Origin of the sequence: Rhodoblastus acidophilus (assembly GCF_900187365.1) — a bacterium.
Taxonomy (GTDB): domain Bacteria; phylum Pseudomonadota; class Alphaproteobacteria; order Rhizobiales; family Beijerinckiaceae; genus Rhodoblastus; species Rhodoblastus acidophilus.
The window spans coordinates 688,241-914,151 of sequence record NZ_FYDG01000001.1 but is presented as its reverse complement, the minus strand read 5'-3'; the positions used below and the strand labels follow the sequence as shown (position 1 = coordinate 914,151).

Sequence of the window (225,911 nt, the reverse complement as noted above, 5' to 3'; positions counted from 1 at the left end):
ATCATTTCCCACCCGGACGCCGGCAAAACCACGCTGACGGAAAAGCTGCTGCTGTTCGGCGGAGCGATCCAGCTCGCCGGCGAGGTGCGCGCCAAGGCCAACCGCCGCCAGACCCGCTCCGACTGGATGGGCATCGAGCGCGAGCGCGGCATTTCCGTCGTCACCTCGGTGATGACGTTCGAATATGGCGATTGCGTCTATAACCTGCTCGACACGCCCGGCCACGAAGACTTCTCGGAAGACACGTATCGCACCCTCACCGCCGTCGACTCCGCCATCATGGTCATCGACGCCGCCAAAGGTATTGAAGCGCGCACGCGAAAACTGTTTGAAGTCTGCCGCCTGCGCGACATTCCGATTCTTACCTTCATCAACAAGATGGACCGCGAGAGCCGCGACCCGTTCGATCTGCTCGACGAGATCGAAAAGACGCTCGCCCTCGACACGGTGGCGCTGACCTGGCCGATCGGCCGGGGCAGGGGATTCGCCGGCACCTACGATCTGCGCGCCAATCTGGTGCGCCTGCTGGAAGAGGATTCCGAGCCGATCAAAGTCGCTGGCCCCGAAGATCCCAAAATCGCGGAGATTTCGTCCGACGCCGACGCCCTGCTGGCGATGGAGGAGATCGAACTGGCGCGCGAGGCGCAAAAGCCTTTCGACGTCCAGGCTTTTCTTGAGGGGCATCTCACGCCCGTCTTCTTCGGCTCGGCGCTTAAGAAATTTGGCGTGCAGGACCTGATCGACGCTCTGGCCGAATTCGCGCCGGAGCCGCAGCCCGTCGCCGCCGCCACCCGCCAGGTCGATCCGCGCGAAGCCAAGATGAGCGGCTTCGTGTTCAAGATTCAGGCGAACATGGATCCTCACCACCGCGACCGCATCGCTTTTATGCGCGTCTCCTCCGGCAAGCTGACGCGCGGGATGAAGGCGCGGCTGGCGCGCACGGGGAAAAACATCGCGCTCAACGCGCCGCAGTTCTTCTTCGCCCAGGACCGCCAGCTGGCGGAGGAAGCCTATGCCGGCGACGTCGTCGGCATTCCCAACCACGGCGCGCTGCGCATCGGCGACACGCTGACCGAGGGCGAAAATCTGGTTTTTCGCGGCGTGCCGAGCTTCGCGCCGGAAATCCTGCGCCGCGTCAAACTCGGCGACGCCATGAAGGCGAAAAAGCTGCGCGAAGCCCTGCAGCAAATGGCGGAAGAAGGCGTGGTGCAGCTGTTCATCCCGCATGACGGCTCGCCCGCCATGGTCGGCGTGGTCGGCGCGCTGCAGCTCGACGTGCTGGCCGAACGCCTGCAGGCCGAATATGGCCTGCCCGTCAGTTTCGAAACCAGCCGTTTCGAAATCTGCCGCTGGATCAGTTCGGACCAGCCGGCGGAGCTGGAAAAATTCATTCGCGCCTATCCAACCGCGATGGCGAACGATCTCGATGGCGCGCCGGTGTTTTTGGCGCAATCGGCCTTCAACCTGCGTTACGATCAGGAGCGCTGGCCGGCGATCGAGTTCACCGACATCAAGGACTATCAGGTCGGCCAAGGCTGACGCCAGCGGCGATGGACGCGTTGCGCGTCCTCGCCTAGATTGACCCCATGACTGCGCCCCTCGATCGCCTCGTTCTCGCCCTCGCCCAAGTCAATTCCACCGTCGGCGCGGTGGAGGATAATTTGTCTCGCGCCAGAACAGCGCGAAAGCGGGCGGCGGAGCTGGGCGCCGATCTCGTGATGTTCTCCGAGCTGTTTCTCGCCGGCTATCCTCCGGAGGATCTGGTGTTGAAGCCGGCCTTCCAGGACGCTTGCGGCGGCGCGCTCGAGGATCTCGCGCGCGACACCGCCGACGGCGGCCCGGCCGTGCTGATCGGCCTGCCCTGGATGCAGGACGGCTTCTGCCACAACGCCTACGCCCTGCTTGAGGGCGGGCGCATCGCGGCGGTCCGGCGCAAGGTCGATCTGCCCAATTACGGCGTGTTCGATGAAAAGCGCGTGTTCCATCCCGGCCCGATGCCGGGGCCGGTGGATTTTCGCGGCGTGCGGCTGGGACTGCCGATCTGCGAGGATATCTGGCAGGCCGACGTGGTCGAAACCCTCGCCGAGACTGGCGCGGACATCCTGCTGTCGCCCAATGGCTCGCCCTATTGGCGGGGCAAGGACGACGAGCGGCTGGCGGTCGCCACCGCGCGGGTGGTCGAGAGCGGACTGCCGCTGGTCTATCTCAACCAGATCGGCGGCCAGGACGAGCTGGCGTTTGATGGCGCGAGTTTCATCGTCAATCCCGATTGCGCCGTCGCGGGGCGTCTGCCGGCGTTCGAAGAATGTGTCGCGCGCGCCGTGTTCGAACGCGGCGATTCCGGCTGGCGCTGCGTGGAGGCGCCGGACGCCGCGCAACTGGGCGATGACGAGGCCGATTACGCCGCCTGCGTGCTGGGCCTGCGCGATTACGTGCGTAAAAACGGCTTTCCCGGCGTGGCGCTGGGCATGTCGGGCGGCGTCGATTCCGCGCTGTGCGCCGCCCTCGCCGTCGACGCGCTGGGGGCGGACAAAGTTCACGCCATCATGCTGCCCTATCGCTTCACGTCCGGCGAATCGCTCAGGGACGCCGAGGATTGCGCCCGCGCGCTCGGCCTGCGTTACGACGTCACGCCGATCGCCGCCGCCGTCGAGGGCGTCGAGCAGGCCTTGTCGGGACTTTTCGCGGGCACCCAGCGCGGCGTCACCGAGGAGAACATTCAGGCGCGCGCGCGCGGCCTGATCCTGATGTCGGTGTCGAACAAGTTCGGCCCGATGCTGGTGACCACCGGCAACAAGTCGGAAATGTCGGTCGGCTACGCCACGCTCTATGGCGACATGAACGGCGGCTTCAATCCGATCAAGGATCTCTACAAGACCGAGGTGTTCCGGCTGTGCCGGCTGCGCAACCGCTGGAAGCCTTTTGGCGCGCGCGGGCCGGATGGCGTGGTGATCCCCGAGAACATCATTACAAAACCGCCGACGGCGGAACTGCGCGAGAACCAGAAGGATCAGGATTCGCTGCCGCCCTATGACGCGCTCGACGACATGCTGGAATGTCTGGTGGAGAAGGACATGCGCGTCGCCGAAATCGTTGCGCGCGGCCACGATGTAGAGACCGTGAAGAAGATCGAGCGCCTGCTTTATCTGGCCGAATACAAGCGGCGCCAGTCGGCGCCGGGCGTGAAGGTGACGAAGAAGAATTTCGGCCGCGACCGCCGCTATCCCATTGTCAACCGGTTCCGCGATCCCGGCCTGTCCGCGCGCCAGCCGGACTTTGCGGTGGCGGCGGAAAGCCCGGCCGGGAGCGCGCGGTTCGAGGAATGACTTACGCGGCGCGGTCGGCGGGTTCGTCCGAGGCTTCGCGCACCGTCATCGAATTGCCGAGCCAGACGAAATCGTCGCCGAGCCAGCCGTCGATCCAGATCACCGCGAACACCCAGTCGCGGGCGATGATGGCTAGCGGCGACACCCAATGGGTCGGCCAGCGCAAAGCCAGATTGGCCAGGGTTTCCGGCACGGCGAAGGCCAGCGCGACCAGGGCGGCGGCGGTCCAGGGCTCGAAGCCGAAGTCGCGCGCGGCATAGGCACCGGCGAGCATGGGAATCACGCAGCCGACCAGGATTTCGGGCGCGTAGAGCTGCGGGAACGAGGCGCGGCGCAGGCGGGCCCAGCGGGTCTGACGCTGGTAAACGGCGCGCAGCGTGCGGGCGCCGAGGGGCTGCCCGAACGGACGGTCGACCAGCGCCACCTTCATGCCGGCGTTGCGCACCAGCTTGGTGGCGGCGGCGTCCTCGGCGATTTCCGAGGCCAGCGCCGCGACGCCGCCGGCCTGTTCGACGATGTCGCGCCGCCACATCATGCTCTTGCCCTGCGCGAAGCCCTGGCCGAAGGCGTCGGCGCAGAACTGCCAGCGCGCCTGGAACGAATTGAGGAAGGCGCATTCCAGTTCGGCAGTCGGGCCCTTGGGCATGACGCCAAGCGGCGGCGAGCAGACCAGGCCGACCTCCGGCGTGAAGCGCACCAGCATTTGCTGCAGATAGTCCTTCGGCGCCAGCACATTGGAATCGGCGAGAACGATGAACGCGTGTTTCGCCGCCTGCCAGCCCTTGAAGCAATTGTTGAGCTTTGGATTAGGGCTGATCGGATCCTCGCCGATCAGCAGCCGCCCGCGTCCCTCGGGCTGTTCGGCGATCAGCTTCTGCACCAGCGGGATGATCGGGTCGTTCTTCTTCTGCACGCAGAACAGAACTTCGTAATCGGGATAATCCAGTTCGAAGGTCGAACGCAGCGTCAGCTCGGAATGGGCTTCCAGGCCGCAGACGGGCCGCACGATCGAGACCGGCGGCGTCGGATCGGGCAGGCCGGTCCGGGCGAGGCGCGCGGCGAGGCTTTCCCCGCGCCGACGGCAGCGCCACAATACGACGCCCAGCGAAAAGAGATTGAAAGCGATAAGGGCTACGCACACGCCCGCAGCGATCATACCGGTCATCCGCGCCGATCTTTCTGTCAGAATATCTTCGGAAGGCGCTCGACGCGCCCATGGCGCTTATGCGGATTTTTTTTCACGTTTATATGACAGGCCGTCGGGCAACGTGACGCAGGCGGGGAAACGCGCTAAATACGCGGAATGACCGATCCCGTGAAATCGGGCGATTTCATCGCCCCCGTGGTGCGTTTCGCGCCCTCGCCGACTGGCCGCATCCATATCGGCAACGCCCGCACCGCGCTTTTGAACTATTTCTTCGCCCGCAAACGCGGCGGAACCTTCATTCTGCGCTTCGACGACACCGATTTCGAGCGATCGACGGAAGAATTCGCGCTGGGCATCGAAGTCGATCTGGCCTGGCTCGGCGTCACGGCGGACCGCAAGTTCCGCCAGTCCGAGCGATTCGCGCTGTATGACGCTGCGACGGAAAAGCTGAAACAGGCCGGGCGGCTCTATCCCTGCTACGAGACGAGCGAGGAACTGGAGCGGCGGCGGCGGCTGCAGATCGCTCGGGGCGCCCCGCCGATCTACGACCGCGCCGCGCTGAATCTCTCGGCGGAGGAGCGGGCGAATCTCGAGGCGCAGGGGCGGCGGCCGCACTGGCGCTTCAAGCTGGCGCCCGACACGGTGCGCTGGCGCGATCTGGTGCGCGGCGACAGCCATATCGACTGCGCCTCGCTGTCCGATCCGGTGCTGATCCGTGAGGACGGCTCCTATCTCTACACGCTGCCGTCGGTGGTGGACGATCTCGAATCAGGCGTCACCCACATCATTCGCGGCGAGGACCATGTCACCAATACGGCGGTGCAAATCCAGCTGTTCGAGACGCTGGGCGGCCGCGTCCCGCAGTTCGGCCACCACAACCTGCTGATCGGCGCGGACGGGCAGGGGCTATCCAAGCGCACCGGCGCGCTGTCCATTTCAGGCCTGCGTGAAGCCGGGGTGGAGACCCTGGCCGTGGCGGCGATGGCGGCGCTGACCGGCAGCGCGATTCCGGTGCAGCCGGTGCGCAGCCTGCCGGAACTGGCGGGCCTGTTCGATCTCTCGGCGATTTCGCATTCCAGCGCGCGGTTCGACGACGAGGAATTGAAGTCCCTGTCGCAGCGCGTGCTGCACGGCCTGAGCTATGATTCGGTGCGTGAGCGGCTGGAGGCTTTGGACATCGTCGGCCACAAGGCCGAGCCGTTCTGGCTGGCCGCGCGAGGAAACCTCGCCGTTTTCGCAGACATTGCGGATTGGTGGACGGTGGTCGCCGGCGAGATTCCGACGCAGCCGCTCGACGCCGATTTCCGCGACGCCGCGCTCGCCGCGCTGCCGGCGGAACCGTGGGACGAGACGACCTGGAGCGCCTGGACCGGCGCGCTGAAACAGGCGACGGGGCGGAAAGGCCGCGATCTGTTCCATCCGCTGCGGCTGGCGCTCACCGGCCGCGAAGCCGGACCGGAACTGGCGAAATTATTGCCGCTGATCGGGCGGCTGAAGGTTCTGGAGCGGCTGCGCGCCTGAGTTCCTCAGGCGCGTCGCTAAAAATCGCGGTCCGGGAACGGGCTGTCGAGCGGCGAGATCGCCGGCGGCGCCGGCTTGGCCTTCTTTTTCGGCTTGGGCGGCGCCTTTTCCACCAGTTTCGAATCGGGCTGGGCGCGCGAGCGGTCGTCGGCCTGTTTCACGGTTAGCGGACCTTCGCCCGGTCGCTCGCCGTCGATATCTGTGAGGATCTGATCGGCGCGGCCCAGAAGTTCGGCCCAGCCTTGCTGCGGTTTCTTGCAGGTGCAGGACGCGTCGAACTTTTTGGTGTATTTCAGCGCATTGGGCAGGTCGGCGTAGCGATCGCCCGACTCCGCCGACACAGCCGTGGAAATGTCGGCCCTCGGCGCGCGCGAATAGAGGCCGACCTCGGCGTTGGGGCAGGAGGCCTGGCAGAGGTCGCGCAGTTGCTCGGCGCGCCCGCCGCTCATGCTCGGCGTCAGCGGGAAGTAATAGCCGTCGCATTTGCGCACGCAGACCGCTTCGCTGCCGCCGCGCGCAAGACCGCCGCCGGTTTCGCGCGCCGGTTCGTCCCCGGCGGGCGCGTCGCCGCCGCAGAATTCGGCATATTGCCCGATCATCGCCTGCCGCCGGCCGCTGTCGGCGCTGCGCATGCGCAGCGCGTCATAGCGCGCCCGCATGCCGGCCAGCCTTTGCTTGATCCCGCCGCATTCGGGCGGTGGCGGCGAGCCGAAGAACAGGAATTGCTGGTTTTCGCAGCCGATGGCGTCGGCGCGGGCGGCGAGGCGCTCGATGTCCGCGCGCAATTGCGCCGCCGCCTGCGCCTCTCCCGAGTCGCGCGGCGCGGAATCGATGGCGGCGCGCAGGCGCTCGCAGTCGAGCGTCTGCGCGGAAGCCCCGGCCAAAGGCGCGGCGCACAGCGCGAGAGCGAGCCCGAGCCGGCTCAAGCGTCGCGCGACCTTTCCCGAGAGCGCCATGGTCATTCGGCGCGATTATTCCGCCGCATTGGCCGAAGACGAGGCCAGCCGGTCCCGCTTCAGCTTTTCCGCCACCAGGAAGGCGACCTCGATGGCCTGTTCGGCGTTGAGGCGCGGATCGCAATAGGTCATGTAGCGCGAGCGCAAGTCCGCTTCCGACAGGGCGCGGGCGCCGCCGGTGCATTCGGTGACGTTATTGCCGGTCATCTCCAGATGGATGCCGCCCGCATAGGACCCTTCGGCGCGATGCACGTCGAAGAAGCTGCGGATTTCCTGCACCACCTTGTCGAACGGCCGGGTCTTGTAGCCGCTGGCGGTGATGGTGTTGCCGTGCATCGGGTCGCAGGACCAGACCACCTTGCGCCCCTCGCGCTGCACGGCGCGGATCAGCGCCGGCAGATGGTCGCCGACCTTGTCGGCGCCGAAGCGCGAGATCAGGGTCAGGCGGCCCGGCTCATTGGCGGGGTTGAGCATGTCGATCAGCCGCAGCAGCCCGTCCGGCGTGGTGGAGGGGCCGCATTTCAGGCCGATCGGATTCTTGATGCCGCGCATATATTCGACATGGGCGTGGTCGGGCTGGCGGGTGCGGTCGCCGATCCACAGGAAATGGCCGGAGGTCGCGTAATATTCGCCGCTGGTGGAATCCACGCGCGTCAGCGCCTGCTCATAGCCGAGCAGCAGCGCCTCATGCGACGTATAGATGTCGGTCTGGCGCAATTCCGGGTGATGCTCGGGGTCGAGCCCGATGGCGCGCATGAAGCCGAGCGTTTCGGTGATATGGTCGGCCAGCTTGGCGTAACGGTCCGATTGCGGGCTGTCCTGCACGAAGCCGAGCATCCACCGATGCGCGTTCTCCAGATTGGCGTATCCGCCCGTTGCAAATGCGCGCAAAAGGTTCAGCGTCGCCGCCGACTGGCGATAGGACATCAGCTGCCGCCGCGGATCGGGCTCGCGCGCCTGGGCGTTGAATTCGATGTCGTTGACGATGTCGCCGCGATAGGACGGCAGCGCCACGCCATCAATGGTCTCGCTCGGGGCCGAGCGCGGCTTGGCGAACTGCCCGGCGATGCGGCCGAGCTTGACCACGGGCATTGAGGCCCCAAAGGTCATCACCACCGCCATCTGCAGGAAGACGCGGAAGAAATCGCGGATATTGTCGGCGGAATGTTCGGCGAAGCTCTCGGCGCAATCGCCCCCCTGCAACAGGAAAGCCTCGCCCTCGCAGACCTTGGCGAGTTCGTTCTTGAGCTTGCGCGCCTCGCCGGCGAAGACCAGCGGCGGGAAGCCGGAAATCTGCCTCTCGACTTCGGCGAGGGCCGCCTCGTCCTTATAGGTCGGGACCTGGACGATCGGCTTGGACCTCCAGCTCTCGGGCGACCAGCGTTCCATCTTCTCTCTCCGCGCGACGTCTCGCGTTCAAACCGTGGGAAATGGCCCTATACACCACAGACGGCGCGAGGCCAATGTGTCGGCTTTGCAAGACGGAAAGTGTTTTCCGAAAAGATCGTGGTTAAACCAAGACGTGCGGGCGCAAGACATTCAGGCCCCGGCGCCCCGGAGGTGAGGCATGGAGACATATGCGCAGCCGTCGGCGTGGAAGCCCGCGCCGCGCAAGCGCGTCGCGCTGGTCTGGCGCGTTCTGCTCGGCCTGGCCCTGTTCGCGCTGACGCTGCTGTCGGCCACGCTGGCGATCAAGGCGGGGCGCCTGTGGGTCGATCAGGTCAAGACATTGAAATTCTGCGTCGCGCGCGGCGGGGCGGACGAACGCTTCGCCGAGCGGCTGCAGCCGGTCCTGGCCGCCCACACCCAACGCGTCCGCGTCGTCGTCACGCCGGCGCCGGACGCCCCGGCCGCCTTCGAGCGCCACGAATGCGATCTCCTCGCCGCCCGCAGCGATGCGAAATTGCCGGCCTCCGCCCGCGCCCTCGCCATTCTCGAAAAAGACATCGTCATCCTGATCGCCCATCGCGGCAAGGCGCCGGAGACGGGCGCCGCGCTGCGCAACCGCAAGCTGATCCTGGCCCGGCCCAAGGCGGCCGACGAAGCCTTGCTGCGCGCCATTCTCGCCGCCTATGGCCTGCCGCAGGCCGACCGCCGCGTGATTGTTCCGCCGGACGGGGAGGGGGTGGAGAAGGCGTTCCGCGCCGGCGCCGCCAATGTCATATTCGCCGTCGTGCCGCAGTCGAAATTGCTGCAGGGCGACCTGCTGCGCGGTGTGACGCGCGAGAACAACGTTATTTTCGCCGATGCGCCGGAAGCGCCGGTGCTCGTCCGGAAAATCCGGGGATTGGCCGAGGAGACGGTGGAGAAGGGGCTGTTTTCGGGCGCCCCGCTGTTGCCGGGCGCGGATCTGTCCACACTCTCGCTGGAGACGCGTCTGGTGACGCGCGGAAGTCTGCGCGACGCCATCGCCGCCGAACTGACCCGGCTCATCCTGGAAAACAAGGGCGATCTGGCTCTGCCCGGCGAATTCGCCGACGCCATCTCCCCGCCCGACACCGACAAGAACGCGCCGCTGCTCGCCCATCCCGGCGCGGCGCAATATGTCGACGACGAGGAAAAGAGCTTCATCGATCTCTATGGCGATTATTTCTATCTCGGCGCGCCGGTGGCGGGCATGGTCGGCTCGTTCATGGTCTGGCTGTTCGGCCGCTGGACGCGGGTGTCGTCGCGCTCGGCCGGCGACCTGACGCAGCATGTGCTGGAGATCGCCGCGCAAGGCCGCAATGCCGAAACCCTCGCGGATCTCGAGGCCGCCGACGCCAGCCTCGACCAGATCCTGCACGAGGTGCTGATGGCGCTGCGCAACAAGACGCTCAGTCCCGAGGGGCTCGACGTGTTCCGGCTCGCCTATGAGCAGACCCGCGACTGGATTCGCGCCCGCCGCCACACGCTGACGCGGCTGGCCGAAACGCCGCAGGAGCCGGGCTAGACTCCATTTCCTGTGCATGGTTGCGCGAATGGCCTTGGACGGGCGCGGAAAAATGCTATCAACGCCGTCTCACGCGCAGCTTTTACGGGATACGGATGGGGCGTTCCATCGACATCGGCGCCGCCCAATTGGGCGCGCCGGCGCAGATCGATCTTGAGGAATTGCTCGCCACGCGCCTGCTGGTGCAGGGCAATTCCGGCTCGGGCAAGTCGCACCTTCTCCGCCGCCTGCTGGAGCAGAGCGCCGGGCTGGTGCAGCAGATCGTCATCGATCCCGAGGGCGATTTCGTGTCGCTGGCGGCGCGCTACGGCCATCTCGCGCTCGACGCCGCCGAATGCGAGCGCGATCTCGCCGTCATCGGCGCGCGGGTGCGCGCCCATCGCGTCTCCGTGGTGCTCAATCTGGAAGAGTTGGAGGTGGACGCGCAGCTCCGCGCCGCCGCGACCTTCCTCAACGCCCTGTTCGACGCCGACCGCGCGCTGTGGTACCCGGCCCTGGTCGTCGTGGACGAGGCGCAATTGTTCGCGCCCGGCGTGGCGTCGGACGGGTCGGACGAAGCGCGCCGGATGAGCCTCGGCGCCATGACCAATCTGATGTGCCGCGGCCGCAAGCGCGGCCTGGCGGGGGTGATCGCCACCCAGCGCCTCGCCAAGCTGGCCAAGAACGTGGCGGCGGAAGCCTCCAACTTCCTGATGGGCCGCACCTTTCTGGATATCGACATGGCCCGCGCCGCCGATCTGCTCGGCATGGAGCGGCGGCAGGCCGAGAGTTTCAGGGATCTGGAGCGCGGCTCCTTCATCGGACTGGGGCCGGCGATTTCACGGCGTCCGCTGCGGGTGAAGGTCGGCGCGGTCGAGACGGCGGATCGCGGCGCCGCGCCGAAACTGCTGCCGTTGCCGGAGGCGCACGAGGCCGAAGCCTTGCAGAACCTGATCCTCGCGCCCGGCGAGCCGCCGCCGCCGCGCGTGAGAAACGCGCCGAAGCCCGAGCGTTTGCAGGAGATTTTCACGCAGATCGAGGCGCCGCCGCCCGATATTGTCGCGGCCCCGCCGCCGGAATTGACCGCCCAGGAGCGCGAGGCGGCGATTGAAGAGATTATTGGCCAGATCGTCGGCGAGGCGAAAGCCGCGCAACAGGCGGCGGAGACGCTGCACCGCGATTTCCAGCTGCGCTGCCGCATCCGGCGCCTTGGTCCGGGCGCCCCCGATCTCGCGGACTTCCGCCGCCGCCTGACGATTTTTCGCGCCAAGCAGGCTTTTCCGGAGGCCGTGGATGAGGAAGGCTGGGACCGGGCGATCGAGCTGGCGTCGCGGCTGCCGGGCGACCTGCAGAGCGTGTTTCTTTATCTCAGCCGCGCGGCGGCCGCAGGGCAGCCCTGCCCGGAAGACGCCGAAATCGCCGGCTTTTTCGGCAGCGCCTCGCCCAGTCGGGCGCGGCGCATGTTGGGCCAGCTGGAGCAGAGCGAGTTGATCGTGGCGCGCACCGATTTCGAGCAACGCCGCATCATCGCCTTTCCGGAACTGGGGCTGGAAACGGCGGCGTGATCCGCCGCCGCGTTCCTCAGGCCGCGTTCTGCTGGAACAGCTTCAGCACATTGGCGCTGGAGCGGTTGGCGATGCCCTGCGCCATAACAGCCAGTTGCTGCTGCACGTTCTGGGCGCTCATCTGGGTCGATTCCTCCGCCATATCGGCATTGTCGACGCCGGCGGTGGCGTTGGCGAGGTCAATCTGGCTCGTGGCGTTGGTGTTGTAGGCCTGGCCGACCAGATTATTGAACGCGCCGACATTGCCGGCCACGCTTTGCAGTTGATCCTGCGCCGCGTTCAGATTGGCCAGGGTCTGCGCGATATTGCCGGGGCTGAGGTCGTTGGCGGTGAGGGCGGTCAGATCGGTGGCCGCGCCCGAACCGGAGGCCTTGGCGGCTTGGAACGTTCCGGTTCCCGCGCTATTGACCAGATTGCCGGCGGCGACGTTGACGCTGGCGGTTTGCCCGCCCTGGTCATATTCGCCGTAGCTGACGAGGAAGTTGTCGCCCTGGGCGCCGGTCGAACCGTCGAGCAAATTGACGCCGTTGAGGCCAGCCTGCGACACCGAGGAACTGAGCGCCTTGCCCTGCGCCTGCAACGATTGCAGGATGGCGTTCTGATCGCCGCCGCCTTGCAGCGCGATCAGATTGTTGCGCATGGCGTTCAAGGTGTTGGCGATGCCGCCGACAGCCGATTGGCTGGTCGCGGCCAGCGGCAGGGTCATGCCCTGCTGGCTGGTCATCACCGCCGACACGGCGCCGGATTGGGAATAGTTGGACGTCGCCATGTCCCAGAGCGCCGCATTGTCGCTGGCGTCGTTGATCGACTTGCCGGTCGAAATCTGCTGCTGCGTCTTCTGCAACGACGTTTGCGCGCTCGACGCATTGCTCGTGGCTTGAGCCGATGAGGGGCTCCAGGAAACATACATATTGGGCTCCACGGTCTGAATAGACGGCCGCCGGCCGCCGGAAACATCGCGCCAACCCCACAAGACGAGCCGGTGCGCGGTTGCCGAGCGCTATTCATGCGCGCAATCGTCGATTATTTCTACTTGAGGTGGAGGCGTTGTTGACGGCGTTGTAAATGCGTAAACTGGAAACACGTTAGAAATTTAGAAGAATTGGCACAAAAGGCCGCGCGAATGCTTGAGCGGCGCGCCGCCGTCGCGGGCGCGCGCGGAGGGAAATGACCGAGCGGAACGGCGACGTGAAGCGGGGGGCTTCAAATTGCGACGATTGCGCCTCATATAAGCGGTGCTTTTGGGAGCGCCTGAAATGAAACCTGTTCTTGCAAAATTGCTGATCTGCGCCGTGGCCCTGACTGGGCTTTCCGCCGCCGCGCGCGCCGCCGATGGCGGCCCTGACCTGATCTTTCGTAAGTCGACCGTGTTCAAGCTGTTGACGCCGAATGACAAGCTTGCGACCTACGCCATCGACGATCCCATCGTCAGCGGGGTCGCCTGCTATTACACCGTGCCGGAAAAGGGTGGCGTCGCCGGCATGTTCGGGGTGGCGGAGGAGCGGTCCGAAGTGTCGCTCGCCTGCCGCCAATATGGCCCGATCGCCTTCAAGGAAAAGACCAAGCAGGGCGATGTGGTGTTCCGGGAGGGCCGCTCGCTGCTGTTCAAGCGCATGCAGATCGTGCGCGGCTGCGATCCCAAGCGCAACACGCTGGTTTACATGGCCTATTCCGACAAGCTGATCGAGGGGTCGCCGCAGAACTCGACCTCGACCGTGCCGATCCAGCCCTGGGGCGGCGATGTTGCGCCGAAATGCGGCGAGTCGATCTCGGACTGACGCCGAACTCCCGCATAATCTGCTGATGCGAGCGCGCGAGCTTCCACTCGCGCGTTTTTTTTTGATTCGCGTTCGGATCTAAAAAGGTTGACGATCTGTTAACTTTTTAGTTTCATCACAAAAACTTCAGCAAAATCAGGGAGTAAGCATGCCCATACGTCAAGGCGGGCCAAGACGCGCGCGTGCGCGCGCGCCAAAATTCCTGTGTGCGATCGCCGGGTTCGTCGCGGCCTTGGCGATCCCGGCCGTCGAGGCGAGGGCGCAGAGCGCGTTCGTTATTCCCGGGGCGGCGCCGCTGTCCCCCGCCAGGCCCTTGCCGGGTCGGCCCGCGCCCGCCGCCTCCGATCCTTGCGCGGATCAGCCCGAGGCCTGCCGGGCCGCGCTGCGAAAACTCTCGGAGGGCTTGAGAGCGGCCGGCGACGTCCAGGCGCAGGCTGGCGGCGCCCAGGCGCCGGCTGGCCCGCCCCGCGCGGACACGGCGCCCGCTTATGGCGGCCTGCGCGAAGCGGCGGGCGCGGCGGATCTGCGTTTCGGCATGATCGTACCCCTCAGCGGGGCCAACAAGGAGTTCGGCTCCGAACTGAAGCTCGGCGCCGAAACCGCCTTCGATGTCGCCAATGAAGCCGGCGGCGTCAACGGCCGTCCGCTGCGCATCGTCGCCGCCGACGACGGTTACGATCCGCGCCGCACGCCCGACATCGCCAAGGCGCTGGTCGATAAGGACAAAGTCTTCGGCTTCCTGTGCAATTTCGGCTCCGCGACTTCGGAATCGATCCTGCCCTACGTGCTCGAACGCAAGCTGATCTTCTTCGGCGCCTTTTCCGGCGCGGGCCTGTTGCGGCAGCAGCCGCCGGATCGCTATGTCTTCAATTTCCGCGCCAGCTATGCGGAGGAGACCGAGGCCGCCGCGCGCTATCTGGTCAAGGTTCGGCGGATCGACCCGTCGGACATCGCCGTTTTCGCCCAGGACGACGCTTTTGGCGAAGCGGGCTTCGCCGGCGCGGAAAAGGCGATGCGTGCGATGGGCTCGCCCGAGCCGCTGCTGCATCTGCGCTACGAGCGCAACACCATCGACGTCGGCGCGGCGATTGACGAAATTCGCAAGCGCCAGAAAGCCAAGGGAAAGGGAAACGCGGGGCATATCAGGGCGGTGATCATGGTCGCCACCTATCGCGCCGCCGCCAAATTCGTGGAAAAGGCGCGGGAGGCCTTCCCGGACGTGATCCTGACCAATGTGTCGGCCGTGGGCAGCAACACATTCGCGGACGAACTCAAACTGCTCGGGGCGCGCTACATCAAGGGCGTGGTCGTCACCCAGGTCGTGCCCGACCCCGACGGTCATTCGTCCATCGCGCTGGAGTACAAGGCGGCGCTGGCCAGGTATTTCCCGCTGGAACACGCGGATTACGTGTCGTTCGAGGCGTATATCAGCGCCAAAGTGCTGATCGACGGCTTGAAGAAGGCGGGAGCGGCGCCGGATTCCGACAAGGTTGTCGCCGGCCTCGAATCCATTCGCGGCCTCGATCTCGGCCTGGGGCCGACGGTCAATTACAGCGCCAGCGAGCACCAGGCCGTTCACAAGGTCTGGGGCACGCAACTCGACGATTCCGGGCGTTTCCGCCCGATCGACCTCGAATAGGCGCGTCTGCGCAGGCTTAGTCGCCGCAGCTGATGAAGACGTCGTCCTCGCTGATCACCTGCGCCGGCGTCTCGCGGACGGCGGTGTTGCGGATCGCGCCGGTGATGTCCTCCGCCCGGCCGAACGTTTTGGCGACGCCGCTCCCATGCGCCTCGCACCACGCGTCGGCGACGATCTTGGCGCATTCCGCGCCGTTTTTGATGCAGTCGTTGACGCCGTAGCCGTCGGCGGCGCTGACGATGAAGCTGTTGGCGCCTTTGCCGGTCGGGGCGGCGCGCGCGCCGTGGTGCAGCGCGGTCAAAACAAACAGCCCGCCCAGCAGCGGGATCAGGATGCGCGGGAGAACATCATGTTCGAATTCGCGAAATTTCATCGCCTCGGCTCACAGGCTGACGGCGGCGCACGCCGTTAGATTAGCCTGAAGTTTTGCGCGCGATAGATGAAAAAAAGGTTAATTTTCTACTCCATTGCCCGGAGCGGCTCAGACTAAGCTGTTGATTTTCGTCCGCTAACCTTCATGTGCCACAGAAAGTCTCGTGGACGACTTGCTCGGGCCGGGGCGGCGTCTGCAGGTCCGCGTGCTCGGGCGCGAGGTCGAACGGGTGTTTCAGCGCCGCGCAGAGCCGTTCGAACGGGGCCATTTCGTCTTCATTCGCCGCGGCCAGCGCCTCCTCGACCCGATGGTTGCGGGCGATGATCTTTGGATTGGCGGCGCGCATCGCCGCCAACGCGGCGTCACGGTCGTTTTTGTCCAGCGCGGCGCGCCACGCGGCCAAAAATGCTTTGGTTTCCTCGTCGGGCGCTAGGCCGTCGGCTTCGGCTTTTCCCTCCGCGATACCGGTCAGGTGAAGGAAGAAATTGGTGAAATCGGCCTTGCTCGCGCCCAGCGCTTTCCACAACAGGGCGAAAATGTCCTCATTGTCGGGGGCGCCGGCGCGCAGGCCGAGCTTGCGCTCCAGCCCCATGCCCAGCGCCTCCGCATAGAGCGGCTGGAAGGTTTCGAGCGCTTCCTGAGCGAGGCGCAGCGCCCGCGCCGCGTCGGCGTCGAACAGCGGCAGAAGGGTTTCGGCGAGACGCGCGAGATTCCATTGCGCGATGGAGGGCTGGCGGTTGTAGGCGTAGCGGCCGGCGGCGTCGATCGAGGAATAGACCTGCCGCATGTTGAAGGAATCCATGAAGGCGCAGGGGCCGAAATCAATCGTCTCGCCCGACACCGCCATATTGTCGCTGTTCATCACCCCATGGATGAAGCCGACCAGCATCCATTGCGCGATCAGCCGCGCCTGCCGCGCGACCACGGCGCGGTAAAAGGCGAGATAGGGGTTTTCCGCCTGCGCCAGTTCGGGGTCGTGGCGCCTGATGGCAGCGTCGGCGAGGGCGCGGACGCGGATCGGCCCCTGGTCCTCCGCGCCATCGCGGCCGGCGGCGTATTGGAACGTGCCGACGCGAATGTGGCTGCGCGCCACGCGGGTCAGAACCGCGCCGGGGCGCGCGCCGTCGCGGAACACCGGCGCGCCGGTCGCCACCACCGCCAGAGACCGGGTGGTGGGGATGCCGAGGCCGGCCATCGCTTCCGACACGATATATTCGCGCAGCATGGCCGAGAGCGTGGCGCGCCCGTCGCCGCGCCGCGCGAAGGGCGTCGGTCCCGACCCCTTGAGATGAATGTCGTAAACGCGACCGTCGGGCGCGGCGATTTCGCCGACGATCGCGGCGCGGCCGTCGCCCATCAGCGGGTTCCACACGCCGAACTGATGGCCGGAATAGGCCAGCGCGATATTGCCGCGGCCGTTGGCGGGCGCGCCGCCCGAGAGCAGGTTCAGCAGGTCCGGGGCAACGGCGTCCTCCGCCATGCCCAGCTCCCGCGCCAGGGCGGCGTTGAAGGCGACCCAGCGCGGGCTGGGCGCGGGCGAGGGGGCGGCGGGTTTGTAGAAATCTCCGGGAAGCTCGAGGTAAAAGCTTTCACGAAACGGAATTTCCGCGCCCATTTGTCTGCCTCCGCCACGCCCGGGACATGGGGTGCGCGGCGCGGCGTTGCAAGCGCCGGGCCAGGGTTAACGGAACATGACCGGGGCCGATGCGGCGAGGGCGCCATTCCGGGAGCGCGGGATCAGGACGGGAACAAAACGCGCGCGAATCGGCGCTCCCGCTTAAGCCCATGACAAAGATGAACAAATCCTCTCGCGCATCACGGCGCGTCCGGCCCGAAACGGGATTTTGCGACCAGACCGGGACCGGAACCGGCACGAATCAGTTTTAGCGCCGACGCTCAAGCGGCGGCGGCCGTTGCCGCCGCGCCGCCAATGCGCCAAACTCAAGCTTGATTTCAACGGCTTTGCGGGAGGGCGCATGACGTCTCAAATCCTGGCGATGGTTTTTGTTCAATTGGTGGCGGCGGGTCTGGGCGGCTACGCCCTGACGCTGTGGTTCCTGAAGGCGCGCAACCTGACGGTGATCGGATTCCATGCGGTGGCCGGCCTCGCCGGGATCGAGACGCTCGGCGCCAATATAAGGCTTTCCGACCTGCCGGCGGACGCGCCGGCGCGCGGGATCGCGCTTCTGTCGCTGGAATTGTTCGGCGCGGCGGTGGTGGCCGGCCTTGTCAGCGCGCTGATCGGCAAGCGCCGCCCGCAGCTCGCCAATCTGCTGCTGGCGGTCCATGTCGTCGGCGCGCTGGCGGCCTTGTTCGCCGCCCTGTCGTTCGCCCGCGACGTCAGCGGCGCCTGACGTCACGCTGCGTCGTATTTGGGCCCGCCGCGCAGCACGACATAGATGGCCGGAATCACAAGCACGGTCAGCGCGGTGGAGGAGGCGAGGCCGAAAAGCAGCGACAGCGCCAGCCCCTGGAAGATCGGGTCGCTCAGAATCGTGACCGCCCCGATCATCGCCGCCAGCGCCGTCAAAAGGATTGGCTTGAAGCGGATCGCCCCGGCCTCCAGCAACAGCGCCTTCAGCCCCTGCGAGGCGTCGCCGTGGCGCACGAAATCCACCAGCAGGATGGAATTGCGCACGATGATCCCGGCGAGCGCGATGAAACCAATCATCGACGTCGCCGTAAAAGCGGCGTGGAACAGCCAGTGCCCGAATAGGATGCCGATAAAGGTGAGCGGCACCGGCGTCAGGATCACCAGCGGCAGCTTGAAGCTTCTGAACTGCGCCACCACCAGAATGTAGATGCCGACCAGCGCCGCCAGGAAAGCCGCGCCCATGTCGCGGAACGTCACCCAGGTCACCTCCCATTCGCCGTCCCACAGCAGGCTCGGCTTGCTCTCGTCGAGCGGCTGGCCGTGCAGGATGATCTCCGGCTTGGGCGTTCCCTCCGGCCAGTCCATTTTGTCCAGCGTGGCGTCCACGGCGAGCTGGCCGTAGAGCGGCGCCTCATAGGCGCCGGCCAGCTCCGCCTGCACCATTTCCGTCGCGCGGCCGTTGTGGCGGAAGATCGGGAAGGAGGACAGCTCCGTCGTCACGCGGGTGACGTCGCCGAGTTCGACGATGGAGCGGCTGCCGGGCAGGGTGTTGGCCGGAACCGGCGTGGTCAGCGCCAGCTCGTTCAGCTCGCGCTGGTTTTTTGCGAGCGCCAGCCGGATCGGCAGCGGCTGCCGGCCGCCGCGATGCGAATAGCCGACGACATCGCCGCCATAGAGTCGGCGCAAGGTGTCGAACACGTCGCTCTGCTGCACGCCGAAAAACTCCAGCGAGTCCTGGTCGATTTCGATGCGTTTGCGCGGCGCCTGCACCCCGAAGGAATCATCGACGTCGACGATGAAATCCGAGGCTTCGAACGCTTGCCGCACTTTGGACGCGACGGCGCGGCGGGTGGCGGCGTCCGGGCCATAGACCTCCGCCAGCAGCGTGGACAGAACCGGCGGACCCGGCGGCGGCTCGACCACCTTGAGCGAGCCATGCGCGGGCATGGCCAGGCCCTTGAGCCGCGTGCGGACGTCCAGCGCGATCTCGTGGCTGGCGCGCTTGCGCTTGTCCTTGGGCGACAGGTTGATCTGCGCGTCGCCGGTTTCCGGCGTTGCGCGCAGATAGTAATGCCGCACCAGACCGTTGAAGTTGAACGGCGCCGCCGTTCCGGCATAGGTCTCAAACGATTGGATTTCCGGCACGAACTTCAGGCGCTGCACGGCGTCGGCCAGCACGCGGTTGGTTTCCTCGACCGACGTCCCCACCGGCAGGTCGACGACCAAAGCCAGCTCCGGCTTGTTGTCGAACGGCAGCAGTTTGACCGTCACCAGCTTGAAATAGAACAGGCTGAGCGAGGCGAGGGTGGCGAGCCCGACCAGCGTCAGGAATTTCTTCGCCGACTTGCGGCTGCGCAGCACGGGTTCGGCGACGCGCCGATAAAACGCGCCCATCCGGCCGCCGCCGGCCGCCTCGCCGGCGTGCAGCGGCGCCCGCCCGGCGATCTTCAGCATCAGCCAGGGCGTGATGATCACGGCGGCGAAGAAGGAGAAGATCATCGCGGCGGAAGCGTTGGTCGGGATCGGCGCCATATACGGCCCCATCAGCCCGGAGACGAACAGCATGGGCAGCAGCGCCGCGACCACAGTGAGCGTGGCCACGATAGTCGGATTGCCGACCTCGCGCACGCCGTCGATGGCGGCTTGCACGCGCGAGCGTCCGTCGCGCATCGCCCAATGCCGCGAAATATTCTCGATGACGACAATGGCGTCGTCCACCAGGATGCCGATGGAAAAGATCAGCGCGAACAGGCTGACGCGGTTGAGCGTGTAGCCCATGATCCGCGCCGCGAACAAGGTGAGAAGGATGGTGGTGGGAATCACCACGGCCACCACCAAAGCCTCGCGCCATCCAATCGCAAAAGCCACCAGCAGCACGATGGAGACGGTGGCGAGGCCGAGGTGGAACAGCAGCTCGTTGGCCTTTTCGCTGGCCGTCTCGCCGTAATTGCGGGTGACCTTGACCTCGATGTCGCCGGGAACGGCGGCGCCCTTCAAATGTTCGAGCTGTTCGACGATGCGTTCGGAAATCACCACGGCGTTGGCGCCGGCGCGCTTGGCCAGCGCGATGGTCACGGCGGGCGCGGCTTGCAGCGATCCGTCGGCTTCGCGTGAAAAATGCGCGACGCGCGTTTCGTTGGGCTGGTCGACGAACACCACCTTGGCGACATCGCGCAGATAGACCGGGCGGCCGTCGCGGGTGGTGATCAGCAGATTGCCGATCTCCGGCAAGGTCTGCAACGTACGTCCCGCCAGCGTCTCCACCTGCAGGCCGGCGTCGCGCACCCGGCCGATCTGCAAGGCGCTGTTGGCGCCTTGCGCCTTGGCGGCAAGTTGCTGCAGCGTCACGCCATAGCGCGCGAGTCCGGCGGGGTCGGGCTCGATGCGGAATTCCTGCGCCTGATCTCCGACGAGATAGGTGAGCCCGACATCCTCCAGCTTGGCCAGCTCGGTGCGCAATTCGCGCGCGACATCGGTCAGCGCCCCGGCGGTCCAGCGGCTCGCGGCCTCCGGCTTCGGCGTCAGCGTCAGCGTGACGATGGCGACATCGTCAATGCCGCGCCCGACGATCAGCGGCTCCGGCACGCCGGCCGGGATGCGGTCCATATTGGCGCGGATTTTTTCATGCACGCGCAAAATGGCGGCGTCGGTGGAGGTGCCGACCACGAAGCGCGCGGTGATCACGGCGCGGTCGTCATAGGTCTTGGAATAGACGTGCTCGACCGCGTTGATGCCCTTGACGATGGTTTCGAGCGGCTCCGTCACCAGCTTGACCGCGTCTTCCGCGCGCAGGCCATTGGCCTGCACCATAATGTCCACCATCGGCACGGAAATCTGCGGCTCCTCCTCGCGCGGCAGGGTGAACAGCGCGAGCAGGCCGAGCGCCAGCGCGGCGATCAGCAGCAGCGGCGTCAGCGGCGAGGCGATGAAAGTTTGGGTGAGGGCGCCGGCGAGGCCGAGTTTCTTGTCGGTCATGGTGTCACGATCCGGTCTCCAGCCTTCAGGCCGGAAAGGATTTCGATTTTTCCGGGATCGGCGGTGTCCGTGAACACCACGGCGACGTCGAGCGGCCCCTCGGCGCGGGCGAGCTTCACATAATCGACGCCGGAGCGCGTGGTCACGGCGTCGCGCGGCGCGATCATCGCCTTGCGCTCGCCGACCGGGGCATAGATGCGCACGCGCTCGCCCACGAAATAATTGTCGATGTTCTCGACTTCCGCGTCGGCGATGACGCGGCCATTGTCGAGTTCGGGATAGATGCGCACGATCTTGCCCTCGCGCGACGGCCCGCCGGCGACGCGCGGCGCCACCGTCACCGGCGCGCCCAGTTGCAGCAGCGGCGCGTGACGCTCGGGCAGGGATAGCCGCAGATAAAGCGCGCCCGAAGCGACGCGCGCGATCGGCTCGCCGGGCTGGACCACGGCGCCGGGCACGACGCCGATGGTCAGCAGCCGCCCGTCCTTGGGCGCCAAAACCTCGCCCTCGCGGGTCTGCTGCGCGATCACGGCGCGCTGCGCCTTCATGGACTCGAGTTGGTGCGCCAGCACGTCGGCGTTGGTCTTGGCCTGATCATAGGCCGCCTTGGTGGCGAAACCCTTTTTCATCAGATCCTCGGCGCGTTGCAGCGCGACATTGGCGTTGTCCACCTGCGAGATCAGCGCGCTGATTTGCCCGTCGAGCGATTGAGCCTGCAGCGCCAGCTTCTGGTCGGCCACCACGGCGATGACGTCGCCCGCCTTGACCTGCGCGCCCTCGTCCACGAAGCGCTTGACGATGGTTCCGCCGATGCGCGTGCGCGCGGGCGCGATCTCGCGGCTCTCAGCCTGGCCGAAGATCGCTTTCATATTCGCGACCTGTTGCTCCGCCACCGTGAACTCCCCGGCGCCGGCGGGCAGGGCGGAGATCAGCAGCAGGGGCAGCCAGCAGATTTTGGGCGAGCCGAGTTGGGTCATGGCGGGTCCCTTTGGGGTCCAGGCTTTACAAATATTCGTATATATGAAATTAATAGCTAATGGCTGTCAAGCGCAACACATTCCCGGTCGAGGCGGCGAGCGAATTTGTGAAAAGCTTCGCCAATCCGACCCGGTTGCGCCTGCTGTGCGCCCTGAAGCACGCCGAACGCTCGGTCGGCGAACTGGCCGAAGCGGCAGGCGTTCCTGTCGTGTCGGCGTCGCAGCAGCTCGCCAACCTGCGGCGTGACCATCTGGTGGTGGCGCGCCGGCGCCATCAGGCGGTGATCTACCGCCTCGCCGACGACACGGTCAGCCGGTTCATCGAGGCGCTGGCCGATTGCTTCTGTCCCTCGCAACCCAACCATGGAGGCATGTGTGACCCTGACCCCCCCGCTCAAGAAAGGTTTTAAGCAGATGGTGGCGGAAGCCAACGCCGAGGTCGCGACGATCTCCGCGGCTGACGCCCTGCCGCTGGTGGGCGATCCCGCCGTTCTGTTCGTCGATGTACGCGAGGGCGGCGAAGTCGCCACGGGCGCGATCCCCGGCGCCTTTCCCGCCCCGCGCGGCTTTCTCGAATTTTTCGCCGATCCGGAAAGCCCGATGCATAAGCCCGAACTGGCCAAGGCCGCGCGCGTGGTGGTCTATTGCGCCAGCGGCGGCCGGTCGGCGCTGGCGGCGAAAACCCTCGCCGACATGGGCTATGCCGACGTGCTCAACCTCACGGGCGGCATTACGGCCTGGAAAGCGGCCGGCGGCCCGCTGACCGCTTGACCTGAAGGAGAAGGACCGATGTTCGGATGGCTGTTCGGCGGCGGGGGCGACGTCAAGACGTTCAACCCCGGCGAATTGCGCGACCTGTTGCGCGAGAAGGATTCGGCCTGTCTGCTGGTCGATGTCCGCGAGGACAGGGAATGGGCTGGCGGGCGCATTCCCGGCGCCGTCCATGCGCCGCTGTCGCGCTTCGAGCAGGCGGCGGCGGGCCTGCCGAAGGACAAGCCGCTGGTGTTTTATTGCGCCTCCGGCATGCGCTCCAAAACCGCTCTGCGCCGCGCCCGCGACATGGGCTTGATCGTCGAGGGCCATCTCGGCGGCGGCCTGATGAACTGGGCGCGCTACGACTATCCGGTCGTCCGCTGACATGACCGGCAAGGACGAGCTGAAGGCGCAGTTCCGCGCCATGGCGCGCGGCGCGCAAACGCTGGGCCTCGGCTATATCGGCGTGGTCAACGGCCTGTTCGCCGCGCTGCGCCGGCTCGACGCCGCCTCGGCCGACGATCTGGCGCAGACGGCGGGCATGGACGCCGGCTATGTCCGGCGCTGGTGCGACGGCGCCTACGCCTTCGGCCTGCTGGAGGCCGAAGGCGATCTGTTCGGCCTGTCCGAAATGGGCGCCGCGCTCGACCCCGAAATCGAGGGCACGCTGATGCCGGTGGCGGGGCAGGCGATGATGTCAATGCACATGGCCGAGCGCGCGGCGGATTTCATGCGCACCGGCGCGCGGCCCGGCGAACAGGTGATGTTCGAGCGTCCGACGCTGGGGCCGCTGTTCGGCGCCATGCTGGAGGCGTCGTTCACCCGCCTGTTCAGCCAGACCATCGCGCCCAGCCTGCCGGTCGTCGCCGAAATCGCGGCGCGCGGCGGTCTTGTGGTCGATCTCGGCTGCGGCAACGGCTGGTGTCTTCGCGCGCTGCTGCGGGACCGGCCTTTGCTGCGCGGCCTCGGCTTCGACGGGTTCGACGGCAATATCGCGCAGGCCCGCGCGCTGGCGGAAAAAGCCGGAATGAGCGACCGTCTTCGCTTCGCCCATGGCGACCTGCATGACGCGAAGCTGGAGGAAAAGGCCGATCTCATCGTCATGAACCGCGCGCTGCATCATGTCTGGGAGGCCGGTCCCCAAGAGTTTATGGCCAAATTGCGCGACGCCCTCAAACCCGGCGGCGCCGTCGCGATCTGGGAGCCGGACTGGCCCGAGGATCGCGCCCTGTTGCGCACGCCGGCGCGGCAAGGCTTCGCCTTCCAGAACCTGTCCGAGCATGTGCAGGGCAATCACCTTTTGCAGGCGACGGAGATTGCGGCGGCGTTCAAGGCCGCCGGCATGACGACGGAGATTTTCCGCTTCGCCGAGGGGCAGGAGGCGGTGATCGTGGCGCGCTCCGGCTGTTAGCGCGCCGGTCCGTCCTCGACCGTGAACACCACGGGCACCGCACCGGCGTTTTCGAACTCCAGTTCGCCGGAGATCCTGTCGCCGGCGACGAGCGGCTTTTTCAGATTGCGCAGCAGAATGTGATAGCCGCCCGGCGAAAAGGTGAAACTGCGGCCGGCGGGAATGTCGATGTTGTAGAGCCGCCGCAGATTGGGCACGTCCTGCAGGATGCGGATGCCCGCGATCTCCGTGGACAGCGCCGCATCGGTCTTCACGCCGACCAGATGGTCCACGGCGTTGGATTTGTTGGTGATCACGACATAGGCGCGACCGACCACAGCCTTGGGCGGCGTCGCCTGCGCCCAGGGATGATCCAGCAGGATTTCCCCTTGCGCGGCGCCCGGCGCCAGCAGCAGCGCCAGACAGGCCGCGGTGAACAGCCGGGCGCTCATGGCAGCGGCTTCGTCAAAGTGAAGACGCCGCGCATGTCGCCTTCCTTGAACCCGGTGGCCTGGTCTTCGGGATAGAGCGCGACGATCTTCCGCTTGAGTTCGGGCGCGACATTTTCGCCGTGGCAGGTCAGGCAGAGCTGGGCGGTGGGGATGGCCTTGATGAAGCGGAACGCCTTCTTGCCGTTCTGCTCGACCACTTCGGCGCTGACGAGATCGGCGGCCTTCTCGCCCTTGGCGATGCGCACGTTGAACGCCTCCATCGCCTTGCGTTCGTAATCGTCGGGCGCCGAAGCGGCGTTGCGCGGCTTGAGGCTGGTGCGCGCCACCGTCCAGCCGCTCGATTGCGAGAGTTCGGCGGCGATGACCGGCGCCTGTTTGGCGCAGACCTCCAGCGCGCCCTCGGCGCCGCCGGTTTCCAGCGCGGAGCCGAGCGCCGCCTTGAGTTTGCCCGCGTAAGCCTGAACGAGTTCGGCCGCCTTGGCCTTGTCGGGCGTCGGCGCCGTTTCGGCGCAGGCGGGAAGAGCCAGAGCCAGAATGGCGGCGGAGGTGAACGCAAAACGCGACATGGGCGTCTCCAATAGGGCGGGGTCGAGCGAAATCAGCGGGCGTCTCGAAAGCCGGGAGCAATTCCAGCGTGATAGCGTGGCCCTGGCCTGAAAGCAATATTATCTATATAAGTTTGAATGTGCGAATATGCCGCAGGCGCGCGGAAGCCGCTGCTGTGCGCCGGTTTGCGCCGGCGCGGCGGCTATGCGATGACGGATGACCACATGGGAGGACCGCCCTTGATCGCGCGTGAGACTGGCGCGCAGCCGCCGCGCCTGTTTCGACTGGGTCCCCAGGACGCCGACCGCTACGCCGATCATCTGCTGCGGCTGGACGACGAGGATCGCCGCTTTCGCTTTTTCGACGACGCGCCCGAATTCATGATCATGCTGCACGCCGGGGCCGCCGCCAGCGACGGCCGCATCGCGCTCGGCTTTGAAGAGGGCGGCGAAATCCGCGCTGTGGGCGAGTTGCTCGCTGATCCCGCGCGGCCCGAGGTCGGCGAACTCGCCTTCAGCGTCGAGAAGGGCTGGCGCCGCCATGGCCTCGGCGCCGCGCTGATGGGCGGTTTGATCGAAGCGGGCGCGCGCGCCGGCTTTTCCACGCTGGAGCTGGAATTTTTGGCGAACAACGCCGCCATGCAGGCGTTGGCGCGGCGGTTCACGCCCTCCATCGTCCGACGCGACGGCCGCGTTGTCGCGACCATCGCGTCCGCCGGTTAACGCGCGCGGCTCACCAGTCGAGCTTCACGCCGCCATAGACGGAGCGCCCGAGCCCGCCGTAATTGGCGATCTCCTGATAACGCGCGTCGGTCAGGTTCTCGATCCGGCCGAACACCGAAAGGCCATGATCGAGCTTGTAATTGGCGTAAACGTCGATCCGGGCGTAGGCCGGCAGCACGACCGGGGTCGTGACATAAGTGGCGTTGTTGAAGTTGGTGTCGGGATTGGCGCCGACAACGGTCACGCGCCCCTCCAGTTCGAGGCGGGGAACGCCGGTATAGATCAGCGCGGCCGAGCCCTTGTTGTGCGGGCGGCGGGCAATGACGTCGCCGGTGGCGAGATTGCGCGCGTCCATGTTGGTGTAGGACAGGCGCGCCCGCAACTCCTCTGGAAACACCACGGCTTCGGCCGAGAGTTCGAGACCCTGGATGCGGGAACGCCCGACATTGTAGTAGCAGCCGTAAATCTGCGAGGCCGTGCAGGTCGCGGCGTAGCCGTAATTGATCAGGTTGTTGTAGTCGCTGTTGAAATAAGTCGCCGACAGCGTCAGCCGGTCGTCGAACAGTTTTTGATCGACGCCGAAATCGTAGCCGATGCTGTCCTCGGGCCGCAGGTCGGGATCGCCATAGAGGCTGAAGCGCTGGTACAGCGACGGCGCCTTGGCGCCCGTGCCGACGGTTCCGCGCAGTTTGGTGCCGGTCTCCTCCAGTCGATAGGCCGCCGTCGTGCGCCAGGTGTTAAAGATCTTCACGCCGCCGGTGGCGTCCATGCGGCCGCCAAAGCTGATGTCGAGCCGGTCGAGCACGGTGAACTGGTGCTGGGCGAACAGCGAATTGGTGGTCTGCCGCGCCGAGAGCGTGACCTGATCGGCGGCGCCGGGCTGATCCTGGGCGGTCGTGCGCAGCGTTTCCGTCTCGGTCTTGCCTCCGAACGTCAGCAGGCCATAGGCGCCGAGCTTCACATCGCCCTGATATTCGGCCCCGTAGCGTCCGCCCTCATAGCCGATCTTGCAATCGCCGGGATAAGCGATTGTGCAGAAAACCTCGGTCTCCCAGACGTCGCGATGAGTGTTGTTGCCGAAAACGGTCAGGCGGCTGTGCAGATTTTTGTCGAACGCGTCGTCGTCGATGCGCAGATAGCCCTGAACGAGCGTGCTGAGCAGGCGGTTGAAGCCGCCATAGACGTCGCTGGGCGCGAAGGCGCCGGGATTGTCGAACCGCGCCCCGGTGTCATAGCCGTTGAACCCGCCGGTGATGACCAGATCGTCATTGACGCGATAGCGCAATTGCGCGGAGCCGCCGAGCTTGTTGGTCGGCTCCGAAACATCCGGCGCGGGGCCGGCCACGACGCCATAGCCATAGCTGAGCGGCCCCTTGACGCGATAGCCATAGCGCGCCGGCGCGTCGGCGTGCAGCGCGTCCACCGCGAAGGACCAGGACCAGTCTCCCACCGATCCCGATTCCTGCACGCGGCTGTGCACCGTGCCGTAACTGCCGCCCTCGACCGAGGCGGAGCCGTGCGGCGCGCCGTCGCCCTGTTTGGTGATGATGTTGATGACGCCGCCCATGGCGTCCGAGCCGTAAAGCGCCGATTGCGGCCCGCGCAGCACTTCCACGCGCTCGACATTGGCGGCGTTGAGCATGCCGAGATCGGCGAAGCCGTCGGTGCCGCTGGGATCGTTGATGCGGACCCCGTCGAGCATCACCAGCGTCTGGCCGGCGGTGGCGCCGCGCAGATAGACCGGCGTCACCGTGCCGACGCCGCCCGAGCTGTAGATGTCGAGGCCCGGCGTTCCCCGCAGCGCGTCGGCGAGGCCGGTCGCGCCGCGCCGCTCGACCTCGGCGGCGGGGATGACGCTGATGGCGCTGGCCGATAGCGCCAAAGGCTGCTCCGTTCGCGTGGCGGTGACGTCGATGTCGCCCAGCGCCACGAACTGGCTGTCGAGCGGCGCCTGTTGCGCGCGCGCGGCGAGCGTGGAAACAATGAAAAGCAGCGAGCCGCCAGCCAAAAGGGCCGCGCGACGCTTCGAGAGCGTAACCATGATGCCTCCTGCCGTCCCACCGACGGCTGCGGGGTTGTCGGACGCATCGGCCGGTCTCCTGGCTCACGACCCGTCTTCCGCCGCCTTCCCGGACCAGAGGTCCAGTGGCTGAAGGGCGGAAGGAAAGTCGCCTACAGTTGCGGGGGCAGCTGCGGTTTTGGACTTTTCTCCTGTTCAGAGATTTGTCCTGACCGCATTCCCGTTTCACCCCGGCCTGACCCGGGGCACCGATAACGTAAGCTTGTCGTAAAACGCGCACGTCCAGCGCGCAAGCGACGAGACGTCACACCATAGGCTTAGTTCGACTCGGTTCTCTCGCGGATTTCGCTGAAGCGCCAGCGCCGCAGCAATTGCCCGTCGCGCCAGACGGGGACCAGCAGGTTTGCCTCCGCCGGGCAGTTTTCCGCGCGAACGGTCTCAAATCCTTGCGCGCCGCGCCGCAGCGCCAGACGGCCGCGCTTCGACGCCTTGGCCGGATCGGTGCTCGGCGCCTTGTAGATGTCGCGCCATTGCCCGTCGATGCGGATCGCCGAGGCCTTCATGGCGAAGCGCAGGGTGTCGCGGTCGAGCCGTTGCAGCAGCGCCCCGCCCATGCCGAAAGCGACATTGTCGGCGGAAAAGCCCGCGCCTTTCAGCTCGTCCAAGATTTCGCCGATGCTGGCGACGTCGATCCCGTCGCCCTGGATCACGCGCACGGCGGGGTTGAGCACGAAAAACCCCTTGGCGTTGCGCCGCGCCCCGAATTTGTCGGCCAGCAGCGCCACGGTCTGGCGCACGATGGTGGGGGGATGACCGGAATCCGGCCTTACGACAAGCGTGCCTCCCATTTGCAGGACCTGATCGCGTAAAACGCCGCCCCAGATGTGCTCGACGGCGTTGAACAGGTCGTAGGAATCCGACACCACCGCGACGAGGCCGCCGCGCCTGCCGAACTTTTGCAGCATGTTGGCGTAGGCGTCCGCCTCGCCGTCGCGGCCCCAGGCGGTGATGGTCGAATGTTCCGCCGCCGGAATCGAAAATCCGGCCATCGGCTCGTCGTAATAACGCTTTGCGGCGGGCAGGGCGGCGAGCGTGTCCGTGCCGCGAAAATTCACCAGATGCGCCATGCCGCCGAGCGCGGCGCTCTCCAGGCTCGACACGCCGCGCGCGCCAAAATCGTGCAGCTTGAACGGCAGTTGCCCCTTCGGATCGTCCGATGTTTCTTCCAGCGCGCGGCGGATCACCTGCTTGCAGGCGTAGGAAATGGTCGCCACCGTGGTCGGATACCAGATCGCGCGCAGCAGGGCGGTTTCGAGATAGGAGGACAGCCAGTAAAACGCCGGATCGGTGTTGCGGATCTGCGCCAGCACGTTTTGCGGCGGCAGCACGGTTCCCTCGGGGATCGCGCTGATCTCGACCGGCAGCGCGCCGCCATGGCGCGCGACCAGATCGAACCATCCGTCGCGATGGAACGGCAGGCCGTGGGCGCTGGCGACCTCCTGCGCCGCCTCGACGTCGCCGCGCGTGACCGGCCTTGCGAGATGCTCCATCAGAAACGGCTGCAGGCCGAAAAACAGGATGGAGTCGAACGCGCCGCCTCGGCTTTCGACATAGGACGAAACTTCCTGCGCACCCGGCGGATATTGCAGCCAATGGCTCAGCTTATAGCTGTCCGTGTTGAGGATCGGGTTGAGATCGAACATGAGCCGCCGCGCTCCGTGCTGGCGAAAACCGTGGCGAACGCGTCGCGCCCGTAGGCTCAATCTTGCGCGAAACGCCGCAAAGCGAAAGAGACCGCGCCGCCCAAGTTTAAGGCGCATGACAAAAGTTTATATGTAAACGATATTGACCTTGGCGCGTGCGTCCACTAACTTTCGACTCAACAAACAACGACAATGACCCGCCGAAAAGCGCGGGACAGGGAGCTGCGAGGATGAACCTTCGCGACATCGGGCGCTTCAGGCGTCAGGCATTCTTGCGTCCGCGCGCGGCGCAAACGGTCCACTTTGGTTTGGGAGAACCTCAATGACTCGCACGGTTATCGCGGGCTACGTCCGCTCGCCCTTCACTTTGGCGAAAAAGGGCGACCTCGTTTCGGTGCGGCCGGACGATCTCGCCGCGCAAGTCATCGCAGGCCTGATCGCCCGGACCGGCGTCAATATCGCCGAGATCGAGGATGTGATCATGGGCTGCGCCTTCCCCGAGGGCGAGCAGGGTTTTAACGTCGCCCGCCTCATCAGCCTGCTGGCCGGCCTGCCAAAATCGGCGGGCGGCGCCACCGTCAACCGCTTCTGCGGCTCATCGATGTCGTCGATTCACATCGCGGCCGGCTCCATCGCGCTCGGCGCCGGCGACGTCTTCGTGTGCGGCGGCGTCGAGAGCATGACGCGGGTGCCGATGATGGGCTTCAACCCGCTGCCGAGTCCCGACCTCTACGCCAAAATGCCCGGCGCCTATATGGGCATGGGCGAGACGGCGGAAAATGTCGCCAACAAATGGCAGATCACCCGCGAGGATCAGGAGGAATTCGCCGCACGCTCGCAAAAGCGTGCCGCCGAAGCCCAGGCCTCCGGCAAGTTCAAGGACGAGATCGTCCCGATCAAGACCAAAAAGGGCGAGGTGAGCGTGGATGGCTGTCCGCGTCCGGAAACCACCGCCGCCACTCTGGCCGAGCTGAAGCCGGCGTTTGACGCGCAGGGCACGGTGACGGCGGGCACGTCTTCGCCGCTCACCGACGGCGCCTCCGCCTGCCTCGTCTGCTCCGAGGATTACGCCAAGTCCAAGGGGCTGGAGATTCTCGCCGTGGTCAAGAGCGTGGCCGTCTGCGGCTGCGACCCCGAGATCATGGGCATCGGCCCGGTCGGCGCCACCAAGAAGGCGCTGGCCCGCGCCGGTCTCGAAGCGAAGCAGCTCGATGTGGTCGAGCTCAACGAGGCCTTCGCCTCGCAAAGCCTCGCCTGCATGAGGGAGCTGGGCCTGTCGCCGGATCAGGTCAACATCGACGGCGGCGCCATCGCGCTGGGCCATCCGCTCGGCGCCACCGGCGCGCGCATCACCGGCAAGGCCGCCAGCCTGCTCAAGCGCGAAAAGGGCAAATACGCGCTGGCGACGCAATGCATCGGCGGCGGGCAAGGCATCGCCACCATTCTGGAGGCCGTGTGATGCAGATCAACAAAGTCGCCGTCATCGGCGCCGGCGTGATGGGCGCCGGGATCGCCGCGCAGGTCGCCAACGCCGGCGTGCCCGTGGTGCTGCTCGACATCGTTCCGGCGGGCGCGGACAACCGCAACGCCGTGGCCGAAGGCGCCGTCGCCAAAATGCTGAAGACGGAGCCGGCCCCCTTCATGAGCAAGGCCGCCGCCAAGCTGGTGACCACCGGCAATATCGAGGACCATCTCGACCTCTTGCGCGACTGCGACTGGATCGTCGAAGTCGTGGTCGAAAAGCTCGACGTGAAGCAGGCGCTCTATAAAAAGATCGACGCGCACCGGAAGCCCGAAGCCATCGTCTCATCCAACACCTCGACCATTCCGTTGGCGAATTTGGTCGAAGGCATGCCGCAAAGCTTTGCGGAAAAATTCATCATCACCCATTTCTTCAACCCGCCGCGCTACATGCGTCTGCTGGAGTTGGTGACGAGCCCGCTCAACAGCGCCGACACGATCAAGACCGTCACGGATTTCTGCGACTACAAGCTCGGCAAGGGCGTGGTGGTCTGCAAGGACCGGCCCGGCTTCATCGCCAACCGTCTCGGCGTGTACTGGCTGCAGTCGGCGGTGGTTCTGGCCTTCGAGCACAAGCTGCAGATCGAGGAGGCCGACGCGATCATCGGCAAGCCGCTGGGGATTCCCAAGACCGGCGTGTTCGGCCTGCTCGACCTGATCGGCCTCGACCTGATGCCGCACATCAACGCCAGCATGGCCTCGGCGCTGCCGCGCGAAGACGCGTTCCACGGCATGAACCAGCCGCTGCCGCTGGTCGAGCGCATGATCAAGGAGGGCTACACCGGCCGCAAGGGCAAGGGCGGCTTCTATCGTCTCAACCGCGAAAAGGGCAAGCTGAAGGAGGCCATCGACCTCGCCACCGGCGACTATCGCGCCCAGGCCCGGGCGCGGGTCGAGGCGGTGGACGAAGCCGGCAAGGATCTGAAAAAGCTGCTGACCCACGACAGCGCGCCGGGCCGCTACGCTTGGGACGTCGTGCGCAAGACGCTGTGCTATGCGGCGGCGCTGGTGGGCGATGCGGCCGACGACATCGTCTCGATCGACGAAGCGATGCGCCTCGGCTACGCCTGGAAATGGGGCCCGTTCGAACTGCTCGACAAGATCGGCGTCGACTGGTTCGTCGAAAAGCTGCACGCGGAGGGTGGCCTGGTTCCGCCGATCCTGCAGGCGGCGGCCGGCAAGACGTTTTATCGCGTCGAGAACGGCAAGCGTCAGGCGCTGACGCTCAACGGCGATTATGTCACGCTGGAGCGCCCGGAAGGCGTGCTGCTGCTCGCCGACATCAAGCTCACGCAAAAGCCGGTGCTGAAAAACGCGTCCGCCAGCGTGTGGGACATTGGCGACGGCGTGTTGTGTTTTGAATTCACCAGCATGATGAATTCGCTCGACGCCGATATCGTCATGCTGCTCAACCAGACCATCCAGCTCGTGCAGAAGAACCACAAGGCGCTGGTGATCTACAATGAGGGGAGCAATTTCACCGTCGGCGCCAATCTCGGCCTTGCGTTGTTCGCGGCCAATGTCGCGGCCTGGAGCGAAATCGAGCAATTGGTCGGCTTGGGACAGTTCGCCTACAAGGCGCTGAAATATGCGCCCTTTCCTGTTGTCTCGGCGCCCTCCGGCATGGCGCTCGGCGGCGGCTGCGAAATCCTGCTGCATTCCGACGCCATCCAGGCCCATGCCGAAAGCTATATCGGTCTGGTCGAGGTCGGCGTCGGCCTGATCCCCGGCTGGGGCGGCTGCAAGGAAATGCTGGCGCGCTGGCAGGCCCACAAGAAAACGCCGAAAGGCCCGATGCCCGCGGTGGCGCAGGTGTTCGAATATATCAGCACCGCGCGCGTGGCCAAATCCGCCGCCGAAGCCCGGGACATGCTGATCCTGCGCGACGGCGACGGCGTCACCATGAACCGCAACCGCCTGCTGTTCGACGCCAAGGCCAAGGCGCTCAAACTCGTCGAAAACTACCAGCCGCCGGAAAAGCCGGTCTATCGCCTGCCGGGTCCGTCCGGAAAACTGGCGCTGAAAATGGCGGTGGATGGTTTCGCCAAGCTCGGCAAGGCGACCAAGCACGACATCGTCGTGTCCGAGGCGCTGGCCAACATCCTCACCGGCGGCGAGACGGAATATTTCGACGAGCTGAACGAGGATAAAATCCTCGAACTGGAGCGCCAGAATTTTATGAAGCTGGTGCGCAACCCCGACAGCCTCGCCCGCATCGAGCACATGCTCGAAACCGGCAAGCCGCTCCGCAACTGACCCCGCAGGGAGACGAACATGCCGACCTACAAGGCTCCGCTGCGCGACATGCGCTATGTGCTCTATGACGTGATGGGCGGCGACGATCTGACGTCGCTGCCCGGCTACGAGGATTTCTCGCGCGACACGCTCGACGCCGTGCTCGAAGAGGCGGCGAAGATCTGCGAGGAAGTGCTGCAGCCGCTCAACCGCTCCGGCGACGAGGAGGGCTGCGCTTACGAGAACGGCGTGGTGCGCACGCCCAAAGGTTTCAAGCAGGCCTATGACACGTTCCGCGATGGCGGCTGGACCTCGATCGCCTGCGATCCCGACTATGGCGGCCAGGGCCTGCCGGCGGCGGTGAACACGCTGGTCGAGGAAATGATCTGCTCGGCCAATCTGTCGTTCGGCATGTATCCGGGCCTGTCGCACGGCGCTTATGTCGCGCTGCACGGCTACGGCTCCGACGCGCTGAAAAAAGCCTATCTGCCCAAGCTGGTGGACGGCACATGGTCGGGCACGATGTGCCTCACCGAGCCGCATTGCGGCACCGACCTCGGACAGATGCGCACCAAGGCGGTTCCGCAGGAGGACGGCTCCTACCGCCTCTCCGGCACGAAGATTTTCATCTCGGCCGGCGAGCACGACCTCACCGAAAACATCGTGCATCTGGTGCTGGCGAAAATCCCCGGCGGCCCCAAGGGCATCAAGGGCGTCAGCCTGTTCCTCGCGCCCAAATTCCTGCCCGACGCCGACGGCAAGCCCGGCGAGCGCAATGGCGTGCGTTGCGGCTCCATCGAGCACAAGATGGGCATCAAGGCTTCGTCGACCTGCGTGATGAATTTCGACGACGCCAAGGGCTGGCTGATCGGCGCGCCGCACAAGGGCATGCAGGCCATGTTCGCCATGATGAACACGGAGCGCCTCGCCGTCGGCGTGCAGGGCCTCGGCCTCGCGGAAGCCTCGTACCAAGGCGCGGCGGCCTATGCGAAAGAGCGTCTGCAGGGCCGCGCCCTCAGCGGCGCCAAACAGCCCGACAAGGCCGCCGATCCGCTGATCGTCCATCCCGATATCCGCCGCATGCTGCTGACGCAGCGCGCCTATGTCGAGGGCTGCCGCGCGCTGGCGATCTGGGCGGCGAAAATGCTCGATGTCGCCAAGAAACACCCTGACGAAGCCGAGCGCGTAAAAGCCGAGGATTTCATCGCGATCACCACGCCGGTGATCAAGGCGTTCCTCACCGATGTCGGCTTCGAGGCGACCAATCTCGGCGTCCAGATTTTCGGCGGCCACGGCTATATTCGCGAGCATGGCATGGAGCAGTTCGTCCGCGACGGCCGCATCGCCCAGATCTACGAGGGCGCCAACGGCATCCAGGCGCTCGACCTCGTCGGCCGCAAGATGCCTGCCCATGCGGGACGTTACCTGCGCGCCCTGTTCCATCCCGTCGCCGACTATATCGAAGCCAACAAGAGCAATGCGGCGCTGGCCGATTTGATCGGGCCGCTGGGCAAGGCGTTCGGGCGCCTGCAGCAGGCGACGCTGCATGTGGCGCGCGTCGGCATGGCGCGCCCGGACGAGGCCGGCGCCGCGGCGTCGGATTACCTGCGGCTGTTCGGCCTCACCACGCTCGCCTATTTGTGGGCGCGCATGGCCGAGGTGAGCCTGCCGCATGCCGACAGCGACCCGTTCCACAAGGCGAAAGTTTTGACCGCGCGCTTCTACATGGAGCGCCTGCTGCCGCAAACCGGCGCGCTGCTCTCGGCGATCCTCGCCGGCGGCAAGACCATGATGGCGTTCGAGGAAGCGGCGTTCTAAGCGCCTCGCCTGTTCCTCTCCCCTCAGCGGGGGAGAGGAAGCCGCCCTTCGCACCATTGGAGAGAATGAATTGCCGCCCTGGCTGCGATTGCTCAAAATGGCGTTCCACGCGCCATTCCGTGAAAAGCTGGGCTGGCGCGACGAGTCCCGTCTGACCTTCCGCGTCTGGCCCAACGACCTCGACGTCAACCTGCACATGAACAACGCCCGCTATCTCGCAATGATGGACATCGGGCGGTTCGACCTCGCGATCCGTTGCGGCTTCGCCGGGCTGGTATGGCGCGAAAAACTCAAACCCGTGGTGGCCAGCGCGCTGGTGCGCTTCCGCCGCTCGCTGGCGCCGTTCCAGACATTCACGCTGCGCAGCCGGGTGATCGGCTGGGACGAAAAATGGCTGTTCATCGAACACCGCATCGAAAGCCGCGGCGATCTTTATTGTCACGCGGTGGTCAAGGCGCTGCTGCTCGGCCGCGCCGGAGGATGGCCCACGGCGGAACTGTTGCGCAGTCTCGCCGTACAGGCGCCGGCGACCGAGATCCCGGACTGGCTCGCCCATTGGCAGGCGGCGGAAGGCGGATTGCGCGGTTGATTTTTAAAAAAGGGAGGAAAAATGAAACGTATTGCCTTGACGCTCGCCGCCATCACGCTGGCGATCCCCGCCTTCGCCGCCGACATCACCGGCGAATGGAAACGCACCGACGGCAAGTCGCGCATCCGCATGGCGCCGTGCGGCGGCGCGATCTGCGGCACGATCAGCTGGCTGCGCGATTCCAACTCGCCGGCCGCCCATGTGGGACAGCGGGTGTTCTTCGATCTGAAACCGTCCGAAGGCGGCTGGGCCGGCTCCGCCTTCAATCCCGAGGACGGCAAGACCTATGACGGCAAGGTCACGCTGTCAGGCGCCGCCATGACGACCTCCGGCTGCGTGCTCGGCGGCCTGATCTGCAAGTCGGTGAACTGGACGCGGGCCAACTAGGGGATTTCGACCACGATCCGTCCGCGCACCTTGCCCTTGAGAATCTTTCCCGCCGTCTCGATCACCTGATCGTAGCCGATCGTCGTGCTCAAGGCGGCGAGTTTCTCGACATCTAGGTCGCGCGCCAGCCGGTTCCAGGCGATCAGCCGCTTGTCCCTGGGCTGCATCACCGAGTCGATCCCGAGCAGCGCCACGCCGCGCAAGATGAACGGCGCGACGGTCGTCGGCAAATCCATGCCCTGCGCCAGCCCGCAGGCGGCCACCGCGCCCTCGTATTTGGTCTGCGCCAGCACATTGGCCAGGGTGTGCGACCCCACGCTGTCCACCGCCGCCGCCCAGCGCTCCTTGCCCAGCGGACGACCCGGCCCGGACAATTCGGCGCGGTAGATCACCTCGGCCGCGCCGAGATTTTTCAGGAAATCCGCCTCCTCGGGCCGTCCGGTCGAGGCGATCACATGCCAGCCCAGCTTGGCCAGCAGCGTCACCGCGACCGAGCCGACGCCGCCCGCCGCCCCGGTCACCAGAACCGGCCCGCGTTCGGGGGTGAGGCCATGCCGTTCCAACGCCAGAACGGCGAGCTGCGCGGTATAGCCGGCCGTGCCGATGGCCATGGCCTGCGCGGCGGTGAATTTTTCGGGCAGCGGCACGAGCCACGCGCCCTTCACCCGCGCTTTCTGCGCATAGGCGCCCAGATGCGTCTCGCCGAGGCCCCATCCATTGAGCACCACGGCGTCGCCGGGCTTGAAGTCCGGATTTGACGAACTTTCCACCACCCCGGCGAAATCGACGCCGGGAATCATCGGGAAGCGCCGGACCACCGGGCTTTTGCCGGTGATTGCGAGGCCGTCCTTGTAATTGACGGTGGAATGGCTGACCCGGACGGTGACGTCGCCGTCCATCAATTCGGTTTCGTCGAATTCCGAATAAGAGGCGGCGTAAGCCGGCTCCTTGACGATGCGAACGCCTTTGAATTTTGTCATGTCGCCCTCCCGTTTTGGAGATCAGAGCTTGCAGCGGACGCGGCGTCAAGCTGTTTGAGGCGCCCGTTTCCTGCGCCGCTAAATCGAGGAATCCCCGGATCTGCGACAAAACCGTCGCATCAAAGCCTTGATTTCAAACGAGTTAGCCGCCGCCGGGCTTATCGGGCCTCGCGCCGAGCCGCTCTGGCCTCATGCGTGACCGCCCAACAGGCGCGCGCCAACAATAAACGGCGCACAGGAGGAGAAATTTGAGAGTTTTTGACCATGCTCGGCCCGCAGGGCGCGACGCCGACCGCCACGAGCGCCCGAGGCGCCCGCGCGCCTGCCGCGCGGCAGCGCCTGTCGCCAATTCTCTAGTTCTAACAATCAAGTGCGCGTGATGGCCCGACCTGCTATGATCAAGCTTGTTCGCCCTCGCGGCATCTCTGGACCTGCTGGACCGATCACATGACGCTACAAGAAATGCTCGCGGCTGACACGATCAGCGAATTGCATGATGACATCATCGACGCCGTCCGCAGCGCCCACAGGCGTCATGGCGACGATCCCGCGTTCAGCCTGATCGCCGCATCGGCCTTCACGTTGGCGATGAAGGAAATAACGGCGACCTGCGGTCCCAAGTTCGAGTCCACGGTGATCAAAGGCCTTCAGTCGCTGTGATCCGCTCCTGAGGCTTCCGGGCGAGCGCTTAAAGCACCTTGCCCGGATTCAGCGTGCCCTTGGGGTCCAGCGCCGTTTTCATCCGGCGCATCACCTCCAGCGCCACAGGGTCCTTCACGCCCGGCAGCAGGTCGCGCTTCAGCACGCCCACGCCGTGCTCGGCGGAGATCGAGCCGTTCATGCGCGTCACCACCGCATGGACCGCCGCGTTCAACTCCTCCCAGCGCGCCAGATATTCGGCCTTGTCGGCGCCGACGGGCTGGCTGACGTTATAATGCACGTTGCCGTCGCCCATGTGGCCGAACGGAACGGGCCGCGCGCCTGGAATGGTCTTCTCGACGATCGGGCCGGCCTCGGCGAGAAAGGCGGGGACCATCGCCACCGGCAGGCAGACGTCGTGCTTGATCGATCCGCCCTCATGCTTCTGTTTTTCCGACAGATTTTCACGCAGAGTCCAGAACGCCTTGCGCTGGTCGAGCGAGGCGGCGACCACGGCGTCCTCGATCACTTCCTTCTCGAACGCGGCTTCGAGCAGAGCCATCATCTTATCGCCCAAGCCCGCATCCGATTGCGAGGCCAGCTCCAGCAGCACATACCAATTGTGCGGCGCCTCCAGCGGCTCACGCGCGCCGTCGGTATGCTTGACCACGATCTCGATGCCGAACCGCGACATGAATTCGAACGTCTTCAAATCCGGCCCGCCCATGGCCTGGGCCAGCATCAGCAGCTCCAGACATTTCTCCGGGCTTTCCAGCCCGATCAGCGCCGTCTCCACCGCGCGCGGGCGCGGATAGAGTTTGACCACCGCCGCGGTGATGACGCCGAGCGTGCCTTCCGACCCCATGAAAATGTGCTTCAGGTCGTAGCCGGTGTTGTCCTTGCGCAGTTTCGACAGATTGTTCAGCAGCTTGCCGTCGGCCAGCGCCACTTCCAGTCCGGTGACGAGATCGCGCGCATTGCCGTACGCCAGCACGGCGGTGCCGCCGGCGTTGGAGGCGAGGTTGCCGCCGATGGTGCAGGAGCCCTCGGCCGCCAGCGACAGCGGAAACAGCCGGTCCGCGCTCTCGGCGGCCTCCTGCACCTTCTGCAGGGTGACGCCGGCTTCGACGATCATGGTGTTGGACGCCGGGTCGATCTCGCGGATTTTGTCGAGCCGGTTCAGCGACAGCAGGATTTGCGAGCCGGACCCGTCCGTGATCTGCCCGCCGACAAGTCCGGTATTGCCGCCCTGCGGCACGACCTTCAAGCCGTGAGAATCGGCATAGCCCAGCACCGCCGCCACTTCCTGCGCCGAGCCCGGACGCACCACGCAGGCGGCCTTGCCGTGCCAGAGATCGCGCGGCTCGTTCATGTAGGCGGCCATGTCGGCGCCGGTCAGAACATATTTGTCGCCGACGATAGCGGCCAGCGCCTGCGCGATTTCCTGAGCCATCTCAACCTCAAAAGTCAGCCAAGCAACCGGCGCTTCTTCTTTGCGCTAGCGGCGGCCTTGGCGAAAATTCCGATCAGCTCCACATGCGGCGAATAGAGGAATTGGTCAACAGGAATGACGTTTTCCAGCGTAAAACCGCCGCCGATCAGGATTTTGGCGTCGCGTGCGAATGTCTGGGGATTGCAGGAGACGGCGGCGACTTTCGCCACCGCGCTGCGCGCCAGTTCGCGCGCCTGGGCTTCGGCGCCGGCGCGCGGCGGGTCGAACACGACAGCGTCGAATTTCTCCAGCTCGCCCGGCAACAGGGGTCGCGTGAACAGGTCGCGCATCTCGCCCTTGACGCTCCTCAGCCCGGGCGTGCTGCGCGCCGCGCGCAAGGCCGCGGCGAGCGCCGCCGCGTCGCTTTCGACGCAGAAGACTTCGGCCTGTTCGGCCAGACGCAGAGCGAAGGCCCCCGAACCGGAAAACAGATCGGCGCATTTTTTCGCGCCCGCAAGCGCCGCGACGACAACCGAGGTCAACGCCTCCTCGCCCGCCGCCGTCGCCTGCAGAAAATTCCCCGGTGGCGGCGTGACCGCCACGCGTCCCGACAGGACTTCCGGCGCACGGCGCTCGATCAGCACGATCCCGTGGTTGGAAATGCGGGCGAGATCAAGCGTTTGCGCGCTCGCGATCAGCGCCTGTTCCGTCTCGAAATCGAGCTTGCCGCAGCCGCGCACATCGACGTCGAGTCCGGTGCGCGTTCCCGTCACCACCAGATCGAGCGGCTTTTCCGTTCCAGCCAGCTTTTCGGCGATCTCGCGGGCGGCCGCCATGGCGCCGGCCATCTCCGGGGCGAGAATGGGACAGGCGTCCAGCTCGAAAATCTTGTGGCTGCGCGCCTCCATGAACCCGACGCGCGCGCGGCCGCGAAAATCGAACCGGGCGTGAAAGGTGGCGCGCCGCCGCCCGCCGCCCCAGGCCCGCTGCAAAGGCGCCACTTCGGCGGAAACCCCGGCGTGGCGCAGGGCGTCCGCCACCAGGCCGCGCTTCCACTGCGCATAGGCGTCGGGCGAAAGGGTCTGCACGGCGCAGCCGCCGCAGGCCGAAAAATGCGGGCAGGGGGCGTCCACGCGATCCGGCGAGGGTTTCAACACCTCGACCAACCGGCCGCGCTCGCCGTCCACCTCGGCCAGAACCTCCTCGCCGGGCAGGGCGAACGGGACGAAAACAGGCCCTTTGGCCATGCCCTCGCCGCGTGAGGTCAGTTTATCAATGGTCAGTCGAGCGTTGAGGTCGATCACGCGCGGCGCGCTCCCAATAGAAATTCAATGTTGCCGTCGCCGCCCGAAATCGGCGAGGGGATGACGCCCAGCACTGTCCAGCCCAGACGGGCGACCAGCGCGCTGATCTTGTCGCACACTTTTTCGCGCACGCAGGCGTCGCGCACGAAACCTTTTTTGACCTGCTCCGGCCCCGCCTCGAATTGCGGCTTGATCAGCAGCGCGGCCCAGGCGCCCGGCGCCGCCAGCGCCAGAACAGGCGGCAGGATCAGGGTGAGCGAAATAAAGCTGACGTCGCAGACGATCGCCTGCGGCGCCTCCGGCATATCAGCCAAGGTGAGTTTGCGCGCGTCAAACTTTTCCAGCGCTTTTACGCGCGCGTCGCGGGCGATTTTCTCGTGCAACTGGCCCGTGCCGACATCGACGCAGGTCACATGCGCGGCGCCGCGCGTCAGCAGCACATCGGCGAACCCGCCGGTGGAGGCGCCGACGTCGAGCGCGTGCAGCCCGGCGGGATCGAGGCCGAAACCGTCCAAAGCCGCCGCCAGCTTGACCCCGCCGCGCGACACCCAGGGGTAGGGCGCCTCGGCGCGCAACAGCGCATCCTCGCCAACCATTTCGGACGGCTTGCGCAGCACGGCGCCGTCCAGCACGACCAGCCCGGCGTCGATGGCCTCGCGCGCCTTGGCGCGGCTCGCAAAAAGGCCGCGGGCGACCAGAGCCAGATCGGCGCGCTGGGGCATCAACTTTTTCCCTGGGGATCATCGGGAGGGCTTGTCCGCTCCCTGGCGCCCCGCCTATCACATCGCAACACGCGAGAGAAGCGGCGAGGGACGCATGGACGGGACGTCGGACAAAATTATGGTGCGGCGCTTTCGCCAAATCCTGTTCTGGCCGTTGCAGTTGATGCCGCTGGCTGAGCCGCGCGCGCAGCATTGGCGCGCCCTGGAGGATCATCCCGACTGGACCCGGCTGGAGGACGATTTCCCCAACGAGGTCGAGCGCTACCGCGAGCGTCATTACCGGGAGTTCGTCGCCTTCCTGCCGCATGTGCAGCGGTTCCTTTACGGCGAGCGCGGCGGCGCCGCCAGCTATGGCGAATCGCCGCTGCGGATTTATCGGCGCAAGAACATCGCCGCCGTGCGCGTGCGCGCCCCGGGCGAGGCGGAAAGCCGCACGTTCCGGGTCAAGCACGCCGACGTCTATTTTTTCTTCGACGCCGACGTGATGATCCCCGTCGTCGAGATCTGGGCCGACGACATCGACCTTGACGTGGCGCTCGACGTGATGAACCGCTTCGGCCGCGCTTATCCGTCGGGCTGGGACGAGCGCGGCGATCCGGCGAACTGCTTCGACAGCGTCGAATGGCTCGACGCCGCCGGCAAGCCGCTGGCGCAGTCCGACCTCGGCGACATCGGCCGGTTCTATTCGGCGGTGATCCGCGAGCAGGTGGTGGAGATCGGCGCCCATTGGGATTTCCTGCTGCGCCCGATGCGGCTCAAGCGCGCCGGGGTCAAGGAGGCCGTGCTCTACCGCCCGCTGGAATTCCATCGCATGCCGCTGATGGCCTTCGTCGCTGTGGACGATCCCCGCAGGCTCACCCGCGCCGAATTCGTGCGCCTCGCCTTTTCCGCAGCGCCGGGTCCGCGCAACGTCTTGCCGCTTTCGGCGCCCTTTCTCGAGACGTTCGAGAAGGCCCATTGCTATGACCGCTATTACGATCCCGAGCATAGCGATCCCGACTGGCCCAACATGCGGATGATGTGCACGCCGCAGGCTTTCGTCATGGTCGGGCCGGCCGACGATTCCGCTTTCGTCGACGCCGAGCGCGGTTACCTCGGCCAGTTCCGCCACCAGTTCTTCATGCTTGGCCTGATCGCGCATTTCCACCGCGCGGCGGTGCTGATGATGTCGAACCGCCTCGTCGAGGTGATCCGCAAACTCGATCCCGGCGACGCCCGCACGGTCGGGCGCTTCCGGCGCGACATCCGCCGCCTCTCGGCCGGCTTTCTGCGGTTCAATCACCGCTACTACTTCACCGAAGTGTCCGATCAGGCGGTGCTGCGCGACATTTTCCGGCTGTGGTCGGCGCAACTGGGCACGGCGGCGCTGTTCGCGGAGTTGCGCGCGGAGGTCAACGACGGCGAAAGTTTTATGGAGGCCGATCTGTTGCGCCGGCAGGCCGTGACCATCCTGCAATTGACGGTCGTCACCATGCTCAGCCTGATCGGAACTGTCACCACCGGCTTTCTTGGCATGAATATTTTCGCCTATGCCGATATGGGCGCCTGGGACCGTTTCCTGATCTTCCTGGCGGTGTTCGTCCCAACGACGCTGCTCACCATGTACACGGTGATGAAATCGCGCCGGCTCGCCAATTTTCTCGACAAGCTCGGCAGTGAACGCTCAAATTGGAAAGGCCGGCTCAAGGCTTTGGCCGGCGTCTGGAGCGGTCGCTCCGAAGATTTTGAATAATCAAACGGTTCGATTGATCGCCGAGCGGCCCCCTTCTCTCGCTGCGCGGAGAAGGGCGCCGCGTCGGATCACGCGGTCTTGGCCGTCGCGGTCTTGCCGAGCAGGCCGAGAACCTTGGCGACAATGCCGTCGGCGTCGAGGCCCGCCTTGGCGTAGAGCTTGGCCGGGCTGTCCTGGTCGAGATAGACGTCGGGCAGCACCATCGCCCGCGCCTTCAGCCCGTTGTCGAGGAAGCCGTCCTCGGCGAGTTGCTGCATGACAAACGAGCCGAAGCCGCCGATCGAGCCTTCCTCGACGGTGATGAGAATGGAGTTCGTGCTGGCGAGCTGGCGCAGCAACTCCACATCGAGCGGCTTGGCGAAGCGCGCGTCGGCCACGGTCACCGAAGCGCCCTGGGCCTCCAGTTGGTCGGCGGCGCTCAGCGCCTCGTGCAGACGGGCACCCAGCGAAAGGATCGCGACCTTCTCGCCCGAACCCTTGCCCTCGCGCATTATGCGGCCCTTGCCGATCTCCAGCGGAACGCCTTCCTGCGGCATTTCCACGCCGAAGCCGTCGCCGCGCGGATAGCGCAGCGCGATCGGGCCGGCGTCATAGGCGACGCAGGTCGCCACCATGTGGACCAGGTCCGCCTCGTCGGCGGCGGCCATGATCACCATGTTGGGCAGGCAGCCGAGATAGGCGACGTCGAACGAGCCGGCGTGGGTCGGGCCGTCGGCGCCGACCAGGCCGGCGCGGTCGATGGCGAAGCGCACCGGCAGGCTCTGCAGCGACACGTCGTGCATCACTTGATCGTAGGCGCGCTGCAGGAAGCTCGAATAAATGGCGCAGAACGGCTTGAGCCCCTCGGTCGCCAAGCCCGCCGCAAAGGTCACGGCGTGCTGCTCGGCGATGCCCACATCGAAGGTGCGGTCCGGGAACACATGCTCGAAAATATCGACGCCGGTGCCGCTTGGCATGGCGGCGGTGATCGCCACGATCCGGTCGTCCTTGGCGCCTTCCTTGGCCAGCGCTTGCCCGAACACCTTGGTGAAGGACGGGGCGTTGGCCTTGGGCTTGATCTGCGCGCCGGTCACCACGTCGAACTTGTTGACGCCGTGGTATTTGTCGGCGGCGGCTTCCGCCGGCCCATAACCCTTGCCCTTCTGCGTCACAACATGCAGCAGCACGGGGCCGCCGGGATCGGCGTCGCGCACGTTTTTCAGGATCGGCAGCAGATGGTCGAGATTGTGGCCGTCGACCGGGCCGACATAGTAGAAGCCCAATTCCTCAAACAGCGTGCCGCCGGTCACATAGGTGCGGGCGTGCTCGACGGCGCGGGTCAGGGCGCGGTCGACGCTGCGCGGCAGATGGGCGGCCAGCGCCTTGCCGACGTCGCGCAGTTTCAAAAAGGCCTGGCCCGAGGACAGGCGGGCGAGATAGGCCGACATGGCGCCGGTCGGCGGCGCGATCGACATGTCGTTGTCGTTGAGGATCACGATCAGCCGCGACTGCAGGGCGCCGGCGTTGTTCATCGCCTCATAGGCCATGCCGGCCGACAGCGAGCCGTCGCCGATCACGGCGATCACGGCGTTGTTGTCGCCCTTGAGGTCGCGCCCCACGGCCATGCCGAGGCCGGCGGAAATGGAAGTGGAGGAATGCGCGGCTCCGAACGGGTCGTATTCGCTTTCGGCGCGCTTGGTGAAGCCGGAGAGGCCGCCGCCCTGGCGCAAGGTCTTCATGCGGTCGCGTCGGCCGGTGAGGATCTTGTGGGGGTAGGCCTGGTGTCCCACGTCCCAGATGATGCGGTCGCGCGGCGTGTCAAACACGTAGTGCAGCGCAACCGTCAGCTCGACGACGCCGAGGCTGGAGCCGAGATGGCCGCCAGTCAACGCGACCGTGTCGATGGTCGCGCGGCGCACTTCTTCGGCGACGGTTTTGAGATCGCTCTCCGGCAGGCGGCGCAGATCGGCGGGAAATTTCACCTTGTCGAGCAGGGAAGTGGACGTCAAGTCAGTCACAGCGCACTCAATATCTCGGACCCCCGGCTGGCGGGACGAAAGGCTGCTTTACACGCAACCGGCCGCTGGGGCAATTAATCCGGCGCAAGTTTATCGTCAAACAGGCTCCGGATCGCGCAAACTACGCGCTTGTGTTAGCCTTTCGTTTAGGAAATCCTTGACGCGTCGGCGGTGGGCGCTATTCATCTCCGTGGATCAGAGAGCGCCCCGGAAGCAACTGTGCGGCGTCCATCCAACTTTTGTCGTATCCAAGGAAAAAACAATGGCGAAATGGGTTTACTCTTTCGGCGACGGCAAGGCCGAAGGCGCCAGCGCGATGAAGAATCTGCTGGGCGGCAAGGGCGCCAATCTGGCCGAAATGGCCAATCTCGGCCTGCCCGTTCCCCCCGGCTTCACCATTTCGACCGAAGTTTGCACCTTTTACTACGCCAGCAACCACACCTATCCGGCCGATCTCAAGGCCCAGGTCGAAGCGGCGCTGGCCCAGGTCGGCGTGCTGACCGGCCGCGCCTTCGCCGATCCGGCCAATCCGCTGCTGGTGTCGGTGCGCTCGGGCGCCCGCGCCTCCATGCCGGGCATGATGGACACCGTGCTCAACCTCGGCCTCAACGACGTCGCGGTCGAGGCGATCGCGACGTCCTCCGGCGACCCGCGCTTCGCCTGGGACAGCTATCGCCGCTTCATCCAGATGTATTCCAATGTGGTGCTCGACATCGACCATCACAATTTCGAGGAAATCCTTGAACTCTACAAGGATCGCAAGGGCTATTCCCAGGACACCGACCTCAACGCCAACGACTGGACCCAGGTCGTCGACGGCTACAAGGATGTGGTGAAGCGCCAGACCGGCAAGGATTTTCCGCAGGACGCCCGCGAACAGCTCTGGGGCGCCATTGGCGCGGTGTTCTCGTCCTGGATGAACCAGCGCGCCATCACCTATCGCAAGCTGCATGACATCCCGGAAAGCTGGGGCACTGCGGTCAACGTGCAGGCCATGGTGTTCGGCAACATGGGCGAGACGTCGGCCACCGGCGTGGCCTTCACCCGCAACCCCTCGACCGGCGAGAACGCGCTCTACGGCGAATTCCTGATCAACGCCCAGGGCGAGGACGTGGTGGCGGGCATCCGCACGCCGCAGAACATCACGGAAGCCGCCCGCATCGGCGCCAAATCCGACAAGCCGTCGCTGGAAACCGCGCTTCCCGAGGTGTTCGCCGAATTCGTCCGCGCCACGCAATTGCTGGAAAAGCATTACCGCGACATGCAGGACATGGAATTCACCGTCGAGCGCGGCAAGTTCTGGATGCTGCAAACCCGCAACGGCAAGCGCACCGCCCGCGCCGCGCTGCGCGTCGCCGTCGAAATGGCCAATGAGGGCCTGATCACCCGCGAGGAGGCCATCCAGCGCATCGAGCCGGCCTCGCTCGATCAATTGCTGCACCCGACGCTCGATCCGAAGGCGCCGCGTAAAATCGTCGCAACCGGCCTGCCGGCCTCGCCCGGCGCCGCCGTCGGTGAAATCGTGTTCACGTCCGATGAGGCGGAGGCGCTCAAGGCGGGCGGCCGCAGCGTCATTCTGGTGCGCGTCGAAACCTCGCCGGAAGACATTCACGGCATGCACGCCGCCGAGGGCATCCTCACCACGCGCGGCGGCATGACCTCCCACGCCGCCGTGGTGGCGCGCGGCATGGGCAAACCCTGCGTCTCCGGCGCCGGAACGATCCGCGTCGATTACGCGGCCGGAACCTTCACCGCCTCCGGCCACACCTTCAAGAAGGGCGAAATCATCACCATCGACGGCGCCACCGGCCAGGTGATGGCCGGCGAAGTGCCGATGCTGCAGCCCGAATTGTCCGGCGAATTCGCCGTGCTGATGGGCTGGGCCGACGAGGTGCGCCGCCTGAAGGTCCGCACCAACGCCGACACGCCCGTCGACGCCCGCATCGCCCGCCAGTTCGGCGCCGAGGGCATCGGCCTGTGCCGCACCGAGCACATGTTCTTCGACGAATCCCGCATCGTCGCGGTGCGCGAAATGATCCTGTCGGAAGACGAAGCCGGCCGCCGCGCCGCCCTCGCCAAGCTGGAGCCGATGCAGCGCAGCGATTTCGCCGCCCTGTTCGAGATCATGCAGGGCCTGCCGGTCACCATCCGCCTGCTCGACCCGCCGCTGCACGAATTCCTGCCGCACAAGCCGGAGGAAGTCGCGCAGGTCGCCGCCGCCACCGGCGCCAGCAAGGAAAAGCTCAAGGCGCGCTCCGACGAGTTGCACGAGTTCAACCCGATGCTCGGCTTCCGTGGCGTCCGCCTCGCCGTGGCCTATCCGGAAATCGCCGAAATGCAGGCCAAGGCCATTTTCGAGGGCGCCATCGAGGCGCAGCAGAAGACCGGCGTGCCGGTCAAGCCCGAGATCATGGTGCCGCTGGTGCTGTCCAAGCGCGAACTCGATCTGGTCAAGGCGCGCATCGACGCGGTGGCCGAAACCGTGTTCAAGGCCAAGGGCGTCACTCTGCCCTATATGGTCGGCACGATGATCGAACTGCCGCGCGCCGCGCTGCGCGCCGGGGAAATCGCTGAAACGGCGGAGTTCTTCTCCTTCGGCACCAACGACCTGACCCAGACCACGCTCGGCATTTCGCGCGACGACGCCGGCTCGTTCCTCGGCTCCTACGTCCAGAAGGGCATTCTGGCGCATGACCCCTTCGTCACGATCGACCAGGAGGGCGTGGGCGAACTGGTGGCGCTGGCGGCCGAGCGCGGCAAGAAGACCCGCGAGAACATCAAGCTCGGCATTTGCGGCGAGCACGGCGGCGACCCCGCCTCGATCGGCTTCTGCGAACGCGTCGGCCTCGATTACGTCTCGTGCTCGCCGTTCCGCGTGCCGATCGCCCGCCTCGCCGCCGCGCAGGCCGCGCTGGGCAAGGGCGGCTCGACCACGGCCTGACGCGTCCCGCGACGCGCTCTCCCTGTCCCGGCGCAAATCGGGCGTTCCGATTTGCGCCGCTCCACTTGACGAAGCCGGCGACAGCCGGCTTCGTTGCGACCGGAGGGCGGGGACCCTCGATTGTGACGTCAGCATGAGCCGGACATGCGCCAAGCCCAGCACTCCCTGACCATCAAGACCAAGGGCCAGGGCCTCTACGAGTTCACTCCCGACGCCCGCGCTTTTTTGCGCGCGACGAACATGCGCATGGGGCAACTTACGATTTTCTGCCGCCACACCTCGGCCTCGCTGCTGATTCAGGAAAACGCCGATCCCGCGGTGGTGGACGATCTGAAAACCTTCTTCAGCCGCATCGCGCCGGAGGGCAGGGGGCTTTATGTCCACGACGCCGAAGGTCCGGACGACATGCCCGCCCATATCCGCGCGGCGCTGACCCAGACCAGCCTGACCCTCCCCTTCGCCGACGGCGACCTCAGCCTGGGGACCTGGCAGGGCGTCTATCTGTTCGAGCACCGCCGCGCCGCCCATCGCCGCGAGATCGTGCTGCACGCCCTCGGCGAATAGGGCGCTTTTCAACACGCGCTTTTCCCATTACCGAGAGGGAGCCCGAGTCCTTCAAAGGTCCTGCCGTGCCGCCCTTTCCCGATCTGAAAACCATCGCCGAAGGCGGCAAGCGCGGCCTGTCCCGCGCCCTCGCCCTGATCGAGACTCATGAAGGCGCGACCGAACTCGCCACCCTGCTCGACGCCGCGCTGGCGCAAACCCGCGCCCATGCCGCCGGTCTGACCGGCCCGCCCGGCGTCGGCAAATCGACTCTGACCAACGCCCTGCTGCGCGACTGGCGCAACGCCAAGGAAACCGTGGGCGTGATCGCGGTCGATCCTTCCTCCCGCCGCACCGGCGGCGCGTTGCTCGGCGACCGCGCCCGCATGGCCACCGACCCCGAAGACCAGGGCGTGTTCGTCCGCTCCATGGCGGCGCGCGACCGACTCGGCGGCCTGTCCGACCAGACCATCGCCGCGTCGGTCCTGATGCGCGCCCTGTTCGACCGCGTGCTGATCGAAAGCGTCGGCATCGGCCAGTCGGAGGCGGACATTTCCTTCGCCGTGGACACGGTCATCCTCTGCGTCCAGCCCGGCTCCGGCGACAGCCTGCAATTCATGAAGGCCGGCGTGATGGAATTGCCCGATATTGTGGTGGTCACCAAGGCCGACATGGGCGACGCCGCGCGCCGCGCGCAAAGCGAGGTCGAAGGCGCGCTCACCCTTTTTTCGCGCGAGGACGATTGGCGGGTTCCGGTGATTCTCGCTTCGGCCACGCAAGGGGTCGGCTTGGCGGATTTGCGTCAGGCGCTGGCCGATCATCGCGCCTGGGCGGCGCGCACGGGCGCGCTCGAAAGCCGGCGCAAAACCCAGCAGCGGGCCTGGGTGGACGAGGCGATCCGCACCCGCTTCGGAACGGAAGGCCTCGCCCGGGCCAGAACCATCGCGGCGACCGGCGTCGGCCCGTTCCATCGCGAGCTGAAAATCGCGCAGGAATTGAGCCGGCGACTCGGTTGAAGGTCGCGCCGCCGGGTTGCCCGCCGGCGCGATCTGAATTTACGCGGCGTCGGCGGCGGAAATCATCCGGTAATGTCGGGCCAGCGCCGCCAGCCCGCGCCGCAGGATGAACAGGGCCACGGCCCCCGCCATTTTGGCGTCGCGATAGGCGCCGGTCTCGCGTCCGACATCGACGATTTCGCGGTCCTCCAGCACGATAGCTGAGACGGCGCTGCGAAAATCCTCGGGGATGGCGTCGCGGGCGGCGCGAAACCGCTGCAGCGCCTCGACCTGCGACTCGCTGCGCCACATCGCCCCCGGCGCATAGGCCGTGGCGACCTCCCGCGTCGGGTCCAGCGAGTGCAGCGGATCGAGTCCCGAGCGGAAATACGCCTGGCGGAATTTCTCGCCGGCCATGGCGAGCGCCAGATTGCGCGCCTTGTCGTCGCGGTCGAGTTGGCCCCGGTCGCGCAGCCGCGCCAGCGGCCCGTCATCGAGGCGCATGCGGGTGAAATTCACCTCGACCTGTTCAAATGCGTCGCCGCGCGACACCTCCACCACTTCGGAAAAGGTCTCGACCCGCGCGGATTCGCCGGCGCGCATCAACCGCTCGACGGTCGGGCCGTCCGGATCGCGATAACCGGAGCGTTTGAAATCCCTCAACACCTTGCGCGCCTTTCCTTCGGGGCCCGTCTCGGTGAGACAGGCCAGTTTCGGTAGAGAAATCTTGGTCTTGCGTGGTCTGGCCATGGACGTGTCCCAATCAGGGCGCGACGAATTCGGTGACGGTCAGGGTCAGCTCGCGGCCAAGCCCGCCATAGGAAACCGAAAACCGATCCGGCGACTGGCCGTAGGTGATGACCCGGCAGCGCGACAGCAGTTCGATCAGCGGCCGCTCCATCACGCCGAAATGGCGGGTGCGCGCGGTGCGCGGGGCGACGATCTCCATCGCGTAGCCGCCGGACATCCGCCCCGGCTTTTGCGCGATCACCCGCCGCGCCGCCTCGTCGAGCCATTGCTCGAACACGTCGGACCGCACGTAGTTCTGGCCGTTATGGACATAGAGCTGGGCGGCGGGCGGCGGCGGCGGCGCCTTGACCTCGATTTTCCGCGCGATCGGCCTCGGCTCGGCGGCGAGACCGAAGCGCCCGGTCTTGGGCGCGGCGGCGCGCGGCCTGGCCTTTTCGACCGTGAGGGGACGGGCGCCGGCGCGCGGGACGACAATGGTTGTGGTGGAAAAGGGCGTAAAGGAGCTGAATGGCACGATATTCGTCATAGGGAAGCTCTGGTTGGGGGGAAATCGCCTTGCAACGGCGGGTAGAACATAATAAGAACGAAGTTGCGTCGTCAATGGGAAATTGCCCACTCGACGCCTTAACGTAAATATGGGAATATTCCCATCATGGACGACCAGTGGAAAAGCCGCCTCGAAGCCGAGATGGCGCGGCAGGGCCTCGACATGAAGGCCCTGTCCGTGCGCGCCGGCCTCGGCGAAACCTATGTGCGCGACGCGCTCAAGCGTGGGCGCGGCGGTTCGCTGCCGGCCCTCAACAAACTGGCTCTCGCCCTGGGACGCTCGCTGGACTGGCTGATAGCCGGCCGGGAGAACGCGCCCTCCGAACCGCCGACCACCCGCCGCTTCGACACCAATGTCGACCGCCGCATCGTCGACAACAAGGAGGCGGGCGTCTCGACCATTTTCGAAGTCGATGTCCGCGCCGGCGCGGGCGGGGGCGGCGTGCCGGTGGAGGCGTTCGTCCATGACGAATTCGGCAATTCCTACGCGGCCCACGCCATCGCCGCCGAATGGACCCTGCCGGACGCGATCATGCAGGGCGTTCTGCACGCCAACCCGCGCCATATCCGGGTGTTCGAGGTGATCGGCGATTCCATGGAGCCGCGCCTTTCCGAGGGCGACCGCGTCTTCATAGACCTGCGCTACACCATCCCGAGTCCGGAAGGCATTTTCGCGCTCTGGGACGGCTATGGCCTGGTGATCAAGCGCCTGCAGATCGTCATGGGCTCCGATCCGATGCGCGTGCGCATCATCTCGGTCAATTCCTCCTATGCGCCCTATGAGGCCGGAGCCGACGAAATCCAGATCGTCGGCCGCTTCGCCGGCCGCTTCACCGTCAACTGAGAGACTTGCGCCACTCGCTTTCGCTCTCCTAGCGGAAGACGCCCGTGGCGCGACGGGCTATGCGGGCGAGGGCGGGGTGAGGGTCAATCGCCTGCGTCCCAACGAAAATGGGCAATATCCCAAAAAAACGCAAAAATCCCATTTTGCCCATTGACCGGTCGACCGACTTCCGATACAAATATCCACGTTGAAGATTTGCGCCCGGCGGCGCTTCGGCCCCAAGCCGAAGCCCCCGGGTTTTTCGTTGCCCAGGCCACCCGGCCGGGCGGCCAAAGGATGACAAATGGCGTCGGCTCCGCGCAAACCCCTCAAGAAAACGATCGCAGCCCGCTCCAACGCCAAACAAGCGGCGTCGGCCGAGCAAAAGCCCATCGATCGCGTCAACCGCGACCTCGCCATTCTCAACATGCGGCTCCACGGCCTGACCTTTCCGGAAATCGCGCGCAAGCTCCCCGAAGCGGGTTTCAAGCGCGTCTCCGTCAGCCGCATTTACGCGATTGTCGGCAAGGCGCTGCGCTCGGCGCCCAATCAGCCGGCCCGCGACCTGCGCCAGCTCGAACTGATGCGCCTGGATCAGTTGCAGGCGGCCCATTACAAGAATGCGATGAACGGCGACGCGGCGGCGGCCCAGCGCGTGCTGGCGATCATGGATCGCCGCGCCAAGCTGCTTGGCCTCGACGCCGCCGCGGAAACCGGCGCCTCGCTCGACGAGGCCCGCGACTCGCTCATCAAGAAGCTGGAGCAGCTCGCGCGCGGCCAGCAGCCGAAGTCCGATGCGAATTCATAAGTCGCCGCCATGCGTCTCCTCTCAACGCATGCGCGCGAGCTGGCGCGCTTGTCTCCCCGCGAGCGCGCCAGCTTTTTCTCCCGTCTCGATGCGGATGAGCTGGAATCGCTGAAGACGCTGTGGCCCTTCTGGGCGCGTCCCGACCAGCTCATCCCGCCGGGGGATTGGGTTTATTGGCTTCCTCTCGCCGGTCGCGGCTGGGGCAAGACGAGGACCGGAGCGGAAACCGTGCGCCAATGGGCGCGCGAGTTTGCTCTGGTCAACTTGATCGGCGCGACCGCCGATGATGTGCGCGACGTAATGGTAGAAGGCGAATCCGGCGTGTTGGCGGCCTGCCCACGTGACGAACGCCCTCGCTACGTCGCGCACAGGCGGAGGCTGGAATGGCCCAACGGCGCCAAAAGTCTTCTGTTCTCGGCGGAAGAACCCGAGCGCCTGCGCGGCAAGCAACACGAAAAACTCTGGTGCGACGAAATCGCCGCCTGGCGCTATCCCGAAACCTGGGATCAGGCGGTGTTCGGTCTGCGTCTCGGCAAGCAGCCGCAGGCGATCATCACGACGACGCCGCGCCCGACCAAACTGATGCGCGATCTGCTCGCCGATCCGCTCACGCACTCGACTCGCCATTCCACTTTCGAAAACATCGGCAATCTCGCCGAAAATTTCCTCAATCGCGTGGTGCGCAAATATGAGGGCACGCGCCTTGGCCGCCAGGAACTCCATGCCGAAATGCTCATGGACGTCCCCGGCGCGCTCTGGACCCGCGCCCAGCTCGAACAGGCGCAAACCGGCGCCGCGCATCCCAAGCTCGCCCGCATCGTCATCGCGCTCGATCCGCCCGCCACCTCCGGGGAGAACGCCGACGAATGCGGGATGATCGCAGCGGGTCTCGACGAGGCCCGCTGCGCGCACATTCTCGCCGATCTTTCCCGTCAGGGCGAAACCCCGCTGGCCTGGGCGCAACGCGCCGTCGAGGCCTACAAGCAGTTCGAAGCCGATTGCATCGTCGCCGAGGTCAACAATGGCGGCGACATGATCGAAACGCTGCTGCGCCAGATCGACGCCAACATTCCGTTTCGCGGCGTGCGCGCCTCACGCGGAAAATTCGCCCGCGCCGAACCTGTCGCCGCGCTCTACGAACAGGGGCGCGTCAAACATTGCGGCGTCTTCGCCAAGCTCGAAGACCAGATGTGCGCCATGACCCCCGACTTTGATCGCGCCCGCAACGGCTATTCCCCCGACCGCGTCGACGCGCTGGTGTGGGCGGTGACGGCTCTGGCGCTGAGCCAGGACAGCGGCGGCGGCGTGTTCGAATTTTATCGCACGATGGCGAAGGCGGATCGCCGCCAGGAATGAATTGCGTTCGTCACGAAATTTGCCGCCGGATCCTTCTCCCCTTGCGGGAGAAGGTGGCTCGCGCCGACAGGCGCGAGACGGATGAGGGGGGCGGCGCCGCCATCCGTCTGGCCCAACTCGGCCTGCCGCCCTTGCGCGGCCCGCGCGACGCCGAAATGCTGAAAATCGGCGCGACCTTTCTCGCAAAGGGCGTTTCGCTTTGGCTTATCCTGCAAGAGGCGGGGATCGAAGGCGCCAACGTCCCGCTATTCAAAGCCGACTGGGATGAAAGCTTGCATCCGCGCGATCCGAAGGGCCGATTCGCCACGACGGGCGCAAGCGCCGACCAAAACGGAAGCGAGAACGCGAATAAACCGGATCATCGTGGTCCGTGGTCGGCGGCGGTCGATGCGGCTAGTGAGTGGCTGCAAGCGCCAGTGCCTGAATACGATCAGGACACGGGGGAACAAGTTGGAACGCGCCCGCGCTGGCGCGCCATCGTGACCAGCCCGATTGTCGTTGGGGCGGCTGGCGCGGCGGCTTTGCTTGGAGGCGAGGCGTTACTGGCGCCTGCGGCGGCAGAGGCCGCCGTTCCATACGGATTTGCAAATGCGCGGGAGTTCTCTCAGTTCGGCTCCGCGCTTCACGATGCGTTGACTGAAGCTGGATATGCTGATGCTCAAGGCATTATGCAGGGCAGCGCCGTCACAGGAATGAGTTACCGTGCTGGCGCGGCATTCGATGCGGGGCGGCTCAGCGATTTTGACATTGCCCTGGCAGGCGACAAGTTGTTTCAGGTGGCCCAAGACGCCGGAATCGCCTTGCGTTCCGCAGGCACTCGCACGGGACCTTTGGACGAGGCTGCGCTTGAAAAACTTGGGTTATCGAACGTATCGATGCAATTGAGCCAGCAGGCGGGCAGACCTGTAAACTTTATGATATATAATTCAACATCTACGGCCATATCTCGCGCGCCGAGTATCGTCGTACCGCGATGAGGTGTCGGACAGTGTCGACGGTTGAACTCTACGGAGTGGAAACTCATTCCATTCTTGAAGCAAAAAAATTGATTGAAAGCTTGCTTTCAGTCGTATTAGAGGAGAGGTTTAGTAGTTTTTACCGTGGTGGAACGTATTTATATTATGAAGGAATGCGCGAGGAGAGTTTAAAAATTGTTATCAATCTTGATCCATATGACGATGAGCCTCTCGAAGAGGCATATCCATATGTAAATATAATAATGTATGTTAAAAGCAGTAATAGGTTTTCTGATCTTCCAAGAATTTTGACGAATGCCCCCTCCGGCGTCATTAAGTTGCTGAGACGCGAGACCTCGTGCGAATGAATGTCGGAGTCCGACCAAAATCTGCATCCGCGTGACTTCGCCACAGGGTGTTTCATCACAATCGGCGCGGTGGCCTTCCCGAATCGCCGAGGGCACATTTACCAATTGGTGGGGATTGAGCCCATGAGTGTTATAATTTCGCTACACGATGCGACTTTGAATAAAATAGAATTGGAGTGGAATATAGGTCAGCTAACAGCAAATTTAACAGTCAGCGAAGATAGTCGTAAAGTTCTCATCGTTGGGTGCGGTATTTCTTCGTTGTATTGTAGTCGTTGTTTTCCTTGGGGTCGAAGTGTATCGGTTAATAAATGTGCAGTCGAGCCGCAGGATGGATTCGAGTTGTTAAAAATAGAAATGCAAAGCGGCGATAATATTTTTGCGCAAGGGAAAAAATTTATAATTGAAGGTCGCGCCGGTTAAAATATCTCTCTTAATTTATTTAAAATTATACGGCAATATTAAATTTATAAATGGGTATAATTCATTTATGTCGCCATGAGGCTACAATCGTGTTTGGTTTCGTAGGAATGGCGGAACGATTTTTGGTATTCGGACGAGCAAAAGGCATCGACCAACAATCGACGTTATTCAGAGCGACAATTTAAAATCCGGATCCAAGGTGCATCAACGATGAGTTTGAACTTGCAGGAGAGGGATCGTAAATATGGAGGAACAGTCATGGAATACATCCAGGCTGTTCCCTGCGAACTGCCCATCGACGCGGTTGGCTTGTGGCAAATTGCCCCTGCGGGTCGACGTCGGTTTGAATTGGCCGGTGACGATCTCACCGAATTCGTCAGCCGATGTGTTGCCGAGTTGTTGGCGCATGGCGCCAAACCCGTCGTCGGCGGCGGCGGTACGCAATACGACTGGCTCTATCAACCGCAATACGGCGAGAGCAACGAAGAAACCCGCGACGCCGTCATGAAGGAATGGCTCGCGGCGGGATCGCCGGATTGCGATCCGGGCGGTCTCTGGTTCGCCTTGCCCTCGCCCTATGTCGGAAACCGCGAATAACCAATCTTCCCATGTCTTCACGTCGGACCTGACACTCCCCGCCCAGGCCAAATTTTCCGCAAGCGCACATCCCCGCGCTCGCAATGACTTGCGACTCTGATCGCCTCGCGCCGAACGCGCCCGCCAAACCAAACCACCTGGAGACTGACATGACTGAACGCGGCGCGGGCTTGCCACGCTGGTCCCTTTCGCCTGCGGAATTTTCCGCCCGCTCCAGCGCGAGCGCGCAAGCGCCCGACGACTGGTTCGGCCCCTCCGCCCCCATCGCCCCCGGCGCCCCCGAGGACGTCGCGGGCCGCCAATGGGATTTCCCGGCCGGCTACAATCTCGTCACCCGCGCCCGCGGCTACGAATCCATTTCCTTCGCCGACCTCCGCGCACTCGCCGACGCCTACGACCTGCTGCGCCTTGTCATCGAGACGCGCAAGGATCAGGTCGAGCGCATGACCTGGACGTTGCGCGCCAAACCCGGCCGCGACGCCGACGCGGAAAACATCGCCCGCGCGGAAACTTTTTTCGAAAGCCCGGATGGCGTCCACGACTGGAGCGCCTGGCTGCGCATGATCCTAGAAGACCTGTTCGTCATCGACGCGCCGGCCCTCTGGTGCGAGCGCGACCGCGCCGGCAATCTCCTCGCCCTGCATCCGCTCGACGGCGCCACGATCAAACCGGTGCTGGATTTCTGGGGCCGCACCCCGCGCCCGTTCATGCAGGACGGCCAAAAAGTCTATCCCGTCGCCTACCAGCAAATTTTGAAAGGCCTGCCGGCGGTCGACTACACCACGCGCGACATCATCTATCGCCCGCGCAACCTGCGCAGTCATCGCGCCTACGGCTTTTCCCCGGTCGAGCAGATCGTCGCCACGGTCAACATCGGCCTGAAGCGCCAGTTGCACCAGCTCAACTACTACACCGAGGGCAACATTCCAGAGAGCTTGATCGGTGTGCCCGACAGTTGGACCCCCGACCAGATCAAGAACTTTCAGGACTATTGGGACCTCTATTTCGACGGCGATCTCGCGAGGCGCCGCCGCGCCAAATTCGTCCCTGGCGGCGTCGCGAAAACCTTCATCCAGACCAAAGAGCCGGAGCTGAAAAGCGCGTTTGACGAATGGATCGCCCGCGTCGTCTGCTTCGCCTTCTCGGTGTCGCCGCAGCCGTTCATCAACCAGATGAACCGCTCGACCAGCGAGACGCAAAGCCAGATGTCCAATGAGGAGGGCCTGCAACCCATCCTCGCCTGGATCAAGCGCCTCTGCGACGCCATCCTCATCCAGCTTGGCGCGCCAAACCTTGAATTCGCCTGGCGCAACGAAACCGTGGTCGATCCCACAGTCCAACGCGAAAACCTGGTGGCTCTGGTCAACGCCGGCATGATGACCCGTCGCCGCGCCGCTCAGATCATGGGCGAAATTTTGCCGGACGATCCCATGGCCGACGTGCTGGCGATCACGACGGGGCAGGGAGTCGCCAAATTGCAGCAGAATCGGTCTGCGAACGACGAAAAAAAAGTTTTCACGCAAGAGGTTTTCGCCGGCGCGCTCGACAAATATAGCGACGATCAACCTCGGGATGATCGCGGCAGATGGTCGAATGGTGGAAACTTCGGAGAAACGCCCAATGCGAAGCCAGGAAAGGGCAAGAGCGCACCAAATCGCTCTCCACAATCGGATAATTCGACAAATAGACCCGGAGCACATCTGGAAAACGCGGCAACCCATGTGAACCCCAAAAACGATCAGCAAAATTGCGGGTTCGTAATTGATGCAGTGGCCGCGCGGCTAAGAGGGACAGATCGCAGCGCGGTCGCCCAGTCAGGACGAGAGGGCGCTTGGGACGAAATTGAAAGTCGGTTCAACATGAAGATAACATGGGGCCAAAAGATCGATGATGCATACAGTCAGGTTAAGCAGGCTGGTGACGGTGCGCTGGCTATCGTAGGCATCCGATACCCCGATGGCGCCGGCGCCCACGTCGTCGTCATCGGCAATGACCGTGGCAAAGTCGGTATTGTTGAAGCTCAAGATTGGGGAAACGGATAGAAGGCTGGCGTCATTTATAGTGCCAAAGCAGCCAATGCTCGATACAATTCCGATGGTAAGAGCGTAATTGGCATTGGCTTGCTTCCCAAAAGTGACCGGAAATGATGCGCAAAAAGCACGCATTTGTATCCATCGCATGCCTTTTTTTTCTCGCATGCCACAGTCGGAGTTTCGCGATGGAAAAAATCACGATAAATCAGGCGCGTCTGCTGGCGCTGGAATATCTTACGAGAGCGGGTGAGAACGCAGATATTCTCTTGATTCCGGGAAAAGAGCGCGAATATCCATTCGGGTGGATTTTCTTCGGCGCCTCTCGGAAATACGTTGAGACAGGAGATTTTCGTTACCAGATTCCAGGATTGGGCCCGCTAGCCGTTGAATTTGACGGTAGCGTTCATTCCCTATCGACTTCAGGATCGCCGGATGCGGTGATTGAAGCGTATTCTCAAAGGTGGCGCGAACGTCACGAAAAATCGCGATGATTTTCAGAGGATGAAGCGCGAGAGCTTTATCCGAGAATGGATCCCAATAACGCTGCGAAAGCGAGCAGCTCATTTCCCGAAGCCGTCGCCAAATTGAAAACGCTTATAACGGCGACACTTCAGCATCTGTGAATCGAAGCTGTCCTGTGGATCGCCATCATCGGCGACAATGAAATCGCTACGCCGGAACTTCCAAGTGACCTCACCGCGAGGGCCAGCAAAGCCGGCGTGCAAATCCTGTTGGAAAACTACACGACCCGCGATCCCGAAGACGGAAATTCGGCCAAGACGTTTCTAGGCGCGCGAAGAAAGCGCTGATCGGATCAGCCTAAAATCTCGCCCAGCGCCCCGATCAACCGATCCGTCTGCTCCGCCGTCCCGACGGTGATGCGCAGATAATCTGCGATGCGCGGCGCATTGAAATGCCGCACCAGCACCGCCCGCTCGCGCAAAGCCTGCGCCAGCGCCGCGCCGCCAACAGACCCATGCCGCGCGAACACGAAATTGGCGCTCGACGGCAACACCTCGAACCCCAAGCCCTCAAGCGCCGAAGTCATCCGCCCGCGCTCCGCGACAATCGTCGCCAAGCCGGCCTGAAAATAGTCTTCGTCCTCGACCGATGCGATGGCTCCGGCCTGGGCGATGCGCCCGACCGGATAGGAATTGAAGCAATTCTTCACCCGCGACAGCGCCTCGATCAGCCCGGCGTCGCCGACCGCATAGCCGACCCGCAACCCGGCCAAGGCCCGCGATTTTGAAAACGTCCTGACCACCAGCAGATTGGGAAATTTTTCGATCAGCGGAATCGCCGTCTCGCCGCCGAAATCGACATAAGCCTCGTCCACCACCACGGGGATCGACGGATTGGCTGAAACCATCCGCGCCACCTCGTCACGCGGCAGAGCGACGCCGGTCGGCGCATTGGGATTGGCGAACACGATGGCGCCGGCGGAATTGCGGCAGAAATCCTCGACGCGAATCCGCATGCCCTCGTCGAGCGCCGCCGTCTCATAGGCGATGTCATAAAGCTTCGCCCACACCGGATAGAACGAGTACGTCACGTCGGGCGCGAGCAGGGGCCGGTCCTGCTTCAGCAGCGCCACGAACACATGCGCCAGAACCTCGTCGGAACTGTTGCCGACGAAAATATTCGACGGCGCCACGCCGTGATAGCGCGCGAGCACAGTCCGCAGCGCCAGCGACTCGGGATCGGGATAAAGCCGCAGCGACTCGGCCGCCGCCTCGCGCATGGCCTCAATCGCGCGTGGCGAGGGCGCCAGCGGCGATTCATTGGTGTTGAGCTTCACCAGCCCCTCGATGCGCGGCTGTTCGCCGGGGGTGTACGGGCTCAACCCCTGAGCCTTCTCGCTCCAGAACTGCATCTTCGTCTTCCCAAAGCCGCCTGAAACACGGCGACACCACCCAATAGGAAAATTGGCCGCCCCCGTCAAAGGGCGGCGAAGCAAAGGAGCGCGTTCGCGTGACGGATCGATTGCAAATGTTCATCCCCTTGCGCAAGGCCGACGCCGCCCAGCGCCTGGTCTACGGCTATGCGACGGCGGAAGCGCCCGACCGGGCCGGCGAAATCTGCGATTACGCCAGCACCAAGCCGCAATATCAGGCTTGGTCGAAAAATTTCGCCAAGGCGACCGGCGGCAAGAGCCTCGGCAATGTCAGGGCCATGCACGGCGCGGTGGCCGCCGGCAAGATCGCCTCGATACGCTTCAACGACGCCGAAAAGCGCATCGAGATCGCCGCGAAGATCATCGACGACGACGAATGGCGCAAGGTGGAGGAGGGGGTCTACACTGGCTTCTCCCAGGGCGGCGCCTATCTGAAACGCTGGCCCGACCCCGAAAACCCCGATCTCGTCCGCTACACGGCGAGACCCAGCGAAATCTCGCTGGTCGATCTGCCCTGCTTGCCCGAAGCCAGTTTCGAGCTGGTCAAGGCCGACGGGATCACGGAAACCCGCGCCTTCGCGCACAAACCCCCGTCGGCCGTGCGCGACTGGCTGCAGGGCAATATCGCCAACGGCGCGCCCGCCGCCGACCTGATCGGCGATTTCTTCGACGCGCTCGAACACGATCTCAACGCCGATCCGATCCACGAGGCGGGGCTCTCAAGCCTGCTGTCGCGCCTGAAGACCGAAGTCCTCGCCGTCCTCCAGCCCCGCGCGCAAAAATTCGCCGCCGATCCCCGTGTCGAGAAGCTCGCCACGGAAACCGACGCGCTGCGCAAGCTGACGGCGGAATTGCGGCCCCAGTTGGCGCGGATGACCGAGCGCATCGAGGCGCTGGAGCGCACCCCCGTCCCGCCGCCCATGCCGCCGGGCGCCGCCGCCGTGTCCAAATCGGCGGAAAGCGGCGTCGACGCCCTCGCCGCCGAGCTGGCGCGGCTGTCGCCGGAAAAGGCCTCGCTCGTGCTCATCAAGGCCGCCCAGTCCCAGCCGAAGCGCTTCGGCTGATCGTCAAACCCTTTGCAACAGAGAAAGCAAGCCATGACTGCAATTCAGAACGCGCTGGAACTGAAGGACGCCATCCGCAAGTCGCAGATGACCCCGCTGACCGACCCGCGCTTCGCCAGCCTGGAGAAATCCACCTTCGCGGAAGGCGCTTCGGCCACCTCCGGCCTCACCTATTACGATCTGGAAGCCGGCGCCAAGCTGCTGTTCCCGGTGCTGACGCCGCTGCGCAATTCGATCCCGCGCGTCTCCGGCAAGGGCGGCGTCCAGGCCGCCTGGCGCGCCATCACGGCCATCAATTCGGCCGGCTTGCGCATCGGCGTCTCCGGCGGCAACCGCGGCGGCGTCGCGGCCATGACCACCAAGGATTATGTCGCCAACTACAAGGGTCTGGGCATCGAAACCAGCGTGGATTTCGAGGCGCAATATTCCGGCCAGGGCTTTGACGATCTGCGCGCCCTCGCGGCCCAGACCGGTCTCGAAGCGTTGATGATCGGCGAAGAGGCGATGATCCTCGGCGGCAACGGCTCGCTCGCCCTGGGAACCACGGGCGCGCCCACCTTGGCCGCCTCGACCAGCGGCGGCTCCCTCGCCTCGGGAACCCTGTCGGTGATCTGCGTCGCGCTGACTCACGAAGGCCTGATCAACGCCTCGGTGAGCGCCGGCATCCAGGCCGCAATCACCCGCACCAACGCCGACGGCACCTCCGACACGTTCGGCGGCGGCGCGGCGCAGAAATCCGCCAACGCCACCGTCAGCGTCTCCGGCTCCACCGGTTCGGTCAGCGCCTCCGTCGCCGTCAAGCCCGGCGCCGCCGGCTACGCCTGGTTCTGGGGCGTGGTGGGCTCCGAGGTGCTGGGCGCCGTCACCACCATCAATTCGGTGGTCATCACGGCCGCCGCGACGGGAATACAGACGGCGTCCTCGCTGCCCTTAGCCGACTGGTCGGTCAATGCGCTGGCCTTCGACGGCCTGCTCACCCAGGCCTTCGCCCCCGGCTCCGGCTCGCTGGTCGTCACCATGCCCAACGGAACCGCCGGAACCGGGGCGCCGCTGACCGCCGACGGCGCCGGCGGCATTGTCGAAATCGAGAATGTGCTCAAGACCAACTGGGACAATTATCGTCTGTCGCCGGATGAGGTTTGGGTCTCCTCGCAGGAGGCGATGAACATCTCGAAGAAGGTGTTGTCGGCCGGCTCCAATGCGGCGCAGCGCTTCCTGTTCGACGCGCGCAACGACGCCTTCGCCGGCGGCGTGATGGCCACCACCTACAAGAACAAATATTCGATGGCCGGCGCCAAGTCGCTGGACATCAAAATCCACCCCAACATGCCCGCGGGCACCATGCTGTTCCTCACGCGACAGCTGCCCTATCCGCTGGCCAATGTCGGCAACGTGATCCAGATGCGCACCCGCCAGGACTATTACCAGATCGAATGGCCGCTGCGCTCGCGCCGTTACGAATACGGCGTCTATGCCGACGAGGTGCTGCAGCACTATTTCCCGCCGTCCATGTCGGTGATCACCAATATCGGCAACGGCTGATCGTCCGCGCCGCCGCCGTCCCGGTTCGCCGGGGCGGCGCCCTTCGCCCCCGCCGCCATTCATAGGATCTCCCCCAATGAAATTTCAGGCTCCTCCCGGGGTCGCCGCGCTCTCCTGCGCGGGCGAGAACATCGTTCCCGACGCCCAGGGCTTTTTTGAAGCGGATGAAGTTTTCGCCAGCGACCTCCTCGCCCACGGTTGCGTTCCCGCGCCGCGGCGCGCGGACCCGCCTGCGTCGCCCGCCAAACCCAAGAACAAACGGAAAGCGGATTGACCATGGCGCGAGGCGATCTCGTCACACTGGGCGCGCTCAAGGCCCACCTCGGCGTGCAGTCCAGCGCCGACGACATCCTGTTGTCCAGCATGATCAGTCAGATCAGCCGGGCGATTTGCACCTGGCTCAATCGCGCCTTCATCTTGCCGCGCGACGTCGCCGACATGTTCGATGGCAACGGCCGCAATCGCATTCAGTTGCGCAACTGGCCCGTGATTGCGGTGTCCTCTGTGACCATCGACGGCCAGGCGATCCCGCCTTCGACCGACGGTCGCGGTTTCGGCTGGCTGCTGGAGCCCGGCGACGACGAGCCGCCCGGCGCCATGCAGATGCTCATGCTGCGCAACGGCGTGTTTCCGCGCGGCTGGCAGAATGTCGTCGTCGCCTATCGCGCGGGATACCAGATCAGCAACGAGGCGCGCGCCGTTCCCGGCGCCACGCCCCGGATCGTCGCCGCGCAGCCCTACGGTCCCTTTGCGGAGGATTGCGGCGTCGCCTACGCCAATGGCGTCGCGCTGACGCAAGTCGCCGCCAATCCGGCCGCGGGGCAATATGCCGTGAATGGGTTCGGAGATTACCTTTTCTCCGCCGACGATTCCGGCGCGCAGGTGGTGCTGACCTACGGCTATGTCCCGCACGACCTCGCCTCCTGCGCGCTGGAATGGGCCGCCGACCGCTATCGCTACCGCGATCGCATCGGCATGGCCTCGAAGAGCCTGGGCGGCCAGGAAACCGCCGCCTTCCGCATCACCGCCATGCCGGATTACGTGCAGCAGAGCCTGCGCAGCTTCGGCCGCATCATCTGCAACTGACATGCTGCAATTCAGCCCTGAAGGCGTCGCCGATCTCGCCGCGAAACTCGCAGCGCTGCCCGACGGCCTGCGCGCCGCCCTCGCGGAAAAGATCGACGCGCTGGCGCAGGACCTCCTCGCGCAGGTCGTCGACGTCAATCTGAGCGGCGCCGTGCTCAACGCGCGCAGCGGCGCCTTGCGCAATTCGATCCAGCTCCGCAACCAAGACCAGGGCGCGTCGCTCGGCGTCGCCGTCGTGGCCGACGGCGGCGCGCCCTATGCCGCCATCCAGGAATATGGCGGCAAGACCGCCGCGCACGAAATCGTCCCGGACAAGGCGACGGTGTTGGCCTTCATCGCCGGCGGCAAGCAAGCCTTCGCCCGCCGCGTCCATCATCCCGGCTCGGAAATCCCCGAACGCTCCTATCTGCGCTCCGCGCTCGCGGAGAAAAGCGCCGAGATCAAGCAGGCCCTCCGCCAAACTCTGGCCGAGGCCGCGCAACGCGCAAAGGACAATCCATGAACGCCCGAGAAGCCATCATGGAGGCGCTCTGCGCCCAACTGGCGCAGGCCCAGTTCGCCGCGCCGATCAACGATTGCGACACATGGGCGACGCTGTCGCGGCGCCTCAGATTGTGGAGCGACGTCGCGAGCGCGGACCAGCCCGCGCTGTTTGTCGCCGAACATGCGGAAAACGTCGCCTTCGCCTCGGAGAGCCTGCCCGGCAAGACCACGCTCAACGTCGATCTCTTCATCTACATTGCCGCTGGCCGCGACCCGGACGCGGTTCCCGCGCGCGATCTCAACATCGCGCTCGACGCGCTCAACGCCGCTCTGGCGCCGCCGGCCGGCGCCGACCGCCAGACCCTCGGCGGCCTCGTTTATCACTGCCGCATCGAGGGCCGCATCGTGAAGGACCCCGGCGATCTCGACGGCCAGGGCCTCGCGCTCGTGCCCGTGAAAATCCTCGCGCCCTGAGCGCATCCACCGCCTATTCACCAGGAGACATGATCCATGCCGAACACAACTTCCGTCGCTTTCGGTTCAGGGGTTCTCATCGCCACGCCGTCTGGCGCCAATGCGACGCCCGTTCAGTTCGGCGCGCTGCAGGACATCTCGCTCGACTTCAGCTTCTCGTCGAAACAGCTTTTCGGCCAGTACCAGTTTCCGATCGCGCTGGCGCGCGGCGAGGGCAAGATCACCGGCAAGGCCAAATTCGCCAATATCGACGGACCGCTCTACAACTCGTGTTTCTTCGGCCAGTCGCTGGCGAGCGGACAAAAGCTGTGGGCCTATAACGAAGCCGGCTCGGTGGCCGCCTCCTCGCCTTACGCCTACGCGGTCGTCAACGCCTCCGCGTTCGACGCCGATCTCGGCGTGGTCTACGCGGCGAGCGGCCTTGCGCTGACGCGTGTCGCTTCCGCGCCCTCCGTCGGCCAGTACACGCTGTCGGCCGGCGTCTACACCTTCAATTCCGGCGACGCCGGCAAGGCCATTCTCGTCTCCTATTGCTACACCCAGACCGCCGCGGGCGGCGGCTCCCGCGCCGTGCTGAGCAACAAGCTGATGGGCGTCGCGCCGACCTTCCAGATCGACTTCTACCAGACCAACCCCAATGCCGCCGGCGCGCAATGGTCGCTGCGCCTCTACAATTGCGTTTCGAACAAACTCACGGTGTCTTCGAAGATCCAGGATTTCAATATCCCCGAACTGGACTTCGAAGCCTTCGCCAATGCGGCGAACAATATTGGCGAAATCAACACGGCGATCTGACATGCGAATGGACCCGAAAGTGGATTGCGCCAAGGCGCCGGTGGCGGCGCTGGGCGGCCGCGAATTCTTCGTCCCCGCGCTGTCGCTGCGCCAGGCGCGGACCGTCGTCCCCGGCCTGCTCAAGCTGCTGCCGCGCCTCAACGCCATCCAGAGCCGCATCGGCGCCGGCGACCCGCTCGGCGCCGCCCTGCTCGAACCCGACGATCTCGACCTGATGATCGACGTGGTCCACGCCGGCCTCACCCGCGCCTATCCAGATTTCACGCGCGACGATCTCCTCGATCTCGAAGCGGGATTTTCCGATCTGGCGGGCGCCCTCGCGATCATAGCCGGGCAGACCGGCCTGTTCGCGCCGAGCGAGGCGGTTTCGCCGGGGGAGTAGGCGAGGGCGCGCCGGATTTCGACCGGATCGTCGCCCATTATTGCCAGATGTCCGGTGAAGCCTGGACGGATGCGCTGGAAAACGAATTGACGTTTCAGCGCATCCTCGCCCGCCACGCCTATTGGCGCGACAACCCGCCGCCGGCGGCGCTCCTGGCCGCCATGGCGGCGGGCCAGGGCGTGTGGCGCCCGCGGAAACAACAGGAGCCGGATTCGATGAGCGCCCTGCGCGCCCTGTTTCCCTCCGGACGTTTTTAAAAAGATGGAAACAGCATGGCGGACAACGTATCGATTTCCTTCGGCGCCGACACGACCGGCTTCCTCGACGGCGTCGCGCGCGTTTCGGCGGCGCTGTCGAAAATCGACGAGGCCGCGCGCGCCTGCGGCGCCTCCCAGCAGGATGTCGCGCGCACAAATCTCGTCGCGATCAACGGCGAGATCGCCGCCGAGCAAATGGCTTTCGCGCAAAAGCAATCGCTCTACGGCCAGTTGACCCGACTGAAACTCATGACGGGGGAGGAGCGCGTCGTCGCCGCCAAGGCGGCGCTCGACGCCGAATATGCGGCCGAATCCGCCCTGCTGCAGAAGGAGGCGCAGATCGAAGGCCTGCGTCCGTCCCAGCGCCAGGCGGTGCTGGGACGGATGACGCTGCTGGACCAGAAATACGCCGCGGACAGCCAGCGCCTCATGCTGCAGTCGGTCGAGCAAATGGTCGCGCCGATGAACCACATGGTCGACGCCATGTCCGCATCGTTCTCGTCGTCGCTCACCGGCATGATCATGGGCACGAAGAACCTCCAGCAGGCCATGCGTTCGCTGACGCAGGCGGTGGTCTCGCAATTCGTCCGGATGGGCGTGGAGGTCGTGGCCGACTGGGCCAAGAAACAGTTGGCGATGGCGGCGCTGTCGCTGGCCGGCGAAGGCCAGAAGACCGCCGCCGCCTCGGCCGGCGCCGCCGCCCGCACTGGCATTTCGGCTGGCGAAGCCGCCGCCGGCGAGGCGACCGTTTTCGCGTCCATCTTGCGCAACATCACGGCCTCGGCGTCGGAAACCTTCGCCGGCGTGTTCGGCTTCCTCGCGCCGGTCATGGGCCCCGCCGCCGCGGCGCCGGCGGCGGCCGCCCAGGGGGCGGTGCTGTCGGTCGCCGCCTTTGACATTGGCGCCTGGTCGATTCCGCAGGACCAACTCGCGATGGTGCATCAGAACGAACTGATCATGCCCGCCGCCGAAGCCGGGGCCTTCCGCTCCATGCTCAATTCACAGGCCAATGGCGGATCGCAAGCGCAGAGCGCGGGCGACACCCATGTCCATCTCAACGTCTCCGCCATGGACGCCGCCTCGGTGAAAAGCTGGCTCGGCGCCAATTCGCGGCAAATTATGAAGGCGATGAGCCAGGCGGTCAGCAATGGCGACCACCTCGGCCTGCGTCGCCTGGCGCGGTGAGACCATGGCCCAATTGTTCGGCGTTTGCCTGCTGCCTGCGACCGGCGAGTTCACTTACGATCCGCTGCCGGCCCAAGGCGGAAAGTCGACGGACTCAACCGTCGCGCCCATCAATGCTTATCTCGCGCCCGGCGGCGCGAAGGCCGACTATTCCTTTGCGCTCGACCAGCTTCAGGCTGCGCATCCGGAGTGCCGGACGGTCGCCCTGGTCTGCGCCTGGTTCGGCGATTCCACCGACGCCGCGGCGTGCAAAATCTATCCGGCCACCAATTTCATTGGCGGCGGCTTCAAAACTTACGCCGATGGCGCGTGGAGCGGCGCCGACTGGCAGGTCTCCGGGCTCACGCAAAAATCATCCGGCCTGATCCCGATCTCCACCAGCAACGGTTCGGCCGCCTATGGCGGCACGCCGTCCGACCAGAGCATTGTGCGCTGCATCCGCGACCTGCGCGCGAGAGGCCTGCGGGTGATCTTCTATCCGTTCATCCTGATGGACGCCCCCGGCAAGCCCTGGCGCGGCCGGATCGGTTTGAGCGCCGACCTCAGCGCCGCCACGACGCAGGCCGTCGCCACGTTCCTCGGCGCCGCGCGCCCGTCGCAGTTCACGCCGGACGCCGACAATCTCACCGTCGCCTATTCCGGCGCGCCCACCGACTTCACCTATCGTCGATTCATCCTGCACTACGCCAACCTTTGCGCGGTCGCCGGCGGCGTCGATCTCTTTCTGATCGGCTCGGAATTGCGCGGCCTCGAAATTCTGCGCGGACCGAACTGGACGCGCGCCGGAACGACCGACGCCAACGGATGCGCGCAATGGGACTATCCCTTCGTCGCCGGCCTCACGCAACTCGCGGCCGACGTGCGCGCCACTTTTGACACGGCGGGCTTCACGCGCGATCTGACCCGTTACAAAAACCTGATCGCCTATTCGCCGGACTGGTCGACCTGGAACGGCTGGCAGCACCCGGACGCTCAAGGGCAATGGCCGCATCTCGATCAACTGTTCGCCTCGCCGAATATCGACCTGGTCGCGTTCGACAATTACCTCCCATTGTCCGACTGGACGCTCGGAGACGGCGGTCTCGACTGCCATAATTGGAACGCGCCGCGCCCGCAAAGCTGGCCGCCCACGCCCGAAACGATGAATGGCCTCGGCCTTTCCGGCGAGCCCTCGCTGCACAATGCGGATTATCTCAAGGCCAATATCGAAGGCGGCGAGGGGTTCAACTGGTACTACGCCAACAGTTATAGTGGCGGCGTCGGCCTCGACCCGCTGGGAACCGACCAGCGCTGCACCTTGCCGCTCGGCGATCGCGCCACCCAGACGCGCCGCCCCTTCGCCGCCAACCAGAAATTGCTGATGCGCAAAGGCCTGCGCTGGTGGTGGAACAACGCCCATCGCGCGATCTACGACACGGGCGACGGCGCCGGCTGGATTCCCCGCGGCCCCGCCACCGCCTGGACGCCGCGCTCCAAGTCCATCGCCTTCGTCGAATATGGCTTCGCCACGGTCGACCGCTGCACCAACCAGCCCAACGTGTTCTACGATCCCAAATCCAGCGAGAGCGCCACGCCGTTCTGGTCGCTGTGGACAGGATCGCGCGGCGCGGGCTGGACGCCGCAGCGCGACGACACGCTGGCCGATCTCGCCCTGCAGGCGGTCCACGATTACTGGCTCGCCAACAATGAGACGTCGGCCTCGGGCGTTCCCATGATTTACACGCCGTTCTGCTGCGCCTGGAACTGGGACGCCCGCCCGTTTCCGGTGTTCCCGCTCGCCTCCGATGTCTGGGGCGACGGCGGCGCCTGGGCGAATGGAAACTGGATCGGCGGCAAGGGGCCCACGGTTGCGCCAGCCGCGCCGGATCCGCCGCCGGCTTCGGGCGATCTCGCCGCGTTTCCGACGCTGGCTGGTCAGGGCTGGAGCGTCAAGTATCAGCCGCGTTTCCTCACAAGCGTGCAGACGCGCGTGTCGGGACGCGAATTGCGCGCGGCTCGGCGCCTGAATCCTTCGCGCGATATCGAGATCAGTTTCGATGTCCTGCGCGGCGCCGCCGCCCTTGCCGAACTCCAGCAGGTCGTCGCCTTCATCTCCGCCCATGCCGGACAGGCGCAGCCGTTCCTGTTCGCGCCGCCCGACAATCTGGGCGACGTTCGGGGCGCGATCCTCGGCCAAGGCGACGGGACGACGCGACGCTTCCCTCTGACGCGGCGGATCGGCGGTTTCAGCGAAACCGCCCCGGCGTTTCTCGGCGTGCCGACCATCCGCTTCGACGGGGTGGCGGCGCCGGCGGGCTACGCTTTGTCGATCCTGCCGACGGCCGTGACTTTCACCACGGCGCCGGCGCCCGGCGTGATGGTGACGGCGGATTTCACTGCCGCCGATCTCGTTCGCTTCGCCGACGACAGCGTCGATCTCGAAGAGTTCATGACGGACTTTTGGACGCTCAGACGCGTCAGACTGGAAACGGTGCGCACGTGACACTTCCCATATTTCCGACGCTGCCCGGCCAGGGTTGGGGCGTCAAGAAAACGCCGACCTTCTCGACGCGGGTCTCCACCCACGTCTCGGGACGCGAAGTGCGCGTCCCGCTCTACGCCCACGCGCTCTACCAATTCGAACTCTCATTCGACGCGCTGGATTCCTCCGGCGCCAACGCGGCGCTCCAGTCCCAATCGTTGCAAACCCTGATGGGGTTCTGGATGTCGTGCGGCGGGCAGCTCAACACGTTTCTCTACGTCGATCCGACCGACAACGCCGTGACCGCGCAGACCATCGCGACCGGCGACGGCGCCACCACCACGTTCACGCTGGGCCGCGCCATCGGCGGCTATTACGAGCCTGTGAGTTACGTCACCGCCATATCCAACGTTTCCGTCAGCGGCGTTGCGACGACGGCCTACACGTTGACGGCGCCCAACACGATAACCTTCGCCATGGCGCCGCCCGGCGGCGCCGCGATCTCCGCCACCTTCACCTACGCTTACCAATGCCGCTTCCTCGACGATGTGGCCGAGTTCGAAAATTTCCTGTCCGGTCTCTGGAAAATCGGCGGGCTCAAATTCCGTCAGGTGCGCTGAATGAAATCCGCCTCCGCTGCACTCATCTCCACCCTGAACGCCCTTCGTCCGACTTCGGACGCGCCGCTGCTCACCGCCGAATGTTTCACGCTCTGGCTCGCGACCGGAACGATCCTCACCTACACCGATCTTGACGCGCCCGTCTCGCTCAACGGCTTCACCTATCTCGCCAATTCGGTGCTGATCTCCGGGCTGAAATACCGCGCGAGCTGCGGCGTCAATGTCGACAGCCAGCAGGTCACGCTGTTCGCGCGCGCCACCGATACAATTGGCGGCATTCCCTTCCTCCAGGCGATGCAGCAGGGCCTGCTCGACGGCGCCGAAATCCAGCGCGAAAAAGTCTTCTTCAGCGATTGGAACACGCCGATCGGTTCGGTGATCCTGTTCAAGGGACGCGTTGCGCAGATCGACTGGATTGGCCGTTCCAGCGCGCAGCTCACCGTCGCATCGGATCTGGTTCTGCTCGACGTCGACATGCCGCGCAACGTCTATCAAGCGGACTGTCAGCATGTGCTGTTTGACGCGCAATGCGGGCTGGCGTCAGGAACCTATTCGAGCGTCGGCGCCGTTGAGTCCGGCTCCACCGCGAACGCCATCGTCTGGAGCGCCGCGACGGCGGCGCATCAGCAGGGAACGATCGCTTTCACCTCCGGCGCCAACACCGGCGCGAACATGACGATCAAGACGGCGCGCGACGGACTGCTGGTCCTGTCCTATCCCTTGCCCTATCCGCCGGCGGCCGGCGACAGTTTCGTCGCCACCTTTGGCTGCGACCGCACCATGGCCACCTGCCAGGCGCGTTTCAATAATCTCAGCCGGTTTCGCGGTTTCCCCTTCGTCCCCCCGCCGCAAATCATGACCGGTCCGCTCTCGTCCGTCACCACCCGCGGCGGCAAGGGCGGCAAGTAGGAGCCAGCACATGACGGAAAGCGAGCAACGCCAGGCGGTCGTCGCCGAAGCGCGCAAATGGATGCTTACGCCCTATCGCCATGGCGCCGACCTGCGCGGCGTCGGCGTGGATTGCGGCATGTTGATCGTGCGCGTCTTCGTCGATCTCGGCCTCACGCCGCCGTTCGACCCGCGTCCCTATGATCCAGACTGGATGATTCATCGCGACGATGAAAAATATCTGAGTTTCTTCAGCGAGCGCTGCGCGCGGGTCCAACGTCCCGGTCCCGGCGACATCGCTCTTTTCCGCTATGGACGCAGCTACTCCCATGGAGGCGTCGTCACGCAAACCGATCCGATGGCGATCATTCACGCCTTTCATGACGCGGGATGCGTGATCGAGGAGCGATTGACGCAAAATCCTGCGCTCACCGACCCCAGGCGTAAGCTCGTCTATTTTTCGATCTGGCCCACAACGAACTGAGGGCGCGACATGGGTTTTCTCGGCGCTGGGAACGTCAACACCCAGATCACCAAATATTCCGGTCTGCAGGTTCAGACCACCTCAAGCTGCGTGCCGGTTCCGATCGTCTACGGCTGCAACGTGCTCGCGCCGAACTGCTTCTGGTACGAGAATTTCAAGGCCATTCAGCAACATGCTTCCGGCAAGGGCGGCAAGGGCGGCGGGGCGACCGGCTACAACTATTCGTGTGCCATCATGATGGGCGTTTGCGAGGGCCCGATCGCCGGCATTGGCAAGGTGTGGCAAACGTCGAACGCCACGACGACGCTTATCGACCTCGGACTCAGCCTGTTCTCCGGCGCCGTTTCGCAAGACGTCTGGTCCTATCTCGCATCGGCATTCCCCAGCCAGGCGCTGGCCTATCCGGGCGTCGCCTATGTCGCCAGCCCCAATTACAATCTCGGCTCCTCCGCCAGCGTGGGCGACAGCAATTTCGAGGTCCGGGGCGTTCTCTATGGCACCGGCGTCAACGGCGTCGACGCCGACCCTGCTCTGGTCATCTCCGATTTTCTGACCAACCCGCAATATGGCGTCGGCTTTCCCGCTGCTTCGATCGACGCGACCGCGCTCTACGCCAATTCCGGCGACAGTTCCTATCAAACTTATTGCTGGACCAACGGCCTCGCGATCAGTCCCGTGCTCAACATGCAGGAGAGCGCGTCATCCATCCTGACGCGCTGGCTGCAAATCACCAATTCCACGGCGGTCTGGTCTGGCGGTCTGCTGAAAATCATTCCCTATGGCGACGGCGTCGTCACCGGTGGTTCGGCGGATGCGCAGAAGACCTGGACGCCGAATCTCGTTCCCGTCTACGATTTGACGGACGAGGATTTCCTCGACACGCCGGGCGAGGATCCGATCAAGATCACGCGCTCCGATCCCTATGCGGCGTACAATCAGCAGGCGATCGAGATCCAGTCGCGGTCGGACTCGTACAACACCGGTCCCATCGTCGTCTTCGACCAGGGCGCCATCAATCGTTTCGGCCGTCGCACCGGCTCGACCATCGCGGCGCATGAAATCTGCGATCCGCTCGCGGCGCAAACCGCCGCGCAATTGATCCTGCAGCGCGGCCTCTACGTTCGCAACACATACAGCTTCAAGCTCTCCATGGAGTTTTGTCTGCTCGATCCGATGGATCTGGTGACGCTCACCGACCCCGCGCTCGGGCTCAACAAGACGGTGGTTCGCATCACCGACATTGAAGAAGATTCCGAGGGCGCCCTGACGATCACCGCGGAAGAATTTCCGCAGGGCGTCGCGACGGCGACGCAATATCCGACGCAGCCGAAAAGCAATGGCGCGCCGGACGCCAATGTCGCGGCGCAACCGGTCAACCCGCCCCTGATTATCGAACCGCCGCCCAGCATCACCGGCAATGTCGCGCAGATCTGGGTCGGCGCCAGCGGCCAGAACGGCGACCCGAACTGGGGCGGCTGCATTGTCTGGGCCTCGCTCGATGGCGCGTCCTATTCCCAGATCGCGCGTGTGTCGGCGCCCGCCAAACAGGGCGTGCTGCTGTCATCCTTGCCGGCCTATTCTGGAGGCAATCCGGACATGGTGAATCCTCTCGACGTGGACATGACGCAAAGCGGCGGCGCGCTCGCATCCGTGTCGGCGACGGCTGCGGCGGCGGGCGTCACCCTGTGCTACGTCGATGGCGAATATCTCGCCTACGCCAACGCGACCCTTTCCGCCGCTGATCACTACAGGCTGACGGGATTGCAGCGCGGCTTCGGCGGCTCTTCGTCGCCGCATGCGGCCGGGAGCGCCTTCTGCCAACTCGATTCCGCGATCCTTCAATACGACGTCTCTCCGTCCCAGATCGGCCGAACGCTGTATCTGAAGTTCCAAAGCTTCAATATCTTCGGCGGCGGTCTGCAGGACCTTTCGACGTGCGTCGCCTACAGTCATAAAATCCAAGGGCTTGGCGTTATCGGCCCGGTCACGGCGACGCTCTCTGTTGGCGTTCCCATGGATTTCGGCTTCGCCAGCCTGTTGGTCTCCGAGGCTGATGATTTCGGCGACGTCTCGGGTCCCGTCACAGCGGCCATCGATCTCGGCCTGCTTCCGGTTTGAAGGCCGGATTGTTCTCACCGCATTCAAGGATGACGCATGTCCGTTCAACTGAAACACCGCCGCGACACGGCGGCGAATGTCGCGAGCTTTACCGGCGCCCAAGGCGAATTGATCGTCGATCTCACGAACAATCGCGTCACCGTTCACGACGGGTTCACGCCCGGCGGCTGGGCGGCGGCGAAAATGTCCGAGGTCGCCACCATGACGCGTACGCCGGTGTCGGACGCGAATTACACGGCGCTTGCGACAGACCGAACCATCGCCTATACGGCGATCACCGCGGCGCGCACGGTGTCTCTCCCGGCGGTCTCCGCCTTTCCCACGGGCGCGTCGCTGTGCGTTCTGGATGAGAGCGGCGCAGCGACGGCGTCGAAAACGATTACGCTCAACGCCAACGGTTATGATCTGATCAACGGCGGCGGCGCCGCCGCCATTTCCTCCGCTTATGGCTATATCGTCCTGCAGGGCAATGGCGCCGCCAGCCCGAATGGACGATGGACCATCGTCGATCAGGCCGCGTCCAACCTGGCGAATGTCGGGGTTGGCGTGGCGGCCGATCCCAACAATGTTGTCTCCGCCTATGGGTCGTCGGCGCTGTTTAACGGCGCCAGCTTCAATGTCGTGGTCAATAAGTCCGCCGCCGCCAACACCGCGTCGTTTCTGTTCCAAAACGGGTTTTCGGGGCGCGCGCAAGTTGGCCTGGCAGGGGACGACAATCTTCATTTCAAGGTGTCCTCGAACGGATCGACCTGGACCGAAGCTTTGGTGATCAACGCGGCGTCGGGGCAGGCGAGCTTTCCTCAAGGCGTCGCGGCTGGCGACGCCGCCGCCTTTCGCAACCGACTCCGCAACGCCGCTTTCGCCATCAATCAGCGCAATGTGTCTGGAACCGTAACCCTGGCGGCGGGCGCCTATGGCCATGATGGCGTGCGCGCGGGCGCGTCGGGCGCGACCTATACTTTTGCGACCAGCGGGATCGAGGCGACGCTGACGGTCACCGCCGGTTCGGTGATCCTGCCGGTGGAAGGCGCGATGATCGAAGGCGGCGCCTATATGCTCTCGCAAGCGGGAACCGCCCCGGCGCGCGTCTGGCAAGGGAGCGGTTATTCGGGAACGGGCGGCTATGCGGCCGCGCCCTTAGCCGTCTCCGGACTGAGCGCGGCGACGCAGACCAATATCGAGTTTTCGACTGGAACGATCTTGCGACCCCAATTCGAACCGGGTTCGGTCGCCACGCGCTTCGAGCGCCGCCCTTACAGCGTCGAACTGGCCCTGTGCCAGCGCTACTACCAGATCCTGAAGGGCGAATTGTGGGGATATGGCTCCGCCGGATCGTCTCCGGCCGCTTATTTCAATTTCCCGGTCACGATGAGAGCGGCGCCAACGGCGACGATCGCGGGCTCCTCGGCCAGCAATATGACGGCCTATGCCGTCGATACTGTCTCACAGAGCGGCTACCGCGTTTCCGCCGCGATTTCCGTGACAGGAGCGGGATCCGTCACCGGCTCCAGCATCACGTTCAGCGCCGAGCTTTCATGACGCCCGGGGCGCGCCGACGTGCAAATTTCAAGGAAGGTCTTATGTTGAAACGCTTACTTTTCGGCGCGGCGATGATGATCGTTTGCGGAGCCGCCGGCGCGTCGCAATTTAGCGATCCCGACGGTTCCGTGGTGGAGGGACACGCCATCGAAGACGCCAGCGGCAATCGCATCACGCCGCTGCAAGCCGGCGGCTCCGTGAACGTGACGTCGCTGCCTTCGCTCTCATCAGGGGCCAACAATATCGGCGTCGTGACGCCGCTCGACGGCGCTACGGGAGCCGGGACCGCCTCTGCGGTGGGCCTGTTCTCCAACATGCCGGTCTCGACGGCCGGCTATAATTCACTCTATGTCCAGATCACAGGAGTCGGCGCCGGGACGGTCGCGTTCGAGCAGTCGATTGACGGCGTGACATGGTCCGCCGCCTGGGCGGTGCCGGTCTCCTCCATAACCGCGGCCCCGCTCTCATCGTCGTCGGCTCTCGCGGTCGGCGCCATATACTCCATCTCCGCGACGGGGCAATTCAGGATGCGGCTCTCGTCCTATACGTCGGGCGCGTTCTCGGTGGCCTGGGTTTTGAAAAACACGCCGCGCGATGGCGGTCTGGCCGTGCTGCTGCCAACCACCAGCAGCCAGTCGGTTGTCACGCGGCCAGGCACGTCGGGGGGCGCCACGCTGGCGCGCATTCAATCGACAGCTTCGACGAACGCGACCGCGATCAAGGCTTCGGCGGGCCAACTGTATCATTGTCCATTTTACAACAACGGAGCGGCCGCCGCCTACGTCAAATTCTACAACAAGGCGTCCGCACCCAATGTGGGAACGGATGTCCCCGTCGCGGTGATCGGCTTGCCGCCCTCTGGTGGCCGCGAAATCTCCTTTGCGGATATCGGAGCCGTTTTCAATACGGGAATCTCCTACGCCATCACTGGCGGTCCGGCGGATTCCGACGCGACGGCCGTCGCCGCCAATCAAGTGGTGGGCGCTTGCGCCTATAACTGATTTCGGGATGCGGCCATAGCGCCCGGCGTTTGCGCCGGACGTGATCCCGCTTTGAACATCCCGGCGCCGGCGTTGTCGCAAATGCGCGCCGGCTCGCTCCCCTGAACCGCGCGGTCGCAATGCTCGGCGGCGCTTTTTTTCAAGACATGCCGCGTCGCTCGCCGACGGCTCGGGCGCTTTCGCGCCAAACGCATTGCGGAGATTTTCATGGACTGGAAAAACCCCGATGGGTCTCTCACCCGGGGCGTCGTGATTGAAGACGGCGCGGGCAACAAGGTCGCCAGTTTCGGCGGAGGCGGCGGGGGCGGCGGATCGGTGTCGGTCTCGAATTTTCCGGCGACGCAAGCGGTCAGCTGGTCGGGACAGAGCGTGTCGCTCAGCGGAACCTTGCCTGCATTCGCGACGACTCCGGCCTTCACGTTGGGCGCCGCCCTCCCGGCGGGCGCCAACCTGATCGGGGCGGTCAATCTCGATATTGGCGGCGCGTCGGTTAGTCTGAACAATCCCGTTCCAACCACGGAAAGCTACGCCAGCATTGCGACGGGCCAGGTCAGCGTGACCGCCTCCGCCACGCAAGTGGTCGCGGCGCGGGCCGGACGCAAGGAGGTCACCATCGTCAACCACGCGACAACCTCCGTCTACATCGGCGGTTCCGGCGTCACGGCCGCGACAGGCCTTCTCCTGGCCGGCGTCCAGGGGCAGGGGATCACCGTCACTGGCGGCGCCGCCATTTACGCCATCGCGGCTTCAGGTTCGGAGACGGTCTCTTTCCTCGAGGTTTACTGATGCGTTTCATGCGATTGCATTTCGCGGCCTTGCTGTTGGCGTCGGCGCCGCTGGCCGAAGCAGGGCAATGGGGCGCATGGCCGCAGTTCGCCGCCCAGCGGCTTTACAACGCAAGCGGCGCCCCGATGCTTGGCGGCGGCGGGCATCTCATCGGCCCGGGAACGTCTTATTTCCAGCCCGCCTTGGTGAATAATTATGCGGTCGCCCTTGGCGACTCGCGCACCGCCAATTCAGCAGCGTTCCCTCCCTGGTCCGGCAGCACCTTCACGGTTTCCACGGACTTTTCCAACGGCTATGCCGGATGGCTTTTCCCTTTGTCAGGCAACAGGTTCCTGGCGCAAACTGGATGGAATTACGGCGTCGGCGCGCAAACCACCGCCGGCATAGCGGGCCGGCTTTTTTCGACGACGCAAAACTGCAACGACGCTTCGACCATCGGCTACGTTTGTTTCAACGGCGCCAGCGCCACGACCAGCGTGGCGGTCGCGCCCAATCCCGGATCTTCGCTGACAATCGCTCTGACAGGTCTGAGCGGGGTTCCCGCCGCCGGCGACTATATCTCCATTGCCAACACCACCAATTTCGGGTGTCAGATCGAGTCCTTCGACAGCGCCGCGCCGAGCGTCACCATCCCCGCCAATTGCATCATCGCGTCAGCGGCCTCGGGCGTCGTGGCAGCCTTCGCCCATCCCTCCACCGCTTCCGCCTTCGCGACTTACGCTCCATTCAACGCAACCAGCTCCGCCGGGGCCTCGATCACCGACCTCGACACGAACAAGGTCAATGGCGGCGCCTATTACGGCGGGGCCTATTCCATCGTCAACGATCCCGCGCAAGTGGTCTTCCTGCTCGCCGGCACGAACGACGGCAATCGCGGCGCGATCGCCGGCATCGCCGATTTTCAGGCCATCTTCAACGCCTTCGGTCCGACGGCGGCCAACAAGATCGTCGTGGTCGGAGACGAAGCCCCGCGCGGCCTGGCGGAGGGATATTCGCGCGCCAACGCCAATACACTCGGCGCGCCGGAAGTCTGGACCATTCCGAGCGTCGCGCCCTACGCAGTGACAGTCGTCAACGCCGCCGCCTACTGGGACACGCAGCAGGTGTTCTTCGCGCCATGCGGATCGACCACAATGGGCGCGCCGGCCAATTCCTATTCGTGCGGGACGACGGCGAGCGGCGTCACCTTCAGCGCCGGCGCGAACGACGGCGCCGCCCTGAGCGCGACGTCCTCCGCGCCCGCGCAGGGGCAATATGCGGTCAGCAACGGCGTCTATACGTTCAACAGCGCCGACGCCGGCAAGAAAGTCGCAATCTATTATCGCTGGAAGTCGAACAACAATCCCGCAGGCTCCACTTATCTCACGACCATCCACGACTGGTTGAATTCGACCTCTTGCGGGTCGTGGACCGATCCGATTTCGGGCGCGAATTATCCTGGCGTTTCCGGCGCGAAATGTCCGGGGCTCTACCCATGGGTTCACGTCGCCGCAAGCTGGGACGCCCAGCTTGACACGGCTGCGGCGTCCGGTGGCGGCAATTATTTCAACCTGCCTTATACGTCCGTGGACGGACTCCACCCTTCGCCTTACGGCGGCGCCCTTATCGCCAATGCGATGCTGCAAGCCGCGAGCCAGACTTCCGCTCTGCCGACGAGTACGCCTTTCACGCCGGCGACGGCGCAGAATTACTTCTTCTACGCGACCAGCACCACGTCGACGGCGGCGCAGACGTCGACATGCGGCGCGACGACCAAGAACTATTATCTGTCGTCCGTCTTTGTCGGCGGCGCGGCCCTGACATCGCTTCCGCTCGCGAAGGCGCAATCGATCTTCAAAACCGGCTCAAGGCTCTATTTCGCCAATTCCACGCAAGCTGCGTTGAATGGCGTGACAGTCGCCTGTGTCGATGTCGTCAACGGCCTGATCCAGTTGTCCTCTCCCTCGACCGTGATCATGACCGGCTCGACGTCCAACTGGGCCTTCGTTCAGAATGACAACGCCGCTCCAGCCTCTCTCCTCGGCGACAGCATCAAGGGCGGCGATATTTACGCGCTGCAGACCAATACGACGTCTTCGATCGCCAATACGGCCGCGCCCTCCGGTCCTGGCATTGGCGCGACGGTGATCAAGGGCGTTCCCTATGGCTGGTCTTTATCCGTCGATTCCGGGACGAGTTCGGCCTTGTCGCAGGGTGTCATGGGCTTGTCCTACGGGGTCGAACAGAACCCCTTCGGAGACGGCGACGACGACTTCGTTCTGCAATTGCAGGGCTATGCCGGAACGGGTTCGCAGGTCACGCTGTCGCAGTTCGTTCAGCCGCCGATCGCTTCGGCCTTTACGGCTGGTCAGTCCCATCGCGCGATTTGCCGTGTGAAGGTCTCGGCGGGACCGAACGGACATCTCTATGGCGTCGAAAGCGTCGCGATCAGATATTACGATCAAACGACCGGCGCGTTCTCGCCTCCCGGCCTGGCGTCCGGTTCGGCCACGCTTTGGGCCGCGCGAACCGGCGGCAGTTCGGTTGAATTCAGCGACGCCAGCATCGCCAGCGGCGCGCCCGGCGTGAGCGCCACCAGCCTCGGCAATGTCCTGATCCTCGATGAACTGACGCCGGCGGCCAGCGTCGAAGCCTCTGGGCCGTTCACATCACAGCTTGCTTTCTACGTCACCTATGCCGCGGGCGATCCGGTGTCCGCGACCATCCGTTTGCAATCGTGCCGGGCCATGCAGGTGTCACAATGACGATAGTCTATAATCTCCGCGCCTCGACCAATGTCTCGTTCCGATGGACTCGGGATCTTTCGAAATTCCAGAGCCTTTATAACATTTCCGCGTCGACCCTTCGCATGCAGGCGAGAGCGACCGCCGCCTCGGCGGATCCGCCGGTCTACGAGTGGTCTTCCAGCAACACCCGTGGCGGCCTGGTTTCCTTCGACGCTGCGACGGGTCTGTGCGTTTTCTCCGCGCCGGAAACGGACATGGCTCAGATGCCCGCGCATCTCGTCTACGATTGCAGAATGGAATTGCCCAACGGGGCGGTCGTTCCCTTGTTCGCCGGCCAGATCACGTTTTCGCAGAGCGTCACGCGAACCTCGTCGCTCTCGGGAGCCAGTGGAAATCTGGCCCTGTCGGACACTGTCGGCGTCGCGGGCGAGGGCGTCGGCGCGCTGACGCCCTTGCCATTATCGCTCTCCTCGGTCCTGGCGATCGCGCAGGGCGCGGCGTCGGCCGCGCAGACGGCCGCCGCCAAGGCGTCATCGGCGGCCGCAGGATCCAACGGTCTCATATCAGCTCTCATTTACGGTTGACCGCCATGAAGCAGGTTCTCATCCCCGCGGCCTTCAATCCCTCGGCGGGGACGGTCGATTTTTCGAACGTCCCTGGTTTTGTCCCGACGCGCTTGCTGGCCATCGTCAATTCTTCGGCCCGCGCCGTCCTTTATGATCCGACCTCCGCAGGCCTGGGCATCGCGTCCATCACAGGTTCGGCCATCAAACTTCAGGCGGATGTTTCCGCTCATGGCGCAAGCGATCGCGTCATCGCTTTCTACGATGACGGACAGACCATGGCGACCGCAGCGCGGCAGCCCGCGCTCCACGCCGATGGCGGCTCTCTCGCGCATGTCGCCAATTTTCCCTCGACCCAAACCGTATCGGGTTCGGTGACGGCGAATGACGGGGGCGCCCCGATCACGGGCGCGAGCCTGCCCACGGGCGGTTCGGGCGTGACCGGTTGGCTTTCGGCTATCTGGTCGAAGCTTTCGGGCACGCTGGCGGTGTCCTGGTCCGGGCAAAGCGTGGCGTCTACGCAATCCGGCGCGTGGTCGGTTGCGGTCAGCAATCTTCCGGCGACGCAGGCGATCAGCGCGACCTCCTTGCCGCTGCCGATTGGGGCGGCGACGGCGGCCAACCAGCCCGCGCTTCATGCCGATGGCGGCTCTCTCGCGCATGTCGCCAATTTTCCGGCCACCCAGGCGGTGTCCTGGTCGGGACAAACCGTGGGCGTGTCGAGCCTCCCGAGTCTGCCTGCGGGCTCCAACACGATCGGTTCGGTCAATGTCGCGAACTTTCCCGCCTTGCAGTCGGTGTCCGACGTTCAGAACGCTCCATTTTCCGGCGCTGTCGCAATGACGGTTGGAACGGTTTATGCGGCGCAGCGCTCGCTCGGCGTTCTCTGCGCCGCCTCTGGCAATGTGCAGATGCTCTTGTCCGATGGCTCTGGCCTCACCTTGCCCGTCACGCCGGGTTGGCAGACATTTCCCTTCGCGGTGATTCAGGTCGTCGCGGCGGGGACCACCGCCACGGCAAGCTACTTTAACTTGAAATGAGGGTCGTCATGCTGCGTTCCAGGCTCCGCTCCTCCATAGCTTCTGTCGCCTTGCTGGCGTCTTGTCCTGCGGCCTTCGCCGTTCCAACCGGTCAGTCCGCGCCGCTCAGCGACGGCTCCGCGTTGACGATCACCGGCTCCGGGTCGAACGTGCCACGCACGGCGGCCGCCCGCGCCGTCGACCAGATCAATGCGTTGGACTTCTCAACATTCCAGGCGGCCGTATCGCGGGCGATCGCTGTTGGAAAAACACTTCGCCTGCCCGCGGGCGCCTATTCCTATACGGGCGGTTCTCTGCAAATCACTGTTCCAGTCGTGTTCGAAGCCGGCGCGCTCTTGTCGTGCAACGGCGGCAACGTCAGTTTCACGAATACGGTCTCGGCCTCGCGCAATCAAATCTTTGCGTCCGGCTGCATGCCCGACTTTTCGAACGACAAAAAACAATCTTATGTGTTCCCGGAATGGTGGGGCGCAGTGGGCGATTCGGCTTGCACGGCCGGTTCCGGCGCGGACAGCACTGCGGGATTGGCCAATGCGATCGCTTCCGGCGCGGCGCAAATCTCCTTGGCCGGCAACGCGAATTATCGCTTCACCAGCCTCTCGACGACGCGTTCCCACCTCTCCCTGATCGGAGCGGATCGCGGTTCAACCTTGATGTGCCAGGACGATGCGACCGGGCTGCTCGACGGACTCGCGCTGACCGGCGCAGGGGGGCAGAACATCATCAAGGACATCAACTTCAGCCGTATCCAGAACGGCGTCGGCTCGGTCGCCGCGGCCTCCGTTGTTGCGGGCGGTTCCGGCTATGCGGTGGGCGACGCCATCACGCTGGCTGGCGGCGTCTCGACCACAGTGGCGGTTCTGACCGTGACGAGCGTTTCCAGTGGCGCGGTGACGGGGGTTTCCGTTCAGACGGCGGGCGCCTATACGCAGCCCGCGCTGCCGACGGCGACCATGACGATTACGCCCGCCGTCGCGCAGGCGTCGACGTCCGGCGGCGGAACGGGCGCGACCTTCAAATTGCGCTGGCAGGGTCCGGCCGATCTGCGCATTCAGGATGATTATTTCGTTACGGTCGAGCACAATACTTTCGCGGGTTCGGGCTCGTGGGATCATATCAGGATCGAGGGGAAAAACACGAATCCAAATCAGATTTACGTGGAGCGAAGCCAGATATTCGGAGCCAATCACGACAATGTATTGATTTATGGCCCATCCAGCAGCGCCACGCCCGGAGATATTTACATCGAGGATCATAATTACATTCGCGGCGCCGGCTTTGCCGGGGTTGAGGTTCTTGGCTATACGAATGGCATTTTCGAGACGGCGAACACGATCTACAACAACAAATACGGAAACTACTGGGATGCAGGTCCTGCTGGCTACATACAGTCCGCCAAGATAAGATCGAATGATATCGACACGAATGCGTCCGGCGACTATTATTTCGGTTTGTCCGACGTTCATTATCAACAGAACTGGCACTCGGACGTCGCGCCATTTGTCTGCACAAGTTGTGTGAACCTTCAGGCGGAGGGGAACGCCTTCACCATAGGCGGGGGAACGACGGCCGCCGTGTTCAATGGCGCCCTGTCCGTTCATTTCGATGGCAATAATTTTACAGGCGGCTCTACTCCCATCCAAGTCAACCCCTATAACGGCACGCAGTCAAGTCAGCTGACTTTTGCATCCTCGAACTGGTCTTACGGCGGCGGTTATTTTCTCACGACAACCGGAACGCCTTCGCAGATCACAGTGGGCGTCCAGTTGACCAGCACGTCGCAGGCCGTGATCGCGCCGACCTCGGCGATCAACAATCTCACGATCATTGGCCAGCAAAGCCCGGACAACAACTCGAACAATGCGTTTTCTTCTGTTCTTTGGGGCAAGGGCAACACCGTCGGAGCCGAAGAAAGCGCCGCGGGCGGTTACGCCAATCAGGTCTATGGCTATGGGGCGACGGCCTTCGGCGCCAACAACAAGGCCGTCGGCTCTTTTTCGACCGTTCGCGGCTATATGGCCAGTGATGACGGGCTCTATGGCGCACAGTGTTTCGCCAACGGCTCCACGACCGGCGCGATCGGCGGCCAGCAATTATGTCAGCATGTCCTGCGAGGGCGCTCCACCGGCACAAGCGCGTTGCGTCTCACGTCCGACGGGAATGCGGCGGGGTCGACGAATTGTCTGAACCTGGCGGACAGCTCTCACGCCCAGTTCATGATCATGGTGTCGGGCTTCAATCCAAGCGCCGCCACATCGGCCAATTGGCAATCAGCCGGTCCGAACATTCTGACGAGAGGCTCCGGCGTTGCGAGCACTTACTATAGCGGGTCGTTCTCCGCTTCGACCGCCCCGGCTGTTTCGACCGGCGCGGGTTCGTCGGCGCGATTGCAGCTCTCGGCTGACACGACGAACGGATGCCTGAACGTGACGATCACGCCGCCTGACGCCAATACCTGGGATTGGGAGGCGGCGGTCATTCGGCTGAAAATGCAATGACGAGCCTTCACTAATCTTGCGCATTGGAAAGCCGCTTCATTTCAAGCGGCGCGCGCCTTCCTGAAAGAAACGACATGACCTTTCTCACCGATCCGCGCGGGTTCGCCGCGGCGGAATTCGCGGCCTATTGCGCCGGGCTGGACTGGCGCGAGGGCTGGCGGCCTTCGTTCGTCACCCTGCACAACACCGCCGAGCCGAACCTCGCGCAATGGGCGCATTTCGGCGCCGGCTTGAAGAACGGCGCCCAGCGCGTTCGCAACCTCAACGCCTATTATCGCGGCAAGGGGTGGCATTCCGGGCCGCATCTGTTCGTCGCGCCGGATTTCATCTGGCTCGCCTGCGATCTGGAGCGCGATGGCGTTCACGCCTCCTGCTTCAACCGGACCTCGATCGGCGTCGAAATGGTCGGCGACTATGCGACCGAGGCCTTCGACAGCGGCGACGGCGCCAAGGTGCGCGACAACGCCGTGGCGGCCGTGGCGGCGATCTATCGCGCGCTTCGCATCGCCCCGACCACGCTGCGCTTCCACAAGGAATGTCTGCGGGATCGTCACGCCTGCCCTGGCGCGCATGTGGACAAGGCGGATTTCATCGCACGCGTCCAACAGGCGATGAGGTCATGACCATGGATCAGAAAACCTATGCCGCCAGCGCCGCCGTGATCCTCAAGTTCTGGCGCGGCGCCGGCCTCACCTTCGAACAGGCTTGCGGGATGCTCGCGCAAGCCGACGCGGAAAGCTCGCTCGATCCGAAGGCGGTCGGCGACCATGGCCAGGCGTTCGGTTTGCAGCAATGGCATGGCGACCGCGCCGACGCGATCAAGGCGGGCTGCGGCGTCGATCTCCGCGCCCTGCCGCCGCTGCAAGACCAGCTCAAGGCGGCGCTGTGGGAGCTGACGCATACCGAAAAGCGGGCGTGGATCGCGATCCAGAACGCCCGGACGGCTTACGACGCCGGCTATGCCGCCTGCCGATTCTGGGAGCGTCCCGGCTCGCCAATCCAATACGCCCGGCGCGGCCAGAAGGCCGAGGCCTGGGTCACCTATTTCCGGAAAAATCCGGTCACGTGATCCTCGCCATCCCGGCGCGGAAGATAGGGACCGCATGAACACGTCCCTGAGACTGAAAATCCTTGAACGAAAGGTAAGCACCATCATGAGCGCCATCGAAGACCTCAACGCCGCTGTCTCCAACATCGGCTCGGCCGTCACCGCCGCCGTGGCGGATATCCAGGAGCAGGCTGCGAAAATTGCCGCCGTCGCCGCGCAGCCGTCCGTCGTGCCGGAAGACACCGCCGCCATCGAGGACGCCGTCGCCAAGCTCAACGCCAGCGCCGCGGCGCTCACCGCCGCCGTGGCGCCCGTCGCGGTGCCGGCCGCCGAAGTTCCGGCCGCTTCCTAAACCTGGAACAACGCGCGGGAGGATCGCCCGGCCGACCCGCGCTCCTTTTTCTCTGTCGGGCCTAACCCCTGAAAGGCATGAAATGAAACACGTCCTTGAATTCAAGGCGGCGCTCGCGCTCGCCCTTTTCGCGGTGTTCGCCGTGATCGGTCTGGCGCCGGCCTATGCCGAGACGGCCTCGACCATCGTCATTCCCTGGGGCGACTGGCTGTCGTCGCTGCTCGCGTCGGTCGCCTCGCTCGCGATCGCGCTGCTGTCCTTCGTCGTCGCCAAATGGGCGCCGGCCTATGTCAAGGTGCTGCTGACCGACGACCTGATCAGCAAGGCGGTCAACTATGGCTTCGGCGCCGTCGAGGGTGCGGTCGCCGGCAAGACGCTGTCGCTCTCGACCACCAATCTGGTCCTGGCCGCCGCCGAACAATATGCCGTGTCTTCCGCGCCCGCGATCTCGAAGTGGCTCGGCGCCAACCTGCGCCCGCTGATCCTTGCCAAGCTCTCGGCCCTGGGCGTCGTCCCGGCTGACGCGACCGCCGAGGCCACCGGCGCGGCCGTCGCCGCGAAATGACCGCCGCCATCCTCGCGTGGATCGGCGGCGTCACCGCCGTCGTCATCCTCCTGCTCGTGGCGTTCATAGGCTGGGCCGGCCGCGAGCAGCGCAACGGTCGAAATCCGTTCCTGTGACTAATATCGCCGTGCGCCTCCAGGCCATCGATGCCCTGCTGCAGAAGGTCGAGGCGCTGCAGATCGAAAAACTGGTCGCGGACATAGGCGCCGCGATCAGGCGCCCGACCGTCTCTGGCGCGCTTGAGGCGCTGGAGGAGGGCGCAGCGGACGGCGCGGCGATTGCGGCGCTGATCCCTGGCGGCGCTGCGGTGGCCGCCGAACTCGGTCTCGCCGCGACTGTGCTGGGTCTGCTGGACGAAGCGGTCAAAGCCATCCCGCTCGCCCCGGATTTCGGCTTGCGGCTCGCGGCGCTCCATATCCATGCGCCCGCGCTGATCGCCGTTCATCACGGCCCCGTCGAGCCGATCTTCGGCGAGAATGACGGGCCGGAGCGCGTGTTCGGTTTCACACCTGACCCCTGAAATTCACAACATCAAGGATGCCTCATGGTCCGTTCTCTTCTTTCGGGCGCGTTGGTTTGCGCCCTGTTCGCCGCGACGGCTTCCGCCATGTCGTACAAACTCCCCTCGTCGGATCAGATCCAGCAGAACGCCAAGACCGCCGCCGCTGTCGCCCAGATTTTCGCCTGCGACATCAGCACCGTCGCAAATATCGCGCTGACGGCGGAACAAGCGGTCAATTCAGGGGGGCAGGTGGTCCGCACGGGAACCACGACCAAGATCGTCGGCGTCTCGACCGCGCTTTGCGGCGTGCTCGGCGGGGTCGTTTCAATCATCGTTCCGTCTGCCGCGCCGGCGTCGAAATAATCATGGCCGGGGTCGCGCGCCCAGCCTGATACCCAGCAGCAAAGTAGGACGAATGTGATGATTGGCGAGATTCCCAGTTGGCTGGTGACATTAGGCGCCAGCGCCCTTACAGCGGTTGGCGGGTTCATTCTTGCTCTGCTCAATCGCGGGCCGGCGATGCAGACCGCACTGGACGCCCGTCTGCAAACCTTGATCGATGGCTATGAGCGGCGGGTGGATGACCTGATGCTGGAAGTTCATGGCCTGCGCGAGGAAGTTGTCAATCTTCGCCGCGCCCTGGCTGAGGCGCATTACAAGAACGGTTTCGGCGCCTGATTTTCGCCCGCTGGATTTCAAAATTCCGCCCCGCCCGGCTTGCGCCGGGCGGGGCTTTTTTTGTGTTTTCAGCACCTCTTGACTCTCGCGACATTTGGGGTTTTTATCGGAACATAACAGGAACACTTTTGTGAAAGCGCCATGCATTTCGTGCAGAGAGGCGACGACTCGTCTCGTGTCAAAACCTTGGCCGACTTGCGTCTGGTTCTCGCGGGGATCGTGGCCCGGTCCGGCCATGGCGCGTCGGATCGGGAAGCAACTTTCGCTCTTGGCGCGCGCGAACTGGATCGCTGTCTTGGCGGCGGGTTGGGTCGCGCCGCCTTGCATGAAATTCACGCGTCTGGCGCCGATTGGCCAGCGGCGGCCGGCTTTGGCCTGGCCTTGACCCGGCGCGCCGCGCTGGACCGGCCTGCGCTTTGGGTGCGGTCGGATTTTCTCGACGCCGAGGCCGGGCGGCTCAATGGAATGGGGCTGGCGGAATTCGGCGTCGATCCCGCGGCGCTGTCGCTGGTGAGGGGGAAAGACGCGGAAGCCGTGCTGCGCGCCGGGGGCGAGGCGGCGCGTTGCGAAGGTCTTGGCGCGGTCGTGATCGAGATTTCCGGCGCGCCGCGCGCGCTCAATCTTTCCGCCACTTTGCGGTTGGCGCGGGCGGCGGAAAGATCCGGCGTCACCCTGTTCCTGTTGCGCATCGGTCTTGAAGAGGCGGAGACCGGGCCGCCGCCGAGCGCCGCCGCCTCGCGCTGGCTGGCGCGAAGCTGTCCGTCGCGCGCTTTGCCCGCCAATGCGCCGGGCGCGCCGGGTTTTCAAGTGACCTTGCTGCGCCATCGCGGGCTGGCGGCGGCGCGTTCGTGGCGTTTGGAGTGGTTGCGTGACCAAGGCTTGTTTCATCACTTCCCAGAGCCGGACAATGCGGCTGTATCTCGCGCTCTTCCTGCCCTTTCTGCCGACGGAGCGACTGCGCCTCAGCGGCGGCGCGCCGGATGACGGGACGCCTTTCGCCTTGGTGGAGAAACGCGCCAATTCGCAGAGGCTTGTCGCGCTTGATCCCGCCGCGCTGGACCAGGAATTGACGCCCGGCCTGTCGCTGTCGGATGCGCGCGCGCGCGTGCCGCGCCTCATCGTCGCGCCGGCCGATCTCGCGGCGGATCGCGCCTTGCTTTTGCGTCTGGCGGCGCGTTGCGAACGCTATACGCCATTGACGGCTCTTGATGAACCGCATGGCCTTGTGCTCGACATCGTCGGTTGCGCGCATCTGTTCGGCGGCGAAGAGGCGATGCGCCTCCGTTTGATCGCCGATTTCCGCGCCTGGGGTTTTACGGCCCAAGCGGCCGTTGCGCCGTCGCCCGATTGCGCGCGCGCCTTGGCGCGTTTTTCTGCCGGCGGCGTTTTCATGCCGGATCAAGCGGAAGGCGCCGTTGGCCGCTTGCCGCTCGCCGCATTGGAAGCGGATGAGGACGTGCGATTCGCGCTCAGCCGCGCCGGCTTCAAGACGCTCGGCGAGTTGGCGGCGCGGCCGAGGCGCGCTTTCGCCGCGCGCTTTGGAAATGAATTTTCGTATCGGCTGGACCGTGTGTTCGGTCGCGCCGATCGACGCATCACGCCGCTGCGTTCGCCGCCAGATCGCATGGTCGAACGGCATTTTCTCGAGCCTTTGGCGCAGCGGGAAGCTTTGGAGCCCGTCATTGGCGACTTGTTGAGCGAAGCCGCGTTTTTGCTGGAGCGGCGCGGCGAGGGCGGACGCGCGTTCGAACTGTTCTTGTTTCGCGCCGATGGCCATGTGCGCCGTCTGTGTGTGGAAACTCTGCGACCGACTCGCGATGAAAAATTTCTTGCGCGTCTGTTCCACGAAAAACTCGACTCGCTCACGGATCCGCTGGATCCGGGCTTTGGCTTCGACGCCTTGCGTCTCTGCATTCCCCGCGCGGAAACATGCGATGCGGCGCAGGCGTGTTTCGACGGAGCGGCGCAGAGCGATCATGAGCGTGAGTTGAGTGAATTGCTCGATCGCCTCACCACGCGCTTCGGTCGCGCGCGGGTGTTGCGATTCATGCGCGAAGACGCCTATGAACCGGAGCGTGAAAGCCGGCTTGTTCCCGCTTCCGCGCCGCCGTCCACATGGCCGGCGCCCGTTGTCGGAGAGCCGCCGGCGCGGCCGCTCACCTTGTTCGATCCGCCGCAACCGGTTGAGGTCGTGGCCTTGGCGCCGGATGGTCCGCCCGCGCGATTCCGCTGGCGCCGAAAAAACCATGATGTGTTGCGCGCCGAAGGACCCGAACGCCTTGCGCCGGACTGGCGGACGCAGGGACTGGAAGCGCCGGAACGGGATTATTACCGTGTTGAAGATGGGGAGGGCCGGCGGTTCTGGCTGTTCCGCCACGGACTCTACGAGCGCGGAGACGCGGCGCCGCGCTGGTTTCTGCATGGGTTGTTCGTGTGACCTATGCCGAACTGGTGTGCGCCTCGAACTATTCCTTTCTGCGAGGCGCCTCGCCGCCGGAGAGATTGATTCTCAGGGCGTTGGAGCTGGGTTATTCCGGCCTCGGCTTGTGCGACCGCAATTCCGTCGCCGGCGTCGTGCGCGCGCTCGGCGCGCTGGAGGACCTTCGTGATGACGCGGATCTTTCAGCGCGGGCGAAAAAATTCAAATTCGTGGTGGGCGCGCGTCTGGTCTTTTCCGACGGCGCGCCCGACGTCGTCGCCTATCCGCGGAATCGCGCGGGATGGGGGCAATTGTGCCGTCTGCTCACAACCGGAAAACGCCGGGCGAAAAAGGGCGAGTGCCTTCTGAATTTCGACGATTTGCTCGCGGACGCGCGCGACCTTCTGCTGATCCTTCCCCCGCAACGCCCACAGCCGGACCTTGAAACCTTTCTTGTGAAGGCGCGTGAAAAATGCGCGGGACTTTGGCTTGGCATCAACATGCCGCGCGGCGGCGCAGATCGGCGCAGATTGCATGTCCTGAGCGATCTGGCGCGACGGCTCAGCGTCAAGATTCTCGCGCATAACGACGTGCTCTATGCCGGTCCCGAAGACCGCCCTTTGCAGGATGTTCTGTCTTGTGTGCGCGAACGTGTCACGCTCGCGCAGGCGGGCCGACGCCTTGAGAGCAACGCCGAACGGCATTTGAAAGCGCCGGGCGAAATGGCTCGTCTGTTCGCGGACGCGCCTGAGGCGATTGGGGAAACCGAGCTTTTCTTGTCGCGCATAAAATTCCACTTGCGCGAACTCTCCTATGAATATCCCGACGAGCCGGTTCCGCAAAACTGGACGCCGCAGGCCTGGCTGGAAGAATTGGTGCGGCGCGGCTTGCCGCAGCGCTATCCGAATGGCGCGCCGCAGAAGGTGCGCGATCTCTTGGCGAATGAATTGGCTCTGATTGCGGAGCTGGATTACGCGCCTTATTTTCTCACCATACACGACATTGTCGCCTTCGCCCGGGAGCAGGGCATTCTGTGTCAGGGGCGCGGCTCGGCGGCCAACTCGGCGGTCTGTTATGTGTTAGGAATCACCGCCGTCGATCCGGCGGTGAACGATCTGCTGTTCGCGCGTTTCATCTCCTCGGAGCGACGCGAGCCGCCGGACATCGACGTCGATTTCGAGCATGAGCGACGCGAGGAGGTCATCCAGCATATTTACCGGAAATATGGCCGGGAGCGCGCGGGACTGGCGGCGGAGGTGATCTGCTATCGTCCGCGAAGCGCCTTGCGCGATGTGGCGAAAGTGTTTGGGTTGTCCGAGGATACGATCGGCGCGCTGTCGTCGCTGCAATGGGGCTCTCACGGATCGCCACGGCTTGGCGGCGCGGAGATCGCTCAAGCGGGGCTCGATCCCGACAATCCCGTCATCGCCCAGGTGCTTTGCTTCGCGCAAAAAATTCTCGGGTTTCCACGTCACCTGTCGCAGCATGTCGGCGGCTTCGTGCTGACGCGTGGGCGGCTCGACGAGATCTGTCCGATCGGCAACGCCGCCATGGCCGACCGCACCTTTCTTGAATGGGACAAGGAGGACATCGCCACGCTCGGCCTGATGAAGGTCGATGTGCTCGCTTTGGGCATGCTCACCTGCATCCGCAAGGCGTTCGATCTGCTCTACGCGCACAAGGGTTTGCGCATGGGGCTGGCCGATGTCCCGACCGAGGAGAAGGCTGTCTATGACATGCTGTGCGCCGGCGATTCCATCGGGGTGTTCCAGGTCGAGAGCCGCGCGCAGATGAACATGCTGCCGCATCTGCGTCCCCAGAAATTTTATGACCTTGTCATCGAGGTCGCCATCGTGCGGCCTGGTCCAATTCAGGGCGACATGGTGCATCCCTATCTGCGCCGACGCGCCGATCTTGAGCCTGTTGCGTTTCCCTCGCCTGCGCCGGGGCGCGGCGATCCCCACGAATTGCGCGGGGTGCTCGGCCGGACCCTTGGCGTGCCGCTGTTTCAGGAACAGGCGATGCGGCTCGCCATGGTGGCGGCGGAATTTTCCGAGGCGGAAGTCAATCGTCTGCGCCGCGCCATGGCGACGTTTCGCAATCTTGGAGAAATCGGTCAGTTCGAGAAGCTGTTGGTCGAACGCATGGTTGCGCGCGGTTATGAGCGGGATTTCGCGCAACGCTGCTTTGAGCAAATCAAGGGGTTTGGCGCTTATGGCTTTCCCGAAAGCCATGCGGCGTCCTTCGCCATTCTCGTTTATATTTCGGCCTGGCTGAAATGCCGGCATCCCCAGGTGTTCGCCTGCGCGCTGCTCAATTCGCAACCGATGGGGTTTTATGCGCCGGCGCAGATTGTTCGCGATGCGCGCGAACATGGCGTCGAGATTCGGCCGGTCGATGTCAACGCTTCTCTTTGGGACAATAGTCTGGAGCGCGGCGAGGACGGTCTCGCTTTGCGCATCGGTTTTCGTCAGGTCAGCGGTCTGCGCGAGGATGAAGGCGCCAAGCTTGTCGCAGCCAGAGGGCAGGGCGGTTTCGAGACTTTGGAAACCTGCGCGGCGCGGACCGGCCTCTCGTCGCGGACGCTCAAACTGCTGGCGGACGCCGACGCCTTTCGCTCCTGTCGCGCGCTGACGTCGGAGCCGCGCGAGCGGTTCGATCGCCGCGCCGCTTTATGGGCCGCGCGGCGTCTGCCGGGCGCAAAACCTTTGCCCCTGTTCGCTGCTGCGGGGATCGAGGAACTGACTGAGGAACCCGATCCTGTCTTACCGGCGCTCGGCATTGGCGAGCAGGTGGTCGCCGATTACCAGAGCCTGCGCCTCAGCCTCAACGCCCATCCCATGCAGTTGCTGCGGCCGCTATTTTCACGCGAGAAATTTTCCAGCGCCGGCGCTCTGGCGGGCTGTTCCGACGGCGTATGGCGCAAGGCGGCGGGGCTGGTGCTGGTGCGGCAGCGGCCCGGGACTGGAACGATGGTTTTCGTTACGCTGGAGGATGAGACCGGCGTGATCAATGTCGCGATTTACGCCAGTCTGTTCGAGCAATTTCGCAGGGAGACCATGGCGTCGCGGCTGATGGCGGTGGAGGGTAGGGTGCAAAGAAGTTGGGCCGGCGTCGTCCATCTTTTGGCGCGCCGGGTTTATGATCGTTCGGAGGAGTTGGCGCGTTTGGCGGAAGGGCTGCAAGGGCGCGCCGACCGTGCTCGCCACCCGCGCAATGTGCGGGTGATTCCGCGCTCGCGCGATTTTCATTAAAACGCTGCAGCGGCGTCAAGCGATCCGCTTTTTCATGTTTTTGGTGGAGCCAGACGGAATCGAACCGACGACCTCTTCAATGCCATTGAAGCGCTCTCCCAACTGAGCTATGGCCCCATCGCATTCCGGCCTTGGGAGGGCCGGCGCTTTTTGACGTCGAACGAAACGTTCACTGGCGCAAGCAGCTCGTTCGTCGTCAGAGGGGTGCTCTTTAGCCGCAGCTGGCTTCCGCTGCAATATGAATTTCGCTTTTGTCGCAAAATTCACTGGCGCGCGGCGTGATTGAAACCGGATTAGCCGCCGCGCGCGGGTTCGCCGCAGGCGGCGAGGGCTTGACATTCCGCGTCGGTGAAGACGCGCGAACGGGTGTGGAAGCTGATCCCTTCCGGCGCTTCCAGGGAGAAACCGTTGGAGCCGCCGGGGACCACGTCGATGATCAATTGCGTGTGGCGCCAGTATTCGAACTGGTCTTCGCGGATGTAGAAGGGGCAGCCGCCGATTTCGCCGATCAGCAGGTCGCGCGGGCCGATGTAATAGCCTTGCAGCGGATTGCACAACGGGGCGGAGCCTTCGCAGCAGCCGCCGGACTGGTAGAACAACAGGGCGCCATGCTTTTCGCGCAGGATCGCCATCCAGCGCAGGGTTTCTTCCGTCGCGACGACTCGTGCGGGCGCGGACATGATTGGCTCCATCACATGAAAAAGCGCGGGCCGGGTCCGGCGCCGCGCAATACCTTCCTTCGATGGCCGCCCCGGTTCGCCGGGGCGGCCATTTTGCGTTTTCGGCTCAGAAGAAGCCGAGCGCCTTCGGGCTGTAGCTGACCAGGATGTTCTTGGTCTGCTGGTAGTGATCGAGCATCATCTTGTGGGTTTCGCGGCCGATGCCGGATTCCTTGTAGCCGCCGAACGCCGCGTGAGCCGGATAAGCGTGGTAGCAGTTGGTCCACACGCGCCCCGCCTGGATGCCGCGGCCAAAACGGTAGGCGCGGCTGATGTCGCGGGTCCACACGCCGGCGCCGAGGCCGAAGATGGTGTCGTTGGCGATTTCCAGAGCTTCCGCTTCGTCCTTGAAGGTCGTCACCGACACGACCGGGCCAAAGATTTCTTCCTGGAAGATGCGCATCTTGTTGTGGCCGTGGAACACGGTCGGCTGGACGTAATAGCCGGCCGCGAGTTCGTCGGTCATGGTCGCGCGCGCGCCGCCGGTGAGGCACTGGGCGCCTTCCTGCTTGCCGATGTCGATGTAGGAGAGAATCTTCTCCATCTGCATCTGCGAGGCCTGCGCGCCGCACTGGGTGCTCATGTCGAGCGGGTTGCCCTGCTTGATCGCCTGCACGCGCTTGACGATGCGCTCCATGAAGCGGTCATAGACCGATTCCTGGATCAGGGCGCGGCTGGGGCAGGTGCAGACTTCGCCCTGGTTGAAGGCGAACAGCGTGAAACCTTCCAACGCCTTGTCGAAGAAGTCGTCGTCCTCGGCCAATACGTCGGCGAAGAAGATGTTGGGCGACTTGCCGCCGAGTTCGAGCGTCGCCGGGATCAGGTTGTCGGCGGCGGCGTGGGCGATGATGCGGCCGGTGGCGGTCGAACCGGTGAAGGCGATCTTGCGGATGCGGTTGCTGGAGGCCAGCGCGCGGCCGGCCTCGGCGCCGAAACCGTTGACGACGTTGAGCACGCCTTCCGGCAGCAGGTCGGCGATCAGCTCCATCAGGACGAGGATGCTGACGGGCGTTTGCTCGGCGGGCTTCATCACGATGCAATTGCCGGCGGCGAGCGCCGGGGCGAGCTTCCAGCCGGCCATCAGCAGCGGGAAGTTCCAGGGAATGATCTGCCCGACGACGCCGAGCGGTTCATGGAAGTGATAGGCGATGGTGTCGTGATCGACTTCCGAGATCGAGCCTTCCTGCGAGCGCAGCACGCCGGCGAAATAGCGGAAATGGTCGGCGAGCAGCGGCACGTCCGCATAGGTGGTTTCGCGGATCGGCTTGCCGTTGTCGAGCGTTTCGACCAGCGCGAGCGTCGCGAGATTGTCCTCGATCCGGTCGGCGATTTTCAGCAGGATGTGGGCGCGTTGCGCGGCGGGGGTGCGGCCCCAGGCGTCCTTGGCCTTGTGAGCGGCGTCGAGCGCGAGTTCGATGTCCTCGGCGGTCGAGCGCGGCACCTTGCACAGCACCTGGCCGCTGATCGGCGAGAGATTGTCGAAATACTGGCCCTTCACCGGCGCCAGCCATTGGCCGCCGATGAAATTGTCGAACTTGGACTTGATCAGGTTCTTGCCTGTCAGTTGCGCCACAGCTTCCTGGTACATTGCCTTCCTCCACATTTTTGCGCGCGTTTCGCGCTTATCGAGCCGGCCGCCGCTGGCGGCTGAACCGTCCGAAATTCCGGGGATCGGGACATGGGCCAAGGGAACCGGATGCGGCGCAGGAAAAGGCAGACGTTGACCCTCGGCGGCGATGCGGCGCCAAGGTCAAGGCTGGCTCTGACGCGTCAGCGCGTCGCCTGTTTCGCATGACCTCCCCAGGACATGTCATTCGATATTATGACTTCAACGTCTGGCATGGTAAACTCGGTTCCGCGCGCTGCGATAGTGCCCTTTAGTGGGATTGACCCAGCGCCATGCGCAGCCTGAAAAAGCGGGCGATTCATGACCTCGCGCCCGTCGCCGAAGCCATCGGGACCAGACGCGCAAACTTGGCGCGCAAGCTTGGCGTGCGCTTGCTACTTTGGCGCCGTAGACGTTCCCCCTCGCCGCACTATCTTCATCACGTGCTTCAAGCGCGATAACAAAGGCCGAAACGGCCGCCTGGAGGAAACACGATGAACGAGACGATCTGGACGACGCCGCAGGCCTGCGAAATCTGCGTGGGCATGGAAGTCACCGCCTATATGTCCGCGGAAATCTGAACGATCCTTTTTGAATTTCGCGCGCCTCGCAACTCCCCGCCTCGAGCGCGCGCCGTTGCGGCGCGGGCCGGCCTCGCCCGCGCCGCAACGTATCTTTTGGAAGTCAGGTCGTCATGCGCTTTCTCGTGCTTGGATCGGCGGCCGGCGGCGGTTTGCCGCAATGGAACTGCCTGTGCGAAAACTGCCGTCTCGCTTATGCGAACAGCCCGCGAATTCTCAGGCGTTCGCAAGCGAGCCTCGCTGTCAGCGCCGATGGCGAGCGCTGGATGATCTTGTCCGCGACGCCGGATTTGCGCCAGCAGATCATCGACAATCCCGCGCTGCATCCGCAAGCGTCGCCGCGACATTCGCCGGTCAAAGCGGTGTTCGCGCCCAACGGCGACATCGACAATATCGCCGGTCTGCTGGTGATGCGCGAGATGCAGCCGTTCACGTTTTTCGCCACCGAGGCGGTGATGGCGCATACGCGCTCCGGCGTGTTCGGCGTGCTCAACGCCGATCTCGTCGCGCGCCGGACGGCGAAGCTTGAGGAGCGCGTCGACAGCGGTCTCGGTTTTTCCATCACGCCTTTCGTGACGCCGGGAAAAACGCCCCTATATATGGAGGCGGCCGACGAGGCGGACATCGAACTTGGCGCCGAGGGCGAGAATACGGTCGGGCTCGAGATCGGGCGGGGCGGCCGGCGCTTCTACTACATGCCGTCCTGCGCCCGGATGACCGACGCGCTGCGCCAACGTCTCGATGGCGCGGACATCGTTTTTTTCGACGGCACCACGTTCGAAGACGACGAGATGATCCGGCTGGGGCTTTCGCAAAAGACGGCCTGGCGCATGGGGCATATGGCGATGAACGGCGACAGGGGATCGATCCGCGCCTTGAGCGATGTGGCGATCAAGCGGCGCGTGTTCATTCACATCAACAATTCCAATCCGGCCCTGCTGTGCGACTCGGCCGAACGAACGCAGGTCGAGGCGGCCGGCTGGGAAATTTCCTTCGACGGCATGGCGATCGACACGGCGGAGGCTTCATGAGCGACGACGATTTTACCGGCGAGTCCCGCCCCTATCTGCTGCGCGGCGTGCGGCTGAAACACGACACGGTGCGCAAGTGCTGGGTGCTGCTGGCGCCGGAGCGTTTTCTGCGTCTCAATGGGATCAGCGTGGACATTCTCCAGCGCTGCGACGGCTCCGTTTCGCTGGGGCGGATCGTCGAAGACCTCGCGGAAAAATACGTGGCCGACCGCGCCGTCGTGGAACGCGACGTGCGCGCGCTGCTCGCCGGATTGCTCGACAAACGGATGCTCGCCTATGAGTAACCCGCTCGCGCCGCCTTCGGGCATGTTGGCCGAACTGACCTACCGTTGCCCGCTGTCCTGCCCCTATTGCTCCAACCCGCTGGAAATGGCCGGGCGGCAGGCGGAGATGTCCACCGACGAGTGGAAGCGGATCTTTTCGCAGGCGGCGGAGATCGGCGTGCTGCACGCGCATCTGTCGGGCGGGGAGCCGGCGTCGCGCCGCGATCTGCTTGAGCTGGTCGCGCATTGCGCGCAGGTTGGGCTCTACACCAATCTCATCACCTCCGGCGTCGGCCTGACCAAACCTCTGTTCGAGGCGCTCGTCGCCGCCGGTCTCGACCATGTGCAATTGTCGATTCAGGATGCGGAAGCGGACAGCGCCGACTGGATCGGCGGCTATCAGGGCGGCTTCGCCAAAAAGATCGAGGTGGCGCGCTGGGTGGCGGACAGCGGCATGCCGCTCACCGTCAACGCCGTGATCCATCGCGCCAATATTTTACGCGCGGCGGAGATGGTGGATTTCGCCGTCAAACTCGGGGCGCGGCGCATCGAAATCGCCCATACCCAATATTACGGCTGGGCCTTGCTCAACCGCGCCCATCTGATGCCGACGCGCGAGCAGAGCGAGACGGCCTATGCGGCGGTCGAGGCGCGGCGCGCCGCTTACAAGGGACGCATCGTCGTCGACCATGTCGCGCCGGATTACCACGCCAAATATCCCAAGGCGTGCATGAGCGGCTGGGGGCGGCTGACGTTCAACGTCACGCCGACCGGCAAGGTTCTGCCGTGCCATGCGGCGGAGACGATCCCGGGGCTGGAGTTCTGGAACGCGCGCGAGAAATCGCTGGCCGAATGCTGGGCCGACTCGCCCGGTTTCAACGCCTATCGCGGCACGGACTGGATGAAGGAGCCATGCCGCTCCTGTGAGCGCAAGAACGAGGATTTCGGCGGCTGCCGCTGCCAGGCGCTGGCCCTGGCGGGCGACGCGTCGGCGACGGATCCGATCTGTTCGAAATCGCCGCTGCATCATCGCATTGGCGAAATCGCCGCGCGCGACTCAGCGGAAAAGGTCGAGGGCTTTACGCAACGGCGCCTGACGCGAGAGAAAGTCGCCGACAAGGTCTGATCCGGCGCGGCGACGCCGGTTCCGGGCAAGCCGGGCGGGGTAGAACCGCCCTGCGGCCCGGAGCAGCCATGACTATTAAAAATTTATGCGAATCAATCAAATAAACAAAAGGACCCGCGTGATCTGTCCAGGCGATGAGGGCCTTTCGTCGAGGGCGCCAAAGTACAATTCCCCTCAAGACGGCTCGCTCTAAGATCGAGCAAAATTCTGGAGGAAAACGTGTCGTCTTTTACCCGCAAACTGGGGATTTCCCTTTTTTTCTGCGCGTCCGTTCTGGGCGTGGGCCGCGTCCTCGCGCATGGCGACGTCGTTCCCCAGGCGATCGATACAACCGGGCTTCCCTCGCTTGGTTCCGATTGGCTGGAGAAGAACCCCTATCGCGGCACCAAGGATCAGGCTTTGGCGACCAAGATCGGCTCCTCCGGCTTCAACCAGAATTGCGCGCGCTGTCACGGTCTGGAGGCCGAGTCCGGCGGTCTCGCGCCTGACCTGCGTTACCTCGACAAGGCCGAGGATGGCGACGGCTGGTTCATCAATCGCGTCCGTCATGGCTATAACCAGAATGGCGTGCAGAAAATGCCGATCTGGGAAGGCATTCTGTCGCAGGAAGCCATGTGGGCGATCCGCACCTATCTCGATACTCGCTACGCGGGCGATTGAGCGCGATGCGCGCGTTTCGCGCCCTCCTGCTCATGATCGCGCTGGGCGGCGCGACGACGACGACCGCGGACGCGCGTCCGCTTGAAGCGGTCAAATCCGGCGGCGTGCTGCGTGTCACCGTTTATCGCGACTATCGTCCGTGGTCCTGGCAGGAGGGAAGCCGCCTGAAGGGCATCGACGTCGAGATCGGCGCCGCTCTGGCGAAATCCTTGGGCTGCAGGGCGGATTACCTGGTGCTGCGCCCCGACGACAATCTCAACGACGATCTCCGCAATGGCGTCTGGCGTGGCTCGATTCTTGGCGACGCGCCGGGCGACGTCATGCTGCATGTGCCTAATGACGCGCGCCTCGAAGACGACAACGACAAGATCAAGCTCACCGGCGCCTATCAGGTTGAGAGCTACGCCATGGCGGTCGATCCGGCCAAGGCGAGCCAGGCGGAGGATTTCTCGCTGTTCGAAAAGGAGAAGGTCGCCGTCGATCTCGGCACGCTCGCCGACATCATTCTTCTAACGGCGCGCGATCACAAGCTGATCGACCATGTCGTGCATGTGCGCGGCGAGGGCAAGGCGGCGCAGGCTTTCGAGAACGGAGAGGTCTCCGCATTTTATGGCGAGTCCGCGCTGGTGGAGCATCTTGTCCATACGTCAGCGCGTCCCGCCGCCATCGTTCATCCGGCGCACAGGCTGGTGAGGACCTTCGCGATTGGCGGCGCGGTGAAAGCGGATTCGGTCGACCTCGCCGACGAGATTGATCGTCAGATGACGGCGATGGCCGCATCGGGCGAATTGAAAAGGATTTTCGCGTCCTATGGCGTCGAATGGCGCCAGCCGGCGCAGGACAGGTAGGCCGCAAGGGTCAAGCTCTTGCAGCGCGTTCTTGGCGCGGCGTATCATCGGCGCGCCTTGCTGGAATGGGGATGCGGTTTTCGCCGCTTCTCGAAAAACGGCTCCGGACCCGCGGGGCGATTCTTGGGAGGAATGGGAATCATGAAACGCACAATTCTCGCCAGCGTCTCCATTTTGGGGATGGCTATGGGCGGCGCTTTCGCCGCCCCCGTCACCGACGCCGACATCCTCAATGACGGCAAGAATCCGAAGCAGATTCTGACCAACGGCATGGGCCTGCAGGGCCAGCGGTTCAGCGTGCTCGACAAGGTCAACACCAAGAACGTCCAGAACCTCGTTCCGGCCTGGTCCTTCTCTTTCGGCGGCGAGAAGCAGCGCGGCCAGGAAGCGCAGGCGCTGGTTCACGACGGCATGGTTTTCGTCACCGGCTCCTACAGCCGTCTCTACGCCATGGACGCCAAGACCGGCGAGAAGATCTGGGAATATAACGCGCGTCTGCCCGAGGGCATCATGCCCTGCTGCGACGTGATCAACCGCGGCGCGGCGATCTACGGCGACAAGATCTATTTCTCCACCCTCGACGCGCAGTTGCTCGCGCTCGACTACAAGACCGGCAAGAAGGTCTGGCAAAAGACCATTGACGACTTCAAGGCGGGCTATTCCAATTCGGCCGCCCCCCTGATCGTGCCGACCAAGGCCAATGGCGCGCTCATCGTCACCGGCGTGTCCGGCGGCGAATTCGGCGTGGTCGGCCGCGTCGAGGCGCGCGACGTCAACACCGGCGACCTCGTCTGGTCGCGTCCCGTGCTCGAAGGCCTGGTGGGCCAGTACAAGGGCCAGGACACCACCATGACCGGCAAGGCCAACGAGACCTGGGCCGGCGACATGTACAAGACCGGCGGCGGCGCCACCTGGCTCGGCGGCACCTACGATCCCGATACCCATCTGGTGTTCTTCGGCACCGGCAATCCGGCGCCCTGGAACTCGTGGCTGCGTCCGGGCGACAACAAATGGACCGCCTCGCGCATCGCCATCGATCCCGAGAACGGCGAACTCAAATGGGGTTTCCAGACCACCCCGCATGACGGCTGGGATTTCGACGGCGTGAACGAAGTCGTGTCGTTCGATCTGCAGAAGGACGGCAAGACCATCAAGGCCGTCGGCACCGCCGACCGCAACGGCTTCTTCTACGTGCTCGATCGCACCAACGGCAAGTTCATCGCCGCCAAGCCGTTCGTCGAGAAGATCACCTGGGCCAAGGAAATCGGCCCCGACGGCCGTCCCGTCTACAACGACGAAGGCCGTCCGGGCGATCCCACCAAGTCGGAAGACGGCAAGAAGGGCAAGGAGGTGTTCTCCGTTCCGTCCTTCCTCGGCGGCAAGAACCAGATGCCGATGGCCTATTCGCCGCAGACCAAGATGTTCTACGTCCCGGCGAACGAATGGGGCATGGACATTCACAACGAGCCGGTCGTTTACAAGAAGGGCGCGGCCTATCTCGGCGCTGGCTTCAACATCAAGCCGGTCTTCGACGATCACATCGGCGCGCTCAAGGCCTTCGATCCCGTCACCATGACGATCAAGTGGCAGGTCAACAACAAGGCCCCGTTGTGGGGCGGCGTGATGACCACCGCCGGCGGCCTGGTGTTCTACGGCACGCCTGAAGGCTACCTGAAGGCGCTCGACGCCAAGACCGGCAAGGAATTGTGGAAGTTCAACGTCGGCACCGGCATTGTCGCGCCGCCGATCGCTTGGGAGCAGGACGGCGAGGAATATATCGGCGTGGCCGCCGGCTGGGGCGGCGCGGTGCCGCTGTGGGGCGGCGAAGTCGCCAAGACCTTCAAGGGCATCAACCAGGGCGGCTCCTACTGGGTGTTCAAGCTGCCGCCCAAATCCGCCGCCAACTGAGGCGACCGAAACTGATCGTTGCGAAGGGCGGCCCGTCGGGTCGCCCTTCTTTCGTCGGGGCTTGCGCCCCGGCGCGGCGCAGCGCAAACTCAAAGTCAAGAAAACAAACGGCGCGAGACATCGACGCCGCGACAAAAAACTGGAAGCGCCCTGATGACCCGGATCCTGATTGTCGACGACCATCCCCTGTTTCGCGAGGCGTTGGAGAGCGCCGTGCGCATGGAGCGGCCGAGTTGTGAAATCTTCGAGGCGACCACGATCGACGAGGCTTTGGAACTGCTGAGCCGTGAGAAGAATATCGATCTCGGCCTGTTCGATCTGTTCCTTCCCGGCACCTCCGGCCTGTCGGGACTGGTGCGCGTGCGCGCGGCCTATCCGCATCTGCCGGTGATGGTGGTTTCGGGACACGAGGATCCGCGCGTGGTGCGCGACCTGCTGTCGATGGGCGTCGCCGGTTTCGTCTCCAAGGCGACGTCGAAAAGCGAACTCGCCCATTCGATCAGCGAGGTGCTGAACGGCTCGATCTATCTGCCCGAGCGGTTCCGCGACATCAACCAGCCGCAGCCCTCCGAGATCGAGCGGGGCGACATGCTGCGCCGGCTGCAGGATCTGACGCCGCAGCAATTGCGCGTGCTCGAAATGATTCGCGCCGGCTTGCAGAACAAGCAGATCGCCTACGAACTCGGCGTCGCCGAAACCACTGTGAAGGCGCATGTCTCTGAAATCCTGCGCAAGCTGAACGTCTACAGCCGCACCAAGGCGGCGATCGAAGTCGGCAAGATGGATTTCGCGCAATTGCCGCTCGACGCCATCAAGACCGCACATTGAGGGAGGGCGCCATGTTGCTATCGCGTTTGTGCGCCGCGGCTTTCGCGTGCCTTGTGTCGCTGGCGCCCGCCGTCGCCGCCGACAAGATTCGTCTGGCCATCCAAGCGACTGGCACGTTCGGTTGGGAATTGGCGGTGGCCCGCGCCTATGGGCTCGACAAGGCCGCCGATCTTGACCTTGAGGCCACCGAACTCGCCACCACCGAAGCCGGCAAGATCGCGCTGATTGGCGGCGGCGCCGACATGATCATTTCCGATTGGCTGTGGGTGGCGCGCGAGCGCAGCCTCGGCCAGCCCCTGCTGTTCGTTCCGCATTCGACCGCGCTCGGCGCGGTGATGGCGAAGGAGCCGGCGAAATTCGCCCGGCCCGCCGATCTCGTCGGCAAAAAACTTGGCGTCGCCGGCGGCCCGCTCGACAAGAGCTGGTTGCTGCTGCAGGCCTGGGCGCTCAAGCAGGGCGTCGATCTGAAGTCGCAGGCCAATATCGTTTATGGCGCGCCGGCGCTGCTGGCCGAGAAACTGACGCAGGGCGAGATCGACGCCGCGCTGGAGTTCTGGACGTTTTGCGCGCGGCTGGAGGCCAAGGGCTTTTCGCGCGCCATTGATTTGATCGCGGTCGAGAAGGATTTGGGCGCCACCAATCCGGTGATCGTCACCGGCTATGTGTTCACGCCGACTTTCGCGGCGCGGCAGGGGCCGGCGCTGGCGCGGTTTCTCACGATGATGAAACAGGCCAAAACGCTAATCGCCGAGGATGATTCCGCCTTCGCCAAAATCGCCGGCATGACCGGTCTGGCCGACGCCGCCGGGCAGGCGATCGTGCGGCGTTATTATCGCGCGGGGATTCCGACCGCGTCGCGCGACAGCGAAATCGCCGACGCGGCCGCCCTCTACAAGGTTCTGGCGAAAATCGGCGGGCCGCAACTGGTCGGCGGCGACGCCGAACTCGATCAGTCGCTGTTCTACCGGGCGCCATGATCCGGCTGGTTTCGCTCTGTTTGTTTGTGCTGGCGTGGCAATTGGGCGCGCTGGCGCTCGGGCCGCAGCATTTGCCCGCGCCGGACCAGGTGACGGCGACCTTCATCGCCGAATGGAGCAGCGGCGACATGCCGATGAATCTCGGCCTCACGCTGATGCGCGTGCTCGCCGGATTTTCGCTGGCGATGGCCGCCGGCTCGGCGCTCGGCCTCGCGCTCGGCCGCAACGCCGCGCTCGACCGGCTGGTCGATCCCTGGCTGGTGATCGCGTTGAACACGCCGGCGCTGGTCGTGATCATTCTCGCCTATGTCTGGGGCGGGCTGAACGAAACTTCTGCGCTGGTCGCCATCGCGCTGAACAAATTTCCCAATGCGGTGGTGACGCTGCGCGAGGGCGCGCGGGCGCTCGATCCCGCGCTCGATGAAATGGCGCAGGTCTTCGCCTTTTCGTCGTGGAAGCGCTGGCGCAATGTGTGGCTGCCGCAACTTGCGCCCTATTTCGCGGCGGCGGCGCGCGGCGGCCTCGCTCTGGTGTGGAAGATCGTGCTGGTGGTCGAACTGCTGGGGCGGCCCAATGGCGTCGGCTTCAAGATGGGCATGGCGTTTCAATTGTTCGACCTGCGGCTGCTGCTGGCCTATGCCTTGCCCTTCGTCGCCTTGATGGTTCTCGCCGAAACTTTCGTGCTGCGCCCGGCCGAGCGCGCGGCCAATGGGTGGCGCGGCCATGGCGCTTGAAATCCAGGCGCTCAGCAAGAGCTTCGCGCGTAAGAACGGCTCGGCGCGCGAGGTGTTCCGCGATTTTTCCCTGACCCTCGGCGAGGGCAAGGTCACCGCGCTGCTCGGGCCGTCAGGCGGCGGCAAGTCCACTCTGCTGCGGTTGATCGCGGGGCTTGAGCAGCCCACCGCGGGCGCGCTGTCCGCGCCGGCGCGGAGGATCGGCATGGCTTTTCAGGAGCCGCGCCTGTTGCCCTGGCGCAGCGTCGCCGACAATCTGCGGCTGGCGGCGCCGGGCCTGTCGGAGGCGGCCTTGCAGGCCGCGCTGGCGGCGTTCGAACTCGACGGGCGGGGGGCGGATTATCCCGGCCAATTGTCGCTGGGGCTGGCGCGCCGGGTCGCGCTGGCGCGGGCGTTCGCGGTGGAGCCGGATCTGCTGCTGCTCGACGAGCCGTTCGCCTCGCTCGATCTCGGCCTGCACCGGCGGTTGCGGGCGCTGTTGGCGCAGCGGATCGCCGCCCGCGCCATGACAGTCGTCATCGCCACCCACGATCTTGACGACGCCCTTTTGCTTGCGGACGAGGTGATCTTTCTCGGCGGCGTTCCCGCGCAAGTCGAACAGCGGCTTCAACTGGACATGCCCAGAGAAAATCGTGACGAAAATCTTACAAAGTTAAGAACGCTTGCGCCTTTTTACCCATCGTCGCCGTCAAAGGGCGATGCTAATTCTGGCGCTGCGTAAAAAAACAAGTGGGAGAAGGAAATGTCCGCCGATGCGCTGCTGACTCATGAGGCGTTCGAGGCCGCCATTCGCGCCGTGGGCGCGGAGCGCTACCACGACAAGCACGTGTTCCACCAGATGCTGCACGGCGGCAAGTTGAACAGGGGGCAGGTGCAGGCCTGGGCGCTCAACCGCTATTGCTATCAGGAGGCGGTGCCGCGCAAGGACGCCGCGCTGATGGCGCGCACCGACGATCGCGACCTGCGCCGGGAATGGATTCACCGCATCCACGATCACGATGGGTTAGGTGAGGAGTCGGGCGGCATCGAGCGCTGGCTGATCCTCACCGACGGCCTCGGCCTCGACCGCGCGCTGGTGATGTCGAAGAAGGCGGCGCTGCCGGCCACCCGCTTCGCGGTGGAGGCCTATGTGCGTTTCGTGGCGGAACAGCCGCTGGTGGTCGCGGTGGCGTCGTCGCTGACCGAATTGTTCGCGCCGAAAATCCACAAGGAACGGATCGCCGGCATGCTGGAGAACTACGATTTTATTGGCGAGGACGTGATGGCCTATTTCCGCCGCCGTCTGTCCCAGGCGCCGCGCGACGCGGATTTCGCGCTGGACTATATCAAGCGCCACGCCCACACCCGCGTGGAGCAGGAGGCCTGCGTCGACGCCGTGCGCTTCAAGTGCAACGTGCTCTGGGCGCAATTGGACGCGCTGTATATCGCCTATGTCCAGGGCATGGTCCCGCCCGGCGCCTTCGTTCCGGCCTAGGCGGGACGCCCGCCGAGGCCAAAAGGTAAATTTTCGAACGAAATCCATGCTTTGCGCGGCGTCGGATTGGCTCAATTCGGCGCCGCCTCTTTACGGCTCGCGCCCTTCTGGCGCCTAACTGTCTCTCCCTGACGCAAAATTCTCCGCTGGCGCCCCTTGCAGCAAGGGAGGCGCCCGGTCGCGAAGCTTTCGCTTGCGCGCCGACGTTTCAGCGGGGGAATTTGTTTGATGTGGACCGTCGCGGACGCGCTTTACGCCAATTTCGACAATGTGTCGGATCACGTCGAAGTCGATGGTCAGTTCATTAACGTGCTCAATCCCGACCAGGCTGTGGCGACGGTGCGGTCGCGGCTTTTGTCTGGCTTTGGCTTCACCTTCGCCACCCTGAACCTGGATCATCTCGTCAAGCGGCGCGCCGATCCGGCGTTTCGCGCGGCCTATGCGCGCGCCACCCTGGTCAGCGCCGACGGCGCGCCCATCGTCGCGCTCGGCCGCGCGCAGGCGCCGTCGCTGCGTCGCGTCACCGGCGCCGATCTGCTGCGGCCGCTCTGCGCCATGGCGGAGCGCGAGGGCCTGCCCGTGGCGTTTTTCGGATCGAGCCAGCCGGCGCTCGACGGTGCGGCTGCGCGGCTGCGCGCCGAATTCCCGGAATTGCGGATCGTTTTCGCGGAGAGCCCGGCCTTCGGTTTCGATCCGTTTTCCGATGCGGCGGCGGAGGCCGGCGCCCGCATCGTCGCCAGCGGCGCGAAACTGGTCTTCCTTTGCCTCGGCGCGCCCAAGCAGGAGTTATTCGCCGACCGTCTCGCCCAGATCTATGCGGGCGTCGGCTTCATCGGCGTCGGCGCGGCGGTGGACTTCATCGTCGGCGCGCAGAAGCGGGCGCCGCGGGCGATGCGGCGCCTCGGGCTGGAATGGCTGTGGCGCGCGGCCTCCAACCCGCGCCGGTTGGCGGGCCGCTACGCCAAATGCGCGCTGCTGCTGGCGCGGATCGTCATCGAGCAGCGGCTGCTCGCCGTGACGGCGCCGCGTGGCGTCGCCCGCGCCGGCGTTTCGCCCGCGCGTTAGCCGCCGAGAAAAGCCTTGACGCTGCGCGGCCGTTTCGCGCATCGTCAGCCGCGATTGGCAATCGGGGATTCCCATGCTTCTTTCGCGTTCCGCTCTTGCTGCGGCCACATTCGGTTTTCTCACTTTGGCCGGTTCGGGCGTCGTCCTGGCGGCCGGCGCTTCCGCGCCCCATACGTTTCCCGCCGAGGATCGTGCGATCCCGTATAGCGGCGATCTTCCGTCCTGCGACGATTTCGGCATTCTCGGCGCCATCAAGGACCAGTTCGACTCCAAGCAGTTCTGGTTCGGCGACAACGATCTTTCGATCGTCGCCTTCGAACAGGTCGGCGAACTGGGTTATCGCAAGCACGGCGAAGAGTTCATTCCGCGCCGCTATTGCGAGGTCAAGGCCCTGTTCAACGATGGGCGGCCCCGCGAGGTGAAGTACAACATCATCGAGCGCGGCGGCTTCGTCGGCTTCGGACCCGGAGTGGAATTCTGCGCCGTCGGCGAGGACAAGGCGCGCGCCTATCCGCCGCATTGCTCGGGCGCGGTGCGCTGACATGAAGCTTTGGGTCGCGGCGGCTTTGCTGGCCGCGACGCCGGCCTTCGCCAGCGACTGCATTCTCGACAATTGCGCCGACCAGCGCCCGGCCGCTTCTTCCCGCGCCAGCGCGCCGGACGACGCCGGCCGTTTTCGGCCGCGGGGAACCGCGCCGTCGGGCGATTTCGACTATTACCTTCTGGCGCTGTCGTGGTCGCCGTCGTTCTGCGCCAATGGCGGCGCGGAGCGGTCGCGGCGGCAATGTGCGCCGGGGGCCAATCCCGGCTTCGTCGTTCATGGCCTCTGGCAGCAATACGCCAGGGGCGCCGCGCCGCCCTGCGATGGCGGCGGCTTGCCCTCGGGCGTTCTGGCCGGCTTGGGCGATCTCTATCCCGACGAGGGGCTGGCGCGGCACGAATGGCGCGCCCATGGCGCCTGTTCCGGCAAAAGCCCGAGCGGCTATTTCGCCGATGTGCGCGCCGCCCGCGACGCCGTGACGATTCCGCCCGAGTTGAAGGACGTGCGCCAATCTCTCACGCTCGCGCCGCTCGACGTGCAGCGCGCCTTCGTCGCCGCCAACCCGCGCCTGCGGCCCGGCATGATGGCCGTCACCTGTCCGCGCGGCGCGTTGGCCGAAGTCCGTATCTGCCTGTCGAAGGACTTGCGCGATTTCGTCGCGTGTCCAGAAGTGGTTCGGCGCGGCTGCTTCAGCCAGAGCATGGTCGTTCCGGCGGGACGATGAATTATCGCCACGAATTCCACGCCGGCAATTTCGCCGATGTTTTGAAACACGCGCTGCTGGTGCGGACGCTGCTGTATTTGCGGCGCAAGGACAAGGCGTTCCGCTACATCGACACCCATTCCGGGGCGGGGCTTTACGATCTCTCGGGATCGGAGGCGCAACGCTCCGGCGAGGCGCGCGACGGCATCGACCGGCTGCGCGCCGCGAGCTTGTCCCCCGCCGCCGCGGAATTGCTGGCGCCTTATCTCGACAGCGTCGGCGCCGGGCCGCTCTATCCTGGCTCGCCGAAAATCGCCCAAAGCTTTTTGCGCCCCCAAGACAAAGCGCTGTGTTGCGAATTGCTGCCGCAGGCTGCGGCCGCCCTGCGCCGCGCGCTGGGACGGGACGCGCGGGTCAAGGTGATCGAGAGGGACGGCTACGAGGGCCTGAACGCCTTCGTTCCGCCGCCCGAGCGGCGTGGTCTCGTTTTGATCGATCCGCCGTTCGAGCGCCGCGACGATTATGAGCGCGCCTTCGATTCGGTCGCCGCCGCCCTGAAGAAATGGCCGGGCGGGACGTTCATGATCTGGCAGCCGGTGAAGGAGCCGGAGATCGCGGACGCGTTTTGCCGCGAGATCGGCGGCCTGGCGGAGGGATTGCGCATCGACCTGCAGGCGAGGGCGCCCGGCAAGGGGCTGGGCCGGACCGGGCTGGTCGTCGTCAATCCGCCTTATGTTCTTGAAGAAGAAGCCTCCGTCTTGCTTCCGGAGTTGACCCGTCTGCTTGCGCAGGATGGTACGGCCCGGTTTTGGCTCGAACCTTTCGGCAAAAAAACGGACGCCTCTAAAGTTCCTTCACAATAAAGATATAGGGGAGGCGCGCGCTCCCTCTTGCCATTTGCGTCAATATGCCGCAACTTGGCGGCGATTTGGGAGGGGCTTCGGCTGACGCCGAAGGCGCTGACGGAAACATCCGCGACGCGGTCTTGCACAAAAGAAGACTCTGACACGCAAGACAATCCGCCCAATCAGCCGAAACGGCTGGGGGGCTCAGGATTGCAGGAATGGCAATATCGGCCGCCCGCCGATCGGCTTATGACCGGAGGAAGGGCGTCATGACGCAACAGGGCGTGATCAAGTTTTTCAATGCGGAAAAAGGCTATGGCTTCATCAAGCCGACCGATGGCGGAAAGGATATTTTCGTCCATATCACGGCGGTGGAGCAGGCAGGCCTCGCTTCGCTGAACGAAGGCCAACGGCTGACCTTCGAGGTCGAGCCCGACAAGAAGGGCAAGGGACCCAAGGCGGTCAATCTCCATCTCGAATAATTCGACGCGCTCGAACGTCTCGGATGCGCCATCCGCACTTGCCCGCGCGCTGGAAATCGGCATGATTTCCTTTGGTCCGCGCGACATGCGCCGGGAGGTCGCCGATGAAGCTGTATTATTCTCCGCCTTCGCCGTTTTCGCGCAAGGTTCGCGTCGCCGCGGCCGTGCTTCGGCTCTCCGAGGACATGGCGCTGACGCCGGTGGATACGCTTGATCCGGCCGACCCGCTTCGCGACAAGAATCCGCTTGGGAAGATTCCCGTGCTGGAGACGAATGACGGCGAATGTATCTACGACAGCGCCGTGATCGCCGCCTGGCTCGATGAGCAGGCCGGCGGCGGCGGCGTCATCCCACGCGACCCGAAGGCGCGCACGCGCGCCCTCGTGCTTGAAGCTCTGGCGGACGGGCTCACCGACTCCGCCGTTCTCATCGTTTACGAATCGCGGTATCGCGAGCCGCAGGAGCGCAGCGCGAAATGGCTGGCGCACCAGGGAGGCAAGATCCAGCGCGCGCTGGCGCAGTTGGAACAGGTGCCCCCGGCGTTGGACGGAACGCCCGACATCGGGCAGATCGCCCTGGCGTGCGCGCTGGGCTATCTCGATCTGCGCTTTTCCGGCGAATGGCGCGCCGCTCATCCCCGCCTTGTCGCCTGGTTCGACGATTTCACACAGCGCGTTCCGGCCTTCGCCGCCACGGCGGGGGAACCCAAACTCAACGCTTGAACCCAGGGGGCGTCGTTCCCGGCGCGCGGCTTCGCGGCGTCGCAATCTGGTTCTTGCGGCCAGGATCGGTTTCGCCTTTCAGGATTTCCCCTTATCTTGAGGGCGAGGCGCCGCAGAGGAGGGCCATGCGCGGGTCCATGTCAGGAAATTGATCGAACTCGCCGTCGCGATCGGACTGATCGCGTTGAACGCCGTCTTCGCGCTGTCGGAACTGGCGGTTGTCTCATCCCGGAAATCCCGGCTCGCCGCGCTGGCGAACGGCGGGCGCGCCGGCGCCCGGTCGGCCTTGACGCTGGCGGAGGCGCCGGGACGGTTCCTGTCCACCGTCCAGATCGGCATCACCCTGATCGGCGTTCTCGCCGGCGCATTCTCCGGCGCCGCGCTGGGCGCGGCCTTGACGGATATCCTGCTGGAGCAGGGCGCCTCGCGCTGGGTCGCGGATACAGCTGGCTACGGCGTGGTGCTCGGCCTCATCGCCTATCTGTCGGTGGTGGTGGGCGAACTCGTGCCGAAACAGCTCGCGCTGCGCAATCCCGAAGCCATCGCCTGCGCCATGGCGCCGGCCATGGTGGCGCTGTCGCGCGCCGCCGCGCCGCTGATCTGGCTGCTGGACGCCTCAACCCGGCTGGTCATGAGACTGTTCGGGGCTTCGGACGCCGGCGAGCACGCCATCACCGAGGACGAGATCAAGACGCTGGTCGCGGAAGCGGCCGGCGCCGGCGTGATCGAGCGCGACGAGCATCGCATGATTTCGGGCGTGCTGCGCATGGGCGACCGCACCGCGCGCACGTTAATGACGCCGCGCACCGAGGTCCAATGGCTGGACCTGTCCCGGCCCGCGCCAGAGATTCGCGAAACCCTGCGCAAGGCGCGCCACTCGCGGCTTCCGGCTTTCGACGGCGGCGCAGACGAGATTCTCGGCGTTCTCTATGTCAAGGACGCGCTCGACGCGGTTTTGTCGGGCGCGGAGCTGGACGTTCGCGCCTTGCTCAAGACCGCGCCGGTCGTGCCCGACGGGCTGGATGCGCTCAACCTGCTCGCGACCCTTAAAGCCGCTGAGACGCCGATGGCGCTGGTGCATGACGAATATGGTCATTTCGAGGGGCTGGCGACGCCTGCGGATGTGCTGGACGCCATCGCCGGGGCGTTCCGCTCCGACGCGGCGGACGACGGGCCGGAAATGGTCCGGCGCCCAAATGGGTCCTGGCTGATCTCGGGCGCGACGCCCGCCGACGAAGTGGCGGATCAACTGGGGTTTCGCCTGCCCGACGGCGACTACGAGACCATGGCCGGGCTGGTGTTGCAGGCCATGCGCCGGCTGCCGGCGACCGGCGATTGCGTCGATGTCGCCGGCTGGCGCCTGGAAGTGGTCGATCTCGATGGTCGCCGGATCGACAAGGTGCTGGCGAGTCCGCTTTCGCCGCCAGCCCCGGAGGCGCTACCGTGAGCTTTGGCTTTCGCCGTTGTGCTCCAGATGTTCGGCGAGGTCCGCCGCCAGCCCGAAAAACTTGCGGCGCACGTCCGGCACAAAGGGATTCATGCGCTCGATGGCGTAAAAAACTTCCGGCGCGTCGTGACGCACCATGTCCACCGCGCGCATCAGCAGGTCGAAGCTGACGGTGGTCATCGAGCGGGGCAGGGGCTCCATCTCCACCAGCACCTTGGCGATCAGATGCGTCAGGCCCTGCACCATGGCGGCTTCGCGGTCGTGCTGCTCCGGCGTGGCGATGATGGCGTCGAGCTGGAAGGTCTGGCGCAGCCAGCCGGCCAGCGGCCGGGTCCAATGGCCCCGGATCGGGCACAGCACGATTTTCAGCCCCTTGACGCCGCCGCGCGCGCTCTGCGGTCCGAACATCGGATGCGTGCCGACAATGTCCACATGATCGGGCAGCTCCTCGCGCATGATCTGGGCCGGCAGCACCTTGACCGAGCCGACGTCGAGGACCAGCGCGCCCGCACGCAGGCAGGGGCGGATCTCGCGGCAGATTTCGCGCAGGGCCGGCACCGGCGCCGCGAGGATCACCACGTCGCACGCCGCCGCTTCGGCCAGGGTCGCCGCGATGACGCCCTTGATCGGCGCCTGGACCTGAGGGTCGTAGCCGAGCAGCGCGAAGCGGCCGCCGAGATGGGCGGCGATCAGCCGGCCAAACGCGCCGAGACCTATCAGGCCGATGCGCGGCGCGACTTTTCTTGTTTTTCTTGAACGTTGGCTCACGGCGACCTCCGGGAAGGCCCCCGGTCAAACCGCTCGGGCTGCGAAAGTCAAGCGCAAGTCTGGCGCCTTTGCGCGGCTTGGCCGCGCTATTTGGCCTCGCTCGAGTGGCAGGCGCCGGGAAAACTGTTGAACTTCGACCAGTCGCCGCAAGGCGTGCAGGCCGAGGCCGCAAGGCCGAGGGCGAAAACGGCGGCGATACGCAAGACTTTGGCCATACGCTTGATCCCGAAAGTTCCGGCGCGACCTTGGCGTGACCTTGCGAGAAGAGTCAAGCGGCCCCGGCAAGGGCTGGGTTTTCAAGCCTCTTTGGGGAAGTCGCAGGCCAGGGCGGTTTCGCGCCCGGCCTCCAATTCCTTGCGAAAAGCCTCGGCGCGCGCGCCGATGACATTTTGCGCCACCGAGCCCAGCACCAGCCGCAGCGGCGGGGCGTCGCTCTCGGCGGCGCGGATGATGGCGGCCGCGCCGCGCGCCGGGTCTCCCAATTGCGTCCCGCTATACGCCTGCGTGGCCTCGCGGCGGGCGATGGCGGTGTCCGCATAGGCGTCGATCGGCCGTTTCGGGGTTTTCAGCGAGCGCCCCGCCCAGTCGGTGCGGAACGGGCCGGGCTCGACGATCAGGACCTTGACGCCGAGCGGCGCCAGTTCCTGCGCCATGGCTTCGGACAGGCCCTCCACGGCGAATTTGGTGGCGTTGTAATAGCCGATGCCGGGGAAGCCGCACACGCCGCCCATGGAGGAGAGATTGACGATCACGCCGGAACGCTGCGCCCGCATGATCGGCAGAACGGCGCGGCACAGCGCGGCGAGGCCGAACACATTGGTCTCGAACAGCGCGCGGATCTCGTCGTCCTCGCCTTCCTCGACCGCCGCCAGATAGCCATAGCCGGCGTTGTTGACGAGGACGTCGATCCTCCCGAATTTTTGTTGGGCCGCCGCGACGGCCTCGGCGATCTGTTCGGGCTTGTCGACATTAAGGCCGAGGGCCAGCGCGTTGTCCGGCGCCAGGGCGGCGAGATCGGCGATTTTCGCCGCGTCGCGCGCGGTCACGATCACCTTTTTGCCCGCTTCGAGCAATTGCCGGGCGATCTCGCGGCCGAAGCCGGTCGAACATCCGGTGACGAACCAGACCGAACGATCCATTTGCGCCATGTTCCCGCCTCCTTTTCCCTATTCCTAGCATCGCAGTGATTTGCATGAAAGCTGAGCGGCCGAATCGACGATTGCGGGTAGGACGCGAGTGAAAACCATGGTAGACGAAGCCGCCCCGCGTCCCGCTGGCGCGTGACCCTTTGTCTTGAGCGCAGTTTCAGACAAGCCACGTAGTCGAGACACAACGCCAGGCGGATCGCGAAGTCGCCGCGATCAGCGCCCCGGGCTCCAGACGGATCAAGACAATGAGCGAATCAGACGCAGAAACGATAGTTGCTTCCGAAATTCGGGCCGGCGGCGCCGAATTCCGCACGCAGCTTTCGATGCTGCGCGGCCCGAAACGGCCCGAATTCCTGCGCGACGAACTTTTGTCCGAAATTTTCGCGGCCACGGTCGAGGCGGCGCCGCAAGCCATCGCCATGACCACGATGGAGCGCAAGCTGTCCTACGCGCGGGTCGATCACGAAGCGACGGCCCTGGCGCGCGGGCTGGCGCGGCGCGGCATCGGCCCCGGCGACGTGGTGGGCCTGTGGGGCGCGCGCGGCCCCGAACTGCTGATCAGCCAGATCGCCATCGCCAAGACCGGCGCGGCCTGGCTGCCGTTCGACGCCGACGCCCCGGTCGAACGCATCGAAACCTGCCTGCAGGACGCCCAGGCCAAGGCGCTGCTCACCTCCGAGACGTTCGCGGCCAAGGCGCGCGGCGGCATCAGCGCGGCGATCGTCACCGAAGCCGATCTGATCGACGCCAACGACCAGACGCCGGTGGACGCCCGCGCGCGCGGGACGACGCCCGATCATCCCGCCTATATGATCTATACGTCGGGATCGACGGGCGTGCCGAAAGGCATCGTCGTCACCAACCGCAACATCTGCCACTATCTGCGTTCGGCCAACGCCAATTATGGCGTAACCCGCGCCGATGTGGTGTTCCAGGGCGCCTCCATCGCCTTCGACCTGTCGATGGAGGAAATCTGGATTCCCTATCTAGTTGGGGCGGAACTGTTCGTGGCCACGCCCGAGGTCATGGGCGAGGCCGAGCGCCTGCCGGACCTGATGGACGAAATCGGCGTCAGCGTGCTCGACACCGTGCCGACGCTGCTGTCGCTGCTGCCGCGTGATGTGGCTTCTCTGCGCGTCATCATTCTCGGCGGCGAGGCCTGCCCGCCGTCGGTCGCGGTGCGCTGGTGCAAGCCGGGCCGCACCATTTTCAATTCCTACGGTCCGACCGAGGCGACCGTGGTCGCCACCATGGCCGAGGTTCGTCCGAACGAGGCCGTGACCATCGGCTGCCCCATCGCCAACTACACCTGCTATGTCGCCGACGAGGCCAACACTCTGCTGCCGCGCGGCGTGGAAGGCGAATTGCTGATCGGCGGCCCCGGCGTGGCGCGCGGCTATTTGAAGCGCGACGCTCTGACGGCGCAAAAGTTCATCGCCAATCCCTTCGACTCCGCCGGCGACGACCCGATCCTGTACCGCTCCGGCGACGCGGTGGTGATGGAGGCCGACGGCCGCCTCTCGTTCCATGGCCGCATCGACGATCAGGTGAAAATCCGCGGCTTCCGCGTCGAACTGGGCGAGATCGAGGCCAAGCTGTCGGAACAGCCGGGCGTCAAGCAGGCCGCCGTGGTGCTGCGCCAGGACGACGGGCTCGATCAACTGGTGGCCTTCCTCGTCCGCGAAAACGACGCGCCGCTCGACCCCAAGGCCCTTCGCGCCGGCTTGCGCGCGACGCTGCCGCCTTACATGACGCCGGCCCGATACGAGATTCGCGACATCTTGCCTCGCCTGTCGTCCGGCAAGGTGGACCGCAAGGCGCTGAAGAAGGAGCCGCTGACCGCGCCGGCCGCCGCGACCGAGGCGCAGGAGGATCCGCAGACCGAGACGGAGGCGATCCTGCTGGAGGCGGCGCTGAAAGTGCTGCCGCCGCAAACGGTGCCGTTCGACGCCGATTTCTTCACCGATCTGGGCGGACATTCGCTGCTGGCGGCGCGCTTTGTCTCCATTGTGCGCCAGACGCCGCGCCTCGCCGGCATTACGCTTCAGGATATGTACAGCGCCCGCACGTTGCGCGCCATCGCCGTCCTGCTCGACGAAAAGGTCGCCGTCGCCGGGACGCCCGCCGACCTGACCTTCACGCCGCCGCCGCTGTTGCGCCGCTTTCTGTGCGGCCTCGCCCAGGCCGTCTGCGTGCCGTTCCTGCTGGCGCTGGCCACGGCGCAATGGCTGGGCATTTTCGTGTCCTACATGCTGCTCACCGACACGGACGCCAGCTTCGGCCAGGAAGTGGCGTCGCTGCTCGGCGTCTATGTCGTGGTCAACATTCTCACGGTCTGCCTCGCCATCGCGACCAAATGGATCGTGATCGGCCGGTTCAAGCCGGGCCGCTATCCGTTGTGGGGGCTGTATTATTTCCGCTGGTGGCTGGTGCAGCGCATGCTCGGCCTCACCCATATCAAATGGTTCCAGTGCTCGCCGCTGATGCGGGTCTATTTGCAGGCGCTCGGCGTCAAGGTCGGGCAGGACGCCAATATTTCCGAACTGGAGATCGGCGCGCTCGATCTGGTGACGATCGGGGCGGGGGCCACAATCGGCGTGCGCGCCAAGCTCGCCAATGTGTCCTTCGTCGGCAATGAGATGATCGTCGGGACTATCGACATCGGCCCCGAATGTTACATCGGCTCCTCCTGCGCGATTTCGGAAAATTGCGTGCTGGAGGAGGGCGCGGAAATGCGCGACCTCAGCGCCATCTCGCCGCACACCCGGCTTGGCGCCTGGGAGATTTGGGACGGATCGCCGGCGCGCTGCATCGGTTCGGTCAACAAGGAGGCGCTGCCGCCCGCCGCCAAGGTTTCGTCCGGGCGCCGCAGCCTGCAGACCTTCCTCTACACCCTGCTGCTGCTGGCGATCCCGCCGGTCGGCCTGCTGCCGTTGTTCCCGGCCTTCTGGGTGTTCGACCGCATCGACGAGGCGCTCGGCCTCGCCGCGGTGAGCCGGCAGCTCTATATGGCGGCGATTCCCGTCATGGCCTGGCCCACCTCCTTCGTCATGGTGCTGGTGACCGTGGGCTTCATCGCCGCCGTGCGCTGGATCGTGCTGCCGCGCGTGCGCGAAGGCCGCTATTCGGTCTACTCGTGGTTCTACATGCGCAAATGGGCGGTGGCCCTGGCCATCGAGGTGACGCTGGAAACGCTGTCCTCGCTCTACGCCACCATCTACATGCGCTGGTGGTATCGACTGATGGGCGCGAAAATCGGCCAAGGCTCGGAAATCTCCACCAACCTGTCCGGCCGCTACGACCTGATCGAGATCGGCGACAAGTGTTTTATCGCCGACGAGGCGATCATCGGCGACGAGGACATCCGGCGCGGCTGGATGACGCTGGAGAAGCTGAAAACCGGCGCGCGCGTGTTCATCGGCAATGACGGCGTGCTGCCGCCCGGCGCCATCATCCCCGACGGCGCGCTGATCGGCATCAAGTCCAAGCCGCCGGCCAATGAATTGATGTCGCCCGGCGACACCTGGTTCGGCTCGCCGCCGATCAAGCTGCCGGTGCGCCAGAAGTTTGACAGCGCCGGCGCCAACTGGACCTATGAAGCGCCGAAATGGAAAGTTTTCGCGCGCGGCGTGTTCGAGGCGGTGCATATTTCGCTGCCGACCATGCTGTTCATCACCTTCGGCACCTGGGCCATCGAATGGTTCGGCCCCGCCATGCTCGAAGGACGCTATGGCGAGGTGTTCTGGAAGTTCGTCGCGGCTTCGACTTTGATCGCGGCGGCCATGACGCTGGTGGTCGTCGGCGTGAAATGGGCGACCATGGGGCGCTACGAGCCTGTGACCAAACCGATGTGGTCGTGGTGGGCGATGCGCACCGAGGCCGTCGCCGTGCTCTATTGGGGCCTCGCCGGCCGCGTCATGCTGGAGCATCTGCGCTGCACGCCGTTCCTGCCGTGGTTCATGCGGATGTTCGGCGCGAAGATCGGCAAGGGCTGCGTGTTCGACATGACCGACATCACCGAATTCGACTGCGTCGAGGTCGGCGACTTCTGCTCCCTGAACGTGCTCTGCGCGCTGCAGACCCATTTGTACGAGGATCGCGTGATGAAGGTGGGCCGCGTCCGCCTCGGCTCCGGCGTGACCGTCGGCGCGGGCTCCACCGTGCTCTACGATTCCCATGTCGGCGATTTCGCCCGGCTCGGGCCGCAGACCATTGTGATGAAGGGCGAATCCATTCCGGCCAACACCGAATGGGCGGGTTCGCCGGCCGCCCCGGCCCAACCCGGCAACGCCTGAGCTGCGCGTCTTGCGGCCTCGGAATTGTGCGGTTACGGTCGTTCCGGGGAGGCTTGCGCCTGTATGACACAAGACACTGACGCCTTGCGGGTCTGGTTTCGCCTGATCCGCCTGCATACGCGCAGCCGAATGGCCATCGCCAACCGGCTGCGCGCCTATGACCTGTCCGTTCCGCAATGCGACGTCCTCACCACCCTGACAGAGCGTGAGGGCATGTCGCAGCAGGAGTTGGCGGCGCGGCTTTACGTCACCAAGGGCAATATTTCCGGGCTGGTGGACCGTCTCGTCGCCAGCGGGCTGGTCGAGCGCCGCACCCTGCAGAGCGATCGCCGCTCCCACGCCATTCACCTGACCCCGGCGGGACGGGATCTCGCGCGAAAAGGCATCGAGGCGCAGCAGGCTTTCGTCGCGGAGACGTTCGGGCGAATCGAGCCGGAACGGCTGGCCCAGCTCGACGGCCTGCTGGTGGAATTGCGCGAACTCGTTCGGGCGACGGGCGAGCCGATCGAGCAGGAAGCCTGATTTGGCCGATTTGACCGGATTTGACGAAGCGTTCTTCACCGCGTCGGCCGAGGCCTGGCGCGACGCCTTGCGCAAACGCGACTTTTCCGCCCGCGAATTGTTCGAGGCGGTTTGGGCGCGGGTGATGGAGCGCAATCCGGCTGTCAACGCGCTGATCGCCTGGGACGAGGACGGCGCCCGCCGCGCCGCCGACGAATCCGACAAGCGGCTGGCGCGCCGCGAACGCCTGCCGCTCGACGGGCTGCCGCTGTCGATCAAGGACAGTTTCGCCACGGCGGGCCTGACCACGACCTGCGGCGCCGAGGAACTCGCGGATTACGTTCCCGAGGAGGATGCGCTGGCGGTGGCGCGGCTGCGCGCGGCCGGCGCCGTGATTTTCGCCAAGAGCAACGTGCCGCGCCTGACCGGCGATTTCCAGACGTATAACGCGCTGTTCGGCGCCACCTGCAATCCCTGGGACCTGTCGCGTTCGCCCGGCGGTTCGTCGGGCGGCGCGGCGGCCTCGGTCGTCGCCGGCCTGACCGCCTTCGAACTTGGCTCCGATCTCGGCGGCTCGATCCGCTGGCCGGCGCATGGCTGCGGCCTGTTCGGCCTCAAGACCAGCTGGAGCCAGGTTCCCATGCTGGGCCACATTCCGCCGCTGCCGTCGATCAAGCTCAAGAACCCGCCCGATCTCGGCGTCGCCGGGCCATTGGCGCGGTCGGCGGGCGATCTGGAGCTGGCGCTCTCGGTGATCGCCGGCCCGGTCAACGCCTCCGGCCCGGCCTTCCTGCCCAAGCCCCGGCGTCAATCGGCGAAGGACTGGCGCGTGGCGCTGTGGCTCGATCCGAATTTCGCGCCGGTCGATCCCGAAGTGGAGCAGGGGGTGCTGCTCGCCGCCGACCTGTTGCGGGAGACGGGCGCGCGGGTCGAGCCGGCCCGGCCGGATTTCGCGCTGGAGGAGGCGTTGGACATCTACGCCTTGCTCAATTTCGCCATCGGCTTCGCCGGCGCGCCGCCGGAGGTTCGCGCCCGCGCGGCGCAGGAGGGCGAGGGATTCTGGCCGGCGCTGCGGGCGCGGGCGGCGCGGATGGACGCGGCGGCTTACGCCGGTCTGATGACGCGGCGCGCCGTGATGAAGCGGGCTTTCGCCGAGTTTTTCGGGCGGTATGACGCGATCCTCTGCCCGCTGGCGCCCTGTCTGGCGATCGAACACGACCTTTCGCCCGACGCGTTCGCGCGGCGCCTGCCGCTGCGCGGCGGCGATCTGCCGTATCACGATCTGCTGAAATGGGCCTGCGTGGCGGCGCTGGCGCATCTGCCGGCGGCGGCGGTTCCGGTGACGCCCGGTCCGTCCGGCCTGCCGCGCGGCGTGCAACTCATCTGCGCCTATGACGAGGACCGTTCGGCCATCGCGCTGGCGCGGTTGCTGGAGGAGGCGGGCGGCGGTTTCAGGGCGCCGCCATTTCCTTTTGGCACAGGGGCGGCGGGGCCGGCTTAACGCCGGTTTTACGCTGATCGTTCAAATTGCGCTTACGGTCTTCGCATCTTGTGAACCCTGGTGGTCCGCGAGGAACGAGAGTCCGTGTGTCACGCGTAAGCCCCCGAGTCGTCCCATGAGCGAGTTGTTCACCAAAACCATCCCCGCCCAGCCGCCCAGGCAGGACGCGCGCGATCTGCAGTCGCGGCTTTATCGAGAGATCGGTCTGGCCGCCGTCGAAGCGGCCCTGTTTGCGCCGGATCTTCTGCTGGCGGAAATCGAGCAGCGCCAGACGGTTGGCGCCGCGTCGGCCGAGGTCGTGACCTTCCCCAGCAAAGCCGCCTGACGCGTCGTTTCGAACGACGTCGCCGGGTTCTTCCGGGATCTTGCAGAGATCTTGCGGCCCTCGCCCGAGACGGGGAGAGGGAATTCTTCGCTCCCGCCAAAGCAAAACGCCCCCGTTTCCGGGGGCGTTGGTTTATCGGAATGCGTCGCGCTCAGAGCACGACGACCTTGGTTCCGATCTTGACGCGGTTGTAAAGGTCGATCGCATCGACATTGCGCATGCGGATGCAGCCCGACGACACGTGCTGGCCGATCTTGTCCGGCTCGTTGGTGCCGTGGATGCGATACAGCGTGTCCTTGTTGCCCTGGAACAGATACATGGCGCGGGCGCCCAGCGGATTGTCCGGGCCGCCCGGCAGGCCGCCGGCTTCCGCCGTCGGGCGCAGGTGCGGCCAACGCTCCAGCATATCGGCCGGCGGCATCCAGCCGGGCCATTCCGCCAGCTTGCCGACGCGCGCCTCGCCCCGCCAGCCGGCCGCCTCGCTGCCGGTGGCGACGCCGTAGCGGATCGCCTTCTTGTTGGGCATGGAGAAATACAGGAAGTTCTTGCTGGAATCGATGGTGATCGTACCCGGCGCGGCGCCGGTGGGATCGTCCACGATGAAGCGTTCATATTCGCCGCCGACATTTGTATTGGGCGCCAGCGACAGGAATTCCTTATCACGGGAATTGAGGGTGGGGTCGGGCGTGCGGACGCCGCCCACGCCGTTGCAGCCGGCCAAAGCCGCCGCCATCAAACCGTAAACCGCCAATATTCGAAAATTCATCGCCCGCCCCGAATTGATCCGCCCGGTGTATTGATTGGATAATTAACATATCGAGCCGCCCCGTCACCCCGGTTGCACCCGCGAAGGCGTGCAATCGCCCGAAAAGCCGGGCGCTGTGACCGATGAGCCACACCGTTACTTAAAAATGACACAGCAAGGGCAAAACCATCGTCGCACGAGATTTGCGCGACAGCGTTAATTTGCGGCTCCGCTTACACGACTTTCGGCCAAGACGGCAAACAACGTTGGACAGGACCGGCAAATAGCGCGATGTTGATCCCGCAGCGGGAGGGGCGACTTTTCCCGCCAAGAAACGCGTGAGGCCAGCCTTATGGCGGAGCTTCACGTAAAAGCAGGTTTGGGGAAGGTAGACGCCGAGGTTTTTCCCGCGCGTGAAATGATTTGGCCGGAAACGCGGCGGATTTCGTTTTCCGCCGCCTCTTGGCTTGACATGTTCAGAAGCTGGAAATCCACGGGACTTCGCCGCCGGCTCGCAGGCGTGGCGCGCGGGCCCGTCGAGGACATGGGCGAGTAGAAAGTGAACACGCTTCTCATCACGCATCCCAGCGGGCTTGATCACGACAATGGGCCGGGGCATCCCGAACGTCCCGACCGCGTTCGGGTGGTGGAGCGCATCCTCGAACATGAGAAATTCATGACGCTGATCCGCGACCAGGCGGTCGAGGGGTCGCGCGAGCAGGTGCTGCGGGTCCATCCCGAATCCTATCTGTTGGCGCTGGAGCAGGCGTCGCCGCGCGACGGTTTCGCCAAGCTCGACAGCGACACCACCATGAGCCCGGGCACGCTGGCCGCCGCCTATCGCGCCATCGGCGGCTGCTGCCAGGCCGTCGATGAGGTGATGACGCGCAAGGTGGACAACGCCTTCGTCGCCATGCGGCCGCCGGGTCATCACGCCGAACGCGCGACGCCCATGGGCTTCTGCTTCTTCAACAACGCCGCCGTGGCCGCCCGTCACGCTCTCGCCATCCATGCCGCCGAACGCGTCGCCATCATGGATTTCGACGCCCATCACGGCAATGGCACCCAGGACATCTTCTGGTCGGACGCGCGGGTGATGTACGCCTCGACCCATGAAATGCCGCTGTATCCCGGCACCGGTTCCGCCGGCGAGCGCGGCGAATACAACAACATGGTCAATGCGCCGCTCGCCGCCGGGGACGGCGGCATGAACTTCCGCGAGGCGATGGAAGTCGCGATTCTGCCGCGGCTGGAGGATTTCAACCCGGACCTGCTGATCATTTCCGCCGGCTTCGATGGTCACCGGCGCGACCCGCTGGCCAATCTCAACCTGACCGAGGCGGATTTCGGCTGGGCCACCGCCAAGCTCATGGACGTCGCCGACCGCAAATGCGGCGGCCGCGTCGTGTCGCTGCTGGAAGGCGGCTACGATCTCGACGGGCTGGCGCGCTCCGCCGCCGCCCATGTGCTGACGCTCATGGGCGTCTAGCTCAAGCCAGGGAATAACGCGGCGGCCGTCAGACCGGCAGCCGGCCCAGTTTTTTCGTCAGCGACAGCAGCAGGCTCGACGCCAGCTTGCGCCAGCCCGGCAGATCGTTGCGCTTGATGCGCTGGCGCAGATCGCGCACGGTGGCGTCGCGCGCGACATGCACGACCTCCTCGATCACGATCCGCTCCGGCTCCTTCTTGAAGGCGTCGGGGTCCTGCAGCGCGGCGCGCGAGATCAGCCCGTGCCGGACCAGGACCGAGGCGTAGCCGGCGATCCCGGCGATCAGCAGATCCGAGAACGCGTCGCCGGTGATCTTGTCGCAGCGGGCGAGATGGGCGAGCAGGGTCTGCCGCGCGTCGAACAGCGCGCCGGCGTTGTCGGTCGAGCGCGAGGCCGGGCGCACCCGGTAGAGCTGCGTCGGCGCCATCACCGTTTCGCCGGTGAGGCCGGCCAGACAGAACCGGGCGTTGAACTCCCAGTCCTCGAACAGGGCGCGCATCTCCGGCGCATAGCCGCCAAGACGGTCGAAGGCGGATTTCCGCACGAGAATGGCGCTGTGGGCGCAATTTTCGTCGAGCACGGTCATGGGATTGGCGTCGGTGGGGAACCAGAAATGATTGCGCGCGCCGTGGGAGCGCTGCACGCCATAGACCATGTCGATGTCAGGGTTCAGGCGCAGGGCGCGGCGTGTCGCGCGGAAGCCGTCGGCGTCCAGCATGTCGTCGGCGTCGAGAAACTGCAGCGCCTGCGCCTGTTCGACCGCCGCCGCGCCGCAATTGCGCGCCGCCGAAGGGCCGCCGTTTTGCGCCATGACGATCAGGCGGACGTCCGGCGCTCCCGCGGCGTTGGCCTGCGCCACGATCGCCGCCACGCGCGCCGCCTCCTCGGCCGCCGAGGCGTCGTCCACCACGATGATCTCATCGCCCGGTTGGGCGCTGGCGCGGATCGACGCGAGGCAATCGGCGAGATCGTCGGCGCAGTGGTAATGCGGCACGATGAAGGCGACGCTGAAATCCGGGCCTTCCACCGCCGGTGGCGCGGCGGGCGCCTCGGCCAGGGCGAAATAGGCGGCGAGCATTTTGGCGTTGGACTCGCGCGCCACCTGGTTGAATTTTTGCCGCGCCTGAGGGTCGCCCGCGCCGGGCGTCAGCCCGGACAGAAAGGCGAGAATGGCCTCGGGCGCATCGGGCGCCAGCGGGTCGTAGCAGCGCACGGCGGGGAAGGGGGCGGCGATTTCCGGCATGCCGCCGCGCGAACTGACCAGCGTCGGCTTGCCGAACGGCAGCGTCTCCAGCAGCGCGTTGGGATAATTCTCGAAGATCGACGGGAACACGAAGGCGTCGGCCTGCGGCAGAAATTCCGAGGGCAGCCGTTGCTGATCGATGTAACCGAAAATTTCGACCTGGGCGGCGATGCCGGCCCGCTCGGCGGCGGCGCGGATCACATCGCTGTTGCTGCGCTTGTCGTCGTGCGGCAGATCGAGGCCCAGCAGCTGGAAGCGCAGCCCCCGCGCCTTGATCAGGGCGACAATGTCCGGCGAGTCGGCGACGGTCTCGAAGAAATGAGCGATTCCCTTGCGGTTCTCCAACCGGCCGACATAGCAGACGGTGAGCGGGCGGTCGTCTGGGCGGGTCGCCGCATCCTCCGGGGCCGCTTCGTGCTCGGTTTGCAGCCCGAACAGGCCGGGCTCGGGCTTGGGATGGGCAATGCGGACGACGCGCGCGGCGATGTCCACGCCATTGCGGCGGCAGATCGCCTCGATCCGCTCGCGCATCGCGGTCGCGCCATAGGTCAGCGCGTCGGCATGGCGACAGCAGAACAATTCATATCCCAGCGAGCGCCGCCGGATTACGTCGTCGGCGCAAAGCGGGTCGTTGTTATCCTCGAACAGCATGAGCAGCGGCGAATGCAGCCGCACGGTCATCTTTTCCGCGCGCAACTGCCCGTGGCGGCGCATTTTCAGGCTGAAATAGCCCTCCATGCCGTAATCGGGAAATTCGATCAAACCGAAGCTGTGGCCATGGTTTTGCAGCGCCAGCAGCGTCTCCGCCACCGCCAGCGAAAACCGCATGTGGTCGTTGCCGACATCCTCGATATGCAGGCCGGCGCGATGATGGATCGGCGGCGCCACGATCACCGAGATGTTCGGCAGCAAATCCCTCAGGCGTGGGTCGAGATCGGCGGCGCAGATCAGCAGGATGGCGCGGCCGTCGGCGTGTTGCGACAACAGGCGCAGCAACAGCCGCGAATACGTGCCGATGCCGCCTGTCACCAGGCTCAGGGGCTCGTAGCAGGTCAGGACGAAATCCCAGCGCCGCGGAGCGAGGTTGAAACTTTCGTGGCGATCTTCAAACAGGGGCGTCAACGGCTGTACGTTTCCTGAGTCGGAGGACTTGAAGGGGAGTCCATGAAATCGGCTTGCCGTCAAGTTTCCGCTTGGGAAGGCGGCCGCGTCAAGGCGCGGCGCGCCGGACTGTTTCAAGGCCTTGTCGTACAGTCTGTCTTTGGTTGGCTGAGGCGCGCATGTGACGATTTGATGGTAATCGCCAAGTTTATCCCGAAATTCGGGATGCTGTCATTTCTGCTTGACTTGCGGGAACCGCTGCGGTTAACGAGGTTGTATTCGTACGCTGGCCCCGCTTTCGGCGTCTTAACTTTTTGGTGACGAATGACTCAGGACTCTAACCGAAAATTTGCGTTTTTCGTTTGTCATCACAAGCCCGGCCCGCTGTTCCGCGACGAGATTTTCACGCCTATTCAGGTGGGCGCCGCCCTGGCCAAGGCGCCGCTGCCGCAATGCGTGCGTGACGACGAGGGTGAGAATATCTCGTCGAAAAATCCGAGCTATTGCGAGCTGACCGCGCTCTACTGGATGTGGAAGAACGTGGACGCCGAATATTATGGCTTGTTCCAGTATCGCCGCTTTTTGAATTTCAAGCGCATCGGCGCGCCCAGCAATACGTTCAACGATTTCAGCCGCGAAAAGGTCGAGCAACTCGGATGGACGCGGCCGAAGATCGAGGCTGTTTTCCAGCAATATGACATTGTCACCTCGCCGCGTTGGAATGTGCATCCGGTCGGATTGGGTCATCTGGTGATGAGCAATTACGACTTTTACGCCAAGGAGCACAATATTCGCGATCTCGATGCGGTGATCGAGGTCGTCAAGAATAAATATCCGGACATTTTCCCGTTCTTGCTGCGTTATCTCTATTCCGAGCGCTGCACCTTCGCGAACTTGATGGCGATGCGCTCGGATTACTTCAAGTCTTACGCCGAATGGCTGTTCGACGTCCTGTTCGAGGCGGAGAAGGCGATCGATATTTCCGGCTACGATTCCTATCAGAAGCGCGTGTTCGGCTTCCTGTCCGAGCGCCTGTGCGGCGCCTATATCGATTATCTCAAGGCGACGCGGGGCGCGCGCGTCGCCGAGGCCGGCGTCGTTTTCGGGGTGTTCGCCAAGCCTGTCACGGACGGCGCCCAGGCGCTGCGCAACATCGAAGCGCAAACGGCGCCGGCGCGCGATTATCTCGTCCCCGAGCGCGTCCATGTCACTTTCGCCATCGACGACACATACGCCCCGCATTGCGGCGCCGCCATCGCCTCCCTGCTCGGCAACATCCATGAGCGGCAGCAACTCACCATCCACATTCTGCACGACGAGACGCTGTCGCCGCGCAGCCGCGGCCTGTTGGCCTCGCTGCTGCGCCGCCCCGAAACCCAGATCGACTTCATCGAAATCCCGGCGAAGGATTTCGACTTCTTCCCCAACAACCGCGCCCATATTTCCCGCGCGACCTATTACCGGCTGGTGCTGCACAAGGTTTTGCCGGCGGAAGTGAAGAAGACCATCTATATCGACGCCGATGTGATTCTCGCCGACAACATCTGCCGGATTTGGGTCGATCTCGAAGATAATTTCGCCGCCGCCTGCGCCGACGAGGGCGGCGTTCTGCAAACACGACGGCTCGGCTTGCCGCTCAGCCACACCTATTTCAATGCGGGCGTGTGCGTGTTCAACCTGGAAAAGCTGCGCGGTTGCGACGCCGATCTGCTCTATCTCGAATCCTATGCGTATAACCGGAAACTGATCTCGCTTCAGGACCAGGATATTCTCAACATCGCCTTTTGTGACAAGACGAAGCTTCTGCCGTTGCGCTGGAACGCCAATGCGCGGCTCTACCGCTGGAACGATCTGGAATACAAATATTCCGAGACCGAAGCCCAGGACGCCGCGCTCCATCCGGGGCTGATTCATTACACAGATTCGTCAAAGCCCTGGAACCCGCGCTGCGAGCACCCGCTGGTCTCGCTCTATTGGCGCTGGCGCAACGAGACGCCCTGGCGGCGCGGCGCCTTGGCGAGGCTGGCGTTCAACCTGACCGCCTGGCGCTGGCGCAACCGCGATTTCGCGCGCCAGTTCGAGCGCCGCATGCGGCCGCGCGTCAAGGCGATCGGCCGCTTGTTCACGAGTCAGGCCTGACGCCAGAGCGTTTCAAGCGAAGCGGAAACCGCTTCGCCGAAGGGGCTTGAGCTTATTTGCGGCGCGCGCCGCCGATGCGGCGCGAGGCCGACAGCGCGAAGCGGGCCAGCTTGCGCCGCCAAAGCGGCAGGGGGAGCGCCTTGATCCGTTCCTCGAGATCGACGATCTCGACGATTTCCACGGTCCGGCGCTCCACGATGGGCTCCGGCTCCGGTTCCGGCGCGGGCGGATCCGGCGTGTCGCGGCGCTGCCCCGCGCCGGGCTGCAGCAGGCCAGCGCGTTCGAGCATGGACGCATAGTTGGCGAGAGTCGCGGCCAGACGGTCGCGGCGCGGGTCTCCCGACAGCGGCGCGCGCGCGATATGGGCGAACAGGTCCTGGCGGGATCGGTCGAGCCGGTCGAGATGGGCGAGCGTGCGGGAGGCATGGCCCATCCGATAGTGCTGGGTCTGCGCGATCACCAATTCGCCGGCGAGGCCGGACAGGCACAGGCGGACGTTGAACTCCCAGTCCTCATAATGATAGCGCATCCCCGGCGTCTGCCCGCCCAGCGCCTCGAAAGCCGCGCGGCGCACCAGCGGCGCACTGTGGCAATAGTTTTCCTCGAACGCGGTGAGCGGGTTGGCGTCCATCGTCACCCAATAGAACCGGTCCGCGCCGAAATTGCGCTGCAGGCCATAGACCATGGCGAGGTCGGGGTTGAGCCGCAGGGCGCGGCGCGTGGCGCGGAACCCGTCGGGATTGAGCGCGTCGTCGGCGTCGATGAACTGGAGGGCCTGGGCGCGCGTCAGCCGGGCGACGCCGGCGTTGCGGGCGGCGGCGGGGCCGCTGTTGTGCGGCAGTTCATGCAGGACGATCTGCACGCCGCCTTCGGCGTTCAGCCGCGCGATCATGGCGCGCAGCGCCGTCTTTTCGTCGGCCCGCGAGGCGTCGTCCACCACCAGGATTTCGTCGTCGTCTTCCGCGCAGGCGCGGGTCGAAATCAGGCAATCCTCGATATATTCGGTGGCGTTGAAGTGCGGGATGACGAAGCCGACCGGGAGGTCCGCCGGCTCGGCGCGCGCAGGCTGCGGCGGCGGGGTCAGGGCGCTCCACAGCGACGCGCCCTCGCGCCGGCCGCGCGGCGCGGGGTCGAAGCCGAACCGCTGGCACAGCTCGGCGACGCGCGCGAAAAGGGCGTCGTCGCGATGCGCGAGCAGGTCGGCGCGCTGGAGGCAGGCGATTTCCTCCACCAGCAGGTTGCGGGTCTGCGGCGACACGTCGCACAGCGGCCCCGCCATATCCAGCGCCGTCGGGCCATAAAGCCGCAGGGTGAGTCCGTCGATACGCAACTGGCCGTGGCGGCGCATCTTCTGCAGGTAGAACGCCTCGGCGCCGCGATCGGGGCAGCAGGCCAGGGCGAATTCATGGCCGCGCCGCTGCAGCTCCGCCAGCAGTTCGGCCGCGGCGTAGGCGAAACGCAGCTCGGCCGCTTCGAGGAAATGGACATAGCGGCCGAAGGCGTAGCGGCGCGGCGGGGCGACCAGGACGCAAACGCCCGCGAGCGCCGGCTTCGCCTGGGCATCGACGGGTTCGGCGCAAATCAGCAGAATGGCCCGCCCCGGAGCCTCCGCCTTCAGCGCGGCGACCAGTTGGAGAATGTCTTCGCCGACGCCGCCTGCGCCGGGCGCCAGCCGGTCGCCGCAGGTAAGGACCAAATCCCATCGCCGCGCGGCGGGCCAGACGTAGAACGGCGCATTGGCCTCATTGGCCCAATCCAGATCGTCGAAAAGCCCCTCGCGCGCCATGGCGTGTCCCGTAAAGCAAACCGATGGGATCTCTCATACGGCCTTTTCGCGCGAGAGGCGAGAAACCCGCAGCGCGCCCGCATTAACAAAAAAGCAAGCTTCCGCCGTCAACTTGCAACAACAACCAATGGTTGCAATAGCTTGGCCGTTCTTGGCCGACGGGAGGGCCGCATGGGACGTTTCGTTCATCGTTTCGAGGATCAGAGCCGGCTACTCGGCAAGCACGACGCCACCGGAGAAACCCGCGCCTTCCTCGGACGCTTGTTTTTGGGAACGCTGGCGGTGGCGTTCGTCAGCAGCGTCGCCTGGATGATGGCGACCGGCGATTCGCCCTTCTTCATGCGCGTCATGGGTCATTATTTCTGAACGGCTTTCGCCTGTTGGCGCGCCGCGTCGAAAAAGGCCCGCACGTCTTCACCGCCGGTGCGATGGTTGAACAGCGCGCAGCGGATCGCGGTGCGGCCCTCGAGCCGCGTCAGCGAGGGCGCCGCGAGGCCCGCGACCTGCAGGCGCTCGACCAGCGCGCGATTGGCGGCGTCGTCGCCATCCCGCAAGCGGAAGCACACAATATTGAGCGGAACCGGCGCCGCCCGCTCGAATTCCATGGATTCGTCGATCAGGGCCGCCAGCGCGCGGGCGTCGGCGCAATTGCGCGCCATGCAGGCGCCGATCCGGTCCACGCCATAGGCGCGCAGCGTCATCCACACTTTGAGCGCACGAAATCCGCGTGAAAGATCCGGGCCGAGGTCGCAGGGCCACGTCTCGCCCTTGGCGAGGCCGGTTTCGGTCCGCGACAGATAGGCCGCCGGGGCGGCGAAGGCCGCGCGTTGCGCCGCGCCGTCGCGCGCCAGGATGAAGCCGGCGTCATAGGGAACATGCGCCCATTTGTGAAAGTCGAAGGCGAGGGAATCAGCGCGTTCAATCCCCGCGATCAGCGGCCTGAGCTGTTCGGAAAAGACCGTCAGCGCGCCAAACGCGCCGTCCACATGCAGCCACAGCTTTTCCTGCGCCGCAATGTCGGCCAAATCCGGCAATGGGTCGAACGCCCCGAAATTCACTGTTCCCGCCGTGCCGACCAGCAGGAAGGGCCGCGCGCCGGCGTCGCGGTCGGCGGCGATGGCGTCGCGCAGCAGATCGAGCCGCATCCGCCCCTCCGCGTCGCAGGGGATCGGCCGCAGCGCCTGCGTACCCAGCCCCGCGAGATCCATCGCCTGTTCGACACAGGCATGGGCCTGAATCGAGGCATAGGCGCGCAACGGCGCGCCCGCGACGCCATTTACGCGGACCTCCGGGCCTAGAGCGGCGCGGCGGGCCAGCAGCACGCCATGGAAATTGGCTTGCGACGCGCCGGTGACGAACAGGCCGGACGCCGTGGCGGGAAAGCCGAATTTTCCCGCCATAGCGGCGGCGATCTTCCGTTCCAGCGCCACGCCAATATGATTGCGCCCGCCGCAGTTGAGGTTCAGCTCGCCGGCGAGCATTTCGGCGATCATGCCGACCGGCGTTCCCGCGCCATGCGCCCAGCCGAAAAAGGCGGGATGGCGGTTGCCGACGCCAAAAGGCTGGATGTCCCGCGCGAATTCGCCGAGAACCTGTTCGAGCCCGACGCCCGCTTCGGGCGCGGCGTCGTCGAGGCGCGCCAGAACCTCGGGCGGCGTTTCGCGCCAGACCGGGCCTTGCGGGACGCGCATGAGATCGTCGAGCGCGGCGTCGAGCGCCTGGTGGCTCAGGCGCCGGAATGCGTCCCAGTCTTCGGGATCGAGGGACGAGGTCTGGGACATGAGCAAATTCCGCTTGTGCGCGCCGGGCTTAAGTGACACTCCCGACTTGCCCGGAGCTTTTCAATGGCGCGCATCTATTTCGACCATAACGCGACCTCGACGCTGCGCCCAGCAGCGCGCGCGGCGATGATCGCGGCGCTCGACGCCGGCAACGCCTCGTCGGTGCACGCGGAAGGACGGGCGGCGCGGGCGCTGATCGAAACCGCCCGCGCGCATCTCGCCCGCGCTTTCGGCGTGAAGCCGGAACTGGTGGTCTTCACCTCCGGCGCGACCGAGTCGGCCAATATGGTTTTGCAGCCCGCGCTGGCGGGATACGCCTGCGAAACGCTGCTGATCGGCGGCGGCGAACACCCCTGCGTGGCCGCCGGCCATGGTTTTGGCGCGGCGTCCCCCGTCGCGCTGGACGCCGACGGGCGGCTTGACCTTAACGATTTGCGCGCGCGCCTCGTGGATGTGGTCACGCCGCTGCTGGCGCTGCAGGCGGCCAATAACGAAACCGGCGTCATTCAACCCGTCACCGAGGCCGCCGCGCTGGTTCATGACGCCGGCGGCGTTGTGGTGTGCGACGCGGTGCAGGCGCTGGGCCGGATCGACTGTTCGTTCGAGGCGACCGGCGCCGACGTCCTGTTCGTCTCCAGCCACAAGATCGGCGGCCCCAAGGGCGTCGGCGCGGCGATTTTTTCGCGCCGCGCCGTCATGCCGGCGCAAGCCTTGTTGCGCGGCGGCGGGCAGGAGCGCGGCAAACGCGGCGGCACCGAAAATGTCGCGGCCATCGCCGGTTTGGGCGCGGCGTTTCAGGAGGTTTGCGCGACCGGCGCGGACGAGATGGTCCGGCTCGGCGCGCTGCGCGACCGCATCGAGGCCGACGTTCGGGCGTTGGCCCCGGAAGCGGTGGCGTTCGGCGCCAATGCGCCGCGCCTGCCCAACACCTTGGCCTTCGCCTTGCCGGGCCTCCCCGCCGAAACCCTGGTCGCGGCGCTGGATGTGGAAGGGGTGGCGATTTCCTCAGGCTCGGCCTGTTCTTCGGGCAAGGTCGCGCCTTCCGCCGTGCTGGCGGCCATGGGGATCCCGCCCGAGATTTCCCGTTGCGCCTTGCGGATTTCGCTCGGGTGGCCAAATAATGAACCGGAGGGCGTGGCTTTTGCTACAATTTTGGCTAGAGTGCGACACAGGATGCAGCGGCGCTAGCTGAGGCAGCCAGCCCATACTCAACCAGCGGGCCTTGAACCCGCGTTAGGTGAGGAGAGATGAATGGCGGCGGTCCAACAGACAGTCGACACAGTGAAGACGCTTGACGTCGACGCCTATAAATACGGTTTCACCACCGAGATCGAATCCGACAAGGCCCCGAAGGGGCTGAACGAGGACACCGTTCGCTTCATTTCGGCCCGCAAGCGCGAGCCGGACTGGCTGACGCAATGGCGCCTCGACGCCTACAGGCGTTGGGAGACGATGGCGGAGCCGCGCTGGGCGCGGGTCGATTACCCGAAGATCAACTATCAGGATCTTTATTATTACTCCGCCCCGAAAGGGACGGCGGGGCCGAAGACGCTCGCCGAGGTCGATCCCGAACTGCTGCGCACCTATGAAAAACTCGGCATCCCCTTGAGCGAGCAGGAAATTCTGGCGGGCGTGCAGGAGCGCCGCGTCGCCGTGGACGCCGTGTTCGATTCCGTGTCGGTGGTCACCACCTTCAAGGAGGAGCTGGGGAAAGCTGGCGTGATCTTCTGCCCGATTTCCGAGGCGGTGCGGGCTTATCCCGAACTGGTGCGCAAATATCTGGGCTCGGTGGTTCCGGTCACCGACAATTACTTTGCGACCTTGAACTCGGCGGTGTTTTCCGACGGCTCCTTCGTCTACATTCCGCCGGGCGTGCGCTGCCCGATGGAACTGAGCACGTATTTCCGCATCAACGAGCAGAACACCGGCCAGTTCGAGCGCACGCTGATCATCGCGGACGCCGGCTCCTACGTGTCCTATCTGGAGGGCTGCACCGCGCCCAAGCGCGACGAGAACCAGCTGCACGCCGCCGTGGTCGAGCTGATCGCGCTCGAAGACGCCGAGATCAAATATTCCACCGTGCAGAACTGGTATCCCGGCGACAGCGAGGGACGCGGCGGCATCTACAATTTCGTCACCAAGCGCGGCGATTGCCGGGGCGCGCGCTCCAAGATTTCCTGGACGCAGGTGGAGACGGGATCGGCCATCACCTGGAAATATCCGTCCTGCATCCTGCGCGGGGATCATTCGCGCGGCGAGTTCTACTCGATCGCGATCTCGAACGGACATCAACAGGTCGATTCCGGCACGAAAATGCTGCATCTCGGCAAGAACACGTCGAGCCGGATCATCTCCAAGGGCATTTCGGCGGGACAGTCGCAGAACACGTATAGAGGCCAGGTGTTCGCGCATCGCAAGGCGCAGAACGCGCGCAATTTCACCAATTGCGACAGCTTGTTGATCGGCGACCAATGCGGCGCCCACACCGTGCCTTACATCGAGGCGAAGAATTCCACCGCGCAATTCGAGCATGAGGCGACCACGTCGAAAATCTCCGACGACCAGCTGTTCTACTGCATGCAGCGCGGGTTGGAGGCGGAGGAGGCGACCGCGCTGATCGTCAATGGTTTCGTGCGCGACGTGCTGCAGCAATTGCCGATGGAGTTCGCCGTGGAGGCGCAGAAACTCATCGCGATTTCGCTCGAAGGCAGCGTCGGCTGACAGGATTTTGCACCATGCTTGAGATCGAAAATCTTCACGTCAGGGTGGCGGGCAAGAAAATTCTCGACGGTTTGAATCTGACGGTCGAGGACGGACAAGTCGCAGCCATCATGGGGCCGAACGGCTCGGGAAAATCGACGCTCTCCTATGTCGTCGCCGGCCGCGCCGATTACGAGGTGGAGCAGGGGAGCATCAAGCTCGACGGCGCGGACATTCTGGAAATGTCGCCGGCCGAACGCGCGGCGCGCGGCCTTTTCCTGGTGTTCCAGTATCCGCTGGAAATCCCCGGCGTCGCCACCATGACCTTCCTCAAGGCCGCCCTCAACGCCCAACGCAAGGCGCGCGGCGAAGCGGAGCTGCCGACGCTCGAATTCATGAAGCAGGTGCGCGCTGCCGCCGCGAAATTGAACATTTCTCAGGACATGCTCAAGCGCCCGGTCAACGTCGGCTTTTCCGGCGGCGAGAAGAAGCGCATGGAAGTTCTGCAAATGGCCTTGCTGGAGCCGCGCTTCGCCATTCTCGACGAAATGGATTCCGGCCTCGACATCGACGCGCTGAAAACCTGCGCGGAAGGCGTCAACGCCCTGCGCGGCGAGGGGCGCAGCCTGCTGGTGATCACCCATTACCAGCGCCTGCTCAACTTCATCCCGCCCGACGTGGTCCATGTGATGTCGCGCGGCAAGATCGTCAGAAGCGGCGGCCCCGACCTGGCGCTGGCGCTGGAGGCCACCGGCTACGCCGATTACACGGAAGGAGCCGCCGCGTGACCGCGCTCGCGCCCAATCCCGCCGAGGAGGATTTGGCGACATTCCTGCCGGCGGACGCGTCGCCGTCGGCGCGCCTGTTCTTCGATCAGTTCCGCAAGGCGGGCCTGCCCAATCGCCGCGTCGAAAGCTGGCATTATTCGGACCTGCGCGCCCGGCTGCGCGCGGTTCCCCCGCTGGCGCGGGCGCCGGACGAGGCGGCGCGCGCCGTGGCGCGGCAAAAGCTCGCGGCCGGCGCGTTTTTGCGCGTCGTCACCGTGGACGGTTTTTATGCGCCGGAGCTTTCGGATGATTTTTCCGCCGTGGCCGGCGTCGAAATTATCCGCGCCGGCGAAGCGGATTTCGCGGGCGAGACCGCCGATGCGCTGCTGGATCTCAATGCGGCGCTCGCGCGCGGCGGCTTCGTGCTGGACATCGCCGCGGGCGCGCGCGTCGAAACGGTCATCGAGATCGTCGCGCTGGCGGGCGCCGAGACGGACCGCAGCCGCTTCGGCCGCAACCTCATCCGGCTCGGAGCGGGTGCGCACGCGAAAATTGTCGAGACGCGCGACGAGGGATTCGCCGGCTTCGGCGACAGCGCGCTGTTCATCGCCTTGGGCGAGGACGCGCAACTCGATTACGCCTGCCGCTGCCGCGAGACGGCCAGCGTCGAGGTGCAGTCGCTCAACGTGACGCTGGCGGCGCGGGCGAATCTGCGCTCCGTCGCGCTGCTGGCGCAGACGCCGTTTCTGCGGCGGCAATATTTCGTGTCGCTCGCGGGCGAGGGCGCCGAATTGCAACTCGCCGGCGCGGCCATTCTGGGCCGCACCGATCACGCCGACGTCACGCTGGCGGTGCGTCACGACGCGCCCGCCTGCACCAGCCGCGAGACGTTCAAATATGTGCTCGGCGATCACGCCAATGGCGTGTTCCAGGGCAAGATCGTCGTGCCGCCGCATGCGCAGAAAACCGACGGCAAGATGATGTGCCGGGGCCTGCTGCTGTCGGACGAAGCCGCGCTGTCGGCCAAGCCGGAGCTGGAGATTTTCGCCGACGACGTCGCCTGCGGCCATGGCGCGGCGGTGACCAAGCTCGACGCGCAACAGCTGTTCTATCTGGAGACGCGCGGCGTGCCTCATATCGAGGCGGAAAAAATCCTGATCGACGCCTTCGCCGCCGATGTTTTCGAAATGCTGGACAGCGAGGCTTTGCGCGATGTGCTGCGCGCCGATCTGTCCGAACTGCTGGGCGAGGAGAAGCCGGCATGAATCAGATGAAGCCGATTTACGACCTCGCGAAAATCCGCGCGGACTTTCCCATTCTTGCGGAACGGCCCTATGGCAAGCCGCTGGTTTACCTGGATAACGCCGCCAGCGCGCAAAAGCCGCGTCAGGTGATCTCGCGCGTGACTCATGCCTTCGAGCATGAATATTCCAATGTGCATCGCGGCCTGCATTACCTCGCCAACGTCGCGACCGACGCCTATGAAGCCGCGCGCGAAAAAGTGCGCGCCTTCCTCAACGCCGGCTCGACCGACGAAATCATTTTCACCCGCGGCGCCACCGAGGCTTTCAATCTCGTCGCCTCCTCGTTCGGCCAGGCGCATATCAATGCGGGCGATGAAATCGTGCTCTCGATCATGGAGCATCATTCCAATATCGTGCCCTGGCATTTCCTGCGCGAGCGCAAAGGCGCCGTGCTGAAATGGGTCGACGTCGAGGACGATGGAAGCTTCTCGCTGCAACGCTTCGAGGAAGCTCTTACGGATCGCACCAAGATCGTCGCGCTCACCCACATGTCCAATGTGCTGGGCACGGTGACGCCGGTGAAGGAGATCGTGCGGATCGCCCATGCGCGCGGCATCCCCGTGCTGATCGACGGCTCTCAGGGCGCGGTCCACGCGCATGTCGACGTGCGCGATCTCGACGTCGATTTCTACGTCGTCACCGGCCACAAGCTGTATGGTCCCACCGGAATCGGCGCGCTCTACGGCAAGCTGGACTGGCTGGCGAAACTGCCGCCCTTCGCCGGCGGCGGCGAGATGATCGAAACCGTGACCTGCGAAAACGTCACTTATGGCGCTCCGCCGCATCGGTTCGAGGCGGGCACGCCGCCGATCGTCGAGGCGATCGGCCTGGGCGCCGCGCTCGACTATATGGAGACGCTCGGCCGCGACGCCATCCGCGCCCATGAGGCCGATCTTGCGGCCTACGCCGGCGCGCGTCTGGCCGATCTGTCGTTCCTGCGGCTGATCGGAACGGCGCCGGGCAAGGGCGCGCTGTTCTCGTTCGAGATGAACGGCGCGCACGCCCATGACGTGGCGACGGTGATCGACCGCGCCGGCGTCGCGGTGCGCGCCGGCACGCATTGCGCCCAGCCCTTGCTGGCGCGCTATGGCGTGACATCGACGTGCCGGGCGTCCTTCGCCCTTTACAATACGCGCGAGGAAGTGGATGCGCTGGTCGTCGCCCTGACACACGCCGCCGATTTGTTCGCCTGAGGAATTTCGCCAGGATAGACCCGAAGATGACCGAGACCGACACCCAGCCCAATCATCCCGAGATCGCCGCCGAGGCTTTGCGCGCGCAGGATTGCGACCAACTCACCGAGGGCATCGTCGCCGCGCTGAAGACTGTTTACGACCCGGAGATTCCCGCCGATATCTACGAGCTCGGCCTGATCTATCGCGTCGAGATCGACGACAGCCATTTCGTCAAGATCGACATGACCTTGACCGCGCCGGGCTGTCCGGTGGCGGGCGAAATGCCGATCTGGGTGGAGAATGCGGTTTCCGCCGTTCCCGGCGTCGCCGGCGTCGAGGTGAAAATGGTGTTCGATCCGCCGTGGGACCAGAGCCGCATGTCGGACGAGGCGCGCGTCGCGCTCGACATGTGGTGAGCGGAGCCGCCGCTTGGCATCTCGCCGGCCTGAGGGCGAAAACTACGCGGAGACGATGGCGCGGCGAGATGACGACCGTTCAAGTCGCCGACGCCCAAAGCCTGCCTTTTGCGGAAGGCCGCTTTTGACGCCGTCGTCCGCCAGTAAGGATCGGGCGCATCGTGAGGCGCGCCGCGTCCTCAAGCCCGGCGGCGCCTATCATGTCTGCGTTTGGGATTCGACGGACGCCAATCCCTTTGAGCACATCGCCATGAACCGGCTGCGCCGCGCGGCGCCGGTTTTGGCGACGTGAGCGTCGACATCCTGCCGCGCATCGTGGGACTGGAAACCTTTCGCGCTTTCGCCGAGGGCGTGGCGCTCGGCTCGCCGCACGGCTTGACGAGATCGCCGCCGCTTTCGCGCAGGCGTTCGGCCCCGCGCGGGCCGCTCAGGGCGCGCCGATCACCTCGCGATCCGCCGGCCATTTCATGCGATAGGCGAGGCGCAGCTCCTTGCTCTCGTTCGGCGCCAGCGTCAGGCGCCATTCGAGCAGGCCGCGCTTGCCCTCGGGGTCCTTGTCGGCGCCTTGCGTGGTCTGCGGCAGAAGCTCGACCGTAATGGCGTTGGTCTCGGAATAGGGCGTCTGGTCCATCGCCAGCAGAGCGACGGGGAAGTCGTGCAGGTTGCGCAGCACGGTCTTGTAGTCGCGCGTTTCCGTCTTGGTCTGACCGTACCAGCTCGGCTCGTTTTCCTTGCGCTTAACCGGGCTGCGCGTGACCGTCACCCGTTCGTCCGGCCCGAAGCCGAGATCGGCGCCCTCCTGGCTGGCGATCAGCTTCAACGCGCCCTGGCCGATCATCGCGCCGTCGCGATAGAGCGTCACCGGGCCGGGCAGCAGCGGCGCCTCCTCGCCGTTGACGAAATGCGCCGAAAGAAACGCGCGAGGGTCGAGCGCCGGGGCGGTTTTCCAGCTCAACTCCGCGACGGGCGATTGCGTCGACAGCGCCACCAGTTTCGTTGTCCCGTCGGAGGCGAGGCTCACCTTGCCAGGGGCGCGGAACAACGCCTGCACGCCGTTGAAGTCGAGTTGCGCCATTTGCGGCTTCGCCGCCTCGCGGCGCTTGGGCGCGGCGTCGGCCATCTCCGGGGCGGGCGGCGCGGCGGCGGGCGCCGGGACGGCGCGCATCAGGCCTCCCATCGGCTGCGGCTCGAAAAACTCCAGCTTTTGCGGCTGCGGCTCGGGCGCGCTGGCGCCGGAGGCGGCCGGGAAGGCGGCGAGGCTCAGACTGACGTCGCTCCAATCCTCGCCGGTGCGCTGGCTGATCGCGGCCCGGCGCAGCACTTCCAGCTTCGCGCCCTTGCCCTTGTCGCCCATGGTCAGCCGCGCCTCATAGGCCGGCGTCCAGCGGGCCCCGCGCAGGCGATAGGTCAGGCTGAGGCTGTACTTGCCTGCTGACGGCGCCTCGACGTCCACAGCCACATCCTGCGCCGCGCCGCGCGGCCCGTGTGGCGGCCGGGCGGCTTCCTGGGCCTTGATCCTCGCCTCGATCTCCGCGACGGCGGCGCGGGCCAGCCGCAGCTCCTCGCCGGTCCTGGCCAGCGCGCTTCCCACCAGATCGAAGGCCGCGCTCCACTCCTGCGCCGACAGCGGCTTGTCGTCGATCCGGGCCGGGCCTTTCTGCCCATAGGCCTGGATCATCGCCGCCTTGGCGGCGAGCGCGTCGGCCTTGACCTGCGCGGCGTCGCGCTCGTCGCGCAAGCCTTTCAGCGAGGTCTCGAACTCGCCGTCCAATTTGGGCGCGGGCGCGCGGCGCACATCCACCGCGCCAAGCGTCAGAGCCGCTTCGCCCGCGCCGGCGATTTGCAGCGTGGCGGCGTCGAGCGTCGCCGGAAGGCCGCGCAGCAGCACCCGGCTGGCGCCGGCGGGCAGATCGACGTCGACCACGCGGGTGGCCTGGGCGGCGTCGGGATAGAGCGTGACGGCCTCCACCCGCGAGGCGGCTTCGATCTCCGCCGCGAGCGCGGGACAGGCGAGGCAAAGGGCGGCGAAAGAAATCAACAGGCGCATGAAAATCCTCTGGGTCGGAACCTTGGCCGCACACTAACCGCGCGATTGCGCGTTTTTTTCGGCGCAAGCGCCGCTTGCGCGGCCGGCGCTGGACATTCGCGCGCGCGCCGCCAAAGGTCTCGGCCAAGGAGAAACAGGTGACCGCATGGATTCGCGCCCACCGCGCCCTCAACGGCAGCGCGGTGACCTTGCTCGTTCTGACCGCCGCCATGTGGGGCGCGCATGGCGTGGTGAGCCGCGCCGCCGTCGGCGAGGTTCCGCCGCTCACGCTCGTCACCCTGCGCTGGCTGCTGGTGTGCGCCATGATCCTGCCGTTCCTGCGCGAGGACTTGCGCAAGGCCTGGCCTGTTCTTCGGACGCGCAAGCTGTATATGTGCCTGATGGCGCTGAGCGGCTATACCGGCTTCAACGTGCTGTTTTATCTTGCGGGATCGCGCACCAGCGCCGTCAACCTCGGCCTGCTGCAAGGCGCGATTCCCGCGAGCGTGCTGGCGCTCGGCGCCCTGTTCAAGGGCTTCCCGGCGCGTCCACTGCAGTTCGCCGGCATGGCCCTGTCGTTTTGCGGCGTCGGCCTGATCGCCGCGCAGGGCGATCCGTTGCGCCTGGGCGCGCTGTCGCTCAACAGCGGCGACGCGATGATGCTCGTCGCCTGCGTGCTCTACGCGCTCTACACCGTGTCGCTGCGCGACCGGCCGCCGCTGCCGCCGCTGGTGTTTTTCGCCGGCATGGCGGTGGCGGCTTTCGTCGAATCGCTGCCCCTGTTCGCTTGGGAGATCGCCTCCGGCGGCTTCTTCTGGCCCTCGCCCACGGGCTGGGCCTTCGTGTTGTTCGTCGCGCTGTTTCCGTCGCTGATGTCGCAGATTTTCTTCATGCGCGCGGTGCAGTTGATCGGGCCGGGGCGCGCCGGAATTTTCACCAATCTGACGCCTTTGTTCGGGGCCGTGTTTGCGATAAGCCTGCTCGGCGAGCCGTTTCACCCCTATCACGCCGCCGCCATGATTCTCGGTTTGTCTGGCATAGCTCTGGCTGAATGGGGCGGGCGCAGGTGAGGGAACCATGGATCGACGCGCATTCTTGAGCCTGGCGGCGGCGCTGGCCGCCAGCCCGGCCTGGGCGGAGGATTTCGCCGGCTTCGTCGAGGGGTTCCGCGGTACCGCCCGCGCCGCCGGCGTGTCCGACGAGATTTTCGAATCCGTGATCGGCGGCTTGAGCCAGGATCCGTCGCTGTCCGGCAAGCGCGCGGGGCAGGGCGAGTTCACCCGGCCGCTGAAAACCTATGTCGATGAGGCCGCTTCACCCGCCCGCGCCAAGGCGGGGCGAGACGCCGCGCAGAAAAACGCCACTGCCTTGAACGCGGCTTCCCGCGCCGCCGGGGTTCCCGGCGAGATGATCGTCGCGCTGTGGGGCATGGAAAGCGATTTCGGCCGCTCGCGCGGCGACCGCGACATTTTCCGCACCCTCGCGACGCTGGCGTTCCTGCATCCCGATAATCCCGTCTATGCGCAGGAATTCGTCGCCGGACTCGTCCTGCTGCAAAAGGGCCTGCCGCGCGAAAAGCTTCGGGGATCCTGGGCGGGGGCGATGGGCGATCCGCAATTCATGCCCTCCGCCTATCTCAAATACGCCAAAAGTGCGTCCGGCGGCGCGCCCGACATCTGGAACGCGCCGGATTCGTTGCTGTCGATCGGCAATTTCCTGCATGAAAGCAGCTGGGCGGCGGGCCTCGCTCCCCTGATCGAAACGCGCGCGCCGGAAGGTTTCGACTATGCCACGCTGAAGCAGGATTTTGCCGCCTGGCGCGCGGCGGGGTTCAAGCCGCTGGACGGCGGCGCGCAGGCCGATCTGCCGCGCGCCGGGGCGGCCATGCTGTTCTTCCCGGTCGGCGCCGAGGGGCCGGCCTTCCTGCTGTCCGAAAATTTCTTCGTGCTGAAGGCCTATAATTTTTCGGACTCCTACGCCTTCGCCGGTTCGGTGCTGGCTGAGCGCATCGCCGGCCGGCCCGCGCTGCGGCAGGCGTGGCCGGCCGAGGCGCAGCCGCTTTCGGCGGAGGAGCGCGCGGACATTCAGCGTGGCCTGATGCAAAAGGGGCTGTACGACGGCAAGATCGACGGACGATTCGGGCCGGTGACGCGGCTGGCCATTCACGCCCTGCAACGCGGCGCCGGGGTGGCCAGGGCCGATGGGTATCCCTCGCGCGCTGTCCTCGACCTTTTGCGCGCGAATTGATGGAGAATGAGCAATGAAGACAGGTTTTTTCGGGGTGACGACGTTGGCGACCTTGGCGCTGGCCGGCGCGCTGGCGGCGCCGGCGCTGGCGCAGGTCGCCTCCGGCGAGCCCTATATGGAAGCGCGCGCCGCCCTGATCGCCCAGGGCTGGAGGCCCGACGCCTCCTATGGCGCGCGCATGGCCAATGGCAAGCCGCTGTACCACTTCCCCGAAATCTGGTGCGGTCCGCAGATCTGCCGCGCCAAATGGCATGACGCGCAGGGCCACGCCCAGTCGATCATGCTCAATCGCGGCTTCAATCAGGACCACACCGTCGCCGGCATGGAGTGATCCGCCGGGAGCGCCGGGTTTACGGCGTCTCCGGCAGGTTCAGCGCCTTGCGCAATTCCGCGCGGGCCGCCGCCAGCTCCGTCTTGTAGCTCGGGTTCTGCGCCAGCGCGCCGTGAACCGCATAGGCCAGCGCCCGGGCTGCTTCGATATCGCTGGGGTAATGCACGCCGCAGATATTGCGGGCGAAGGCGAAGCCGGCGGCGCGGGCGAGAATGTCGTCGCGCCGCTCGGGAACCATTTCCACCAGGGTCAGGCCGAGCAGCCAGCCGACCATGCTGTGGCCGCTCGGATAAGAATCGTCCTTGGGCGTGGTGGGGCAGGCCGGATGCAGCGTCGGATCCGCCGCATAGGGCCGCTTGCGATTATACAAATGTTTGGCCGCGCCGACATTGACCTTGGCGTCTTCGAAAACGCGACGGGCCAGGGCGACCGTCAGCGGCAGGTTCGCTTCGGAAAAAACATCGCCGAACAGCGGCTTGAACATGAAAATCGTTTGGTTGCCGGCGTCGGCGCGCGCGGCCTCCTCCTGTTGCGGCGTGCGCGTGCGCTCGATCTCGTGCAGCCGCGCCAGATCGGCCTGATGCGCCTCGGACCCGTCCGCCGGCGGCGGCGGCACGATCAGGATAGCTTCGGATTGTTCGGGCGTGACGAACACCGCCTCCCGCGCCAGGGCGGAAACCGGCGTCAAAACCAGAGCGACGGAGACGAGAAGGGCGGATTTCTGCATTTTTCCTCCAGGCGGCCATGCTCGCGACACACGGCGGAGCGCCTGTATCGCCGCCCGCTGGCGACTTTGCAATGATGCGTCGCAGCAAAAGCATTGACATTTTGTGCGTCGCAACATAGATTAGACCTCGTAGCGCAGGCCTCGCCTGTGCTGCAGCCCTCCTTGGGCGTTTCCTCCCTAGACTTGGGCCGCTGTTCGCAGCGGCCTTTTTTTTATGCGCGGCCGCCCATGGGGAGGTTCTCTCCGCGCGAGCGTTGCAAGAAAGACTCACGCGGCGGACATTCGTCAGCGCAGTGGCGATATTGCGGCGGGGCGCCCGATGCGGGGCGGTGCGAAAAAACGCCCTGTTCGCCTGCAAAAGCAGCCGTTCGGGCGGCGAAAGCCAAGAGCTTGATCCTGCAAAAAAATCATTAGGCGACCATGAGCGCGGCGCTTGCTGGCTCCTGAAAATTCCATTAACTACAACCTGTAATTGAGACGCGCCGCAATAGAATCACAGATGTGACGGCCGCAGAGCGCGAACGAACGGGAATCCACCGAGAGAGAAACGTTGCCTGTAAAGCTGAGGCCAGCTTTTTGGGGGGGTGATGCTTGACATTGTTACAGTAATAGCCAATCCGCTGCTTTGGAAGAGCCGCGTCGCCACGGCGCGACGAGCGATCGGCTCCTGGCTGGAGGAGCCCGAGGTCCGGGTCACCTTGGTCGAATGCGCCTATGGCGACCGTCCCTACGAATTGGAGGACTTCGCCGGCTATCCCCGCATCACCTATGTGCCGGTGCGCGCCAAGACATTGGTCTGGAACAAGGAAAACCTGATGAATATCGGGTTTGCCCGTTCGCCGGAGGATGCCAGATATTTTGGCTCGTTCGACGCCGATATCGTGTTCCGCCGTCCCGGCTGGGCCAGGGAGGTGATCAATGCGCTGCACCTCTATCCGGTGATCCAGCCCTGGGAAATCTGCTACGACCTCGGGCCGAACGACGAATTGATCGGCGTCCACAAGAGCTTCGCCTCTCTGCTGCACGCGGGCCAGCCGGTCGCGCCCAATGGCCCGAAAATGTGGAAGTCGGACGGCGGCCCCTACGAATATCCCCACAGCGGCTACGCCTGGGCCTATACGCGCGAAGTTCTCGACAAGCTCGGCGGTCTGTTCGAGGTGGGCGGCATGGGGTCGGGCGACCACCATATGGCGCTGGCGCTGGCGGGGTTCGGCGACAAGTCGGTGCACGGCAAGGCCAATGGCAATTACCTCAATGCGGTGCAGCGCTGGGAGGCGCGGGCGCGCGAGCATGTCAAGGGCAAGGTGGGGGCGCTGCCGTTCGCCGTCGAGCACCTTTTCCACGGCTCCAAAGTCCGGCGCAATTATGTCGGGCGCTGGGATATGTTCGTGCAGCACCAGTTCGACCCGGTCAACGACCTGATCCGCAATTCCTGGGGCGTGCTGGAGTTTTCCGGCGACAAGCCGGAGCTGGAGCGAGCGTTCGACCGCTATCTGCGCTCCCGCAACGAGGACGCCAACTGCGTCTAGCGCAGATTCCCGAAAAGCGTGCCCGGTTTTCGGAAAAGACTATGCGTCAAAATAAAAAGCTGAAGTGTGTTCGGTGAACGGAGGTTCATCGAACGCACTCTCGGCGGGGCCGCCCGCGGCGTCGGCGTTATCGCAACAGCGTCGGCTTCACCCACCATTCCGGGTGCGCGGCCTTGATGGCCTTGGCCGCCGCCCCCGCCTGCCGGCAGCTGTCGAACAAGGCGAAGCAGGTGGCGCCGGAGCCCGACATGCGCGCGAGACGGCAGCCGCGCGCGCCGGCGAGCGTCGCCAGAACATGGCCGACGATCGGCGCGATTACGCAGGCGGCGTCCTCCATGTCGTTGCGGCCCTTTTTCAGGGCGCGAATCAGGGTTTCGAAATCCATGCCGTCGGCGATGGCGGGATGCGGGCCGTAGCCCAGGCTCTGGCCCGGTTTCAGTCCGAGTTTGTGGAAGACGGCCTTGGTTTCGACGGGCACGCGCGGATTGATCAGCACGGCGGGCAGCGGCGGCAGTTTCAGCGCCGGGCCGAGCCGTTCGCCGATTCCGCGCATGAATTTCGCGCGGGGATTGAGGCAGACCGGCACGTCGGCGCCGGTGCGCCGCGCCGCCTCGTAGAGCGCGGGATCGGAGAGGGAAAGGCCGTTGGCGGCCGCGAGCAGGCGCAGCGCGGCGGCGGCGTCCGACGACCCCCCGCCAATGCCCGCCGCCACCGGCAGGCGCTTGACCAGGTGGAAGGCGCCCGATTGCAGGCCGGGCTTTTCCGCGCGCAGCGCGCGCTCGACCCGCGCCACCAGATTGTCGCCGCCGTCGCCCGCCTCGATGGCGGTCGGCCCGGACACTTCGAGCGAAAACAGCTCGTCGGGCGCGAAGCTCAGGAGATCGCCCGCGCCGGCGAAGGCGACCAGACTCGTCAGTTCGTGGTAGCCGTCGATCCGGCGGCCTTCGATATGGAGCGTGAGATTGATCTTCGCGGGCGCTCGGGCGTGATGGTTCTGGGTCATAGCGCTTTCAGTTCGGGAGCGGGAATGAAATCCGCGTCTCCCTCAATGCCCGGAAATCGTCCGGCGATCCAGTCCTCGCGCGCCGCCACGATGCGTTCGCGGCTCGATGCGACAAAATTCCACCACAGGAATCGGGGGCCGTCGAGCGGATCGCCCGCGACCAGAGCGACGCGCGCGTCCGTCCGCGCGCGCAGCGCGACGTCGGCGCCGGGTTTGAGCACGATCAGGCTTTTGTCGGCGAAAACCTGGCCTTCGATTTCGATGACGCCGGAAATCAGATAGACCGCCCGTTCCTCGTATTGGCGGCGAATTTCGTAGGCGCCGCCCGCCTCCAGCGCGATTTCGGCGAGCGCGCAGGGGCCGAACGGATTGTCGACCGGCGCCGCCACATCGTCCAGCGCCCCGATCACCGCGCGCGCCCGAAAACCGTCGCCTGCGACCACCGGAATGCGCCCGGCGTCATAATGCGAAAAACTCGGCGCGATTTCCGCCTGGGCCTGCGGCAAGGCCAGCCAGAATTGCAACCCGGCCATGCGCCCGCCGCTCATGCGAAAATGGCGCGGCGCGCGCTCGGAATGGACGATGCCGCGCCCGGCCACCATCAGATTGACGGCGCCCGGCGCGATCTCCTGGTCGTTCCGCAGCGAATCGCGGTGAAACAGCGCGCCGTCGAGCAGATAGGTCAGCGTGGCCAGCCCGATATGCGGATGCGGCCGCACGTCCATTCCGGCGCCCGGCGCGAAATCCGCCGGGCCCATCTCGTCGAGGAAGACGAAGGGGCCGATCGAGCGGCGGCCCGGCGCGGGCAGGGCGCGGCGGACGCCGAACCCTCCAATGTCCCGCATGGGGGGAACGATCAGCATTTCCACCGCCGCGCCGGATGCGCTCATCAAGGCCTCCCTCGTTTCGACAGGTTTGCGCTCACTCCAATTCCAGCTTCTCGACGTCCTTGGCGGCGCCGTCGGCGCCCTGCACGATCTTCTCGATCCGGGCCTCGGCGTTCTTCAGCAGCGCGTCGCAATGCTTCTTCAATTGCTCGCCGCGTTCGTAGAGCGCGATGCTCTTGTCGAGATCGACATTGCCCTTTTCCAACGCGGTGACGATCTCTTCCAGCTCGCGCATGGCGGCCTCGAAAGTCGGTTGTGAATCGTTGGCTTGCATGCGCGCTCCATTTGTCTTTGTCGCCGTGGCGGAAACTTTACCACCTCTTGTGAAGCCGTCGACCTACACGAGCTTGTGATTCGAATCGAGGGAACGAAAGCGCTACCGTTCTGTTCACAGTCCGACACTGAATTTCGGGGGCGGTCATGAAGCAGTGGGCTCTGTTCGGACGTCTTTTTCTGGTCGCTGGCGTGTTGGGAGGGCTGGGCGCTCTCGCTCACCAGCCGGCTCAACCGGCGCGGCCCGCCGCGCCAAAACCGGCGGCGGCGCAGGTGGTTCCGGTCTTTCTGATCGACCGGACGCCGCATCCTGAAGCGGTGGCGCCGCGCAGCATTGTAGTGGACCGCGATCCGCCTGAAGATTGCTTCGCGCCGGTGACGCCGGCGACGGCGAAACAGCGTCTGGCGTGTGGTTGATCAGGGGGCTTCCATGAGCGTGCGGAATGGCTTTGGCAAAGCGTCCGACTGGTTTAGCCTGTCGAAAATCGCAAGTCCCGCCGGCTCGTTGCCATTGGGATGGACCAGGATGACGCCGCCGGGTTTGGGCCTCTCGCCGAGAGCGAGCCAGGAATCCGCGCCCAGCGGAATCAAATGGGCGGCGCGCAGCCGCGCGCCCCAGGCGGAATCCGAAATCAGTCCAGGATAGCGGAAGAACACGCTGGGCGTCTCGCCATTGGCGATCAGCAAGCGTTCGACATTGACGATTTCATCCTCGGGATCGAGACCCGGCGTGAGGATGAAGGTTTCGCCAGCGGGCAGGCTGGGGCGAAAAGGATGTGTGAACGAATGGTTCGTCCACACGATGTCCAATCGTCCCGCCGCCTTTTCTTGCCGCAGCCAGAGAAAATCGTCGCCGTGTCGCGCGACCCACGAACCGGTGAGTGAGAGCGCGATTTTTCCGTTCCGCGTTTCGAGGTTTTGTAGGAATTGTCGTTGCAGCGGCTTGTGCGAGGGGCAGAGATCGCCGGTGACGAACACGCCGCGATTGTCGCGCCCGTGGATCAGTCCGGCGTTCTCCAGCCAGGTCGCGCCGGGCCGCGTCTTTTGGCCGATGCTGGCGCCATAAGTTTCCACCGCGCGCAAATAACGGCTGTTCGCCGCGTCGGCGCTGGCCTCGCGGCAACTCCAGCAGGCGGCGCGCTCCAATTGGGTCTGCAATGTCTCGGGATCGACGGTGAGCAGCAGTTCCTCGCCCTCGACCTTCATGATGCGGATCGCCAGAACGGTCTTGTCGTCGCGGACGCAGCTTTCCAGAATCATCTGGTAATCGGCGACGCGCTCCAGCGGCTTGACCGGCCCTTCCAGCGGCGCTTCAATCGCGGGCGGCGCGCAATCGGCCCGCGCCGCGCCGACGCCAGCGAGGGCGGCGATCGCCATGGCCGTGACAAGGCGTTTCATCGTCAATCCATGAATGATCCCAAGCTGTTTTCTATAGACCTCGTCGCCCGCGAGTCCAGCGCAGCGTCGGAGACGGCGCGCGCGCTCGGAATCGAGGTCGCCGCGCAATTCGGCCCACGCGAGGAGCAGACTTTCGCCCTGATCGCGCGCGCCGCCGCCGGAGCGGTTGTCGGCGGCCTCAACGGCGTCATCCACTGGCGCTGGCTCTATGTCGCGCAATTCCGTGTCGCGCCCCCGGCGCGCGGGCGGGGCGTTGGCGGCGCGCTGCTGGACCGCGCCGAGCGCCTCGCGCGTGAAACAGATTGCGTGGGAATTTATCTCGACACGTTCAGCCCGGCTGCGCGCGCGTTTTATGAACGCCGGGGTTTCGCCAAGGCGGGCCAGATCGACAATTTTCCACCCGGCTCGGCGCGGGTGTTTCTGACGAAAAAGCTCTGATCGGCGCGCCTTCTATTCCGCTGCCAGGATCGGGGCCGCCGGCCGTAGCGCATCGGAAACGGCCGCGACGAGGCGCGGGGCGGGGACCGGTTTCTCCAGATAGCCGCGCGCGCCCAGCGCCAGGGCCGCCCGCCGGAACGAGCCTTCGCCCTTGCCGGTCATCACCACGATCGGGCAGGCCGGAGCGGCGCCGCCCATTTCGGCTAGCAGATCGAGCCCGGTCACGCCGCCGGGCATTTCAACATCGGTCAGGATGCAGTCGATGTCGGAGAAATCGCCGGTTTGCAGAAATTCCGCGGCGGAGGAAAACGTCCGGACCCGAAAGCCCGCGTCTTCCAGCACCATCTCGATGCCGAGGCGGATCAGGCAGTCATCATCAATGATGCAAATGGCGGACATGGCGACCCCCGGCGTCGTATCGCCCTCGCGGTTAAACACCGGGGCCAATTGACAAAATCATTGTTGCGCCTGAAGAAGTTAACGGTCCATTAACCTGCAGATTGCAGCCCGGCGCCCCCGTCGTTGCAGCACGCGCGGAGACGCCCGATCCTGCTTGGTTTCGGGCGGTTTGGCGGCAAATTCTGCCGAAGCGTCAGACCGGATTCACATTATCGTGAGGTCAGCATTTCGTCAGGCTTTCGCCTCGCTTACACCCGCATTGGCATCAGCACATAGAGCGCGCTGGCCCCGTCGCGGTCCATGATGATGGTGGGAGACCCCGAATCATTCATCTTGAACAGCGCCGTGTCGCTGTCGAGCTGTCCGGCGATGTCGAGCAGGTAGCGGGCGTTGAAGCCGATTTCGAGCGGCGCGCCGTCGTAATCGACTTCCAGCTCCTCCACGGCCGAGCCGGAATCCGGATTGGTCACCGACAGCACCAGCTTGCCCTCGGCCACGGCGAGCTTGACCGCCCGTCCGCGTTCCGAGGAAATGGTCGAGACGCGATCGACCGCTTCGGCGAAATCCCTGCGCTCCACGGTGAGGAACTTGTCGTTCTGCGTCGGGATCACCCGCGCGTAATCCGGGAAGGAGCCGTCGATCAGCTTGGTGGTCAGCATGACCGGGCCGATGCCGAAGCGGATTTTGGTCGACGACAGCTCGACGCCGATTTCCGCGTCCGGGTCCTCGATCAGCTTTTGCGCCTCGGCCACGGCCTTGCGCGGAACGATAATGCCGGGCATGCCCACAGCGCCCGCCGGGGCCGGCGTCTCCAGCCGCGCCAGCCGGTGTCCGTCCGTGGCGACGGCGCGCAGAAAAGCCTGGCCCTCGACCTCGGCGACATGCATGAACACGCCGTTGAGGTAATAGCGGGTTTCCTCGCTGGAGATGGCGAATTGCGTCTTGTCGATCAGGCGCTTCAGTTCGGAGGCGGTGATCTTGAAGGCATGGGTCAGTTCGCCGGCGGCGAGATCGGGGAAATCGCCTTCGGGCAGGCTCTGCAGGTTGAAGCGCGAGCGTCCCGAGCGCAATTGCAGCTGGCCGTTGTCGCCGGCCTCCAGCGACACCTGCGCGCCATCGGGCAATTTGCGCACAATTTCATAAAGCGTGTGCGCGGGCAGGGTGGTCGCGCCCTTCTGCCCGACGTCGGCGGGCGTCGTCTCCGTCACTTCAAGATCGAGGTCGGTGGCCTTGAGCTGCAAGCCGTCGCCGCTGGCGCTGAGCAGCACGTTGGACAGGATCGGAATGGTGTTGCGCCGCTCGACGACGCGATGCACGTGACCGAGCGATTTGAGCAGGGCCGATCTCTCAAGCGTGACTTTCATCTGGGCGGCGTTCCGAAACTTTTGAATTTTTTAGGGCGGCAAGACTGCCTCGCTGCGGCGCACAAGGCAAGTGCGTCGCGCCGTAAATCCACGGCATTTGCCGGATCGGGGGAAATCGCGCGGCTCCAGCGGATGTCGTTGCGGAAAATGATTCTGAAAATCGTTTCAAAACAATAGCAAAACCTTTTTCGCGGGGGATGCCGATCCTGGATAGCGGGCGTCTGCGACCAAAGTCTATTTTTTAACCGATTTATGTCGGCCGGCGCGGCCGGCGAAGGAGAAAGGAGCCGAACATGTCAGGATTCACGCCGGGTCACCACCACGGCAAGGTGACCCATCACGAGCTGAAGCAGAGCTTGTCCACCCTGCAATTGTGGGGCATCGCCGTCGGTCTGGTCATTTCCGGCGAATATTTCGGCTGGTCCTACGGATGGGCCTCCGCCGGCACGCTGGGCTTCCTGATCTCGACCGTGTTCATCGCGGTGATGTACACCACCTTCATCTTCTCCTTCACCGAACTGACCACCTCCATTCCGCACGCCGGCGGCCCGTTCGCCTATGCGCGCCACGCGTTTGGCGACACCGGCGGCTATATCGCCGGCATCGCCACGCTGATCGAATTCGTGTTCGCGCCGCCCGCCATCGCGCTGGCCATCGGCGCCTATCTCAACGTGCAGTTTCCCGCGCTCGATCCGAAAATCGCGGCGGCGGGCGCGTATTTCGTGTTCATGACGCTGAACATCGTCGGCGTGCAGGTGGCGGCGACGTTCGAATTGCTGGTCACGCTGCTCGCCATCGTCGAATTGCTGGTGTTCATGGGCGTGGTCTCGCCGGGCTTCTCCTTCGCCAATTTCGCCGCCAACGGCTGGGCGGGCGAAAGCCATTTCTCGCTTGGCGCGATTTCCGGCATGTTCGCCGCGATTCCCTTCGCAATCTGGTTCTTCCTGGCGATCGAAGGGGTGGCCATGGCCGCCGAAGAAGCGAAGAATCCGCGAAAGTCCATTCCCATCGCCTATATCGCCGGCATTCTGACGCTGGTGGTTCTGGCGCTCGGCGTGATGATCTTCGCGGGCGGCGCCGGCGACTGGAGCAAGCTGTCCAACATCAACGATCCCCTGCCCAAGGCGATGCAGTTCATCGTCGGCGAAAACTCCAACTGGCTGCACATGCTGGTGTGGATCGGGCTGTTCGGACTGATCGCCTCGTTCCACGGCATCATCATGGGCTATTCGCGGCAGATTTTCGCCCTGGCCCGCGCCGGCTACCTGCCTCGCGGCTTTTCGGCGGTGAGCCCGCGCTTCCAGACGCCCGTGCGCGCCATTCTGCTCGGCGGCGTGATCGGCCTCGGCGCGATCCTGAGCGACGATGTTCTCAGCTTCAACGGCCAGTCGCTCACCGCCAACATCGTCACGCTCTCCGCGATGGGCGCGGTGGTGATGTATATCGTCAGCATGGCCGCGCTGTTCAAGCTGCGCGCCAGCGAGCCTGCGATGGAGCGCCCTTATAAAACCCCGCTCTATCCAGTGTTTCCCGCCATTGCGCTGAGTTTCGCCGTGATTTCCCTGATCGCGCTGGTCTATTACAACCTGCTGCTGTCCGGCATTCTCGCGTCGATCATCGTGCTGGGTTATGTTTACTTCCTGCTCACCAAGAAGAGCCGCGAGGAGGCCCCGCTCGACACCATGATCGAGACGCCGACCGAACTGGCCATCGACCTGCAAGCCGGCGCCTGAGGAGAGAAAAGACCATGGCCTATGCGCACAGCGTGAGGGGACGGAGTTTTCGGTTCGACGATCTGAAAACCCTGCTCGCCAAGGCGACGCCGGCCCGATCCGGCGACGCGCTCGCCGGGATCGCGGCGGCGGACGACAGCGAGCGCGCCGCCGCGCAATGGGCCTTGGCCGATCTGCCGCTCAAGACGTTTTTGAACGAGCAGGTCATCCCCTACGAGCAGGACGAAGTCACGCGCCTGATCGTGGACAGTCATGATTCCGGGGCTTTCGCCCCGGTGTCGCACCTGACCGTTGGCGACTTCCGCAACTTCTTGTTGTCCGACGCCGCCGACGAGGCCGCGCTCGCCGCCTTGGCGCCCGGCCTCACCCCGGAAATGGTCGCGGCGACGTCAAAAATCATGCGGGCGCAGGATCTGGTGCTGGTCGCGCGCAAATGCCGCGTGGTCACCAAATTCCGCAACACCATTGGTTTGAAGGGACGACTTTCGACCCGATTGCAGCCCAACCATCCGACCGACGATCCCGCCGGCATCGCCGCTTCCGTGCTCGACGGCCTGATGTACGGCTCGGGCGATGCGGTGATCGGCATCAATCCGGCCTCGGATTCCATTCCGGCGGTGATGAAGCTGGTGGCCATGCTCGACGAGATCATCTCGCGGCAGAATATCCCGACGCAGTCGTGCGTGCTGACCCATGTCACCACCAGCATCGAGGCGATTTCCCGCGGCGCCCCCATCGACCTCGTCTTCCAGTCCATCGCCGGCACGGAGGCCGCCAACAAGAGTTTCGGCGTCGATCTCGCCGTGCTGAAGGAGGGCCGCGACGCCGCGCTGTCGCTGCAGCGTGGGACCGTCGGCGACAATGTCATGTATTTTGAAACCGGGCAGGGGTCGGCTCTGTCGGCGGAGGCGCATCACGGCGTCGATCAGCAGACGGTCGAGGCGCGCGCCTATGCCGTGGCCCGCGCCTTCAAGCCGCTGCTGGTCAATACGGTGGTCGGCTTCATCGGTCCCGAATATTTGTACAATGGCAAGCAGATCATCCGCGCCGGTCTGGAAGATCATTTCTGCGGCAAGCTGCTCGGCGTCCCCATGGGTTGCGATATTTGCTACACCAATCATGCCGAAGCCGATCAGGACGACATGGATGTGCTGCTCACTCTGCTTGGCGCCGCCGGCGTCAATTTCATCATGGGCATTCCCGGTTCCGACGACATCATGCTGAACTATCAGACGACCTCGTTCCACGATGCGCTCTACGCCCGCCGCGTGCTGAACCTCGCCCCGGCCCCGGAATTTGCCGCCTGGCTGGAGCGAGCGGGAATTTTCACCGACGCCTCGGCGGCGAAACTGGGCGAAAGCCTGCCGGCGCCGCTGCGCGCCCTGGCGTTTGGGTGAGGCGGTCATGAACGACGTGATCAAAAATCCCTGGGGCGAGCTGCGCCGCCTCACCGCCGCGCGGATCGCGCTGGGCCGCGTCGGAACCAGCCTGCCGACCGCCGCCCACCTCGATTTCCAATACGACCACGCCCGCGCGCGCGACGCCGTGCATCGGCCGCTCGACGCCGAGGCGGTGGCGGCGGGGCTGCGCGCGCAAAATCTTGACGTGCTGCGCGTTCACAGCGCGGCGCCGGATCGTGCGACCTATCTGCAACGCCCCGACCTCGGCCGCCGTCTCGACGACGCCTCCCGCGTCCTGTTGCATCCACAGCCATGCGATCTCGCCTTTGTGGTCGCCGACGGCCTGTCCTCCTTCGCCATCGAGAATCATGCGGCGCCGTTCCTCGCCACGCTGCTGCCGATGCTGAAGGGGTTTGCGCTCGGCCCGGTGGCGCTGGCCCTGCAAGGCCGGGTGGCGCTTGGCGACGAGATCGGCGCGCTGTTGCAGGCCAAGATCGTGGTCGTGCTGATCGGCGAACGCCCCGGCCTGTCGTCGCCGGATTCCATGGGGCTCTATCTGACCTGGGCGCCGGAAAAAGGCCGCACCGACGCCGACCGCAACTGCATCTCCAACATCCGGCCCGAGGGGCTGGCCTACGAGGCCGCCGCCCGCAAAACCCTTTATCTGCTTGGCGAAGCGCGGCGGCTTTCCTACAGCGGCGTGCGGCTCAAGGACGAGACCGACGCGAATGGCCTGACGCTTGCAAGGGAGAGCCGGCCGGAACTGTCGGGCGCCTGAGGCGGTTGTTGGGGTTTCGGCGGAATCCTTCCGGGACCTCACATGTTGCTCGCCCAAGCCGATCAGACCGCCGCGCTGTTTCGCGCCGACTCCGAGGACGTGGACCATCAAGCCGAACTGCTGCGGGGCTGGAATCAAAGCTATGCGCAGGTCTCCGCCGGCCGCTTTTTCGGTTCGGTGACGGAAGTCGCGCTGGGTCCGGCGCGCATTTTCTCCGAACATACCGGGCAGGCGCTGATGCAGTCGGGCCTGCTGCCCGATGATCTTCTCGCGCTGGGCCTGCCGCTGTCCCTGCCGGGGCCTGCCGTTTTTTGCGGCATGCAGGACGATTTCGATGCGCTGCATGTCTTTTCCGGCGGCAGCGGTTTCGAGTTTCTCTCGCCGGGGGCCATGACCATGGCGGGGCTGGTGGTGCCCCGCGCCGCGCTGATGGATTTGCTGAGCGAGTCCGAGCAGGCCGTGCTGCGCGAAAGATTTGGCTCCGCCCGCCTCGCCCGTGTTGAGGCCGACGCCGCCTCGGGCGCGCGCGATTTTGTGCGCGGGGTGCTCGACATTGCCGAGACCGCGCCGCAAGTGTTGGAAAACCGCCCGATCATGGACGCGCTCGCCAAGGGGCTGTTGTCGAATGTGGCCGCGCTGATTTCCGCCTATGCGGCAAACCCGCGCGAAACCACGCCGGCGCGGCGCTGGGCCATTGTCGCGCAGGCGCGCGATTTCGCCCTGAGCCGCCCGGACGAGCCGACCAGCATCGCCGAGCTTTGCCGGGAGACTGGGGTGAGCCGGCGCACGCTGCAAAATTGTTTTCAGGAGGTTCTGGGCATGAGCCCGGCCCATTTCCTGCGCGCCGTACGCATGAACGGCGTGCGCCGCATGTTGCGCGGCGCCGCCTCGGTGACCGAAGCGGCCGCGCATTGGGGCTTCTGGCATTTCGGCCATTTCGCCAGGGATTACGCCGCCCTGTTCGGCGAATTGCCGTCGCAGACCCATCGTCGCCTCAACCCGCGCCGGCCGCACTGAAGCGCAACGGATCGAGGCGACGGCGCCTCACGCCGCGGCGAGATCGTGCACAAAACTCTCGACGGTGCGTCTGAGATCGTCGGCCTGGTTCGACAATCCGCCCGACAGCGACATCAGCTGGCTGGAGGCCGATCCCGTCATATTGGCGGCCTGGCCCACCTCCGAGATGTTATGCGTCACCTCCTCGGCGCCCGTGGCCGCCCTCTGGCAATTGCTGGCGACTTCGACAATGGCGCCGCCTTGCTGCTCGACCGAGGTGGCGATGGCCACCGAGACGTCTTTGACGTCCGACAGGGTTTTGACGATCTCGTCGATGGACGCGACCGTCGAATTGGTCGCCTGCTGCATTTCCGCGACCTTGCTGGAAATGTCGTCGGTCGCCTTGGCGGTTTGCAGGGCGAGTTGCTTCACCTCCGACGCGACCACCGCGAAGCCGCGGCCCGCCTCGCCGGCCCGGGCGGATTCGATGGTGGCGTTGAGGGCGAGCAGGTTGGTTTGATTGGCGATGTTGCGGATCAGGTCGACGACTTCGCCGATGGCCGAGGCGTTGGCGGACAGCGCGTTGATCTGCGCATTGGTGGTTTCCGCCTCCTTGAAGGCGTCCTCGGCGATTTTCGCGGAATGATTGACCTGACTGGTGATTTCCCTCACCGAAACCGCCAGTTCTTCGGAGGCGGAGGCCACCGTCTGGACGCTGTGCGACGCCGAGGCGGCGGAGGTCGCGACGACGCTGGCCTGCCGCGACGTTTCTTCCGCGGTGGACGCCAGGGCGCGCGCGGCGGCGGCGACTTCGGACGACGACCGCCCGAAGCCATTGGCCAGATCCTGCATATGCGTCACGAATTTGCTGGCAAGCGTCTCGCGCCGCTGCAGCCGCTGGCGGCCCGCCTCTTCCCGCGCGGCTTCCTCCTTGCGCTGCGTTTCGGCGTTCCGCAGGCATTGGCGCATGCCCATCAGCTCCCGCGCCATCTCGCCGATTTCATCCTGACGTTCGCCGTCCGCCACCTCCGTCGCATAATCGCCGCGGCCGACCGCGCTCATGGCGGCTTTGAGCGCGCCCAGCGGATGCGTGACATAGCGGCTGACGACCAACAGCGCCGCGCCCACAGCCGCAAGGAATCCAGTCCCGACGCCGAGCGCGGTCCAGAGAATGGTGGAAAGGACGGAGGCTGTGAGATTGTCCGAAGCCTTGCCGATCGAAGCGACGACTTTTTCGGTGAGGTCGATCTGCGACGCCATAACCTGGACCAGAGCCGGCTCGCATTGGGATTTCATGTTCTCGGAGGCTTTGGCGTTGCCTTCCGGATCAGTCGAATTCGCCATGCTGATGGTCGTGGCGCATGTTCTGTCCAGGTGGTCATGAAAAGTTCGCCCGAGGGCGTCCAGCGCCGAGGCGAAATCCGGCAGGTTGCCGCGCGCTTTGGCGATGTAGGCGTCAAAGTTCTTGACCGAGTTCAGGCGGTTTTCGATGGCGGTTTGATTGCCTTCGTCGCTTGTGGAGGAGATGTTTTGATACAGAGCGGAGACGGCGGCCTGCGCATGACGATTAGCCCGCGCCAACTGGATCGTTCCGGTCGCCGGTCCGTCGATCAACTGGCTGTAGGCCGTATCGACGCCGCGCAACTGGTAAAGCGCGACGCCCAGCCCCAGCGCGGCGATGCCGCCGAGGACGATCATCTGGCTGGCGACCTTCCTGCCAATGCTCCAATCAACGTATCGCATCTGTGTGTCTCTGCTGCAAAAAGGCTCAAGCCCAAGCGGAGGATATTGTTGTGAAAAACATTAAACAAATCGTGTATAGATACAGATAAGCATTTGGTATTATGTTTTTTAATTACAGCTACGCAAATATAGCGCAGGGGAAATATTATTACGGTAAGGCATGGTATGCTGGAGATGCGAGCAAACGGGGGGCGTCGTTCATAGGCCCAGCCTGTCCGCGAACCCGTTCGCCCCCGCACGCAGGCGAGGGAGACACGCCTTTTGGGTCCATAAGCATCGAGAAAGCTTAATAAATTTGCTTTTTACAACCGGAAGACGAGAGATGGCGAGCGAGTTGTATTTAGGCAACAATGCGGCGGTTTGTTGTTGGCTGTGCGGTGAAAAACCGATGCGGCGATTGATAAAACGACTGAATCATGTTCGTCTATGAAGACACGGCGCGACGAGCGAGAATGATCGTCGAAGTAAAACTAAAGTTCAGTCCGCGTGAGAGCGATCCCGGCGTCGCCGACTTTCACGTCTCTTGAAATTCATAGGTGAATTTTGCGCAATCTTCTTCTCTCCTCCGTCGCTTTCACGGTTCTGGCCGGTTCGGCCGTGGCCGCCGATCTCCCGTCCACCAAGTCCGCTCCGGTCTTCACGCCGGCGCCCGCGTTCAGCTGGACCGGCGTCTATGTCGGCGTTTACGGCGGCGGCGCTTTCGGCGACGGCAAGAGCACGGCGGTGAACTTCGGCCTCAAGACCAGCGCCAGCCCGAATGGTGGAACGGCCGGCGGCCTGGTCGGCTACAACTATCAGTTCAGCCCCAATTTCGTGATCGGTCTCGAAGGCGAAGGCGGCTGGCAGGGTCTCGAAAGCTCCACCACCATCTTCGGCGTCACCACCAAGTCGAGCACCGATTATGCCGCCCGCATTCGCGGCCGCCTGGGCTACGCCCTGGGCAACGCCTTGATCTTCGTCGCGGGCGGCGCGTCCTTCTCCGACCTGAAATTGTCCGTGTCCTCGCCGGGCGCGAACTCCTACGCGATCACCAAGGACAGTGTGGGCTGGACCATCGGCGGCGGCGTCGATTACGCCTTCACGCCCAACTGGATCGCCCGCGTCGAATATCTCTACGACGAGGTCCCGTCGGCGACCTATGGGTTCCTCTCCGCTTCGGGGCTGACCTATGACGACGTGCGCGTGAAGTCGAGCGAAAGCACTGTTCGCGCGGCGATCATCTACAAGTTCGGCTTGCCCGAGGCGGCGCCGCTGGTCGCGAAATACTGAGCCGACTTTCCATCGCCCAGCATCAGCCCGGCTTTCGCGAGCCGGGCTTTTTCGTGGCCGCGGCCGCCCGCAGGGATGGGAGCTCATTCTTCACCGGCCCTTAATTTGCCTTACTTACGCTCGACAAGGCGCAGTTCAATGCAAATTCGGACCGGCACTCATGGCGCGAAAGAAATCGGGCGGCGAGCGGATCGAGCCGACTTTCGACGCCGCCGCGCCCAGGGTCGAACCTGAATCGCGCGCGCAGCCCGAAGCCGAGCCGAAGCCCCAAGCCAAAAAAGCGAAAGCCGCCGCCAAGCCCCGGCGGAAAAGCCGCTCGCTGATTGGCGGGCTGATCTATTGGACTTTCGTTCTGGGGGTCTGGGGAGTGATCGGCGTTGGCGGTCTGGCCGTCTATTACGGCTCGCAACTGCCGGCCATCGACCAGCTCGCCGTGCCCAAGCGCCCGCCCAACATCGCCATTCTCGGCGTGGACGGCAGCCTGCTCGCCAATCGTGGCGACACCGGCGGCGCGGCGGTGCGGCTGCAGGATCTGCCGCCCTATCTGCCCAAGGCGTTCGTCGCCATCGAGGATCGCCGTTTTTACAGCCATTACGGCGTCGATCCCATCGGCGTCGCGCGCGCGCTGGCGCGGAACGCCCTGGGGCGCGGCGGCATGCAGGGCGGCTCGACGCTCACCCAGCAGCTCGCGAAAAACCTGTTCCTGACGCAGGAGCGCACGGTGTCGCGCAAAATCCAGGAGGCGATCCTGGCGCTGTGGCTGGAGCGCAAATATTCCAAGGATCAGATTCTCGAACTCTATCTCAACCGCGTCTATTTCGGCAGCGGCGCTTACGGCGTGGACGCGGCGGCGCTGAAATATTTCGGCCATCCCGCGAAGGACGTCACGCTGGCTGAAGCGGCCATGCTGGCGGGCCTGATGAAATCGCCGTCGAAACTCGCGCCCAACCATTATGAGAAGGCGGCCATCGAGCGCGCCGACCAGGTGGTCGCCGCCATGGCGCAGGAGGGCCACATCACCGAGGCCATGGCGAAGCTGGCGCTGGCGAAACCCGCCCATGCCGTAAAGGGCAAGGATTCCAGCACGCTGAATTACGCCGCCGACTATGTGATGGATGTGCTCGACGACACCATCGGCGCCATTGACGAGGACATCGTCGTCACCTCGACGATCAATCCCGCCATGCAGACGGCGGGCGAAAAGGCGCTGAACACGGTGCTGGCGCAAAGCGGCGGCAAGTTCGGCGTAACCCAGGGCGCGCTGGTGTCGCTGGATTCGACCGGCGCCATCCGCGCGCTGATCGGCGGGCGCAATTATGAGGAAAGCCAGTTCAACCGCGCCGTGTCCGCGCGCCGCCAGCCCGGCTCCTCGTTCAAGCCTTTTGTGTATCTCACCGCGCTGGAAAAGGGGCTGACCCCCGATTCGACCCGCGAGGACGCGCCGATCGACGTGAAGGGTTGGCAGCCGGAAAACTCGACCCATAAATATATGGGCGAGGTCAATCTCACCACGGCGCTGGCCTTGTCGCTCAATACGGTGGCGGTGCGGCTCGGCCTCGAAGTCGGCCCGCGCGCGGTGATCGACACAGCGCATCGACTCGGCATCGGCTCCAAACTGGATCCGAACGCCTCCATCGCGCTGGGCACGTCGGTGGTGTCGCCGCTGGAGCTGGTCACGGCTTACGTGCCCTTCGCCAATGGCGGCATCGGCGTGCAGAGCCACATCATCACCAAGGTGCGGACGGCCGACGGCAAGCTGCTCTACGCGCGCAAAGGCTCCAGCAACGGCCGGGTGATCGACCCGACCTATGTGGCCATGATGAATTCCATGCTGGAGCAGACCCTGATCATCGGCACGGCGCGCAAGGCCGACCTGCCCGGCTGGGAGGCGGCGGGCAAGACCGGCACCAGCCAAGATTACCGCGACGCGTGGTTCGTCGGCTACACCAGCCAGCTCACCACCGGCGTCTGGCTCGGCAATGACGACAATTCGCCGACGAAAAAGGCCTCGGGCGCCAATCTGCCGGTGGACATCTGGAGCCGTTTCATGCGCGAAGCCTTGAAGGGTCAAGTGGTCGCGGGCCTGCCGAGCGGCGGCTGGCGCAGCGAAAGCCTGGGCGGGCTGGCCTCCTCGCTATGGCCGCAGCCGGAGACGCCGCAGCCCCCGCCGCCGGACCAGCCGGTTCAGCATCTCGACACCAGCAATCCCTCCGCCCCCGCCGTGTTCTCCGGCGCGGGACGCGGATCGCCGCTGCCGATGCCGCCGCAACAAGTGGAGCGGGTTCCCCAATACGACCGTCAGGCCCCGCAGTTCGATCGCGACGAGGACCCGATTCCGCCCGCCGATATTCCCGAGGGGCGGCGCCAGGCGCGCGACGACCGCAATTTCTTCGAAAAGCTGTTCGGCGACGAGTGAGCGCGGATTTAGCCGCGCGCGCGAAAGGCGACGGAACGATCTCCCGCCCGGCGCATTGAGCACCGGTTCGCGCCCGTCCGGCGCGGACGCGGAGAAAAATCATGAAGGGTTTCCGCGTCTTGTTTGGCGCTGTGCTGGGCGCGGCCGTCACAGCGGCTTCTGCCGCGCCGGCGCGTCCGGGCGACATCAGGGTGCTGCACGGCGTATCGTTCTATGAGGGCGATCCCGGACCGATCGGCGCGGGCAAGGCGCCGGGCGCGCGGGAGCCGGACATGCGTCTGGTGATCGGCCCTTCCGGCGCCGCGCTCTATTTCAACACGCTGTATGGCGAGCACGAGGGCGCCGCCAATTGCGTGGTGCGTCATCGCGTCGTTTTCGACGACTGGGATCGCGATCACCCCTATGTCCGGGTTTGCCGCAATCCGGGCTGAGGCGGGCTGCGACAATTTGGGGCGGTTGACAAGGAGCGGGGATATGGCGTTCATGTCGCCATGACGCACGCTCGAATCCCGTCTTTCGCAGGGTATTGGCGCTCCTTTTAGGGAGCGGCCATGCGTTCATCCATAACCATGGCCGCCGTATCGGCAGGCGTGTGGTTGAAACTCAATATCGCGTGACGGTGCGGCGGCCTTCAAGGAGGCAAGCCGTGATATTCTCGAACAAGGTGGAATGGCCCATCGAGCCGGAGCGCTGCGCGCTGCTCGTGCATGACATGCAGCCGCATTATCTCGACGCGCTCTCCGCCGACCGCCGCGACCAGATCGTCGCCACGGCGCGCGCGCTGTGCGAAATCAGTTCGCGGCAGGGCGTCCCAATCTTCGCATCGCATGTTCCGCGGGCGCGCCGCCTCGATGAACGCGGGCTGATGGCGGACATGTGGGGGCCCGGGCCTTCGCTGGCGAATTGCGATTTCGAGCCGGCCCTCGGCCTCGACGCCCATCATGTCCGGCCGCTCGTCAAACGCAGCTACAGCGCCTTTTTCGGCAGCGATTTCGAGCTTTTGCTGCGCCGTCTCGGGCGGGACTCCTTGCTGATCGTCGGCGTCCACACCTCGATCGGCTGCCTCTATTCGGCGGTGGACGCCTTCGCGCGCGACATCAGGGCGTTTGTCGTCGCCGACGGCGTGGCGGACATGGACGAGGCGGCCCATGCGGCGGGGCTGGCCGCCGCCGCCAAAACCTGCGCCCGCGTGGTCGAGAGCGCGGAGGCGGTCGCGGCCCTGTCGCCCAAACCGCGACGCCGAATTTCGGAAAGCCGCGCCTATGACGTCTGTTGAGGCGACGTCACAGCGCCTCCAAAAACCGCACCGCGCGCCCGGTGGAGGGCGTCAAAATCTCGCCCTCCCACATCACCTTGGCGCCGCGCACGAACGTCCCGACCGGCCAGCCCTTCACGGGCTTGCCGTCATAAGGCGTCCAGCCGCAGCGCGAGGCGATCCACTCGTTGCGGATGGTCTGCGCGCGATTGAGATCGACGATGGTGAAATCGGCGTCATATCCCCGGGCGATACGGCCCTTGCCGGCGATCTGGAACAGCCGCGCCGGCCCCGCGCTGGTGAGATCGACGAAACGCTGCAGGGTCAGCCGCCCGGCGTTGACGTGGTTGAGCAGGGTGGGGACCAGCGTCTGCACGCCGGTCATGCCCGAGGGGCTGTCCGGATAGGGCTTGGCCTTTTCCTCCAGCGTGTGCGGCGCGTGGTCGGAGCCGAGCACGTCCACCACGCCCTGCCGCAAGCCGTCCCACAGCGCATCGCGATGACGCGGGGCGCGCACCGGCGGATTCATCTGAATCAGCGTGCCAAGCCGCGCGTAATCGTCGGCGGTGAGCGTCAGGTGATGCGGCGTCACCTCGACGCTGGCGAGATGCTTGTAGGCCGCCAGAAACTCGATTTCCTCGGCGGTGGTCACATGCAGGACATGGACGCGCGCGCGATGCCGCTCCGCCAGCGCGATCAATCGCTTGGTGCTGGTGAGCGCCGTCAGTTCGTCGCGCCAGACCGGATGCGAGGCGGGATCGCCGGGGATGCGCTCGCCCTTGCGCGCGTTCAGCCGCGCCTCGTCCTCGCTGTGGAAGGCGGCGCGGCGGCGGATATGTTTCAATACTTCGCCCACGCCCTCGTCGTCGGCGATCAGCAGCGAACCGGTAGAGGAGCCCATGAACACCTTGATGCCCGCCGCGCCCGGCAGGCGCTCCAGTTCGGCGGCGTGTTTGGCGTTGTCCTGCGTGCCGCCGACCCAGAAGGCGAAATCGCAATGCATCCGCGCATTGGCGCGCGACACCTTGTCGGCCAAAGCCTCGGGCGTGGTGGTCAGCGGGTTGGTGTTGGGCATTTCAAACACGGCGGCGACGCCGCCGAGCACGGCCGCGCGCGAGCCGGTTTCGAGGTCTTCCTTGTGCGTCGGGCCGGGCTCGCGGAAATGCACCTGGCTGTCGATCACGCCAGGCAGGATGTGCAGACCTCGGCAATCGACGGTTTCGCCGGCGTCGGCCGTCGCGAGGTCGCCGATGCGGGCGATCTTGCCGTCGATCACGCCGACGTCCGCTGCGCCAACGCCATCCTGGTTGACCAATGTTCCGCCGCGCAGGATCACATCATAGCTCGTCACGGGCGCTCTCCGATTTATTTACCGGTTTGGGACCAAGTTTTGCATGGGGGCGTTACCTAGGCGGCTTAAGCGCGTCCGCCCGCGGGCGCAACAAAAAGGTGAGGCGAAGGCGACGACATGAAAGCAGCCAAACTCTCCGATCGCGGTCTGGTTCGCGTCAGCGGCCCGGACGCGCGCGGTTTCTTGCAGGGCCTCGTGACCGGCAATGTCCAGACGTTGGAGCCGGGCGAGGCGCGCTGGGCGGCGCTGCTGTCGCCGCAGGGCAAAATCCTGTTCGATTTCCTGATGAGCGCGGCCGACGACGCGGTTCTGCTCGATGTGAAGGCGGAGCAAGCCGCAGATTTGGTCAAGCGCCTGACCATGTACAAGCTGCGCGCCCAGGTCGAGGTGGCCAACGAGACGGAAAAATCCACCGTGATCGCCCTTTATGGCGGCCCGGTTGCGGAAGGGGCCAGGGATTCGCGTCACCCCGATATGGGCGCCCGCCTGATCGTGGCGGCGGCCAGCGCGGATGCGACGCTGCTGACCCTCGGCGGCGACGATGGCCTCGCCGATTACGCAGCGCATCGCATCGCCCTGGGCGTCCCTGAAGGCGGCGTCGATTTCGCCTATGGCGACGCCTTTCCCGCCGAAGCGGACATGGATCTGTTCAATGGCGTGGATTTCAAGAAGGGCTGTTTCGTCGGGCAGGAGGTGGTGGCGCGCATGCATTATCGCGCCACCGTTCGCACCCGCGTGACAAAAGTTCTGCTGGAAGGCGTCGCGCCGCCGCCGGGGGAGACGATCACGGCCGGCGACAAAGCGGCGGGAACCATGGGGTCGAGCGCGGGCGGGGTCGGACTCGCCCTGCTGCGGCTCGATCGCGTGGAGGAGGCGACGCAGGCCGGCCTGCCGCTGAAAAGCGGCGAGACCGTGCTGCGGCTGGCTTAATCCGCCTTGGGCGGCGAAAACTGGTTGAACGCCTGCAGCGCGTGGCTGGAATACATCACTGACGGCCCCGCGCCCATATAGATCGCCATGGCCAGCGTCTCCTCGACTTCCGCGCGGGTCGCGCCCAACTGCGCGGCCGCCTTGGCGTGAAAGGCGATGCAATCGTCGCAGCGCACCGCCACGCCAATGGCCAGGGCGATCAGCTCCTTGGTCTTGGCGTCGAGCGCCCCCGCCTTGGTCGCGCTTTGCGCCAGGGCGGAAAAATTCTTCATGGTTTCGTTGGAGCCGGCGCCGCCGCGCAGGTCGCGCAGCAGGGCGGACAGGGTTTGCGTCGCTTGCGGCCAATCGGAAATCATCGCCAACCTCGTCTGTCGCGTGTTGGCGAACAAATATTCGATTATTCGTAATTATGCAACTGCAATTCCAGCTCGTCGGGGGCGCTTCTGGACTCTTCAGGGCGGTGGGCCAGCGCCGCCATGCAGCCCATGGCGGCCAGCAGGCAGATCGTGGCGACGCCGAAGCCCAACAGATTCATCAGGCCCGACAGGGCGGCGACGGCGGCGACGGCCGCGGCCACGGCGTCGCCGAGGCCGGTGGCGAACAGGATGGCGCGCCGAGCCTCCTCGTCGAACCGGCGCGCGGCGAACAGGATCAAGCCCCAGGCCAGGGTCGCCGCCCCCATCAATTGCGCGGCGATCGCGCCGGCGCGCCCGAGATCGAGCCCGATCAGTTCGCCGAACTTGGTCGGCGCGATCACGAAGGCGAGGCCGAACGCCACCGCGAGCGCGGCGAGAAGGACGAGAGAGATTTTCCGGGACATGCCCACGGCTCCGAAACCCGGACGCGGAGCCTGCATGCCCGCGCCTGCATTCAACGAAACACGTGTCTTCCCCACTGGTTCCGGGGACGCGCCGAACGGTTTCCTCCTGGGACGACTTGTTCTAAGTCTGACCGCATGAACGAAGTTTTGAAACGCGCGATCTCGCATGAGGATGGCCTGCTGCGCTGTCCCTGGCCGGGCCATGATCCGGTCTATCTGGCCTATCACGATCAGGAATGGGGCGCGCCCGAGCGCGACTCGCGCGCGCTTTACGAAAAGCTGGTGCTCGATGGGTTTCAGGCGGGCCTGTCGTGGATCGCCATCCTGCGCAAGCGCGACAATTTCCGCGCCGCCTTCGATGGGTTCGACCCGCTGAAGATCGCCGCCTATGACGAAGACAAGATCGCGAGTCTGATGCAGGACGCGGGCATCGTGCGCAACCGCGCCAAGATCGCCGGCGCCGTCGCCTCCGCGCGGGCCTATCTCGAAATCGAGGCGGGGCAGGGGTTCGCCCACTACCTTTGGGATTTTGTCGACGGTCGCCCGATCGTCAACCATTTCGCCAGCCTGTCGGAGGTTCCTGCGGCGACGCCGCTGTCCGAGAAAATTTCGCGCGACCTCAAGCGGCGCGGCTTCAAATTCTGCGGCCCGACCATCATCTACGCCTTCATGCAAGCGGTGGGCATGGTCAACGATCATCTGGTGGACTGCTGGCGGCACGCGCAATGCGCGGGGGAGCCGCATCCGTGAACGGCGGGCCGTCGCGGGAAGCTCCGCCGCGCGCCTGGCAGCGCATGTTGTCGGGCCGCCGCCTCGACATTCTCAATCCCTCGCCGTTCGATGTGGAGATCGAGGACATCGCCCACGGTCTCGCCCGCGTCGCGCGCTGGAACGGCCAGACGCGCGGCGGCGAAATCTTTTCCGTCGCCCAGCATTCCGTGGCGGTGGCGGACATTGTGGCGCTGATCGAGCCGGCGGCGCCGGCGCGCTGGCTGTTGTTCGCCCTGCTGCACGACGCGCCGGAATATGTGATCGGCGACATGATCTCGCCGTTCAAGGCGGCGTTGGGCGGCGTCTATCATGAGGTGGAGTCGCGGCTGGCGCAGGCGATCCTGCAGCGGTTCGCGCTCAAGCCCGAACCGCCCGCCGCCTTGGCCCGGCTCACCAAGCGCGCCGATCGGATTTCCGCTTATTTCGAAGCCACGCTTTACGCCGGTTTCGACGTGGGCGAGGCGAAAACGTTGTTTGGCGCGCCGAACTTCGCCTTCGAGCGGGTCGCGCCGCTGTTCGCGGCGGTCGCGCCCGAGGCGGCGCAGGCCGCCTTCCTGCAAAAATTCGCTGAAATCGAGGGGCGGCTGTGATGGGCGACACGCTATTGTCGCGCCAAAGGCTGAGGGTCGCGATCCGGCGCGGCGCCGATTGCTACGGAGGCGGGATGTTCGGTATGGAGACGGTATGAACGAGGCGCGCCCGCCCATCGCCGTCGAAATCAACCTCACCGCCGCGATTGTCGCGCTGCGCGGCGACGCGCCGCTGATCCTGGTGGCGCGGGCGGCGACCGGCGCGGCGGCGGCGGCCTTGCCCTCCGGCCCGTTCGACCCGGTCAACCATCGCACGTTCGAGATCGGCCTGCGCGGCTGGGTCGCCGAACAGACCGGCGCCCCGGTCGGCTATGTCGAGCAGCTCTATACGTTCGGCGACCGCGGGCGCCACAGCCGCGCCGACAGCCGCGATCCCCATGTGGTGTCGGTCGGCTATCTCGCGCTGACCCGTCTGTCCGGGGCGGGGCGGGTGATCGCGCCGGGCGCCGGCTTCGCCGAATGGTATCGGTTTTTCCCGTGGGAAGACTGGCGGCAGGGCCGGCCGGCCTTGCTCGACAGCGTGATCATGCCCGGTTTGCGCGCGCTGGTGGCGCGCGGCGAGGGGACGGGCCTGAAGCGCGGTCTGACCCGCGTCGAGCGCGTCCGCGCCCTGTTCGGCGACGAGGGCGAGCGTTTCGACGAGGAAAACGTGCTCGACCGCTATGAACTGCTCTATGAGGCGGGGCTGATCGAGGAAAGCGTGCGCGACGGCCGCGACCCCGCGCCGGGATTTTCCGAAAATCCAAGGCTCGGCGAAAGCATGCAGGCCGACCATCGCCGCATTCTGGCCACCGCCATGGGGCGGCTGCGCGCCAAGCTGAAATATCGCCCGGTGATTTTCGAGCTGATGCCGGAAAGTTTCACCCTGACGGAATTGCAGACCACGGTCGAAGCGATTTCGGGCCGGCATTTGCACAAGCAGAATTTTCGCCGTCTGGTTGAGGCCTCGGCCGTGGTGGAAGCGACCGGCCAGATGTCGCACGCCACCGGCGGCCGACCCGCCGCCTTGTTCCGTTTTCGCCGCGAAGTGTTGCAGGAACGTCCGGCGCCGGGGCTGCGGGTAGGCATACGCGGGTAAATTTGGGGTAAACTCCGCTCTGGTCGTGGACGGATTTCGCGCTATAGTCACGGCTCGGCAATGGAAGGACTTGCTATGGCGGCGCCGGGCGAGGCGATCCAGACTCACGGGTGGCTGATCGCATGCGACGATCAGGCGCGTGTCGTGCGCCGACATTCCGCCAATCTCGGGGATATTTTCCCGCAGGCCGGGCCTTTGCTCGGCGCGCGCCTGCGCGAACTGCTCGGTTCCGAGGAATCGCACCGCCTGCGCAACTTGCTGTCGCGCTTTTCCGCGCCGGCGCGCCCGGCTCTGGTGTCGGGGTGCCGTTTTCCCGGCGTGGAAGGCGCGTTCGACGCCGCCGTTCATTTCAACGGCGAGGACATGGTGCTGGAGCTCGAAATGAGCGACGCCCACAGCGGCCTCGCCGCGCTCGACCGCGCCGCCGCTTTGATCGACCGGCTCGACGATCTCGCCGGTCCCGACGAAATCGGCAAGCGCGCCGCCATGCTCGTGGGCGCCGCGCTCGACGCCGAGCACACGTTTTTCCTGTTGCTGGAGGCGGACAACGCCCGGTTGGCCGGGGCCTATCGGCGTCTCGGCGCGCCGCCGCCCGCGCCGGAAAGCCTGCAGGCGTTCTGGCCGGGCCGGCGGCTGTTCGCCGTCGGCGATGTCGACGCTCCCGAAATTCCCTTGCGCTCGGAGCCGGACATGCTGCCGCTCGACGCCGGCATGACCGCCCTGCGCGCGCCTGGCGAGCCCTTGCGGCAATGGCTGCGCGAGGCGGGTTTCCGCTCGGCGGCTTTCCTGCCGGTGGCGTCAGACGGTTTGCGGCTGGCGTTGATCGTCGGGCTGGGCCGCCAGCCGCGCTTCCCCGGCCTGGGGCTGCGCGGCGCACTCGAGCTGTTTGCGGAAGCTCTGGCCCTGCGTCTCAGGCTGGTGTTGCCCGCGCATCACCAGCCCTGGGCGCCGGACGCCCCGGCGGACCCTCTCAGCGTGCTGATCGTCGAGGACCAGCACATGGTGGCGACGCAACTCGCCGCGGCGCTCGATGAAGCCGGCGCGCGGGTGGTGCGCATTTGCGGCACGGTGAGCGCGGCGCTGGACGCGCTCGACGAGACGTTCGACGCCGCTCTGCTCGACTACACGCTGGGAGGGGAAAATGTGATCCCGGTCGCCGAGCAATTGGAGGCGCGCGGCAAGCCGTTTGTGTTCGCCAGCGGCCATGGCGACGATCTCGACCTGCCGCTGGCTTTCGCCGGCAAGCCCATCGTGGGCAAGCCGTACAAGATCGACAAGATCGTCGCCGCCCTGCGCGCGGCGAAAGGGAAGTAGGGCGCGCGCATAGTCCGGAAAGGCGTGCGCGGTTTTCGGAACAGACGCCGCGCTAAAATAAAATATCGAGCGCGAAATGGGGGGGAAGGCGGCCTTAGGCCGCCGCTCCGCAGCACTTCTTGTATTTCTTGCCGGACCCGCAGGGGCAGGGGTCGTTGCGGCCGGCGCGCTCGCCCAGCACCACCGGCGCGTTCTTGATGCTGATCTCGCCCGCGAAATGCCAGCGCTTTTCCGGGCCTTCGCGATTGAACAGCGACTTTTCCTTGTGCGGCAGGGGCTTGCCCTTATGAATGAAATGGGCGGTGAAGGTCACCGTGCCCATTTCGTCGCCTTCAAGGCCGTTCTCGGTCTCGTGAATGTCGATGCCGAGCCATTCGGAATTGGCCCAGTTCGTCGTCGATTCGCGATCGAACGTCTTGCGCTGCTCCGCCGTCAGGGTCTCGCAGAGATAGTCGATATCGTGCTTGACGAAGGCGCTGTAGCGCGAGCGCATCAACGCTTCCGCCGTCGGCGGCGCCGCCGTGCGGGCCAGATAAGGGCCGCAGCAGGCGGCGAATTCGCGTTTGTCGTCCTCGCGGACGCGGCAGGGGCAGATGTCTTGGGTCATGCCGGCATAACTAGACGATTCCGCGCGTCGCGCAAGCGCGCGAACTCACCGCGCCTGCGACATGGGGACGCCGCCGGGATCAAGCACGCCGAAGGGGCTGGTCTTCGCCGATTCCGCCTTCGCTTCGACCGGCGCGGTCGCGGCGGTTTCCGACGGGCGCAGGCCTGTCGCGGTCCGCGCCGCCGGTTGCGGCGGGGCCGGCTCTACAGTGGCGGGACTCGCGGGTTCGGGGCCGGGTTTCGGCGTCAACTTGATCGTGCGCACGGTCTTGACCTTCACAGGGGCGGGCGAGGGCGCGGCGATTTCTTGCGGCGGCGCGGCTTCGGGCGCGGGGGCTGGGTCGTCGGCGACCTGCGGCGCCGCTTCGGCGGGGGGCGCCGCCTCGGGCTTGGCCGCATTGCGCGCCGTCCCATGGGCGATGCCGAGTTTGACGGCATCGTCGCGATCGACACAGACATGCTTGGACACGCGGTAAATCTGGCCGCGTGGACAATTGGCGGACTGCGCCGCGTTGCTGGCCCCGACAAGAGCGATGAGGGAAAGGACGAGCATTCTCTTCATGCCGCTCGCTTACATTAAGATTGCGGCAATGTTTTAGCAGCCAACGCGCCCCCTTGCCTTTTGCGTCCTGGAGCCGCATAGGCTGGTCCCACCTTCCGACAGCGAGCGCGAACCATGGGTTTTAAATGCGGCATCGTCGGCCTGCCGAATGTCGGCAAGTCGACCCTTTTCAACGCTCTGACGCAGACGGCGGCGGCGCAGGCGGCCAATTATCCCTTCTGCACCATCGAGCCGAATGTCGGCGACGTCGCCGTGCCGGACAAACGCCTCGACGTGCTGACGAAGATCGCGGGCTCCAAGGAGATCATTCCGACCCGGCTGACCTTCGTCGATATCGCCGGCCTGGTGCGCGGCGCCTCCAAGGGCGAAGGCTTGGGCAACCAGTTCCTCGCCAATATCCGCGAATGTGACGCCATCGCCCATGTGGTGCGCTGCTTCGTCGATGGCGACATCACCCATGTCGATGGCGACGTCGATCCTATCAGGGACATCGACACGATCGAGACCGAGCTGATGCTGGCCGATCTCGAATCGTTGGAGAAGCGCGTCAACAATCTGGAAAAGAAGGCCAAGGGCGGCGACAAGGAGAGCAAGGAGCTGCTCGATCTCGTCAACCGCTGTCTCGTGCTGCTGCGCGAGGGCAAGCCGGCGCGGCTGGTCGAGCGGGCGCCGGAGGAGCGCAAGAGTTTCTCACAGCTCGGCCTGCTGTCGTCCAAGCCGGTGCTCTACGTCTGCAATGTCGAGGAAGGCTCCGCCGACAAGGGCAATGAACATTCGCAAAAAGTGTTCGCCCGCGCCGCCGAGGAAGGCGAGGTCGCCGTGGTGGTGTCCGCGCAGATCGAAAGCGAAATCGCGGTGATGCCCGACGACGAGCAGAAGGACTATCTGGAAGCGGTCGGGCTGGAGGAGCCGGGCCTCAACCGGGTGATCCGCGCCGGCTACGGCCTGCTGCACCTGATCACCTATTTCACGGTCGGCCCCAAGGAGGCGCGCGCCTGGACCATCGAGAAGGGCACCAAGGCCCCGGCGGCGGCGGGCGTGATCCACACCGACTTCGAAAAGGGTTTTATCAGGGCCGAGACCATCGCCTATGACGATTACGTCGCCTGCAATGGCGAGGCGGGCGCGCGCGAGGCGGGAAAATTCCGGCTGGAAGGCAAGGAATATGTCGTCGCCGACGGCGACGTGCTGCATTTCAGATTCGCCAACTGACGGGCGGCTTCGGCCGGCTGACGACCGGGTCGTTGATGGCGCCTGTTCGCAAACATGGCCGGGACATCCCGGCCATGACGGCCCATCTCTTCGTCTAAAACTCTTAAGACAAGCGATTCGGAGTCGGGCGCATCAGCCGGCGCCGGGATCGGTCTCGAAGCCGAATTCCATTTCGTCCGGCAGGGCGCCGCAACCGGGGCAGGCGTCGAAATTGGTCAGCTCCGGGCGGGCGTGCGGTCCCGCCGGCGGAAAATTCGGCTTGGCCTTCTCGTCGGCTTTTTCGGTCGCGGGTTGAATCTTGGGCAAAGTCATACCTCCAAGGCTATAAAACGCCTTGCTCAAACCCGTGGCTCGACGCTCTTCCTAGCCGAGAGGCATATATACGCCTTCCCTGTCTTTGCGCATCGTGACGCAATGTCGCAATCGCATGGTTTTCCCAACGGGTGGGAGCGGCTACAAGGCGGCCATGATCGCATCCGCAGTCGACGATTCCCTCCCGGACGCGCAGAAGTTTCACCCGCGCGCGCCAATAGCCCGGCGCGTCGTGCTGGCCGACTTCCGCAGCTATGCCGCGCTGGACTTGAAACCCCAGGCCAAGCTGGTCGCCTTGTCGGGCGACAATGGCGCCGGCAAGACCAACCTGCTGGAGGCGCTGTCTCTGTTCGCGCAGGGCCGGGGGCTGCGCCGCGCCGATCTGTCCGACATGGCGCGCGAGGGCGGCGCCGGGGGCTTCGCCATTTCGCTCGAACTTGAGGGCGAGGCCGGCGGCCCCGTGCAAATGGGCGTCGGCCTTGAGCGAATCGAAGGCGGCGCGCAGCGCAAGTTCCGCCTCGACCGTGAGCCGATCGGCTCGGCGCGCGCCTTCGCCGACCATATCCGCATCGTCTGGCTCACCCCCGCCATGGACGGCCTGTTCACCGGTCCGGCCGGCGACCGCCGCCGCTTTCTCGACCGTCTGGTGCTGGCGGTGGACAGCGAGCATGGCGCCCGCGTCAATGGCCTCGAACGCGCCCTGCGCAACCGCAACCGTCTGTTGGATGAGCGGTTTTCTGAAAGAATCTGGCTCGACGCCGCCGAGCGCGAGATCGCCGAACTCGCCATTGCCGTGGCCAGCGCCCGCCGCGAAACGGTGGAGCGCCTCGCCGCGCTGATCGCCGTCAGTCGCGACGAAAGCTCGCCCTTTCCCTGGGCCGAGATCGCGCTCGACGGCGAGATCGACCGGCTTGTGGCGGACAATCCGGCGCTCGCCGCCGAGGAGCGTTATCGCGCGCTGCTGCGCGATAATCGCGGACGCGACGCCGCCGCGGGCCGCGCCCTGATCGGGCCGCAGGCCAGCGATCTCACCGTGCGCCATGGTCCGAAAACCTGCGAGGCGCGCCGGGCCTCCACCGGCGAGCAGAAGGCGCTGCTGGTCGGGCTGGTGCTGGCTCATGCGCGGCTGGTGGCGGCCATGAGCGGCATGGCGCCGCTGATCCTGCTGGACGAAATCGCCGCGCATTTCGACCCGGCGCGGCGCCGCGCCCTGTTTGACGCGCTCGACGCGCTCGGCGGCCAGATCTGGATGACCGGGGCCGATTCCGCTCTGTTCGACGATCTCGTGGGCCGCGCGGATATTTTCGCGGTGGACCATGGCCGCGTCTCCTCCCTGTCCCGCCCGGAGGGCGCATGAGCGATCTCGCCACGGCCCGCAAAATCCTGAAGCAAGTGTTCGGCTTCGACGATTTCCGCCCGGGGCAGGGGGAGATCGTGGCGGCGGTGCTGTCGGGCGATCCCGTGCTCGCGGTCATGCCCACCGGTTCGGGCAAAAGCCTGTGCTACCAGCTCCCCGCTCTGATGAGCGACGGGTTGACGTTGGTGGTTTCGCCGCTGATCGCGCTGATGCGCGATCAGGTCGGGCAGATGCGGGCGCTCGGCCTGTGCGCCGCCACGCTCAATTCGCAAAGCAGCGAGGAGGAGGCCGGCGAGACCTGGCGCCAGATTCGCGACGGATCGCTCAAACTGCTGTTCGTCTCGCCCGAACGCCTCGCCATGGACGGCCTGACAGAGGCGCTGTCGCGCGGAAAGATCGCGCGCATCGCCGTGGACGAAGCGCATTGCATTTGCGAATGGGGCCACGATTTCCGGCCGGAATATCGCCTGATTCGCCAAAGCGTGGAAAAGCTCGGAGCCATTCAGGCCATCGCCTTCACCGCCACGGCCGACGCCGCCATGCGCGCCGAAATCGCGGAGCGCCTGTTTGATCGCGCGCCCAAAATCTTCCTGCACAGTTTCGACCGCCCCAACATTTCCCTCGCCTTCGCCGCTAAGGACCAGCCGCGCAAGCAATTGCAGCGTTTCCTAGCTGCGCGGCGGGGTCAGAGCGGCATCGTCTATTGCGCCTCGCGCGCCGGGACCGAACGTCTCGCGGAATTCTTTGGCGAACAGGGGTTCGATACGCTGTGCTATCACGCCGGCATCGAGCAGGGGCGACGCAACGCCAATCAGGATCGTTTCCTGCGCGAGGACGGCGTGGTCGCCTTCGCCACCATCGCGTTCGGGATGGGCGTCAACAAGCCGGATGTGCGCTTCGTCGCTCATGCCGACATGCCCTCCAGCATCGAGAGTTATTATCAGGAAATCGGCCGCGCCGGCCGCGACGGCCTGCCCGCCGCCGCCTATACGCTCTATGGGCTCGACGACATGGCGTTGCGCCGCCGCCAGATCGACGAGAAGGATCTGTCCGACGAGCGCCGCCGCTTCGAGCATCAGCGCTTTTCGGCTTTGGCGTCGCTGTGCGAGGCGGTCGCCTGCCGCCGCCAGTTGCTGCTGGCGCATTTCAACGAAAAATCCGAACCCTGCGGCGCCTGTGATTTCTGCCGGGGCGAGATCAAGACCCGCGATGGAACGATCGAGGCGCAGAAGGCGCTCGCCGCCGTCTATCGCACCGGGCAGCGTTTCGGGCAGGCCTATCTGTCCGATCTGCTGATGGGCGCGGACAGCGAGGCGCTGCGCCGCAATCAGCACGACCAGCTCAAAACCTTCGGCGTGGGCGCCGACCGCAGCAAGGCCGAATGGGCCTCGACATTCCGCCAGTTGTTCGCCGTCGGGGCTTTGCGCGCGGCCAGCGCCGAACATGGCGGCTTCGCCCTCACCGAGAAGGGCGACGCGATTTTACGCGGCCGCGAAACCTTCATCCTGCGCGCCGATCCGCCGCGCGAAAAGTCCGCGGGCAAATGGTCGCGCAAACCGGCGCGCGAAATCGACGAATTCGCCTCCGGCGACGGCAAGGTTTTCGAGGCCTTGCGCAAGCTGCGCCGGGAGTTGGCGAAGGACGAAGGCATCGCCGCCTTCATGGTCTTCGCCGACCGCACCTTGTTGGAAATGGCCGAACGCCGCCCTGCGACCCTGGATGACTTGCGCGGGATACATGGCGTCGGCGAGCGCAAGCTGGCGCTTTATGGCGACGCCTTTCTGGAAGCCATCGCGCAAGCGTCGGAGTGACGCCGGCGCCTCAGTTGAGATCGCGCAACCTTTGCGGAAACCGCCGCTCGATCCGGGCGCGGGCGTCGGGCGCGACCCGCACCTGGAACGCCGCGCCGTCGTCCATCGCCTGCCGCTTCAGCACTTCGGTATGGGCGTAGAGCCAGGCCTGGCCCTCGCCATCGGCGGCGTCGAGCCGAATTTCCAGCAGCGCGCGGCCAGCGCCCAACCGGGCCTCGATTCCGTCCAGCAGGATGTCGATCCCATCGCCCGTCAGCGCCGATACCGCGCAGGGCCGCTCATCGCGCGGTTTCCGCGCCGCGGTCTCGCGCAGGCGGTCGCGCTCCTCAGGCGGCAGCAGGTCGGTCTTGTTCCAGACTTCGATCAGCCGGGGATCGTGCGAGTCGATTCCGAGTTCGCCCAGGATTTTCTCGACATCGGCGCCTTGCGCCTCCGCATCTTCGTGCGAGATGTCGCGCACGTGCAGGATGACGTCGGCCTCCAAAACCTCTTCGAGCGTGGCGCGAAAGGCCGAGACCAGCATGTGTGGCAGATCGGAGATGAAGCCAACCGTGTCGGACAGGATGATCCTGCCGCCATGCGGCAGTTTGAGGCCGCGCAGCGTGGGGTCGAGCGTGGCGAACAGCAGATCCTTGGCGAACACGTCCGCCTTGGTCAGCCGGTTGAACAGGCTGGATTTTCCGGCGTTGGTGTAGCCGACCAGCGCCACGATGGGGAAGGGGACGTCGCGGCGGCTCTTGCGATGAAGGCCGCGGGTGCGCTTGACCTGGTCGAGGTCGCGCTCGATTCGCGTCATACGCTCCTGAATCAGGCGGCGGTCGGTTTCAATCTGGGTTTCGCCGGGGCCGCCGAGAAAGCCGAAGCCGCCGCGCTGGCGTTCAAGGTGGGTCCAACTGCGAACCAGCCGCGATTTCTGATAGGCGAGATGCGCCAACTCCACCTGCAGCGCGCCTTCCTTGGTGCGGGCGCGCTCGCCGAAAATTTCCAGAATCAGGCCGGTGCGGTCGATGACCTTGGCGGAAAAGGCTTTTTCCAGATTGCGCTGCTGCACCGGCGACAGGGCGCAATCGACGACGACGAGTTCGGCCTCGCGCTCTTTCGCCAGCGCGGCGATCTCTTCGACCTTGCCCTTGCCGATATAGGTGGCGGGCCTGATTTGCGACAGCAGCACCAGTTCTCGCCCGACCAACTCTACGTCAATGGCCAGGGCCAGCCCCTCGGCCTCGTCGAGGCGCGCTTCGGGCGCGCGCAGCGGCTTGGCCCCGTCGGCATAGGTTGCGGCCCGGTCGGTGAGATAGGGGCCAAGCACGAGCGCACGAGTCCTGTCGCTGTTCCGCGTGCAGGCCTCGCCGCCGAAAACCTCGGTTGTGCTCAAGAAATCAACGACCTCACTTGTCCTGAACTTCCTCGGCCGGGTCGAACATCTGGATCGGATGTCCCGGCATGATGGTGGATATGGCGTGCTTGTAGACCAATTGCGAGTGCCCGTCGCGACGCAGCAGCACGCAGAAGTTGTCGAACCAGCTCACGACTCCCTGAAGCTTCACGCCGTTCACCAGAAAGATGGTCAGCGGGATTTTGTTTTTGCGAACGTAATTAAGGAAAGTGTCCTGTAGGTTCGGGGTGCGTTCGACCGCCATGTTTTTTCCATTCACTTTTTAGACGCCCGTTTAGAACGGTTTTGGCGACGGTTTGCAAGAGTCGCGAATTTTGCAGAAATCGTAGGATTTGCAACAGTCGCGCTACTCGCGGGAGTCGCGCCGCCCATAGCGCAACAGCTTATTAGATGCCCAAGCCCGACAATTAGGCAAGACGTTCTTTTACGCTTGTGGTGTTTTTGCTGCTCATTCAGACACTCTTCACAGCGAATTCATGGAAACACGCCCGCAGTCCCAGCGAGACCGGACCGGGCGCGGCGCACTCCGACGAAGTCTGACCGATCGGACGGCCGTCCAGCCGCACGATCGGCATGACCAGCGTGGTCGCGCCGGAGATGAACGCCTCGGCGGCTTCATGGGTTTCAGCCACGGTGAAGGCGCGTTCGATGACGGGAATGCCCTTGGCGCGGGCGATCTCCAGGATGCGGGCGCGCGTGATTCCCGAAAGAATCGACGAATCGCCGGGATGGGTGCGCAGCGCGCCGGTCTTGTCCACGATCCAGGCGTTGCTCGAGGCGCCCTCGGTGACGAAACCGTCGGCGTTGACCAGCCAGGCTTCATAGGCGCCGGCCTCCTTGGCCTGCTGCTTCGCCAGCACATTGGGCAAGAGGCTCACGGTCTTGATGTCCGGGCGCTTCCAGCGGATGTCGGGAACGGTGATCGCGTTCACGCCTTTGCGCGCCTTGGCCTCGCCCGCGTCGGGATCGTGGCTGCGGGCGAAGGCCACCAGAGTCGTGGGCGTGCCGGCGGGCGGAAACGTGTGCTCGCGCCGCGCGGCGCCGCGCGTGATTTGCAGATAGACATGGCCGAATTGGACGCGGTTGCGGGCGACCAGTTCGCGCATCACGAATCTGAGCGCCGCTTCGCCCAGCGGCGGAGCGAGCCGCAACTCGCGGGCGGAGCGGGCGAGTCGGTCGAGATGGCCGCGCTCGTCGATCAGCGCGCCCTGATAGATTTCAATGACCTCGTAGATTCCGTCTGAAAACAGAAAGGCGCGGTCGTCGATGGACACGCCGGCTTCCGCGTGCCTGACATAGCGGCCATTGACGTAGGCGACCCGGCTCATGCTGTTCTTCCCGTTCATAGAAAACCCAGTCGTTCGGCCGCGACGGCGAGCAGCGCGCCCGCCGCCATGGCCCAGACCGGGCTGCGCGCGGAATAGACCACAAAGCCGGCGGCGGCAAACGTGATCACGGCGGCCAGCGCATTTGTGTCGGCCGCGCGGGCGAGAATGGCCCCGTTCGCCGCCATCAGCCCGACTGCGAGCGGGATCAGCGCCCGTTTCAGCCGCTTCAGTCCCGGCGAATCGGCGTTCTCGCGCAGTTTTCGCGCCAGAGCTAGCGCCAGCAGCGACGACGGTCCAAGCACGCCAAGAGCAGCCGCGCAAAATCCCGCGAAGCCCGCAAGCTCCCAGCCGAACAGCGGGAACACGATCACGTTCGGGCCCGGCGCCGTTTGCGCGATGGCGAAAATTTCCGCGAATTGCGACGAGGTGAACCAATGCTCGCCCTCGACCAATTGGCGATGCGCCTCCGGCAGCACGGCGCCGGCGCCGCCCACGGCCAGCAGCGACAGACCGGCGAAACGCAGGAAAATGCGCGGAAGCAGCGCGTTCACGACCGGCCTCTCCCCTGCAACAGCCAGCTCGCCGGCGCCAGCGCGGCCAGCGCCAACGGCAGCGGCAGCCGCGCCACGGCCACGGCGACGAAGGCCGCGCCGGCGAGACCCCACATCCCCGCGTCGCGCGGCAGGTTCTTCAGCATTTTCAGCGCCGTCCCCAGCGCCAGCCCGGCCGCCGCCGCCGCCGCGCCGAACAGGGCGGCGCGCACATCGGAGTTGTGCGCGAAGGCCGCGAACAAGCTGGCGACGCCGAGCAACAGCGCCAGCGGAGCCGTCAGCAGACCGGCCAAAGCCGCGAGACCGCCGGTCGGCCCGCAAAAGCGGTCGCCGAGCATCAGCGCGAAATTGCAGGTGTTGGCGCCGGGCAGCGCCTGGCACAGGCCGAGCAAGGCCGCGAATTCCGCCTCGTCGAGCCAGCGCCGCTCCTCGACCACGATGCGGCGCGTCAACGGCCCGACGCCGCCAAAGCCGAGCGCGCCAAGTTTGAAAAAGCCAAGAAAGAGATCGATCCGTCGCACGTTGTCAGACTAGCATTGAAGCTGCGAAGATTTTGAACAATTTGTCGCAGGCGGCGTTGGGGGAGGACGTCAAGGCCTACCGGAGACCTCGCATGAAAGCCCTCAATCTCGTCACGCTCATCCTCGTCATCATCGGCGGCCTGAATTGGGGCCTCGTAGCCATAGCCGACGCCAATCTGGTCACGACCGTCGCGTCCCTGTTCGGCGGCGCGCAGAACGCGGTCGCCAAATTGGTCTATCTGATCGTCGGTCTCTCGGCGGTCTATCAGATCGCCCCGCTGTCCAAGGCGTTCCAGATCGACGAAGTGGCCGCCGAGCGCGGCCGCTACTGACGGGAGCGACAAGCCGCGCGTGAAAACAGCGCGCGGCTTGGTCCGATCAGTCGATCGCCAGCGATTTCAATTTTCTATGCAGCGCCGAGCGCTCCATGCCGATGAATTCGGCGGTGCGCGAAATATTGCCGCCGAACCGGTTGATCTGCGCCACCAGATATTCGCGCTCGAACACTTCGCGCGCCTCGCGCAGCGGCAGTCCCATCAGCTTCTCGCCGCCAGCGCCATTCGGGGTCGAAGGCACCAGCGCGCCGATTTCCTGCGGCAGCATTTCGGCGGTGATTTCGGCGTCGGCGTCGCCGCCGGTGAGAATCATCAGCCGCTCCACATTGTTGCGCAACTGGCGGATGTTGCCCGGCCAGTCGTGCGACTGCAGCACGGCCATGGCGTCGTCGGCGATCTTGCGCTTGGGGAGGCCGGAATGGGCGGCGAGCTGGTCCATGAAAAAGGCGATCAGCTCGGGAATGTCCTCGCGGCGCTCCGACAGCGAGGGCACGCGGATCGGCACCACCGACAGCCGGTGGAACAGATCCTCCCGGAACGCGCCTTCCGAGATCAGGCGCGGCAGGTCGCGCGCGGTCGAGGAGATCACGCGCACATCGACATGGACGCGAGTCGTGCCATCGACTCGCGTAAAATTCTGATCCACGAGAACGCGTAAAATTTTGGCCTGGGTGTCGCGCGGCATGTCGGCGACTTCGTCGATGTAGAGCGTGCCGCCATGGGCCTCCTCCAGCGCGCCAGTCTTGCGCGGGCGGCCGTCGCGGGCCTCGACGCCGAACAGTTCGGTCTCCATGGTTTCGGCGGCGATGGCCGCCGCGTTGATCACCACGAACGGTCCGCTCGCCCGGCCGGAGGCGGCGTGGATGGCGCGCGCCGCGAGTTCCTTGCCGACGCCGGGGGCGCCGGAAATGAGGATCCGCGAATTGGCTGGCGCCACTTTCTCGATCAGCTGGCGCAAATGCTGCAGCGCCGGCGAATGGCCTGACAATGTGGTGACTACCGCGCTGCGGGCCTTGAGTTCGGAGACCTCGCGGCGCAGGCGCGACGTCTCGAGCGCCCGCTCGGCCACCAACACCAGACGGTCGGCCTTGAACGGCTTTTCGATGAAATCATAGGCGCCTTGCCGGATCGCGGTGACGGCGGTCTCGATATTGCCGTGGCCGGAAATCATCACCACCGGCAAGGTTTCGTGGTGGCGTTTGACGTTTTCCAGCAATTGCAGGCCGTCGAGCTTGGACCCCTGCATCCAGATGTCCAGGAAGATCAGCGAGGGACGCCGCGCCTCGATCGCCGCCAGCGCCTCGTCGGAATTGCGCGCCGTTCGCGTGGAGTAACCCTCGTCCTCCAGAATGCCGGAGACGAGTTCGCGAATGTCGGCTTCGTCATCGACGATCAGAATGTCATGCGCCATGATTCACCTGGCTCTGCTTCTGTAGCGGGAAATGCAGGCGCACCAGCGCGCCCTGGCCCGAGGCCGCGTCGAGCAGTTCGATGCCGCCGCCGTGGTCCTCGAAAATCTTCTGCACGATGGGCAGGCCGAGGCCGGTGCCCTCCTTGCGGGTTGTCATATAGGGCTCAAGCAGCCGCGCACGGTTCTCGCGCGGAAAGCCCTTGCCATTGTCCTCAACGTCGATGATCGCGGACCCGTTCTCGAAGCGCAGGCTGACGCCGATCTTCGGCAGGCGGTCCTCCATCTCGGTAGCGGCTATGCCTTCGGTGGCGTTCTTCACCACATTGGTCAGAGCCTGCGACAGCAGGCGGCGGTCGAAACGGGCCATTTGCGGTCCTTCCGGCAGGTCGGAGGCGATTTCGATGTCGGGGTGGCCCACGCGCATCAGGAATAGCACCTGCTCGACGCAAGCCTTGAGGTCGTCTTCCTGCAACTGCGCCTTGGGCATGCGCGAGAACGACGAGAATTCGTCGACCATGCGCTTGATGTCATCGACCTGCCGGATGATCGTGTCGGTGCACTGGTCGAAGATTTCCTTGTCGTTGACGATCACGCGGCCGTATTTGCGCTTGAGCCGCTCGGCGGAGAGCTGGATCGGGGTCAACGGATTCTTGATCTCATGGGCGATGCGGCGGGCGACGTCGGCCCAGGCCGAGGTGCGCTGCGCCGTGACGAGATCGGTCATGTCGTCGAGCGTCGCCACAAAAGTGCGCTCGCCGCGGCTGGGCGGCCCCGGCGCTATGCGGACATTATAGGTGCGCTCGCGGCCGGCGCGGGTCATTTGCAACTGTTTTTGCGTCAGCCGGGCGTGGCCGGCGCGGGCGTCGCTCAGGATCGGCTCCAGTTCCGGCAGAATCTCCGCCACGGGCTTGCCCACTGCTTTTTCCGCCTCGCCGCCGTCCATGCCGATCAGGTCGCTGGCGGAGGGGTTGGCGACGGTAACTTCGCCGTGCGCGCCGACGCCGATCACCGCGACCGGCACGCCCGACAGCACCGCCTCGGTGAACAGGCGGCGCTCGTCCAGCATGTGGTTGGCGGCGATCAGGCGGTTCTGCTGCAGCCGCAACTCGGTGGTCATCTTGTTAAAGGTTTCGCCGAGATGGGCGAGGTCGCCCTCCGCCGCACGCACGGGGACCTGAACATAGAAATTGCCTGAGGTGACCTGATCGGTGGCGGCGATCAGGCGGCGGATCGGCGCGACCAGCAGGTTGGTGAAGGCGAGGCCGAGCCAGACGGCGGACAGCAGCAGGATGGCGGCCAGCAGCGCGAACATGATGGCCAGCGCCCGCTGCAGCGTATGGCGTTGCGCCTCGAAGGCCCCGAACAGGTTGACCAGCGCCGACGCCTGTTTGGGAAACTCGACGGTGAACGGATTGACGGGGCGGCTGGCGTACAGAAACACGTCGGCGAAGGCCGGCATCGGCCGCAAGGCGACGAAAGTGCGGCCCTCGTTGAGGATCAGGCACAAAGGCTCGTTCTTCGAGGCGTCGTCGAAATCCATGTCCTGCGGCTTGACGATGGGATCGGGATGGCTCGCGGCGACGTCGGCCTTTTCGATCACGCCGCCGTCGCGCTTGATCAGGGCGGCGGCGGTGAAGCCCAGGAACTTGGCGCGGCTGGAGAAGAACTCCTTGAACAGGCCGCGATCGGCGTCGAACATCGGCTTGCCGCGGTCGAGGTCGCCGGCGGTGAGTTGCGCCTCCTGCAACAGCGAGCGGCATTGGTCCTCGCGGAACAGATTGGCGGCCTCCGTCGCGCCGGAAATGAAACCGCGCACGTCGCGCATGACGGCGGGATTGAGCGTCTTGTCCAGCGTCACCGATCCGACAATGGCCATGGACAAGGCCGGCACGGCGGCGATCACGGCGAACAGCGCGACAATGCGAATGTGCAGTCCGGCGCCGGCCGTCTTCGCCCGCCACGCCCGCACCAGCACCGCCGCCTCGAAGGCCACCAGCACCAGCAGCAGCGCGCAAATGGCGAAATCGGCCAGGAATAGCAGTGTAACGGTGTCATCGGTCGGCGCGATCGGCGTCAGTCCGGCGAAAACCAGGAAGGAGCCGAGCGCGGCGAAAATGGCGAAGGCGACGATGAACGGGCCGAGACGCGGCAGCAGCCGGCGTTCGCGCCGACGCGGCTTGCGGGTCTCTTTGTCCGTCGCTCGATTCATGCCGTTCGCGTACGCCTGTCCATTTCCGTCTCAAGGCATAGCCGAGCCCGGAAGACGTGGCAATAATGCAACGCTGTTGCCTCATTGCGACAGGATGTGGGCGGAAAAAAGGACGCGCGCCTGTCGCGCAAGAATCGGCGTGACAACAAGGCGCTGCCGCGCCGAAAGAGTCTCAGCGCAGCAGGGATTTCAGATCGGCCGCAGCGTCGCCGACCAGTTCAGGCGAGGGGCTCAAACCAGCGTCGAGCAAGCGGCGCGCCAGCAGATGCTCGCCGGGCCGGTTGACTGATTCGACGGAGATCAGTTTTTCGCCGCGATAGTTGAACAGCGAGAAGGCGTTTTCGCCCGAGGGGCGCGCCACCTGAAGATCGCAGCCCTCGCCGCCGACCGCCATCTGCAGCTTTACGTCATATTGATCGGACCAGAACCAGGGCGTGGCCACGAAGGGCTTTTCGCGCCCCATCAGGGCGGCTGCCGCCGCCTTGCCCTGCTCGACGGCGTTCTGCACGCTTTCGAGCCGCACCGCCGATCCATCCGGGCGCTTGAACACGGTGCAATCGCCGGCCGCGACCACATTTTGCGCGGACGCGCGCGCGCAGGAATCCACGATAATGCCCCGATCGCAGGCGAGACCGGCGGCTGCGGCCGTTGCGTCATTGGCGCTGGCGCCGATGCCGAACACCACGAGGTCGGTGTGAAAACCGCCGCCGTCGGCCAGCGCCACGGCGCGCACGGCGTCGGACCCCTCCAGCCCCGCGACCTGCGCGCCAAAATGGATCTCGACCCCGCGCGCGCGGTGCAGCTCCGCGAAAAACTCCGAGATTTTCGGCGTGACGGCCCGGGCCATCAGGCGGTCCTGCGCCTCGACCACAATGGCCTCCACGCCCTTTTTCCGCGCCGCCGCCGCCACTTCGAGACCAATGAAGCCGCCGCCGACCACCACAATGCGCCGGGCGGCGGCGAGGCGTGCGGAAATCTCGCGCGCGTCCCTCAAGCCGCGCAGCACGCAGACGCCGGGCAGATCGGCGCCGTCAAGCTTCGGTCGCCGCGCGCTGGCGCCGGTGGCGAAGGCGAGGCCGGTCCAGTCCAGCGTTTCGCCATCGGCCAGCGTGACGCTCCGCGCGGTCAGATCGACCGCCGCGACAGGAGCGCCAAGCCGCAGGTCGATGGATTTGGCGCCGAAGAACTCCGGCCCCCGCAGGGTCAGCTTTTCCGTCGCCGTCTCGCCGGCCAGCCAGGCTTTCGACAGCGGCGGGCGCTGGTAGGGCGCAAAGCCTTCTTCGCCCAGCAGCAGGATTTCGCCGGCGAAAGCTTCGGCGCGCAGGCTTTCGGCGATCTGAAGTCCCGCCTGGCCCGCGCCGATGATGATGATTCGCTCGCTCATGCGTAAACCCTTGTTCAAGACCGCATATGATTTTATGCGCGGGACTCGGATTTCTCCCTACAGGATTGGGACTTGAAGCGCAAAAGCGGCTTAAGCTCGCCGCATCGCCCGGAGGATTCATGCAGAGAATCGTCTTTCTCGACGCCGACACTTTCGCCCCCGGCGTTGAGCCGCCGCAACCGCGTTTTCCGCACCAATGGGTGAATTATCCCGCCACGGCGCCGGACCAGGTGGCGGCCCGCGCCGTCGACGCCGACATTCTCATTGTCAACAAGGTGAGGATCGGCGCGCGCGAACTGGCGGCGTTGCCGAAGTTGAAACTGGTCGCCCTGACCGCGACCGGATTCGACAATGTCGATGTGGCGGCGGCGCGCGCAAAGGGCGTGGCGGTGACCAACATTCGCGGCTATTCGGTCAACGCCGTTCCCGAACATGCGTTCGCGATGATTCTGGCGCTCAGCCGCAGCATTTTTGCCTATGCCGAGGCCGTGCGCGCCGGGCGATGGCAGGCGGGCGGGCAGTTCTGCTTCCACGACTTTCCGATTTTCGACCTGTCGGGCAAGCGCCTCGGCCTGATCGGATCCGGTTCGCTTGGCGCGCGCGTCGCGGAACTCGGCCGCGTCTTCGGCATGGATGTGGTCTTCGCCGGGCGGAAAAACGCCTCCGCTCCCGGTGCGGGGCGGGTCGGCTTCGACGAACTGCTCGCGACCTCCGACGTGATCTCGCTGCATTGCCCGCTCAACGCCGAGACAGAAAACCTGCTGTCGGACCGCGAATTCGCTCTGATGACCAGGAAGCCGCTGCTCATCAACACCGCGCGCGGCGGAATCGTCGATGAAGAAGCTTTGGAGCGGGCGCTCGACGCGCGGCTTGTGTCCGGCGTGGGCATTGACGTGACCCGGCCGGAGCCGCCGCCCGCCGACAGCGCCATTATGCGGCTGGCGCGCCGCGCGAATGTGCTGGTCACGCCGCATGTCGGCTGGGCCAGCCTGGAGACGCAGCGGGTTCTGATGGATCAGCTCGGCGCCGCGCTGGAAAGTTTCGTCGACGGCGGCCGCATGAACCGGCTGGATTGACCGGGCAAGCTCCCCCTCTCCCAAGCGGGGAGAGGGGCCTTTTCGTCAGGCGGCTCGGGCGAGCGGCGAGGGCATGGCGGGCGCGAAATCGCGCGCGGCGGGGGCGCCGTGGAATTCATGAGGTCCGACATGGATCAGCGCGCCTAGGGTGTCGAGCCAGACCTTGCCGCCCGCGTTGCGCCACAGCCGGCAGAATGTGTAGTCCTCCGAGAGATAGACGCCGGTGTCCGGTTCAACCATGCAATCGAAAAAGGCGTATTGATTCGCGCTCAGGCTGGGGCCGCCGGTGCGGATCGTTCCGGCATGGCTGGCGGTGTAGCGGAGTTGCGGATAGGCGGAGGCCATTCGCAGCAGGGCCGCGCGCTTGATCATCATGAAGCCGGTTCCGGCATAGGTTCCGGTGACGAAACCGTCGAGCGATTCGGCCTCGTCGCCCTCGCAGGGCGCGCCGACATAGCGCAGCGGCGCGGTCTCCACCGCTTCTCCGGCGACGGCGCGCTGCAGGCCATCGTTCCAGTCGAGCAGCTTCAACGGATACATGCCGGCGACCACATCCTGGTCGAAGGCGAGCATCCGCGCGACCTGCTGGGGATCGAAGCCGATATCGGCGTCGATGAAGAGAAGGTGCGTGGCGGTGGGATCGTCGAGAAAGCGGCTGACGAGCAGGTTGCGGCCGCGCGTGATCAGCGATTCGTTGCCCAGGAGGTTCAGCGAGACTTTAAAGCCCAGCTCCCGGCCAAGATTGAGCAGGCCGACGGTGGAATACATGTACCGCTGGGTGACCATGCCGCCGTAGCAGGGCGTGGCGATGAAAACATGTTGTTCGGGCATTAGGGACTCCGGGCAGGACCGATGGCGCATTGCACCGCGTTGGCCTTGCCCGGGGCTGTCGTGGTTAACGAAGGTTTAAGCTCATTCCTTGCCGAGCGCGTCCGTCGCCTGGGCGAAGCCGCGGAAGGAGATGGGAAGTTTCACCGCGCGTCCGAGGGCGTCGGAGAATTCCAGCGAGCCGCTTTCGGTCTGCGCGCGTAAAACCTTCCATTGGGCTTCGCTCAACGCCGCATCGGCGAAGCAGCCGTTTGGAATGCAGCGCCGCCAGGACAATTCCGTCGGCTTGGCGTCCTTTTCGCCCGTCAAGAATTTCGCGACGCTCGGCAGCGCGATATTGTTGGGCAGGTGCGCCGTCAAGCGCCAGGGTTCGGCCTTGTTGACCCGGCCGAAGGCGAATTGCGCGATCGGCTGCTGCTGGCCCGGCTGTCCCGCCTGAACCGTCTGAACGATTTCGCAGATTTTCTGCGCCTTGTCGGCTTCGCCGACCCGCTGGCAGCGCAGCAGCCAATCGCCATAGCTGGCGGTGGTCGTGGCCGGATCGACGCTCACCGGCGCCGGCTTGTCCTCGGCGAAAGCCGGGGCGGCCAGCGACGTCAGCAGCAGGGCGAAGAAAAGACGGGACATGCGCGGCTCCTGTTTTTTCCGGCTATAGCCGCGCATGTGCGACAGTTCAATGACATAGGCTCAGCAATTGGCGGCGCCGTGCTTGCGCTCCTTCAGGAACTGGAAGAATTCCGCCCCCTCGCGCAGACGGCGCTTCATCATGTCCATGTCGCGCGCCATTTCCCAAACGATGGAGCCGATCTTGCTCGGCCGGAAATAGAACTCGCGGTAGAAGGTCTCGACCGAGTCGAAAATCTCCTTGTGGCTGAGGTTCGGATAGTGCAGCGGCGCGATCTGCACGCCGTTCTCGTCCACCAGTTCGGCGTTGTCGCTGTCGAGCCAGCCGTGCGCCATGGCCTGGGCGTAAAGATGCGTGCCGGGATAGGGCGCCGCCAGCGACACCTGCAGCGTGTGCGGATTGACCTTTTTCGCGAATTCGATGGTCTCGCGGATGGTGTCGCGGGTTTCGCCCGGCAGGCCCATCACGAAGGTGCCGTGGATGCCGATGCCGAGCTTGCGACAGTCCTTGGAGAACTTCTCCGCGACCTCGATGCGCATGCCCTTCTTGATATTGTAGAGGATCTGCTGGTTGCCGGATTCATAGCCGACCAGAAGCAGCCGCAGACCGCCGTCCTTGAGCTTCTTCAGCGATTCATAGGGCACATTGGCCTTGGCGTTGCAGCTCCAGGTGATTCCGAGCTTGCCCAGCTCCTTGGCGATGGCTTCCGCGCGAGGGAGATCATCGGTGAACGTGTCGTCGTCGAAGAAGAATTCCTTGACTTGCGGAAACGCCTTCTGCGCCCATTTGATCTCCTCGATCACATGGCCGACGCTGCGGGTGCGGTAGCGGTGGCCGCCCACGGTCTGCGGCCACAGGCAGAAGGTGCAGCGCGACTTGCAGCCGCGCCCGGTATAGATCGACAGATACGGGTGCTTGAGATAACCGATGAAATAGTTTTCGATCTTGAGGTCGCGCTTGTAGATCGGCGAGACGAACGGAAGGTCGTCCATGTTTTCGAGGATGGGGCGGTCCTCGTTATGCTGGATATTGCCGTTGGCGTCGCGCCAGCTCAGGCCCTTGATCTTGGCGAAATCAACCCCGTCGGCCACATCCTTGATGGTGAAGTCGAATTCGTTGCGCGCCACGAAATCGACCACGGGCGCGTTTTTCAGCGAGCCGTCGGCGTCCACCGCCACCTTGGCGCCGATCAGGCCAACTTTTAACGCGGGATTTTCGGCCTTGAGCGCCTCGATGCATTTCACGTCGGAGGCGAAGGACGGCACGGAGGTGTGCACCACGACGAGGTCGAAATCCTTGGCTTGCGCCACCACGTCCGCCAGCTTGGTCTTGTGCGGAGGCGCATCGATCAGCTTGGAGTTTTCCACCAGCGCCGCCGGCTGCGCCAGCCAGGTCGGATACCAGAACGAGGCGATTTCGCGGCGCGCCTGATAGCGTGAGCCGGCGCCTCCATCGAAACCGTCGAAGGACGGGGCCTGCAGGAATAAGGTGCGCATGATTGATCGCTCCGAAAATCGGCGTCGGGATTTCATCTGTGCAATGGTGATGGCCTTGTGGCGAAATTTTGACGCCGCGTCCAGAATTACTTGCGGGGCGCGGGTTGGTCCGCCAGCGGGAGCAGCCTTCAGCCGGGGCCGCCGACTTTGGGCAAGTCCACCCGGGCGAGCAGCGCGCCGATCAGCCAGCCGACCAGTCCGCCGGCGATGACGTCGCTGAGCCAATGCTCGTCCGCCCCGATCAGCCCCGCCGCGACCACCAGCACGATGACGACGCACAGCGCTCTCAGGCGCGGCGCCAGCGCCCAAAGCGCGGCGCAAAACGCCGCCGCCACGGCTTCGTGGCCGGAAGGAAAAGCCGACCACCCTGTTCCGCCATGGAACGGGGCGAAGGCGAAGACATGGTCGGTGATGAAGCTGGGATTGGCGTTGACCCAGGTTTCCGGCCAGGTGCGCCCGAAGCCGAATTTCAGCAAATCCTTGACGGCCATCGCCGTCAGCGTCGCGAGGCTGAGGCGCAGGATCGCCGCGTGGCGCCCGGCGAGCGCGCGGCCGGACGCAAACAGGGCGCCGCACCAGATCAGGCCCGCCAGCGCCAGAATCTTCATGCCTTCGACCGGAACGGTCAGATTGTGATAGAACAGACGCGTCGCATGAAAATTGTCGTAAGCCCATAGCGACAGCGGCCGGTCCACGAAAGCGATCGACAAAAGCACGCCGAGCAGAGCGCAGAGGACGGTGATTCTTGAAGTCATGACATTCTCCGCGGCTGCTATAGCGCCGCCGTGTGACGGTTCAGCAGCATCCGCCGCCGGCCGCGCCCCGCAGCAGTCCCTCTTGTTCTTGCCGCGATGATCGGCCATCGGCGCCTCCGGTCATCCGTTCACCAGCGACTCGTATTCGCCGGACAAGTCCAGCCATTCCTCTTCCGCCGCCGCCAATGCCTTTTCCAATTCCGCGCGCTGCTGCGACAGTTTTAGGGCCTCGGCCGGGTTGCGCTCGAAGGCGCGGGGATCGGCCAGCATCAGATCGACCTTGGCGATCAGGCCCGAAAACTTCTCCATTTTATCTTCCGCCGCCTTCACTTTCTTCAGCAGGGGCGCGGCCTCCTTTCGCACCTGGGCGGCGTTGCGGCGGGCCTCCAGCGCGGCATTGCCGGCGGCGCCCGACTTCTCCTTCGGCCCGCGCGCCTGCTCCAGTACATATTTGCGGTAATCGGCCATGTCGCCGTCGAACGGCTTGACGCTCCCGTCCGCGACCAGCCAGAGCCGGTCGGCGCAGGACTCCAGCAAATATTGATCGTGCGAGATCAGGATCACGGCGCCGGCGAAATCGTTGATCGCCTCGGCCAGGGCCGCGCGGCTGTCGATGTCGAGATGGTTGGTCGGTTCGTCGAGAATCAGCAGATGCGGACCGGCGAAGGTGCAAAGGCCCATCAGCAGGCGCGCCTTTTCGCCGCCGGACAGTTCCGCGACCCTGGTGTCGGATTTGCCGCCGGGAAAGCCGAACTGGGCCGCGCGCGCCCTCACGCGCGATTCCGGCGCGTCCGGCATCAGCCGCTGCACCGCGAGATAGGGCGTGTCCGTCTCGTTGAGGTCGTCGACCTGATGTTGGGCGAAAAAGCCGGCTTCAAGCTTCGACGACCGCTTCATCACGCCGGACATGGCGGGAAGCCGTCCGCCCAGCAGTTTGGCGAAGGTGGATTTGCCGTTGCCATTGGCGCCGAGCAGGCCGATGCGGTCGTCGTCGGCCAGCGTCAGGTTGAGTTTGGACAGGATGGTGCGGTCGTCATAGCCGACGCTCACCCCTTCAAGCGCGATGAGAGGAGGGGAGAGCGGCTTTTCCGGCGACGGGAAATTGAACGGCAAGACCTCCTCGTCCACAACCGCCGAAACCTGCTCCATCTTCTCCAGCATTTTCAGGCGGCTCTGCGCCTGACGCGCCTTGGTGGCCTTGGCGCGGAAGCGATCGACGAAGGCTTGCAGATGCGCGCGCTTCTCCTCCTGCTTCTTGAGGAATTTCGCCTGCAACATGCGCGCCTCCGCGCGCTGGCGGGCGAAGCTGTCGTAATTGCCGCGATAGACCGTCAGCTTGGCCTGTTCGAGATGAACGATATGATCGCAGACCTCGTTGAGCATGTCGCGGTCATGGCTGATGATCACCGTCGTCGCCGGATAGGCTTTGAGATAATCGTTGAGCCAGAGCGCGCCTTCGAGATCGAGATAATTGGTCGGTTCGTCGAGCAGCAGCAGGTCTGGGCGCGAGAACAGCACGGCGGCCAGCGCCACGCGCATCCGCCATCCGCCGGAAAACTCCTTCAGCGCCCGATGCTGGGCGGCTTCGTCGAAGCCCAGGCCCGCCAGAATTTCGGCAGCGCGCGCCGGGGCGGCATGGGCCTCGATATCCGCGAGGCGGACGTGGATTTCGGCGATGCGATGCGGGTCCTGCGCATGTTCGGCTTCGTCCAACAAGGCGGCGCGTTCGACATCCGCGGCGAGCACGAAATCGATCAGCTTGCCCTCGCCGCCGGGCGCTTCCTGCTCGACTCGGCCGATGCGGGCGCCGCGCGGAATGTTGGTCGTACCGCTTTCGGCGGCGATCTCGCCGCAGATCATGCGAAACAGGGTTGTCTTGCCGGCTCCGTTGCGCCCGACGAAGCCGACCTTGGCGCGTTCCGGCATCACCGCGCTGGCGGAGTCGAACAGGATGCGGGGGCCGAGGCGATAGGTGAGATCGGTGATTTGCAGCATGAGAGAGGTCATATATCGTCTGTCGGTCGGGGACGAGTCGGCTTGCGCATGATGCAACGCTCTTCGCGCCGGTTGGCGAACCGCCTGTATCCCAAACCCCAACTATGAAATCCAGCGATCCCCAGGGCGGGGCGGAAGTGATCGCCATTGTCGGCTAGCTATAGCCGGCGACTCGGCCGCATCGGCGACGCCGTGGACGTGTTGGCGCGGCGCTTGTTGCCGTCGCAAGGCGACTTCCGTCCGAGGATCGCGCCGCGTTTACCGACTTTACGGATATGCTCGCAGCAATCGGGGAAGGTCAAAACGCGCCAGGGCCGCAAGCACGCCAAGCCTTGACGCTGTCTAGTCCGCCCCGTCCATCAGCCGGGCCGCCGCCGCGCGCGCCTCGTCGGTGATGGTCGCGCCCGAGAGCATGCGGGCGATTTCCTCCAGCCGGTGATGATCCTCCAGCGGCGCCACGCTGGTGGCGGCGCGCGCGCCCTTGTCGGCCAAATCCTTGGAAATGCGCAAATGCTTGCCCGCCCGCGCCGCCACCTGCGGCGCGTGAGTCACCGTCAGCACCTGAACCTTTTCCGCCAGTCGGGCCAGTCTTTGGCCAATGGCGTCGGCCACCGCGCCGCCTGCGCCCGAATCAATCTCGTCGAACACCAAAGTGGGCGCCGAGCCGCGATCGGCCAGCACCACTTTCAGCGCCAGCATGAAGCGCGACAACTCGCCGCCCGACGCGACTTTCATCATCGGGCCGGGGCGGGCGCCGGGGTTGGTCTGCACCCAAAACTCGATCTTCTCGGCGCCATCGGCGTTGGCGCCCGCCTCGTCCGGCGTGATTTGCGTCGAAAACCGCGCTCGCTCCAGTTTGAGTGGCGGCAATTCGGCGTTGACGGCCTTGTCGAGATCGGCGGCGGCCTTTTTCCGCGCCTTGCTCAGCGCCGCGCAGCATTTGCGGAACTCCGCCTCGGCCGCCGTGCGCTCGACCTCCAACTGCTTCAAGCGGCTTTCGCTTGCGTCGAGCGTCGAGAGTTCTCCAGCGATTCGTTCCGCCAAAGCCGACAGGCTTTCCACGGGAGCGCCGTATTTTCGCGCGGCGGCGCGCAAGGCGAACAGCCGCTCCTCCACGCGCTCCAGTTCACGCGGGTCGAAACGCGCGTCGCGCAAGGCCTGGTCCAGAACCTGTTGCGCATGGTCCAACGCATTGAGCGCGGCGTCGAGCGCCTGCAGGCAGGGGTCGATCAGGGCCGGGGCTTGCGACTGACGGCGGTCAAGCCGCCGCAACACCCCCGACAACAGCGCCAGAGGCGAGCGGTCGCCGGCCACGGTGTCCTGTGCGTCGCGCAGGTCGCCGAACACTTTTTCCGCCTGCTGCATCGCGGCGCGTTCGCCGGCGAGGCGCTCTTCCTCTCCCGGTTCCGGCCGCAGCTTGGAGAGTTCGTCGAACGAGTGCCGAAGGTAATCAGCCTCCCGCCGCGCCAGCTCGATCTTTTCCCGCTCGTCGCGGAGCAGGTTTTCCGCCCGGCGCCATTGCACATGGGCCGAGCGGGTCGATTCGGCCTGCGGGTCGAGGCCTCCGAACGCGTCCACCAAGGCGCGGTGCAAAGCGGGATCGGCCAGCGCCCGGTCGTCATGCTGGCCGTGAATCTCCACCAGTTCGCGCCCGATGGCGCGCAGCGTCTGCACCGAAACCGCCTGGTCGTTGACATAGGCGCGGCTGCGCCCGTCGGCCATTTGCACGCGGCGCAGGATCAGGTCGCCATCGACGGAAATTTCCTGGTCGGCGGCGATCTGCCGCGCTGGATGGTCCATGGGCGGGTCGAAAACCGCCGTCACCTGGCCCTGTTGCTGGCCCGCGCGCACCAGCGAGCCATCGCCGCGCCCGCCGAGCGCCAGCGAAAAGGCGTCGAGCAAAATGCTCTTGCCCGCGCCGGTTTCGCCGGTGAGCACGGTCATGCCGGCGGAAAAATCCAGCTCCAGCCTGTCAATCAGGACGATATCGCGAATCGCGAGCTGGACAAGCATTCTATCCTTCCAACGGCAACGGGCTCAGCTCATTCCGACCTTGCGGAAGATTTTGGAAATCCACGAATCCTGGCTTTCCCGCGGCGACAGGCCCTGGCCTTTCAGCCGGTCGTAGGCGTCCTGGTAAAACGGCGAATTCGGATAATTGGCGCCAAGCACTGCGGCGGCCGTTTGCGCCTCCTGCGTCACCCCGATGGCGAGGTAGCATTCGGTCAAGCGCTCCAGCGCCTCCTCGGCTTCCCGGGTGGTCTGGTACTTGAACAGCACCTCGCGGAAACGGTTGATCGCCGCCGCAAAATTTTCCTTCTGCATGTAATAGCGTCCGACGTTCAACTCATAGGCCGCGAGCTGGTCGCGCGCCACCTGCAGCTTGTAACGCGCGTCGGCGGCATATTCCGATTTCGGGTATTTATCCATCACCGTTTGGAAATACTTCATCGCCCGGGACATGCCCGTCTGGTCGCGATGAACGTCGGGCATATTCTCGAACAACGCCTGTCCTGCGAGATAGGTGGCGTAGGCCGCCTCGGGCGTGTTGGGATAAAGCGACACATAGCGGTCGGCGGCGCTGGTGGTCTCAGTCGTCTTGCCGTCGCGATAATTGGCGTAGACCTCCATCAGCAACGACCGGCGGGCCCATTGCGAGAAGGGGAATTTTTTCTGCAGGTCGCCGAATTTTTTCCCGGCGCCTTCGTAGTCGCCCTTTTCCAGGCGAGACAGGCCCTCATTGTAAAAATGATCGGCCGGGACCTGCGGATCAAGCTTCTGCTCGTATTTGGAGGGGCCGAACGGGTTGAGATCGTCCAGCGAAAAGGCGAGCGCGGGCGCGGCGGGAACAGCCAGCGCCGCGGCAATAAGCAATTTCAGGCCTAATTCGCGTTTCGGAGTCATCATGGGGCTCTGGAAAGTTTGCGCATCGCGCCTCGAAAGAGCGCGCCTCAACGCTTGTTTAACGGATGTCGCGCCTCGGCGCTACTGCGGCGCACGGGTTCCACAAAGGCCGAGATTTTGCGGCGAATTTAAGTCAAGCAGGCAACAAAAAGGGCGCCGGCCTGACGGCGGCGCCCGGATCGGCGCTGAGAGCGCTCAGTTGCGCTCCGGCATGAAGGCGGGGCCGACGGCCAGGCCGAGATCGGCGCGGGCGCCCTCGCGGTGCGGAACCGGGGCGTCGACAAAGCGCCAGGCCTTCTTGTCGGCGAACAGGGCGTCGAGCACGGCGACATTCATCTTGTGGCCGCCGCAATAGGACTGGTAGGCGCCGATCAGCGGCGCGCCGGCCAGCGCGAGGTCGCCCACAGCGTCGAGCATCTTGTGGCGAACGAACTCGTCCACATAGCGAAGGCCCTCGGGGTTAAGGATGCGGTCGCCATCGATGCCGACGGAATTTTCCAGCGAGGCGCCGAGCGCGAAGCCCATTTTCGTCAGCTTTTCCACGTCGGAGAGAAAGCCGAAGGTGCGGGCGCGGGCGAGGTCGCGGCGGAACGACTGCGGCTCCAGATCGAGAATTTTGCGCTGTCGGCCAACCACGGGATTGTCGAAATCGATCTCGACGTCGAGCCGGAAACCGGAGGCCGCGGGACGCAGTTCCGAATAACCGCGGCCGTGCTCGATGCGCACGGTCTTGAGAATCTTGATATAGCGGCGCGGCGCGTCGAGCGAAACCAGGCCCACGCTGTCGATGGCCTCGACGAAAGCCGCGGCCGAGCCGTCCATGATCGGGGTTTCCGGACCATCGACCTCGATCAGGCAATTATCGACGTTCAAGCCGCGCAAGGCGGCGACGAGATGCTCGATTGTGGCGACGAGATTCTTGCCGTCTTCGCCAATGACCGTGCACAGATCGGTCATGGTGACTTTGGAATGGAGCGCCGCGATGCGGCGGCTCACGCCATTGGCGAGGCCGGTGCGCTGGAACACCAGGCCGGCGCCGGCTTCGGCGGGATTGAGGACGAGGCGAACGGGCTTGCCCGAATGAACACCAATGCCTCCGGAGACGACGACGCGATTCCGAAGCGTGGTCTGTTGGGTCGACTTCATGCGCATCCCGATCTTTTCTCGCCCCGCCACATCCGCGGGAACATCCTGTTTCTGGCCGGTTTTCGCCATGTTTCGCTCAGAGGGCGACCCTGAGCGCGGCGCGCCGGAGTTGGGAGTTGGCCGTAAGTTCCCTTGGAAACGCCTGTGTTCCCGAGGGTTTCGACAGCGGCGCAAACGCGATGTGCTGCTCCACGGCTAGAAGGTAACTTTGGGCGTCGGTCAAACCAAATCAAACTTTCTTACGCCCCTGTTACAAATTTAACCGTCTTTTCGTCACGACCTTGCGTCAGCATCTTGACAGTGATTCGCCCTCACAAGTCTTGCCGATTAACGAATTCTTCACAACTCCTCAAGCTACAGGGTCGAATCAATTATGGCCCAGGTGTGGAGAACCCACGCCGGACCGTTCTGGCCTCGATCAAGTCTGTGACACAAAAAAACCCGCCTCTCGGCGGGTTTTTCGCGGGTTCAGCTATCGGTCAGAACGCTCAGCGGCTCTGCCGGCGCAGGAAGGCCGGGATCTCCAGCTGGTCGTCCTCGGCGCGGGGCAGGGGGCGGCCATGGACGTCAACGGCTCCGGCCGGGCGCTGCTGCGGCGGGCGCTTGGCGTATTCGGCGTGAACCGGCGACGGCTGCTGTTGCGGCGCGTAGCCGGGGGGCGCCAGCGCCGGTTGGGGCGCGGCCGCGCCCTGGTGGGCGCGGAGTTCCTCGGCGCGGCTCATGCCGAAATTGGCGAGCCGCTCCAGCAGGGTGCGCCGCTTCGTTTCCGGCTCCGTCTCGCCGGCCGCTTGCGCGCGCATCAGGCTTTGGCCCGGCAGCGGCAGGTCGTCGATGCTGGGCATGCGGCGGGCTTGCGGCTGTTCCGCAGCCGGCGGGATGTAGACCTGCGGCGCTTGCGCGGAGGCGTCGCGGCGCGGTTGCGGCGCGGGGACGGGCTCGCGGTAGGGCTGCGGCGCGACGCGGGTGATCTGCACGTCGGAATGATGCGGCGCGTAGCCCTGGGGCTCGCCCGGGGCGGGATAAGCGGGCGCATAGGCTGGCGCCGGCGCGGGCTCGTAGGAGGGCGCCGGGGCCTGTTCCTGCATCGGGGCGGCTTCGAGCGGCGACATCTGCATCTGCGCGGTCGATTGGCCCCGGGCGTTGGCGGCGGCCTGTTCCGCGCGGGCGGCGGCCTGGGCCGAGGCCTGGGCGCGCAGGCGCTCGCCGGCTTCGGCCAGGCGCTGGTCGTTGGCGTCATAGACGCCGAGCGGCTTGTCGATCCCGGTGGCGACCACGGAGACGCGGATGATGCCGTCGAGGCTCTGGTCGAAGGTGGCGCCGAGGATGATGTTGGCGTCCTCGTCCACTTCCTGGCGGATGCGGCTGGCGGCCTCGTCCACTTCATAAAGAGTAAGGTCGTTGCCGCCGGTGATGGAGATCAGCAGACCGCGGGCGCCCTTCATCGACACTTCGTCGAGCAGCGGATTGGCGATGGCGGCTTCGGCGGCCAGAATCGCGCGGCGGTCGCCGGAGGCTTCGCCCGTGCCCATCATCGCCTTGCCCATGTCGCGCATGATGGCGCGCACGTCGGCGAAGTCGAGGTTGATCAGGCCTTCGCGCACCATCAGGTCGGTGATGCAGGCGACGCCGGAATAGAGCACCTGGTCGGCCATGGAGAAGGCGTCGGCGAAGGTGGTCTTCTCGTTGGCGACGCGGAACAGGTTCTGGTTGGGGATGACGATGAGGGTGTCGACAGCCTTGTGCAGCTCCTCGATGCCGTCGTCGGCGACGCGCATGCGGCGGGCGCCCTCGAACTGGAACGGCTTGGTCACCACGCCGACGGTGAGGATGCCCATGTCGCGGGCGGTGCGGGCGATGACGGGGGCCGCGCCGGTGCCGGTGCCGCCGCCCATGCCCGCCGTGACGAAGCACATATGCGCGCCGGTGAGGTGGTCGCGAATTTCTTCCAGGGCTTCTTCGGCGGAGGCGCGGCCGATTTCCGGCTGCGAGCCGGCGCCCAGGCCCTCGGTGACCTGCAGGCCCATCTGGATGATGCGCTCGGCTTTGCTGCTGGTCAGCGCCTGCGCGTCGGTGTTGGCGACGATGAAATCCACGCCCATTAGGCCGGAGGCGATCATGTTGTTGACGGCGTTGCCGCCGGCGCCGCCGACGCCGCAAACCATGATCCGGGGCTTCAGTTCGCGCAGTTGTGGCGCCTGCAGGTTTAGTGTCATCGTCAGCCTCTTGTCCTCGCCAGGTCTGGGCAGCGGTTGATAGGTCCCAAGCTGGTATGATCCAGCCCGAATATCGTTAACATTTCGTTGACGCCGTTAACTTTTTGTCCACTTCCGTCCATCGCCTTACGGAAGCGTTTAGGCGTAAATCGCTGAAGTCTCAGAAACTTTCCTTCAGCCAGCGGCCCACGCGGCCGAAATATCCGCCGCCTGTGGACTGGACCCGGCCCGAACGTCCCGGCTCAAAATACTCGCCGGCGGCGAATTGCGGATAGATCAGCAGGCCGACCGCAACGGCGAATCCGGGGTTCTTGGCCGAATCAGGCAGACCTTGCACGCCGAGCGGCCGCCCGATGCGGATCTGGCCGCCGAGAATGCGCCGCGCCGCCTCGGGCAGGCCGGTGAGCTGGCTGGCGCCGCCGGTCAGCACCACGCGGCGCCCGGCGACCGGATGGCCGGCGGCGTTGAGCCGGTCTCGGGCGAGTTCGAGAATCTCCTCCACACGCGGCGCGATGATGCGGTTGAGATGCGCGCGGGGGATGTGGGCGGGATTGTCGCGGTCCTCCGCCACCTGGACGATGGGCAGGGTCTCGCGCTCGTCGGAGGGCGAGGAAATGGCGCTGCCGTGCAGCGTCTTCAGCCGCTCGGCGTCTCGCAGCGGAATGTTGAGCACCCGGGCGATGTCCATGGTGACGTGGCGCCCGCCGAGCGCGACGGCGTCCACATGAGCGAGCCGGTTGTCCTGGAACACGCCGAGGCTCACCGAGCCGCCGCCCATGTCGAGCACGATGGCTCCGAGCTGGGCCTCGTCGTCCACCAGCGCCGCGAGGCCGGCGGCGTAGGGCGTGGCCACCACGGCCTCCACCGAAAGGTGGCAGCGTTCCACCGCCAGCATGAGATTGCGCAGGGCGGCGGAATCGGCGCTGACCACGTTGAAATGCGCGCCAAGCCTCTCGCCCATCATGCCGCGTGGGTCGCGGATGCCGCCGGCGCCGTCGAGCGAAAAGCCGTTGGGCAGGCTGTGCAGCACCGCGCGGCCCGGCTGCGCCGTGCGCAGGGCGGTGGCCTCCAGCACGCGATGCAGGTCGGCGACGCTGACGCCCGGCCCGTAGATCGGCACGGCGGCGTCGAAACAGGCCGCCGCCAGCCGCCCCCCGGCGTTGGCGACGATCACGCTCTCGATCTGCACCTTGGCCATGCGCTCGGCGGCGTCCACCGCCAGCCGCACCGAGGCCTCGGCCTCCTCCATATTGACGATGACGCCGGCCTTCACCCCGCGCGAGCGCTGGTGGCCGATGCCGAGAATGCGGGCGCGGTGGGTGCGGCCGCGCAAAGTGTCGGAAGCTTCAACCGGGTCGAGCCGGGCGATCAGGCAAACGACTTTGGAGCAGCCGATGTCGAGAACGCAGAGCGTGGTGGCCTTGCGCGGCGAAATCGGCTTCAGGCGCGGCAGGACGAGAGGCTGGGTCATTTGGGCGCTCCCTTGCGCGGGGCGTGGGCGGCCGCGCGGGCCGCGGCGGCCTCTTCCGTCAGTCGCACGAACAGACGGCCCGGCGTGCGAAAATCAAGCGAAACTATGTCCTTTTCCAGGATATGGCTCTCGTCCTCCAGTCGCGCAAGCTGCCGCAGGGCGGTCGCCGCGTCGGTTTCGGGCAGCATCACCTCGACGCCATTGGCCATGGCCAGCGTCCAGCGGCGCTTGGAGACGAGCATTCCCGCGCGCACCTTCTCGCGCAGGTCGCCGGCGGCGTTGAGCAGGGCCAGATATTCGTCGATGCGCTCGTTGGCGTCCTCGCCCACCACGAAGGGCAGCCGGCTGTGACGCGCGTTGCGGAACTCGTCGATCGGCGCGCCGTCGGCGGCGACGATCCGCACGATTCCGTCGCGCTGCCACACCGCATAGGGCGTGCGCTCGGTGATTTCGAGGATCAGCCGGTTGGGCAGCAGCTTGCGCACATGGACGTTCTTGACTAGCGGCGTGGCCATCAGCCTGTTGCGCACGGCGTCGGCGTCGAGAAACGGCAGGGACTGCTGGCCGTTGAGACCGGCGTCCTTCAGCAATTGCGTTTCGCTCAGTTCGATCTGGCCGGTGATGGTCACCGTGTCGATGCCAAGGCCGACGGCGCGGGCGACAATGTCGGCTGGCGCGCCATTCGCCTTGACGAAAACATCATATTCGCCGCCGAGATAGGCGCCGTACAGTCCGACGCAAGCGAAGAAGCCAAGCACCAGCGTGGCGCCGACGCCGGGCAGGGCGGCGAAGCCGGCGAACCGGACGCGCCAGCCGCCGCGCTGACGCTGACGCTGGCGCGCGCGGGGAAACATGCGCGCTTCGGCCTGACGCACGGCCGCCGACGCGCCGGCGTAAGCCGGAGCCCCCAGGCTGGCGGGCGCGCCGGCGTAAGCCGGAGTCGCCTTGGGCGCCAGTCCAAATCGCGTCAACGATCGCAGGAAGCGTCCTGCACCATCCATGTCACCAACTCGCCGAATGTCATGCCCGCATGGGCGGCCATTTCGGGCGCAAGCGAGGTCTCGGTCATGCCGGGCTGCGTATTGACCTCCAAGACGACGATTTCGCCCGAACCGCCGGGCGTGTCGTCATATCTGAAGTCGGTTCGGCTTATGCCGCGACAGCCGAGCGCCTTGTGCGCCTTGAGCGCCAAGTCTTGAATCTTTAAGTAAATATTTTCTTTAATTTTCGCAGGAAGTTCATGAATCGAGCCGCCTGGCGTGTATTTTGAATCGAAATCGTACCATTCGCTTGAAACCGACTTGATCTCGGTGACGCCGAGAGGCCGGTCGCCCAGCACGGCGCAGGTTAATTCGCGCCCGGCGACGTAGCGTTCCGCCAGCATGAGGTCGCCGTGAGTCCAATCAGGCCGCAGCAATTCCTGCGGCGGATGCGAGCAGCCTTCCTTCACGATGAACACGCCATAGGATGACCCTTCGGACACCGGCTTCAGCACGTAAGGCGGCGGCAGCACATGGGCCTTGGCCGCCTCGAACCGCGTCACCGTCTTGCCCGCCGGCACGGGAACGCCGGCGGCGGCCATCACGCATTTGGCCTTGTCCTTGTGGGCCGCCAGCGCCGAGGCCAGCACGCCGGAATGGGTGTAGGGGATGCGCAGGGTCTCCAGCAGGCCCTGGATGCAGCCGTCCTCGCCGCCGGGGCCATGCAGGGCGTTGAGCGCGACATCGGGCTTGAGGGCGGTGAGCGCGTAGGCGATTTCGCAGCCGACGTCGAGGCGGCTGACGCGATACCCTTCGGCCTCCAGCGCCTTGGCGCAGGCCTCGCCGGAGCGCAGCGACACGCTGCGTTCGCTCGACAGACCGCCCATCAGCACGGCGATATGTTGGCTCATGACGATTCAACTCCCATTGCGGATTTGGTCCGCCAAAGACGGCTGCGGGAGCCAAATGGCAAGGAATTTTTGCAAATTCCGGCCGCGACTCCGCCCGCGCGCGGCGAAAAGTGAAAATTCTGCGAGGCGCCAGATATTGTTCATGCTATGTTCCACGTGAAACGGTTTTGGCGCGCGTTATTCGTCAATGGTCTGTTTTTAAATAGTCTTTTGTCTTGAGCGCCGGGCGCGTCCGCGAAAAATCCGTGGGGTGGGATCGCAGATGTCGTACGCAACCGGACGCGTGTGCGTGCGGAATCGCGCGTTTTTTGACGAAAATTCGCGCGAATTTCACAGGAATCAGCGGATTGTTTATGATTTTGAGCAAAAGCGACGCAACCGAGAATTGAAATTTCGGCCCTCCGCCCTGCGGCGGTCTTCGGCGCGAAGCGGCGGGAGGGCAGGGCGCCATCTGGTCTCTTTTCGGTCGCTCGGTTCCGGCAGGATAATCAACGTGATGACAATGCTTCTCGTCATTGCGTTCAACGTGATTAGAATGTGTAATTCTTGAGAAACATGTCCAGAATTTCCATGATATTCAATGAATACGGCTTGCCACCAAGAAGTTTTCCCTATAGCCACGCCCGAGCTTCAAGAGAGTTTCGGGAAAATGACGGGCGTGAAACAAGGCTCCCCACCGTTCGCGCCAGCCCCGTCGCGCCCGCGCGCCATTTTCGAGATTTTCCGCCAATTGGCGCGATACACGCGCTCCGTCGGCCCGCGCAAGGCGCGAAGGGTGGTGGTTCAGGCGTTTCTACGCCCCCGGCCCTTCGCCGCGTGGCTGCAAGAGATCAATGACTATCGCGACAGCCGCCGCCTCAGTGAAAGCGGTTTGCACTTTTTTGCTTGGCGACCATTAAGAGCATGGTTGCGGCCTGGTCTTGGCTTCGAGCAACGGCTGGCGCTGGCGCGCTCGCATCACGCCTTGATCGCCCAAACCGCGCCCGCCGCCATGCTCGAACGCCTGTGGGCGCTGCAAGACATCCGGCTTGGCGAAGTGCATGGCCGCAGCGGCTCGGTTTTCGAACTTTGGCTGACGCGCTCGATCTACCCGCACGAGGGGTATTTGCAGATCACCATCAATCGCGCCGACCAGCGGGAGGGCTGGGCGCCGCCGCTGGCCCGGCTGACGTTTTCCCTCGCCGCGACGGCGGACACCGGCGGCCGCAAAGCCTTGTTGATCGGCGGTTTGCAAGGGGGGCCGCGCGAGGTGAGCAAGACCGATGTGGTGGCCGCAACTCGTGCGCTCAAGGGCCTGCGCCCGAAGGCCGCCGTCGTCCTGGCGGCGCAAGCCTTCGCCGATTGCGCCGGGTGCGACGCGATCCTCGCGGTTTCCAATACGAACCAGTTGATTAATTTAAGGCAGAAACGAACGCGCCTGCGCAAGCTGGCCGATTACGATTCGTTCTGGCGCGAACGGGGCGGCGCGCCCGACGATTGGCTGGGCTTTGAACTTCCGCTGCTCGCGCAGGATGCGCGCGCCGAAAGACGGGCGATCGTCGAAACCGTTCGCCAGGCGTTGGCGCCGACGAGACCCTCCGAGAGGGATGAGCGGGCATCCCTGGTCCTTGCGGGCGGCGCGCAGCCGTGAACGGCTGGCGCAGGCCGCCGGCGCCGAGGGGGGCCGCGATCCGCCGCGCCGGTCCTGAATAAAAACCCCGGCGTCTCCGCCGGGGTTCAATTTTAGTCGGCGCGCGAAGCGACCGCCACGCGGGGCGGGTTGTCGAGACGCTTGTCGAGATATTCCCCGACCGCGACCATCAGCTCGTCCACGCGATTCTCGAAGAAGTGGTTGGCGCCTTCGACCAGGGCGTGTTCGATCACGATGCCCTTTTGCGTCTTCAGCTTCTCGATCACGCTGGTGACTTCCTTGACCGGCGCCACCCGGTCCTGGTCGCCATGGACGAACAGGCCGGACGAGGGGCAGGGCGCCAGGAAGGTGAAGTCGAAGCGGTTGGCCGGCGGGGCGATGGAGATGAACCCCTCGATTTCCGGCCGGCGCATCAGCAATTGCATGCCGATCCACGAGCCGAACGACACGCCTGCGATCCAGCAGGCGCGCGCCTCGGGGCTGACCGCCTGGGCCCAGTCGAGCGCGCTGGCGGCGTCCGACAGCTCGCCCGCGCCATGGTCGAACGAGCCCTGCGACCGTCCCACCCCGCGAAAATTGAAGCGCAGTACGGAGAACCCGCGCTCGGCGAAGGCGTAATACAGCTGGTACACGATCTGATTGTTCATCGTCCCGCCAAATTGCGGGTGGGGATGCAGAACAATGGCCAGCGGAGCTCCGCGCTGCTTGGAGGGATGGAAGCGGCCTTCCAGCCGGCCGGCGGGGCCGTTGAAAATCACTTCAGGCATGATTTTTCCTTGACCATGATTTAATCCGGGGCATGGTTGATCCTGATATAAGGGCGCAAGGCCGCTTTCTTACATAGAGGGCGACTGGAAACGCAAACATTTTCGCGTAAAGTTGGAGATTCGCGTGCTGGTGGTCATTCGCTTCTTCGCTCTGGCGACGTCGGTCGCCAGCGTCCATCTGCTCGATGGCCTGGCCTTTGCGGCTCTGGTGTTCGGCGCCCTGATCGGTCTGCTGGCCGTGCGCTTTTATTGGCTGGCGCTTCCCGCCGCCGGTCTCGCCAACCTGTCCAACCTGATTTACGCCGAAAGCACGGGCGCGGGAAAGATGGAAGGCGCGCTGGGCCGTTTCCCTGTGGAATTCCCGGTGTTCCTTGTGTTGACCGTGCTCGGTTTTCTGCTGGGAATCTGGGCGCGCCATGTGCTTTACGCGCGCAGCCAGCGCAGCGCGGCGCAAAGCGCCAAGACGCTCCCGCCCGACGACAAGATCGAGGAGTAAGCGCGCGGCCTATCCCCGCACGAACTCTGCGAACGCCGCCAGTTGCTTGGCGATGAACGCCTTGGTTCCCTCGTCGGTCAGGTCGCCGCTGTCCTTGTCGAACTTGCCCATCGCGCCGCCCACCATCACCTCCGGCGCGTTGAACACGCGCCCGTCGAGGAACACGAACGACTGACGCAGTTGATATTGCATGCGCGCGCCGCCGAGCGCGCCGGGCGAGGCGCTCTGGATCAGGATCGGCTTGGCTTTGAACGGCTGTTGCGGCAGGCGCGACAGCCAGTCGATCGCGTTCTTCAGCGACCCCGGGATGGAATAATTATATTCCGGCGAGACGATGATCACGCCGTCGGCGGCGGCGATGGCCTCGCCCATGGCGGTCACGGCGGCGGGAATCCCCTCCGCCTGAAGATCGGCGTCATAATGGGGAAAATCGCCCACCGAGCCGAGCGCGGAGACGCGCACGCCCGCGGGCGCCAGTCCGGGCAGGGCGCGGGCGATCCCGCCGTTGAAGGACGCCTTCCGCAAACTGCCGAGCAAAGTGACGAAATGAAGATCCTGCTGCGCCATGACCGCTCCTCGAAAAAGGCGGCGACCGGCGCCGCCTCTCGATAACGGTCAAGGCCGCGTCCGGGTTCCGTCCGGCGCGGGTTTTCGCGCGGCTCAGGCGGCCGGATAGACGAACAGGAAAACGGCGGCCTCATAGATCAGATAGATGGCGAAGCCGATCGTCATGACCAGGCCCTGCTTGCTGCGCAAGATGAACGCGGCGGCGATGGTGGCGAGCAGGGGGATGATGCCGGCGAACCTGAGATTGCTGATCATGTCAGCCGAGGCGGCGATTCCGAAATGGTCCAAGACAAGTCTCCTTCATTCCCGGCGCGCGGGTGTCGTAAGGCGACCTTTCTCTAGCGCGGAAAGCCCTGGTCAAGCCAGTCTTTTGCGGGGGCGACCAAAGGACGCGCCTCAGCCGGGGCGTTTCTCCAGCCGCGGCGACACCAGCCGCGTGAACAATTCGTCCGGCAGGGTGAGCGTCGCCAGCGGCGGCGCGCCGACGATCAGGCTGGTCGCCTTGCCCCAGATCAGATGCGCCGGCGCCGTCTTGCCGATCGCGGACCAGGGAATCAGCAGGTTTTTCCGCAGCGCCCAAGCCAAAAACGGCGCCGGCGCGAGATAAAGCCCGGTTTCGTCGGCGCCCACGGTCACGCCATGGCGATAGAACGCCGCGCCCACGCCGACGTTTTGGCGCGGCGCGGCCCCGGCTGGCGGAGGCAGGGTGGTGGCGAAATTTTTCGCCAGATCGCGCCAGCGCCCGCCGCCGCGCCCAAACGCGCGTTCCAGGCGCGGCGCCGCCCACAGCAGGGCGATCACGGCCGCGACCAGCGCGCCCATCGAGAGGCGGACATAAAGCTCCATGTCCGGATCCATTGGCTAACCGGCCTCGTGCATGATCCAGCCCTCCGCCGCCGCCCGGCCGGCGTCGCGCAGCTTGCTGACGAAGGTCCAGCTTAAATCGGCGGCGCTTTGCTCGGCCAGCGCCGCGATCTCGTTTTCGGCGGCGATGCGGTCGAGCCGGAGTTGCGCCCATTTGCCGGTGGGGTCGCCGCTGGCGCACAGCGGCGCCAGTTGGCGGATGGCGTCGATCTCGCGGTCGAGCGTCGAGCAGAAATTGATCTGGTCGATGCGCCGCTCGATGTCCGGCCGGCTGCGCGGCGCGAAATCTGCGCGCTTGGGCGAGATTTGCACGATCAGCACCGTGCTGGCCTCGGTCTCCACCACCAGCGGGGTCAGCGGCGGATTGGCGACATAGCCGCCGTCCCAGTAAAACTCGCCGTCGAGCGCGATGCTGTGGTGCAACAGCGGCAGGCAGGCGGAGGCCAGCACGCAATCCACCGTGAGTTCGCCGCGGGTGAAAATGCGCAGGCCGGCGTCGGAGACGCGGGTGGCGCCGATCAGCAGCTTCGGCCCGTCGCTGGCCCGCAAACGCTCGAAATCGACATGGGCGGCGAGCGCGTCGCGCAGCGGATTGAGATCGAACGGATTGAACTGGTAGGGCGTCAGCGCGCGGGTCATGAAGTCGAGCGGCATATGCGCCACCCGGGGCAGGAACAGGCTGGTCTGGCTGACGCGAGTCCAGAACCCGTCCAGCCCCTTGCGCGCCCCCTCGCGGCCGCCCGACGCCAGCCCCGAGGCCAGCAGAACCGCATTGACCGCGCCGGCGCTGGCGCCGGACAGCGCGTCGAGTTCGATCGACTCTTCCTCCAACAGCCGGTCGAGCGCGCCCCAGGTGAAGGCGCCGAACGAGCCGCCGCCTTGGAGCGCCAGCGCCAGCAGACGCGGCGGCCAGGTGCGGCGGCGCCGGGGGGCGCGCAGATCGAGGGAGGCTTTCAAGAAATCCATGCGCGATCCTCCGTCGCGCCAAGATGGGGGCGGGCGGGGCCGACCGCAAGCTCCACGTTTATCCCGCTTCGTTGAACGGCGGTTTGGGCGCGGCAGACATCTCTGTAGAATGTTCGGAGAACCGGCTGCCTTGGCCGAGAGCGTGGCCAAACGGGATTGGACTGCGATTTGGACGGGTCCCTTGCCGGTTCCTATCCCTACTGTTTCCGCCTTCGGCGGTAAGCCGCCATAGCGGGAACGACCGGTTCCGAAGATCACCGGCGCTGGCTGAAGGGGAGGGACTGGGAATTGCACGACACCATCATCGACAAGCCCGCGATAAAGCGTTTACTTAACCTCTGCCTATCGATCGGATAGAATCATCGCTGAGAGGACATTCTTCGTTTCAGACATGATTTTGTCTGCACCGTCACATGTACGGAAAATGCGAGAATACATTTCATTGGCGTGAGGTTCAATTGCAATTGAGAACAGTGCGGTTCCGTAATTTCAAAGGGTTGCGGAATTATCAAATTAGCTTCCGTCATATCAATGTGCTCGTCGGCCCCAATAACGCTGGTAAGTCGTCCGTGCTGGACGCATTTCGATTGCTGGGAGCAGCTTTAAGATATGCGCGCCGCCGCAATCCGACAGTCATCGCACGTGAAAGCTCGTCTATATTTGGCTGGGAAGTGCCGGTTTCGACGCTCCCCATTTCATTAGTCAATGTTCATTCTGACGCGAATTACGACAGCGTGGAAGAAACGTCAATTTCGTTTGAGTTTACGAATGGCTCACAAATTAGAATTCTTCTAATTGATAGTGCGCGATGTTTAATGACGGTCGAAACCAACGGCGCGCGCGTCACCACAACCAGCCAATTTAAAGCGCGGTTTCCCGTTGAAATTTATGCCTTTCCGACTCTTGGGCCTATCGAAGAAGAAGAAGAGTGGCTAACGGACGAGTACGTCGAACGGCATCGTTCAGGTCGTCGTTCGCATCGAATGTTTAGGAATGTTTGGTTTCGGCAAAGAGAATTGTTTTCTACTTTTAAGAAGATGGTCGAGGAGAGTTGGTTGGGGGTGACTATTTCGGAGCCCGTCCGATACGGTGTCGCGCCGCCCCGACTGGAAATGTTTTTCACCGAGGCACGTCGCGCTCGCGAGGTCTCTTGGGCAGGTTTTGGCTTTCAGGTATGGCTTCAGCTCCTTACCCACTTAGTTTCAGCGACGACATCAACTGCACTGATAGTGGATGAACCTGAGATTTATCTTCACCCCGACTTACAGAGACGCTTGTTCGAACTTCTGCGCCGCACAGGCAAGCAGATAATTCTAGCCACGCACTCTGCGGAGATAGTTAATGATGCGGAGCGCGACGAAGTTGTGCTTGTCGATCGGGGCCGGCGAGCAGCCAAGAGAATCGGTGAAATCGAGGGACTTCAAGAGGCCCTGTTTTCCATAGGATCGGCGCAGAACATTCATCTCACAAAATTATCGCGCGGGCGCCGAGTGCTTTTTTTTGAAGGTCAAGACTACAAGCTCTTGCGCCGCTTTGCCTCGCAACTCGGTTATGAAGCTCTCGCAGACGGCGGCGATGTGACCGTCGTGCCAATCGGAGGTTTCGCGCAACGGCAGCGGATCGAGGATGCAGCTTGGACGTTTGGGCAGGTCCTGAAGGCTGAAATTGCGATCGCAGCTCTTCTCGATCGAGATTACAGGTCAATTGAGGAAATCAACGAAATCGTTGCGGGAATCCGGAGCGTAGTGCCGCGCTTTCACGTGCTTGGATCGAAGGAGATCGAGAACTACCTCCTCGTCCCACATGCGATTGCCAAAGCAGTGGAGGCACGTCTACGGGATCGACCAGCCGAGTTGGAGAAATTTGCCGCCTCGGGTGAGTCAACCATTTTTCGACTCCTCGAAGAAATTACCGCTTCGATGCGCACAGACGTGCAGTCGCAAGTGGTCGGTCATCGTATTCGCTATTTCGCAAAGAGCGGTAAAGATATCTCTACCTTAACAAAAGAGGCGATCACCTTTCTCGACCCAATATGGGAAAATAAAAAAATGCGCTTCGGTGCGGTCCCTGGCAAACAAACTTTCGCTGAACTGAACACGAGGCTGCAAAATGATTTACACGTTTCAATTACTGCCATCCAAATAGTCTCACACATCCGCCGAGCGGATATCCCAGACGAGTTCAATACGATTTTAGAAGATTTGAACGATTTTGCCCGCTCGCTTTCGACGAGGTAGCTCGAATGACCCGTTTGAGCCGTTCTCCGCCATCGCCCCCAGCATCGCCCACCAAAAAACCTCCTCCTACCGCACGCTCCACGTTTCCAGCGCTTCGCCGAACGGCGGCTGCGCGAAGCGGGGCAGCCGCGCTGGATGGCCGATCCGCCGCCGATAGGCGATCCACTGGGCGTCGCGGTGGAACAGCGGCACGGCGTAAAACCCCGACAGCAACACACGGTCGAGCGCGCGCACGGCGGCGGTGAAATCCTCGTGGCTTTGCGCCGCCGCCAGCGCCGCGATCATCGCGTCGAGCGCCGGCTCCCGCGCGCCGGAAAAATTATACGAGCCTTCGCGCTCCGCCGCTTCCGCGCTCCAGCGGTTGCGCTGCTCGTTGCCGGGCGAGGCGGACGCCTGCCACAGCGCAAACGTCATGTCGAAATCGAATCTCTGGCGCCGGCGCTGGTATTGCGCGTCGTCCACGGGCCGCACCCGCGCCTCGACGCCGATGCGGCGCAATTGGCCGGCATAGGTCAGGGCGATGCGCTCCTCGTCGCGGGTCCGCGTCATGATCTCGAAGCTCAGCGGCCGCCCGTCGCGCCGCAGCGCGCCATCCTGCATCTGCCAGCCCGCCTGTTCAGCCAGTTCCAGCGCGCGACGCGCCATGTCGCGGTCGCGGCCGGAGCCGTCGGACGCCGGCGGCGCCCAGCGGCCCTCAAAAATGTCCGCGCGCACGGCGCCGGGAAAGGGCGCCAGCAGCGCGCGCTCGGCGGCGTCGGCGGGGCGCCCGAAGGCGGACAGGTCCGACGCGTCGAAAAAACTTTTCGTGCGCGTGAAAAATCCGTCGAACAGCTTGGCGTTGAGCCATTCGAAATCGAACATCATCGCCAGCGCCTCGCGCAGCCGCGCGTCGGCGAACAGGTCGCGCCGGGTGTTGAAGGCCAGCGCCTCCATGCCCTTGGGGCCGCCGAGCGGCAGGGCTTCCACCGCCACCTCGCCCTTTTCGCGCGCCGGAAAATGATACGCCTTGGCCCAGCGGCGCGGGTCGCCTTCCTCGCGATAGTCGATCAGCCCGGCCTTGAACGCCTCGAACAGCCCGTTGTCGTCGCGGCCATACAAATATTCGACGCGGTCGAAATTATACATGCCGCGCGTGGTCGGCAGGTCGCGTCCCCAATAGTCGGGATCGCGAACCAGAACCAGCCGCTCCCCCGGCTTGACCTCGGCCACCTTGTAAGGCCCGGAGCCGAGCGGAACGGCGAGGCCGTTGTCGGCGAACGCCTGTTCGGCGAGGGCGTGGGCGGGCAGCACCGGCGTCAGCGCCAGGATCAGCGGCAATTCGCGGTCGTTGGCGCCGGTCAGGTCGAACCGCACGGTGCGGGCGTCGGGGGCGCTCACCCCGGCGACCAGCGCGAAGGCCGCGCGCGTCTGCGGCCGCCCGCGCCGTTTCAACAGGTTGAAGGAAAACACCACGTCCGCGGCGGTGATCGCGACGCCGTCGGAGAAATGGGCGCGCGGATCGAGCCGGAAGGTGACGAAATCGCGGGCGTCGTCGGTTTCGACGCTCTCGGCGACCAGCCCGTACAGCGAAAACGGCTCATCCAGATTGCGCGCCAAAAGGCTTTGATAGACCGGCCCGATCAGGCCGAGCGCGGTCGAGCCGGCGTTGACGCCATAGGGATTGAGGTTGTCGAAGGCGCCGAGCGCGCCGATCCGCACCACGCCGCCCTTTTTCGCATCGGGGTCGGCATAGGGAAACGCCCGGAAACCGGGGGGCAGGGCGGGGGCGCCGTGCATGGCGAGCGCCCCGCTGATTCGCGCGCCGGCGTCCTGCGCCCGCGCCGCCGGACCGGGGGCGGCGGGGCAGGCGGCGCAGGCCAGAGAAAGAATTGCCGCGAAACGCCTCAGCATTGGAGAAATCTAGGCGAACCGCCGCGCAAAGGCCAGAAAATCACGCGCCGCCGGATTTGGCCGCTGGAAATGGCGGAACGAAGCGGATAAGAAGACCCTGTCAATTAATCGCCTTATTTAAGGGCGAAGAGCGCGCGCCCTCGCTCGCGAATGCCGAAGAATCCGGCCCACAGTTCAGCGTCGAAGCGGCCGGAAATGAGGATCAGTTGAAAGGATTTCGGATGTCCATGACTCGCTTTGGTCTCGCTGTGATCGCGGGCGCCATGCTTGTAAACCCGGCCTTCGCCCAGGCGCAGAAGCCGGCGGCCCCGGCTCAGGCGCCGGCCGCCCAGCCCGCCGCGCCCCAAGGCCCGATGAAGGTCGATCTCCAGCCCTCTCAGCCGCAATGGACCAAGGTCTGCGGCAAGGACCAGGCCGCCAACAAGGAAATTTGCTACACCACCCGCGATTTCGGCGCCAAGGCCGATCAGCCGCCGGTTCTGGCGCTCGCCGTCTATGACGTGAAGGGCGACGAAACCAAGATCGTGCGCTTCCTGATGCCGGTGGGCCTGATGCTGCGTCCTGGCTTCCGCTTCGCCATCGACAAGGGCCCGGTCTCCGAGGGCGGCTACGAAATCTGCTTCCCCAACGGCTGCTTCGCCGAAGCCAAGGTGAAGAAGGACGTGGTGGACGCCGCGAAGAAGGGTACGACCATGGCGGTCTCGGTGAAGAACCAGGCCAATATGGAAGTGGTGTTCAATCTGCCGCTGGCCGGCTTCGGCGCCGCCTTCGACGGCCCCGCGGTCGACCCCAAGGTGCTGGAAGAGCAGCAGAAGAAGCTGGCGGAAGAACTGCAGAAGCGCGCCGAGGAAGAGCGCAAGAAGCTCGAGGCCCAGCAGCCTGCCGCCGCCGCGGCCCCGGCTCCCGCGCCCGCAGCTCCGGCCGCCGGCAAATAAGCCAGCCTGTCGAACGTCCATCAAAAATGCGCGGAGCAATCCGCGCATTTTTTGTTTCAGGCGGTTGATTGCGCCCGCTCCGCCCCAACGCCCTGGCCGCTTGCGGCGGCGGCGTTGAGCAGACTGAACAATTCGTCCTGTAGCGAGGCCGCCGCCTGCGCCGCAACGGAAGGCGCCGGCGTCTCCCGCGGCGTCCACGCGTCCGTCGTCACAGATGACAAGAAGGACGCCGATGCGTCATCGGCGGCGGGGTCGGGAAACGCGTCGGCGGCGCCGTTGGCCTTGCCGGCCTGCGGCTGGCGCCAGTGCTGCAATCGGGCCGTCATGGATGTGGCGGCGCTGGTGGAGAGAACGCTCATGGTCGCCTCCGTGCGAAACGCCGGGGGTCGCCTCCGCGCGCTTCGCGAATTCGCAGCCAGTGTGGCGGCTCATCCTTGCCGGAAGCTGGTCAGTTCAGCACATTGCTGCGTTTGATGTAGCGTCCCGAGGCGTTGCGGCAGAACACGACGTCGACCTGCGGGTTGCGCAGCGGCGTCTCATTGTCGTCGGGCGCGAGATTCTGCTCGGACACATAGGCGGTGTATTCGGTGTCGGCGTTCTCGGCGTAGAGATGATAGAACGGCTGGTCCTTGGCCGGGCGCACGTCCTCGGGAATGGACAGCCACCATTCCTCGCTATTGGCGAATACCGGGTCGATGTCGAAAATCACGCCGCGAAACGGGTATTTGCGGTGCTTCACCACCTGGCCGATGCAATATTTCGCCGCCCTGGGTTTCATCGACACATCCGTCCGCAAAATTGATCCACAGACCTAAATAATATTAAACCCAAGCTGTTACGTGTCAATCCGCTGAAACGGCGTCAAAAAGTCTCCCGGCGCCGCAAGGGGCGCCGGGGAACGGGCGGGCTCAGAAGCCGTAGGCGGCGGCGAATTCCGGATCTTTGGCGGCGACCTGCCTGGCGCAATCCACCATCACCTTCGCCTGTTTCCAGGTGGCGTCGTCCTGCATCTTGCCGTCGATCATGGCGACGCCGGAGCCGTCGGGCATGGCCTCCAGAATCTTCTTGGCGAAGGCCACTTCCTTGGGATCGGGCGAGAAAACGCGCTTGGCGATGGCGACCTGATTGGGATGCAGCGACCACGCCCCGGCGCAGCCCAGCAAAAACGCGTTGCGGAACTGCACTTCGCAGGCGGCGAGATCGGAAATGTCGCCGAACGGGCCATAGAACGATTTGATGCCCGCGCTCTGGCAGGCGTCGACCATTTTGGCGACGGTGTAATGCCACAAATCCTGCTGGTAAACCGCGCGCGGCGCGGAACCTTCGGCGTCCGCCAGCACCTTGTATTCGGGATGGCCGCCGCCCACCCGCGTCGTCTTCATGGCGCGCGAGGCCGCGAGATCCGCCGGGCCCAGGCTCATGCCGTGCATGCGCGGCGAGGCCAGCGCGATGCTCTCGACATTCTTCACGCCCTCGGCGGTTTCGAGAATGGCGTGGATCATGATCTGCTTCTTGATCTGATGCCGCGCCTCAAGCTGGGCCAGCAACTGATCGAGATAGTGAATGTCCCAGGGCCCCTCGACCTTGGGCAGCATGATGACGTCGAGTTTTTGGCCGACCGCCGCCACGATTTCGGTGAGGTCGTCGAGGATCCACGGCGAATTCAGGCAGTTGACGCGCGTCCACAGCCCGGTCGAGCCATAGTCATGCGCGCTGGCCATCTCGATAAAACCCTTGCGCGCGGCCTCCTTGGCGTCGGCGGGAATGGCGTCCTCGAGATTGCCGAGAATCACGTCCACGGTCGGGATCATGTCGCCGATCTTGGCGCGCACCTTGTCGAGATGCGGCGGCACGAAATGGATCATGCGCTCGACCCGCACCGGCGGTTCGCGAAACGGCTCGGGGGCGCCAATGGCGAGCGGCTTGAAAAAATTGCGCGGGCTCTTGATGGTCATGAAAATCTCCCTCGTTTGCGCTCGGCCTTAAAACAGGAATCCCGAAAGGGAAAGCCGGTCTTTGGGGGGAGCGCGCGCGGCCTGGGGTGGAGCGCGCGCGGCCCGCAATTGCATTTTCGCACGCGCCGGCCCAGAATTTGGCCATGTTGTCCGACACGCCGATCGAATTGCTGACGCCTCAGGAAATGGGACGCGCCGACGCCCTGACCATCGCCGCCGGGGTTCCCGGCTACGGCCTGATGCTCAAGGCGGGCCGGGCGGTCGCCGCCGTCGCCGCCGATCTGCTGCGGGCTTCGGGCGGCGGGCGGGCGGCGGTCTTCTGCGGCCCCGGCAACAATGGCGGCGACGGCTATGTCGCGGCGCGCCTGCTGCGCGAGGCCGGGTTCGAGGTCGTGGTCGGCGCGCTCGGCGATCCCCGTTTCCTGCGCGGCGACGCCAAAAACGCGTTCGAGGACTGGCCCGGCGAGACCCGCGCCGTCGAGGATGTCGATCCCGCCGCAGCCGATCTGGTCATCGACGCCCTGTTCGGCGCCGGCCTTTCGCGCCCGCTCGACGGCAGGGCGTTGGCGACGGTCGAGCGCATCAACGCCTCGGGCAAGCCGGCGCTGGCGGTGGACGTGCCCTCGGGCCTCGACGGGGCGACCGGCGCCATTGGGTCAATCGCCGTGCGCGCGGAAAAACAAAAGACCGTCACCTTCTTCCGCCTCAAGCCGGGCCATGTCCTGCTGCCCGGCCGCGCGGTCTGCGGCGAAATCCTGTTGCGGCAAATCGGCATCGAACCGGCCGTTTTGACGGAAATCGCGCCCCAAACCTTCCTGAACGGCCCGGATTTGTGGCGCGATGCCCGGCCGCAGCCGCGCATTGACGGCCACAAATATACGCGCGGCCACCTGCTGGTCGCCTCGGGGCCGATGACCCGCACCGGCGCGGCGCGCCTCGCCGCCCGCGCCGGCCTGCGCGCGGGGGCGGGCCTCGTCACCCTGGTCAGTCCGGCGGACGCCCTGGCCGTCAACGCCGCCCAGCTCACCGCCATCATGCTGCGCGCCGCCGATGGCGCGGCGCAATGGCGGGATCTGCTGGCCGACCGCCGCTTCAACGCCTGCGTGTTCGGCCCGGCGTTCGGAACCGGGCCGGACACGCGCGTCCTCGCCGAAACCCTGATCGCCGCCGCCGCGCCGGAGCGTCCGCTCGGCCTCGTGCTCGACGCCGACGCCCTGACCGCCTACGCCGGGGACAGCGCAAGCCTCGCGCGCCGAATCACCGCCAGCGCCGCCCGCGTCGTCCTGACGCCGCATGAAGGTGAATTTTCCCGCCTTTTCAATGACAAGACCAGTGCGGCGTCCGCCTCGAAACTCGATCGCGCCCGCGCGGCGGCGCAGGTCATGGGCGCGACGATCGTTCTCAAGGGGCCGGATACGGTGGTCGCCAGCCCCGACGGCCGCGCCGCGATCGCCGCCAACGCCCCGCCGACGCTGGCCACGGCGGGCTCGGGCGACGTGCTGGCTGGCGTGATCGGCGGGTTGCTGGCGCAGGACATGCCGGCGTTCGAGGCGGCGGCCTGCGCGGTCTGGCTGCATGGCGAGGCGGCGCGCGCGTTCGGGCCGGGGCTGATCGCCGAGGATTTGCCAGAGGCGCTGCCGCAGGTTCTGGCGGGTCTCGCCGCCGGGTGAGCCGGCGCGAATTTTCCCGCAACCGGCGGCGCCCGCCATTTTTTTGCTGCGGACTCTCGCGCGCGTTGCTATAGAGCGCGCCTTACACAGCGCGCGGGCGTGGCGGAACTGGTAGACGCGCCGGATTTAGGTTCCGGTGACGAAAGTCTTGGGGGTTCGAGTCCCTCCGCCCGCACCACACGCGCTTTCCCCAGGTTTCGACGGTTCCGGGTCCGCCCGGCAGGAAGAAAAAAGGTTTTGGAGATGCAGGCTACGGAAACGCTCTCGCAGGGGCTGAAGCGCGAATATCAGGTGGTTCTTCCCGCGGGCGAACTGGCCGAAAAGCTCGACGCGCAGATCGCGAGCATGAAGGACAAGGTCCAGATCAAGGGCTTCCGCCCCGGCAAGGTGCCGGTCGGCCACCTCAAGCGCGTCTATGGCAAGTCGATCATGGGCGACGTGGTGCAGGAGGCGGTCAACGCCGCCCAGCAGAAGATTCTCGACGACAACAAGCTGCGCCTCGCCGGCGCGCCCAAGTTCAATTTCCCGGAAGACCGGGGCGAAATGGAAAAGGTTCTGGAGGCCAACGGCGACCTCACCTTCTCCGTCGCCTTCGAGATCCTGCCGACCATCGAGGTCGGAACCTTTGATGACGTCGAGATCGAGAGCCTCGTCGCCGAGGTTCCCGAATCCGACATCGAGGACAGCATCAAGCGGCTGGTCGAGCGCAACCGCCCCTACAATGCCCGCGAAGAGGGCGCCGGCGCCGAAAAGGACGACAAGCTGACCATCGACTTCGTCGGCAAGATCGGCGACGAGGCGTTTGAAGGCGGCACGGCGCAGGGCGTCGATCTCGTGCTCGGCTCCGGCCAGTTCATCCCCGGTTTTGAAGACCAGCTCGTCGGCGCCAAGGTCGGCGACGACGTGAAGGTCACCGTGACATTCCCGGCCGATTATTCCGCCGAGAACCTCGCCGGCAAGGAAGCGGTGTTCGACGTCAAGGTCACCGCCGTCGCCGCCCCCGGCGAACAGGCTGTGGACGACGAATTCGCCAAGGGCTTCGGCTTCGAGAGCGCCGAAAAGCTGCGCGAGGGCGTCGCCGACCGCATCAAGGGCGATTACGCCAAGGCGTCGCGCGACAAGCTGAAGCGCGCCCTGCTCGACGCGCTCGACAAGAAATATTCCTTCGACCTGCCGCAGGAGCTGGTGGAGCAGGAATTCCAGGGCATCTGGAACCAGGCCATGGCGCAGCAGCGCTCGACCGGCAAGACTTTTGAGGACGAAGGCACGACGGAGGAGGCGCAGCGCGCCGACTACCGCCGAATCGCCGAGCGCCGCGTGCGCCTGGGTCTGGTCGTCGCCGAAGTGGGCGATTCGGCCGGCGTCCAGGTCACGGAAGATGAGGTGACTCGCGGTATTGTCGAGCAGGCCCGCGCGTTCCCCGGCCAGGAAAAGATGCTGTGGGACTATTACCAGAAGAACCCGCAGGCGCTGGCCCAGATTCGCGCCCCGATCTTCGAGGACAAGGTCATCGACCACATTCTCGCCAAGGCCAAGGTCACTGAAAAGACTGTGTCCAAGGAAGAATTGTTCAAGCCGCTGGACGACGAACAGGCGTAACGCGTCTTTTCGACGGCGCGCCGACAGCCGCATCAGCTCGCATGGAAATCCGCCGCCCTGGCGAATTTTCGTGCGATTGGTTTCCGGCCCTCGCGATGCGCCGTTGCGAAAATTCACCAAACGCCGCCTCATTTCGAACGACGCGCCTGCGCCAAAGCGTGCGGGCGCGTTTTGTTTTGATATGACGCAGGGTCAGGAAAAACCTTTGCAAATCCGTGAGATATTTAAGGTTTATTCAGCTTGGAGCTGCTAGCGTTCGGGGATATTTTGTCATGGCCGGGGCTTTGGGAGCGCGTCGCGCTCGGAACGGCCCCGGATTTGCATGACAGTTTTGTGTGAGCAGCGCGGCCATTGCCACCGGGCGAAAGCTCATTATGTTGGCGATGATGGCTGTGTGGCTGCGTCCGATGAAACGGGCGCAGCCGGAAGGTTCAAGGGATGATCCATGCGCGATCCGATCGACGTCTATAACCAATATCTCATTCCGCAGGTCATCGAGAACACGCCACGCGGCGAGCGCGGCTTCGATATTTATTCGCGTCTGCTGCGCGAACGCATCGTGTTCCTGACGGGCGCCGTCGAAGACAATATGGCCTCGGTGATCATCGCCCAGTTGCTGTTCCTGGAAGCGGAGAATCCCAAGAAGGAAATCTCCATGTACATCAACTCGCCGGGCGGCGTGGTCACGGCGGGCATGGCGATCTACGACACCATGCAGTTCATCAAGCCGAAGGTTTCGACGCTCTGCGTCGGCCAGGCCGCCTCGATGGGTTCGCTGCTGCTGTGCGGCGGCGAGGCGGGCATGCGCTTCGCGCTGCCGAACGCCCGCATCATGGTCCACCAGCCCTCGGGCGGGTTCCAGGGCCAGGCCTCCGATATTCTTCGCCATGCTGAGGACATAATGAAGGTGAAGAAGCGGTTGAATGAAGTTTATGTGAAGCACACCGGCCAGGACTACGACACGATCGAGAAGACGCTCGATCGCGATCACTTCATGTCCGCCGAGGAGGCGCAGGCTTTCGGCCTGATCGACAATGTGCTCAGCAAGCGTCCCGACGATAAGGTCGAAGAGAAGAAGTAATCGCGCGGACTCCCGGAGTCGGCTCCGCCTCCGGGTCCGAATCTGCGCTGAAAAAGGAGCCGGCCGCCCGCGGCCGGTCATGATGAATCGCCGCTCTCAGCGGCAGAGCTTGTCATTGGCGGCGATCGGCTTAAACTGACCGATCGGTGCGAATGAACCCGGAGCGTCGAAAGGGGCGCGCTGATCGTCGGTCCGGCGGCGGAAAGTGGGCGCGGCGCGGCCGCAACATGCCCCAGACCGGCCGCTCGGGCCCAAACCGGCGGCCAAGGAGAGATTAATGAGCAAGGTTGGCGCCAGCGACTCGAAGAACACGCTGTACTGTTCGTTCTGCGGCAAAAGCCAGCACGAAGTGCGCAAGCTGATCGCAGGCCCGACGGTGTTCATCTGCGACGAATGCGTCGAATTGTGCATGGACATCATTCGCGAGGAGAACAAGTCCGCGCTGGTCAAGACCCGCGACGGCATCCCCACGCCGAAGGAAATCTGCAAGGTTCTCGACGATTACGTGATCGGCCAGTTCTCGGCCAAGCGCGTGCTGTCGGTTGCTGTGCACAACCACTACAAGCGGCTGAACCACGCCACCAAACATTCCGATGTGGAGCTGGCGAAGTCGAACATCCTGCTGGCCGGCCCCACCGGCTCCGGCAAGACGCTCCTTGCGCAAACGCTTGCGCGCATCCTCGACGTGCCGTTCACCATGGCGGACGCCACCACGCTCACCGAAGCCGGCTATGTCGGCGAGGACGTGGAGAACATCATCCTGAAGCTGCTGCAGGCGTCCGACTACAATGTCGAGCGCGCCCAGCGCGGCATCGTCTATATCGACGAAATCGACAAGATCTCCCGCAAGTCGGACAATCCCTCGATCACCCGCGACGTGTCGGGAGAGGGCGTGCAGCAGGCCCTGCTGAAGATCATGGAAGGCACGGTGGCCTCGGTCCCGCCCCAGGGCGGCCGCAAGCACCCGCAGCAGGAATTCCTGCAGGTGGACACGACCAACATCCTGTTCATCTGCGGCGGCGCCTTCGCCGGCCTCGACAAGATCATTTCGAATCGCGGCCAGAAGACGTCCATCGGCTTCCAGGCCCGCGTCGAAGGCCCGGATGAGCGCCGCAGCGGCGAAATCTTCCGCCAGGTGGAGCCTGAAGACCTGCTCAAGTTCGGCCTGATCCCCGAATTCGTCGGCCGTCTGCCGGTGATCGCCACGCTCGAAGACCTCGACGAGGAGGCGCTGAAGCGCATCCTGACGGAGCCGAAGAACGCCCTGGTCAAGCAGTACCAGCGCCTGTTCGAGATGGAGAATGTCGAGCTGTCGTTCCAGGACGAGGCGCTCAACGTCATCTCGCGCAAGGCCATCGAGCGCAAGACCGGCGCGCGCGGCCTGCGCTCCATCATGGAAGGCATCCTGCTCGACACCATGTTCGACCTGCCGGGCCTCGAAGGCGTGGAGCAGGTGGTGATCGGCCCCGAAGTGGTCGATGGCAAGGCCAAGCCGCTGTATATCTATGCGGAGCGCGCCGAGAAAACAGGCGCCAGCGCCTAGGTCGAATCAAGGCCCGGGCGCGCTCAGCGGCGCGCCGGGGCCTAAGCCGCAGCAATGCGCAGGGGCGAACTTGAAACTGGGGCGGAGACGCCCCATTTCCGTCGGTACGCCCCACGCCGCCGAGGCCTAGCGAAGGATCGGACGGCGCACGGAATGCGGCTCGGCGCTCGCAAGAGGCCGATCCGAGGAATTCCGTGGGCGGCCCGGACCTTGCAACGCGGGGTGCGGTCGCCGTGACCAAAGGATGAGATCATGACCACCACCAAGCGCGAACTGCCCCCCGCCGGCGTGACCGAGGTTTTCCCGGTTCTCCCGCTGCGTGACATCGTCGTCTTCCCGCACATGATCGTGCCGCTGTTCGTCGGCCGCGAGAAAAGCATCCGCGCGCTTGAAGAGGTGATGAAGGCCGATAAACATATCCTGCTGGCCACGCAGATGAACGCGGCCGACGACGATCCCAAGCCCGAGGCGGTGTTCTCCGCCGGCGTGCTCGCCAGCGTGCTGCAATTGCTGAAACTGCCCGACGGCACGGTCAAGGTGCTCGTCGAGGGCGTGGCGCGCGCCAAGGTCGGCAAATACGTCCGCACCGACGAATATTACGAGGCCGAGGCCACGGTCACGGCCGAGGACACTGTCGACAAGGTCGAGGCCGAGGCGCTGGCCCGTTCGGTCGCCTCCGAGTTCGAAGGCTATGTCAAGCTCAACAAGAAGGTCTCGCCGGAGGTGGTCTCCGCCGTCGCGCAGATCGACGATCCCGGCAAGCTGGCCGACACCGTCGCCTCGCACCTGTCGGTGAAGATCGGCGACCGTCAGGCCGTGCTGGAAATGACCTCGGTGGTGAAGCGCCTGGAGAAGTGCCTGGCGCTGATGGAGAGCGAAATCTCCGTCCTCCAGGTCGAGAAGCGCATCCGCACCCGCGTCAAGCGGCAGATGGAGAAGACCCAGCGCGAATATTATCTGAATGAGCAGATGAAGGCCATTCAGAAAGAGCTGGGCGACGAGGACGGCAAGGACGACCTGTTCGAGCTGGAAGAGAAGATCAAGCGCACCAAGCTCTCCAAGGAGGCCCGCGACAAGGCCACCGCGGAGCTGAAGAAGCTGCGGCAGATGTCGCCGATGTCGGCGGAAGCCACGGTGGTGCGCAACTATCTCGACTGGCTGCTGTCGATCCCGTGGGGCAAGAAGTCCAAGATCAAGAAGGATCTGGTTTTGGCTCAGGAATTGCTCGACGCCGAGCATTACGGCCTCGACAAGGTCAAGGAGCGCATCGTCGAATATTTGGCCGTGCAGAGCCGCGCCAATAAGCTGACCGGCCCGATTCTGTGCCTCGTCGGCCCGCCCGGCGTCGGCAAGACGTCGCTCGGCAAGAGCATCGCCAAGGCCACGGGCCGCGAATTCGTCCGCATGTCGCTCGGCGGCGTGCGCGACGAGGCCGAGATCCGCGGCCACCGCCGCACCTATATCGGCTCGATGCCCGGCAAGCTGATCCAGTCGATGCGCAAGGCCAAGACCAACAACCCGCTGTTCCTGCTCGATGAAATCGACAAGATGGGCATGGACTTCCGCGGCGACCCGTCCTCGGCCCTGCTGGAGGTGCTCGACCCCGAGCAGAACGCCACGTTCAACGATCATTACCTCGAGGTCGATTACGACCTGTCGAACGTGATGTTCGTGACCACGGCCAACACGCTGAACATCCCTGCGCCCCTGATGGACCGCATGGAGCTGATCCGCATCGCCGGCTACACCGAGGAAGAGAAGTCGGTGATCGCGCGCAAGCATCTGATCCCCGCCGCGACCTCGAAGCATGGCCTCGGCGCCGACGAGTGGATCGTCGAGGATGCGGCGCTGATCAAGGTGATCCGGCGCTACACCCGCGAAGCCGGCGTGCGCAACCTGGAGCGTGAGATTTCCAACCTCGCCCGCAAGGCGGTGAAGGAAATCCTGATGTCCAAGCCGAAGAAGGACCGGATCGTCTTCACCGAGGAGAACATCGAGGTCTATCTCGGCGTGCCGCGCTATCGCTATGGCGAGGCGGAGCTGGAGGATCAAATCGGCGTGGTGACGGGCCTCGCGTGGACGGAAGTGGGCGGCGAACTGCTGACTATCGAAGGCGTGATGATGCCGGGCAAGGGCCGGATGACGGTCACCGGCAACCTGCGCGACGTGATGAAGGAATCGATCTCGGCGGCGGCGTCCTATGTCCGCTCGCGCGCGGTGGATTTCGGCATCGAGCCGCCGGTGTTCGAGAAGCGCGACATCCACGTGCACGTGCCGGAAGGCGCGACGCCGAAGGATGGTCCGTCGGCGGGCGTGGCCATGGCCACGGCCATCGTCTCGATCATGACGGGCATCCCCGTGCGCCGCGACATCGCCATGACCGGCGAAATCACCCTGCGCGGCCGCGTCCTGCCGATCGGCGGCTTGAAGGAAAAGCTGCTGGCGGCGCTGCGCGGCGGGCTGAAGAAGGTTCTGATCCCCGAGGACAACGCCAAGGATCTGGTGGATATCCCGGATTCGGTGAAGAACAATCTCGAGATCGTCCCGGTCTCGCGGATGGAGGAAGTGCTGCGGCAGGCGCTGCTGCGCATGCCCGAGCCGATCTCGTGGGAGGAGGGCGCCGTGAAGGCGGACGCCGCCGATCGCGAGGACGACGGGTTGGGCGTGGTCGCCCACTAACCGCCCCTTTTTCAAGCGATTTCGAGGCCGGAGCCGTGAGGCTCCGGCCTTTTTCATTTTTGTGCGAGACAGGGGAAAATCCCCCGTTTTTCCTGGTTTTTTTTCGTCTTTCCCGCGCGGAGTCCCTTGCTTTGTCTAGGATTCGCATCAAAAGTAGCCCCGTCGTCGCGTTACGATTCGAGCAGCGCCGCATCGGCCTTCTCGTCACGGCGTGGATCAAGCTGCATTCGGACGGCGGTCCGCGCCGGGGGAAACAACAAGGCCGTCATAGAGAGCGCGCCGCACAGACAGGAGTTTCACATGACCAACAAAGCCGAACTGATCGACGTGGTCGCGGAGGCGACGGAATCCTCCAAGGCCGCCGCCGGCGCCGCGCTCGACGCGGTCATCGACGCCATTTCCCAGGCGTTGAAGAACGGTGAGGAAGTCCGCCTCGTCGGTTTCGGCACCTTTTCGGTCAAGGAGCGCGCCGAAGGCAAGGGCCGCAATCCCGCGACCGGCGAAGAGATCAAGATTCCCGCGTCCAAGAGCGTGCGCTTCAAGCCGGGCGCGCAGCTGAAGACCTTGATCAACAAGTAATCGCTTCGTTCGCGGACACAGGTTGAACCTGGCGGACGCGCGTTCGCCGGGTTTTCATAGGTTCAAGAGAAAGTCTTGCCAGGGCGCCTCGGGCGTCCTAATAGCTTTGTGAGCCATTTTCCGCGCCTCCACTAGGACTGCGCGGGGCGGCGAGGGCGGTTAGCTCAGTTGGTAGAGCATCTCGTTTACACCGAGAGGGTCGGCGGTTCGAGACCGTCACCGCCCACCATGTCCTGGAGAATTCCCGTGTCGAATGTCTCGCGCGCGCTCGCAAGAAAATTCCGCACGCTCGCTTGCGGCGCCGCGCTCGTCGGCGCGCTGTCGGCGGCCGCGCAGGCCGCTTCGATGACCTTCCGCGTGGAACCGCTGGGCGACGGCGCCAAGGCGATCGTGGCGGAAGGCCAGATCACCAATACGACGCCGGGCGAATTTCTCGAATTCCTGCGCGACAACGCCGGGGACCGCGACCTGCACACCGTCATCTTCCTGCATTCGGAGGGCGGCTATGTGATGGCGTCGATGGAGCTGGGCCAGATCTTCCGCCGAATCGGCGCCGCCACCGTGGTGGCCCGCCTGGCCCCCGAGGGGCGGGGCGGACGGTTCCTGTCGGCCAATTGCCTCTCGGCCTGCGTCTACGCCTTCATGGGCGGCCGCAAGCGCGTGGCGCCGCAGGGCAGCGCCCTCGGCATCCATCGCATGTTCGCCAACCAGGAGGAGGGCGGCCTGCTCGATTCGCGCGTGGTGCGCCGCTACGACAATGGGTCGATGGCCGCGCAACTGATGGCGTATAGCGCGCGCATGGGCGTGTCGCGCGATTTGATTCGCACCGCCGAGCAGATCTCCTCCTCATCGATTCACGTGGTGACCTCGGCGGAAATGGCCCGCTGGAAATTGGCCAGCCGGGTTTTCTGACGCGATTCGGTCCTTCCCCGTCTGATTCAGCGATTCCATTGCGGCGCCCCCCTCGGGGCGGCCTGGGTGTGCCCGCGCGCCAATTCGCGGCCGGTTTCGCGCGCGCGTCCCGCGCCATGCGTTCCTACCCCGCTCAAGCTTGATTTTCCTGCGTGCGCCCGTCCGCGCGGCGTGGCGGTTTTCGCGGAATTCGCCCATCATTTTCAAAAACTGACAAAAACTTGTCGTACAGGCGCTTGACTTAGGCGGCGCGCTGCCTTAATTCGCAGTCATCCGCTGAACGGAAGCCCACACGGCTTCGACGGAGACGCGGGGGAGTAGCTCAGTTGGTTAGAGCGCCGGCCTGTCACGCCGGAGGTCGCGGGTTCGAGTCCCGTCTCTCTCGCCATCAAAATCCACGGGATTTTGGCGGAAACAATCACCTCGACAACGAACATTGATCACGGCCCTGAAGCCGAGCAGCTTCGCGTCAGCGCGGCGCCAGTTTCTTCGCCTGTCGCAGCAGCCGGAACCGCGGCGCCTCCTCCCGGCGTTCGGCGTCGGCGCGGTCGAGCGTGGCGATGGCGTCCTGCAAGGCGCGCCGCGCCACATTCATCGCCTCCTCGATCTCCTCCGTGGCGAAGGCGCCCGCCGGCGGCTTGTAGATCATCACGCCAACCGGCGTCATCGAGGCCGCGAGCACGTGGTCGAGATAATCGATCCGGGAATAGGCCGCGACGATCACCGCGATTTCATGCGGCTCCATCGTGATGAGACGCGCGACATTGCCGCGATAGATGAACACGGAGGCGCGCGACGACAGCACGTTGCGCCCGCCGGCGAGGCGGGTGAGGTTGTTCGTGCAGAATTCGAGCAGGGACGCCATCTCGGCGCGCAGGGCGACGCGCAATTGCGCGCCATCGCGCCGCGCGGCGGCCCTGAGGCGGTCGTTGGCCGCGGTGATGTTGAGATAGGCGACGGATGCGCCGAGCACGATATGCGCCAGCGACAAGGCGATGAGGATGGATGTCTCCACGGGGGCCTCCGGGTCTGCGCCTGACGGCGAGGCGACGGCCCCGCCGATCCGCGGCGAGGCGACAGCCTCGCCGATCCGCGGCGAGGCGACAGCCTCGCCGATCCGCGGCGAGGCGACAGCCTCGCCGATCCGCGGCGAGGCGACAGCCTCGCCGATCCGCGGCGAGGCGACAGCCTCGCCGATCCGCGGCGAGGCGACAGCCTCGCCGATCCGCGGCGAGGCGACAGCCTCGCCGATCCGCGGCGAGGCGACAGCCTCGCCGATGCAATGCCAATGCCGGGATTATATTTTGGCGCGCCGACAGGATCGGCGCGCCTGGCGCCAGCAGGGTCAGCGCGCCTCCTGAATCAGGGCGCGCACCAGCGCGGCGGCTTCGACGGTCGAGGCCACCTGATGGGTCGGCTCGGCCGCCGACGGCTTCTGATAGGCCGAGCGCACCAGAATCCGCACGGGCACCTTGGCGGCGGCGGCGGCTTCGATGTCCGAGCCCTGGTCGCCGACCATGATCGAGCGTTGCAGATCGACGCCGAGATCGTCGCGGGCGGCCAGAAACATGCCTGGCTTGGGTTTGCGCCAGTCGTGATCGGCGCGATAGGCGTCGACGCTGCCTTCCGGGTGATGCGGGCAATGATAGACGCCGGCGATGCGCGCGCCCTCGGCGCGGAAGCGCTCGACCATCCAGGCGGTCAGCTCGCAGAACTCCTGCTCGCTGTAAAAACCGCGGGCGATGCCGGACTGGTTGGTCACGACGATCACCGGCCAATCCGCCTCCGCTCCGGCGCGGGCGAGCTGAAACGCGCCGGCGGTGAATTCAAAATCCTCGGGGCGGCTGACATAGCCGTGATCGACGTTGATGACGCCATCCCGATCGAGAAACAAAGCTGGCTTCATGCGTTGCGGGTCCAATTCCAAAAAAGGCCCCGGGCCGGCGCCGGTTCCGGGCGCGCCTGGGAAGGCGGACCTTAGGGGCGGTTCGAGTTGCGCGGCGCGCATTGCGCTTAGTTTGTTTATCAAACCGCGACGCCGGTCGCCAGAGATCGCCGGGAGCGACACAAGAATTCTAGCCATTCCGTAGGGGGAACTGTATGCTGCCCGCTCGTTGCTGTCCGGAATATTGACGATCGGCGCCGCATTACAACCGCGCGGTGGCGAAGTGGCCGTTACACCAAAAGCGTGCGAGGCAAAATGGAAGAGTCTATTTCCAGAATCGGCGTCAATAACGAGGATTTTTTGGTGGCGAGCATGATCGACCGCTGCCCCAAGACGATGATGCTTCGCGAGCTGGTCCAGAACGCGCTGGAAGCGGCGGTCAGGGCGCCGGCGGGGGCGCGGCGGGTCGAGATCGGCGCCGTGCAGGTCGATGGCGCGCGCAAGCTGCGCATCTGGAACACCGGGCCGGGCCTCGACGCCGAACAATTGTTTCTCATCTGCGATATTTCCTCGTCGGTCGGCAAGGAGCAGGCGCTCGACAAGAATTTCGGCATGGGCGCCAAGGTCGCCTCGCTGCCGTCGAACCAGCTCGGCCTGCGCTACCGCTCCTGCGCCAGCGGGCGCGTGCATGAGGTGATCATCGGCAAGCGCGACGGCGCCTATGGGCGGCTGTTGCGGCCGGACGCCGCCGGCGCGCTGGCGGCGGTGCGCGACGTGACTGAGGAGAGCCGCGCCGAGGGCCGCGCGCTCGATCAGGATTGGACGGAAGTGACCCTGCTCGGGGCGCGGCCGGACCAGGACACGGTCGCCGATCCCTATGCCGGCGATCCCGGCGTCGGCCGCCTCTGGGCGCTGTCGGCGCTGCAGTCGCGGTTCTATCGCCTGCCGGACGGCGTCGAGATCTGGCTGGCGCCCGATCTTCTCGCGGGCCGGCCGGCGCGCGCGTTCACGCCCATCGCAACGCATATCGCGCGGCGTTTCGCCCGCAGCGAGGCGGTCGCGCTCGCCAATGGCGCGCGCATCCATTTCTGCTTCGACCCGCAGCATCCGCAGTTTCCCGACCGTAACGCCTCGCAGCTCGACACGCTCAGCCCGAGCCAGAGCTTCGCCGCCCTGTTGCGCCAGGACGAGCTTTACGACGTCATTCAAGGCAAGCGCTGGACGCTGGAGGCGCCCAATTTCGGCGTGTCCTTTGGCGCGCGGCATGTTTCGATTCTGGTCGAGTTGCCGGACGACTTCCCCGTCTTCCCCGAGACTTATCGCCAGTTCCTGCGCTACCGGAACGGCGCGCAGGACCAGGTCAAGATTCAGGATTTCGCGGCGCTGGTCCGCGCCAACCGGCCGCAATGGCTGATCGATTTCGTGCGCGAGCAGGCGCCGCAGGTCGCCAACCTGGAGACCATCCAGCAGCAGTTGGAAAGCCTGATCGAGTCGCTCGGTCTGACCCGGCGCCGGCCGGTCGCGCGCCAGCCCAAGCTCGCCGCGACCAAACCGCCGCAGCCGCCGGCGCAGGCCGCGAAGACGCCGGCCGAGCCGACCCCGCCGCCGCCCGAGCGGGCGCCCGAAGACGCGCCGCCGGACGCGCCGATGCGGACCGTGCTGGAATCCCTGCCGGAATTTCACATGCTGCGCGACGAGCAGGACATCGCCGACCGCAACCTGACGCATCGCGCCGCCCGGTTCTACCCGGATACGCATCAGTTGTTCGTCAATCTCAGCTATCCCGCCGTCGCCGGCCTCGCCGAACTGCTGGCCTCCCAGGCCCCGCACACGGTTCCGCCGCATGAGGCGCGCGCGCTGGCCGAGGAGGCCGCCGAGAGCGTCGCCTTGCTGCGCATCGGCCGCGCGCTGATCTTCGGCCTGTCGAAACGCTCGGCGGAGGCGGGGTGGAGCGACGCTGAAAAGCAGCAGGCGATCAGCAGCGAAATGCTGACCCTCGCCGCCGAGGATCTGATGTCCTCGGCCCCGCTGGCGCAGGAAATGTTCAGCCGCAAACTGGCGGAGCGCGCCGACGGCGCCGCCGCGCGCCTTTCCGAGAAGGAAGTCGCCTGAGGGGGCTTGTGGTCGGACGCGTCAGCGCCCGACCTCTTTCGCCGCGAACAGAATGCCCGCCGTCAGATGATAAAGGCTGCTGGCGGGCGCCGGCTCGCGGCTGGGCGTTCCGTCCTCCAGCAACCGCTCCGCCCAGAGGCCGCGCGGGGCCGGCGCGAGAAAGAGATCGAGCGCCCGTTCCGCCTCGCCCAGCGCCTGCGCGCCCCGGATCGCGTCCGACTTCAGCCGCTCGGTCTGCGGCCACAGCCGCGAGCCGCGGCTCTTGACCGCGCCATCGACCCAGACCTCGTCGTAAAGCGCGCCCGTCGCCGGATTGATCGCGAAGCGGTCGACGAAGGCTTGCAGGCGCGCCAGCGCCAGATCGAGCCGCGGCGCGCGGGCGTCGGCGCCGGGACCGCCCAGGCGCCGGCTCCAGGTCAGCAGCCAGATCCATTCGCAATGATGGCCGGGCTCGACGGCGTAGCGGCCGTCCTCGAGCAACGGCGCGAGGCCGTCGTCGAGAAATTCGATCAGCGTCCCATGCGCGGGGTCGAGAAAGCGGTCGAGGAACAGCTCCAGCAGCGCATGGGCGCGCAGCAGGAAAATTTCGTCGCCAAACGCCTCGAAAGCCGCCAGACACGCCTCCAGCAGGTGCATGTGCGGGTTCTGCCGGCGCGGCTGCGTCGCGGGAAGGCCCTCCAGATAGCCCTCGACCGGGTGTTTCAGGTTTGCGTCGAGATAGGCGAGCAGATTCAGCGCCTCGCGCCGCAACGGCGCCGGCGGCAGCGCCCGCGTGGCGCTGGCCAGCGCCAG

The 225,911-nt window shown here is 65.2% G+C and carries 209 protein-coding genes, 4 tRNA genes and 1 riboswitch (2 of these 214 running past the window's edge); of the genes, 136 read left to right on the top strand and 77 right to left on the bottom strand.

Annotated elements, in window-relative coordinates; translation table 11 throughout:
• Positions 1-1,539, top strand: the 3' portion of a protein-coding gene (locus CFB24_RS03890) for a peptide chain release factor 3 (protein WP_088519225.1). Its footprint begins 42 nt before the window's first position; 1,539 of the gene's 1,581 nt are visible here — the last part of the coding sequence; the start codon falls outside the window, past its left edge; it ends in the stop codon at positions 1,537-1,539.
• A 47-nt stretch (positions 1,540-1,586) separates the two neighbouring features.
• A complete protein-coding gene (locus tag CFB24_RS03885) occupies positions 1,587-3,326 on the top strand; it encodes an NAD+ synthase (protein ID WP_088519224.1) in 1,740 nt (579 codons plus the stop codon).
• 1 nt (position 3,327) lies between these two features.
• Here the strand turns inward: CFB24_RS03885 and CFB24_RS03880 are convergent, their stop codons facing one another.
• Positions 3,328-4,491 carry a ceramide glucosyltransferase gene (locus CFB24_RS03880; protein WP_088519223.1) on the bottom strand — a complete coding sequence of 388 codons (1,164 nt, stop codon included), beginning with the start codon at positions 4,489-4,491 and terminating at the stop codon, positions 3,328-3,330.
• A 138-nt stretch (positions 4,492-4,629) separates the two neighbouring features.
• Between CFB24_RS03880 and gltX the strand changes: the two genes are divergently transcribed.
• Positions 4,630-5,994 carry a glutamate--tRNA ligase gene (gene gltX / locus CFB24_RS03875; protein WP_088519222.1) on the top strand — a complete coding sequence of 455 codons (1,365 nt, stop codon included), beginning with the start codon at positions 4,630-4,632 and terminating at the stop codon, positions 5,992-5,994.
• A gap of 17 nt (positions 5,995-6,011) precedes the next feature.
• Here gltX and CFB24_RS03870 read toward each other — a convergent pair whose 3' ends face one another.
• Both CFB24_RS03870 and CFB24_RS03865 read right to left on the bottom strand, forming a co-directional pair.
• A complete protein-coding gene (locus tag CFB24_RS03870) occupies positions 6,012-6,956 on the bottom strand; it encodes a DUF2865 domain-containing protein (RefSeq protein WP_088519221.1) in 945 nt (314 codons plus the stop codon).
• A 9-nt stretch (positions 6,957-6,965) separates the two neighbouring features.
• Positions 6,966-8,339 (bottom strand): class II 3-deoxy-7-phosphoheptulonate synthase, encoded by a 1,374-nt coding sequence (locus tag CFB24_RS03865; RefSeq protein ID WP_088519220.1) that lies wholly within the window; start codon positions 8,337-8,339, stop codon positions 6,966-6,968.
• Between the two features lie 178 nt (positions 8,340-8,517).
• On the opposite strand from CFB24_RS03865, the gene CFB24_RS03860 reads away from it, so the two are divergent.
• Positions 8,518-9,882 carry a type 2 periplasmic-binding domain-containing protein gene (locus CFB24_RS03860; RefSeq protein ID WP_088519219.1) on the top strand — a complete coding sequence of 455 codons (1,365 nt, stop codon included), beginning with the start codon at positions 8,518-8,520 and terminating at the stop codon, positions 9,880-9,882.
• 95 nt (positions 9,883-9,977) lie between these two features.
• Positions 9,978-11,426, top strand: a complete 1,449-nt coding sequence (locus CFB24_RS03855) for a helicase HerA domain-containing protein (RefSeq protein WP_088519218.1) — start codon at positions 9,978-9,980, stop codon at positions 11,424-11,426.
• Positions 11,427-11,442: 16 nt separating this feature from the next.
• Here CFB24_RS03855 and CFB24_RS03850 read toward each other — a convergent pair whose 3' ends face one another.
• Positions 11,443-12,336 carry a flagellin gene (locus CFB24_RS03850; RefSeq protein ID WP_088519217.1) on the bottom strand — a complete coding sequence of 298 codons (894 nt, stop codon included), beginning with the start codon at positions 12,334-12,336 and terminating at the stop codon, positions 11,443-11,445.
• 346 nt (positions 12,337-12,682) lie between these two features.
• On the opposite strand from CFB24_RS03850, the gene CFB24_RS03845 reads away from it, so the two are divergent.
• Together CFB24_RS03845 and CFB24_RS03840 are read left to right on the top strand one after the other, a co-directional pair.
• Positions 12,683-13,204, top strand: a complete 522-nt coding sequence (locus CFB24_RS03845; RefSeq protein WP_088519216.1) for a CreA family protein — start codon at positions 12,683-12,685, stop codon at positions 13,202-13,204.
• 148 nt (positions 13,205-13,352) lie between these two features.
• Positions 13,353-14,843 (top strand): ABC transporter substrate-binding protein, encoded by a 1,491-nt coding sequence (locus CFB24_RS03840; protein WP_088519215.1) that lies wholly within the window; start codon positions 13,353-13,355, stop codon positions 14,841-14,843.
• 16 nt (positions 14,844-14,859) lie between these two features.
• Here the strand turns inward: CFB24_RS03840 and CFB24_RS03835 are convergent, their stop codons facing one another.
• The gene (locus CFB24_RS03835) at positions 14,860-15,216 is read right to left on the bottom strand and encodes a hypothetical protein (protein WP_088519214.1); all 357 of its coding nucleotides are present in this window, start codon (positions 15,214-15,216) and stop codon (positions 14,860-14,862) included.
• Positions 15,217-15,358: 142 nt separating this feature from the next.
• Positions 15,359-16,831, bottom strand: a complete 1,473-nt coding sequence (locus tag CFB24_RS03830; protein WP_088519213.1) for a protein adenylyltransferase SelO — start codon at positions 16,829-16,831, stop codon at positions 15,359-15,361.
• 361 nt (positions 16,832-17,192) lie between these two features.
• Here CFB24_RS03830 and CFB24_RS03825 point away from each other — a divergent pair, with 361 nt between their 5' ends.
• On the top strand, positions 17,193-17,570 hold the full coding sequence (locus CFB24_RS03825) for a hypothetical protein (RefSeq protein WP_141098341.1): 378 nt from the start codon (positions 17,193-17,195) through the stop codon (positions 17,568-17,570).
• 2 nt (positions 17,571-17,572) lie between these two features.
• Here CFB24_RS03825 and CFB24_RS03820 read toward each other — a convergent pair whose 3' ends face one another.
• Positions 17,573-20,785, bottom strand: a complete 3,213-nt coding sequence (locus CFB24_RS03820; RefSeq protein WP_088519211.1) for an efflux RND transporter permease subunit — start codon at positions 20,783-20,785, stop codon at positions 17,573-17,575.
• Complete coding sequence (locus tag CFB24_RS03815) at positions 20,782-21,762, bottom strand: efflux RND transporter periplasmic adaptor subunit (protein WP_088519210.1); 981 nt, start codon at positions 21,760-21,762, stop codon at positions 20,782-20,784. The genes CFB24_RS03820 and CFB24_RS03815 overlap by 4 nt, the downstream gene beginning before the upstream one ends.
• 59 nt (positions 21,763-21,821) lie before the next feature.
• Between CFB24_RS03815 and CFB24_RS03810 the strand changes: the two genes are divergently transcribed.
• The 4 genes from CFB24_RS03810 to CFB24_RS03795 are packed head-to-tail and all read left to right on the top strand — an operon-like array spanning position 21,822 to position 23,926.
• Positions 21,822-22,172, top strand: a complete 351-nt coding sequence (locus CFB24_RS03810; RefSeq protein ID WP_088519209.1) for an ArsR/SmtB family transcription factor — start codon at positions 21,822-21,824, stop codon at positions 22,170-22,172.
• Positions 22,138-22,533 carry a rhodanese-like domain-containing protein gene (locus CFB24_RS03805; protein WP_425332088.1) on the top strand — a complete coding sequence of 132 codons (396 nt, stop codon included), beginning with the start codon at positions 22,138-22,140 and terminating at the stop codon, positions 22,531-22,533. Before CFB24_RS03810 ends, CFB24_RS03805 begins: the two co-directional genes overlap by 35 nt.
• Positions 22,534-22,551: 18 nt before the next feature.
• Entirely contained in the window at positions 22,552-22,899 is a 348-nt protein-coding gene (locus CFB24_RS03800) for a rhodanese-like domain-containing protein (protein ID WP_088519207.1), read from the top strand.
• 1 nt (position 22,900) lies between these two features.
• The gene (locus CFB24_RS03795) at positions 22,901-23,926 is read left to right on the top strand and encodes a class I SAM-dependent methyltransferase (protein WP_088519206.1); all 1,026 of its coding nucleotides are present in this window, start codon (positions 22,901-22,903) and stop codon (positions 23,924-23,926) included.
• Here CFB24_RS03795 and CFB24_RS03790 read toward each other — a convergent pair.
• Positions 23,923-24,357 carry a copper chaperone PCu(A)C gene (locus CFB24_RS03790; protein ID WP_088519205.1) on the bottom strand — a complete coding sequence of 145 codons (435 nt, stop codon included), beginning with the start codon at positions 24,355-24,357 and terminating at the stop codon, positions 23,923-23,925. The genes CFB24_RS03795 and CFB24_RS03790 overlap by 4 nt on opposite strands.
• Positions 24,354-24,923 carry a Tll0287-like domain-containing protein gene (locus tag CFB24_RS03785; protein ID WP_088519204.1) on the bottom strand — a complete coding sequence of 190 codons (570 nt, stop codon included), beginning with the start codon at positions 24,921-24,923 and terminating at the stop codon, positions 24,354-24,356. Before CFB24_RS03785 ends, CFB24_RS03790 begins: the two co-directional genes overlap by 4 nt.
• A 204-nt stretch (positions 24,924-25,127) precedes the next feature.
• Between CFB24_RS03785 and CFB24_RS03780 the strand changes: the two genes are divergently transcribed.
• The gene (locus CFB24_RS03780; RefSeq protein ID WP_088519516.1) at positions 25,128-25,625 is read left to right on the top strand and encodes a GNAT family N-acetyltransferase; all 498 of its coding nucleotides are present in this window, start codon (positions 25,128-25,130) and stop codon (positions 25,623-25,625) included.
• Between the two features lie 10 nt (positions 25,626-25,635).
• Here the strand turns inward: CFB24_RS03780 and CFB24_RS03775 are convergent, their stop codons facing one another.
• Both CFB24_RS03775 and CFB24_RS03770 read right to left on the bottom strand, forming a co-directional pair.
• Complete coding sequence (locus CFB24_RS03775) at positions 25,636-27,666, bottom strand: TonB-dependent receptor plug domain-containing protein (RefSeq protein ID WP_088519203.1); 2,031 nt, start codon at positions 27,664-27,666, stop codon at positions 25,636-25,638.
• 31 nt (positions 27,667-27,697) lie between these two features.
• A riboswitch (cobalamin riboswitch) is annotated at positions 27,698-27,913 on the bottom strand.
• Between the two features lie 49 nt (positions 27,914-27,962).
• Positions 27,963-29,348, bottom strand: a complete 1,386-nt coding sequence (locus CFB24_RS03770; RefSeq protein WP_088519202.1) for a nicotinate phosphoribosyltransferase — start codon at positions 29,346-29,348, stop codon at positions 27,963-27,965.
• 322 nt (positions 29,349-29,670) lie between these two features.
• Between CFB24_RS03770 and CFB24_RS03765 the strand changes: the two genes are divergently transcribed.
• The 5 genes from CFB24_RS03765 to CFB24_RS03745 all read left to right on the top strand — a co-directional run bounded on the left by CFB24_RS03765 (position 29,671) and on the right by CFB24_RS03745 (position 35,898).
• On the top strand, positions 29,671-30,807 hold the full coding sequence (locus tag CFB24_RS03765; RefSeq protein ID WP_088519201.1) for a thiolase family protein: 1,137 nt from the start codon (positions 29,671-29,673) through the stop codon (positions 30,805-30,807).
• On the top strand, positions 30,807-33,125 hold the full coding sequence (locus tag CFB24_RS03760) for a 3-hydroxyacyl-CoA dehydrogenase/enoyl-CoA hydratase family protein (RefSeq protein ID WP_244593108.1): 2,319 nt from the start codon (positions 30,807-30,809) through the stop codon (positions 33,123-33,125). Before CFB24_RS03765 ends, CFB24_RS03760 begins: the two co-directional genes overlap by 1 nt.
• An 18-nt stretch (positions 33,126-33,143) precedes the next feature.
• The gene (locus CFB24_RS03755; RefSeq protein ID WP_088519199.1) at positions 33,144-34,922 is read left to right on the top strand and encodes an acyl-CoA dehydrogenase C-terminal domain-containing protein; all 1,779 of its coding nucleotides are present in this window, start codon (positions 33,144-33,146) and stop codon (positions 34,920-34,922) included.
• Between the two features lie 70 nt (positions 34,923-34,992).
• Positions 34,993-35,511 carry a thioesterase family protein gene (locus tag CFB24_RS03750; RefSeq protein ID WP_088519198.1) on the top strand — a complete coding sequence of 173 codons (519 nt, stop codon included), beginning with the start codon at positions 34,993-34,995 and terminating at the stop codon, positions 35,509-35,511.
• Positions 35,512-35,532: 21 nt separating this feature from the next.
• Entirely contained in the window at positions 35,533-35,898 is a 366-nt protein-coding gene (locus CFB24_RS03745; RefSeq protein WP_088519197.1) for a DUF2147 domain-containing protein, read from the top strand.
• Here CFB24_RS03745 and acuI read toward each other — a convergent pair.
• A complete protein-coding gene (gene acuI / locus CFB24_RS03740) occupies positions 35,895-36,878 on the bottom strand; it encodes an acrylyl-CoA reductase (NADPH) (RefSeq protein ID WP_088519196.1) in 984 nt (327 codons plus the stop codon). The two genes, CFB24_RS03745 and acuI, sit on opposite strands and share 4 nt — an antisense overlap.
• Positions 36,879-37,325: 447 nt before the next feature.
• Between acuI and CFB24_RS03735 the strand changes: the two genes are divergently transcribed.
• On the top strand, positions 37,326-37,538 hold the full coding sequence (locus CFB24_RS03735) for a hypothetical protein (protein WP_111390642.1): 213 nt from the start codon (positions 37,326-37,328) through the stop codon (positions 37,536-37,538).
• Positions 37,539-37,566: 28 nt separating this feature from the next.
• Here CFB24_RS03735 and CFB24_RS03730 read toward each other — a convergent pair whose 3' ends face one another.
• From CFB24_RS03730 to CFB24_RS03720, 3 genes are read right to left on the bottom strand one after another with little or no spacing between them, the layout of a single operon-like run.
• Positions 37,567-38,970: an FAD-binding oxidoreductase gene (locus CFB24_RS03730; RefSeq protein WP_088519194.1), complete on the bottom strand. Its 1,404-nt coding sequence runs from the start codon at positions 38,968-38,970 to the stop codon at positions 37,567-37,569.
• Positions 38,971-38,984: 14 nt separating this feature from the next.
• Entirely contained in the window at positions 38,985-40,253 is a 1,269-nt protein-coding gene (locus CFB24_RS03725) for a class I SAM-dependent RNA methyltransferase (protein WP_244593109.1), read from the bottom strand.
• Entirely contained in the window at positions 40,250-40,975 is a 726-nt protein-coding gene (locus CFB24_RS03720; protein WP_088519193.1) for a TlyA family RNA methyltransferase, read from the bottom strand. The genes CFB24_RS03725 and CFB24_RS03720 overlap by 4 nt, the downstream gene beginning before the upstream one ends.
• A 94-nt stretch (positions 40,976-41,069) precedes the next feature.
• Here CFB24_RS03720 and CFB24_RS03715 point away from each other — a divergent pair, with 94 nt between their 5' ends.
• Entirely contained in the window at positions 41,070-42,707 is a 1,638-nt protein-coding gene (locus CFB24_RS03715) for a magnesium transporter CorA family protein (RefSeq protein ID WP_088519192.1), read from the top strand.
• 68 nt (positions 42,708-42,775) lie between these two features.
• Here the strand turns inward: CFB24_RS03715 and dxs are convergent, their stop codons facing one another.
• Positions 42,776-44,704 carry a 1-deoxy-D-xylulose-5-phosphate synthase gene (gene dxs / locus CFB24_RS03710; RefSeq protein ID WP_088519191.1) on the bottom strand — a complete coding sequence of 643 codons (1,929 nt, stop codon included), beginning with the start codon at positions 44,702-44,704 and terminating at the stop codon, positions 42,776-42,778.
• Positions 44,705-44,966: 262 nt separating this feature from the next.
• Here dxs and ppdK point away from each other — a divergent pair, with 262 nt between their 5' ends.
• The 3 genes from ppdK to meaB all read left to right on the top strand — a co-directional run bounded on the left by ppdK (position 44,967) and on the right by meaB (position 49,204).
• The gene (ppdK, locus tag CFB24_RS03705; RefSeq protein ID WP_088519190.1) at positions 44,967-47,645 is read left to right on the top strand and encodes a pyruvate, phosphate dikinase; all 2,679 of its coding nucleotides are present in this window, start codon (positions 44,967-44,969) and stop codon (positions 47,643-47,645) included.
• 144 nt (positions 47,646-47,789) lie between these two features.
• Complete coding sequence (locus CFB24_RS03700; protein WP_088519189.1) at positions 47,790-48,209, top strand: secondary thiamine-phosphate synthase enzyme YjbQ; 420 nt, start codon at positions 47,790-47,792, stop codon at positions 48,207-48,209.
• Between the two features lie 65 nt (positions 48,210-48,274).
• A complete protein-coding gene (gene meaB / locus CFB24_RS03695; RefSeq protein ID WP_088519188.1) occupies positions 48,275-49,204 on the top strand; it encodes a methylmalonyl Co-A mutase-associated GTPase MeaB in 930 nt (309 codons plus the stop codon).
• A 39-nt stretch (positions 49,205-49,243) separates the two neighbouring features.
• Here the strand turns inward: meaB and CFB24_RS03690 are convergent, their stop codons facing one another.
• Positions 49,244-49,933 (bottom strand): hypothetical protein, encoded by a 690-nt coding sequence (locus CFB24_RS03690; RefSeq protein ID WP_088519187.1) that lies wholly within the window; start codon positions 49,931-49,933, stop codon positions 49,244-49,246.
• 13 nt (positions 49,934-49,946) lie between these two features.
• Positions 49,947-50,447, bottom strand: a complete 501-nt coding sequence (locus CFB24_RS03685) for a hypothetical protein (protein ID WP_141098340.1) — start codon at positions 50,445-50,447, stop codon at positions 49,947-49,949.
• A gap of 138 nt (positions 50,448-50,585) precedes the next feature.
• Here CFB24_RS03685 and CFB24_RS03680 point away from each other — a divergent pair, with 138 nt between their 5' ends.
• From CFB24_RS03680 to CFB24_RS03650, 9 genes are all read left to right on the top strand, one after another.
• On the top strand, positions 50,586-51,323 hold the full coding sequence (locus CFB24_RS03680) for a LexA family transcriptional regulator (RefSeq protein WP_088519185.1): 738 nt from the start codon (positions 50,586-50,588) through the stop codon (positions 51,321-51,323).
• A gap of 283 nt (positions 51,324-51,606) precedes the next feature.
• Positions 51,607-52,110, top strand: a complete 504-nt coding sequence (locus tag CFB24_RS03675) for a hypothetical protein (RefSeq protein WP_088519184.1) — start codon at positions 51,607-51,609, stop codon at positions 52,108-52,110.
• Between the two features lie 9 nt (positions 52,111-52,119).
• Positions 52,120-53,466 (top strand): DNA-packaging protein, encoded by a 1,347-nt coding sequence (locus CFB24_RS03670; RefSeq protein WP_088519183.1) that lies wholly within the window; start codon positions 52,120-52,122, stop codon positions 53,464-53,466.
• Positions 53,463-54,443: a hypothetical protein gene (locus CFB24_RS03665; RefSeq protein ID WP_088519182.1), complete on the top strand. Its 981-nt coding sequence runs from the start codon at positions 53,463-53,465 to the stop codon at positions 54,441-54,443. The genes CFB24_RS03670 and CFB24_RS03665 overlap by 4 nt, the downstream gene beginning before the upstream one ends.
• 11 nt (positions 54,444-54,454) lie before the next feature.
• Positions 54,455-54,790 carry a hypothetical protein gene (locus tag CFB24_RS22415; RefSeq protein WP_141098339.1) on the top strand — a complete coding sequence of 112 codons (336 nt, stop codon included), beginning with the start codon at positions 54,455-54,457 and terminating at the stop codon, positions 54,788-54,790.
• Positions 54,791-54,913: 123 nt separating this feature from the next.
• Positions 54,914-55,213: a hypothetical protein gene (locus CFB24_RS22410; protein WP_141098338.1), complete on the top strand. Its 300-nt coding sequence runs from the start codon at positions 54,914-54,916 to the stop codon at positions 55,211-55,213.
• Between the two features lie 258 nt (positions 55,214-55,471).
• Positions 55,472-55,810, top strand: coding sequence for a hypothetical protein (locus tag CFB24_RS03660; RefSeq protein ID WP_244593110.1), 339 nt, complete (start codon positions 55,472-55,474; stop codon positions 55,808-55,810).
• Between the two features lie 443 nt (positions 55,811-56,253).
• Complete coding sequence (locus CFB24_RS03655) at positions 56,254-57,852, top strand: phage portal protein (RefSeq protein WP_244593111.1); 1,599 nt, start codon at positions 56,254-56,256, stop codon at positions 57,850-57,852.
• A gap of 176 nt (positions 57,853-58,028) precedes the next feature.
• On the top strand, positions 58,029-58,334 hold the full coding sequence (locus CFB24_RS03650; RefSeq protein WP_158255138.1) for a YrhB domain-containing protein: 306 nt from the start codon (positions 58,029-58,031) through the stop codon (positions 58,332-58,334).
• 323 nt (positions 58,335-58,657) lie between these two features.
• On the opposite strand, the gene hisC is transcribed toward CFB24_RS03650, so the two are convergent.
• A complete protein-coding gene (hisC, locus tag CFB24_RS03645; RefSeq protein WP_088519178.1) occupies positions 58,658-59,716 on the bottom strand; it encodes a histidinol-phosphate transaminase in 1,059 nt (352 codons plus the stop codon).
• Between the two features lie 98 nt (positions 59,717-59,814).
• Here hisC and CFB24_RS22980 point away from each other — a divergent pair, with 98 nt between their 5' ends.
• The 31 genes from CFB24_RS22980 (at position 59,815) to CFB24_RS03490 (ending at position 92,547) form a co-directional block, all read left to right on the top strand.
• The gene (locus CFB24_RS22980) at positions 59,815-60,801 is read left to right on the top strand and encodes a hypothetical protein (RefSeq protein ID WP_176440407.1); all 987 of its coding nucleotides are present in this window, start codon (positions 59,815-59,817) and stop codon (positions 60,799-60,801) included.
• Between the two features lie 33 nt (positions 60,802-60,834).
• Positions 60,835-62,343: a hypothetical protein gene (locus CFB24_RS03635; protein ID WP_088519177.1), complete on the top strand. Its 1,509-nt coding sequence runs from the start codon at positions 60,835-60,837 to the stop codon at positions 62,341-62,343.
• Positions 62,344-62,613: 270 nt separating this feature from the next.
• Positions 62,614-63,429, top strand: coding sequence for a head-tail connector protein (locus CFB24_RS03625; protein WP_141098336.1), 816 nt, complete (start codon positions 62,614-62,616; stop codon positions 63,427-63,429).
• A gap of 1 nt (position 63,430) precedes the next feature.
• Complete coding sequence (locus CFB24_RS03620; RefSeq protein WP_111390643.1) at positions 63,431-63,931, top strand: HK97 gp10 family phage protein; 501 nt, start codon at positions 63,431-63,433, stop codon at positions 63,929-63,931.
• Positions 63,928-64,386, top strand: a complete 459-nt coding sequence (locus tag CFB24_RS03615; protein ID WP_088519174.1) for a hypothetical protein — start codon at positions 63,928-63,930, stop codon at positions 64,384-64,386. The genes CFB24_RS03620 and CFB24_RS03615 overlap by 4 nt, the downstream gene beginning before the upstream one ends.
• A gap of 36 nt (positions 64,387-64,422) precedes the next feature.
• Positions 64,423-65,181, top strand: coding sequence for a hypothetical protein (locus CFB24_RS03610; protein ID WP_088519173.1), 759 nt, complete (start codon positions 64,423-64,425; stop codon positions 65,179-65,181).
• Position 65,182: 1 nt separating this feature from the next.
• Positions 65,183-65,563 carry a hypothetical protein gene (locus CFB24_RS03605; protein ID WP_088519172.1) on the top strand — a complete coding sequence of 127 codons (381 nt, stop codon included), beginning with the start codon at positions 65,183-65,185 and terminating at the stop codon, positions 65,561-65,563.
• A 47-nt stretch (positions 65,564-65,610) separates the two neighbouring features.
• Positions 65,611-65,820: a hypothetical protein gene (locus CFB24_RS22975; RefSeq protein ID WP_088519171.1), complete on the top strand. Its 210-nt coding sequence runs from the start codon at positions 65,611-65,613 to the stop codon at positions 65,818-65,820.
• A 15-nt stretch (positions 65,821-65,835) separates the two neighbouring features.
• On the top strand, positions 65,836-67,005 hold the full coding sequence (locus CFB24_RS03595) for a hypothetical protein (RefSeq protein WP_088519170.1): 1,170 nt from the start codon (positions 65,836-65,838) through the stop codon (positions 67,003-67,005).
• Entirely contained in the window at positions 66,968-69,487 is a 2,520-nt protein-coding gene (locus CFB24_RS03590; RefSeq protein ID WP_141098335.1) for a baseplate megatron protein TIM-barrel domain-containing protein, read from the top strand. Before CFB24_RS03595 ends, CFB24_RS03590 begins: the two co-directional genes overlap by 38 nt.
• Positions 69,484-70,086 (top strand): DUF2460 domain-containing protein, encoded by a 603-nt coding sequence (locus tag CFB24_RS03585; protein WP_088519169.1) that lies wholly within the window; start codon positions 69,484-69,486, stop codon positions 70,084-70,086. The genes CFB24_RS03590 and CFB24_RS03585 overlap by 4 nt, the downstream gene beginning before the upstream one ends.
• Entirely contained in the window at positions 70,087-70,995 is a 909-nt protein-coding gene (locus tag CFB24_RS03580; protein WP_088519168.1) for a DUF2163 domain-containing protein, read from the top strand. It begins immediately after the preceding gene.
• Between the two features lie 10 nt (positions 70,996-71,005).
• Positions 71,006-71,458, top strand: coding sequence for a C40 family peptidase (locus CFB24_RS03575; protein WP_088519167.1), 453 nt, complete (start codon positions 71,006-71,008; stop codon positions 71,456-71,458).
• 9 nt (positions 71,459-71,467) lie between these two features.
• Positions 71,468-73,576, top strand: coding sequence for a phage tail protein (locus tag CFB24_RS03570; protein ID WP_088519166.1), 2,109 nt, complete (start codon positions 71,468-71,470; stop codon positions 73,574-73,576).
• Between the two features lie 36 nt (positions 73,577-73,612).
• Positions 73,613-75,115 carry a hyaluronate lyase N-terminal domain-containing protein gene (locus CFB24_RS03565; RefSeq protein ID WP_088519165.1) on the top strand — a complete coding sequence of 501 codons (1,503 nt, stop codon included), beginning with the start codon at positions 73,613-73,615 and terminating at the stop codon, positions 75,113-75,115.
• Positions 75,116-75,159: 44 nt separating this feature from the next.
• Positions 75,160-76,116 carry a hypothetical protein gene (locus CFB24_RS03560; protein ID WP_146610607.1) on the top strand — a complete coding sequence of 319 codons (957 nt, stop codon included), beginning with the start codon at positions 75,160-75,162 and terminating at the stop codon, positions 76,114-76,116.
• 207 nt (positions 76,117-76,323) lie between these two features.
• Positions 76,324-76,902: a hypothetical protein gene (locus tag CFB24_RS03555; protein WP_088519163.1), complete on the top strand. Its 579-nt coding sequence runs from the start codon at positions 76,324-76,326 to the stop codon at positions 76,900-76,902.
• An 8-nt stretch (positions 76,903-76,910) separates the two neighbouring features.
• Positions 76,911-79,646: a hypothetical protein gene (locus tag CFB24_RS03550; protein ID WP_141098334.1), complete on the top strand. Its 2,736-nt coding sequence runs from the start codon at positions 76,911-76,913 to the stop codon at positions 79,644-79,646.
• A 236-nt stretch (positions 79,647-79,882) separates the two neighbouring features.
• Positions 79,883-80,212, top strand: coding sequence for a hypothetical protein (locus CFB24_RS22405; RefSeq protein ID WP_141098333.1), 330 nt, complete (start codon positions 79,883-79,885; stop codon positions 80,210-80,212).
• 5 nt (positions 80,213-80,217) lie between these two features.
• Entirely contained in the window at positions 80,218-81,231 is a 1,014-nt protein-coding gene (locus CFB24_RS03540; RefSeq protein WP_111390747.1) for a hypothetical protein, read from the top strand.
• A gap of 8 nt (positions 81,232-81,239) precedes the next feature.
• Positions 81,240-83,729 carry a hypothetical protein gene (locus CFB24_RS03535; protein ID WP_141098332.1) on the top strand — a complete coding sequence of 830 codons (2,490 nt, stop codon included), beginning with the start codon at positions 81,240-81,242 and terminating at the stop codon, positions 83,727-83,729.
• Positions 83,730-83,803: 74 nt separating this feature from the next.
• Positions 83,804-84,352: a peptidoglycan recognition protein family protein gene (locus tag CFB24_RS03530; protein ID WP_141098331.1), complete on the top strand. Its 549-nt coding sequence runs from the start codon at positions 83,804-83,806 to the stop codon at positions 84,350-84,352.
• On the top strand, positions 84,349-84,798 hold the full coding sequence (locus tag CFB24_RS03525) for a phage tail tip lysozyme (protein ID WP_088519157.1): 450 nt from the start codon (positions 84,349-84,351) through the stop codon (positions 84,796-84,798). The genes CFB24_RS03530 and CFB24_RS03525 overlap by 4 nt, the downstream gene beginning before the upstream one ends.
• Positions 84,799-84,883: 85 nt before the next feature.
• Positions 84,884-85,129 (top strand): hypothetical protein, encoded by a 246-nt coding sequence (locus tag CFB24_RS03520; RefSeq protein WP_088519156.1) that lies wholly within the window; start codon positions 84,884-84,886, stop codon positions 85,127-85,129.
• 82 nt (positions 85,130-85,211) lie between these two features.
• Positions 85,212-85,694, top strand: a complete 483-nt coding sequence (locus CFB24_RS03515; protein ID WP_088519155.1) for a hypothetical protein — start codon at positions 85,212-85,214, stop codon at positions 85,692-85,694.
• Between the two features lie 112 nt (positions 85,695-85,806).
• Positions 85,807-86,214 carry a hypothetical protein gene (locus CFB24_RS03510; RefSeq protein ID WP_088519154.1) on the top strand — a complete coding sequence of 136 codons (408 nt, stop codon included), beginning with the start codon at positions 85,807-85,809 and terminating at the stop codon, positions 86,212-86,214.
• A gap of 24 nt (positions 86,215-86,238) precedes the next feature.
• Entirely contained in the window at positions 86,239-86,559 is a 321-nt protein-coding gene (locus CFB24_RS03505; protein WP_088519153.1) for a hypothetical protein, read from the top strand.
• A gap of 57 nt (positions 86,560-86,616) precedes the next feature.
• Complete coding sequence (locus tag CFB24_RS22400; protein ID WP_104469626.1) at positions 86,617-86,874, top strand: hypothetical protein; 258 nt, start codon at positions 86,617-86,619, stop codon at positions 86,872-86,874.
• 186 nt (positions 86,875-87,060) lie between these two features.
• Positions 87,061-87,858, top strand: coding sequence for an ImuA family protein (locus CFB24_RS03500; RefSeq protein ID WP_141098330.1), 798 nt, complete (start codon positions 87,061-87,063; stop codon positions 87,856-87,858).
• Positions 87,782-89,311 carry a Y-family DNA polymerase gene (locus tag CFB24_RS03495; protein ID WP_176440406.1) on the top strand — a complete coding sequence of 510 codons (1,530 nt, stop codon included), beginning with the start codon at positions 87,782-87,784 and terminating at the stop codon, positions 89,309-89,311. The genes CFB24_RS03500 and CFB24_RS03495 overlap by 77 nt, the downstream gene beginning before the upstream one ends.
• Positions 89,308-92,547: an error-prone DNA polymerase gene (locus CFB24_RS03490; protein WP_088519151.1), complete on the top strand. Its 3,240-nt coding sequence runs from the start codon at positions 89,308-89,310 to the stop codon at positions 92,545-92,547. Before CFB24_RS03495 ends, CFB24_RS03490 begins: the two co-directional genes overlap by 4 nt.
• Positions 92,548-92,588: 41 nt before the next feature.
• Here the strand turns inward: CFB24_RS03490 and CFB24_RS03485 are convergent.
• The 3 genes from CFB24_RS03485 to adh all read right to left on the bottom strand — a co-directional run bounded on the left by CFB24_RS03485 (position 92,589) and on the right by adh (position 94,854).
• Positions 92,589-92,664 (bottom strand) — tRNA-Ala (locus CFB24_RS03485).
• A 176-nt stretch (positions 92,665-92,840) separates the two neighbouring features.
• Entirely contained in the window at positions 92,841-93,227 is a 387-nt protein-coding gene (locus tag CFB24_RS03480) for a DUF779 domain-containing protein (RefSeq protein WP_088519511.1), read from the bottom strand.
• Between the two features lie 106 nt (positions 93,228-93,333).
• Complete coding sequence (gene adh, locus CFB24_RS03475; protein ID WP_088519150.1) at positions 93,334-94,854, bottom strand: aldehyde dehydrogenase; 1,521 nt, start codon at positions 94,852-94,854, stop codon at positions 93,334-93,336.
• A 512-nt stretch (positions 94,855-95,366) separates the two neighbouring features.
• On the opposite strand from adh, the gene pqqA reads away from it, so the two are divergent.
• The 19 genes from pqqA to CFB24_RS03380 all read left to right on the top strand — a co-directional run bounded on the left by pqqA (position 95,367) and on the right by CFB24_RS03380 (position 111,107).
• Positions 95,367-95,453, top strand: coding sequence for a pyrroloquinoline quinone precursor peptide PqqA (pqqA, locus tag CFB24_RS24035; protein WP_088519149.1), 87 nt, complete (start codon positions 95,367-95,369; stop codon positions 95,451-95,453).
• A gap of 113 nt (positions 95,454-95,566) precedes the next feature.
• Positions 95,567-96,484: a pyrroloquinoline quinone biosynthesis protein PqqB gene (pqqB, locus tag CFB24_RS03465; RefSeq protein ID WP_088519148.1), complete on the top strand. Its 918-nt coding sequence runs from the start codon at positions 95,567-95,569 to the stop codon at positions 96,482-96,484.
• On the top strand, positions 96,481-96,768 hold the full coding sequence (gene pqqD / locus CFB24_RS03460) for a pyrroloquinoline quinone biosynthesis peptide chaperone PqqD (protein ID WP_088519147.1): 288 nt from the start codon (positions 96,481-96,483) through the stop codon (positions 96,766-96,768). The genes pqqB and pqqD overlap by 4 nt, the downstream gene beginning before the upstream one ends.
• Positions 96,761-97,873 (top strand): pyrroloquinoline quinone biosynthesis protein PqqE, encoded by a 1,113-nt coding sequence (gene pqqE, locus CFB24_RS03455; RefSeq protein WP_088519146.1) that lies wholly within the window; start codon positions 96,761-96,763, stop codon positions 97,871-97,873. Before pqqD ends, pqqE begins: the two co-directional genes overlap by 8 nt.
• Before the next feature lie 219 nt (positions 97,874-98,092).
• Complete coding sequence (pedF, locus tag CFB24_RS03450; protein WP_244593112.1) at positions 98,093-98,533, top strand: cytochrome c-550 PedF; 441 nt, start codon at positions 98,093-98,095, stop codon at positions 98,531-98,533.
• Between the two features lie 5 nt (positions 98,534-98,538).
• Positions 98,539-99,381, top strand: coding sequence for a substrate-binding periplasmic protein (locus CFB24_RS03445; protein WP_088519144.1), 843 nt, complete (start codon positions 98,539-98,541; stop codon positions 99,379-99,381).
• A 180-nt stretch (positions 99,382-99,561) separates the two neighbouring features.
• Entirely contained in the window at positions 99,562-101,289 is a 1,728-nt protein-coding gene (locus CFB24_RS03440) for a PQQ-dependent methanol/ethanol family dehydrogenase (RefSeq protein ID WP_425332129.1), read from the top strand.
• Positions 101,290-101,442: 153 nt separating this feature from the next.
• A complete protein-coding gene (locus CFB24_RS03435; RefSeq protein ID WP_088519143.1) occupies positions 101,443-102,117 on the top strand; it encodes a response regulator in 675 nt (224 codons plus the stop codon).
• An 11-nt stretch (positions 102,118-102,128) separates the two neighbouring features.
• Positions 102,129-103,094, top strand: coding sequence for an ABC transporter substrate-binding protein (locus CFB24_RS03430; RefSeq protein ID WP_088519142.1), 966 nt, complete (start codon positions 102,129-102,131; stop codon positions 103,092-103,094).
• Entirely contained in the window at positions 103,091-103,828 is a 738-nt protein-coding gene (locus tag CFB24_RS03425) for an ABC transporter permease (RefSeq protein WP_088519141.1), read from the top strand. The genes CFB24_RS03430 and CFB24_RS03425 overlap by 4 nt, the downstream gene beginning before the upstream one ends.
• Positions 103,818-104,549 (top strand): ABC transporter ATP-binding protein, encoded by a 732-nt coding sequence (locus CFB24_RS03420; RefSeq protein ID WP_158255139.1) that lies wholly within the window; start codon positions 103,818-103,820, stop codon positions 104,547-104,549. Before CFB24_RS03425 ends, CFB24_RS03420 begins: the two co-directional genes overlap by 11 nt.
• 21 nt (positions 104,550-104,570) lie before the next feature.
• Complete coding sequence (gene pqqC / locus CFB24_RS03415; protein ID WP_088519139.1) at positions 104,571-105,302, top strand: pyrroloquinoline-quinone synthase PqqC; 732 nt, start codon at positions 104,571-104,573, stop codon at positions 105,300-105,302.
• A gap of 228 nt (positions 105,303-105,530) precedes the next feature.
• Positions 105,531-106,367, top strand: a complete 837-nt coding sequence (locus tag CFB24_RS03410; RefSeq protein WP_088519138.1) for a WecB/TagA/CpsF family glycosyltransferase — start codon at positions 105,531-105,533, stop codon at positions 106,365-106,367.
• Positions 106,368-106,440: 73 nt separating this feature from the next.
• Positions 106,441-106,908, top strand: coding sequence for a hypothetical protein (locus CFB24_RS03405; protein WP_104469627.1), 468 nt, complete (start codon positions 106,441-106,443; stop codon positions 106,906-106,908).
• Between the two features lies 1 nt (position 106,909).
• Positions 106,910-107,632, top strand: coding sequence for a ribonuclease T2 family protein (locus CFB24_RS03400; protein ID WP_088519136.1), 723 nt, complete (start codon positions 106,910-106,912; stop codon positions 107,630-107,632).
• Positions 107,629-108,474: a 23S rRNA (adenine(2030)-N(6))-methyltransferase RlmJ gene (locus CFB24_RS03395; protein ID WP_088519135.1), complete on the top strand. Its 846-nt coding sequence runs from the start codon at positions 107,629-107,631 to the stop codon at positions 108,472-108,474. The genes CFB24_RS03400 and CFB24_RS03395 overlap by 4 nt, the downstream gene beginning before the upstream one ends.
• Before the next feature lie 251 nt (positions 108,475-108,725).
• On the top strand, positions 108,726-108,938 hold the full coding sequence (locus CFB24_RS03390) for a cold-shock protein (protein ID WP_088519134.1): 213 nt from the start codon (positions 108,726-108,728) through the stop codon (positions 108,936-108,938).
• A gap of 104 nt (positions 108,939-109,042) precedes the next feature.
• Positions 109,043-109,660: a glutathione S-transferase gene (locus CFB24_RS03385; RefSeq protein WP_088519133.1), complete on the top strand. Its 618-nt coding sequence runs from the start codon at positions 109,043-109,045 to the stop codon at positions 109,658-109,660.
• A gap of 148 nt (positions 109,661-109,808) precedes the next feature.
• Positions 109,809-111,107 (top strand): hemolysin family protein, encoded by a 1,299-nt coding sequence (locus tag CFB24_RS03380; RefSeq protein WP_088519132.1) that lies wholly within the window; start codon positions 109,809-109,811, stop codon positions 111,105-111,107.
• On the opposite strand, the gene CFB24_RS03375 is transcribed toward CFB24_RS03380, so the two are convergent.
• From CFB24_RS03375 to CFB24_RS03370, 3 genes are all read right to left on the bottom strand, one after another.
• Positions 111,099-111,875, bottom strand: coding sequence for a prephenate dehydrogenase (locus tag CFB24_RS03375; protein ID WP_088519131.1), 777 nt, complete (start codon positions 111,873-111,875; stop codon positions 111,099-111,101). The genes CFB24_RS03380 and CFB24_RS03375 overlap by 9 nt on opposite strands.
• A gap of 86 nt (positions 111,876-111,961) precedes the next feature.
• On the bottom strand, positions 111,962-112,090 hold the full coding sequence (locus tag CFB24_RS23900) for a hypothetical protein (protein ID WP_264582325.1): 129 nt from the start codon (positions 112,088-112,090) through the stop codon (positions 111,962-111,964).
• 81 nt (positions 112,091-112,171) lie between these two features.
• Positions 112,172-113,023 (bottom strand): oxidoreductase, encoded by an 852-nt coding sequence (locus CFB24_RS03370; RefSeq protein ID WP_088519130.1) that lies wholly within the window; start codon positions 113,021-113,023, stop codon positions 112,172-112,174.
• Positions 113,024-113,346: 323 nt separating this feature from the next.
• Here CFB24_RS03370 and CFB24_RS03365 point away from each other — a divergent pair, with 323 nt between their 5' ends.
• The 4 genes from CFB24_RS03365 to CFB24_RS03350 all read left to right on the top strand — a co-directional run bounded on the left by CFB24_RS03365 (position 113,347) and on the right by CFB24_RS03350 (position 119,645).
• Positions 113,347-117,318, top strand: coding sequence for a Pls/PosA family non-ribosomal peptide synthetase (locus CFB24_RS03365; protein ID WP_244593129.1), 3,972 nt, complete (start codon positions 113,347-113,349; stop codon positions 117,316-117,318).
• Positions 117,319-117,381: 63 nt separating this feature from the next.
• On the top strand, positions 117,382-117,840 hold the full coding sequence (locus CFB24_RS03360; protein WP_088519128.1) for a MarR family winged helix-turn-helix transcriptional regulator: 459 nt from the start codon (positions 117,382-117,384) through the stop codon (positions 117,838-117,840).
• Position 117,841: 1 nt separating this feature from the next.
• Entirely contained in the window at positions 117,842-119,320 is a 1,479-nt protein-coding gene (locus tag CFB24_RS03355) for an amidase family protein (protein ID WP_088519127.1), read from the top strand.
• A gap of 115 nt (positions 119,321-119,435) precedes the next feature.
• Positions 119,436-119,645: a hypothetical protein gene (locus CFB24_RS03350; RefSeq protein WP_088519126.1), complete on the top strand. Its 210-nt coding sequence runs from the start codon at positions 119,436-119,438 to the stop codon at positions 119,643-119,645.
• A gap of 151 nt (positions 119,646-119,796) precedes the next feature.
• On the opposite strand, the gene CFB24_RS03345 is transcribed toward CFB24_RS03350, so the two are convergent.
• Positions 119,797-120,411, bottom strand: coding sequence for a L,D-transpeptidase (locus CFB24_RS03345; protein WP_088519125.1), 615 nt, complete (start codon positions 120,409-120,411; stop codon positions 119,797-119,799).
• A gap of 538 nt (positions 120,412-120,949) precedes the next feature.
• Here CFB24_RS03345 and CFB24_RS03340 point away from each other — a divergent pair.
• Entirely contained in the window at positions 120,950-121,879 is a 930-nt protein-coding gene (locus CFB24_RS03340; protein WP_088519124.1) for a histone deacetylase family protein, read from the top strand.
• 28 nt (positions 121,880-121,907) lie between these two features.
• Here CFB24_RS03340 and CFB24_RS03335 read toward each other — a convergent pair whose 3' ends face one another.
• Positions 121,908-124,244 (bottom strand): glycosyltransferase, encoded by a 2,337-nt coding sequence (locus tag CFB24_RS03335; RefSeq protein WP_088519123.1) that lies wholly within the window; start codon positions 124,242-124,244, stop codon positions 121,908-121,910.
• 303 nt (positions 124,245-124,547) lie between these two features.
• Between CFB24_RS03335 and CFB24_RS03330 the strand changes: the two genes are divergently transcribed.
• Positions 124,548-126,362: a DUF4422 domain-containing protein gene (locus CFB24_RS03330; RefSeq protein ID WP_088519122.1), complete on the top strand. Its 1,815-nt coding sequence runs from the start codon at positions 124,548-124,550 to the stop codon at positions 126,360-126,362.
• Between the two features lie 52 nt (positions 126,363-126,414).
• Here CFB24_RS03330 and CFB24_RS03325 read toward each other — a convergent pair whose 3' ends face one another.
• Complete coding sequence (locus tag CFB24_RS03325) at positions 126,415-128,148, bottom strand: glycosyltransferase family A protein (protein WP_088519121.1); 1,734 nt, start codon at positions 128,146-128,148, stop codon at positions 126,415-126,417.
• A 171-nt stretch (positions 128,149-128,319) separates the two neighbouring features.
• Here CFB24_RS03325 and CFB24_RS03320 point away from each other — a divergent pair, with 171 nt between their 5' ends.
• A complete protein-coding gene (locus CFB24_RS03320; protein ID WP_088519120.1) occupies positions 128,320-128,514 on the top strand; it encodes a hypothetical protein in 195 nt (64 codons plus the stop codon).
• Here the strand turns inward: CFB24_RS03320 and CFB24_RS03315 are convergent.
• Positions 128,505-129,929 carry a pyridoxal phosphate-dependent decarboxylase family protein gene (locus CFB24_RS03315; RefSeq protein WP_088519119.1) on the bottom strand — a complete coding sequence of 475 codons (1,425 nt, stop codon included), beginning with the start codon at positions 129,927-129,929 and terminating at the stop codon, positions 128,505-128,507. The genes CFB24_RS03320 and CFB24_RS03315 overlap by 10 nt on opposite strands.
• A gap of 63 nt (positions 129,930-129,992) precedes the next feature.
• Here CFB24_RS03315 and CFB24_RS03310 point away from each other — a divergent pair, with 63 nt between their 5' ends.
• From CFB24_RS03310 to CFB24_RS22970, 7 genes are all read left to right on the top strand, one after another.
• A complete protein-coding gene (locus CFB24_RS03310; RefSeq protein ID WP_088519118.1) occupies positions 129,993-131,117 on the top strand; it encodes a cysteine desulfurase family protein in 1,125 nt (374 codons plus the stop codon).
• 63 nt (positions 131,118-131,180) lie between these two features.
• Positions 131,181-132,650 (top strand): Fe-S cluster assembly protein SufB, encoded by a 1,470-nt coding sequence (gene sufB, locus CFB24_RS03305; protein WP_088519117.1) that lies wholly within the window; start codon positions 131,181-131,183, stop codon positions 132,648-132,650.
• 14 nt (positions 132,651-132,664) lie between these two features.
• Positions 132,665-133,417, top strand: coding sequence for a Fe-S cluster assembly ATPase SufC (sufC, locus tag CFB24_RS03300; protein ID WP_088519116.1), 753 nt, complete (start codon positions 132,665-132,667; stop codon positions 133,415-133,417).
• Positions 133,414-134,661 (top strand): SufB/SufD family protein, encoded by a 1,248-nt coding sequence (locus tag CFB24_RS03295; RefSeq protein ID WP_088519115.1) that lies wholly within the window; start codon positions 133,414-133,416, stop codon positions 134,659-134,661. The genes sufC and CFB24_RS03295 overlap by 4 nt, the downstream gene beginning before the upstream one ends.
• Entirely contained in the window at positions 134,658-135,893 is a 1,236-nt protein-coding gene (locus tag CFB24_RS03290) for a cysteine desulfurase (protein ID WP_088519114.1), read from the top strand. Before CFB24_RS03295 ends, CFB24_RS03290 begins: the two co-directional genes overlap by 4 nt.
• Before the next feature lie 26 nt (positions 135,894-135,919).
• Positions 135,920-136,291, top strand: a complete 372-nt coding sequence (locus tag CFB24_RS03285; protein WP_088519113.1) for an SUF system Fe-S cluster assembly protein — start codon at positions 135,920-135,922, stop codon at positions 136,289-136,291.
• A gap of 124 nt (positions 136,292-136,415) precedes the next feature.
• Positions 136,416-136,583, top strand: coding sequence for a class I SAM-dependent methyltransferase (locus CFB24_RS22970; RefSeq protein WP_158255140.1), 168 nt, complete (start codon positions 136,416-136,418; stop codon positions 136,581-136,583).
• A 135-nt stretch (positions 136,584-136,718) separates the two neighbouring features.
• Here the strand turns inward: CFB24_RS22970 and CFB24_RS03280 are convergent, their stop codons facing one another.
• The gene (locus CFB24_RS03280; protein ID WP_088519112.1) at positions 136,719-138,338 is read right to left on the bottom strand and encodes a mucoidy inhibitor MuiA family protein; all 1,620 of its coding nucleotides are present in this window, start codon (positions 138,336-138,338) and stop codon (positions 136,719-136,721) included.
• Positions 138,339-138,475: 137 nt separating this feature from the next.
• Here CFB24_RS03280 and CFB24_RS03275 point away from each other — a divergent pair, with 137 nt between their 5' ends.
• Genes CFB24_RS03275 through CFB24_RS03265 form a run of 3 tightly spaced genes read left to right on the top strand, consistent with a single transcriptional unit; the run spans position 138,476 to position 140,895 of the window.
• Positions 138,476-139,387 (top strand): DMT family transporter, encoded by a 912-nt coding sequence (locus CFB24_RS03275; RefSeq protein ID WP_244593113.1) that lies wholly within the window; start codon positions 138,476-138,478, stop codon positions 139,385-139,387.
• A 7-nt stretch (positions 139,388-139,394) separates the two neighbouring features.
• Entirely contained in the window at positions 139,395-140,564 is a 1,170-nt protein-coding gene (locus CFB24_RS03270; protein WP_088519111.1) for a lytic murein transglycosylase, read from the top strand.
• A gap of 13 nt (positions 140,565-140,577) precedes the next feature.
• The gene (locus CFB24_RS03265) at positions 140,578-140,895 is read left to right on the top strand and encodes a hypothetical protein (RefSeq protein ID WP_088519110.1); all 318 of its coding nucleotides are present in this window, start codon (positions 140,578-140,580) and stop codon (positions 140,893-140,895) included.
• Positions 140,896-140,914: 19 nt separating this feature from the next.
• On the opposite strand, the gene CFB24_RS03260 is transcribed toward CFB24_RS03265, so the two are convergent.
• Positions 140,915-141,622, bottom strand: coding sequence for an acid phosphatase (locus CFB24_RS03260; protein ID WP_088519109.1), 708 nt, complete (start codon positions 141,620-141,622; stop codon positions 140,915-140,917).
• A 587-nt stretch (positions 141,623-142,209) separates the two neighbouring features.
• On the opposite strand from CFB24_RS03260, the gene CFB24_RS03255 reads away from it, so the two are divergent.
• Positions 142,210-143,151 carry a hypothetical protein gene (locus CFB24_RS03255; RefSeq protein WP_088519108.1) on the top strand — a complete coding sequence of 314 codons (942 nt, stop codon included), beginning with the start codon at positions 142,210-142,212 and terminating at the stop codon, positions 143,149-143,151.
• Positions 143,152-143,278: 127 nt separating this feature from the next.
• On the opposite strand, the gene CFB24_RS03250 is transcribed toward CFB24_RS03255, so the two are convergent.
• The 3 genes from CFB24_RS03250 to CFB24_RS03240 are packed head-to-tail and all read right to left on the bottom strand — an operon-like array spanning position 143,279 to position 145,315.
• Complete coding sequence (locus CFB24_RS03250; RefSeq protein WP_088519107.1) at positions 143,279-144,154, bottom strand: 4-(cytidine 5'-diphospho)-2-C-methyl-D-erythritol kinase; 876 nt, start codon at positions 144,152-144,154, stop codon at positions 143,279-143,281.
• Entirely contained in the window at positions 144,151-145,044 is an 894-nt protein-coding gene (locus CFB24_RS03245) for a pirin family protein (protein WP_088519508.1), read from the bottom strand. Before CFB24_RS03245 ends, CFB24_RS03250 begins: the two co-directional genes overlap by 4 nt.
• A gap of 31 nt (positions 145,045-145,075) precedes the next feature.
• Positions 145,076-145,315, bottom strand: a complete 240-nt coding sequence (locus tag CFB24_RS03240) for an exodeoxyribonuclease VII small subunit (RefSeq protein WP_088519106.1) — start codon at positions 145,313-145,315, stop codon at positions 145,076-145,078.
• A gap of 146 nt (positions 145,316-145,461) precedes the next feature.
• Between CFB24_RS03240 and CFB24_RS03235 the strand changes: the two genes are divergently transcribed.
• A complete protein-coding gene (locus tag CFB24_RS03235; protein WP_088519105.1) occupies positions 145,462-145,731 on the top strand; it encodes a hypothetical protein in 270 nt (89 codons plus the stop codon).
• Here CFB24_RS03235 and CFB24_RS03230 read toward each other — a convergent pair whose 3' ends face one another.
• Complete coding sequence (locus tag CFB24_RS03230) at positions 145,732-146,712, bottom strand: polysaccharide deacetylase family protein (protein ID WP_088519104.1); 981 nt, start codon at positions 146,710-146,712, stop codon at positions 145,732-145,734.
• Positions 146,713-146,721: 9 nt separating this feature from the next.
• Between CFB24_RS03230 and CFB24_RS03225 the strand changes: the two genes are divergently transcribed.
• A complete protein-coding gene (locus CFB24_RS03225) occupies positions 146,722-147,150 on the top strand; it encodes a GNAT family N-acetyltransferase (protein WP_088519103.1) in 429 nt (142 codons plus the stop codon).
• Positions 147,151-147,162: 12 nt separating this feature from the next.
• Here CFB24_RS03225 and CFB24_RS03220 read toward each other — a convergent pair whose 3' ends face one another.
• Together CFB24_RS03220 and dnaN are read right to left on the bottom strand one after the other, a co-directional pair.
• A complete protein-coding gene (locus CFB24_RS03220) occupies positions 147,163-147,549 on the bottom strand; it encodes a response regulator transcription factor (protein WP_141098329.1) in 387 nt (128 codons plus the stop codon).
• Positions 147,550-147,797: 248 nt separating this feature from the next.
• On the bottom strand, positions 147,798-148,913 hold the full coding sequence (dnaN, locus tag CFB24_RS03215) for a DNA polymerase III subunit beta (protein WP_088519101.1): 1,116 nt from the start codon (positions 148,911-148,913) through the stop codon (positions 147,798-147,800).
• A gap of 293 nt (positions 148,914-149,206) precedes the next feature.
• Here dnaN and eat point away from each other — a divergent pair, with 293 nt between their 5' ends.
• The 4 genes from eat to CFB24_RS23895 are packed head-to-tail and all read left to right on the top strand — an operon-like array spanning position 149,207 to position 153,841.
• Positions 149,207-150,646, top strand: coding sequence for an ethanolamine permease (gene eat / locus CFB24_RS03210; RefSeq protein WP_088519100.1), 1,440 nt, complete (start codon positions 149,207-149,209; stop codon positions 150,644-150,646).
• Positions 150,647-150,660: 14 nt separating this feature from the next.
• Complete coding sequence (locus CFB24_RS03205; RefSeq protein WP_088519099.1) at positions 150,661-152,043, top strand: ethanolamine ammonia-lyase subunit EutB; 1,383 nt, start codon at positions 150,661-150,663, stop codon at positions 152,041-152,043.
• 7 nt (positions 152,044-152,050) lie between these two features.
• Positions 152,051-152,824, top strand: a complete 774-nt coding sequence (eutC, locus tag CFB24_RS03200; RefSeq protein WP_088519098.1) for an ethanolamine ammonia-lyase subunit EutC — start codon at positions 152,051-152,053, stop codon at positions 152,822-152,824.
• Positions 152,825-152,866: 42 nt separating this feature from the next.
• Positions 152,867-153,841 (top strand): helix-turn-helix domain-containing protein, encoded by a 975-nt coding sequence (locus CFB24_RS23895; RefSeq protein ID WP_088519097.1) that lies wholly within the window; start codon positions 152,867-152,869, stop codon positions 153,839-153,841.
• 27 nt (positions 153,842-153,868) lie between these two features.
• On the opposite strand, the gene CFB24_RS03190 is transcribed toward CFB24_RS23895, so the two are convergent.
• The gene (locus tag CFB24_RS03190; protein WP_088519096.1) at positions 153,869-155,563 is read right to left on the bottom strand and encodes a methyl-accepting chemotaxis protein; all 1,695 of its coding nucleotides are present in this window, start codon (positions 155,561-155,563) and stop codon (positions 153,869-153,871) included.
• Between the two features lie 543 nt (positions 155,564-156,106).
• Between CFB24_RS03190 and CFB24_RS03185 the strand changes: the two genes are divergently transcribed.
• From CFB24_RS03185 to CFB24_RS03170, 4 genes are all read left to right on the top strand, one after another.
• Entirely contained in the window at positions 156,107-156,832 is a 726-nt protein-coding gene (locus CFB24_RS03185; RefSeq protein WP_158255141.1) for an outer membrane protein, read from the top strand.
• A gap of 160 nt (positions 156,833-156,992) precedes the next feature.
• The gene (locus CFB24_RS03180; protein ID WP_088519094.1) at positions 156,993-159,248 is read left to right on the top strand and encodes a transglycosylase domain-containing protein; all 2,256 of its coding nucleotides are present in this window, start codon (positions 156,993-156,995) and stop codon (positions 159,246-159,248) included.
• A gap of 101 nt (positions 159,249-159,349) precedes the next feature.
• Positions 159,350-159,679, top strand: coding sequence for a hypothetical protein (locus CFB24_RS03175; protein ID WP_088519093.1), 330 nt, complete (start codon positions 159,350-159,352; stop codon positions 159,677-159,679).
• Positions 159,680-159,894: 215 nt separating this feature from the next.
• Positions 159,895-160,524, top strand: a complete 630-nt coding sequence (locus CFB24_RS03170; RefSeq protein ID WP_088519092.1) for an isochorismatase family protein — start codon at positions 159,895-159,897, stop codon at positions 160,522-160,524.
• Between the two features lie 7 nt (positions 160,525-160,531).
• Here CFB24_RS03170 and CFB24_RS03165 read toward each other — a convergent pair whose 3' ends face one another.
• Entirely contained in the window at positions 160,532-161,854 is a 1,323-nt protein-coding gene (locus tag CFB24_RS03165; protein ID WP_088519091.1) for a dihydroorotase, read from the bottom strand.
• 117 nt (positions 161,855-161,971) lie between these two features.
• Here CFB24_RS03165 and ygfZ point away from each other — a divergent pair, with 117 nt between their 5' ends.
• Positions 161,972-162,784, top strand: coding sequence for a CAF17-like 4Fe-4S cluster assembly/insertion protein YgfZ (ygfZ, locus tag CFB24_RS03160; RefSeq protein WP_088519090.1), 813 nt, complete (start codon positions 161,972-161,974; stop codon positions 162,782-162,784).
• Here ygfZ and CFB24_RS03155 read toward each other — a convergent pair.
• Entirely contained in the window at positions 162,781-163,140 is a 360-nt protein-coding gene (locus CFB24_RS03155) for a carboxymuconolactone decarboxylase family protein (protein ID WP_088519089.1), read from the bottom strand. The genes ygfZ and CFB24_RS03155 overlap by 4 nt on opposite strands.
• A gap of 41 nt (positions 163,141-163,181) precedes the next feature.
• Positions 163,182-163,604, bottom strand: coding sequence for a hypothetical protein (locus CFB24_RS03150; RefSeq protein ID WP_104469628.1), 423 nt, complete (start codon positions 163,602-163,604; stop codon positions 163,182-163,184).
• Positions 163,605-163,739: 135 nt separating this feature from the next.
• On the opposite strand from CFB24_RS03150, the gene CFB24_RS03145 reads away from it, so the two are divergent.
• The 4 genes from CFB24_RS03145 to CFB24_RS03130 all read left to right on the top strand — a co-directional run bounded on the left by CFB24_RS03145 (position 163,740) and on the right by CFB24_RS03130 (position 167,357).
• Positions 163,740-164,354, top strand: a complete 615-nt coding sequence (locus tag CFB24_RS03145) for a DNA-3-methyladenine glycosylase I (protein WP_088519087.1) — start codon at positions 163,740-163,742, stop codon at positions 164,352-164,354.
• Positions 164,330-164,965, top strand: coding sequence for an HD domain-containing protein (locus CFB24_RS03140; RefSeq protein ID WP_088519086.1), 636 nt, complete (start codon positions 164,330-164,332; stop codon positions 164,963-164,965). Before CFB24_RS03145 ends, CFB24_RS03140 begins: the two co-directional genes overlap by 25 nt.
• A gap of 94 nt (positions 164,966-165,059) precedes the next feature.
• A complete protein-coding gene (locus tag CFB24_RS03135; protein ID WP_088519085.1) occupies positions 165,060-166,043 on the top strand; it encodes an NUDIX hydrolase in 984 nt (327 codons plus the stop codon).
• Between the two features lie 60 nt (positions 166,044-166,103).
• A complete protein-coding gene (locus tag CFB24_RS03130) occupies positions 166,104-167,357 on the top strand; it encodes a response regulator (RefSeq protein ID WP_088519084.1) in 1,254 nt (417 codons plus the stop codon).
• Positions 167,358-167,451: 94 nt separating this feature from the next.
• Here the strand turns inward: CFB24_RS03130 and CFB24_RS03125 are convergent, their stop codons facing one another.
• The gene (locus CFB24_RS03125) at positions 167,452-167,964 is read right to left on the bottom strand and encodes a YchJ family protein (RefSeq protein ID WP_088519083.1); all 513 of its coding nucleotides are present in this window, start codon (positions 167,962-167,964) and stop codon (positions 167,452-167,454) included.
• Positions 167,965-168,009: 45 nt separating this feature from the next.
• Positions 168,010-168,525: a hypothetical protein gene (locus CFB24_RS03120; protein ID WP_088519082.1), complete on the bottom strand. Its 516-nt coding sequence runs from the start codon at positions 168,523-168,525 to the stop codon at positions 168,010-168,012.
• Between the two features lie 114 nt (positions 168,526-168,639).
• Here CFB24_RS03120 and ychF point away from each other — a divergent pair, with 114 nt between their 5' ends.
• The gene (gene ychF / locus CFB24_RS03115; RefSeq protein WP_088519081.1) at positions 168,640-169,737 is read left to right on the top strand and encodes a redox-regulated ATPase YchF; all 1,098 of its coding nucleotides are present in this window, start codon (positions 168,640-168,642) and stop codon (positions 169,735-169,737) included.
• A gap of 132 nt (positions 169,738-169,869) precedes the next feature.
• Here the strand turns inward: ychF and CFB24_RS03110 are convergent, their stop codons facing one another.
• Complete coding sequence (locus tag CFB24_RS03110) at positions 169,870-170,049, bottom strand: hypothetical protein (protein ID WP_088519080.1); 180 nt, start codon at positions 170,047-170,049, stop codon at positions 169,870-169,872.
• Positions 170,050-170,203: 154 nt separating this feature from the next.
• On the opposite strand from CFB24_RS03110, the gene recF reads away from it, so the two are divergent.
• Positions 170,204-171,406, top strand: coding sequence for a DNA replication/repair protein RecF (recF, locus tag CFB24_RS03105; protein WP_088519079.1), 1,203 nt, complete (start codon positions 170,204-170,206; stop codon positions 171,404-171,406).
• A complete protein-coding gene (gene recQ, locus CFB24_RS03100; RefSeq protein ID WP_088519078.1) occupies positions 171,403-173,217 on the top strand; it encodes a DNA helicase RecQ in 1,815 nt (604 codons plus the stop codon). The genes recF and recQ overlap by 4 nt, the downstream gene beginning before the upstream one ends.
• Positions 173,218-173,227: 10 nt before the next feature.
• On the opposite strand, the gene hflX is transcribed toward recQ, so the two are convergent.
• From hflX to CFB24_RS03075, 5 genes are all read right to left on the bottom strand, one after another.
• Complete coding sequence (gene hflX / locus CFB24_RS03095) at positions 173,228-174,592, bottom strand: GTPase HflX (protein ID WP_088519077.1); 1,365 nt, start codon at positions 174,590-174,592, stop codon at positions 173,228-173,230.
• 13 nt (positions 174,593-174,605) lie between these two features.
• Positions 174,606-174,857, bottom strand: coding sequence for an RNA chaperone Hfq (gene hfq / locus CFB24_RS03090; protein WP_088519076.1), 252 nt, complete (start codon positions 174,855-174,857; stop codon positions 174,606-174,608).
• 208 nt (positions 174,858-175,065) lie between these two features.
• Entirely contained in the window at positions 175,066-175,941 is an 876-nt protein-coding gene (locus CFB24_RS03085; protein WP_088519507.1) for a D-amino-acid transaminase, read from the bottom strand.
• A gap of 14 nt (positions 175,942-175,955) precedes the next feature.
• The gene (locus tag CFB24_RS03080; protein ID WP_158255142.1) at positions 175,956-176,492 is read right to left on the bottom strand and encodes a chromate transporter; all 537 of its coding nucleotides are present in this window, start codon (positions 176,490-176,492) and stop codon (positions 175,956-175,958) included.
• A complete protein-coding gene (locus tag CFB24_RS03075) occupies positions 176,489-177,013 on the bottom strand; it encodes a chromate transporter (protein WP_088519074.1) in 525 nt (174 codons plus the stop codon). The genes CFB24_RS03080 and CFB24_RS03075 overlap by 4 nt, the downstream gene beginning before the upstream one ends.
• Positions 177,014-177,105: 92 nt before the next feature.
• On the opposite strand from CFB24_RS03075, the gene CFB24_RS03070 reads away from it, so the two are divergent.
• Complete coding sequence (locus CFB24_RS03070; RefSeq protein ID WP_088519506.1) at positions 177,106-177,345, top strand: DUF378 domain-containing protein; 240 nt, start codon at positions 177,106-177,108, stop codon at positions 177,343-177,345.
• Between the two features lie 46 nt (positions 177,346-177,391).
• Here CFB24_RS03070 and ntrX read toward each other — a convergent pair whose 3' ends face one another.
• The 3 genes from ntrX to CFB24_RS03055 form a co-directional block, all read right to left on the bottom strand.
• The gene (ntrX, locus tag CFB24_RS03065; protein ID WP_088519073.1) at positions 177,392-178,759 is read right to left on the bottom strand and encodes a nitrogen assimilation response regulator NtrX; all 1,368 of its coding nucleotides are present in this window, start codon (positions 178,757-178,759) and stop codon (positions 177,392-177,394) included.
• A complete protein-coding gene (locus tag CFB24_RS03060) occupies positions 178,749-180,968 on the bottom strand; it encodes a sensor histidine kinase NtrY-like (RefSeq protein WP_088519072.1) in 2,220 nt (739 codons plus the stop codon). The genes ntrX and CFB24_RS03060 overlap by 11 nt, the downstream gene beginning before the upstream one ends.
• Positions 180,969-181,140: 172 nt before the next feature.
• Positions 181,141-182,352 (bottom strand): NAD(P)/FAD-dependent oxidoreductase, encoded by a 1,212-nt coding sequence (locus CFB24_RS03055; RefSeq protein ID WP_088519071.1) that lies wholly within the window; start codon positions 182,350-182,352, stop codon positions 181,141-181,143.
• A gap of 119 nt (positions 182,353-182,471) precedes the next feature.
• On the opposite strand from CFB24_RS03055, the gene CFB24_RS03050 reads away from it, so the two are divergent.
• Positions 182,472-183,428 carry a D-2-hydroxyacid dehydrogenase gene (locus tag CFB24_RS03050; protein ID WP_088519070.1) on the top strand — a complete coding sequence of 319 codons (957 nt, stop codon included), beginning with the start codon at positions 182,472-182,474 and terminating at the stop codon, positions 183,426-183,428.
• 45 nt (positions 183,429-183,473) lie between these two features.
• Here the strand turns inward: CFB24_RS03050 and CFB24_RS03045 are convergent, their stop codons facing one another.
• The 12 genes from CFB24_RS03045 to CFB24_RS02990 form a co-directional block, all read right to left on the bottom strand.
• Positions 183,474-184,259, bottom strand: coding sequence for a hypothetical protein (locus CFB24_RS03045; protein ID WP_088519069.1), 786 nt, complete (start codon positions 184,257-184,259; stop codon positions 183,474-183,476).
• Positions 184,260-184,340: 81 nt separating this feature from the next.
• Entirely contained in the window at positions 184,341-184,883 is a 543-nt protein-coding gene (locus tag CFB24_RS03040; protein ID WP_158255143.1) for an invasion associated locus B family protein, read from the bottom strand.
• 60 nt (positions 184,884-184,943) lie between these two features.
• The gene (gene hpnJ, locus CFB24_RS03035; RefSeq protein ID WP_088519067.1) at positions 184,944-186,377 is read right to left on the bottom strand and encodes a hopanoid biosynthesis associated radical SAM protein HpnJ; all 1,434 of its coding nucleotides are present in this window, start codon (positions 186,375-186,377) and stop codon (positions 184,944-184,946) included.
• A 128-nt stretch (positions 186,378-186,505) separates the two neighbouring features.
• Positions 186,506-187,132, bottom strand: coding sequence for a phosphatase PAP2 family protein (locus tag CFB24_RS03030; protein ID WP_158255144.1), 627 nt, complete (start codon positions 187,130-187,132; stop codon positions 186,506-186,508).
• A gap of 120 nt (positions 187,133-187,252) precedes the next feature.
• Positions 187,253-189,127 (bottom strand): ABC-F family ATP-binding cassette domain-containing protein, encoded by a 1,875-nt coding sequence (locus CFB24_RS03025; protein ID WP_088519065.1) that lies wholly within the window; start codon positions 189,125-189,127, stop codon positions 187,253-187,255.
• A gap of 342 nt (positions 189,128-189,469) precedes the next feature.
• Positions 189,470-191,140, bottom strand: coding sequence for a DNA repair protein RecN (gene recN, locus CFB24_RS03020; protein ID WP_088519064.1), 1,671 nt, complete (start codon positions 191,138-191,140; stop codon positions 189,470-189,472).
• Between the two features lie 24 nt (positions 191,141-191,164).
• Complete coding sequence (locus tag CFB24_RS03015) at positions 191,165-192,031, bottom strand: outer membrane protein assembly factor BamD (RefSeq protein ID WP_244593115.1); 867 nt, start codon at positions 192,029-192,031, stop codon at positions 191,165-191,167.
• Between the two features lie 195 nt (positions 192,032-192,226).
• Positions 192,227-193,177: a UDP-3-O-acyl-N-acetylglucosamine deacetylase gene (gene lpxC, locus CFB24_RS03010; RefSeq protein WP_088519505.1), complete on the bottom strand. Its 951-nt coding sequence runs from the start codon at positions 193,175-193,177 to the stop codon at positions 192,227-192,229.
• A gap of 488 nt (positions 193,178-193,665) precedes the next feature.
• A complete protein-coding gene (gene ftsZ / locus CFB24_RS03005) occupies positions 193,666-195,390 on the bottom strand; it encodes a cell division protein FtsZ (protein ID WP_088519062.1) in 1,725 nt (574 codons plus the stop codon).
• Positions 195,391-195,550: 160 nt separating this feature from the next.
• Positions 195,551-196,861 carry a cell division protein FtsA gene (ftsA, locus tag CFB24_RS03000; RefSeq protein WP_088519061.1) on the bottom strand — a complete coding sequence of 437 codons (1,311 nt, stop codon included), beginning with the start codon at positions 196,859-196,861 and terminating at the stop codon, positions 195,551-195,553.
• The gene (locus tag CFB24_RS02995) at positions 196,858-197,832 is read right to left on the bottom strand and encodes a cell division protein FtsQ/DivIB (RefSeq protein WP_245295399.1); all 975 of its coding nucleotides are present in this window, start codon (positions 197,830-197,832) and stop codon (positions 196,858-196,860) included. Before CFB24_RS02995 ends, ftsA begins: the two co-directional genes overlap by 4 nt.
• Positions 197,829-198,752, bottom strand: coding sequence for a D-alanine--D-alanine ligase (locus tag CFB24_RS02990; protein WP_088519059.1), 924 nt, complete (start codon positions 198,750-198,752; stop codon positions 197,829-197,831). Before CFB24_RS02990 ends, CFB24_RS02995 begins: the two co-directional genes overlap by 4 nt.
• Before the next feature lie 580 nt (positions 198,753-199,332).
• Between CFB24_RS02990 and CFB24_RS02980 the strand changes: the two genes are divergently transcribed.
• Entirely contained in the window at positions 199,333-200,382 is a 1,050-nt protein-coding gene (locus CFB24_RS02980) for a DUF535 family protein (RefSeq protein ID WP_088519057.1), read from the top strand.
• Between the two features lie 92 nt (positions 200,383-200,474).
• On the opposite strand, the gene CFB24_RS02975 is transcribed toward CFB24_RS02980, so the two are convergent.
• On the bottom strand, positions 200,475-201,149 hold the full coding sequence (locus CFB24_RS02975) for an alpha/beta hydrolase (RefSeq protein WP_088519056.1): 675 nt from the start codon (positions 201,147-201,149) through the stop codon (positions 200,475-200,477).
• 124 nt (positions 201,150-201,273) lie between these two features.
• Here CFB24_RS02975 and CFB24_RS02970 point away from each other — a divergent pair, with 124 nt between their 5' ends.
• The gene (locus tag CFB24_RS02970) at positions 201,274-201,645 is read left to right on the top strand and encodes a hypothetical protein (protein ID WP_141098328.1); all 372 of its coding nucleotides are present in this window, start codon (positions 201,274-201,276) and stop codon (positions 201,643-201,645) included.
• A gap of 9 nt (positions 201,646-201,654) precedes the next feature.
• On the opposite strand, the gene CFB24_RS02965 is transcribed toward CFB24_RS02970, so the two are convergent.
• The 4 genes from CFB24_RS02965 to CFB24_RS02950 form a co-directional block, all read right to left on the bottom strand.
• Positions 201,655-202,212, bottom strand: a complete 558-nt coding sequence (locus tag CFB24_RS02965) for an NADPH-dependent FMN reductase (protein ID WP_088519054.1) — start codon at positions 202,210-202,212, stop codon at positions 201,655-201,657.
• A 93-nt stretch (positions 202,213-202,305) separates the two neighbouring features.
• Positions 202,306-202,500, bottom strand: a complete 195-nt coding sequence (locus CFB24_RS02960) for a hypothetical protein (RefSeq protein ID WP_088519053.1) — start codon at positions 202,498-202,500, stop codon at positions 202,306-202,308.
• 108 nt (positions 202,501-202,608) lie between these two features.
• A complete protein-coding gene (locus CFB24_RS02955) occupies positions 202,609-203,058 on the bottom strand; it encodes a hypothetical protein (RefSeq protein ID WP_141098327.1) in 450 nt (149 codons plus the stop codon).
• Positions 203,059-203,073: 15 nt separating this feature from the next.
• Entirely contained in the window at positions 203,074-204,042 is a 969-nt protein-coding gene (locus CFB24_RS02950; RefSeq protein WP_088519051.1) for a patatin-like phospholipase family protein, read from the bottom strand.
• 413 nt (positions 204,043-204,455) lie between these two features.
• On the opposite strand from CFB24_RS02950, the gene CFB24_RS02945 reads away from it, so the two are divergent.
• A complete protein-coding gene (locus tag CFB24_RS02945; protein ID WP_088519050.1) occupies positions 204,456-206,279 on the top strand; it encodes an ATP-dependent nuclease in 1,824 nt (607 codons plus the stop codon).
• 66 nt (positions 206,280-206,345) lie between these two features.
• On the opposite strand, the gene CFB24_RS02940 is transcribed toward CFB24_RS02945, so the two are convergent.
• Positions 206,346-208,169 carry an extracellular solute-binding protein gene (locus CFB24_RS02940; protein WP_088519049.1) on the bottom strand — a complete coding sequence of 608 codons (1,824 nt, stop codon included), beginning with the start codon at positions 208,167-208,169 and terminating at the stop codon, positions 206,346-206,348.
• A gap of 227 nt (positions 208,170-208,396) precedes the next feature.
• On the opposite strand from CFB24_RS02940, the gene CFB24_RS02935 reads away from it, so the two are divergent.
• Positions 208,397-209,104 (top strand): invasion associated locus B family protein, encoded by a 708-nt coding sequence (locus CFB24_RS02935; protein WP_244593116.1) that lies wholly within the window; start codon positions 208,397-208,399, stop codon positions 209,102-209,104.
• Positions 209,105-209,160: 56 nt separating this feature from the next.
• Here CFB24_RS02935 and CFB24_RS02930 read toward each other — a convergent pair whose 3' ends face one another.
• The 3 genes from CFB24_RS02930 to CFB24_RS02920 all read right to left on the bottom strand — a co-directional run bounded on the left by CFB24_RS02930 (position 209,161) and on the right by CFB24_RS02920 (position 211,053).
• A complete protein-coding gene (locus tag CFB24_RS02930; protein ID WP_088519047.1) occupies positions 209,161-209,463 on the bottom strand; it encodes a hypothetical protein in 303 nt (100 codons plus the stop codon).
• Between the two features lie 89 nt (positions 209,464-209,552).
• Positions 209,553-209,882 carry a heat shock protein HspQ gene (gene hspQ / locus CFB24_RS02925; RefSeq protein ID WP_088519046.1) on the bottom strand — a complete coding sequence of 110 codons (330 nt, stop codon included), beginning with the start codon at positions 209,880-209,882 and terminating at the stop codon, positions 209,553-209,555.
• 130 nt (positions 209,883-210,012) lie between these two features.
• Entirely contained in the window at positions 210,013-211,053 is a 1,041-nt protein-coding gene (locus CFB24_RS02920) for an HpcH/HpaI aldolase/citrate lyase family protein (RefSeq protein ID WP_088519504.1), read from the bottom strand.
• Positions 211,054-211,202: 149 nt separating this feature from the next.
• Here CFB24_RS02920 and CFB24_RS02915 point away from each other — a divergent pair, with 149 nt between their 5' ends.
• The 10 genes from CFB24_RS02915 to CFB24_RS02870 all read left to right on the top strand — a co-directional run bounded on the left by CFB24_RS02915 (position 211,203) and on the right by CFB24_RS02870 (position 221,510).
• Entirely contained in the window at positions 211,203-212,729 is a 1,527-nt protein-coding gene (locus tag CFB24_RS02915) for an NAD(P)H-hydrate dehydratase (RefSeq protein ID WP_244593117.1), read from the top strand.
• 93 nt (positions 212,730-212,822) lie between these two features.
• Positions 212,823-212,907: transfer RNA gene (locus CFB24_RS02910), tRNA-Leu, on the top strand.
• A 65-nt stretch (positions 212,908-212,972) separates the two neighbouring features.
• Positions 212,973-214,328, top strand: coding sequence for a trigger factor (tig, locus tag CFB24_RS02905; protein WP_088519045.1), 1,356 nt, complete (start codon positions 212,973-212,975; stop codon positions 214,326-214,328).
• Between the two features lie 445 nt (positions 214,329-214,773).
• Positions 214,774-215,409, top strand: a complete 636-nt coding sequence (clpP, locus tag CFB24_RS02900; protein WP_088519044.1) for an ATP-dependent Clp endopeptidase proteolytic subunit ClpP — start codon at positions 214,774-214,776, stop codon at positions 215,407-215,409.
• Between the two features lie 277 nt (positions 215,410-215,686).
• Complete coding sequence (gene clpX / locus CFB24_RS02895; RefSeq protein WP_088519043.1) at positions 215,687-216,952, top strand: ATP-dependent Clp protease ATP-binding subunit ClpX; 1,266 nt, start codon at positions 215,687-215,689, stop codon at positions 216,950-216,952.
• Between the two features lie 252 nt (positions 216,953-217,204).
• Positions 217,205-219,631 (top strand): endopeptidase La, encoded by a 2,427-nt coding sequence (gene lon / locus CFB24_RS02890; RefSeq protein ID WP_088519042.1) that lies wholly within the window; start codon positions 217,205-217,207, stop codon positions 219,629-219,631.
• 300 nt (positions 219,632-219,931) lie between these two features.
• On the top strand, positions 219,932-220,210 hold the full coding sequence (locus CFB24_RS02885) for an HU family DNA-binding protein (RefSeq protein WP_088519041.1): 279 nt from the start codon (positions 219,932-219,934) through the stop codon (positions 220,208-220,210).
• Positions 220,211-220,363: 153 nt separating this feature from the next.
• A tRNA-Val gene (locus CFB24_RS02880) sits at positions 220,364-220,439 on the top strand.
• Between the two features lie 17 nt (positions 220,440-220,456).
• On the top strand, positions 220,457-221,122 hold the full coding sequence (locus CFB24_RS02875) for a COG3904 family protein (RefSeq protein ID WP_104469629.1): 666 nt from the start codon (positions 220,457-220,459) through the stop codon (positions 221,120-221,122).
• A 311-nt stretch (positions 221,123-221,433) separates the two neighbouring features.
• Positions 221,434-221,510: transfer RNA gene (locus CFB24_RS02870), tRNA-Asp, on the top strand.
• A gap of 81 nt (positions 221,511-221,591) precedes the next feature.
• On the opposite strand, the gene CFB24_RS02865 is transcribed toward CFB24_RS02870, so the two are convergent.
• Positions 221,592-222,137, bottom strand: a complete 546-nt coding sequence (locus tag CFB24_RS02865; RefSeq protein WP_141098326.1) for a hypothetical protein — start codon at positions 222,135-222,137, stop codon at positions 221,592-221,594.
• Here CFB24_RS02865 and CFB24_RS02860 point away from each other — a divergent pair.
• The gene (locus tag CFB24_RS02860) at positions 222,124-222,483 is read left to right on the top strand and encodes a hypothetical protein (protein ID WP_088519038.1); all 360 of its coding nucleotides are present in this window, start codon (positions 222,124-222,126) and stop codon (positions 222,481-222,483) included. The two genes, CFB24_RS02865 and CFB24_RS02860, sit on opposite strands and share 14 nt — an antisense overlap.
• Here CFB24_RS02860 and CFB24_RS02855 read toward each other — a convergent pair.
• Positions 222,468-223,028, bottom strand: coding sequence for a D-glycero-alpha-D-manno-heptose-1,7-bisphosphate 7-phosphatase (locus CFB24_RS02855; RefSeq protein ID WP_088519502.1), 561 nt, complete (start codon positions 223,026-223,028; stop codon positions 222,468-222,470). The two genes, CFB24_RS02860 and CFB24_RS02855, sit on opposite strands and share 16 nt — an antisense overlap.
• 294 nt (positions 223,029-223,322) lie before the next feature.
• Between CFB24_RS02855 and CFB24_RS02850 the strand changes: the two genes are divergently transcribed.
• Entirely contained in the window at positions 223,323-225,119 is a 1,797-nt protein-coding gene (locus tag CFB24_RS02850; protein WP_104469631.1) for an ATP-binding protein, read from the top strand.
• Between the two features lie 21 nt (positions 225,120-225,140).
• Here CFB24_RS02850 and CFB24_RS02845 read toward each other — a convergent pair whose 3' ends face one another.
• On the bottom strand, positions 225,141-225,911 hold the 3' portion of the coding sequence (locus CFB24_RS02845) for an AGE family epimerase/isomerase (RefSeq protein ID WP_088519036.1). Its footprint extends 366 nt past the window's final position; 771 of the gene's 1,137 nt are visible here — the last part of the coding sequence; its start codon lies beyond the right edge, outside the window — the gene reads right to left on this strand; it ends in the stop codon at positions 225,141-225,143.

Bases quoted from the DNA above. Each gene is read 5' to 3' on its own strand.
- CFB24_RS03390 (WP_088519134.1), top strand. From the start codon at position 108,726: ATGACGCAACAGGGCGTGATCAAGTTTTTCAATGCGGAAAAAGGCTAT.
- recQ (WP_088519078.1), top strand. From the start codon at position 171,403: ATGAGCGATCTCGCCACGGCCCGCAAAATCCTGAAGCAAGTGTTCGGC.
- CFB24_RS03270 (WP_088519111.1), top strand. From the start codon at position 139,395: ATGGATCGACGCGCATTCTTGAGCCTGGCGGCGGCGCTGGCCGCCAGC.
- CFB24_RS03715 (WP_088519192.1), top strand. From the start codon at position 41,070: ATGGACGGGACGTCGGACAAAATTATGGTGCGGCGCTTTCGCCAAATC.
- CFB24_RS03315 (WP_088519119.1), bottom strand. From the start codon at position 129,929: ATGTCCCAGACCTCGTCCCTCGATCCCGAAGACTGGGACGCATTCCGG.
- pqqE (WP_088519146.1), top strand. From the start codon at position 96,761: ATGAGTAACCCGCTCGCGCCGCCTTCGGGCATGTTGGCCGAACTGACC.
- CFB24_RS03790 (WP_088519205.1), bottom strand. From the start codon at position 24,357: ATGAGCGCCCGGCTGTTCACCGCGGCCTGTCTGGCGCTGCTGCTGGCG.
- CFB24_RS03015 (WP_244593115.1), bottom strand. From the start codon at position 192,031: ATGACTCCGAAACGCGAATTAGGCCTGAAATTGCTTATTGCCGCGGCG.
- CFB24_RS03530 (WP_141098331.1), top strand. From the start codon at position 83,804: ATGACCTTTCTCACCGATCCGCGCGGGTTCGCCGCGGCGGAATTCGCG.
- CFB24_RS03495 (WP_176440406.1), top strand. From the start codon at position 87,782: ATGCGGCTGTATCTCGCGCTCTTCCTGCCCTTTCTGCCGACGGAGCGA.
- CFB24_RS03780 (WP_088519516.1), top strand. From the start codon at position 25,128: ATGGGAGGACCGCCCTTGATCGCGCGTGAGACTGGCGCGCAGCCGCCG.
- hpnJ (WP_088519067.1), bottom strand. From the start codon at position 186,377: ATGCGCACCTTATTCCTGCAGGCCCCGTCCTTCGACGGTTTCGATGGA.
- eutC (WP_088519098.1), top strand. From the start codon at position 152,051: ATGAACGACGTGATCAAAAATCCCTGGGGCGAGCTGCGCCGCCTCACC.
- CFB24_RS03130 (WP_088519084.1), top strand. From the start codon at position 166,104: ATGGAAGGACTTGCTATGGCGGCGCCGGGCGAGGCGATCCAGACTCAC.
- CFB24_RS02855 (WP_088519502.1), bottom strand. From the start codon at position 223,028: ATGAAGCCAGCTTTGTTTCTCGATCGGGATGGCGTCATCAACGTCGAT.
- CFB24_RS03860 (WP_088519219.1), top strand. From the start codon at position 8,518: ATGGAGACATATGCGCAGCCGTCGGCGTGGAAGCCCGCGCCGCGCAAG.
- CFB24_RS03765 (WP_088519201.1), top strand. From the start codon at position 29,671: ATGACTCGCACGGTTATCGCGGGCTACGTCCGCTCGCCCTTCACTTTG.
- CFB24_RS03260 (WP_088519109.1), bottom strand. From the start codon at position 141,622: ATGCAGAAATCCGCCCTTCTCGTCTCCGTCGCTCTGGTTTTGACGCCG.
- CFB24_RS03040 (WP_158255143.1), bottom strand. From the start codon at position 184,883: ATGTCCCGTCTTTTCTTCGCCCTGCTGCTGACGTCGCTGGCCGCCCCG.
- ppdK (WP_088519190.1), top strand. From the start codon at position 44,967: ATGGCGAAATGGGTTTACTCTTTCGGCGACGGCAAGGCCGAAGGCGCC.
- CFB24_RS03435 (WP_088519143.1), top strand. From the start codon at position 101,443: ATGACCCGGATCCTGATTGTCGACGACCATCCCCTGTTTCGCGAGGCG.
- CFB24_RS03220 (WP_141098329.1), bottom strand. From the start codon at position 147,549: ATGTCCGCCATTTGCATCATTGATGATGACTGCCTGATCCGCCTCGGC.
- CFB24_RS03620 (WP_111390643.1), top strand. From the start codon at position 63,431: ATGCTGCAATTCAGCCCTGAAGGCGTCGCCGATCTCGCCGCGAAACTC.
- gltX (WP_088519222.1), top strand. From the start codon at position 4,630: ATGACCGATCCCGTGAAATCGGGCGATTTCATCGCCCCCGTGGTGCGT.
- CFB24_RS22975 (WP_088519171.1), top strand. From the start codon at position 65,611: ATGTCCGGTGAAGCCTGGACGGATGCGCTGGAAAACGAATTGACGTTT.
- CFB24_RS03405 (WP_104469627.1), top strand. From the start codon at position 106,441: ATGCTTCTTTCGCGTTCCGCTCTTGCTGCGGCCACATTCGGTTTTCTC.
- CFB24_RS03125 (WP_088519083.1), bottom strand. From the start codon at position 167,964: ATGACCCAAGACATCTGCCCCTGCCGCGTCCGCGAGGACGACAAACGC.
- CFB24_RS03240 (WP_088519106.1), bottom strand. From the start codon at position 145,315: ATGCAAGCCAACGATTCACAACCGACTTTCGAGGCCGCCATGCGCGAG.
- CFB24_RS03230 (WP_088519104.1), bottom strand. From the start codon at position 146,712: ATGAAACGCCTTGTCACGGCCATGGCGATCGCCGCCCTCGCTGGCGTC.
- CFB24_RS03575 (WP_088519167.1), top strand. From the start codon at position 71,006: ATGACGGAAAGCGAGCAACGCCAGGCGGTCGTCGCCGAAGCGCGCAAA.
- CFB24_RS03320 (WP_088519120.1), top strand. From the start codon at position 128,320: ATGGGACGTTTCGTTCATCGTTTCGAGGATCAGAGCCGGCTACTCGGC.
- CFB24_RS03770 (WP_088519202.1), bottom strand. From the start codon at position 29,348: ATGTTCGATCTCAACCCGATCCTCAACACGGACAGCTATAAGCTGAGC.
- CFB24_RS02850 (WP_104469631.1), top strand. From the start codon at position 223,323: ATGGAAGAGTCTATTTCCAGAATCGGCGTCAATAACGAGGATTTTTTG.
- CFB24_RS03045 (WP_088519069.1), bottom strand. From the start codon at position 184,259: ATGCCCGAACAACATGTTTTCATCGCCACGCCCTGCTACGGCGGCATG.
- CFB24_RS03235 (WP_088519105.1), top strand. From the start codon at position 145,462: ATGAAGCAGTGGGCTCTGTTCGGACGTCTTTTTCTGGTCGCTGGCGTG.
- CFB24_RS03675 (WP_088519184.1), top strand. From the start codon at position 51,607: ATGGCGTCGGCTCCGCGCAAACCCCTCAAGAAAACGATCGCAGCCCGC.
- CFB24_RS03190 (WP_088519096.1), bottom strand. From the start codon at position 155,563: ATGCGATACGTTGATTGGAGCATTGGCAGGAAGGTCGCCAGCCAGATG.
- CFB24_RS02935 (WP_244593116.1), top strand. From the start codon at position 208,397: ATGACTCGCTTTGGTCTCGCTGTGATCGCGGGCGCCATGCTTGTAAAC.
- CFB24_RS03885 (WP_088519224.1), top strand. From the start codon at position 1,587: ATGACTGCGCCCCTCGATCGCCTCGTTCTCGCCCTCGCCCAAGTCAAT.
- CFB24_RS03120 (WP_088519082.1), bottom strand. From the start codon at position 168,525: ATGAAGAGAATGCTCGTCCTTTCCCTCATCGCTCTTGTCGGGGCCAGC.
- CFB24_RS03410 (WP_088519138.1), top strand. From the start codon at position 105,531: ATGTGGACCGTCGCGGACGCGCTTTACGCCAATTTCGACAATGTGTCG.
- hspQ (WP_088519046.1), bottom strand. From the start codon at position 209,882: ATGAAACCCAGGGCGGCGAAATATTGCATCGGCCAGGTGGTGAAGCAC.
- lpxC (WP_088519505.1), bottom strand. From the start codon at position 193,177: ATGAAGTCGACCCAACAGACCACGCTTCGGAATCGCGTCGTCGTCTCC.
- CFB24_RS03430 (WP_088519142.1), top strand. From the start codon at position 102,129: ATGTTGCTATCGCGTTTGTGCGCCGCGGCTTTCGCGTGCCTTGTGTCG.
- CFB24_RS03680 (WP_088519185.1), top strand. From the start codon at position 50,586: ATGGACGACCAGTGGAAAAGCCGCCTCGAAGCCGAGATGGCGCGGCAG.
- CFB24_RS03820 (WP_088519211.1), bottom strand. From the start codon at position 20,785: ATGACCGACAAGAAACTCGGCCTCGCCGGCGCCCTCACCCAAACTTTC.
- CFB24_RS03370 (WP_088519130.1), bottom strand. From the start codon at position 113,023: ATGGCGCAAATGGATCGTTCGGTCTGGTTCGTCACCGGATGTTCGACC.
- CFB24_RS03445 (WP_088519144.1), top strand. From the start codon at position 98,539: ATGCGCGCGTTTCGCGCCCTCCTGCTCATGATCGCGCTGGGCGGCGCG.
- CFB24_RS02885 (WP_088519041.1), top strand. From the start codon at position 219,932: ATGACCAACAAAGCCGAACTGATCGACGTGGTCGCGGAGGCGACGGAA.
- CFB24_RS02945 (WP_088519050.1), top strand. From the start codon at position 204,456: ATGTACGGAAAATGCGAGAATACATTTCATTGGCGTGAGGTTCAATTG.
- eat (WP_088519100.1), top strand. From the start codon at position 149,207: ATGTCAGGATTCACGCCGGGTCACCACCACGGCAAGGTGACCCATCAC.
- CFB24_RS03755 (WP_088519199.1), top strand. From the start codon at position 33,144: ATGCCGACCTACAAGGCTCCGCTGCGCGACATGCGCTATGTGCTCTAT.
- CFB24_RS03360 (WP_088519128.1), top strand. From the start codon at position 117,382: ATGACACAAGACACTGACGCCTTGCGGGTCTGGTTTCGCCTGATCCGC.
- CFB24_RS03635 (WP_088519177.1), top strand. From the start codon at position 60,835: ATGACTGCAATTCAGAACGCGCTGGAACTGAAGGACGCCATCCGCAAG.
- CFB24_RS03330 (WP_088519122.1), top strand. From the start codon at position 124,548: ATGACTCAGGACTCTAACCGAAAATTTGCGTTTTTCGTTTGTCATCAC.
- tig (WP_088519045.1), top strand. From the start codon at position 212,973: ATGCAGGCTACGGAAACGCTCTCGCAGGGGCTGAAGCGCGAATATCAG.
- pqqD (WP_088519147.1), top strand. From the start codon at position 96,481: ATGAGCGACGACGATTTTACCGGCGAGTCCCGCCCCTATCTGCTGCGC.
- CFB24_RS02965 (WP_088519054.1), bottom strand. From the start codon at position 202,212: ATGGCGCAGCAGGATCTTCATTTCGTCACTTTGCTCGGCAGTTTGCGG.
- CFB24_RS03345 (WP_088519125.1), bottom strand. From the start codon at position 120,411: ATGAATTTTCGAATATTGGCGGTTTACGGTTTGATGGCGGCGGCTTTG.
- CFB24_RS03555 (WP_088519163.1), top strand. From the start codon at position 76,324: ATGGACTGGAAAAACCCCGATGGGTCTCTCACCCGGGGCGTCGTGATT.
- CFB24_RS22400 (WP_104469626.1), top strand. From the start codon at position 86,617: ATGATTGGCGAGATTCCCAGTTGGCTGGTGACATTAGGCGCCAGCGCC.
- CFB24_RS03205 (WP_088519099.1), top strand. From the start codon at position 150,661: ATGGCCTATGCGCACAGCGTGAGGGGACGGAGTTTTCGGTTCGACGAT.
- CFB24_RS03800 (WP_088519207.1), top strand. From the start codon at position 22,552: ATGTTCGGATGGCTGTTCGGCGGCGGGGGCGACGTCAAGACGTTCAAC.
- CFB24_RS22405 (WP_141098333.1), top strand. From the start codon at position 79,883: ATGGCTCAGATGCCCGCGCATCTCGTCTACGATTGCAGAATGGAATTG.
- ychF (WP_088519081.1), top strand. From the start codon at position 168,640: ATGGGTTTTAAATGCGGCATCGTCGGCCTGCCGAATGTCGGCAAGTCG.
- CFB24_RS03660 (WP_244593110.1), top strand. From the start codon at position 55,472: ATGGAATACATCCAGGCTGTTCCCTGCGAACTGCCCATCGACGCGGTT.
- CFB24_RS03525 (WP_088519157.1), top strand. From the start codon at position 84,349: ATGACCATGGATCAGAAAACCTATGCCGCCAGCGCCGCCGTGATCCTC.
- CFB24_RS03420 (WP_158255139.1), top strand. From the start codon at position 103,818: ATGGCGCTTGAAATCCAGGCGCTCAGCAAGAGCTTCGCGCGTAAGAAC.
- clpX (WP_088519043.1), top strand. From the start codon at position 215,687: ATGAGCAAGGTTGGCGCCAGCGACTCGAAGAACACGCTGTACTGTTCG.
- CFB24_RS02975 (WP_088519056.1), bottom strand. From the start codon at position 201,149: ATGCCTGAAGTGATTTTCAACGGCCCCGCCGGCCGGCTGGAAGGCCGC.
- CFB24_RS03480 (WP_088519511.1), bottom strand. From the start codon at position 93,227: ATGTCCGCGCCCGCACGAGTCGTCGCGACGGAAGAAACCCTGCGCTGG.
- CFB24_RS03400 (WP_088519136.1), top strand. From the start codon at position 106,910: ATGAAGCTTTGGGTCGCGGCGGCTTTGCTGGCCGCGACGCCGGCCTTC.
- CFB24_RS03610 (WP_088519173.1), top strand. From the start codon at position 64,423: ATGCCGAACACAACTTCCGTCGCTTTCGGTTCAGGGGTTCTCATCGCC.
- CFB24_RS03570 (WP_088519166.1), top strand. From the start codon at position 71,468: ATGGGTTTTCTCGGCGCTGGGAACGTCAACACCCAGATCACCAAATAT.
- acuI (WP_088519196.1), bottom strand. From the start codon at position 36,878: ATGACAAAATTCAAAGGCGTTCGCATCGTCAAGGAGCCGGCTTACGCC.
- CFB24_RS03595 (WP_088519170.1), top strand. From the start codon at position 65,836: ATGGCGGACAACGTATCGATTTCCTTCGGCGCCGACACGACCGGCTTC.
- sufC (WP_088519116.1), top strand. From the start codon at position 132,665: ATGCTTGAGATCGAAAATCTTCACGTCAGGGTGGCGGGCAAGAAAATT.
- pqqB (WP_088519148.1), top strand. From the start codon at position 95,567: ATGCGCTTTCTCGTGCTTGGATCGGCGGCCGGCGGCGGTTTGCCGCAA.
- CFB24_RS03250 (WP_088519107.1), bottom strand. From the start codon at position 144,154: ATGACCCAGAACCATCACGCCCGAGCGCCCGCGAAGATCAATCTCACG.
- CFB24_RS03290 (WP_088519114.1), top strand. From the start codon at position 134,658: ATGAATCAGATGAAGCCGATTTACGACCTCGCGAAAATCCGCGCGGAC.
- hfq (WP_088519076.1), bottom strand. From the start codon at position 174,857: ATGGCGGTCGAACGCACCCCGAACCTACAGGACACTTTCCTTAATTAC.
- CFB24_RS02930 (WP_088519047.1), bottom strand. From the start codon at position 209,463: ATGAGCGTTCTCTCCACCAGCGCCGCCACATCCATGACGGCCCGATTG.
- sufB (WP_088519117.1), top strand. From the start codon at position 131,181: ATGGCGGCGGTCCAACAGACAGTCGACACAGTGAAGACGCTTGACGTC.
- CFB24_RS03025 (WP_088519065.1), bottom strand. From the start codon at position 189,127: ATGCTGCAAATCACCGATCTCACCTATCGCCTCGGCCCCCGCATCCTG.
- CFB24_RS03540 (WP_111390747.1), top strand. From the start codon at position 80,218: ATGAAGCAGGTTCTCATCCCCGCGGCCTTCAATCCCTCGGCGGGGACG.
- CFB24_RS03265 (WP_088519110.1), top strand. From the start codon at position 140,578: ATGAAGACAGGTTTTTTCGGGGTGACGACGTTGGCGACCTTGGCGCTG.
- CFB24_RS03245 (WP_088519508.1), bottom strand. From the start codon at position 145,044: ATGAGCGCATCCGGCGCGGCGGTGGAAATGCTGATCGTTCCCCCCATG.
- CFB24_RS03700 (WP_088519189.1), top strand. From the start codon at position 47,790: ATGCGCCAAGCCCAGCACTCCCTGACCATCAAGACCAAGGGCCAGGGC.
- ntrX (WP_088519073.1), bottom strand. From the start codon at position 178,759: ATGGCGCATGACATTCTGATCGTCGATGACGAAGCCGACATTCGCGAA.
- CFB24_RS02860 (WP_088519038.1), top strand. From the start codon at position 222,124: ATGGATGTCTCCACGGGGGCCTCCGGGTCTGCGCCTGACGGCGAGGCG.
- CFB24_RS03365 (WP_244593129.1), top strand. From the start codon at position 113,347: ATGCTGCGCGGCCCGAAACGGCCCGAATTCCTGCGCGACGAACTTTTG.
- CFB24_RS22410 (WP_141098338.1), top strand. From the start codon at position 54,914: ATGAGTGTTATAATTTCGCTACACGATGCGACTTTGAATAAAATAGAA.
- CFB24_RS03855 (WP_088519218.1), top strand. From the start codon at position 9,978: ATGGGGCGTTCCATCGACATCGGCGCCGCCCAATTGGGCGCGCCGGCG.
- CFB24_RS03815 (WP_088519210.1), bottom strand. From the start codon at position 21,762: ATGACCCAACTCGGCTCGCCCAAAATCTGCTGGCTGCCCCTGCTGCTG.
- CFB24_RS03175 (WP_088519093.1), top strand. From the start codon at position 159,350: ATGAAGGGTTTCCGCGTCTTGTTTGGCGCTGTGCTGGGCGCGGCCGTC.
- CFB24_RS02955 (WP_141098327.1), bottom strand. From the start codon at position 203,058: ATGGAGCTTTATGTCCGCCTCTCGATGGGCGCGCTGGTCGCGGCCGTG.
- CFB24_RS03745 (WP_088519197.1), top strand. From the start codon at position 35,533: ATGAAACGTATTGCCTTGACGCTCGCCGCCATCACGCTGGCGATCCCC.
- CFB24_RS03325 (WP_088519121.1), bottom strand. From the start codon at position 128,148: ATGGCGCGCGAGGGGCTTTTCGACGATCTGGATTGGGCCAATGAGGCC.
- CFB24_RS03850 (WP_088519217.1), bottom strand. From the start codon at position 12,336: ATGTATGTTTCCTGGAGCCCCTCATCGGCTCAAGCCACGAGCAATGCG.
- CFB24_RS03030 (WP_158255144.1), bottom strand. From the start codon at position 187,132: ATGACTTCAAGAATCACCGTCCTCTGCGCTCTGCTCGGCGTGCTTTTG.
- CFB24_RS03605 (WP_088519172.1), top strand. From the start codon at position 65,183: ATGCGAATGGACCCGAAAGTGGATTGCGCCAAGGCGCCGGTGGCGGCG.
- CFB24_RS23895 (WP_088519097.1), top strand. From the start codon at position 152,867: ATGTTGCTCGCCCAAGCCGATCAGACCGCCGCGCTGTTTCGCGCCGAC.
- CFB24_RS02980 (WP_088519057.1), top strand. From the start codon at position 199,333: ATGAATACGGCTTGCCACCAAGAAGTTTTCCCTATAGCCACGCCCGAG.
- CFB24_RS03655 (WP_244593111.1), top strand. From the start codon at position 56,254: ATGACCTGGACGTTGCGCGCCAAACCCGGCCGCGACGCCGACGCGGAA.
- ygfZ (WP_088519090.1), top strand. From the start codon at position 161,972: ATGAAAGCAGCCAAACTCTCCGATCGCGGTCTGGTTCGCGTCAGCGGC.
- CFB24_RS03795 (WP_088519206.1), top strand. From the start codon at position 22,901: ATGACCGGCAAGGACGAGCTGAAGGCGCAGTTCCGCGCCATGGCGCGC.
- CFB24_RS03810 (WP_088519209.1), top strand. From the start codon at position 21,822: ATGGCTGTCAAGCGCAACACATTCCCGGTCGAGGCGGCGAGCGAATTT.
- CFB24_RS03775 (WP_088519203.1), bottom strand. From the start codon at position 27,666: ATGGTTACGCTCTCGAAGCGTCGCGCGGCCCTTTTGGCTGGCGGCTCG.
- CFB24_RS03690 (WP_088519187.1), bottom strand. From the start codon at position 49,933: ATGGCCAGACCACGCAAGACCAAGATTTCTCTACCGAAACTGGCCTGT.
- ftsZ (WP_088519062.1), bottom strand. From the start codon at position 195,390: ATGACACTAAACCTGCAGGCGCCACAACTGCGCGAACTGAAGCCCCGG.
- CFB24_RS03050 (WP_088519070.1), top strand. From the start codon at position 182,472: ATGCAGAGAATCGTCTTTCTCGACGCCGACACTTTCGCCCCCGGCGTT.
- CFB24_RS03845 (WP_088519216.1), top strand. From the start codon at position 12,683: ATGAAACCTGTTCTTGCAAAATTGCTGATCTGCGCCGTGGCCCTGACT.
- CFB24_RS03565 (WP_088519165.1), top strand. From the start codon at position 73,613: ATGTCCGTTCAACTGAAACACCGCCGCGACACGGCGGCGAATGTCGCG.
- CFB24_RS03110 (WP_088519080.1), bottom strand. From the start codon at position 170,049: ATGACTTTGCCCAAGATTCAACCCGCGACCGAAAAAGCCGACGAGAAG.
- CFB24_RS03665 (WP_088519182.1), top strand. From the start codon at position 53,463: ATGAATTGCGTTCGTCACGAAATTTGCCGCCGGATCCTTCTCCCCTTG.
- CFB24_RS03505 (WP_088519153.1), top strand. From the start codon at position 86,239: ATGGTCCGTTCTCTTCTTTCGGGCGCGTTGGTTTGCGCCCTGTTCGCC.
- CFB24_RS03280 (WP_088519112.1), bottom strand. From the start codon at position 138,338: ATGCGCCTGTTGATTTCTTTCGCCGCCCTTTGCCTCGCCTGTCCCGCG.
- CFB24_RS03310 (WP_088519118.1), top strand. From the start codon at position 129,993: ATGGCGCGCATCTATTTCGACCATAACGCGACCTCGACGCTGCGCCCA.
- CFB24_RS23900 (WP_264582325.1), bottom strand. From the start codon at position 112,090: ATGGCCAAAGTCTTGCGTATCGCCGCCGTTTTCGCCCTCGGCCTTGCG.
- CFB24_RS03785 (WP_088519204.1), bottom strand. From the start codon at position 24,923: ATGTCGCGTTTTGCGTTCACCTCCGCCGCCATTCTGGCTCTGGCTCTT.
- CFB24_RS03255 (WP_088519108.1), top strand. From the start codon at position 142,210: ATGCTTGACATTGTTACAGTAATAGCCAATCCGCTGCTTTGGAAGAGC.
- CFB24_RS03840 (WP_088519215.1), top strand. From the start codon at position 13,353: ATGCCCATACGTCAAGGCGGGCCAAGACGCGCGCGTGCGCGCGCGCCA.
- CFB24_RS03650 (WP_158255138.1), top strand. From the start codon at position 58,029: ATGGAAAAAATCACGATAAATCAGGCGCGTCTGCTGGCGCTGGAATAT.
- CFB24_RS03515 (WP_088519155.1), top strand. From the start codon at position 85,212: ATGAAACACGTCCTTGAATTCAAGGCGGCGCTCGCGCTCGCCCTTTTC.
- CFB24_RS03720 (WP_088519193.1), bottom strand. From the start codon at position 40,975: ATGCCCCAGCGCGCCGATCTGGCTCTGGTCGCCCGCGGCCTTTTTGCG.
- pqqC (WP_088519139.1), top strand. From the start codon at position 104,571: ATGTCCGCCGATGCGCTGCTGACTCATGAGGCGTTCGAGGCCGCCATT.
- CFB24_RS03285 (WP_088519113.1), top strand. From the start codon at position 135,920: ATGACCGAGACCGACACCCAGCCCAATCATCCCGAGATCGCCGCCGAG.
- CFB24_RS03180 (WP_088519094.1), top strand. From the start codon at position 156,993: ATGGCGCGAAAGAAATCGGGCGGCGAGCGGATCGAGCCGACTTTCGAC.
- CFB24_RS03155 (WP_088519089.1), bottom strand. From the start codon at position 163,140: ATGATTTCCGATTGGCCGCAAGCGACGCAAACCCTGTCCGCCCTGCTG.
- CFB24_RS03140 (WP_088519086.1), top strand. From the start codon at position 164,330: ATGCGCGGGGGAGCCGCATCCGTGAACGGCGGGCCGTCGCGGGAAGCT.
- CFB24_RS03150 (WP_104469628.1), bottom strand. From the start codon at position 163,604: ATGTCCCGGAAAATCTCTCTCGTCCTTCTCGCCGCGCTCGCGGTGGCG.
- CFB24_RS03735 (WP_111390642.1), top strand. From the start codon at position 37,326: ATGACGCTACAAGAAATGCTCGCGGCTGACACGATCAGCGAATTGCAT.
- CFB24_RS03865 (WP_088519220.1), bottom strand. From the start codon at position 8,339: ATGGAACGCTGGTCGCCCGAGAGCTGGAGGTCCAAGCCGATCGTCCAG.
- CFB24_RS03830 (WP_088519213.1), bottom strand. From the start codon at position 16,831: ATGGGCGCGGAAATTCCGTTTCGTGAAAGCTTTTACCTCGAGCTTCCC.
- CFB24_RS03085 (WP_088519507.1), bottom strand. From the start codon at position 175,941: ATGAGCCGGGTCGCCTACGTCAATGGCCGCTATGTCAGGCACGCGGAA.
- CFB24_RS03425 (WP_088519141.1), top strand. From the start codon at position 103,091: ATGATCCGGCTGGTTTCGCTCTGTTTGTTTGTGCTGGCGTGGCAATTG.
- CFB24_RS03060 (WP_088519072.1), bottom strand. From the start codon at position 180,968: ATGAATCGAGCGACGGACAAAGAGACCCGCAAGCCGCGTCGGCGCGAA.
- CFB24_RS03870 (WP_088519221.1), bottom strand. From the start codon at position 6,956: ATGACCATGGCGCTCTCGGGAAAGGTCGCGCGACGCTTGAGCCGGCTC.
- CFB24_RS03825 (WP_141098341.1), top strand. From the start codon at position 17,193: ATGACGTCTCAAATCCTGGCGATGGTTTTTGTTCAATTGGTGGCGGCG.
- CFB24_RS03520 (WP_088519156.1), top strand. From the start codon at position 84,884: ATGAGCGCCATCGAAGACCTCAACGCCGCTGTCTCCAACATCGGCTCG.
- recN (WP_088519064.1), bottom strand. From the start codon at position 191,140: ATGCTTGTCCAGCTCGCGATTCGCGATATCGTCCTGATTGACAGGCTG.
- adh (WP_088519150.1), bottom strand. From the start codon at position 94,854: ATGTACCAGGAAGCTGTGGCGCAACTGACAGGCAAGAACCTGATCAAG.
- CFB24_RS03055 (WP_088519071.1), bottom strand. From the start codon at position 182,352: ATGAGCGAGCGAATCATCATCATCGGCGCGGGCCAGGCGGGACTTCAG.
- CFB24_RS03535 (WP_141098332.1), top strand. From the start codon at position 81,240: ATGCTGCGTTCCAGGCTCCGCTCCTCCATAGCTTCTGTCGCCTTGCTG.
- CFB24_RS03590 (WP_141098335.1), top strand. From the start codon at position 66,968: ATGGCGACCACCTCGGCCTGCGTCGCCTGGCGCGGTGAGACCATGGCC.
- CFB24_RS03580 (WP_088519168.1), top strand. From the start codon at position 70,087: ATGAAATCCGCCTCCGCTGCACTCATCTCCACCCTGAACGCCCTTCGT.
- CFB24_RS03440 (WP_425332129.1), top strand. From the start codon at position 99,562: ATGGCTATGGGCGGCGCTTTCGCCGCCCCCGTCACCGACGCCGACATC.
- CFB24_RS02990 (WP_088519059.1), bottom strand. From the start codon at position 198,752: ATGAGCCAACATATCGCCGTGCTGATGGGCGGTCTGTCGAGCGAACGC.
- lon (WP_088519042.1), top strand. From the start codon at position 217,205: ATGACCACCACCAAGCGCGAACTGCCCCCCGCCGGCGTGACCGAGGTT.
- CFB24_RS03135 (WP_088519085.1), top strand. From the start codon at position 165,060: ATGAACGAGGCGCGCCCGCCCATCGCCGTCGAAATCAACCTCACCGCC.
- CFB24_RS03760 (WP_244593108.1), top strand. From the start codon at position 30,807: ATGCAGATCAACAAAGTCGCCGTCATCGGCGCCGGCGTGATGGGCGCC.
- CFB24_RS03550 (WP_141098334.1), top strand. From the start codon at position 76,911: ATGCGATTGCATTTCGCGGCCTTGCTGTTGGCGTCGGCGCCGCTGGCC.
- dnaN (WP_088519101.1), bottom strand. From the start codon at position 148,913: ATGAAAGTCACGCTTGAGAGATCGGCCCTGCTCAAATCGCTCGGTCAC.
- CFB24_RS02915 (WP_244593117.1), top strand. From the start codon at position 211,203: ATGTTGTCCGACACGCCGATCGAATTGCTGACGCCTCAGGAAATGGGA.
- pqqA (WP_088519149.1), top strand. From the start codon at position 95,367: ATGAACGAGACGATCTGGACGACGCCGCAGGCCTGCGAAATCTGCGTG.
- CFB24_RS03225 (WP_088519103.1), top strand. From the start codon at position 146,722: ATGAATGATCCCAAGCTGTTTTCTATAGACCTCGTCGCCCGCGAGTCC.
- CFB24_RS03730 (WP_088519194.1), bottom strand. From the start codon at position 38,970: ATGGCTCAGGAAATCGCGCAGGCGCTGGCCGCTATCGTCGGCGACAAA.
- CFB24_RS03835 (WP_088519214.1), bottom strand. From the start codon at position 15,216: ATGAAATTTCGCGAATTCGAACATGATGTTCTCCCGCGCATCCTGATC.
- hisC (WP_088519178.1), bottom strand. From the start codon at position 59,716: ATGCAGTTCTGGAGCGAGAAGGCTCAGGGGTTGAGCCCGTACACCCCC.
- CFB24_RS03395 (WP_088519135.1), top strand. From the start codon at position 107,629: ATGAATTATCGCCACGAATTCCACGCCGGCAATTTCGCCGATGTTTTG.
- CFB24_RS03350 (WP_088519126.1), top strand. From the start codon at position 119,436: ATGAGCGAGTTGTTCACCAAAACCATCCCCGCCCAGCCGCCCAGGCAG.
- ftsA (WP_088519061.1), bottom strand. From the start codon at position 196,861: ATGACCCAGCCTCTCGTCCTGCCGCGCCTGAAGCCGATTTCGCCGCGC.
- CFB24_RS03615 (WP_088519174.1), top strand. From the start codon at position 63,928: ATGAACGCCCGAGAAGCCATCATGGAGGCGCTCTGCGCCCAACTGGCG.
- CFB24_RS02940 (WP_088519049.1), bottom strand. From the start codon at position 208,169: ATGCTGAGGCGTTTCGCGGCAATTCTTTCTCTGGCCTGCGCCGCCTGC.
- CFB24_RS03880 (WP_088519223.1), bottom strand. From the start codon at position 4,491: ATGACCGGTATGATCGCTGCGGGCGTGTGCGTAGCCCTTATCGCTTTC.
- CFB24_RS03385 (WP_088519133.1), top strand. From the start codon at position 109,043: ATGAAGCTGTATTATTCTCCGCCTTCGCCGTTTTCGCGCAAGGTTCGC.
- CFB24_RS03070 (WP_088519506.1), top strand. From the start codon at position 177,106: ATGAAAGCCCTCAATCTCGTCACGCTCATCCTCGTCATCATCGGCGGC.
- CFB24_RS02950 (WP_088519051.1), bottom strand. From the start codon at position 204,042: ATGGATTTCTTGAAAGCCTCCCTCGATCTGCGCGCCCCCCGGCGCCGC.
- CFB24_RS03145 (WP_088519087.1), top strand. From the start codon at position 163,740: ATGAACGAAGTTTTGAAACGCGCGATCTCGCATGAGGATGGCCTGCTG.
- clpP (WP_088519044.1), top strand. From the start codon at position 214,774: ATGCGCGATCCGATCGACGTCTATAACCAATATCTCATTCCGCAGGTC.
- recF (WP_088519079.1), top strand. From the start codon at position 170,204: ATGATCGCATCCGCAGTCGACGATTCCCTCCCGGACGCGCAGAAGTTT.
- CFB24_RS03670 (WP_088519183.1), top strand. From the start codon at position 52,120: ATGCGTCTCCTCTCAACGCATGCGCGCGAGCTGGCGCGCTTGTCTCCC.